Genomic DNA, 230,686 nt, shown 5'->3' with positions numbered 1-230,686 from the left:
CAATCGTGACCAACGGAAGATCGAGCGCGCGCATGTTGTTGTGCAGAATCGCAACGCAATCGCGACCATATTTGACCAGCCCCGCACGATCGCCGCGGGTAATGAAGCCGGCGAAGAGATCGAGATCGCCGCCGAGATTGAACACGCCCGGAAAACGCGATCCCAGAACGAGATATTTGATCCCCGGCGCCGTGCCAGAAAATTCCCGCTGGATCTCGGTCTGCCAACGCTGGAAATCCCGAAGCATAGCCGGGTTGAAATTCGGACGGTCGACCGGTGTCATCCACGTCCACAGCGTCTCGGACGCGCCTTCCCATCGAACATCGAGCTGACCGAGATCGAATAAGCGCGATCCCGGCGACAGGCTCTTCGGCGAAACCGCGAGCGGCTGCAGCCTTTCCTCGGGGCTGCCCGGCGTCGGCACGGCATCGCCGGCCGACTTCAGGCTGAAATACTGATTCATCGTTTGCCCCTAGAGATTTGGTTTACACGCTTGTAACCCTGTCTGGCCTGTTTGGACAATTGCCCGAAAGGGTGATGCGGACGTTAGTTCCCCGACTGTTGCAGCAAGGTATCGTTAACCATGTTCCTTGCAGCGCCCGCGCCGGGGCGCTCCCGACACCGTCCGGATCGATTGGAAACAGGCACTTAGAGGGTTAAATAACTGTTATCACAGCCCTCGTCCGCATGCCCGTTGGGGTCGTTTGCGGCCGATCCTGCAAATGTTGCAGCGCACAGGGAAGCGGCTGATGTCAGCTTTCGGGACGGCTGGGTCACCCCGGTTAATGCGCGAGAACGAGACGACCCGGCATCGAGCCTTGCCGCTTCGGGGCACAAGCCGCGACTCACGCGACGAATCGCGCCGACTCGCAGGCGGGCGGGGCACGCGGGTTCGGGGTTCGCTTGGCGTCCCGGCGGGGGGAGGAAAGACCCGCGCCGGGACGCCGCTCGCAGGACCCGTCTCTCTCAGTCCTGTGCCATCAACGTTGCAGACGAGGACGCGTTGCTGCCGTCGCGACGATCCGTGGCGGTGTGCGGACGATCCGAGTCCGCCTGTCCGATCAGGGGCAGTTAGACGCCTGGAGCTCCGCGAGCCGCGCCTCCAGGGCCTGCTGGCGGGCGATCATCGCCTCGACGTCAGGCCCCGGCTCGGCGGGCGCGGCTTCCTTCTTGGAGCGGGCGGCTGCGGCGCCGGCCGCACCGACGGCGAGTCCAAACGGAAATGGCAGCAGCAGGCCGGCGGCGGTGCCGGCGGCACCGCGCGCGACTTCTTCGCCGGACGCCTTCTTCTGCTTGCGCTTGCGATAGTGGCCGGTGGCAATGTCGGCGATGTCCTGCTGCACCGCTTCGTGCTCGGCGCGGAGCGCTACGCGCTCGGCGGCGACAGCGGTGCAATCGGCCGGCGCCTGGGCGGCGCCCGCGGTGCCGAGGAGCGAGGCGATCAGCAACATGGCGAGGCTCCGTTTTCCCTGCGCGCGCATCCGCGGAACTCCCTTGCCGTCAGGCGTGGGCGAGAAGCGAATCCCGCTTGGCCGCCAGCGCGGCATAATCCTCGCCGCCGGTATAATCGGCAATCGTCGCCATCGCCCGATCGAGCCGCTGCCGGGCCGGATCGGACATGTCGCCGATCGCGCCGGCGATCGCCTGCATCTCCGTCATGTCACCCGAGCAATGCAAAGCGAGATCGCAGCCGGCGGCGAGCGCCCCGGCGGCGCGGGCGCCGAAATCGCCGGACAGAGCGTGCATGCCGAGATCGTCGGACATCAGCAGGCCGTCGAAGCCGATCCGCTGCCGGATGACCTCGCAGATCACGACCGGCGACAGGCTGCCGGGCCGTTCCTTGTCCCAGGCGGTGTAGACGACGTGGGCGGTCATCCCCATCGGCGCGCCGGCGAGGGTGCGGAACGGCGCGATGTCCGTCTCCAGTTCCTCCTCGCTCGCATCGACCACCGGCAGCTCGACATGGCTGTCGGACATCGAGCGGCCGTGACCGGGCATGTGCTTGACGATGCCGACGACGCCGCCGGCGCGCAGGCCGTCGATCACCGCGCGGCCGAGCGCCGCCACCTGCATCGGCTCGGCGCCGAGCGCGCGGTCGCCGATGATGTCGTGCGCGCCTTCGCGGCGGACGTCGAGCAACGGCAAAGCATCGACGTTGATGCCGACCTCGCGCAGCATCGCCGCGATCGCCTGGGCATTGGCGCGCGCCGCCTCGATCGCGGTCATCGGCGCCTTGGCGTAGAGATCGGCGAAGACCTGGCCCGGCGGCAGCGCCGGCCATTCGGGCGGGCGCATGCGGGCGACGCGGCCGCCTTCCTGATCGATCAGGATCGGCAGATCGTCGCGGCCGTGCAGCGCGCGCAAGTCATCGGTGAGCGCGCGCAGTTGCGCACGATCGGCGACGTTGCGCCGGAACAGGATGTAGCCGGCGGGATCGCAGTCGCGAAAGAAGCCGCGCTCCTCGTCGGTCAGCCGCTCGCCCGACAGGCCGTAGATCGCGGCCTGCACGTCAGAGCGTCACGCAGGTTTCGCCGGCGACCCGGAGACGGCCGCAAATATTGGCGGCGCCCGGTCCGCTGGCGCGGAGGCGGTAGAGCGTCTTGCCGCCGGCCGAGACCGGGACGACGTTGTGCGTCAGCGGCGCCAGATAGGTGAAGCGTCCGGACAGCGCCTTCCACGCGTTCGTCGCATTGGCCTGCGAGGAGAAGGCGCCGAGCTGGATGGTGCCGCCTGGCCCGGCCGGCGCCTGGGGCGCCGGGGCAGCACCGGTCGCCGAACCACTGGCCGGCGGCGCGTTGGTCGGCGGCGGGGCCGACAGCAAAGCGCCGTCGCTCGGCGCCTTTGGCTGCGGCTGCGCGCCGGGACCGACCGGAGTCTCCGGCACGGCGTTGGTGTTGATGTTGCTCTTCGGATCCTGGCCGGCGCTGGCGGCGAAGGCGGTATCCCCCTCCCCTTCGACGGCCATGCCGCCGGGATCGTCCGGGCGCACCTTGTACGGCCCCTCCGGCGCCTTGATCAGCTCGGCGCCGCCGCTCGCGACCTCGTTGCGGTTGTTCATCCAGAAGATGCCGCCGACGATCGCGCCGATGCCGACGAGGGCGATCAGCACGCCGACGATCATCTTCAGCGTCGACGGGCCGTCGCCGCGATCGTCATCCTCGACCGCTTCGAGCCAGGGGAGCCGGTCTTCCTCGAACGCGGTCGCATCGCCGGCGCGAACATCGGTCATCACTGCATCTCCTCGGCCGCGGCGACACCCATGATCGCAAGGCCGTTCCGGACAATCTGCCCGATTGCCGAGGCGAGTTCCAGACGGGCGCGGGTCAGCTTTTCATTCTGTACCAAGAGGAAACGCTTCGCAGGATCGTCATTACCCTTGTTCCACTGCGCGTGCAGCGCGGCGGCGAGATCGGACAAATAGAAGGCGATCCGATGCGGCTCATGCGCCAGCGCCGCGCTTTCGACGACGCGCGGGAATTGCGCGGCGAGCTTCACGAGCGCCAGTTCCTCGTCGTCGAGCAACGACAGATCGGGCGTGCCGGTGAGGTCGATGCCGGCCTCGGCGGCGCGGCGGTGGAGCGAGCGCACCCGGGCATGGGCATATTGGACGTAGAAGACGGGATTGTCCTTCGACGCCTCGACCACCTTGGCGAAGTCGAAATCGAGCGGCGCGTCGGCGCGGCGGGTGAGCATCATGAACCGCACGACGTCCTTGCCGACCTCGCGCACGACATCGGCGAGGGTGACGAAATTGCCGGCCCGCTTCGACATCTTGATCGGCTCACCGGCCCGGAACAGGCGCACCATCTGGACGAGCTTGACGTCGAGCTCGACGCGGCCGTCGGTCAGCGCGGTGACCGCCGCCTGGACCCGTTTCACCGTGCCGGCATGGTCGGCGCCCCAGATGTTGATCAGCTGGTCGGCGGCGTCGGCCTTCTGGAGATGGTAAGCGGCGTCGGCCCCGAAATAGGTCCAGCTGCCGTTCGACTTCTTCATCGGCCGATCCTGATCGTCGCCGAACTGCGTCGATCGGAATAGGGTGAGTTCGACCGGCTCCCAATCGTCGGGAGTCTCGCCCTTGGGCGCTTCGAGCACGCCTTCGTAGATCAGCCCCTTGTCGCGCAGCGTCGAAAGCACGCGATCGGTCGCGCCCGAGCCCTGCACCTCCGCCTCCGACGCGAAGATGTCGTGATGGATTCCGAGCAAAGCGAGATCGGCGCGGATCATGTCGAGCATCGCCGCCACCGTCCGAGTGCGGAACAGGGCGAGCCACTCCGCTTCGGGCGCCGAAACATAGCGGTCGCCGAACTCCGCGGCGAAGGCCTGCCCGACCGGCACCAGATAGTCGCCGGGATAGAGACCCTCGGGGATCTCGATCGCTTCGCCGAGCGCCTCGCGGTAGCGCAGCCATGCCGAGCGGGCGAGCACGTCGACCTGGCCGCCGGCATCGTTGACATAATATTCGCGGGTGACGGCATAGCCGGCATGTTCGAGCAGGCTGGCGAGCGCGTCGCCGACGACGGCGCCGCGGCAATGGCCCATGTGCATCGGCCCGGTCGGGTTGGCCGAGACATATTCGACGTTGACCCGGCTGCCGGCGCCGAGCTGCGAACGGCCGTAATCCTCGCCTTCCGACAGGATCGTGCGCAATTCTTCCTGCCAGATGGCCGGCACGAGGCGGATGTTGATGAAGCCCGGTCCTGCAATTTCGACGCCCGAGACCTCGCCCAGCGCTTCGAGCTTCGGCGCGATCAGGCCGGCGAGCGCGCGCGGATTGGTGCCGGCGCGCTTGGCCAGCACCATCGCCGCATTGGTGGCGAGATCGCCGTGCGCGGCATCGCGCGGCGGCTCCACCGCAACCGCCTTGCGATCGAGACCGCCGGGCAATTGCCCTTCGGCTTCGAGGGCGTCGAGGATCGCGTCGAGATGCGCGGCAAAGCGGGCGTAGAGGGTCACGGATTTTTCCAACGGCAAAAGAATGCGCGGCTGTAGACGATGCCGCCCCGGATTTGAAGGCGCGGGCTCAGGCGGCAGCAAGACGCCGGATCTCGCGATTGTGGTGGATATGGGCGCCCGGGCGCTCAAGCGCCAGCAGCTTCGTGATGGCTCGGGCAACCACCTCCGCTTCGATGGCACCGAAGCGGTCGAGCGATCCCGGGAGGAGGAGGTTCATGAGCGGGCTCAGCATCATCCCGATCCGCTCGACGGTGCGATGGTCGCCGCTTCGATCCCCGAGCAGCAGACCGGGCCGGAGGATGTCGAGCCGCCCAAAGCCGAGTGCGGCGAGCGCCGCCTCCATCTCGCCCTTGGTGCGCAGGTAGAAGGCGCGGGCACCCGCGTTGGCGCCGACCGAGGAGACCGCGATCATCCGCCTGGCCCCGGCCTCGCGCGCGGCGCGGGCGAAATCGACGACCATGTCGAAGTCGACGGCGCGAAACGCGGCCCGGGAGCCGGCGGCCTTCAGCGTCGTGCCGAGCGTGGAGATCGCCGCGTCCGGGCGCAATCGCGTGACGATCTCCGGCCACTCACGAGAATCGGCGAAATGCACCTTGCCTGCCCCACCGCTCTCGCGCCGCTGCAGTCGGTGGAGCTCATGGCCTGTCGCGGCAAGGCATTCACCCAGCGCCGCACCGACCAGCCCCGTCGCGCCGATCAGCGCGACGCGCATTGCAATGATCCTGAGATACAGGTCGGAATCGCAACGCCTCCATGCCTCCGGCAAACCTTGTTGCCATATCGAGATGGTACGGCCGGACACGCCGGGACGCCAGCCGGGGCAACAAGCTCAGCGTTCGGCCGTCTGTCGCGCTCGTTCGCGCCGGGACGGCTGCTCGCCGCCGTAACCGGAGGCAAACGCCGCATGCGCAAGCATCTCGCTTACCAGCTTTCGTTCCGGAGCGAGGCCCGGGAGCCGGCTTCCGTCGATCCGATTGGCGAGGGCGGCGAGGAGAAGATGGGCCTGCCTCGGCTTGCCGGAGATGTGAAAGGCGACGGAGGCGTCGTGCAGCACCGAATATTCGTCGACGAGCAGGTGCGCGAGGCGAAGCGGTGCGCTCGGCCGCACTTCGGGGTTCGCCACCGATATTCGGTCGCCGCCTGTCCTGCCGGTGCGTGCGGCGACGTAGCGCAAGTCGACATCGGCCAGCGGCAGGCCGGGCGTGAGGCGTGCGGCGGGGAGATGGGCGCGGTCGGCGGATCGGCCGAGCGCGACGAAGATCCCGCCACCTTTGGTGCTGAAGAAGACGGTTGGGACGGTGATCGTCACCGCACCATCTTGTGCCTCGTTCATCAGCCCGCCGGGCACGCCGAACACGCCGGTGAGTCGATAGCCCGTGCGCGGGACCACGGTGATGCGGACGTCGTGAGCGAGCTCGCTCACCATGGTATCGAGCTGCTCGGCAAATACCGACCGTACCTCTTCGGCGTTCGAGACGAAGAACAGATTGCCGCCGCGGACGCTCGACACCTTGGTCGCGAGCGCCGCGTCGAATTGAACTCCGACGCCGATGGTGGTGAGTCCGACGCCGCGCTTCGACCCCGCCTCTGCCATGCCGATGAAGCTGTGGGCATCCGTCGCGCCGACGTTCGGCTGTTCGTCGGTGAACAGCATCAGCCGGGTGTCGCCAGCAAAGTCTCCGCGTGTCGCGAATGCAGTGTCGTAGCCGACGCGCAGCCCCTCCTCCATGTTGGTCGATCCGGCGCTCTCGATCCGATCGATTGCCGTGAGAATCGCCTCGCGACGGCTGCCGACCTCGGCGGGCGGGAGATAGACATGCGATCGATCGCCGTAGAGCACGATCGAGAGCTGGTCCCCTGCCCGCATCTGCCCGACGATCTGGCGAAGGCTCTTCCGGACGAGTTCCAGCGGCTCGCCCTCCATCGAACCGGATTTGTCCACGACAGCAACGAGGTTGAGCGGCTCCCGGCGCCAGGTTTCCGCAGGGACGTTGGAGCCGAAACCCAGCCCGGCGAATAGAAGATCGCCGGAACGGCTCGGAAAATCGGCCGGCATCGCCTCGGCGACGAGGCAGAAGAGCTGCCCGCGCCGACGGGTGGCGGGTATCGTCAGATCATGTTCCCCGAAGAGCCCCTCGGCGGTCAGCGAGTCCGGGCGCGGCAGGCCGATCTCGGCAGCGATCATGCGGAAGTGGCGGACGTCCTGAGCACCACCCTGACGCACGCTCATCGCCGGCAGGGATACGGCCGGCGCATAAGCCAGACTCGGCAGCACGACCGTTGCCGATGCCTTCTCCTCCGGCGGCGCAGCCACCTTTCCCAGCAGCATGATCGGCACAGCAACGCCGAGAAAGCCGGCAGGGAGCGAAAGCAATCGAAACGAGACGGACATGGCATGTCTCCTACCATCGCAGGTGCTGCGACTCGGGAGATGTTATCACATCACAAACCGGACTACCAGTTGAATGCGATTCTGCAGCCGTCAGGCGGCGCCGTTTTGACGACAAGTCCCTTTAGAAGCCCTCCGGAAGGGCAATCGGGCCGATCAATTCGCGATATTGCCGGATAGCGTAGCGATCCGTCATGCCGGCGATGAAATCCCCGACTGCCCGCAGAGTGGCGACCGGATCGCCGTCGACCGGACGCCAGTCCTGCGGCAGAAGGAAGGGATCGGCGGCATAGGCGCCGGCCAATCCGGTGACGATCTTCTGCGCCTCGACGCGCACCGCCGCGACCGGCGGCGCATTGTACATGTGCGCGTAGAGGAACCTCTTGAGTTGACGCTCCTCCGCCGCGAGCGCGGCTGAGAAGCCGGCCAGCGGCACGCCGGCGGCGCGGATATCGTCGACACTTTCCACCCCCGCCGCGGCGACCCGGCGCTGGGTCTCCGCCAGCACATCGTTGACCATCAGGCCGATCTGATCGCGAACCAGCTCGGCGTGAAGCCGGCTTTCCGAGACATCGGGGTAGCGGGCGCGGACCGCCCGCCAGGCGCGGGCGACGAACGGCACGGTCAGCAGCTCTTCGAGCGTGAACAGGCCGGAGCGCAGGCCGTCGTCGATGTCGTGATTGTCGTAGGCGATGTCGTCGGCGATCGCCGCGATCTGCGCCTCGAGGCTCGGGAAGGTCAGGAGATCGAGCGAAAACTCGGCGTCGGCCTCCGCCAGTGCCCAGCTCGCGTGGGCGACCGGTCCGTTATGCTTGGCGAGGCCCTCAAGCGTTTCCCAAGTGAGATTGAGGCCTGGGTGGAGCGGATAGGGAGTCTCGAGCTGCGTCAGCACCCGGATGGTGTTGGCATTGTGATCGAACCCGCCTGCCCCGGCGAGCGCCTCCTCCAGCGCGTCCTCGCCGGAATGGCCGAACGGCGAATGGCCGATATCGTGGGCGAGACACAGCGCCTCGGTCAGATCCTCGTTGAGGCCGAGCGACCGGGCGATCACCCGGCCGATCTGGGCCACTTCCAGGCTGTGGGTCAGCCGAACCCGGAAATGATCGCCGTCGGGCGCGATGAAGACCTGGGTCTTGTGGCGGAGGCGGCGGAACGGAACCGAATGGATGATGCGGTCGCGGTCGCGCTGAAAGGCGTCGCGCGGTCCGCGCGTGCCGCCCTTGGAATCGCCATGGAGCCGGCCCCGGCTTTGCGCGGGATCGGCGGCGCAATCGGCAAGCGGCTTCACCTGGCCGAGAGCTTCTCGACCTTCTGACCCGCCTCGCTGCTCCAAGCGAAGCCGCTCAGTTTCGACTTGGCGAGCTCGTTCACGAATGCCTGGGCTTCCTTTTCGGTCTTGAAGGGTCCGACGAGGAGGCGGTTAGTGGCTTTGAGCGGCGCCGTCCATGCGCTGCGGGCGGCAAGGAGCTTCGGCGCCTTCGCCTGGAGCCGCTCATATTCCTTGGGCAAGGTGGTCTTGTTGGCACCGCCGGCAACCTGCACCCAGACCCGCGCGGGTTCGGCAGCGGGCTTCTTGGCGGCCGCCTCTGCCGGTTTCTTGGCGGCTGGGCCCTTTGCAGCGGGGTCCTTGGTGGCAGCCTTGTCGTCCTTCTTAGCCGCCGGCTTCGTCAGAACCGCCAGCTTCTCCGGCTTCGGGGCGGCCGGCTTCGGCGCTGCCTTCGGCTCGCGAACCGGTGCCGGCTTCGGCGCGGTCACTGCCGGCGGCGCCAGATCGGGAAGCGACGCGATGGTCGCGGCGACGTCCGCAAGGCGGCTGGTCCGCGACGTCTCCTCGACGCCCGGCGCCGGCTCGGGCGTCGTGGCTGGCGCCGTACGCGGGACGTCCGCGGAGGCGAGTTCCATCGGCCGGGATGCCGCGGGCTGCAGCAGCGAGAAGCCGGGCGACGGCGCCGTCTCCCGCGCGGCCGACTGGATCGGCTGCTGGGTCGCGGCGGTGGGCGTCGGCGGCGCGGTGATGGACGCCTGGCTCTGCTGAACAGGGATCGTACCCGTGGACGCCTGGGCCGGTTGCGGCGCTACCGGGACGAAAGCCTTGGGCGCCGGGTTGAGGACGGTCGACTGCGCCAATTGCGCATCCGCGGGGGCGAGGATCGGCGCAGGCTGGATCGAGGCAGAATTGATCGACGGGGCTGCCGCCCTCTGCGTCGGCTGCCCTGCGGTGCCCGAATTGGCGAACTGGACCGGCGCGGAGCCGGCCGGTGCCCTCGCCTGGTTTGCGGCGGGCGGGGGCGTCTGCGCGGCGGGCGCCGGCGCTGCCGCGATGTTCGAGGCGACCCGAACCGGCGGCGCCAGGGTGCCGGCCGAAGCGCCGCCGGACTTGAGCTCGATACCGGGACTCTTCGGGGCCGGCATCTGCGACAGGCTGCGGGCGGTGAAGGCCCAGCTGGGGCGCTGCTGGGGCGATTGCGGCGCGGCGGCGGCGGAAGTGGTCGGCATCCGCGGCGCGGCGACCCCGGCGGTCTGGACCTTGTCGTCTCGGCGCAGGGTGGCCATGCCGCCGAGGCCGGCCTGGCGCGGATCGGGCGTGCCGGCCTGAACCGGGTTGGCCGAGGCGAAGGTGTTGGGCACCGGCCCGGCGCTTCGACCGGATTGCGGGAAGATGCCGAGATGCACGGCGGCGGCGCGTTCGGCCGGGTTGAGCAAGGTGAGGCGCTGAAGGAAGGGCGCCATCGCGCTGCCGCGGCCGTGCGGCATCGAGGCCTGGACCGCGTTGACCGCACCTGTCGAATCGCCGGTGAGCGCCAGGATCAGGATGCGCGTGCGCTCGGCATCATGGTCGCGCGCGCGAAGCTGCTCGTCGAGCAGGCGAAGCGCAGAATCGCGCTCGCCGCTGATCGCAAGCGACAGCGCGAGACGGCGGGTGATTTCCGGATCGCGATTGCGCTGCAGGGAAAGCCGGTAGTCGCGCTGCGCGCTGCGCGGATCGCCGGCAATGTCGAAGGCGAGACCGCGCTCTCCGGCCAGATCCGCTTCGGGCACGCCGAGGCTCAGCGCCTCGGCGAAGAATTTCTGGGCGCCCTGCGCCTGCTGAAGATGGGCGAGGGCCGAGCCGATCCACATCTTGATCCGCCCGTCCTGCGGCGCAATCTCCTGCGCGCGGCCGAAGAAGGTCAAGGCGGCCTGGGCGTCACCGAGCTCGAGCGCGGCGCGGCCGGCCCCCATCAGCGGCGCGAGGCTGCGCGGGTTGGCGGCGAGACTGTTGAGGTTGCGCGACAGCGCGGCAGCAGGGCTCTCGGTGTAGCCCGCGCCGCCCTGCGCCCATCCGGGCGCTGCGGCAAGCATCGTGCTCGCCCCCAGGATGGCAAGGCCGAACCGGGCGCCGATCGTCTGCGATTTCGTCATGATGCGGTTAGAACCGACTGCCGGAGGAAGGGCAACCGGGCTGCGCCGGACCGAGCGACATCAACGATGAAGCGGTGGAACTTTTCCGAAAAACGACGATTGGCGCCGCAAGCCGAAGCCCGCGGCGCCGCTAAGTTGTTCCGATTCCCTGCCTTTTGCCGGCCGGCAGGTTATCGCTTACTGGTTGTTCTGCCGGCCGAGAAAGCGCGGGATGTCGAGCGGATCGCGGCGCATGCGCGGCGCGGGCTCTTCTTCCACCTGCGCCTTGTCGGCACCGCGGGCGATGTTGGACATGCGCTCGAACAGGGTTCCGCCGCCGGTATTGCCACGGGCGGGCCGGGGCGCCGCGGCCTGCGGCTCCTCACCGGTGATCCAGCTGCGCGAACCGCTCGGCGCGCGGCTCTCGGGACCGCTCGCGACATTCTCGTCGATGAAGCTTTCGCCGCCCTCTTCGCCTTCGATGATCGCGCCGCTGTCCAGCAGCAGTTCGTCGCCGCCCTCCGGCGCCGGCGTGTCGAGGTTCAGCGTGCCGCTCTGCTCCGCTGCAAGATCGAGTTCAGCGGCGGACGAAGCCTGTGCCTGCGTTTCGGCAGGGACGGCTTCGGCCACCGGCGCCTCCGGCGGCGCACTGGTCTTGGCTTCGGAACTGCGGCTGGCGCCCGGGAAGGCGAAGACCTTCGCTGGCTGCGGCGGCGCCTGGGTGACCGCTTCGGCCTCTATGCCGGTGGCGACCACCGAAACGCGGATCTTGCCGTCGAGCTCGGTATTGAAGGCCGAACCCCAGATGATGTTGGCGTCCGGATCGACCAGTTCCTTGATGTGGCTGGCCGCTTCGTCGACTTCCATCAGGCGCATGTCCTCGCCGCCGGTGATCGAGATGATCACGCCGCGCGCCCCGCGCATCGACACGCCGTCGAGCAGCGGATTGGCGATCGCCTTTTCCGCGGCCTCGATCGCCCGATTGTCGCCCGACGCTTCGCCGGTGCCCATCATCGCCTTGCCCATCTCGCCCATCACCGAGCGGACGTCGGCGAAATCGAGATTGATGAGGCCGGGCATCACCATCAGATCGGTAATGCCGCGAACGCCTTGCTGGAGCACCTCGTCGGCCATCGCGAACGCTTCCTTGAAGGTCGTGTTCGGATTGGCGATGCGGAAGAGATTCTGGTTGGGGATGACGATCAGCGTGTCGACGTGCTGCTGGAGCTCGTTGATGCCGGCTTCGGCCGAACGGCCGCGGCGATTGCCCTCGAAGCTGAACGGCTTGGTGACCACGCCCACGGTCAGCACGCCCTTGTCGCGCGCGACCTTGGCGATGACCGGGGCAGCACCGGTGCCGGTGCCGCCACCCATGCCCGCGGCGATGAAGCACATGTGGGCGCCCTCGAGCGCCTCCTCGATCTCCTGGATCGCTTCTTCCGCAGCGGCCTTGCCGATCTCGGGTCGCGACCCGGCGCCGAGGCCCTGGGTGATGCGCAGGCCGAGCTGAATGCGGTGATCGGCGGGCGAGGCGTTGAGCGCCTGCGCGTCGGTGTTCGCGACGATGAAATCGACGCCCTGGACGTCGTTCGCAATCATGTTGGCGACGGCATTGCCGCCGGCGCCACCGACACCGATCACACTGATCCGGGGCCGCAATTCATCCACTTCGGGACGAATGAAGTCGATGCTCATTTGCTTTCTCCCCCTATCCACAATTCAGCTGGGCAAACACTGTTAACTCCTTTTGCACGAAGCGATTCTCGGGTGCGAGCGAAAAAGCGGCTCCGAGTCGCTTTTTGTCGCGGATATGCGCCGTCAAGTCTCAAAAGCCGCTCCTGAAGGCGGTAATCAAGCGCTGAACGATGCCGCCGCTGTTCTGTTTCTGGACACTCATCTCCGGCGACACGGCGGCCCGCAGATCGAGTTCGTCCGAAGCCGCGAACTGGGCCAGCCCGACCAGGGTGGTGAAGGCCGGGCCCGAATGTGCTTCGGGCAGGCCGCGCAAGTTCGGGCGGCCGATCCGGACCGCACGGCCGAGCACGCCCTGGGCGTAATCGGCGATGCCCTTCAGCTCCGAGCCGCCGCCCGTCAGCACCACCTGGCGCCCGAACGGACCGCCGAAGCCGAGCTCCTTCAGCGCCGCTGCAATCTCGTTGGTGAGATGCTCGAGCCGGGCCCGGATCACGGAGTTGAGCTGGGCTCGGGTGATACGGGACGCCTCCGTCCCCTCCTCGGATCCGGCGATCGGCTTCAGCTCGATCATGTCGTGATTGTCGCGCGGGCTCGTCGTCGCCGAACCGTAGAAGCACTTCATCCGCTCGGCCTCGACCCGGCGGGTGCCGAACGCCGCGGCGATATCGTCCGTGATGTCCATGCCGCCGATGCCCAGCGACTTGAGGCCGACCAGCATGCCGCCGGCGAAGACCGAGACGTTGGTGACGCCGGCACCGAGCTCGACCAGGGCGACGCCGAGCTCCCGCTCCTCTTCGCTGAGGCACGCCTTGCCGGCCGCCACCGGCGAGGCGACGATCGCCTGCACGCCGAGATGGGCGGAGCGGACGCACAGATCGAGATTGCGGACCGGCGATGGTTCGGCGGCGATGACGTGAATGTCGACGGCGAGCCGATCGGCATGGAGCCCGAGCGGCTTCTTCACGCCCTGCAGACCATCAAGCGTGTAGAGCGCGGGCAAAGCGTGGAGGATCATCCGCCCTTCGGCGTCGATCGACTGGCGGCCGACGCCGAGCAATTGATCGATGTCCTGGGGCTCGATACGGCGGCCGCCGATCTGCAGCTCGACGCTCGCCACCGAGCTGACCAGGCCGCCCGCCGAGAAGCCGACGAAGACGTCCTCGATATTGGTCGCGGCGATCCGCTCCGCCTGCTCGACCGCCTCTCGGATGGCGACCTCCGTGCGTTCCATGTCGGCGATGAAGCCGCGGCGGACGCCCTGGCTCTGGCGCTGACCGGTGCCGAGGATGCGCAGTTCGCCGCCCTCGCCGGGTTCGGCGATCAGCGCCGACACCTTGGAGGAGCCGACGTCGAGCGCGGTGACCAGGCGGCGACCGGGCGTTGGGGTGGGCCTCTTCATCAGATCGTCTGCGCCGGATCGATGCCGGGCGTCCCGGGCGTCTCGGCCGGAGCATCCTTGGGCGGTGTCTCGGGGGCGATTGCCGGCACGCTGCTGCCGGGCTCGCTCGACACGCGGACGATGAACTTGCCGGGGATCCGCATGTCGAAGCGAACGAAGCCGCGGCCGAGAAGCTGCGTCGCCTGATCCATGCGCGCGAAATTGGCCAGCGCGCGCTTGCTCGCCTGCTCGCCTTCCGGAAGCGCGAGGATCTCGCCCGACTGGAAGCGGATGTCCCAGCGGCGGCCGCCGATCCACGACGCCCCGGCCATCATCGGCTGGAGACGCGGCGCCGCATCGACGAGGCGGCCGAGCTCCGATGCATGGAGATTCGCGGCCGGGCCGATCACCAGCGGCAGATCGGGCATCGCATCCATCCGCACCGGTTCCAGTACCACGCCTTCCATATCGATCAGGGCGAGACGCTGATTGTGCTGCCAGATCGCCGCCGGCTTGCGCTCGACGATGTCGACGACGAGCGTATCGGGGAAGCGGCGCGAGACCCGGGCGTCGCGCACCCAGCCGAAGCCGAGCAGGCGCTGCCGGGTTGCCTCGACGTCGATCAGCGGCATCGCCATGGTCGGCTGATCGAATGCGATGTTGTAGATCTGGAGCTGCGGCACCTTCTGCGCGCCCTTGATCTCGACCCGTTTCATCGCGAAGCCTGCCTCGCCGATCGCCTCGCCGACGCTGGTGCCGATCAGCTGGGGAACGCGAAACACCAGCAGCAACGCGATCGCGATCGCGACCACCATGAAAATGAGGATCCACCCGCTGATCCGGCGCACCGCCTCGGAGAGCGCGGAAGGCGCTGCCGGCTTGCGCCCGCTCTTGCCGCGGGCGCTGGTCTTGGCCTTGGGCCGGGGACGCGGCGCCGCGCCGCCGCGGGCGATCTTTGCCGTCACTCCGTCCCTCCCCCTGTCCGAAGCGCTTCGTCGACGATGCGCTGCACCAGCTGCGGATACGACATGCCGCGATATTTCGCCTGCTCCGGCACCAGGCTGAGCGGGGTCATGCCGGGCTGGGTGTTGACCTCGAGAAGATAGAGGCCGCTTTCACCCTCTTCCTCATCCCAGCGAAAGTCGGAGCGCGAGCAGCCGCGGCAGCCAAGCAGACGATGTGCCTCCAGAGCCATTGCGAGCGCGGCGTCGCGCACGCCGTCCGGTATGTCGGCCGGGCAGACATGCTCGGTGAGACCTTCGGTATATTTGGCGTCGAAATCGTAGAAGCCTGATTTGGTCCGGAGCTCGGTGACGGCGAGCGCCTCATCGCCCAGCACCGCGACGGTGAGTTCGCGCCCCTTGATGAACGGCTCGGCGAGCAGGCGATCGAATTCGGTCCAGGGCCCGGGCGTGCTGCGGGCGATGGGCTGGCCGTAATTGCCGCTGTCGGTCACGATCGCGACGCCGACCGAAGAGCCTTCGTTGACCGGCTTGACGACGTACGGCCGCGGCATCGGATCGCCTTCGAACAGAGTCTCGCTTTCGACGATGTGGCCGCCCGGCATGCGGATGCCGTTCGGCACCAGCTGCTGCTTGGTCAGTTCCTTGTCGATCGCGATCACCGACGTGACGAGGCCCGAATGGGTGTAGGTGAGGCCCATCAGGTCCATCATGCCCTGGACGGTACCGTCCTCACCCGGCGTTCCGTGCAGCGCGTTGAAGACGACGTCGGGCTTGGCCTCGGCCAGGCGCGCGGCGACATCGCGCCCCATGTCGATGCGGGTGACCCTGTGACCGAGGCTCTCCAGCGCGTCGGCAACGCCGGCGCCGCTCATCAGCGAGACCGGCCGCTCCGCGGACCAGCCGCCCATCAGAACGGCGACGTGCAGCTTGTCGGTCACGCTTCAACTCCTACGCGCTGAATTTCCCATTCCAGGCTCACCCCGGATTGCGCGAGCACGCGCCGGCGAACCTCTTCACCGAGCGCCTCGATGTCCGCGGCCGTGGCGCTGCCGAGGTTGAGCAGAAAGTTGCAATGTTTCTCGGAGACCTGGGCATCGCCGAGGCGCAAGCCGCGACAGCCGGCTTCGTCGACCAGTTGCCACGCCTTGCGGCCGGGCGGGTTCTTGAAGGTCGAGCCGCCTGTCCGGGAACGGAGCGGCTGGCTCGCTTCGCGCTCCTCGGCGATCCGGTCCATCTCTGCGCCGATGACGGCCGGGTCGCCAGCCGTGCCTTCGAACAGGGCTTCGACAACGATTGCGCCGGCCGGAACGTCGCTGTGCCGGTAGGTATAGCCAAGCCGCTCGGCCGCCCAGGTCTCGACACGGCCGTCGCGCAGCACGAGGGTCGCCTCGATCAGGATGTCGGACGTGTCGCGGCCATAGGCCCCGGCGTTCATCCGGACGGCTCCGCCGGTGGTGCCGGGAATGCCGCGGAGGAATTCGAGGCCGGCGATGCCCGCGTCGCGTGCCGCCGACGCGACCGTGATGCCCATCGCGCCGCCGCCCGCGCGAACTCGGTTGCCGGGCTCGATCGCGACCTTGGCGAAACTCTTGGGCAGCCGCACGACCACCCCCGAAACGCCGCCGTCGCGGACGATCAGATTTGAGCCGACTCCCACCGGCAGCACCGGCACGGCAGGATCGAGTGCCCGCAAGAATTGAGCAAGATCGTCGACATCCCTGGGACGCACCAGCCACTCGGCGGGGCCGCCGGTGCGGAACCAGATGAAGTCCGCAAGCGATCCCGAGGGAGCGATGGTGCCGGCAAGCGCGGGCATGTCGAGCGTCGCCGAGCTCATTTGTCGCGCCTCGCGCAGGCAATGCCGTCGGCGAGGGCGGCAGCCCATTTGGTGATGTCTCCGGCGCCCAGGCAGATCACCATGTCGCCCGGCGCTGCGATGTCGCGCAGCTGCAGGCAGAGATCCTCCAGATCGGCAACCGCCTTGACCGAGCGGTGGCCGCGTTCCTTGAGGCCTTCGACCAGGGCCTCGGCATCGACGCCCTCGATCGGCTCCTCGCCGGCGGCGTAGACCGGCGTGACGTAGACGATGTCGGCGTCGTTGAATGCGGTGCGGAACTCTTCCATCAGATTCTGCAGCCGGCTGAAGCGATGCGGCTGGACGACGGCGATCACCCGGCCCTGCGCGCCTTCGCGGGCCGCGGCCAGCACCGCGCGGATCTCGACCGGGTGGTGGCCGTAATCGTCGATGATCGTCGCGCCTTCGATCTCGCCGACCTTGGTGAAGCGGCGCTTGACGCCGTGGAACTTGGCAAAGCCCTGGGCAATGACCGCATCGGGAATGCCGAGTTCCGCGGCGACGCCGATGGCCGCGAGCGCGTTCTGGACGTTGTGGCGGCCCGGCATCGGCAGTTCGATGTCGCGGATGGTGCGGACCTCTCCGCTTCGGTCGCGGATGGAGACGTCGAAGAGGTTGCCCCCGGCGATCGGGCGGACATTGTCGCCGCGAACGTCGGCCTGGGCCGCGAAGCCATAGGGCACGACCCGCCGGTCGCGAAGCCGCGGCATGATCGTCTGCACTTCGGGATGATCGACGCAGAGCAGAGCTGCGCCGTAGAAGGGGACGTTTTCGACGAACTCGACGAAGGCGTCCTTGACCTTGTCGAAGCTGCCATAATGATCGAGATGCTCGGGATCGATGTTGGTGACGACCGCGATCGTGCCGTCCAGCCGCAGGAAGCTGCCGTCGCTCTCGTCCGCCTCGACCACCATCCAATCGGAGCTGCCGAGCCGCGCGTTGGAACCATAGGCGTTGATGATGCCGCCGTTGATCACGGTCGGATCGATCCCACCCGCGTCGAGCAGGCTGGCGACCATCGAGGTCGTCGTCGTCTTGCCGTGGGTCCCGGCGACGGCGACCGTCGACTTGAGCCGCATCAGCTCGGCGAGCATTTCTGCGCGGCGAACCACCGGTATGCGGCGTTCGTAGGCGCAGACGAGCTCGGGATTGTCCTTACGGATCGCCGTCGAGACGACCACCACCGCGGCGTCGCCGAGGTTGTCGGCATGCTGACCGATCGTGACCGGGATCCCCGCCTTGCGGAGACCTTCGATGACATAGCCTTCGGATAGGTCCGAACCCTGCACCTTGTAGCCGAGGATGTGCATCACTTCGGCGATGCCGGACATGCCGATCCCGCCGATGCCGACGAAATGAATGGTGCCGATGTCGGTGCCGACCCCTCTCATGCGTAAGCACCGTTGGGAATGGGAGTCAGGACGGTCTCGCTGGACGGAAGCGGATCGGCGCCGAGATCCCGGCCGGTACGTTCGACCAGATCGGCGAGATCGCCGGCGGCGTCGGGCCGGCCGACCGAGCGGGCGCGGGATGCGGCGTTGGCGAGCGCATCGGGCTCGAGGCCGAGTTTCTGCATCTGCTTGGCGAGTTCGATCGGCGTGAAGCTCCTCTGCGGGATCATGCGGGCACCACCGGCCTTCGCCATCTCGCGGGCGTTGGCGGTCTGGTGATCGTCGGTCGCGCTCGGCAGCGGCACCAGAATCGCGGGACGCCCGGCGGCGGTGAGCTCGGCGATCGTCGACGCGCCGGCACGGGCGATGATCAGGTGCGACCAGGCAAGCTTGTCCGGCATGTCGGTGATGTAGGTGGCGAGATCGGCCGGAATGCCGAGACCGGCATAGCGCGCGCGCACCTGCTCGATATCCTCGGCCCGGCATTGCTGGGTCACCTGGAGACGGCGACGGAAATGCTCCGGCAGCATGCCGAGACCTTCCGGCACCACCCGGCTGAGGATCGACGCACCCTGGCTGCCGCCGGTGACGAGAACCCGGAAGATACCGTCCTCGGCAAGCTCGGGATAAGGCTGTTCGCGCAACGCCAGCACCTCGTCCCGGACGGGGTTGCCGACGAGATGGACCTTGCTTTCGTGACCTTTGCCGAGCCGATCGACATTGGGATAAGCGGTTGCGATCGCGTCGACCTTGCCGGCGACCAGCCGGTTGACGCGGCCGAGCACGGCATTCTGTTCGTGCACCAGGGTCGGGATGCGGTCTCGCTGCGCCGCCATCAGGGCGGGAAGCGCCGGATAGCCGCCGAAGCCGATCACCGCCGACGGACGGAAGGTCTCGTACAGGCGGAGCGCCATGGCGCGCCCAAGGAAGATCTTGCGCACCGCGCGCAACCAGCCGAGCGGGCCGCCGCTCAAGCGCCCGGCCGGCAGGATGTGGACCTGAACACCGTCGAACAGGCCCGGAATGCGGGCGCCGCGATCGTCGGTGACGAGGGCGACGCGGTGACCGCGGCGCATCAGCTCCTCGGCCAGTGCATGCGCCGGAATCATGTGGCCGCCGGTCCCGCCGGCGGCCAGAACGTAATGGCGAGAGAAGGTCATCGTCCGCTCCATCGCACCACATAGGGCGAGCGGTGCAGATAGGGATTTCGTCTCGTGAAGGCGAGCAACAGACCCATGCCGATCGACAAGGCGACCATCGATGAGCCGCCATAGGAGATGAACGGCAGAGTCATGCCCTTGGACGGGGCGAGCTGGACGTTGACTGCCATGTTGATCAGCGCCTGCAGGCCGAACTGGGTAACGAGCCCCGCGGCGGCGAGGACGACGAACTGATCCTCCTCGTGCAGCAGGCGGATCAGCACGCGGGCGACGATGACGAGATAGATGACCGCGATGGCGAGGCAGGCGATGATCCCGAATTCCTCGCCGATCACCGAGAAGATGTAGTCGGTATGGGGCTCCGGCAGCTGGAACTTGCGCATGCCGGCGCCGGGGCCGGCGCCGAACAGGCCGCCTGCGGTCAGCGTCCGCAACGCGCTGTCGGTCTGATAGGTGTCGTGCTCCGCGCCAGAGAACAGGAAGGCGTCGATGCGGATCGTCGCCACCGGATAGAAGAAGTAAGCGAGCACGATGCCGGCAAGACCGGCCAGACCGAGGAAGACGAGGAAGCGCATCGGGGCGCCGGAGAGGGTGAGCAGCATCACCCACGCGGCCACGAAGATGATCGTCTCGCCGAAATTGGGCTGCTGCATCAACAACAAGGCGATCAGCGCGGTGATCAGCCCGGTGAGCGGCACGATCGGCAGGCTCGCATCCTGGTTCTTCAACGAAAGCAGCCAGGCGATCGTGACGATGTAGAGCGGCTTCAGGAACTCGGAAGGCTGAAACTGCGTGAACCCCATGCCGATCCAGCGCCGGGCGCCGTTCACCTCGGCGCCGATCACGGGCACGAGGAAGAGCAGCAATGTAAAGAAGCCGGCACCGAGCAGGCAAAGCCGCCGCGCCTTGGCGCGGGGCAGCATCGACACTCCGATCATCACCGGGAGGGCGAGCAGGATCCAGACCAGCTGGCGGTAAAAATAGTGAAGCGGGGTGAAGCTGACGCTGCCGCCCGAATAACGCTGACCTGCGGCCGGCGAAGCGGCAGCCACCGCGATCAGGCCGATCGCGATCAGCACGGCGACGAAGAACAGCAGCACGCGATCGATTTCCCAGAACCACCGGCCGACCGCGCTGCGATCGGAGCGGCCGAGACGGTTGGCCGTCTTGTCCTTCAGGTTCGCCATCACGCTCATGCCAATGCCTCCACGGCCGCGCGGAACGCTGCCCCCCGCGCCTCATAATCCTTGAACTGGTCGAACGAGGCGCAAGCCGGAGAGAGGAGGACGACCTCCCCTACCCCGGCCTGACGTGCGGCACTGGCAATCGCTTTTTCCAGCGTCACGCTCTTTTCGACCTTTTTACCATTTGTAGACAATATTTTCACGAATTGGTCCGCGGCATCGCCAATCGCGTAGGCGGCACGGACATGATCGAGATAGGGCAAGCAGGCGTCGAGATCGTCGGACTTGGCCAAGCCGCCGAGAATCCAGTGGATCGCGGGGTAGGCGGCGAGCGCCGGCGCGGTTGAAGTCGGATTGGTCGCCTTGGAATCGTTGACGAACAGGATGCCATGCTTTTCCGCGACCCGCTCCATCCGATGCGGCAGGCCAGGATAGGTTTCGAGCGCGCGTGCGATCAGCGCATCGTCGATGCCGAGCTCCCGCGCCGCCGCAACCGCCGCCGCCACGTTCTGGGCATTGTGCGGCCCCTGCAGCGAGGGCCAGCGCGACTGATCGCGGACATCCGCCGAGGAGACCAGAATCACCCGTCCTTCGAGCTGGCCGGCGATCGCCCTGGTATAATCGTCCTCCGCGGCGACGATCGCGGCATGTTCGGGCGATTGCATGGTGAACAACCGCGCCTTGGACGCGGCGTAATCGTCCATGCCGTCATAGCGATCGAGATGATCGGGCGTGACGTTGAGGAGGATGGCGACGTCGCAGTCTAGGCTATGGGTAAGATCGATCTGGTAGGAGGACAGCTCCAGCACGTAGACCCCGCCCTCGGGCAACGGCTCCTGGCCAAGGATCGGCAGGCCGATATTGCCGCCGAGCGCCGCGGGCAGGCCGGCGCTGGTGACGATATGGTGCAACAGGGCGCTCGTCGTCGACTTGCCGTTGGTGCCGGTAATGCCGACCACCTTGTGCGGCGGCAGCCCCGCCCGCGCCCTGGCGAACAGTTCGATGTCGCCGATCAAAGGCACCGTCGAACGACGCGAACGCTCGGCGATCGGATGCCGGTTGATCGGCACGCCGGGCGAGACGACGATCCCGGAATAGCCGTAAAGCGCGGTGACAAGCGGATCCGCGATGCGAAGCTTGTCGCGTGGGGCGAGGCTCGCCCTTGCTTCGGGCTTCTCGTCCCAGGCCGTCACGTCGGCACCGCTCGCGAGCAATGCATCGACCGTGGCGCGGCCCGAGCGCGCGAGGCCGTAGACGGCGTAGGACTTGCCGGAAAAGGCCTCGCTCGCGATCATCTCAGCTTGAGGGTCGACAGGCCGGCAAGGGCGAGCACGAAGCTGATGATCCAGAAGCGAATGACGACGGTCGGTTCGGACCACCCCATCTGTTCGAAATGGTGGTGGATCGGGGCCATCTTGAAGACACGCTTGCCGGTGCGCTTGTAGAAGAAGACCTGGATGATCACGCTCAGCGCCTCGACCACGAACACTCCGCCGATGATGCCGAGGACGATTTCGTGCTGGATCGAGACCGCGATCGCGCCGAGCGCACCGCCGAGCGCGAGGCTGCCGGTATCGCCCATGAACACCGCCGCCGGCGGTGCATTGAACCACAGGAAGGCGAGGCCGGCGCCGACGATCGCGGAGCAGAGAACGGTCAGGTGACCGGTCCCGTAGACATGGGGAATGCCGAGATAATTGGCGAAGATGGAATTGCCGACGACGTAGGACAGCACCAGCAAGGCGAGGCTGGCGATGATCACCGGCATGGTCGCCAGCCCGTCGAGGCCGTCGGTGAGGTTCACCGCATTGCCGAAAGCGACGACGACGAAGGCGGCGAAGACGACGTAGAACGGCCCGAGATCGATAACCGGCCCGTTGTAGAAGGGGATGTAGAGCTCGGTGCCGACGCCGCGCGTGATGATCCAGCAGCCGATGCCGGCGACGACGAACTCGGCGAGCAGACGCACCTTGGCGGACACACCCTTGTGGCTGCGCTTGGTGACCTTGTCGTAATCGTCGAGAAAGCCGATCAGCCCGAAGCCGACGGTGATGAACAGGCACGCCCACAGATAGCGATTGCCGAAATCCATCCACAGCAGCATCGTCACCGTCAGCGAGGTGAGGATCATCAGGCCGCCCATCGTCGGCGTGCCGCGCTTGGCGAGGTGGGTCTGCGGCCCGTCGGCGCGGATCGGTTGCCCCTTGCCCTGCCGCACCCGCAGCCAGCCGATGAACTTCGGCCCGATCAGCAGCCCGATCAGCAGCGCGGTCGCCGTGGCCGCACCGGCGCGGAACGTGATGTAGCGGATGAGGTTCAGCACCCCGGGAAAGCCAAGCTGTTCGGCGATCCAGTAAAACATTAGCTTTTCCCGCTCGCCAGCGCTTCGACCAACGCGGCGAGACCGATCGAGTTTGAGCCCTTGACGAGTATCGCGTCACCCGGCCCGAACTCGTCCTGAACGAGCTCGATCGCCGACGCGGCATCGGGCACATGCGCCATTTTGATCCGCGGGCCAAGTGCTTTTGCCAGCGGCGCCATCTCGGCGCCGACGAGGATCGCGAGATCGACCCGCGCGGCCTCGATCGGCCCGGCCAGTGCGGCGTGATAATCCCCAGAGGACGTTCCGAGTTCGCGCATCGCGCCGAGCACGGCGATGCGACGGCCGGAGACCTCTTCGGCCCCGAAAGTCTTCAATGTCGCAGCCATCGACACCGGGTTGGCATTGTAGCTCTCGTCGATCAGCAGCGCCTCGCCGCCGACCGCTGCGATGCGGTGGCGCTCGCCACGCCCCTTGAGCCCGGGCATGTCGGCGAATGCGAGCCCCGCCGCGGCGAGATCGCCGCCCATCGCCTCCACCGCACCGAGCACGGCAAGCGCGTTCGACACCCAATGCTCGCCATGCTGGGCGATCGTGAAGGTCAGCGCCGCCTGCGGCAGGATGGCCGTGACCAGCGATCCGCCGCCCGGCGCACCGACGACATCCTTGGCGCGAATATCCGCGCCTTCGGCCAGGCCGAAGGTGAGGATCCGGGCGGCATGCGGCCGCGCGGCGGCGATCAGCCGGTCCCGGTGCGGGCTATCGAACGGAATTATGGCGGTGCCGCCCGCTTCCAGTCCCTGAAAGATCTCGCCCTTGGCGTCGGCGATATCCTCGTCCGAGGCGAAGAACTCGCGGTGGGCCGGTGCGATTGCGGTGACGATTGCGACGTGAGGACGGACGAGCCGGGTCAGGGCGGCGAGCTCGCCGGCGTGGTTCATGCCCATCTCGAACACGCCGAAGCGTGCCTCACGGGGCATCCGCGCCAGCGACAGCGGAACGCCCGTATGATTATTGTAGCTCTTGACCGAGCGATGGGCAGCGCCGGGCATCCCCCGGTCGAGCGCCGCGAACAGCGCCTCCTTCGTCCCGGTTTTCCCGACCGAGCCAGTGACGCCGCAGATTTGGGCAGCACTGCGGGCGCGGCTGGCCCGGCCGAGATCGTTCAAGGCGGCGGTCGTGTCGGCGACGAGCACGTGCGGTTGCTCGATCGGCTGCGACACGACCGCGCCGGCCGCCCCCGCGGCAAACGCCTTGTCGAGAAACAGATGGCCGTCCGTGGCCTCGCCCTTCAGCGCCAGAAAGAGATGACCGGGCTCAACCTCGCGCGAATCGAAGGCGATGCCCGAGACCGCGAATTCGGCCGACGCGGCGCCGCCGACCGCAGCGGCGATCTCAGCGGCGGTCCAGAGCGGAGCGTCCGTCATATCGCGCACTCCCGCGCAACCTGGACATCGTCGAACGGCAGCACCTCGTCGCCGACGATCTGGCCCTGTTCGTGGCCCTTGCCGGCGAGAAGCACGATGTCGTCGCTCTCCGCCTCGGCAATGGCGGCCGCGATCGCATCGCGCCGGCCGCCGATTTCCCGCGCGCCGGGCGCACCATCGAGGACGTGGCGGCGGATCACGGCCGGATCCTCGCTCCGAGGATTGTCGTCGGTGACGATGACGAGATCGGCCAGGCGTGCGGCGGTCGCGCCCATTTCGGAACGCTTGCCGACGTCGCGGTCGCCGCCGGCGCCGAAGACGATGATCAGCCGTCCCCTGGCGTGGGGACGGAGCGCGGCGATCGCGGCCTCGATCGCATCCGGCGTATGCGCATAATCGACATAGACGGGCGCACCGGCGCGGCTGATCACCGCCCGTTCGAGGCGGCCGCGCACCGGCTGCACCCGCGCCAGCCCGGCGAAGGTCTGCGCCAGATCGCCCCCGGTTGCGAGGACAAGGCCCGCGGCCGTCAGGGCATTGGCGGCCTGATAGGCACCGATCAGCGGCAGCTTGATCGTGTGACGCTGCCCTTCGGCTTCGACGATCAGCGTCTGACCGAGTTGCGAGGGTGTCCGCTCGATCAGCCGCAGGGTCTCGCCGGCAGTGCCGACCGTGATCACGCGGACGCCGCGATCGCGGCAGCGCCGGACGACTTCGCCGGATTTGGCATCGTCCATCCAGACGATTGCGGTGCCGTCGGGCTCCACGACCTCGGTAAACAGGCGCATCTTGGCCTCGAAATAGGCCTCCATCGTGCCATGATAATCGAGATGGTCGCGGGTGAAGTTGGTAAAGGCCGCAGCCCGCACCGGCAGTCCTTCGGTGCGATATTGGGAGAGGCCGTGGCTGGACGCCTCGAAGGCCGCGTGGGTGACGCCCTCCCTGGCAAGGCCCGCCATGTTCGACAGGAAGGTGACCACGTCGGGCGTAGTCAGGCCGGTGGTGACCTGGTCGTCGGCTGTGGTCACGCCGAGGGTTCCGATCGACGCTGCGTGATGGCCGGCCATTCGCCACAGCTGCCGTGTCAACTCGACGTTCGAGGTCTTGCCGTTGGTGCCGGTGACCGCGACAACGGTTTCGGGAAAGGGCGCGAAGAATTTGGCGGCCAGACGGGCGAAGGCGCGCCGCGGCTCCTCCGCCGGGACGTGGAGCGCACCTTCGACCTTGACCTCCGGCCGCGCCACCACGGCGATCGCGCCCGACGCCACCGCCTGAGGAATGAAGTCTTCGCCGTTGAAGGTCGTGCCGCGGAAGGCGCCGAAAACGGTGCCCGGAGCAATCTTGCGGTGATCGATCGCGAAGCCGGTGACGCGCCTGTCGTCCCCGGTTCCGGTCAGCGCACCCAAAAGCATCATTTTTCCTTCTTGGCGACCATGGCCATCATGTCGGAGACGTCGAGATCGTGGCTGTCGTCGGGAACGATCCCGAGCAGAGGGGCGGTGCGCGAAATCACCTTGGACACGACCGGAGCGGCGGTCCAGGCGGCGGTGGTGAAGCCATAGGTATCGGCAGTGGCCTTCGGCGCATCGAGCATCGCAATCACCACGTAGCGCGGATTGTCCATGGGGAAGACCGCCGCGAACGTCGAGATGTTCACTTTGCGCGAGTATCCGCCGGACGCCGTCTTCTCCGCCGTCCCGGTCTTGCCGCCGACCCGGTAGCCGGGCGCATCGCCCTTGCGGCCGGTTCCGGTCAGCACGATCATGCGCAGCAGCTTGCGCATGGTCAGACTGGTGGATTCCGCATAGACGCGGCGACCGGCGCTCGGCTTCGACACCTTCATCAGAGTCGCCGGGCGCCAGATGCCGCCATTGACCAAGGCCGCATAGGCGCTGGCGAGGTGGAGCGGCGACACCGCGACGCCATGGCCGAAGCCGCTCGTGAGCACCGTCGCCCGGCTCCATTCGCGCGGAAACAGCGGCCGCGCCTTGTCGATCTCGATATAAGCGGGCTCGTGGAAGCCGAGCGCTCGGAACGCCGCCTGCATCCGTTGCACACCCATCTGATCGGCGATTTGCGCGGTGACGATGTTCGACGAGTGGACCAGAGTCTCGACGATGTTCGCGCTGCCGGCGATCGGGTGATCGTCCTTGATCCGGAAGCGACCGATCTGGATCGGCGCACCAGAGGGATAACGCTGGGTCACCGACTTGATCACGCCCGCATCGATCGCCGCGGCGACGGTGATCGGCTTGAACGTCGATCCGAGTTCGTAGACGCCCATCGTAGCGCGGTTGAACAGGGCGTTCGGATCGGACCTGCCGGCGGCATTGGGATTGAAGGTCGGCATCGACGCCATTGCCACGACCTCGCCGGTGCGCACGTCCAGCACGATGCCGGTGCCGCCTTCGGCGCTGTGCTTGGCGACGGCGGCGCCGAGTTCGCTCTCCATCGCCGCCTGGACGCGGCTGTCGATCGACAGCGCAACCGGATCCGCGCGGGTCGCGGGATCGGTGAGGCGCCCTTCGAGCACCTTCTCCATGCCGGTGACGCCATGCCCTTCCATGTCGGTCCAGCCGAGGACATGGCCGGCCATCGCCGTCTGCGGGTAGAGGCGCTCGGGCTCGCGATCGAACGCGATCGCCGGCTCGCCGAGCGCGTTCACGGCCGCGACGAGTTCCGGCACCGCCCGGCGGCTGAGATAGACGAAGCTTTTGCCGGAGGTGAGCAGCGCCTTATATTCTGCTGCCGTCTTCTCGGGCATCAGCTCCGCGAGCTTCTGCGCGAGATCGGACGGATTGCTGATCAGCCGGTTGGGATGGATCGCGATCGACCAGGCGTCGATCGTCCGGGCCAGAGGCAAACCGTTACGATCGACGATATCGGCCCGCGGCGGCACCAGCGGGTTCGCGATCTGAGCAGATCCGGCGCGATCGGTGAAGACCTGCAGGAACAGCAGGCGGCCGACGATCATCAAGGTGACGCCGGCGAAGACCAGCATCACCAGCATCAGGCGCTGATAGGTGATCGCAAGACCCTGAGGGCGGTCCGGCGCCCCCTTGAACTTCGCGACTTCGGCTGCAAGCGTCGCCATCAGTTGCCGCCGCTCCCCTGACCCTTGTGGGCGCCCGACCGGATTTCGGCAGTGAGCTTGCCGTCGAGCCGCGAGGCGCGCGGCTTCTCGGTCGCAGCCGGCTTGGCCGGGAGCCTTGCGTCGGCCTTGGCCAGCACCGGGGGCTTGGCAGCCGGCCTGGTTTCGGACTTCGTTGGAGCCGCCTTGGTCGGGACGCTCCGGGCCGGCGCCTTGGCATCCGCGACCTTCACGACCGGCTTCACGCCTGCTTTCTGCGGCGCTTTCGCATCGGCGGGCCTGGACGGCTTGATCTCCGCCTTTGCGGTTACGACGGGCTTCGCTGCGGCCGGGGCGGGCCGAGCCTGGGGCTGAGCCTGCACGGGTCTCGCCTGCGGCGCGGCGCCGCCAAGCGGCTGCGGCTTGGCGAGGCCCGGGGTGTAGCTCGCCTGGCGCACGACCGGCAGGCTGGGCGCCGCCGTCGGCGCGACCGCGCGGACGATCCGGGGCTGGGTGACCACCGCCGGAACTTCGTCGCCGGTGCTGAGCGCGGCCATGCGCACCTCGGCGCTGCGCTCCTCGAACGACTTGTCTGTCTTCTCGAACCGGGCGAGCTTCACTTCATTCTGCAGGAACTGGGCCGAGGAGGGCGCGGACAGGGCAAGAACCTCGGTGTTCCATTGCTCCAGCTGCGACAGACGGCCGCGGGTGCCGAGCTCCGTCTGCAGCGAACGGATGTCGCGCTTGGCCGCGATGATCTGCCGCTCGACCTTGGCCAGATCGGCGCGCTCGGTCGCCACCTGCAGCGACACCATGTAGCAGGCAAGGGCAGCGCCGCCGACGGTGGCGACCCAGATCACCGACTTGAAACCCCTGACGATCATGCGGGCATACCTTCTTTGCCGATCAACGGCGCTTCATTCTGGCCGCCCCAGGCGGGGGCGGCGGTACGGCGTGCGACCCGCAGCGTGGCCGAACGCGCGCGAGGATTTCCGGCGAGTTCGGCCGCGCCGGCGCGCACCGGTTTGGCGACGGCGTCGAAGCTGGGCATCGGGCGACCCGACACCTGCTCCGGCAAGTGACGCGAGCCGGCCGGCGTGGCGCCGCTCCGCGCCTTGAGAAAGCGTTTCACCAGCCGGTCCTCAAGGCTGTGAAACGTCACCACGGCGAGGCGCCCGCCCGGTTTCAGCACTTGCTCGGCCGCCTCGAGGCCATTCTCGAGCTCCTTCAATTCTTCGTTCAAGTGGATGCGCACCGCCTGGAACGTGCGGGTTGCCGGGTCTTTCTTCATGCCCTGATGCCACCCGCAGGATTTCCGTACGACTTCAGCGAGCTCCGTAGTCCTCCCTAGAGGACGCGCAGCGACGATCGCGCGGGCAATGCGGCGCGACTTCGGCTCCTCGCCATAGGTGTAGAGGATGTCGGCGATCATCTCCTCGGACGCATTGTTGAGGAAGTCGGCCGCGCTCTCCCCGTCCCGCTCCATGCGCATGTCGAGCGGCCCGTCGGCCTGGAAGGAGAAGCCGCGATCGGCACGATCGAGCTGCATCGACGACACGCCGATGTCGAGCGTGACGCCATGGACCGCCGCCACGCCGCGGGCGGCAAGCGCCTGACGCATCCGGGAAAAACGCTCCGGCACCAGCGTCAGGCGCCCCCCGCAAGCAGCCGCCAGACCTTCGCCTTCCCGGATCGCATCGGGATCGCGATCGAAGGCGAAGACATGAGCGGCCCCTTTTTCCAGGATGGCACGGGTATAGCCGCCGGCCCCGAAGGTGCCGTCGACGTGGATTTCGCCGTTCTGAACGGCGAGACCGGCGATCACTTCGGCGAGCAGGACCGGAACGTGCGGGGCGGCAGCATCCGGGCTCACGGCGTGATCCCCTTCTCTTCGAGCCGCCAGGCGGCGATGTCGCGCAGGTCCTGATCGCCTTGCTCGAGCGCGACCCGCGGATTCCAGATTTCGACCGTGCCGCCGACGCCGACGAACAGGGCGAGATCCTCGATGCCGCCCTTGCGGCGCATCATCGGGGGCAAGATGATGCGGCCGCTGGTGTCGTACGGAACATCCTCGGTCATGCCGAAGGTGCGGCGGGCACGGGCGTAATGGTCCTGCAGGGTTCCGCCGCGCTCCTCCTCGGCCAGGCGGCGCCGTTCCATCTCGCGATACAGGTTTCGGGCATAATTGCGGCCATAGGCCGTCAGGCATGGCGAGATTTCATGAGCGCCGATCACGACCGCGCGTGCGTCGGAGCCGCGCTCGATCACCGAGCGGACGAAGGCGGGAACGGAAAGACGCCCCTTGGCATCTACCGCGTTGAGCGCGCTTCCCTGAAAGAAGTCGTCGATCTCCACGCCCTTTTTGCGCCCCGCTCCACATACGCGGACCTCCCCCGTCCACGGCAGCGCGTACCAGCGCTCCGCGTGCCTGCCGGCCGATCAGAGAAGTGCCCCGAAACTTTAGAGCACAGTGGATAACATTCCCGCCCCCCTGAGGGAAGGGGATTTCATGCCTTTTTTGGGGATTTCATGCCCGGCAGAGGGAATTCGATGGAGATTCGTGGTTTGTTCTGGCTCGGCTAAGTCATTTCCCCGGCTGAGTAAAGCTGTGGATAAGTCTGTGGCTAGGCTGCGCGCCGGCGGTGGAGCAAGGCAAAGGCGGCGAGCGAAGCGATGCCCAAGGCGAGCAGAGGCATAAGAGCGAGGATAAGTGCCCGCGTGGGCGGCACATCGCGCCGTGCCCAGACGACGGGGGCGCGCACGCGCCGTCGCTCGTTCCCGGCCAGCCGATCGAGCAGATCGGCGATGACCAGCGGCGTGTCGGCGCTGCGCCGATGCCTGGCGTCGCCGCCTTCCCCCGGCACGGTCCAGAGATCGTCACGCAACAGATCGGCATCCGCGATCAGCTGGACATGCCCTGCGCCGAGGCGACATTCCGCCCAATAGGGCCGGATGGTGCGGCAGGCGGGCGCCGCGGCGATGAGGCGGCCGGGGTGATCGAGGACCAGGCGGCCGGGCGCATCGACCGCGACCCGCCCCCCGGCTCCAGGCGCCAGTGTCACGCCCCAATGATCGAGCAGCGGCCCGAGTAGTCCGAGCGGCGGCGGGCGACGGACGTCGCCGATGGGCAGATCGGACGGCCACACCAGCTGCGGATCGGTGAGGACCAACAATCGACCGCCCCGGCGTACCCAGCCATCCAGCGCCGCAAGCTCGTGCGGCGCCAGCCAGCGCGGCTGCGCGAGAAGCAGCAGACCGGCACCGGACAGGGTTCGCGCGTCGAGCGTATCGATCGGGCGGATCGTGAACTCTTCCTTGAGGGCAGTGTAGGCCAGCGCCGGCCGGGATTTGGGATCGAAAGCACCGCCCTCGCCCCAGACGATGGGCAGCGCCGTCATCAGCAGCAGTTCGGGCCTCCCTGCAGCCGGGCGACCGTCACCCGGGCCGACGACGAGCGTCCGAAACGGGGCAAGGACCGGCGGAACCGCGAACAGCATCAGCATGGCGATCCCGGCGGCCGGAACGCCCCTTCCGGGGGCGCGCCGCCGGGCGGCTTGCACCAGGATGTCGAGCACTCCCAGCAGAAGCGCGGTGGCCGCCCAGCCGCGGAGCATCTCCGGCCACGGATCCGGATTGCCGAAGCGCGCGAGGTAAAGCGACTCGGTCGGCCCGGCGAGCAGCAGGAAGCCGGCATATGCCGCGCTCCGCCATGCCAGGGGCAGGCGACACGCCGCGACCGCGAGCAGCACCAGCAGCCAGGGCCGCACCATCAGGAATGCGAGCGCCTCCGCGCGCAGCGGTGATTGGTCCCGGCTGAGGCCGACGCCAACGATCAGCTCGAGCGACGCGAGGCTCGCCGCAAAGCCGATGATCGCCCCGAGGCGCGCCGCCTCAGCGCGCGTCGGCCGGCGCAACCGCTCCTGCCTTGTTGGCGTCGACGTTGCCCGGAGCGACGCCGAGCTCGGCGAGAGGTTCGGTCGGCTCGCCGGCATTGCCGATGTCGGCCTCCGATCCGGTCGCATTCGATTCGAGATTGTTCACGGTGATCGGCGCTTCCGCCGTCGGCCGCGTGAACACGGCACCGAGCAGCACGAGGACGAACACGAAGGCAAGTCCCGTCAGTCCGATGCGGACACGCTGCATTTGGGCTCCGTTCTTCACCTTTGCGACCTTTTAGGGTACGGATAATGGCACCGACCGCAACCTTTATCGCTATCAGCAGATATCGGTTCGGATGCGAAATTGTCCGCCTCGTAGCGTGCCCGCTTCCCTGCTCGGCGCAGCCGTTGCAATTTCACCTTGACGCACTCGGATAAGGTGGCGAAGAAAAACCTATGAACAAGACCCCCTTCCTCGTCGCCGTGTCCTGCGCGGCATTTCTGGGCCTTGCCGCCTGCAACAGCGAGCCGGAGACGATCGTCGCCGGGCCGGTCGACACCCAGGCCGATGCACTCAAGAAGGCGCCGCCGGTCGAGGCACCGCCGATGATCCAGGCCAGCCGAACCTTCCGCTGCAAGGACAACAGCCTCGTCTACGTCGACTTCTACACCAACAACACCGCCCGTGCCCGCACCGAGAAGGATGGCACCCCAACCGTGCTGAACACCGAAGGCGGCAAGCCGCCCTACAAGGGCGAAGGCTGGTCGGTCTCCGACAATGCCAAGGAAGTCACCCTCACCGCGCCCGGCAAGGGCAGCCAGAGCTGCAAGGCCTGATCGACCGATCCGTTCGCCCGCACGAACGGATCTCATGCGACAAGAAGGTGGGAGCCATCCGGCTCCCACCTTTTTCTTTGCACCCGTCAGGTCCTCACCGCGCAGCCCGATCGTCTGCGATCAGCTCGGCTCGCCGGACGCCATCATGCTTTGCATGCGGCGCTGCATCTCCGCTGCGTCGACATCTTCCTTGTGGGTGGCAAGCGACCAGCGATGGCCGAACGGATCGACGATGGTGCCGCGCCGATCGCCCCAGAATTCGTCGACCGGCGGCCGCTCCTCGGTGGCGCCCGCCGAAATCGCCCGCGCGAACAATCCGTCGACATCCTCGGTGTAGAGCAGCAGGCTGGACGTCGCGCCGCCACGAGTCTTCGGGCCGACGATGTCCATCTCCGGGAATTCGTCGGCAAGCATGAGCATCGAGTCGGCGATCCGCAGCTCGGCATGGCCGATGCGATTACCCATCGCCATCCGAAGCGTCTCCTCGGCGCCAAAAGCCTGTGCGTAGAAGGCGATAGCCTTTTCGGCATTATCGACCACAAGATAGGGCGTGATGCTCGCATAACCCGCCGGAACCGGCCTGACGCTCATTTCGACCTCCTTTGCTGAGAACAAAACGTGATCACCTTACCATGTGCGGCGGGTTTCGACAAATCGGGCGGGAACCATTAGGAGGCCGCGCATGAGCGAATCCATCACCCCCGAGATCGTCGCCGAGCACGGCCTGTCCCCCGACGAATATCAGCGCGTGCTCCACGCGATGGGACGCGAGCCGAACATCACCGAGCTTGGCATCTTCTCGGTAATGTGGTCGGAGCATTGCTCCTACAAATCCTCGCGCGTCCATCTGAAAAAGCTGCCGACCTCCGCGCCCTGGGTGATCCAGGGTCCCGGCGAGAATGCGGGCGTGGTGGACATCGGCGACGGCCAGGCGGCGATCTTCAAGATGGAGAGCCACAACCACCCGTCCTACATCGAGCCCTATCAGGGTGCGGCGACCGGCGTCGGCGGCATCCTGCGCGACGTCTTCACCATGGGCGCGCGCCCCGTTGCCAACTTGAACGCGCTGCGCTTCGGCCGCCCCGACCATCCGAAGATGCGGCACCTGATTGCGGGCGTGGTGTCGGGCATCGGCGGCTACGGCAATTGCGTCGGGGTGCCGACCGTGGGCGGGGAGGTGAATTTTCATGCCGCTTATGACGGCAACATCCTCGTCAACGCGATGACCGTCGGCGTGGCCGACACCGACAAGATCTTCTATTCGGCCGCGGCCGGCATCGGCAATCCGGTCGTATACGTCGGTTCCAAGACGGGCCGCGACGGCATCCACGGCGCGACCATGGCCTCGGCCGACTTCTCGGAAGACAGCGAGGAGAAGCGCCCGACGGTGCAGGTCGGCGATCCGTTCACCGAGAAATTGCTGATCGAGGCGTGTCTCGAGCTGATGTCGTCGGACGCGATCGTCGCGATCCAGGACATGGGCGCGGCCGGCCTGACCTCCTCTTCGGTCGAGATGGCTTCGAAGGGCGGAGTCGGTCTTGAGCTCGACATGAACAGCGTCCCCTGCCGCGAAGAGGGCATGACGCCTTACGAGATGATGCTCTCCGAAAGCCAGGAGCGCATGCTGATGGTGCTGAAGCCCGGCCGCGAGGCCGAGGCCGAGGCGATCTTCCGCAAATGGGAACTCGATTTCGCGGTGATCGGCAAGGTGACCGATACCGGCCATCTGGTGCTGCGCTGGAACGATGCGATCGTCGCCGACATCCCGCTGGCGCCTCTCGCCGACGACGCGCCCTGCTACGATCGTCCCTGGGTCGAAACCCCGAAGCCGGCGCCGCTCGCCGGCGTTCCGAGCGGCACCGAGCCCGGTGCCGATCTGCTGACCCTGATCGGCTCGCCCGATCTCGCCAGCCGCCGCTGGATCTGGGAGCAATATGATCACATGGTCGGGGCCGACACCGTCCAGCGGCCCGGCGGCGACGCCGCCGTGGTCCGCGTCCACGGCACCGACAAGGGCCTGGCGATCGCCACCGACGTGACGCCGCGTTACTGCTATGCCGATCCGTACGAGGGCGGCAAGCAGGCCATCGCCGAATGCTGGCGCAACCTGATCGCCGTCGGCGCGACTCCGCTCGCGACGACCGATTGCATGAATTTCGGCAATCCGCAGCGGCCCGAGATCATGGGCCAGTTCGTCGGCTGCATCCACGGCATGGCGGAAGCATGTACGGCGCTCGACTTCCCGATCGTGTCGGGCAACGTCTCGCTCTACAACGAAACCAAGAATGAAGATGGCAGCGGCTCCGCGATCCTGCCGACCCCGGCGATCGGCGGCATCGGCCTGCTCAAAGACTGGCGGCAGTCGGCGACGATCGCCTTCAAGGGCGAGGGCCAGCCGATCTACCTGATCGGTGAGACCAGGGGGCATCTCGGCCAGTCGCTGTGGCTGCGCGAGATCGCCGGCCGCGAAGACGGGCCGCCGCCACCGGTTGATCTCGCCGTCGAGCGCAGGAATGGCGATTTCGTTCGCGCGCAGATCGGCGCCGGCGCGCTCACCGCCGTTCACGATCTGTCGGATGGCGGACTGCTGGTCGCCCTCGCCGAGATGGCGCTTGCGGGCGGCGTCGGTGCGATGCTCGACGCCGATCTGTTCGGCACCGATCCGCATGCCATGCTGTTCGGAGAGGATCAGGGCCGCTACCTGGTGACGACGGCGGACGGCGAGGCGCTGCAGCACGCTGCCCACGAGGCCGGCGTGCCGATCACCTTCGCCGGCACCACCGGCGGCGACGCGCTCGTCGGTGAGGATGGCGGGCTGGACGTCAAGCTCACCCAGCTGCGCGAGTCCAACGAGGCCTTCTTCCCGCAGCTGATGGGCGGCGAACTCACCGTCGCCTGACGGGGCCGACCTCGCGACCGCCGTTGCGCTGCCAGTGCGAGGCCATTGGCGGCGCAGCGAATTTCCGGTACAATGGGAATACCCGGCAGAGGACCGGGCGTTGACGTCGGGCCTCCGGGCATGGCGGCAGCACATCATAGGCAGGTCGCTTGGATTTGCATCTAGTGGATCAAGCGAGGATTGCCGTCGCAAGGCGGCAGCATAGCGATGCGGCGGGGCTCGCAAGAACCTTGTCGTAGCGTAGCCGGGATCGGCGCCAGCGCCCCTCAAAAGGACATCGTGCGCCGACCCCCACTTACATCGGGGGGCGGATTTGCTCGTTACGGTGGTGCTGCCCTTCTGCGACTTCAGGAGCCTTCAGGCCGCACCGGTGACCCGGCTGACCCGGCCGCGCTGGCCCGACCCGACATTCGGCTATCTGCGCGGCATCGGTGCGGTGCGCATGCGGCTGCTCAAGGGCTTCGAGTCGTGGATCGGCGAGAACAGCCTGGTCTGCGGCGTGCCCGGGCTGCGCTTGAGCCTGCCCCGGCGGCTGAGCAACGGGGCTGAGGTCAGCCTCGTGCGCAAGGCCTGCTATTTCGACGGCCTGGTGAACGGCCGCTTCGAGTTCCTGTTCAGAATCCGCCCGGAGCCCCAGGATCTGGACGAGGTCTGCACGATCGCCCGCGCACTGCTCGATCGACCGGTTCGCCTCGCCGGCGCTCGCAGCGAAGGCCGGCCGCTGGGCCGCCAGGGTCAGGCAAGCGGTCGCCTGTGGGCCGCTGCGACGGTCAAGCGCGGCACCGATGCCGGCGCCGGGCATGTCCGTTCGGGTCGCGCGTTCGTGGTGGCCGAGACCGATGCCGCACTAGAAGCGGTGCCGCCTGGCCAGCCCGTGGGCATTCGTCTCACCATCGCAGGCGTCGGCAAGCCGTTCGAACTGTTCACGATCTTCCCACCGCAGGGCGCCGCCACCGGACGGGCGACGGCGTATCGCAGCGGCGCGCGGACGGTGAGAACCTATCTCGTCCGGATGCTGCAGGATGTCGAGGCGCTCTCGCAAATCTGCGCAATGCCGGATTCCGACCTGGATCACGAACGAGTCCAGGAGGTCTTCAACGAATATACACGGCACGTCAGCCGTCTTCGGGACAAGGTGCAAGGCACCACGGATCTCACCGCTTATTGCTATGCCGCATTCGCGCGCCTCTATCCCGGCCGGATCGACGGCCTGCGCCGGGAGCTGGCGGCGAGCCCGATGCGGCCCAACATTCGCCGCAAGCTGCTCCAGATGCTCGACGACGTGGAGCAGGCGCAAATCTACGTCGAGCAGAACTTCACCATCGAAAGGGTGGATCACATGGGCACGAAATATGATGTCGACGTCAGCAACAGTCAAAGCGTGGCGGTCGGGCCCGCGGCCAGCGCCACGGTCACCGGCAGCGTCAACCAGAGCGGGGATCCTGCGCTCGTAGCAGCGCTGCGCGATCTCGCGCTCCAGGTACGCGGCACCGGCAACGACGACGCCGAGATCGAGGCCGAGCTGATCGAGAAAGCTGCGGGCAAGGCCGAGAATGGCGATGAAAAGACTGCTGTCGCCCTGCTCAAGAAGGTCGGCAGCTGGGCCCTCGGCATTGCGGGAACGGCGGGAAGCGCGGCGCTGACCGGCTTCCTCAAAGCCCACGGCATTGGCTGAAGCGCAGCAGGCGGCGCCGAGCGGCTATTCCGGGAGCCCGCTCGCCCGCAAGCTTTCGCTCAAGAACGGACTGCGCGTCTGGTGGGACGACATGCCCGACAGCGTGCGGGCGGAGATCGAGGCAGCGGGACTCGAGCTTCACCTGCTCGAAGCGCCGGCCCACGGGGTGGAGGCTGCCCATCTTTTCGTCACTTGCCGTGCGATGCTCGAAGAAAAGGTTGCGCAATTGCGTCCTCTCCTCGCGCCGGCCGGTTTCCTCTGGGTGTCGTGGCCGAAGAAGTCGGCGGGGCTCGCCAGCGACGTCACCGAGGATGTGATCCGCGCCGTCGCGCTTCCCACCGGCCTGGTGGACGTGAAGGTCTGTGCCGTCGATCCCGTCTGGTCCGGCCTGAAACTGATGATCCGAAAGTCGGAACGTTAGCTATTGCGACTTAGTCTCATTATCGGCTAAGCCGATCAGCATGATCGTCTGTGTCTGCAATGCGATTCGTGAATGCGACGTGCGCAAGGCTGCGCGCGAGGGCGCTTCCTGTCCCACCAGTGCGTATCGCAGCTTCGGCCGCAAGCCGCGCTGCGGGCAATGCTTTTCCTTCGCCAAGGAATTGATCGCCGCGGAGCAGAACGCAGCCTGACCCCGCCCCGTCGTGCCGCGTGCACGAAGGCTTGACGCTGCACGCCCATCGTCCGAAAGGCTCCTCAGCACCACAGGGAGCCGAACATGAAAGGCGACGCGCGAGTCATCGAGCTGCTCAACGAAGCGCTTAAGAACGAACTCACGGCGGTGAACCAATATTGGCTCCACTACCGCCTGTTCGACCATTGGGGCATCGGCCACCTCGCCGAGTTCGAGCGCCACGAGTCGATCGACGAGATGAAGCACGCCGATCGTCTGGCGGAACGCATCCTGTTCCTCGATGGCCTGCCCAACTTCCAGCTGATGGGCCGTCTTCGGATCGGCGAGAATGTCGAGGAAGCGCTGCGTGCCGATCTCGACGTGGAACTCGAAGCGGCCGAGCAGTTGAAGGGCGCGATCGCCCATTGCGAGTCGGTGCGCGACTTCGTCAGCCGCGACCTCTTCGCCGAGATCCTCGGCAACGAGGAGGAGCATATCGACTATCTCGAGCGGCAATTCGACATGATCCGTCAGATGGGCCTCGCCAACTACATCCAGCTCCAATCCAAGCCTTCTCAGGAATGACCGCCAGGTGGCGGCGACGCCGTCGCCACCGAAGAACGCTCCCGTGCGAGCGCAGCAGGGAGCCGCAATGATCGAGACATCGCGCATCGCCACGCTCGACATCGTGCGCGGCGTGGCGGTGATGGGCATCCTGGCGATGAACATCGTCGATTTCGCGATGCCGCCCCAGGCCTATATGAATCCCGCGGCCTACGGGCTGACCTCCGGGGCGGATCTCGCGGCGTGGGTGTTCGCCTTCGTCTTCATCGACGGCAAGATGCGCGGCCTGTTCTCCTTCCTGTTCGGCGCCAGCATGCTGCTGGTGATCCAGGGCGCGGAGACGAAGGGCGAAAATGCGACCGCGATCCACTACCGTCGGATGCTCTGGCTCGGCGCGATCGGCCTGCTTCATTATTATCTGCTTTGGCACGGCGACATCCTGTTCGGCTACGCCTTTGCCGGAATGATCGCCGCTTTGTTCCACGACAAGGCGCCGCGTGCGCTGGTCGTGTGGGGAATCGGCCTGGTCCTGATCCAGTTCGCCCTGTTCGCGGCGATCAGCGGCAGCTTCTTCCTCACCGCCGCAGCCGCGGCCGAACCCGGCAGCAGCGCCGAAGCGCTCGCCGCCTGGCGGGACGTCGAACGGAGCTTCGGTCGACCCGACGGCGCGGAGATCGCCAAGGAACTGGCGCTCTATCGCGGATCCTACCCCGCGATCCTCCAGGACCGGTTCACCGTGCAGCTGTTCGGCCCGTTCAAGGGCCTGTTGCTGTTCAGCTGGGAAACGCTCGGCTACATGCTGTTCGGCATGGCCGCGCTCAAGACCGGCTTCCTCTCCGGCGCCTGGGCTGCCCGCCGCTATGCCCGGGTGGCGCTGATAGGGTTCGCGATCGGCATTCCTTATTCCGCCCTGCTCGCCTGGCTGCTGATCCGCGCCGAATTCGACGCCGCGCTGCTGTTTGCGATCTGGGGGGCGGCGACGGTGCCGGTGCGTCCGCTGATGATCCTCGCCACCGCAGCCGCGATCATCCTTCTGACCCGCCGCAGCGGGCCGCTGGTCACCAGGATCGCGGCGGCGGGACGGGCAGCCTTCACCAATTATCTCGGCACCAGCATCCTGATGACCAGCCTGTTCTTCGGCTATGGCCTGGGCTTGTTCGGGCATCTCAGCCGGATCGAGCTGTGGCTGATCGTGCTCCCGACGTGGGCGCTGATGCTGCTCTGGTCGAAGCCCTGGCTCGATCGCTTTCGCTACGGGCCGCTGGAATGGGCGTGGCGCTCGCTGGCGCGCGGCGCGCTCCAGCCGATGCGGCGGAGCGCCGAGGCTGCGGCCGATTGAGGAACCGGCGCCGCGCCGCGATCAATCGTCCTTGCTGAACGGGTTCTTCGACGTCCGCGTCGACAGCCGCACCGGCACGGCGCCGAAATCGAGCTCCTTACGCATGCCGTTGGTCAGATAGCGCAGATAGCTGTCGGGCAGCATTTCGAGCCGATTGCCGAAGATGACGAAGGCCGGCGGGCGCGTGTTGACCTGGGTGATGTAGCGCAGCTTGATCCGCTTGCCGCCGGGGGCGGGCGGCGGGTTCCGCTCGATCGCCGCCTCGAACCAGCGGTTGAGCTGCCCGGTCGAGACACGCCGGGACCAGACTTCGCGCACCTTGAACGCGGCGTCGAGGAGCTGATCGAGCCCCTTGCCGGTCATCGCGGACACCGAGAGCAGCGGCACGCCAGGAGCTTGCGAAAGCCCCTCCTGAAGTGCCGCGCTGATTCCCTGGAAGAGGTGGCTGTGATTTTCGGCGACGTCCCACTTGTTGATCGCGATCAGCAATGCCCGGCCCTCCTGGAGGACGTAATCGGCAATGCGGAGATCCTGCGCTTCGAGGCCCAGGGTCGCATCGAGCAGCAACACGACGACTTCGGCGAACTCGACGGCGCGGCGGCCGTCGGCGACTGACAGTTTCTCGAGCTTGTCCTGGACCTTCGCCTTCTTGCGCATGCCCGCGGTGTCGATCAGACGCACCGGGCGGAGCCGCCCGTCGGGCGACTGCCATTCCCAGTCGATCGAGATCGAGTCGCGCGTGATCCCCGCCTCCGGCCCGGTGATCAGCCGCTCCTCCTCGAGGATCCGGTTGATCAGGGTCGACTTGCCGGCATTGGGCCGGCCGACGATGGCGAGCTTGAGCGGACGGTCATTCTCGTCTTCCGGCTCGTCCTCCGCTTCCTCATCTTCGCGCTCGACATGCGGACGAATATGCTCGAACAGATCGACAACGCCCTCGCCATGCTCCGCGCTGATCGGGATCGGCTCGCCAAGGCCGAGCGACCAGGCTTCGAGCAGACCGGCCTCGCCCGCGCGGCCTTCCGCCTTGTTGCCGGCGAGGATCACCGGCGTGGTCTCCGAGCGCAGCCAGCGGCCGATTTCCTCGTCCAGCGGGGTCACTCCGGCCCGCGCATCGAACAGGAACAAGGCGGCATCCGCCTCGCGCACCGCGGCGGTGGTCTGGGCGCGCATGCGGCCGGGCAGCGTATCGGGATCCTCGTCCTCGTAGCCGGCCGTGTCGATCACCCGGAATTCGAGCCCGAGCAGATTGGCATCGCCTTCGCGCCGGTCGCGGGTCACGCCCGGCCGGTCGTCGACCAGCGCCAGGCGCTTGCCGACGAGGCGGTTGAACAGGGTGGATTTGCCGACATTGGGGCGGCCGACGATCGCGATGGTGGGCAATTTGGCCATAGCCGCTTGCCCTGCCCCCTCAGGCGGACAGGGTCAACAGATGAAGGCGCCCGTTCCCGCGGATGACCGGGCGGGAACGGGCGACGCGTTCAGCGCCAGGCGGTGAGCTGGCCGTTGTCGTGCAGCAGATACAGAATGTTGTTGGCGACGACCGGCCCGAGCGAGATCGGCATCCCGGTCTGCACCGTCGACTGGACGCTGCCGTCGGCGGGCGAGACGTTGGCGATCTCGCCCTGCGAATTGGCGAGGATCAGGCGATCGCCGGCGAGCACCGGGCCGACCCAGGAGATGCGGCCCTTCTTGTCCTTGACGTCGCGATACTGGCGCAGCTCGCTGATCCACCGGATCCGGCCGGTGGCGCGGGCGATGCACAGCAATTGGCCCTGATCGTTGACGACATAGACCCATTCGCCGGCTACCCAGGGGGTGGCGATGCCGGCGACGTTGATTTCCCAGATGCGCTGGCCGGTGACGAGCTCCAGCGCGACCATGCGGCCGCCCTGGCCGATCGCATAGACCCGCCCCTGATCGATCACCGGTTCGGCGTCGATGTCGGACAGGGTGGTAACGGCGGTCGAGATGCTCGTGCGCGACAGCGCGTCCTGCCAGAGCGTACGGCCGTTTTCGTAGCGATAGGCGTTGAGCTCGCCCGACGAGAAGCCGGCGACGACCGTGCCCTGGGCTGCGGCGGGGGCGCCGACTCCGAACACGCCGGCAATCTCCGCCGCGGCGGAGCCGGTCCAGCGGGTGGCGCCGTCGGCCGGATTCAGCGCGTAGAGCTGGTTGTCCTGGCTGACCACGTAGACATTGTCGTTGGCGATGGTCGGCGCGCCGCGCAGCGGGCCGCCGGGGCGGACCATCCACGCAATGGCGCCGTTCGCCGGATCGAGCGCGGCCGCATAGCCGGCGCCGTTGGTGGCGTAGAGCCGGCCATTGTCGAAGCTGACGCCGCCGCCGAACAGGGCGCTTTCCGGAGCGCCTTCGCCGCGCACCTGAGCCTGCCACAGCACCGCGCCGTTATTGGCGTCGATGGCGCGGACCACCGCCTGAGTGTCGATGGTGAACACCTTGCCGCCGGCGACCACCGGCGAGGCGGCGAGCTGGGCCTTGTTGCCGCTGCCGGCGCCGATGCTGGTGCGCCAGATCTGCGACGGGGCCGCGGCCAGAGCGAGGTGCCCCATCGACTTCGCGGCATTGCCGCCGGGCTGCGCCCAATCGGCGTTGACTGCCGCGGGCGGCACCACGACCGCCACACCGGCCAGAGCCGGGTCGACCTCGATCGCGGCTTCGGACGAAAGAACGGGGATACGCTCGCCGACGGTCGGCGTGGTCTTCTTGTTGCCCTTGCCGCCGAAGACGCCGCAGCCGCCGAGGAGGCTCACGGCGGCGAGTGCGAGAATGACGCGCTTCATTGATTACCTTCCTGCTTGGCGACCGGCTCGACGACGGCATCGAAGCCCAGCGATCCCGCCATCTGGGTGGCACGGGAGCGAATCGATTCCGGAACCTTCTTGTCCTTGGCCATGGCGGCGAAAATCTGCCCGGCCTCTTTCTGCTTACCCTGCTTCAGATAGGAAATGGCGACCATCTCGCCGGCGCTGCCGAACCAGGGGTTGCCGGCGACGGCGAGGCCCTTGAGGCGCGCGATCACCGCATCCGGCGCGAGCTTGTCGAACTGGACGTGGGTCAGCCGAACCAGCGCCAGATCGCGATAGACCGGATCGAGATTCTCGTCGCCGGAGACCTGCTGCAGCAACTGCGCGGCGCCGTCGAGATTGTTGTCCTCGACGGCGAGATCGGCCTTGGTCAGCAGGGCCGCAACCCGGTAGCCGGGCACGTCCGCTTTCGCGAGACCCTCGAGGCGCGGCATCGCGGCCTTCTTGTCGCGCCTGCCAATGTCGTCGAAGGCAGCGATGAGCTCCTGGCCCTTCTTGCCGGCCTGCGCTTCCTGATGATTCTTCCACCAGATCGCGCCGGCGATGGCGGCGAGGACGAGCACGATTCCGACGATCGCCAGCTTGCCGTAGCGCTCCCAGAGGCTGCGCATCTGTTCGCGGCGCAGTTCCTCGTCGACTTCACGATAGAAGGTCTCATTGTCAGTGGGCTTGATCGCCAACTAAATTCTCCGAATGGGCCGGCGCCCCTCATCGTCCAAGGAAGCGAAACTCAGGATGAACGAACATGTCTGCCGGCACGATGCCCCGGCGCACCTCTACCGGGCGAGAGGCGGAAACGGCAAGCCCTCTCAGGCCTTCGGCCGGTACAGCTGATCCTCGCCGGGAAAGGCGCGGCTTCGCACTTCGGCGGCAAAAGCGGCGGCGGCGCCCTCGACACGTGCGGCGAGATCGTCATAACGTTTGACGAAGCGCGGCGTGCGCTCGAACAGGCCGAGCATGTCCTCGGTGACGAGCACCTGGCCGTCGCAGTCGGCGGACGCGCCAATGCCCACGGTGGGACAGGCAACGGCGCGGGTGATCTCGGCGCCGACACTCTCCATCACGCCTTCGACGACGAGCAGGAACGCGCCCGCCTCGGCGATCGCGCGCGCGTCCGCGAGGATCTTCGCGGCCTCGGCCTCGCTCTTGCCGCGGGCGCCATAGCCGCCGAGCGCGTTCACAGCCTGCGGCGTCAAACCGACATGTCCCACCACCGGGATGCCGCGATCGACCAGAAAGGCCACCGTTTCCGCCATCGCCTCGCCGCCTTCGAGCTTGACTGCGGCGGCGCCGGTTTCCTTCAGGATCCGGGCGGCACTTTCGAACGCGCGCTCCCGGCTCGCTTCATAGGCGCCGAACGGCATGTCGACCGCCACCACCGCATGCCAGGATCCGCGCACCACCGCCGCACCGTGCGCGCACATCATCTCCATCGTCACCGGGACGGTGGACGGAAGACCGTAGATGACTTGTCCGAGGCTGTCTCCGACGAGCAGGATGTCGGAATGGGGATCGAGCAGCTGCGCCATCCGCGCCGTGTAGGCGGTCAGCATGACGATCGGCTCGCCGCCTTTCATCGCCTGCAATTTGGGCACCGTCAGGCGCTTCATCGGGCTGGGCACCGGATTGGCGCGGCTGGTCGAGGTGTCGAGCGAGTGGGTGACGGACATGCCGGCGCTTTAACCCTTCGTCAGCGCTTTGGCCAGAAAGGCGGCGCGCCGAGCAAATCCCGCCTACTGCTAACAGTTATGCAGACGTCGAAGAAGCCGATACGCTTTCGCTATTCTTTTACTCTGGAATGAAGTATTCGCGAGTCTCCCACGAGAGGGGGAAAACAGGGGATCAGCGCATGAAATTGGCAAACAGAATTGCATTGCTGGCCGCAACTGGTGTGGCCACGTTCGCTTTCGCGGTACCTGCTTCGGCGCAGGCGACCCGCACTTGGGTGTCCGGCGTCGGCGACGACGTCAATCCGTGCAGCCGCACCGCGCCTTGCAAGACGTTCGCAGGCGCGATTTCGAAGACCGCTGCCGGCGGCGAGATCGATTGCCTGGATCCGGGTGGGTTCGGAACGCTGACGATCACCAAATCGATCACGGTCGATTGCAGCGGAACGTTCGGAAGCACGCTGAATTCGGGCGGAATCAACGGATTCGTCATCAATGACTCGGCAACCGCGACGCCCGGAACGGTCGACGTGATCCTGCGCGGCTTGTCCATCGACGGCGCCGGGACCACCCCCGGCCTCAACGGTATCCGCTTCATCTCGGGACGCTCGCTGGTCGTCGAGAACGTGATGATCCAGAATCAGAAGAGCGGCAACGGGATTTCCTTCCAGCCGCAGGCGGCCGCCGTTCTGCACCTCGAAAACGTCACGATCACCAATGGCAATGGCGGCGTCCTCATCCAGCCGACCGGCCTCGGTTCGGCGAGCGTCGCCGCGCGCCACCTGCGGATCCACAACAATACGGGCGTCGGCTTCCGGGCAGACACGGCAGGCAGCGGATCCACCGGCATCCGCGTGGCGCTGGAGGAAGCGGATATCCAGCAGAATGCCAACGGTCTGCAGTTCAACGCCCCAACCGGTGCGGCAGACGTGCGCGGCATGCTGACTCGGGTCAACGTCGCCAACAACGCCGGAACCGGCATTGCGGCAACCGCGTCGCGCACCGTCGTGATCGTCGGCAATTCGACCATCACCGGCAACGGCACCGGCGTGTCGTTCGCCGGCGGTGCCGTCCTCAACACCTACACCAACAATGCCTTGAACGGAAATACCAGCGACGGCGCGTTCGGCCCGAGCCTACCGCCGCGCTGATCGAGGAACCGGCCGGGCATCTTGCCCCGCCGCTTGCCTCATGGCGGCGAAACCTCGAAGGAGCGCCGCGTTGAGCAAAGAAGCGGAGCCGCATCGCGGCTCCGCTTTTGTTTGAACCTCTTCCTGCAGGGCTACAGGACGAAGTCGGCGGCGCTGAGCTGATAGCCTGGCGTCGCAACGACGAGGATCGAAAGATCGCCGATGCCGTCGCCATTGACGTCGCCTTCGACCAGCCAGCCGTTCGGAATGCCTGTCGCGGCGCTGGCGCGAAGCTCGCCGGCGCTGTGGCTGAACGCCGCCGCGCCGACGAAGCGGAAAGCGCTGTCGCCATTGCCGGCAGCGCCGTCGGCATCGATCGCCTGGAGCAGGATCTGGTCGCCGGCGGCGAAGTCGCCGATCCGATCGCGCGCAGCGGCGGTGGAGTCGCTAGCCGCGCGATAGTCGAACAGGTCCTTGCCGGCACCGCCGGTGAGGAGATCGGCACCGCCATTGCCCCAGATCCGGTCGGCACCGGCGCCGGTGACGATCGTATCGCCGCCGCGGCCGCCCTGGACGCTGTAGCTGCCGTCGGTTTCGCCGGCACCGTTGAAGCTCAGCACCTCGCCGGCGAGCAGCGCCTCGGCCGCGACCACCATCTGCTGGCCGGCGGCGACATTGGCGTTGTTCATGACGAGCGCATAGGTGTAGGGCGCCGCCGCATTGCCGGAGCTGTCGAGGATCAGCTTCTCGATCATGACGAGATCGTCGGCCTGGAGGGTGAGCGCATAGGTTCCGGTCAGCGACACCGTGTCGTTGCCGGCGCCGCCGTTCAGCGCATCGCCGTTGGTGAAGGCCGCCCCCATGTAGAGGAAGTCCGAGCCGCCGCCGGCATTGACCTGGTCGTTGCCGCCGTTGTCGAGCACGAGCAGGTCGTTGCCCATCAGCACCCGCACGACATTGTCGCCGGCATTGAGGCGCACGCCCTGCCCCGTCGTCGAGGTGCCGGTGAAAGTCTCGACATTGGCGGCGAGCACGTAGAGCTGGCTGAAGTCGGTGCGGCTGCCGAGCGCGGTGCGGACTTCGTCCACCCCGTCGCCTACCGCTTCGACGACGACGTCGCCCAAATTGTCGACCAGATAGATGTCGTTGCCGCCGAGCCCGACCATCCGGTCGGCGCCGAGGCCGCCGTCGATCAAATTGGCCGCCGCATTGCCGGTCAGCAGCTGATTGGCGCTGCCGGTGCCGATCACATTCTCGAAATTGGCGCCGAGGGTAAAGCTCGCGGCCGCCACCCGGACCTCGTCGGTGCCGGCATTGGCCGCCTCGACCAAACCGTCGCTGCCGTCGAAGAAATAGACGTCGTCGCCGAGCCCGCCCTGGAGGATGTCGCTGCCATTGCCGCCGTCGAGGAAGTCGTTGCCGCTGCCGCCCGTGATCGTGTTGGCGATGTAATTGCCAAGCAGGATCTGGCCGGTGGTGGCGGTGCCGACCAGTTCCTCGACATCGGCGGTGAGCGAATAGGACGCAAGCGCGGTGCGGACCCGGTCGGTGCCATTGCCCGCCGTCTCGACGACGACATCGCCGGCGCCGACGATGTAGACGTCGTTGCCGCCATTGCCGCGCAAGGTGTCGCTGCCGCCGAGGCCGTTCATGATGTCGTTGCCGGCACCGCCGTCGATCAAATTGCCGAGCTCGTTGCCGTTGAGCGTCTGACCGGTGGCCGAAATGCCGGTCAGGATCTCGACGTTGGCGGCCCTCAGCGTGTACGTCGCGAGCGAGACGCGGACCTCGTCGGTGCCGGCACTCGCCGCCTCGACGACGATGTCGGACTCGTCGACCAGATAAATGTCGTTGCCGAGGCCGCCGCGCAAAGTGTCGGCACCGGCGCCGCCGTCGAGCGTGTCGTTGCCGGTGCCGCCGGTGATGACGTTGGCGACGCCGTTGCCGGTGAGCGCCTGCCCAGCCGACGACGTGCCGGTCACATTCTCGATGTTCGCCGCCGCCAACGTATAAGCGGCGAACGACACGCGCACCTCGTCGGTGCCCGCATTCGCAGCTTCCAACAAAGCATCGCTGCCGTCGAAGACATAGATATCGTCGCCGAGCCCGCCCTGCAGGATGTCGGCGCCGCCCGCGCCGTCGAGAATATCGTTGCCGCTGCCGCCGGTGATCGTGTTGGCCAGAGCGTTGCCGGACAGCCCCTGCCCGGTCGCCGCCGTGCCGACCAGTTCCTCGACATTGGCGGCGAGCGAATAGGAAGCAAGCGCGGTACGCACCCGATCGGTGCCGTTGCCCGCCGCCTCGACCACGACATCGCCGGCGCCGACGATGTAGACATCGTTGCCCGCATTGCCGCGCAACGTGTCGGCACCGCCAAGACCGTTCATGATGTCATTGCCGGCACCGCCGTCGATCAGATTGCCCACTTCGCTGCCGTTTAGCGTTTGGCCGGTGGCCGACGTTCCGGTCAGGATCTCGATGTTCGCCGCAGTGAGCGTGTACGCCGCCGCAGCCGTGCGAACCTCATCGGTTCCGCCGCCTGCGGCTTCGACGATCGTATCGAGACCGTCTGACAGATAAAGGTCGTTGCCGAGGCCGCCCCGCAGCGTATCGGCGCCCCCGGAGCCGTTGAGGATATCGTCTCCGGCACCACCGTCCAGCACGTCCTGCCCACCGCCGCCGATCAGAGTGTCGGCCGAGGCACCGCCGAACATGGCATAAGCGCCGGTCGCTTCCGCCGCGGCATCGACGCTGAGCGTCTCGGCAGCCGTCAGGCCCCGCCCGTCGATCTGCAGCGTCCCACCCGTCGCGAGCAGATTATCCTGCATCACCAAAGTATATTGGCTTGGCGACGTCGACATGCCGGGGTTCGCGAAGCGCAAATCCGTATTGGACATCAGGACCAGCACCTCAATGCCTTGGATGCTCGAACCGGTCAGCGAGAGAGGCGTGGCGCTACCATAACTGCCCTGCAGAGACAGAGAATCGATGCCGGCGCCTCCATTAACGATGTCACCCGCACCATAGCTTGCCCCGAAATATATCAGATCTCCGCCGCCGCCGCCGGAAATCTGATCCGCTCCGCCTTGCGCCAGATCGAACACTTCGTCTCTCTCGGTGCCCACGACCACGTCCGCCGCAGCAGTGCCGCTCAGCGCATTCACCGTGTAGCCGAGATTGTCGACGGTAAGCGTCGTGGGGTTCACGCCGGCCAGAACGAAGATGGTCTGGAACCCCCAAATACCGCCGCGCCCGTCCCGATCGAACTCGACCAGCGTATCGCTCCCCGATTTGACGATCCGGGCATAGCCGGAACCGAAGGGGTCGGCAGGCGGGCTGAAGCGCTCCAACAAGATCGAGAGATCGATCTGATCGCCTCCGGCGCCCGCAACGAAATCGTTGATCCGCACACTTCCAGAATAGGTCGCGAAGTCGAAAGCTACGGACAGCTTGTCGATGCCGGCGCCGAGGGTGACCGTCGTACTCGCGGTCATGCCCCCGATCTTGACGAGGTCGTCACCGTCACCGCCGTTCACGTCGAACACGACCGCGCCGTAGCTGTAGGATCGCAGCTCTATCGTATCGTTGCCCGCGCCCCCGTCAACGTACACGGAAGCCGACATGGAATCGCGCCGATCCACGCTGATGTTATCGTCGCCGGCGCCCCCGCGTAACGTATCGGAACCTTCCGGATCGGAGATCCAGTCATTGTCCTCACCACCCTCCACCAGATCGTCGCCATACCCGCCGGTCAGGCCATCGTTGCCCGAACCGCCGAGCAATGTGTCGGCGCCGGCTTCGCCGTAAAGATAGTCGTTCCCGGTCTCACCGAACAGCATGTCGGCACCTGCGGCGCCATACAGAAGGTCCTGTTCAGCGCCGCCGCTGATCTGGTCGTCCCCGCTGCCGCCGTGAAGCGTGTCGCTCCACTCGCCGCCCGTGAGGACAAGCCCCGGCGGAGGGGATCCATCGGGCGCGAACCCGGAGAGGTTGACGCTTGTGAACGCCGTCGCTTGCGTCGCGTTGAAAATGACCAAGGTCCGGTAGCCGTCGCCGCCGCCGTCGCGATCGATTTCGAACAACGTGCTCGCTCCATCCTGGCGCAGGCGAAGATGTCCGCTGCCGAAGGGATTGCTCGATCCATCCCATGTCGTGACGTCGCTTACGAAATCGAGGAATTGGAAGGCATCGCCGTTCACTCCGGTTGCGAAATCGCGAACCGTGATCTGCCCCTGCCAGGCGGTAGTATCCGACTGTGCGGTCCCGAGCTCGAGGATATCGCTGCCACTTCCCAAAGTGACATTCGCAGTTTTCGAAAGTCCATCGATGCTGATGCGGTCCGCGCCAGCCCCGCCATCAAGAATATGGTGCGCAGCCGTGTAGGGCATCAGAACGATGACATCGTCTCCTTCGCCGCCACGTGCGGTCCGCGTAAGAAGATCCCGAGAATTTATGGAGAGGTAATCATTGCCGTCGCCGCCATCGAGTTCATCGGCACCAGCCTCGGCGAAGAGCGTGTCGTCGCCATCGCCACCCCGAAGGATGTCGTTCCCGAATTTATCCGAAAGCGAATCGTTGTCGGCACCACCCTCCAGCGTGTCGTCGCCGATCTCGCCTGTTAGACTATCGCTCCCGGCCCCGCCGCGGATCGTGTCATTCCCCGCGCCACCGCCGATGGCATCGTCCCCCGCGAGCCCGTCGATCGTGTCGTTGCCGCTGGTGCCGTCCAGCCAGTCTGAATTGTTCGTGCCGGAAAACGTGATCCCTGCCGGCATGGCCCCGTCCGGGCGATAGCCGTCGAAATTCTCGGCGGTGAATGCGGAGGCGCTGCGTCCGGCAAATACGAACATCGGCCGGTAAGTGTCGCCACCGCCGTTCTGATCGAAGTCCAGGACTGCGTACAAGCCTTCCTGCCGCAACCGCAAATACCCGGTCGCGAACGGATTGGTGTTGACGTCCCACCCGTATGCGCTCGTCGTAAGGAGATCGATCCAGTCGATCCGATCTCCGCCGGCACCGGCGGCGAAATCGAGGAACGTGATCTTTCCCGCAGGCGCGTCGGTCCAGAAGCGCACGCGATCGACGCCGGCACCCAGAGTGACCGCCGCATCGCCACCCAACGAGCTGAAGATCAGGATATCGGCGCCGACGCCCGTCGCGATCTCGAAGGTCGACTTTCCGCGGGAGCCGATGATGATCGTATCGTCGTCGCTTCCAGCATCGATGAGCTGATGACCTTCATCGTCACGGAGGGAGCGGAACTCGATGTAATCCTTGCCCGCGCCCGTCTGAACGACATCCGATCCAAGCCCCATGATGACATGATCGACATCATCGCCGCCGATGATCACATCGTTGCCGGCGCCGCCTTCCATCGCGGAAGATCCGGGCCCTCCCTCCAGCCGGTCATCGCCGGCTTCGCCGTAAAGGACGCCGCCGTCCTCGCCGCTTCTGAGAATGTCATTGCCATCGCCGCCCCAGATCTGATCGTAGCCACTCAAGCCGTCGATCACGTCGTCGCCCGGAGTGCCCCTCAACTCGTCCCAGCCGGGCGTTCCCGTGATGACATCTTGCATCGTCACGTCACGGTTGCCTTCAGCGACATCCGCGCGCGACAGCCTGCCGCCCGCACGGCCATTCAGAATTGCCACGTTGAATTCCCCTTTGCTTCACCAGCAACATGAAGCGGAACATTTTCAAAAGCAAAGATTCTTCGGGCGAGGGTTAGGCGGCCCTACGATATGCAATAACAGGATCCGTCAATCCAAAGTGGCAAAGGAAAACGTCGGACCACCACGTCCGTTAGCCGTCCCGACGCCTTACACGGGGCTGCCAGGTCTCACAGCACGAAGTCGGCGGCGCTGAGCTGATAGCCTGGCGTCGCAACGACGAGGATCGAAAGATCGCCGATGCCGTCGCCATTGACGTCGCCTTCGACCAGCCAGCCGTTCGGAATGCCTGTCGCGGCGCTGGCGCGAAGCTCGCCGGCGCTGTGGCTGAACGCCGCCGCGCCGACGAAGCGGAAAGCGCTGTCGCCATTGCCGGCAGCGCCGTCGGCATCGATCGCCTGGAGCAGGATCTGGTCGCCGGCGGCGAAGTCGCCGATCCGATCGCGCGCAGCGGCGGTGGAGTCGCTAGCCGCGCGATAGTCGAACAGGTCCTTGCCGGCACCGCCGGTGAGGAGATCGGCACCGCCATTGCCCCAGATCCGGTCGGCACCGGCGCCGGTGACGATCGTATCGCCGCCGCGGCCGCCCTGGACGCTGTAGCTGCCGTCGGTTTCGCCGGCACCGTTGAAGCTCAGCACCTCGCCGGCGAGCAGCGCCTCGGCCGCGACCACCAGCTGCTGGCCGGCGGCGACATTGGCGTTGTTCATGACGAGCGCATAGGTGTAGGGCGCCGCCGCATTGCCGGAGCTGTCGAGGATCAGCTTCTCGATCGAGACGAGATCGTCGGCCTGGAGGGTGAGCGCGTAAGTGCCGGTCAGCGACACCGTGTCGTTGCCGGCGCCGCCGTTCAGCGCATCGCCGTTGCCGAACGCCGCGCCCATGTAGAGGAAGTCCGCGCCGCCGCCGGCATTGACCTGGTCGTTGCCACCGTCGTCGAGCACGAGCAGGTCGTTACCCATCAGCACCCGCACGACATTGTCACCGGCATTGAGGCGCACGCCCTGCCCCGTCGTCGAGGTGCCGGTGAAAGTCTCGACATTGGCGGCGAGCACGTAGAGCTGGCTGAAGTCGGTGCGGCTGCCGAGCGCGGTGCGAACTTCGTCCACCCCTTCGCCTACCGCTTCGACGACGACGTCGCCCAAATTGTCGACCAGATAGACATCGTTGCCGCCGAGCCCGACCATCCGGTCGGCACCGAGGCCGCCATCGAGAGTGTCGCTGCCGGCGCCGCCGGTGATCGTGTTGGCAAGGTCGTTGCCGATCAGGATCTGCCCAGTGGCCGCTGTGCCGACCAGTTCTTCGACATTGGCGGTGAGCGAATAGGAAGCGAGCGCCGTTCGGACCCGGTCGCTGCCGTTTGCGGATGCCTCGACCACCACGTCGCCGGCACCGACGATGTAGACGTCGTTGCCGCCATTGCCGCGCAGCGTGTCAGCGCCGCCGAGACCGTTCATGATGTCGTTGCCGGCACCGCCATCAAGAAGATTGTCGACCTCGTTGCCGGTAAGCGTCTGGCCGGTCGCCGAGATACCGGTCAGGATCTCGATGTTCGCTGCCAGCCGGTAGGAGGACGCCGCGGTGCGTACTTCGTCGGTGCCGGCGCCGGCCGCTTCGATTACGATATCGGCCTCGTCCGCGACGTAGATGTCGTTGCCGAGGCCGCCGCGGAGCGTGTCGGCGCCAGCGGCGCCATCGAGCGTGTCGTTGCCGCCCGCCCCGGTGATCACGTTGGCGCTGCCGTTGCCCGTGAGCGCTTGGCCGCCCGTCGACAGGCCGGTCAGGTTCTCCAGATGGATGCCGAGCGAATAAGCGCCGAGCACCACCCGCACTTCGTCGGTGCCCGCATTTGCCGCCTCGATCAGCATGTCGCCGGCGTCCGCAACATAGATGTCGTCGCCCAAGCCGCCCTTCAGGATGTCGGCACCGCCAGCGCCGTCCAGCGTGTCGTTGCCGTTGCCACCCTCGATCGCGTTGACGAGTCCGTTGCCGATCAGGCTCTGCCCCGTCGTGGCTGTGCCGACGAGATTTTCGACATTAGCGGTGAGCGTATAGGACGCGGCGGTCGTGCGCACCGTGTCCATCCCTCCGCCGGTGCTTTCGACGACGAGATCGCCGCTGCCGACGATGTAGACGTCGTCCCCGGCATTGCCGTGCAAGGTATCGGTGCCGCCGAGACCCTCCAGCACATCGCTGCCGCCGCCGCCCTCAAGCAGATCGTTGCCGCCGCCGCCGATCAGCCGGTCTGCCCCCATGCCGCCGCGCATCGTATAAGAATTAAATGCTTCCGCCGAGCCGTCGATGTCGAGCGTCTCGGCAGCGGTGAGCCCGCTCCCGTCGATCAGCAAGGTCGCCGCCCCGCCGAGCAGGTCATCCTGAAGAACGAGTGCGTAGTGAAAGGCGGTGCCGGGCGCCGAAGCGTAGCCGAAGCGGTTATCGGCCGCGGCGAGCAGGAGCAGGGTCTCGACGCCGCGCAGGTTGGCCGTTCCAAGGAGCATCGGAGTTCCAGCGCCATAATCGCCCTGCAAGGCGAGAACATCCGTGCCGATGCCGCCCTGGACCAGGTCGCCTGCACCGAACGCGGCTCCGAGATAGATCCGATCGTCGCCTGCCGCCCCGAGGATCCGATCGGCTCCGCCTTGCGAGAGGTCGAAAAGCTCGTTTCGGGAGGTTGCGACGATGTTCTCGGCCAGCGCACTGCCGTGGAACGTCGTGACATCGTACCCGATATTGGCCGCCGTTAACGCAGCGGCATTGACGCCGGAGAGCACGAACACGGTGTCAAACCTGCCACCTGTCGCACCGTCGACATCAATCTGGACAAGGGTATCGCCGGCGGACTGGACCAGCCGTGCGTAGCCCGCAGCGAATGGATCAGGTGCATTGGTGTAGCCATGAAGCAGATCCGTGACGTTCAAGCGGTCGCCGGATGCTCCAGAGGTGAAGTCGGTGACGAGAACGCTCAGGGATCGACCGGAACCCCGCGCTTCATGGGCGTACAAGATGTCGCGTCCGCTACCCAGCGTCACAGTCAGATCAGCGAGCATGAAGCCGAACGACACGAAATCATCGCCGTCTCCGCTATCAACCGTATAGACGAGCGACTCGCTACTATAAGACGACAATTGAATGTCGTCATCGCCTTCGCCGGCGTCAACGGTCACAAGCCCCGTTCCGTCAGCGAAGCGTTGAACAATGATCCTGTCTGCACCACCCCCGCCGACAATCCGATCCGAGCCAAAATCGTCGAAGATGAGGTCGTTGCCATCACCACCGTCGAGAAGATCGTCCCCCAACCCACCGTCCAGAGAGTCGTTGCCGTCGCCGCCGAACAGGTTGTCCGCACCCGCCGCACCCGTCAGGCGATCCGCGTCCCTGCCGCCCCGCAACTCGTCTGCGCCGGCGCCGCCGCTCAAAACGTCATTCCCGTCTCCGCCAGCAAGCAGGTCGTCGCCCGCACCCCCCAGGAGTTGATCGTCGCCTGTTCCTCCAGTCTCGATCACCGGTGGCGGCGGCGCTCCGTCGGGTGAAAAGCCCCCGAAATTGCTGGACGTGAAGCTTGATGCGACACTGTTCTCGAACGCGATGAAGGGGCGATAGCTGCCTGAGCTTGTCGGATCGATCTCAAGCAGAGTGCTGCTGCCGCTCTGGCGCAGGCGCAGGAAACCCGCGCCAAAGGGATTCTCTGCTCCATCCCAATTCGTTGCGGCGGAGAGAAACTCGAAATATTCGAGAACGTCTCCGGATGCTCCTGTTGCGAAGTCGCGAACCGTTATGAAGCCTTGCGTCGCCAGACTTGCCTCGGGACCAGACAGCAAGAGCCTGTCCGCACCGCCTCCCAAAGTGATGTCTGCAGTGCCTCTCAAGTCGATGATGTTTATGAGATCCCTTCCGCTCCCCCCATCCAGCACGAAATGCCCTCTCCACGAATCGTAGACAAACAGGTTATCTACGTCGTCGCCGCCTGATGCCGTGATCGTCACGGCACTTTGCGGATTCAGGTAGAGCGTGTCTCCGCCGCTGCCGCCATCCAGCGTGTCGGAACCAAATTCGGCTTTGAGGTAATCGTTCCCCGCACCACCGGAGACGATATCGTCGCCGAAGCCACCGTCCAGATAGTCGTTGTCGGCGCCGCCTTCGAGAATGTCATCGCCGATCTCGCCGTAAAGTTCGTCGTCACCGTCGCCGCCGCGCAGCGTATCATCGCCCCCACCGCCTTCGAGGCGATCGCGCTCGCCGAGGCCCGAGATCAGATCGTCTCCAGAAGTCCCGTCAAGTTGGTCTGGCGCTCCGGTGCCGGAGATAGCGGCGCCAGCTGCGATCCCGCCGTCGGGTCGGTAGCCATCGAAATTCTCCGCCGTAAACGACGCCACGTTGCTTCCGGTGAAGACGAGGATCGGCCTGTAGCTGTCTCCACCGCCACTCGCGTCCAGCTCGAGCACGGCGTCAGCGCCGTCCTGGACCAGACGCAGAATACCGCTGGCGAACGGGTTCGACATGTGATCCCAGCTGGGCACCGAAAACGTAAGAAAGCCCACCAGATCGATACGATCGCCCGTGGCACCGGCGTCGAAGTTCAGGAAGGAGACTCGGCCGGCGGAAGAAAGCGCGAAGTTTTCGATCCTGACTCGGTCAGCACCAGCACCAAGATCGATCGTCGCTTCACCAAGCAGGGCGCCGACTTCGACGAGATCCGCGCCCGTTCCCGTCGCAATCTCGAACCTCGTTGAATTGCCCGAGACGATGCGCACGATGTCGGCGTCGGCGCCGGTCTCGATAATGATCTGGCCTTCGTTCGCATTGGAATAGAAGTCGACCGTGTCGCGGCCGGCGCCGCCGTCGACGACGTCCGCCCCCTGGCCGATCGAGAAATTGTCGTCTCCGTCGCCGCCGACGAGAACGTCCTGGCCGATGCCGCCGACCAGATAATCCGCGTCGGCACCGCCCTCCAGGCGATCATCACCTTCCTCGCCGTAAAGGATATCCGCGCCGTCACCGCCGAGGAGAACGTCGTCGCCGCCGCGGCCGGAAAGTTGGTCGTTTTGGCCGAAACCCTCGATGACGTCGTCGCCGGCTGTACCGATGAGCGTGTCCGGGCCGGAAGTCCCGGCAACCTGCGCCGCGATGATATCCTGGCGCGACACATCGCTGCCGGAACGGCTGTTGAAATTTGCCACGATACCCCTCCCCTGACTTTCACAACAGGATTAGCCGGAGCGGATGGTAATGCAATGATCCCGTGCGCTAAGATCCCGAAACGACACGCAGCGGGCGCGGCGAAACAGACTTGAACGGCTGTTCCTCAGCGACGCATCACCGCGGAACAGCCGCGAGACCTGCGCTAAAGTACGAAATCGCTGGCGACCCAGGCGAAGCTGGATTCCGCAACGACCTGGATCGAAACATCGGCAATCCGATCGCCGTCGAAGTCCCCCTCGACCAACCAGCCGCCGGCCGAGTTCACGTCCGCGATCACGCGGACCTCTCCGGCGCTGCCGCCAAAGGCCGCAGCACCCACGAATCGGAAATCCTGGTTGCCGTTGCCGGCATTCCCATCGGCATCGATCGCGCTGAGATCGATCCGATCCAATCGTGCGAAATCGGCGATGCTGTCGCGCGCCGCAGCCGTAGAGTCCGTGGTTGCAGCATATTCGAACGTGTCGCTGCCGCTTCCGCCGAACAGCTGGTCGGCACCGCCGCCGCCCCTCAGATGATCGTTTCCACCGCCGCCGTGCAGTTCATCGCCGCCGCCGCCGCCGAGGAAGCGATCATCGCCCGCGCCGCCATTCAGAACGTAGCGAACCGTCGTTTCGGCCGAGGCATCGACGATCGCCCCTTCGCCGGAGCGAAGCGTGCTCGCATCGACCAGGAAATTCGGATTGGCCTCATATTTGTCGGGGGCACCTGCCAGGCTGTCGAGCAGCTTGAGATTATACTGGTATCGAGTGCCCTCCGGCGCGAGATGGAAGAATTCGGTGTCGGCGCCCGAGAGCAGTCTCAGTCTCTCAATGGAATGGATATTTGGCTCACCAAGCAGCACGGCGGCGCCGGATCCATAGACGCCCTGCAGGATCAGCGTGTCATTGCCATATTCGCTTCCGCCGCGGATGGTGTCCTCCCCGGTATAGGCACCGCCGAAGTAAAAGCGGTTGTCGTTGTTGCTGAGACTTACCGTGTCGTTGCCGCCCTGCGACATGTTGAGCGTGTTCGTCCATTCTCCAACGATGGTTTCATCAAGGTCGGAGCCGTAGATCGGGCTGGTGTCGAAATAGTAACCGCGGACGAACCGGTTGGCATCGGCTTTCTCGAGAATGAGGATGGTGTCCCAGACGTACGCATCCCCTTCGCGCCCGCGAAGGAACTCGATCCGCGTGTCTTGACCGGCCTGAACGATGCGCGCGGGCCCGAACAGGAATGCCCAGAGATCCCCGTATCTCAAGTCGTTGAAAACCGGATTGTAGCCGGACAAGTCGAAGCTGTCGCCCGGCTGAAAGTCCTTCACCGTGATCGTGACCGGCGGCCTGTCGCCATAAGGCACATAGCCTCCGATATAGATCTTGTCGTTTCCTTCACCGAGCGTGAGCACGGCATTGCCGGTCATTGCGTCAACTCGGAAAGCGTCGTCACCGGCGCCGCCATCGGCGTAGACGGTCACATCGCCGGTGCTGTCAACGTTGAGCTGGATGTAATCGTAGCCGCTTCCGGCATCGATCACGATGGTGTCCGACTGGTCGCCGCTTCGGTTCACCTCGATGCTGTCGAAGCCGGCACCGCCAAAAATCGTATCGGATCCGCTATCGTCGCGAATGGTGTCGTTGCCTTCGCCGCCGTCGAGATAATCGTCGCCGGCACCGCCGTAGAGCCAGTCCCAGCCCGCGCCGCCGTACAGGCGATCCGCACCGGCCTCGCCGTGAATCTCGTCGTAGAAGCTGCCGCCGCGGATCTCGTCATCGCCATAATCCCCGTAGAGCTTGTTGAAGCCCTCGAGGCCCTGGATGACGTCATTGCCGCGGCCGCCATGCAGGGTGTCGTCGGCATCGGTGCCGACCAGTACCAGTCCAGGCGGCACGGTACCGCCCTGGGAGAAGCCGTCGAGGTTGAAGCTTGTGAAGAAAAAGGGGTATTGATCCTGAAAGGTAACGATCGTTCGGAAGCTGTCGCCGCCGCCATTCGCATCGATCTGCAGCAACGTGTCGTCGCCGCTCCATACGAGGCGGGCGAAGCCCGACGCGAAGGGATTGCTTCCGTCCCACGTCGGCGCCGCGGCGGCGAGGAAATCGACGAACTCCAGGCGGTCGCCGTCGATGCCCGTAGACGAGTCGCCGTAGAATCCGGTGTCAAAATCGCGAACGATGATGTGCCCCTCGGTCAAGAGCAAATCCGCTGCGCTCGGATCGAGCCGCAAGACGTCGATATCGGCCCCCAGGGTCACGTAGGCGGTGCCGCGCAGCCCGGAGAGGCTGATCCAGTCATTCTCGCTGCCGCCGTCGATGATGAAGTCGCCGCCATTTGCGCCGTCGATCGTGATCCGGTCCTCGCCCGCGCCGCCCCACGCCGTCTTGGTGAGAGCATCACTTGCCTGAATCTGGATCCAGTCGCTGCCGGCGCCGCCATCGAGTACGTCGGCGCCGGAGTCCGCGTAGAGGAAGTCGTGCCCGGCCTGGCCCTGGACGAAATCGGTGCCGCGCCCGCCGCGCAGGCTGTCATTGCCGTCGCCGCCCTCGACGAGATCGTCGCCGATATCGCCGTCGATCTTGTCCGCACCCGCGCCGCCGCGCAGCATGTCGCTGCCTGCGCCCCCATTGATCGTGTCGTCGCCGCCGGCGCCGTCGATCACGTCGTGGCCGATCGTGCCGGCAAGCGTCTCGGCCGCATCGGTGCCGGTCTTCGCATAGGCCGGCTGCTCGGCGCCGTCGGCGCGGAAGCCACCGAGATTGGTCGAGCGGAAATCCGCGCCATTGGTGTTCTTGAAGACCAACAGCGTGTCATAGGCGCCGGGCCCGCCCGTGCCGTCCCGGTCGATTTCGACGACGGAGTCCGATCCGACCTGCCGAAGCCGCAGGAAACCGGCGCCGAAGGGGTTGGCCGACCGATCCCAGCCGACCAGCGCTCCACCCAGGAAATCGATCCAGTCGATCCGATCGCCGTCGGCGCCCGCCTGGAAATCCGTGAAGGTGATCACTGCGCCCGCAGCCAAACCGCCGGCCTTGATCTCGACGACGTCGGTGCCTGTGCCGAGGCCGATCTCCGCCTGCGCCGCAAGGCCGGTGATCCGGACGAGATCGTTGCCCGCGCCGGTCGCGATCTGGAAGGTCGTCGCGCCGCGGGAGTCGATCTGAACGCGATCGTCGTCATTGCCGGTGTCGATCACCTGGTGATCGCCCGCGACATCGGCGCTGTAGTTCACTTGGTCCTTGCCGGCGCCGGTCGAGACGGTGTCCGAACCTGCTTCGCGGATCCAGACGATGTCGACCTGGTCGCCGCCGAGGATGACGTCGTCGCCAAGACCGCCCTCGAGCCAGTTCGATGCGCCGCTGCCGCCCTCCAGGCGATCGTTCCCGTCCCCGCCATAGAGCGTGTCGTTGCCCGCGCCGCCGATCAGGACATCGTTGTCGGCGCCGCCGTGGAGCTGATCGATGCCGTCGCCTCCTTCCAGCCTGTCCTCGCCCGCATCGCCATAGAGCCGATCGTTGCCAACGCCGCCGCGGATGAGGTCATTGCCGCCGCCGCCGTCGGCACGGTCCTGCCCGCCGAGCGCCTCGATGATATCATCGCCGGCGGTGCCTTTGAGGATGTCGTCGGTCGAGGCGCCGTTGATCGGCGTTGCGAGCGCGCCAAGCGCCAGAGCATCGGCTTCCTTGGTCGCGAAGAGATTGGATGTGCGGCGTAACTGGTGGGCAGCGGACATTGGTCTTCCTTTCCTAAGCATACAGAGAGAGCTGAGCGATGGCCCTCAGAACCAGAAGTCGGCAGTGGTCATCTGATAGCCGCGGGTCGTCAGGACGAGGATCGAGAGATCGGCCGCGCCGTCACCGTTGGTGTCGCCTTCGACCAGCCAGCCATATTCCGGACCCGGGCCATAGTTCGCCCGAAGCTCGCCTGCGGTGCCGCTGAACGCGGCGGTGCCGATGAAGTGGAATCGCTCGTAGGAGTTTCGTCCGTCGTCCACGGCGTCGAACTGAACATCGATCCGGTCGCCCTTGGCGAAATCTGTAATGACGTCGCGCTTGACGGCCGTCGATTCGCTCGCAGCGAGATATTTAAAAGTATCGCTGCCTGCGCCGCCGGAAAGACGGTCGCTTCCTCCACCCCCGACCAGTTGATCGTCGCCGGCGCCGCCGACGAAGCGGTCGTCACCGCCGCCGCCACGCATGACGTAGCGCATGCTCGCCTCGTCGGATGCGTCCACAGCAGCGGTTTCACTCGTGCCGAGGCTGCTCGCATCGACCTCGAAGTCCCAGAAATACGGGTTGTCGTCGCTCGGTACAGCCAGACTATCCAGCAGCTTCAAATTATAGTGGTACGATGTTCCGGCCGCCGCCAGATGGAAGAAATCGGTCTTGGACGCCGAGAGCAGTCTCATATCGTCGATGTATTTCATATTCTCATAACCAAGCACCAGAGGCGCATCCTGCCCATAGTTGCCCTGAAGTATGAAGAGATCCTCGCTCGATCCGCTAACGCCCACGATCGTATCAGCTTCGGTATATGCTCCCCCGAAATAGAAGCGGCTGTGCAAACCATTGGCGGTGAGGCTATCGTCTCCACCTTGAGACATGTTGAAGATAGCGGTCCGGCCTTCTTCAGCGACGATCACCTCGTTCAACGCGGAACCATAGATGGGGCTCGCATCCGTCATAAAGGTATGAACGAAGGGCGTGGCATCGACATCTTCGAGGATAAAGACGGTGTCCCATGCATATGCATCGCCCTCGCGACCCCGGAGGAACTCGATCTTGGTATCATCGCCCGCCTGAACGATGCGAGCGGGACCGTAGAGCCACACCCAGGTTTCCCCGAACCTGTAGTCTCCCGCCATCTTGGGGTCGTAGGAACTCAGATCGAACCTGTCTTCGCCATATTTGAAGTCCTTGACGGTAACCGTGATCGGACTTCGATCACCATAAGGGGCGTAGCCGGCAGCCCGGATCGTGTCGCGCCCCTCTCCCAGCGTAACTACGGCGTTGCCGCTCATCCCCTGAATGTTGAAATAATCGTTTCCGGCACCGCCATCGGCAATCACCGACACGCCGCCGCCGATGCTGTCGACATCCAACGTAATGACGTCGTCGTCGTTGCCGCCGTCGATCACGATCGTGTCCGAGGCGTGACCGTCCCGGATGACGTCAATTCGGTCCGCACCGGCGCCTCCACGAATGGTGTCCGAACCGAAATCGTCGCGAATGACATCGTTGCCGCCGCCGCCGTCGAGAACGTCATCGCCGGCACCGCCGTCGAGGCGGTCCCCGCCGTCCCCGCCAAGCAGCCGGTCGCTACCGGCCCCGCCATAGAGTTCGTCCGAGGAGCCACCGCCGCGCAGCTCGTCGTCGCCGAGATCGCCGCGGAGCATGTCGTTGCCGTTCAAGCCATCGATCACGTCGTTGCCGCGGCCGCCGCTGAGAGTGTCGCCCGCGTCGGTGCCGATCAGGGCGCGTCCGGCCGGAACCGCGCCGGTCGGTGAAAAGCCGTCGAGATTGAAGCTGGAGAATGTGGAGGCGCTGCGGCCCTGAAAGGTGACGATCGTCCGGAAGCTGTCGGCGCCGCCGTCGGTATCGACTTGCAGCAGAGCATCGGCGCCACTCTGCATGAGCCGAACATGGCCCGAGGCGAACGGATTGCTCCCGTCCCACATCGGAGCCGCGGCGCTGAGGAAATCGACAAACTCCAGCCGGTCGCCGGCGGCGCCGGCTTCGAAGTCGCCGACGACGACGCCGCCCTCGATTGCCAGGCGCTCCGGTGCGTTCGGCTCAAGCCGGAGGACGTCCGCACCCGCACCCATGTTCACATACGCAGTGCCGCCGAGGCCGCTCAGGCTGATCCAGTCGTTTTCGCTGCCACCGTCGATGACGAAGTCGCCGCCCTCAGCGCCCTCGATCGTGATCCGATCCTCACCGGCACCGCCGAGCGCGGTCTTGGTGAAGGCGTCCGTAGCCTGGATCTGGATCCAATCGCTGCCGGCACCGCCATCGAGTTCGTCGCGCCCGGCATCCGCATAAAGGAAGTCATGTCCAGCGTGGCCGCGAACGACATCGTTGCCGCGGCCGCCGCGCAGGTTGTCATCGCCGTCGCCGCCCTCGACGAGATCGTCGCCGACTTCGCCGTCGATCCTGTCCGCGCCGGCGCCGCCGCGCAGCAGATCGTTGCCCGCCCCGCCGCCGACCGTGTCGTTGCCGCCAGCGCCGTCGATCACGTCATGGCCGGTCGTGCCGGAGAAAGTCTCGGCCGCATCGGTGCCGGTCTTCACATAAGCAGGCTGCTCGGCGCCGTCGGCCCGGAAGCCGCCGAGATTGGTCGAGCGGAAGTCCGCACCATTGGTGTTCTTGAGGACGAACAACGGCTGATAGGCCCCGGCACCGCCGGTGCCGTCCCGGTCGATTTCGACGACCGAGTCCGATCCGACCTGCCGGAGGCGCAGGAAGCCGGCGCCGAACGGGTTTGTCGATCGATCCCAGGAGGCCAGCGCCTGTCCGAGGAAATCGATCCAGTCGATCCGATCGCCGTCCGCACCCGGCTGGAAATCGGTAAAGGTGATCACCGCGCCCGCAGCCAAACCGCCGGCCTTGATCTCGACTACGTCGGTGCCGGCGCCGAGGCCGATCTCCGCCTGCGCCGCAAGGCCGGTGATCCGGACGAGGTCGTTGCCCGCGCCGGTTGCGATCTGGAAGGTTGTCGCGCCCCGCGAGTCGATCTGAACCCGATCGTCGTCAATGCCTGTGTCGATGACCTGGTGATCGCCGGCGACATCGGCGCTGTAGTTCACCTGGTCCTTGCCGGCTCCGGTCGAGACGGAGTCCGAACCCGCTTCGCGAATCCAGACGATGTCGACCTGATCGCCGCCGAGGATGACGTCATCGCCGAGACCGCCTTCGAGCCAGTTCGAGGCGCCGCTACCGCCCTCGAGACGATCGTTGCCCGCGCCGCCATAGAGGAGATCGTTGCCCGCCCCGCCGATCAGAATGTCGTTGTCGGCGCCGCCGTAGAGCTGATCGGTGCCGTCGCCGCCTTCCAGACGGTCCTCACCCGCGTCGCCGTACAGCCGGTCGTGCCCCGCACCGCCGCGGATGACGTCGTTGCCGTCCCCGCCGTCGGCGCGATCCTGCGCGCCGAGCGCCTCGATGATGTCATCGCCGGCCGTTCCCTTGAGGACATCGTCGGTGGAGGTGCCGTTGACCTGCGTCGGGAATGCGCCAAGAGCTGCAGTGTCGGCTTCCTTGGCCGCGAAGAGATTGGATGTACGGCGAAGCAGTTGACCAGCGGACACGGGCATTCCTTTCCTAAGCATACAAAGCGCGCGATTACTCAGAACCAGAAGCTGCTAGCGCCGAGCTGATTTCCCGGCTCTGTCACGACCAGGATCGACAGATCGCCGACACCATCGCCGTCGGTGTCGCCCTCCACCAGCCAGCCGTTGGGCGTCCCGCCAGCTGCCGTGACCCGCAGTTCACCGGCGCTGCCGCTGAAGGCGGCCGCACCGATGTGGCGGAACGCAGTGTCGCCATTCGCGGCATCGCCGTCGGCGTCGATTGCGCTGAGATCGATCAGATCCGCGGTAAATCCCCCGATGAGATCGCGCGCTGCCGCCGTCGAGTCGCTCGCTGCGGTGTAGACGAACCTGTCGACGTTGCTGCCGCCGAACAGCTGGTCGGCGCCGCCGCCGCCCCGCAATTCATCGCCGCCACCGCCGCCGATGAAGCGATCGTCGCCGGCACCACCACGCATGATGTACGAGACGTAGGTTTCGGCGGAAGCATCGACGATCGCCGCTTCACCGGCGCCAAGCGTGCTCGCGTCCACGATGAAGGTTTGATTATCAACGTGTGAGTCAGGTGGCCCGGCCATGCCGTCCAGCATCTTGAAATTGTATTGGTACAGTGTCCCGGCCGGCGCTCGATGAAAATATGCCCTGCTGCTCCCTGAAAGCAGTTCCAGTCGATCGATGGAATCGATATTCGCTCCTCCGAGAACCAAGGGAGTATCCACGCCGTAATTGCCCTGCAGGATCAGCCGATCGAGGCCGTATTCGTTTCCTCCGATGATCGTATCGGCATCGGTGTAGGCGCCCCCGAAGTAAAATTCGGTGTACGGGCCAATTCCGGAGACATAATCGTTTCCACCTTGAGACATGTTAAAATTCTGCGAAAGGTCTCTTTCGGAAATAATCGTCTCGTCTAGTTCCGTGCCATAGACTGTACTGGAGTCGTACCAATAGCTTCGAGTGAGGTCCGAGGCGTTCGCATTCTCAAGGATGATGATCGGATCCCAGACGAGCAATTCTGCGTTCCAGTCGCGAACAAATTCAATACGTGCATCTTCGCCAGCTTGGACAAGACGGGCCTCGCCGCCGATGAATGCAAACAAGTCACCGAACTGGGGATCGTTGAACGCCGGATCATAATGCGTGAAGTCGACCCAGTCTCCCTCTGCGCGGTTGAAGTCCGTGACGGTGATCGTGACAGGCGCTCGCTCCCCGTACGGCACGTAGCCGCCCACCTCGATGCGGTCGCGGCCCGAACCGAGTGTCAGCACGGCATCGCCGGTCATCGCATTTATTCGAAACAGGTCATTTCCGGCACCACCATCGGCAATGATCGTGACGTCGCCGACACCCTCTACGTTGAGCGCCATGGTGTCGCTGTCGGCGCCGCCGTCGATCCGGATCGTGTCCGATGCGCTGCCGCTTCGATTCACCTCGATGCTGTCGAGGCCGGCACCGCCAAGGATCGTATCGGACCCGCTATCGTCCCGGATGACGTCGTTGCCTTCGCCGCCATCGAGAAAGTCGTTACCGGCACCGCCATACAGCCAGTCCCATCCCGCGCCGCCGTACAGACGATCCGCACCGGCCTCGCCGTGAATCTCGTCGTAGAAGCTTCCACCCCGGATCTCGTCATCGCCATAATCGCCGTAGAGCTTGTTGAAGCCCTCAAGGCCCTGGATGACGTCATTGCCACGGCCGCCATGCAGGGTGTCGTCGGCATCGGTGCCGATCAGAGAGTGTCCGGCCGGCACGCTACCGCCCTGGGAGAAGCCGTCGAGGTTGAAGCTCGTGAAGAAAAAGGGGTATAGATCCTTGAAGGTAACGATCGTGCGAAAGCTGTCGCCGCCGCCATTCGCGTCGATCTGCAGCAACGTGTCGTCGCCGCTCCGTTCGAGGCGGGCGAAGCCCGACGCGAAGGGATTGCTTCCGTCCCACGTCGGCGCCGCAGCGGCGAGGAAATCGACGAACTCCAGGCGGTCGCCGTCGATGCCCGTAGAAGAGCCCCAGTAGAAGCCGGTATCAAAATCGCGAACGATGACGTTCCCCTCGGTCAAGAGCAAATCCGGTGCGCTCGGATCGAGCCGCAAGACGTCGACATCTTGCCCCAGGGTCACGTAGGCGGTGCCGCGCAGCCCGGCGAGGCTGATCCAATCATTCCCGCTGCCGCCGTCGATGACGAAGTCGCCGCCATTTGCGCCCTCGATCGTGATCCGGTCCTCGCCCGCGTCGCCGCGCGCAACCTTGGTGAGAGCATCCGTTGCCTGGATCTGGATCCAGTCGCTGCCGGCGCCGCCGTCGAGTTCGTCGGCGCCGGAGTCCGCGTAGAGGAAGTCGTGCCCTTCCTGACCCAGGATGACATCGGTGCCGCGCCCGCCGCGCAGGCTGTCATTGCCGTCGCCGCCCTCGACGAAATCGTCGCCGATCTCGCCGTCGATCCTGTCCGCACCCGCGCCGCCGCGCAGCCTGTCGTTGCCTGCCCCGCCGTTGATCGTGTCGTTCCCGCCGGCGCCGTCGATCACATCGTGACCGATCGTGCCCGAGAGCGTTTCGGCCGCACCGGTGCCGGTCTTCACGTAAGCCGGCTGCTCGGCGCCGTCGGCCCGGAAGCCGCCGAGATTGGCCGAGTGGAAGTCCGCACCATTGGTGTTCTTGAAGACAAGCAGCGGCTGGTAGGCGGTGGCGCCCCCTGTGCCGTCCCGATCGATCTCGACGACGGAATCCGTCCCGACCTGCCGAAGCCGCAGGAAACCGGCGCCGAAGGGGTTGGCCGACCGATCCCAGCCGACCAGCGCTCCACCCAGGAAATCGATCCAGTCGATCCGATCGCCGTCGGCGCCCGCCTGGAAATCCGTGAAGGTGATCACTGCGCCCGCAGCCAAACCGCCGGCCTTGATCTCGACTACGTCGGTGCCGGTGCCGAGGCCGATCTCCGCCTGCGCCGCAAGGCCGGTGATCCGGACGAGATCGTTGCCCGCGCCGGTCGCGATCTGGAAGGTCGTCGCGCCGCGCGAGTCGATCTGAACCCTATCGTCGTCAATGCCCGTGTCGATCATCTGGCGATCGCCATCGGCGACATCGGCGCTGTAGTTCACTTGGTCCTTGCCGGCGCCGGTCGAGACGGTGTCCGAACCTGCTTCGCGGATCCAGACGATGTCGACCTGGTCGCCGCCGAGGATGACGTCGTCACCGAGCCCGCCCTCGAGCCAGTTCGAGGCGCCGCTGCCGCCCTCCAGGCGATCGTTCCCGTCCCCGCCATAGAGCGTGTCGTTGCCCGCGCCGCCGATCAGGACATCGTTGTCGGCGCCGCCGTGGAGCTGATCGATGCCGTCGCCGCCTTCCAGCCTGTCCTCGCCCGCATCGCCATAGAGCCGATCGTTGCCGAGGCCGCCGCGGATGAGGTCATTGCCGCCGCCGCCGTCGGCACGGTCCTGCCCGCCGAGCGCCTCGATGATATCATCGCCGGCGGTGCCTTTGAGGATGTCGTCGTCCGAGGCGCCGTTGATCGGCGTTGCGAGTGCCACAAGCGCTGGAGTGTCGCCTTCCCTGGTCGCGAAGAGGTTGGATGTACGGCGAAGCGGTTGGCCAGCGGACATGGGTATTCCTTTCCTAAGCATACAAAGCGAGCGATTACTCAGAACCAGAAGTCGATGAGTCCCTGTTCATTTCCGGGTGCCGTCACCACCAGGATCGACAGGTCGCCCACCCGGTCGCCGTTGGTGTCTCCCTCCACCAGCCAGCCGTTGGCCGTGCCGACAGCCGCCGTGACCCGCAGTTCACCGGCGCTGCCGCTGAAGGCCGCCGCACCGATGTGGCGGAAGGCCGTGTCGCCATTCGCGGCATTGCCGTCGGCGTCGATGCCGTGGAGATCGATCAGATCGAAATCCTCCAGGCCCTCGATGCGATCGCGCGCGGTCCACGTGGAGTCGCTGACTGCCGTGTAGACGAAGCTGTCGAGGTCGCCGCCGCCGATCAGCACGTCGGCACCGCCGCCGCCCTGCAATTCATCGCTGCCGCCCCCGGAGATCAGGCGATCGTCGCCGGCGCCGCCATGCATGATAAAGCGAACGCTGCTCTCCGCGGACGCGTCAACCACTGCACCCTCACCGACGCGGAGCGTGCTCGCATCGACGAAAAATTCCTGTTTGAAATCATAGATATCCTTCACTCCGGCCAGCGAGTCGAGTATCTTCAAATCATATTGGTACAGCGTGCCGGCGGGCGCTCGATGATAATATTCTACGCCGGCGCCCGACAGCAACTCCAGTCTATCCACCGAATTGATGTTCGGCCCGCCGAGCACCAGTGGCGACTCGGCTCCATAACTTCCCTGGAGGATCAGCCTATCTTCCCCGTTAGTGCTGCCGCCGACGATCTTGTCGCCATTCGTGTAGGCACCGCCAAAATAAAAGAGATTGTAATTGCCGAGGCTTGTAAGGCTATCATCCCCGCCCTGCGACATGTTGAACACGACCTGAGGTATATCTGCGGATGTTATGGTCTCATTTAGATTGCTACCGTAGATAGGGTAAGAGTTGAAGATATCACGAAAGGCCAGCGGAGCAGCATCGGCATCCTCCAGAATCAGCATGGTATCCCAGACGAATTCGTCACCAGCAGAGCTGCGCAGGAGATCTATTTTGACATCGCTCCCCGCCTGAACAAGGCGAGCTGTCCCTGCCATGAAGGCGTTGGTTTGGTAGTCGTAGTTATAATGATCCTGCACAGGATCGTAGAACTTCAGGCCTAACCAGTCTCCTTCTGCCCTGTTAAAGTCCGTGACGGTTACCGTCACCGGCGCTCGCTCTCCATAATCCGCATAGCTACCGACCACGATGAGGTCGCTACCTTGGCCAAGCGTCAAAACCGCATCACCTGACATTGCATACGTTTCGAACAGGTCGTTGCCCGCGCCGCCATCGGCGGTAAGCACGGTGCCCGGGCTGGCGCGGACATCGAAGATGATGTCATCGTCTCCGTCGCCGCCCTCGATCCGGATCGTGTCGCCGGCACCGCCGTTGCGCCGCACTTCGATGCGATCATTGCCGGCGCCCCCGACGATCGTGTCCGATCCCGCATCGTCATGGAGATAGTCATCGCCCGCGCCGCCATCCAGGAAATCGTCGCCCGTGCCCCCATCGATGATGTCGCCGTCGGCACCGCCAATCAGCCGATCCGTGCCGGCACCGCCGCTCAGATGATTGAAGCCGCTGCCGCCATGGATCTGGTCGTCGCCGAAGTCGCCGTTGAGGACATCTTTGCCGCCGAGGCCGTAGATCACGTCGTCACCGCGTCCGCCCTGCAGCGTGTCGTCCGCCTGGGTTCCGGTCAGGGTCGACCCGCCGGGTAGTGCGCCTGTCGGAGAAAAGCCGTCGAGATTGAAGCTCGAGAATGCCGAGGCGCTGCGGCCCTGGAAGGTGACGATGGTGCGGAAGCCGTCGCCGCCGCCGTCGGCATCGATCTGCAGCAAGGTGTCGGCGCCGCTCTGGACGAGACGGGCGTGGCCCGACGCGAACGGATTGCGCCCGTCCCACGTCGGAGCCGCGGCGGTAAGAAAATCGATGAACTCCAGCCGGTCGCCGCCGGTACCGGTCTGCAAATCGCGAACGATGATGCTCCCCTGGGCTGCGATCAATGCCGGTGCGCTGGGATCGAGACGCAAGACGTCCGCACCGGCACCCAGGGTCACGTCGGCAGTGCCGCGCAGCCCGGCGAGGCTGATCCAGTCATTCTCGCTGCCGCCGTCGATGACGAAGTCGCCGCCATTTGCGCCCTCGATCGTGATCCGGTCCTCGCCCGCGCCGCCGCGCGCGGTCTTGGCGAGAACATCCGTTGCCTGGATCTGGATCCAGTCGCTGCCGGCGCCGCCGTCCAGCTCATCGCGGCCGGCATCCGCGTACAGGAAATCGTGCCCCGCCTGACCGCGGACGACATCGTTGCCGCGGCCGCCGCGCAGACTGTCATTGCCGTCGCCGCCCTCGACGACATCGTCGCCGACTTCGCCCTCGATCCTGTCGACACCGGCGCCGCCGCGCAGCAGATCATTGCCGGCCCCGCCTTTGATCGAGTCGTCGCCGCCTGCGCCGTCGATCACGTCGTGGCCGATCGTTCCGAAAAGCGTGTCGGCCGCGTCGGTGCCGGTCTTCACATAGGGCAGCGGCTCCGCGCCGTTGGCAAGAAAGCCGCCGAGATTGGTCGAGCGAAAGTCTGCGCGGTTGGTGTTGTTGAAGATGAACAGCGGCTGGTAGGGGCTCGCGCCGCCGGTGCCGTCCCGGTCGATCTCAACCACGGAATCCGCTCCGACCTGGCGAAGCCGCAAATAGCCGGCGCCGAATGGGTTAGTCGCCCGATCCCAGGAGACGAGCGCCTCGCCGAGAAAGTCGATCCAGTCGATGCGGTCGCCTTCGGCGCCCGGCTGGAAATCCGTGAACATGATCGCCGCCCCGGGGGCGAGGGCGCCGGCCTTGATCTCGACGACATCGGCACCCGCGCCAAGGCCGATCTCGGCTTGCGCCGTCAGATGCGCGATCCGGACGAGGTCGTTGCCCGCGCCGGTGGCGACCTGAAAGGTGGTCGCGCCGCGGGAGTCGATCTGAACCCGATCGTCATCATTGCCCGTGTCGATCACCTGGTGATCGCCGGCGACATCGGCGTCGTAATTGACCTGGTCCTTGCCGGCTCCGGTCGAGACGGTGTCCGAACCCGCTTCGCGAATCCAGACAATGTCGATCCAACCGCCTCCGACGACGACATCGTCGCCCAAGCCGCCTTCCAGCCAGTTGGTCGAGTTACCGCCCGTGAGACGATCATTGCCGTCACCGCCATAGAGGACGTCGCTTCCGAACCCGCCTTCCAACGTGTCGTCGCCCGCGTCGCCGTATAGCCGATCGTTGCCCCCGCCGCCGCGAATGACGTCATCGCCGCCGCCGCCGTCGGCGCGATTCCACCCGCTCAGCGTCTCGATGATGTCATCGCCGGGCGTTCCTTTGAGGACGTCGTCGTTGTAGGTGCCGTTGATCTGCGTCGGCGCGGCGAGAGCGAGCCCGCTTTCGGCCGTGAAGAGGGATGGGGAGGATTTCGAGCCACGGAGGGGGAGTTGGACGCCAGCCACTATTTACCCTTTCTTAAGCATACTTGGGCGCAAGTATAGATTTGCTACCGCAATGCAAACGATCTCGATTAGGCTTTGATTACGAAGGAAAAGAATGCTCGAAGCAGGGTGATGAGCGAACCGCGCCGCATCGAGAACACGAATCGCGCACCAAGCGGCGAGACGGCTGTTCAGGATATATCAACAAGGATTCGGGCATGATGGTCGGACCTTTCAGGCACGCATTAGCGTCGCCTTTGGTCAGGCATATGACAATGCACGCGCGGGGGACCTCGTCATCTCGCATTCGCAAGATCGTCTTGTGCGTCAGACGTTTACGATCGGCTGTGAGCGGTCCGAAGGCGCCGCTGATGCGAAGCGGCCCCGCAGCCTCGCTGCCGGGGGCGCGCGTGCCCCGCACGCGCGCTATTTGGCCGAGTGACGGCGGCGAGGCTGCCCCGCAGCCTCGCTACCTCGCCGTGCACGGCGCCCTTGCGGCGCCGAGTGACGGCGGCGAGGCTGCCCCGCAGCCTCGCTACCTCGCCGTCACTCCCATTCGATCGTGCCGGGGGGTTTGGAGGTGTAGTCGTAGACCACGCGGTTGATGCCGCGAACCTCGTTGATGATGCGGGTCGCGACGCGGCTGAGGAAGGCGGCGTCGAACGGGTAGATGTCGGCTGTCATGCCGTCGGTGGAGGTCACCGCGCGCAGCGCGCAGACATTGTCGTAGGTGCGACCGTCGCCCATCACGCCGACGGTGCGGACCGGCAGCAGCACCGCGAAGGCCTGCCAGATCGCGTCGTAGAGACCGGCGTTGCGGATCTCCTCGAGGTAGATGAGATCGGCCTTGCGCAGGATATCGCAGCGTTCCTTGGTGACTTCGCCCGGAATGCGGATCGCGAGGCCGGGTCCGGGGAACGGATGCCGGCCAACGAACGCTTCCGGCAGACCCAATTCGCGGCCGAGCTCGCGCACCTCGTCCTTGAACAATTCGCGCAAGGGCTCGACCAGCTGCATGTTCATCCGCTCGGGCAGGCCGCCGACATTGTGGTGGCTCTTGATCGTCACCGAGGGACCGCCGGTGAAGCTGACGCTCTCGATCACGTCCGGATAGAGCGTGCCCTGGGCGAGGAAGTCGGCCCCGCCGACCTTCTTCGCCTCGGCCTCGAACACGTCGATGAAGGTCTTGCCGATGAACTTGCGCTTGGCCTCGGGATCGGTGACTCCGGCGAGCCCGCCGAGGAACAGATCCTCGACGTCGACGTGGACGAGCGGGATGTTGTAATGGTTGCGGAACAGCGACACGACCTGCTCGGCCTCGCCGTGCCGCATCAGCCCGTGATCGACGAACACGCAGGTCAATTGGTGGCCGATCGCCTCGTGGATGAGCACTGCGGCAACGGCGCTGTCGACGCCGCCGGAAAGGCCGCAAATCACCCGGCCGCTGCCGACCTGCTCGCGTATCTCCTGGATCTTGGTGGCGCGGAACTCGGCCATGGTCCAGTCGCCCGACAGGCCGCAGACGCGGTGGACGAAGTTGGCGAGCAATTTGGCGCCGTCGGGCGTGTGCACCACCTCTGGGTGGAATTGGACGCCGTAGAAGCGCCGCGCCTCGTCGGCGGTGGCGGCGAAAGGCGCGCCGGGAGACTGGGCGACGATGCGGAAGCCCGGCGGGATCGCGTCCACCTTGTCGCCATGGCTCATCCACACCTGGTGCTTCTCGCCGGTCTGCCAAAGGCCGTCGAAGAGGGCGCAATCCTGCTGAATCTCGATGAAGGCGCGGCCGAATTCGCTGTGATCGCCGGTAACGACCTTGCCGCCCAGTTGCTCGGCCATCAATTGCTGACCGTAGCAGATGCCGAGCATCGGCACGCCGGCTTCGAACAGGAATTGCGGCGCCCGCGGGCTCTGCTCGGTGGTCACCGACGCGGGTCCGCCCGACAGGATGATGCCCTTGGGCTGCAGCCGCTCGAACGCTTCGACGGCCCGGTTGAACGGTGCGACCTCGCTATAGACCCCGGCTTCGCGCACCCGGCGTGCGATGAGCTGGGTCACCTGGCTTCCGAAGTCGACGATGAGGATCGAATCGGAAGGCTGAACGGTCATGAGGTCCCCGCGGCGTCAGGATTGGATGCGCGCGCGATAGGCCGGGCAGGCAATTCTGTCCAGCAAGGCCCCCGGCCGCCGCTTCAGCCGGCTGGCGTAAGCAGCAGCCGTTCGATCTCGTCGAAGCCGGCGAAACGATGGTCCGGAGCGAAGCGGGCCAGCGCCTCAGCCGAAGCATAGCCCCATGAAACGGCACCCGCGGCTATGCCGGCCTCTCGCGCCGCGTCGATGTCGCGGGTTTCGTCGCCGATCGCGATCGCCGCCTGCGCCGGAATGCCTGCTTTCCTCAGCACGGCGCGAAATTTGGCAGCCTTGCCGAAGAAGGCGGATCCGCACGCATAATGATCGATCAGCGTCGCCGCGGAGCCGAGGATCCGGCGGGCATTGGCTTCGGCGTTGGAGGTCACGAGCGCGGTGGCGACGCCGCCCTCCCGCAGCCGCGCCAGCAAAGCGGCGGCGCCATCGAACAATCGTATGCGCTCGGCATCACGCGCGACCATCGCCCGCATGTGCCGCGCGATCAGCGGCAGCTTCCAGGTCTTGATGCCGAGATAGTCGACGATCTCGCGATTGCTGCGGTGACGCAGCATCGCGATCTCCTCATCGGAAACGCGGCGGAAGCCGAAGCGATCGGCGACGTCGTTGAGGCTCGACAGGAACCACTCGGCGCTGTCGGCGAGGGTTCCGTCGAAGTCGAAGATGGCGAGGCGATACATGGAGGCCGCGGAAGGGTCGGATCGCGGCGGCGGGTTCAGGCTTCGTCGGTGCTCAGGCGCATGCTGTAGATGCGGCCGTTGCGGACGGTGCAGGTGAAGCTGGTCGGCGCACCCGCGCCATCGGCGCCGAGCAGGCCCTCCACGGTGTAATAGCCCTTGCTCTTCTCGACATGGGTGATCTCGCTGAGATCGGCATTGGCGCGGCCTTCCGCCTCGCCGGTGCAGGCATCGACGGCATCGTCCTGCTTCTGACGGTTGTTCGAGCCGATCGCGGATGCGATCGCGGCAATGCCGCCGACCACTGCGACGCCGGCGACGACATCGCCGCCGTCGATGCCGTCATTGTGATGATAACGATGCCAGCGGCGCGCGTCTGCCGGCGTCGCGAGACTGGTCGCAACCAAGGCGGCGACAGCCGCGAAAGCGATGGGTTTCATGTTGTTCCTCCTCCGGTGGGCGGAGCGCTAGCGCGCCCCGCCTGACGCGAAGCTGAACCGGCTCAGCGACCGGGGGCAGCCGTCACGTTCATGCCGGTGTGCGCGGCGATGAACGCCCACATGTCGGCATATTCCTCGATGATCTTCTCGGTCGGCTTGCCCGAGCCATGGCCGGCGCGCGTTTCGATCCGGATCAGCTTGGGGGCAGAGCCGGTATCGGCTGCCTGCAGCGCCGCCGCATATTTGAAGCTGTGACCGGGAACGACTCGATCGTCGGTGTCGGCGGTGGTGGCGAGCACCGCCGGATAGGTCACGCCCGAGCGGATGTTGTGGTAGGGCGAATAGGCCCGCAGCGTCCGGAAATCCGCTTCCTTGGCGGGGTAGCCGTAATCGTCGACCCAGTACCGGCCGGCCGTCCAGCGATCGAAACGGAGCATGTCCATCACTCCGACCGCGGGCAGCGCCGCGGCGAACAGATCGGGCCGCTGGTTGACGACCGCGCCGATCAGCAGGCCGCCGTTCGAACGCCCGTAAATCGCCAATTGCTTGTTCGACGTGATCTTGCGGTCGATCAGATATTCGGCCGCCGCGATGAAATCGTCGAACACGTTCTGCTTGTTGGCGAGACGGCCGGCATCGTGCCACGCCTTGCCATATTCGCCCCCGCCGCGAAGATTGGCCACGGCATAGACGCCGCCCTGCTCGATCCAGGCGAGGTTCGTCGCCGAGAAACCGGGCGTCATCGAGGCATTGAAGCCGCCATAGCCGTACAGCAGCGTCGGACGCGGCGTCGCGAGATCGAGACCCTTGCGGTAGACGAGGAAGAGCGGGATCCTGGTGCCGTCCTTGGACGGGTAGAAACGCTGCTCGACGGTGAAATCGGCGGGATCGAAGGCGACCTTTGGCTGCGCCCAGGGCGTCGCCCGTCCGCTTGCGACATCGTAGCGGTAGATGGTCGTCGGATAATTGTAGCTGGAGAAGGCAAAGAAGGTCTCCGGATCGTCCGCGTCTCCGCTGAACCCGGCGGCGCTGCCGATGCCCGGCAGAGCGACCGTTCCAACCCGCTTGCCGTCGAGCGAAAAGCTGCGGACCTCGGTCTTCGCATCGGTGAGATAGGACAGGATCAGGCGGCCGCCGACCAACGACGCCCCTTCGAGCGTCGCGGCATCCTCCGGCACGACATCGCGGGCTTCGGCCACCGGTCGGTTGATGTCGGTGGCGACGACCTTGAGCCGCGGCGCACCCTTGTTCGTCACCCAGTAGAAGGTGTCGCCGACGTTGCCGACATAGCTCCAGGCATTCTCCAGACCGGTGACGAAGCGGCGCGGCTGCACGTTCGGCCTGGCGAGGTCGATCAGGGTGATCTCGTACCGCTCGTCGGTTCCTTCCGAAGAGGTGACGATGAGCCATTTGCCGTCTTCCGACACTTCAACGACGTTGGACAGCTTCGGACGGTCCGGCTGCGCGAAGACCAGCCGGTCCTGCGCCTGCGGGGTTCCGAGCTTGTGGAAGTAGACCGCCTGCTTCTCGTTCAGCGACTGGAATTGCTGGTCGGCCTTCGGCTCGGGGAAGCGCGAATAGAAGAAGCCCGAGCCATCTTTCGCCCAATCCAGATTGGCGAACTTCACCCAGCGGACCTCGTCCGGCAGCACCTTGCCGCTGGCGACGTCGAGCACCTTGACCACCCGCCAGTCGGTGCCGCCCTCCTGGATCGAATAGAGCAGGTGCTTGCCGTCCTCGGAGGGGGACCATTCGGCGAGCGCGGTCGCGCCGTCGGCCGACCAGGTGTTCGGATCGATCAACATCCGCGGTGTGCCGTTCAGCCCATCGCGCACATACAGCACATTCTGGTTCTGGAGCCCGGTGTTGCGGCTGTAGAAGTAGTTGCCGCCCTTCTTCCTGGGGATGCCGAAACGCTCGTAGGAGAAGAGCTCGGTCATCCGCTTGGTGAAGGCGGCGCGACCCGGCAAGGTCGACAGATAGGCGTCGGTGACAGAATTTTCGTCGGCAACCCACTGCTTGACCTTCGGGTTCACCCGGACATCGTCTTCCAGCCAGCGATAGGGATCGGCGACCTGCATGCCGAATTGCGTGTCGACGACCGGAAGGCGCTCGGTCGGGGGGTAGGCGAGCGGAGTCGCGGCGGCCGGCTGCGCGGCGGCGGCAGGAGCGGCGTCGTTCATCGCAGGCAGAGACACGCTGGCAAGCAGCAAGGCAGCGGCAAATCGCATGGTGGGGAGAACCTCGGCATCATTGGTGCAGGACGGTTACACTGACGCCCATGGCTTTGCCAAGGCGGCGTTTTTTCGGATCGGGAACAGCCGAGCACCGCCCGCATTTACCCTGTCGAACCTGAGCGGAGGCGATCATGGCAAGCGGCGACGACGACAATTCCTATTGGAACGCGACTGCGGCACCGACCCGATTTCCGCAGCTTGCCGGGGAGGTGCACGTTGACGTGGCGATCATCGGCGGCGGCATCGTCGGGATCACCACGGCACGCTTGCTCAAGGACATGGGCAAGACCGTGGCGGTGGTCGAGGCGCGGCGCGTGGGCCGGGAAGTGACCGGCAAGTCGACAGCGAAGATGACATCGCAGCACGCGATCATCTACCAGACGCTCGAGCGCAAGTTCGGCGAGGACCGGGCTCGCCTGTATGCCGAGGCGCAGGAGGCCGCGATCCGCGAAATGTCGCGTCTTGCCGCCGCCCATGGAGTCTCGGCCGACATCGAGGAGATGCCGGCATTCTGCTACACACGCGACGAGAAGCACGTCGCCGAGATCGAGAAAGAGGTCGAGGTCGCGCGCCGACTCGGCCTGCCCGCCACCCTGGTCCGCGGCGACATCGGCCTGCCCTATGAGGTGCTCGCAGCGGTGCGCTTCGACGGCCAGGCGCAATTCCATCCGACCCGCTATGTCGCAGGGCTCGCCGAGACCCTGCCGGGTAACGGCAGCCACGTCTTCGAGAACAGCCGCGCGGTCGACTGGGAGCCCACCCGGGTGGTGACCGACACCGGCACCGTCACCGCCGGGGTCGTGGTGATGGCGACCCACCTGCCGCTGGGGCAGGTCGGCGGCTATTATGCGATGGCCTATCCCAAGGCCGAGCCGGTGATCGTCGCACCGATCCGGCATGTGCCGCCGGGCATGTACATCAATGCCGAGCAGCCGAGCCATTCGATACGCGCCCACCGCGCACCCGATGGCACCACTTACGCGATCGCCGCCGGCCAATCGTTCAAGCCGGGGCATACCGACGAGGAACGGCAGAACTTCGCTGACCTGGAGCACTGGCTCGAGAATTTCGATGCCGGACCTGCCGCCTATCGCTGGGTCAACGAGGATTATACCCCGATGGACAGTGCGCCGTTCATCGGCTGGTCGTCATCCGCGAAGGACGGCTATCTGGTCGCCACCGGCTTCGATGCCTGGGGCATTTCGAACGGTACCGCGGCGGCGATGATCCTCGCCGATCTCGCGACCGGCAAGGACGGGCATGCCTGGCTCGACATCTTCGACGCGACACGGGTCAAGCCGATGGCGGGCGGCGGCGAGTTCGTGAAGGAGAATCTGAGTGTCGCCGCGCATCTGGTCGGCGGCTATCTCGCGTCCAAGCCGAAGAGCTTCGAAGCGCTCGCGCCGGGCCAGGCCGCGGTGATGAAGATCGACGGCGACAATGTCGCCGCGTTCAAGGACGAAACCGGGACCGTGCACGCGGTGTCGGCGGTCTGCACCCACATGGGCTGCCTGGTCGGCTGGAACGAGACCGACCGGACGTGGGACTGCCCATGCCATGGATCGCGCTTCGAGCTTTCGGGCCGCGTGATCCACGGTCCGGCGACCCGTCCGCTCGGTTCGAAGATCACCGGCTGACTGCATCTTCGAGGCTGGAGACGGGCAGCCGCCGGGCGTAGGCTGATGGCGCGCCCGAAGACGGCGTTACCGGGAACGAATCACGGAGACCTCTCGATGCGGGGCTGTCCGAATATGCGGCGCCGTGCGGCCGCCCTGCTGGCAGGGCTGGTGTTCGGATGCGCCGCCTGCAGCGCGCCCGCCCCGCCGCCGCCTGCCGCTGCGCGGATCGCTCCGGATCCTGAGGCGGTCGCCGAGGCGATCGCGGCCGCCGCACGCCAGGTTCGCCGCTGCTACAGGGCGCCCCGGATCGGATCGGTTGCGCGCGCGATCGTCACCAAATTGCATGTCCGCTACGCCGCCGATGGAACGTTGATCGGCCTGCCGACCCTCGTTGCTCAATTCGGCGTTACTCCGGCCAATCAGCCCTTCGCGGGGCGGATGGCGGAAGCCGCCACGCTGGCGGTAATACGTTGCGCGCCAGTGACGCTGCCGAGCGAGCTGCACGAGGGGGGCTGGAGCGAGCTCGACCTCACCTTCGGTCCGCGCGCGCTCGGCTGAGCCGGCGGCCGCGGGCGCCGAGCGTCACCGGTTCGAATTGTCGGACGCATCCGGTGCGGCGCCGCCCGGGCCGCCCTCGACGCCACCATCCGAGCCGCCGGCGGTCGCGCCGCGGCCGCCGCTCGGCCGGTATTTGTCGTCGTCGCCTGGCTGGCCCTTTCCAGGCAGAACAGCGCCCCCGCCCTCGTGCGTGCCCGAGAGATCCTGCCCCGCACCACCAGCGCCGGCATCATAATCGCCGCTGCCGCCGCTGCCGCCGAGCGGCCCCTTGCCGACATGGTCCGCTCCTTCCTGGTCCGGGCGGAGCGGATCGGTTCCGGCAGTCGCCTGGCCGGCGGAGGGGCGAGACGCGCTGCCGACTTCGGGCGGGCGCGCCTGGTCCGCCGACGTTCCGGCCTTTTCGTCTGCCATGCTGTTCCTCCTTCAATGGATGAAGGTCGGAACGGCCCCGGCCGCGCCCGGTTCCGGCGCCGGCCCGAGGCCGCCGAAAAGCTGTGAAGAGACGGGAAAGGGTCTTTAAAATCCGTAACTTAGTACCAAATAATGCTTGGCCACACTCTCCCTGGTGGCCAAGGGGCCGGGTATCCCCCTTTTCACCTGGCCCTTCAATGGCCCCGCCGCGGTAACCCCCTTCCGCGGCGGGGTTCCGTTGGCGTCGAAGGCTCTCGCGCGATCAGGCTTTCGGCGCCGGCTTCGCTTCCGCCGCCGGAGCGGCAATCGGGCGGCACGCCGGCAGCTTGAGTTCCGCCATGTGACGGCATTGGCGAACCTGAATGTCGGCATTGGGTGCGATGAAGATCGCCCAATCGCCGGTGTCCGTGCAATGCGCCGTCCACAGCGCCATCGTCTTATATTGCTCCTGATAGCCGCCGCGATCGACCTTCTTGCAGCGATTGCCGGTGTCCATGATCGCGCGGCGAAGGCCGAGATTGCGATACAGCTCGGACATGCCCTTGAGCTGATCGGAAACAGTGTTGGCCGCCTGAACCGAGGTCGTCGTCCGCTCGGGAGCGCCGTCCTCGCAGCCTGCAGCAAGCAGGGACAGGACCAGCAGCGAAACCATCTTCTTCATCATCACCTACTCCTCGGCCCGGGGCGCCCCGCGTCGATGCGCGGCGCCCTATTCACGGTCAGCGCTGAAGCGCGTCGACGAAGCCCTCGTTGCCGAGGAAGCCGAGCCGTTCGATCCCGGCGCGCTTCACCACGGCCAGCGTCCGATCGAAATCCTCATAGCGCGCTTTGCCGTCGGTACGAAAGTGCAGCACCGCCTCCGGGTTCCCGGTGCGCATCGCAACCAGCCTGGGCGTGAGCGCGGCCTCGCTGATCGGCTTGCCGTCGAACGTAAGCCCGCCGCGCCCGTCCATGTCGAGGCGGTGGGTTTCGGGTGGGGCCGCCAGGGTTTCGGGGACCGTGGGCAGGTTCAACTTCACGCTGTGGGTCGTGATCGGGATGGTGATGATGAACATGATGAGGAGCACGAGCATGACGTCGATCAGCGGCGTGGTGTTGAGATCGCTGATCGGGGCATCCTTGATCGTCGCATAGACCGGACGACGATGCATCGTGTAGCGATAGGTCATGGCCTCTCTCCTCCTCAAGATTGTTATGTGATTACATAACATCCTGGATTGGTAAAGTGTCCATCGAAAAGCGGAGCCTCAGCCCGTATAGATGTGCCAGCGGCGCTGGCGCGGGGTCGCGTCGGGGACCTTCACCGCTTTGCGCATGGTGACGTTGCCGACGCTGCCGAATCCCTTGCCGCCCTTCATCGTGCCGAAGATCTGGATCGGCACCTCGACATAGGCCCAGCCGCCCGCTTCGACCGGCCGTGTCGCCGGGCCGAGCGACACCTTGTAGCGGTCATAGCCAGCGAAATTGCGCTCGAAGCGGTCATAGCCTTCGTCGCTCTCGCTGCGCATCGCCCAGGCGTCCCTGTAACGGCCACCCTCGATATGATCGTAATAGCGGCGAAGCACTGCAGCGGCGTCCCGGCCCGCGCTTTCGTCCGTCCGGCTTTCCGCCGGTGTGGGCCTCGTCTCGCCGCGCGGGACGTTCGACGCCGGCACAGCCGCCGTGCGATTGGACTCGACGGGCGGTGCCGGCTCGTCCCGGCCACAGCCGGCGACGGACAAGCAGAGGAGGATCAGGCTGACGCGCATCGCCGCAGCCTAACGCCGAACGATCAGGCCGTCATCTTCGACTGGATGCCGTGGACGAGATCGGTGGCGCGCTCGAAGCTCATCGGCCGCCCGAACAGATAGCCCTGGATCTGGTTGACGCCGAGATCGCGCATGCGGGTGAAATCGTCGGCGGTTTCGACGCCCTCGGCGGTGACGCTCATCCGGAAACTCTTGGCCAGGCTGACGATCGACTGGATGATCGCCACTGTCTCGCGATTGTTGCCGGCTTCGCGGACGAAGCTGCCGTCGATCTTCAGTTTGTGGAACACCGCCTTGTTGAGATAGCCGAGCGAGGAATAGCCGGTGCCGAAATCGTCGAGCGCGATGCCGACGCCGAGCGCGCGCAGCCGCTTCAGTACGTCGAGCGACCCTTCGGAATCGCCGAGGAACACGCTTTCGGTGACTTCGAGCTCCAGCCGGTTCGGCTTCAGCTTGTAGCGCGACAGCGCTTCGCTGACCGTATTGGGAAGCGCCGGCAGGATCAGCTGACGAGCGGATAGGTTGAGTGCGACGCTGATATAATCGGGCCACACCGCGGCGGCGCGGCACGCTTCCTCGATTACCCAGTCGCCGAGGTGCATGATCAGCCCGGTTTCCTCCGCGAGCGGAATGAAATCCGCCGGGGAGACCATGCCGCGGGTCGGGTGGTGCCAGCGGATCAGCGCCTCGAAACCGATCAGGCTCTGATCGGCGGCGTTGACCAGCGGCTGGTAATCGAGCCGGAACTGCTTGAGCGACAGTGCCTGGCGCAGGTCCTGCTCGAGCCGGAGGCGATCCTCGGCCTCGTTCTGCATGTCGGCGGAGAAATAGCAGCAGGTTCCCCGTCCCTGTGCCTTTGCCTGGTAGAGCGCCAGATCGGCCTTCTGGATGAGATCGTCCACGGTCTGGCCGTCGATCGGGCCGAACGCACAGCCGATCGAGACTCCGATGCGGATTTCGACCTTCTCGATCTGATAGGGTTCGGCGACCGCCTGGATGATCCGGCGGGCGAGGTCCTCGACCTTCTTGCGGCTCTGGGCGTCGCGGATGACGATGGCGAATTCGTCACCGCCCATGCGGCCGACGTGGCCGAGCTCGCCGACCTCCTTGACCAGGCGCTGCGACACGTTCTTGAGCACTGCGTCGCCCTTGGGATGGCCGAACGTGTCGTTGACCGGCTTGAACCCGTCGAGATCGAGAAACATGATCGCGCACGGCACGTTGCCCGAGGTCGCCGAGGACAGCGCCTCGCCGAGCAGCTGCCGGACCCGGCCGCGATTGGGCAGGCCGGAGAGCACGTCCATATTGGCCAGATTGGTCAGGCGCTCCTGGGTCTTGCGGACTTCGGTGATGTCGGAGCCGACCCCGCGGAATCCCTGAAACTGGCCGCCCATGTCGATGATCGGATCGCCGGCGAGGCTGATCCAGCGGGTGCCGCGGCGCGTCTTCAGCTCCATTTCCAGGCTGGCGAAGGGCTGCCGGGCGAGCAAGGTGCGGCCGAGCGCGCTGTTGCCGCCGAGCGTCGCCGGCAGCGAATGGCCGATCAGCTGGTTGGCCGAGCGCCCGAGCAGGGCGGTCATTCGCGAGGAGATGTAGACGACCCGGTTCTCCGCATCGACCTGCCACAGCCAGCCGACACCGCGATGCTCATATTCCTTGAGCAGCAAGCGAACCGACTCCGCCTGGGTGCGGACATGGGCAATGGTCTGAAGCTGCTCGAAGCTCCAGCGGGTGAGGCGAGAAACGCCGACGATGCCGACCGCGGCGACGCCGACGATGGTGAGTCCGACCGTCGGCGCAAGCTGGGAACTGCCGAGATAATAAGCGCAGCAGAGGGCTGCCGTGATTGAGGCGATCCAGGCGAATGCCGCGGCGGGCGCCGCGGCCAGGCCGATCGCGGCAATGATCATCGCCGCCATGACGCCGCCGATCACCACCTGCACCGAATGTTCCTGGGTGGCGAAGGCGTAGGTGGGCAGCGACACCCAGATTACAGCCAGCCCGACGGCCTCGAGCATCGTGCGGATCGGTGCCCTGCCCTGCGCCGAACGGCTGTTGGCGACGGCGCCCTCGCGCACGGACACGCGCCAGTAGGTCGAGTAGGCCAGCAGGACGACGGCCAGCCAGCCGCCGATCGTCTCGATCTTCACCGATCCGAACATCGCCCAGGCGACGAGACACGCGCCGGCGTTCGCGGTGATCGCGAAGAAGGGGGCGAAATGGGCGCGGGTCAGGACCTGACCATTGTGCAGATGCGCTTCGCGCAGCCGCTGGCTGCTCGCATCCGTGCCGACGCCGTCGTCGGCAAGCTCCGCCGGCTCGACGTCCTGCGGTTCAAGATCCAGATTAACGGGCGCGTGATACATTGGGACCTGCATGCTGCGGAGTGTCCCGATGGGTACGCCGAGGAGTTTGATGGAGTGTTAAGGACGCGGTATAATTTCCGGCGGCCCGGGGCGGCTTCAGGACGACTTTCTCTCGTATTTCCAGTTGCGACGCTTGCCTTCGGCAATCCATTCCGCGGCCTCGGCGATCCGTTTCGCGCGCGTTTCCGGACGCTTCGCCTCCAATATCCATTCGAGATATTCGCGGCGGCCGCTCGGGCTCAGCGCGGCGAATTTCTCCGCTCCGGGCGGCCGCGCCGCAAGCGCGGCCGCAAGATCCTCCGGCATCGGCAGATCCGCCTTTTCAGGTCTCGGTCTCGGTGCGCGGCCCGCCTCGATGAGCGCAGCAGCGTCGTGGATCATCCGGCGAAAAGCCTGCGCGTCCGGAAGGTCATCCGGCGAGGTCATGCGCCCGAACTGGCCCATCGCCTTTTCGGCCGGAGCGGCCTCGACGAAATCTCTCCGCCCCGCCAGAAGCCGAGCGTGGCGTGCGCCTTGAACCCGGCCATGTGGGCGAGCGGCCGCCCCTTCCAGGAGAAAGACGGCATGCCCCAGCGAATCCCCTCCTCCACCTCGGGTAATGCCGCATGAACGGACTCGCGGATCCATTCGAGGATAGGCCGGGCGAAGGTCTGCTGACGCGCGATGTAGGCGTCGATGCGGGGATCCCGGCTCATCGGTGAAACATCGCGCGCCCGCCTGCCGGAGGCAAGCCGACTCGTTCGGACGCCGAATCGATTCGCTCTGGCGAAAGGCTCGGAACGCCCGAGTCGGACGCTCGCTGACGTCGGGAACGCCATCGTGGAGTCCGATCTTGCGCGCCGCCAAGCTGTCATCGAGCATGATCTCGCGAGTCGCCTATGACGAGGCCGAGAGCGTGCTGAGCATCTGGTTCAAAGACAGCGGGCGCTACGTCTATTCCGGCGTGCCCGAGGCGATTTACGAGGGCCTGCGAAAAGCCCCGTCGGCCGGGCGCTTCTTCAACGACTGCATCAAGCGCCGCTTCCCCTGCCGGCCCGATCCGGAGCGCCGCAAATTCAGGCCCCGCTTCAGCGGCTGATTGCCCGGCTCCATCCCGGCGCCGGCGGCTGGTGGAGGTTCGCCTCCGGGATCAGGCGACGGATCTTGCGGGCGAAACTGCGCAGGCACACTTCGCTTTCGCCGAGCGGGCCCGGCACCCAGCTTTGCGACGCCATGCCCTGCTGGACCCCGCGGATGAGAGCGGTGTCCTCGTCGTTGACGCGGCGATTGATGCGCCAGTTCAGATAGCGGGCAGCCCGCATTTCCCGGCGATCGTCGGGAAGGGCGTAGCTGATCTCCCGGATCAGGGTCTCGGTCGGGGAGACCGGCAGGAACTGCATGAAATCGACCTGATCCGGGTAGATGTCGAACGCGACATTGGGCCACAACTTGAAATAGAGCCAGCGGCGGCGAAGCGCCGGCGGCAAATGCTCAACGGTCGGCAGCATTGCCTGATAGGCCCGTTCCGAGACGTTGCTCGACGGGCGATCGAGCAGATCGCCGGCCATCCGATCGACGTGATCGTTGGCCTCGATCGCGTAACCGCGGCCGAACAGCCGGGTGAGGCCCGGATGCGCCACCGGAATGTGGAGCCCGTCGGAATAATTGTCGGCGACGTTCTTCCAGTTGACGTCGCGCGGGCGCAGCGTCACCCGGCCGAGGGCCTGCAGGGCGTCGAAGCGATAGGGTTCGACCTCATGGTCGTAAGGTGCCATCATCTCGGCCACCGAAGGGCCGCCGGATTTCAGGCGCACGAAGACGAAGCCGCGCCAGATTTCGAGGTCGACCGCGACCAGGCCGAGACCGGATTGATCGAGCCCGGGATAGTCGCTCTTGTGCGGCACGCCGATCAGCCGCCCGTCGAGCGCATAGGTCCAGGCGTGGTAGGGGCAGGTCAGTCGGCGCGCGCAGCCCACGTCGCCACTGACGATCCGCGACGCACGATGGCGGCAGACGTTGGTGAAGGCGCGCACGGCATGGTCGTCGCCGCGGATGACGATCACGCTCTCGCCGAGATAGTCGATGGTCTGCCACTGCCCTGGCGCGGCGATGTCGTTGGCGTGGCACACCACCTGCCACGATGGCCGGATGACGCGATCCATCTCCGCAGCGAAGAATTCGGGATCGCGATAGATCCAGCCCGGCAGGCTCAATTCTGCGGCGTGGACGAGGTGGGGTGCGGTCGACATCGTTGGAGTGTGGCAAAGCCTGCGGCCTCTGTCACCACTTGCGCGCCGAGCCGCCTTGGCAGACAGTCGCGGGCATGACGATCGACCTTTCCGTTCTCGCCTGGGGCTGCATTCTCGGCATCCTTCACATCTTCATCGCCGTGCGGTTCAAGACCCGGCAATACGGCACCAAGTGGAACGTCGGCGCACGCGACGAGGCGCTGCCGCCGCCGAATCCGATCGTCGGCCGGCTGGCCCGCGCGCAGGCCAATTTCTTCGAGACCTTTCCGATCATGGCGGCCGCAATCCTGATCGTCACCGTGGCCGACCTGGAAGACCGATCGACCGCCATCGGTGCCTTGCTGTGGCTCGGCGCGCGAATTGTCTACCTGCCGCTTTATGCGGCCGGCACGCCGGTCGTCCGCACGATCGCGTTCCTGGTCAGCATCGTCGGCATCGCGCTCGTGCTGCGACCTGCGCTGGTCGGCTCGTTATAGAACAAGGACAGGAACATCATTCACGGATCCGGCTGACTCGGTGTGATCCGATCATGCTCTAGGCTGACGGTTCCGGCGCGATCTCCGGGATTTCGGCGATGATGCCGTCACCGCAGCGAATCGCGAAGCCCTGGATTTTCTTGTCGTAGGGGATGCGCGCGACGACATGACGGGTCGACACCATCTGGGCGGCGCTGTCGGGGCCCGGTTGCGCATTGAGGTGCATCTGCCTGAAGTGAGGCTCGATCCGCTGCGTCGCTCCCGGCTCAAGCGTCAGGGAATAACCCTGGCTCGGCACGGTGACGTCGCCCTCGACGACAAGGTTGCGACGGTGCTCCGGATGGCCGTGGCGGGTGAGATATCCCTCGACGCGCGCCGTCCAGTTGGCCGACGAGATCACCCGGCACGGCGAATAGAGACTTTTTGCCACCGGCGGCACGTCGCAGCCGATCAACGGCGTCAGCAGGCCGGCGAGGATCAGGAGGCGCGTGGCGCGGAGCATCGGAGAGGACATCGCGCAATCACTAGCGGGTGATCTCGCGACCCGCCAGAGCCTCATCTCGACGCTGCCGCCTCCTCCCTTCGGGCCCGCATGCCCGCACGGCCGCTGCGCACGCCCTCCACGATGAAAATGACGAGCGCCGTCCAGATCAGGCCGAAGCAGACCAGATGCGATGCCGTCAACGGCTCGCCGAACACGGCGACCGCGAGCATGAACTGCATCGAGGGCGCGACATATTGGAGGAAGCCGAGCGTCGAATAAGGCAGCCGGCGGGCGGCCGCGGTGAACAGCAGCAGCGGAACGGCGGTGATCGCGCCGCCAAGGATCAGCAGGATGTCGGTCCTTCGATCCTGGAGGAAGCCGCTCTCGCCGACATGCTGCATCCAGAACAGATAGGCGAGCGCCAGCGGGCAGAGCAGGATGGTCTCGATCGCGAGGCCCTCGAGCGCATCGACCGGCGCGACCTTTCGGAAATAGCCGTAGGACGCAAAGCTCGCCGCCAGGGTGAGGCTGATCCACAAGGCGCTGCCGGCACCGGCGGCGAGGATTGCGACTCCCACGGCGGCAAGGCCGACGGCGAGCTTCTGAAAGAAGCTGAGGCGCTCCTTCAGCAGCACCACCCCGAGCAGCACGTTGACGAGGGGGTTGAGATAATAGCCAAGGCTGCCTTCGAGCACGTGGCCGCTCACCACCGCGTAGATGTAGACCAGCCAGTTGATTCCGATCAGCGCAGCGGTGAGCATCAGGGTCATCACCAGGCGCGGCGTGGCGAGAGCCGTCCGGATCCCGGACCATTTACGCCAGGCGGTCGCGAGCGCCGCGAGAAAGAAGAGCGACCACACGATGCGGTGCGAGACGATCTCGATCGCGCCTACTTCGTGGATCGCCTTGAAGTAGAGGGGCAGGACGCCCCAGAGGAGATAAGCGGAAAAGCCGAGGATCAGCCCGCCGCGTGCCTGATTCTGACTCACGCGCCGCGGTTAGAGCATCTCGGCGGCCGGCGAAACCACCCAGACCCGCAAAAGCGTGGTCGGCACCCTTGGTCACTTGCCTGTGCTGCGATAGAGATTGCGCCAATGGCTGCGCTTGCCGAACCCGAGGAGGTCCGCCTCCATCTCGTCGCCGCTGCGCAGGCCGGCACAGCCCTCACATATTCCGAGGTGCTGGAGCGTCTTGGCTACACTTTTTCGCGCCCGAAGATGCGGGCGCTCTGCGCAATCCTCGCCGCGGTCGATGAGGATGCGGCGGCGCGAGGCGAGCCCGAACTCGCCGTGCTGGTGGTGCGCCAAAGCGATCGCCTGCCCGGTCAGGGCTGGTGGGTCGGCGGCGCCGCCCGCGCCCGCGGATATGAAGGCCCGTGGCTTGGACCGGAGGCGAAGCGCTTCATCGATGGCGTGCAGGCGGAAACCTTCGCCTGGTGGCAGTCCCAAGCCGGGACAGCGATCCCGACAGGGGACAATTAACCAAATCCGCTTACCCACTGTCCGCGCGCTTCGGGCAAAAGGCGGGGAATGGGAGTGTCACCGATGTCGAAAGCCAAGATGAATTTGCGCCATACGGCCCTTGCCGCTGCTTTGGCGCTTGCCGCGTGCAGCGGCGGCGGCGCCAGCGAGAACAACCTCGCCGGGCTCGACAACGAACTCAACGACACCGATCCGGCGCTGACCAGCGCGCTCGAAGACCAGATCGCGGTCGATCCGCAGCTTGCGCAGCAATCGAACCGAAATGCGGTCCGCCCGGCCGAATCCCCGGCGCAGGCGCAATATCCGGCGCCCCTGCCCGGCAGTGCGGGCGCCCAGCAGGCGCAGCTCAGTGCCGCCGCAGCCGGCGACGGCGGCATCGCCTGCCCTGGCGGTGCGAAATGGGATTACAATCCGGCCTGGGCGCAGCGGCTCTCGGCCACCTTCCCGGTCTATCCCGGCGGCAGAGTCACCGAATCCGCCGGTGCGAACCAGGGCGACTGCCGCATCCGCGCGATTACCTTCACCACCGGCGATCCCTATCAGCGCGTGCTCGACTGGTACCACACGCAGGCGGTACGCGCCGGCTATTCCTCGGAACACCAGATCCGCGACGGCGACCACATCCTCGCCGGCACCAACGAGGCGCAAGGCGGCGCCTTCTACCTGATCGTCACGCCGAAGCCTTCCGGGGCCGAAGTCGCGATCATCGCCAACAAGGGGCGGTAATACGACGCCGATATGAAGGCAGCCCGCAATCGGGGGATTGTGGGCTGCTCGATTCCAATCGTGCAGGCGGGACTCAGACGCCGTCGAGGATCGCCTGGATCGCCGCGCCCACGTCCGCCATCGGTGCCATGCCGTCAACCTTTCGGACGATGCCGATCGGCTCGTAATGCGGCAGGATCGGCGCCGTCTTGGCACGATATTCGGCAAGGCGGGTACGCACGGTCTCGGCATTGTCGTCGGGGCGGCGCTTGAACGCTTCCGATCCGCAGACGTCGCAGCGACCCTCGACCTTGGGCAGCTTGTAGCGGTCATGATAGCCTTCGCCGCAGCTGGCGCAGGAATAACGGCCGGTGATCCGATCAATTAGCGCATTCTCGTCGACGGCGAGCTCGATCACGTAATCGAGCTTCATCCCCTTCTGATCGAGCAAGCGGTCGAGCGACTTCGCCTGAACGTCGGTGCGCGGATAGCCGTCGAGAATGAAGCCGCCACGAACGTCGTCCTGGTCGAGACGATCGGACAGAATGCCGGTGACGATCTCGTCAGAGACCAACTCGCCGGCGTCCATAACGGCCTTGGCCTTGAGCCCGACCGGAGTCTTGGCGGCGACGGCCGCGCGGAGCATGTCGCCGGTCGACAATTGCACCATGCCGCGCTCCTGCTCGAGCCGCTGCGCCTGGGTACCCTTACCCGCACCCGGCGGACCAAGCAAAATGATGTTCATCGCCACACGCTCTCCCCTTTAGCGATCTTGCTCAGCGGCCGCGGCCGCCCTTGAGCTTCGCCTTCTTGATCAGATCGCCATATTGATGCGCGATGAGATGGCTCTGGATCTGCGTCACCGTGTCCATGGTCACGTTGACCACGATCAGCAGACTGGTGCCGCCCAGGTAGAACGGGATACCCGCCTTGGCGATCAGGAATTCCGGCACGAGACAGATAAGGGTCAGATAGCCGGCCCCGATCACCGTGATCCGGGTCAGCACATAATCCAGATATTCCTCGGTGCGCTTGCCCGGACGGATGCCGGGGATGAAGCCGCCGTAGCGCTTCAGATTCTCGGCGGTCTCCTCCGGGTTGAAGACCACGGCGGTGTAGAAAAAGCAGAAGAAGATGATCCCGGCGGCATACATCAGCATGTAGAGCGGCTGGCCGTGCTGAAGCGCGGCGGTGACGGTGATCAGGACGTCGCCCCAGGCGCTCTCACCGGCGACCCGATTGCCGGCGAACTGCGCGATGGTCAGCGGCATCAGCAGCAGCGACGAGGCGAAGATCGGCGGAATGACGCCGGCGGTGTTGATCTTCAGCGGCAGGTGCGAGCGTTCGGCCTGCATCTGGCCGCGCGCGGTCTGTCGCTTCGGATATTGGATGAGCACCCGGCGCTGGGCGCGCTCCATGAAGCAGATGCCGAGCACCAGGGCGACGATCAGCGCGATCACGCCGAAGATCATCACCGGCGACATGGTGCCGGTGCGGCCGCCTTCAAAAACCTGCGCGAGCGCGGTCGGCAGCTGGGCGACAATGCCGGCCATGATGATCAGCGAAACGCCGTTGCCGATGCCGCGGCTGGTGATCTGCTCGCCGATCCACATCAGGAACATCGTGCCGCCGATCAGGCTGACGACCGTGGTGAGGCGGAAGACCCAGCCCGGATCGAGCACGGCGGCACCATTGCCCCAGCCTTCGAGACCGACGGCGATGAAATAGCCCTGGACGGTCGCCAGCAGCACCGTGCCGTAGCGCGTATATTGGTTCATCTTCTTGCGGCCGGCCTCGCCCTCCTTCTTGAGGGCTGCGAGGCTCGGCGACATCGACGAAGCGAGCTGCACCACGATCGACGCGGTGATGTAGGGCATCACGCCGAGCGCGATCAGACTCATCCGCTCCAGGCTGCCGCCCGAAAAGGTGTTGAAGAAGTCGAGGACGGTGCCGCGGGTGGTATCGAACAGGGTGCCGAGCGCGCGCGGATCGATGCCCGGCAGCGGGATGAAGCTCAGCAGACGGAACAGGATCAGCGCGCCGAGGGTGAACCACAGCCGCTTCTTGAGATCGGTGGCCTTGGCGAAACTCGCCAGGCTCAGGTTGGCTGCCATCTGGTCGGCTGCGGATGCCATGTGTCTACGATCCCGGAATCAAAGGTAAAAGGCGGCGGAAGCTGATCACCCCCGCCGCCTCATATAGTGATTAGTCAGAGGCTGTCAGCCCTAGACCGCGAGGCGGCTCAGGCGTTCGTGCGCTTCTTGACGCTGTTCTTCTTGGCCTTGGCCTTCTCGGCGGCCGGAACGACTTCGATCACCTCGACCGAGCCGCCGGCGGCTTCGACCGCCTGGCGGGCACCGGCGGAAGCGCCGGCGACGCGGAAGCTGAGCTTGGCCGTGAAGCTGCCCTTGCCGAGCAGGCGCACGCCGTCCTTGCCGCCGCGGGCGAGGCCGGCGGCCTTCAGCGCTGCGTGATCGAGCGTGCCGTCGGCGGACAGCTTGCCGCTGTCGAGCGCCTTCTGGATCGCGCCGAGATTCACCTCGGCATAATCCTTGGCGAAGATGTTGTTGAAGCCGCGCTTCGGCAGCCGCATGTGGAGCGGCATCTGACCGCCTTCGAAGCCGGCGATCGAAACGCCCGAGCGCGACTTGGCGCCCTTCTGACCGCGGCCGGCGGTCTTGCCCAAGCCCGAGCCGATGCCGCGGCCGACGCGGACGCGGGACTTGCGGGCACCCTGGTTGTCACGGATTTCGTTGAGTTTCATGTCTGCACTCGCTTTCGCTTTTGTCGCGCCACCCTCTCCCCTTCAGGGGAGAGGAAGAGCCGCCTGAATGGCGGCGAAGGAGAGGGGGAGTCAGACGGAGGTGCCCTACGACTCCCCCGCCCCCGACCCCTCCCCTGAAGGGGAGGGGAGTTTTACCCCTCGACCGTCACCATGTGCTGCACCTTACGGATCATGCCGCGCACCTCGGGGGTGTCCTGCAGCTCGACCGTCTTGTGACGCTTGTTGAGGCCCAGGCCGATCAGAGTCTGACGCTGATCGGGGCTGCGCCGGATCGGAGATCCGGTCTGGGTGATCTTGACTGTCGCCATCTGTCTTACTCCGTGACCAGCTGCGCGTCCGCCTGAGCGTCCGCATCGGCCGAGCCGCCGCGGCGCAGCAGGTCGGCAATCTTCTTGCCGCGGCGCTGAGCAACCGACTTCGGGCTGGTCTGTTCGGTGAGCGCCTCGAAAGTCGCCCGGATCATGTTGTACGGGTTGGACGTGCCGACCGACTTGGTAACCACGTCGGCAACGCCGAGGCTCTCGAACACGGCACGCATCGGACCGCCGGCGATGATGCCGGTACCCTGCGGAGCCGAGCGCACGTAGACGCGGCCGGCGCCGAAATGGCCCATGCCGTCATGGTGCAGCGTACGGCCTTCGCGAAGCGGAACGCGAACCATCGCCTTCTTCGCCGCGGCGGTCGCCTTGGAGATCGCCTCCGGCACTTCGCGCGCCTTGCCATGACCGAAGCCGACCCGGCCCTTGCCGTCGCCGACGACGACCAGGGCTGCGAAGCCGAAGCGCTTACCGCCCTTGACCGTCTTCGAGACGCGGTTGATGTGAACCAGCTTCTCGATCAGCTCTTCGCCCTGATCTTCGTCGCGGTTACCGCGGCGATCGTCGCGACGGCCACGGCCGCCGCGATTGTCGCGGTTGCCGCCGTCGCGGCCACCACGGCCGCCACGGGCGCCACGCTCGCGGCGCTGACCGCCATCGGCGGGCGCATTTTCCGCAGGCTGCGTGTTGCTCTGCTCCGAGGTCTCGGTGACCTGGTTGTTTTCGTCAGCCATTTAGAACTCCAATCCGCCTTCGCGGGCGGCATCCGCCAGCGCCTTGACGCGGCCGTGGAAAAGGAAACCACCACGGTCGAAGACGACCTGGGTCACGCCGGCGGCCTTGGCACGCTCGGCGATCCGGCGACCCACGTCCTGGGCGCTGCCGGTGGTCGCGCCGGTGGTACCGCGCACGTCCTTCTCCAGGGTCGAAGCGGACGCGACAGTCCGGCCTTCGACGTCGTTGATGACCTGGGCGTAGATGTGACGCCCGGAGCGGTGGATCGAAAGCCGCGGGCGTTCGCCGGCACGCTTCCGAAGCGAAGTACGGACGCGCTGACGGCGCCGTTCGAAGAGAGAGAGTTTCGCCATGGCTTACTTCTTCTTGCCTTCTTTGCGGAAGATATACTCGCCGCGATACTTGATGCCCTTGCCCTTGTACGGCTCGGGCTTGCGCCAGCGACGGATCTCTGCGGCGAGCTGACCGACACGCTGCCGATCGTTGCCGGTGATCACCACCGTCGTCGGATCCGGGGTCGCGACGGTCAGGTCGGCCGGAACCTCGATGTTGACGTCGTGGCTGTAGCCGAGCTGAAGACGCAGGTTCTTGCCCTGCATCGCAGCACGATAGCCGACGCCGGTAATCTCGAGCGTCTTGGTGAAGCCCTCGGTGACTCCGGTCACCAGGTTCTGCACCATCGAACGCTGCATGCCCCAGAAGGACCGGGCGCGCTTGGTATCGTTGGCGGGCTGCACGGAGATCGAACCTTCGCCGACCTCGTAGCTGATGTCGTCGAGCATCTGCAGCTGAAGGGTGCCCTTAGGACCCTTGACCGAGAGCGTGCGGCCCTCGGTCGTCGCCGAGACGCCCGCCGGCATGTCGATCGGGCGCTTACCGATACGAGACATCAGAACACCTCCGCGAGCACTTCGCCGCCGACATTCTGTTCACGCGCTTCGCTATCCGAAAGCACGCCACGCGGTGTCGACACGATGGTGATGCCGAGGCCGTTGCGGACCCGCGGCAGATCCTGGCTGCCCGAATAGACGCGGCGACCCGGCTTCGAAACGCGCACCACGTGCTGGATCGCCGGGCGGCCTTCGAAATATTTGAGCTCGATGCGCAGGCCGGCATGACGGCCGAGCGCTTCTTCCGTGTAGCCGCGGATGTAGCCCTCGCGCTGGAGCACGTCGAGGACGCGCGCGCGCAGCTTGGACGCGGGAGAAACCACGCTGTCCTTGCGGGCCTGCTGGCCGTTGCGGATGCGGGTGAGCATATCACCCAGGGGATCGGTCAATGGCATATTCTATACCTTACCAGCTCGACTTCGTGAGACCGGGGATGAGGCCCTTGTTGCCAAGTTCCCGGATCATGATTCGCGAAAGCCCGAATTTGCGATAATTGGCACGCGGACGGCCGGTGATCTGGCAACGGTTGCGGACCCGGGTCGGGTTCGCGTTGCGCGGGATCTCTGCCATCTTCAGGCGCGCGATCAGACGCTCGGTCTCATCGAGGGACTCGTCGTCCGCAATTGCCTTCAGCTTCGCATACTGGCCGGCATATTTCTTCACCAGCTTCTTGCGACGCTCGTTCTTGTTGATGGAACTCAGTTTCGCCATGACTTAAGTTCTCGCCTTTCTTGCTTCAGGCAACAGGGGCTCAGGCCGCCTGCTGCTGATCTTCCTCGGTGCGGGGGAACGGGAAATTGAACAGGCGCAGCAGCTCGCGCGCCTCTTCATCCGTCTTCGCGGTGGTGGTGACGATGATGTCCATGCCGCGCACCTTCTCGATGCGGTCATAGTTGATCTCCGGGAACACCAGCTGTTCCTTGAGGCCCATCGCATAATTGCCACGGCCGTCGAACGACTTGGCGTTCAGGCCGCGAAAGTCGCGGACGCGCGGCAGAGCGATCGTGATCAGGCGATCGAGAAACTCGTACATGCGCTGCCGGCGAAGGGTGACCTTCACGCCGATCGGCATGCCTTCACGCAGCTTGAACTGCGCGATCGACTTCTTCGCCTTGGTGACGACCGGCTTCTGACCGGCGATCAGCTGCATCTCGGATGCTGCGGTCTCGACCTTCTTCTTGTCCTGAGTGGCCTCGCCGACGCCCATGTTGAGGACGATCTTGTCGAGCTTGGGCACCTCGAGGCGGTTCTTGTAGCCGAACTTCTCGACCATCGCGGGGACGATGCGCTCGTCATAGTCGCGCTTCAGACGCGCGGTGTATTCGGCATCAGCCATTGATCAACTCCCCGGACCGAGCGGCAACGCGGACCTTCTTGCCGTCGCGAATTTCGAAACGGACCCGGCTAGGCTTGCCGTCCTTCGGGTCCTCGATCGCGACCTTGGAAACGTGAAGCGGCGCTTCGCTGCGCTCCAGGCCACCCTGCGGGTTGGTCTGGCTGGGCTTGCGGTGACGCGTGATGATGTTGACGCCCGACACGACGACCTTGCCGTCCTTGGGCATCGCCTTGGTGACTTCGCCCGTCTTGCCCTTGTCCTTGCCGGACAGGACGACGACGCGGTCGCCTTTCTTGATCTTTGCAGCAGCCATGATGTTACAGGACCTCCGGCGCCAGGCTGATGATCTTCATGTGCTTCTTCGCGCGCAGCTCACGAACCACCGGGCCGAAGATACGGGTACCGATCGGCTCCTGGTTGTTGTTGACGAGCACCGCAGCGTTGGAATCGAACCGGATGGTCGATCCGTCGGCACGATGGATGTCCTTGGCGGTGCGAACGATGACGGCCTTGTGGACGTCGCCCTTCTTGACGCGACCGCGCGGCGCGGCTTCCTTAACCGAGACGACAATGACGTCGCCAACGCCGGCGAACCGGCGCTTCGAGCCCCCGAGCACCTTGATGCACTGGACGCGCTTGGCGCCAGAGTTGTCGGCGACATCGAGGTTCGACTGCATCTGGATCATCGATCCATTCCTTCTTTCACTTCAACCGGAACCAGTCCGGCGATCAGTTGCAACGCAAGGCCGGAGCCTCAGGCGACATCGGCCTTCTGGGGCGTCGCATGGGTGTCCACGCGATCGAGGACCCGCCAGGTCTTCAGCTTCGAAATCGGCCGCGTCTCTTCGATGCGGACGGTCTCGCCCTCGCGAAACGCATTGGTCTCGTCATGGGCATGGTACTTCTTCGACAGCTTGATGATCTTGCCGTAGAGCGGGTGCTTCACCCGCCGCTCGACCAGGACCACCACGGTCTTGTCGGTCTTGTCCGACACGATCCTGCCGGTGAGAACGCGCTTCGGCATTCTATCTACTCCTTAGGCCTTGGTCTGAGCGGCGCGGCTGCGCTCGCTCTGCAGCGTCTTGATGCGCGCAATGGTGCGGCGCACTTCACGAATCCGCGACGGCTTTTCGAGCTGGTTGGTGGCGGCCTGGAAGCGCAAGTTGAACTGCTCGCGCTTCAGCTCGCCCAGCTGCTCGTTGAGCTGGTCGTCGGTACGGGTCTTGAGTTCGTCGGCCATGATCAGGCTTCCTCAACCAGGGATTCGCCAAGGCGGGCGACGACCTTGGTCTTGATCGGCAGCTTCTCCATGGCACGCTCGAAAGCGACCTTGGCGAGCGGGCCGGGAACGCCGTCCAGCTCGAACAGGATACGGCCGGGCTTGACGCGAGCGACCCAGAATTCCGGGCTTCCCTTACCGGAGCCCATGCGGACTTCGGCAGGCTTGGACGACACGGGGACGTCCGGGAAGATGCGGATCCAGAGGCGACCCTGGCGCTTAATGTGACGCGTGATCGCGCGGCGGGCCGCTTCGATCTGGCGGGCGGTGATCCGCTCCGGCTCCATGGCCTTGAGGCCATAGGCGCCGAAGTTCAGCGCTGTTCCGCCCTTGGCATCGCCATGGATCCGGCCCTTGAAGGCCTTGCGGAACTTGGTGCGTTTCGGTTGCAGCATTGCTCGTTCCTAAACTCAGCGGGCCGGGCGGACGCCGGAGGTTTGAGCCTCCATCATCAGCCGGTCCTGGGCCATGGGATCATGGCCGAGGATCTCACCCTTGAAGATCCAGACCTTGATGCCGCACACGCCGTAAGCCGTGTGGGCGGTCGCTTCCGCATAGTCGACGTTCGCGCGCAGCGTGTGCAGCGGAACCCGGCCCTCGCGATACCATTCGGTACGCGCGATCTCGGCGCCGCCGAGGCGGCCCGAGCAGGTGATCCGGATGCCTTCCGCGCCGAGGCGAAGGGCGGACTGCACGGCGCGCTTCATGGCGCGGCGGAACGCGATACGACGCTCGAGCTGGTCGGCGACGCCCTGGGCGACGAGCTTCGAATCGATCTCCGGCTTGCGGATCTCGACGATGTTGAGGCTGACGTCGCTCTTGGTCATCGCGCCGAGCTGCTTGCGCAGCTTCTCGATGTCGGCGCCCTTCTTGCCGATGATCACGCCCGGGCGCGCGGCATAGATGGACACGCGGCAAAGCTTGGCCGGACGTTCGATCACCACCTTGGAGATCGCCGCCTGCGGCAGCGTCTTCATGATGAACTTGCGGATCTTCAGATCCTCGACGAGCAGCCGGCTATAGTCCGCACCCTCGGCGTACCAGCGGCTGTCCCAGGTCCGGTTGATCTGGAGCCGAAGCCCGATCGGAGAGGTTTTCTGACCCATGGTTTACGCTTCCTGCTGCTCGCGGACGACGATGCGCACGCGGCTGAACGGTTTGATGATCCGGCTCGAACGACCGCGTGCGCGCGGCGTGAAGCGCTTCATCGAGATGCTCTTGCCGACCGAAGCCTCGGCGACGACGAGGGCGTCGACGTCGAGATTGTGGTTGTTCTCGGCATTGGCGATCGCCGACGCGAGCACCTTGCGAACCTCGACCGCCATCGCCTTGGGCGAGAAGGACAGGATGTTGAGCGCGTCTTCGGCCTTGCGGCCGCGGATCAGCGCAGCAACCAGGTTCAGCTTCTGCGCGGAGCCGCGGATGGTCGTGCCGACCGCGAGCGCCTCGTTGTCCGCGACCTTGCGGGGGGATGCCTGCTTGCCCATGGCTTACCTCTTGCCCTTCTTGTCGGCCGCGTGGCCCGGGAAGTAGCGGGTCGGCGCAAACTCGCCGAGCTTCATCCCGACCATCTCTTCATTCACCGAGACGGGAATGAATTTCTTGCCGTTGTAAACGTTGAAGGTGAGGCCGACGAACTGCGGGAGGATCGTCGAACGGCGCGACCAGGTCTTGATCGGCGCACGGCTGTTGGCGTCCTGCGCGGCCTCTGCCTTCTTCAGCAGAGAAAGCTCGACGAACGGACCTTTCCAGACGGAGCGGGCCATTGTTACCTCTTCTTCTTAGCATGGCGCGAACGGATGATCATCTTGTCCGTCGCCTTGTTGTTGCGGGTGCGGGCACCCTTGGTCGGCTTGCCCCACGGGGTAACCGGGTGACGGCCGCCCGAGGTCCGGCCTTCACCACCGCCGTGCGGGTGGTCGACCGGGTTCTTGGCGACACCGCGGGTCAGCGGTCGACGGCCCATCCAGCGGGTGCGACCGGCCTTGCCGAAGTTCTGGTTCTGGTTGTCGGGGTTCGACACCGCACCGATCGTCGCCATGCAGTTCGCGTGGATATAACGCTGCTCGCCCGAATTCAGCCTGACGATGACCATGCCGCGGTCACGACCGACCACCTGGACATAGGTGCCGGCGGAGCGGGCGATCTGCGCACCCTTGCCCGGCTTCATTTCCACGTTGTGGACGATGGTGCCGACCGGGATCGAGCCGAGTTCCATCGCATTGCCCGGCTTCACGTCGGTGCGGCGGCCGGCGACGACGACGTCGCCGGGGGCGAGGCGCTGCGGCGCGATGATGTAGGCCTGCTCGCCATCCTCATACTTCACCAGCGCGATGAACGCGGTGCGGTTGGGATCGTATTCCAGACGCTCGACAGTCGCGGGAACGTCCCACTTGCGGCGCTTGAAGTCGATGTAGCGGTAACGCTGCTTGTGACCGCCGGCGATGCCGCGCGAGGTCACATGGCCCTTGTTGTTGCGTCCGCCGGTCTTGCGCTTGCCTTCGGTAAGCGCCTTGACCGGCTTGCCCTTCCAGAGCGCCGATTTGTCGACGAGGATCAGGCCGCGCTGCGACGAGGTCGTCGGATTATAGGTCTTGAGTGCCATTGCTCGAGCGCCCTCAGATACCGGTGGTGACGTCGATCGTCTGGCCCTCGGCCAAAGTCACGATCGCCTTCTTGACGTCGGAGCGCTTGTAGGGACGGCCCTTCCAGCGCTTGGTCTTGCCCTTCTGCGTCAGCGTATTCACACCGGTGACGCTGACGTTGAACAGGGCCTCGACCGCTGCCTTGATCTGCGGCTTGGTGGCCTCGCTCGCGACCTTGAAGACGACCGCATTCTGCTCGCTGAGCAGGGTCGACTTCTCGGTGATGTGGGGCGCGAGGACGACATCATAATGATTGATGTCGACCTGGCCGTTCTTTGCCTTAGCCATTGAAACGGGCCTCCAGCTTCTCGACCGCGGCGCGGGTCAGCACCAGAGTCTCATGCTTCAGAATGTCGTACACGTTGGCACCGACCGCCGGAAGGAGGTCGATCTGACGCAGGTTCGACGACGCCTGGGCGAAGCCGACATTGAGCGCGTCGCCGTCGATCACGAGAGCGGTCTTGCCGAGGCTGAGCTTGGCGAGCTGCTCGCGAACCGCCTTGGTCTTCGCCTCGGTAACGTCCAGGCTGTCGAGAACGATCAGCTGGCCGGCCGAAGCCTTGCTGCTGAGCGCCATCTTGAGGCCGAGCGCGCGGATCTTCTTGTTCAGCGACGGATTAAAATCGCGAACGCGGGGACCGTGGGCCTTGCCGCCGCCGATGAAGATCGGTGCGCGGCGATCGCCGTGACGGGCGGTACCGCCACCCTTCTGGCGGCCGAACTTCTTGCCGGTGCGGGCGACATCCGAACGCTCGCGGGCTCCGCGGGCGGTGCCGCGACGCTTCTCGAGCTGCCAGGTGACGACGCGGTGCAGGATGTCGGCGCGCGGCTCGACGCCGAACACGGCATCGTTGAGCTCGATCTCGCCGCTGCCCTGGGCATCGAGGGTCTGAACTGTGACCTTCATGGCTTAGCCTTCCTGGCCTTCGGTCGCTTCCGCCGGGGCGGGAGCGTCAGTGGTGACGTTGGCCTGGCGAATGCCGGCCGGATACGGAGCTTCGGCCGGGCGGGCGACCTTGACGGCGTCCTTGACCAGCAGCCAGCCGCCTTTGTGTCCAGGCACGGAACCCTTGACGAAGATCAGGCCGCGCTCGACGTCGGTGCGGACCACTTCGAGGTTCTGCTGGGTGCGGTTCTTCGCGCCCATGTGGCCGGCCATCTTCTTGTTCTTGAAGACGCGGCCCGGATCCTGACGCTGACCGGTCGAGCCGAGCGAACGGTGCGACACGGAAACGCCGTGGGTGGCGCGAAGACCGCCGAAGCCCCAACGCTTCATACCGCCGGCAAAGCCCTTACCCTGGGTCACGCCCTGGATGTCGACCAACTGGCCGATGGCGAAATGGTCGGCCGAGATCTCCGCGCCCACGTCGAGCAGCGCATCCTCGGCAACGCGGAATTCCGCAATGCGGGCCTTGGGCTCGACTTCGGCCTTGCCGAAGTGGCCGCGCTCCGGCTTGGACAGGTTCTTGGCCTTGGCAGTGCCGGCTCCGAGCTGAACGGCGACGTAGCCGTCGTTGTCCGCTTCCTTGCGAGCCACCACCTGAAGATTGTCGAGAGCCAGGACGGTAACCGGCACGTGACGGCCGTCTTCCTGGAACAGTCGGGTCATACCCATTTTCTTAGCGATCACGCCAGTGCGCATGATCCACACTCCTTATACAGAGGCCCGCGGAAACGGAGCGTTCCCGCGGGCGTGCCAGCCCAAAAAAGATGCGTGCCCCGCTTGGGCCATTCCCCGCCGAAACGAGGATGCGGGGGACGCAGACCACGGCGAGCCGTGCGGTATCCCAATTCCCACAAAGTGTTACTTTGTGCGGACCTCTTCAGGAGGCCCTCGCCGCGCCCGCCTCAGGCGGCGCGGCTTAAATCCCGTGGCGCCGATTCTCGGCGCCGCGTCAGCCCCTTAGGCCAACTTGATCTCGACATCAACACCTGCCGCGAGATCGAGCTTCATCAGCGCATCGACCGTCTGCGGAGTCGGCTGGACGATATCGAGCAGCCGCTTGTAGGTGCGCACCTCGAACTGTTCGCGCGACTTCTTGTCGACGTGGGGCGAACGGTTGACGGTGAACTTCTCGATGCGCGTCGGGAGAGGAATGGGGCCGCGGATGAGAGCGCCGGTGCGACGGGCCGTATCGGCAATGTCGCCGGTCGCCTGATCGAGCACACGATGATCGAACGCCTTCAGGCGAATGCGGATATTCTGCGTTTCCATGTCCATACCGATGCGAAAGAGCCAGCCTCCGTGCGGAGGCATTCAAAACACGGCTTTACCGGAGCCTCGCGGCCCCGGTGCGGCCAAACCAATCTTCAAAGGCGAGCCGCCCGAATCGCGGAGATCCGGGCGGCTGCAGCCCTATATTACTTCGTGATCTCGGCGACAACCCCTGCGCCGACGGTCCGGCCGCCTTCGCGGATCGCGAAGCGGAGGCCCTGGTCCATCGCGATCGGGGCAATCAGCTTGACGCCGATCTGCACGTTGTCGCCCGGCATCACCATCTCGGTGCCTTCCGGCAGAACCACTTCGCCCGTCACGTCGGTCGTGCGGAAGTAGAATTGCGGACGGTAGTTGGCGAAGAACGGCGTGTGACGACCGCCTTCGTCCTTCGAGAGGACATAGACTTCCGCCTGGAAGTCGGTGTGCGGACGGATCGAACCCGGCTTGCAGAGAACCTGGCCGCGCTCGACTTCCTCACGACCAACGCCGCGGATCAGCGCACCGATGTTGTCGCCGGCCTGGCCCTGATCGAGCAGCTTGCGGAACATTTCGACGCCGGTGACGACGGTCTTGCGGGTGTCCTTGATGCCGACGATCTCGACTTCCTCGCCGACCTTGACGATGCCGGTTTCGACACGGCCGGTGACGACGGTGCCGCGGCCGGAGATCGAGAACACGTCTTCGATCGGCATCAGGAACGGCTTGTCGAGCGGACGCTCAGGCTGCGGAATGTAGCTGTCGACGGCAGTCATCAGCTCCAGGATCGCATCGTGACCGATCTTGCGGTCCGAGTCCTCGAGGGCGGCGAGCGCCGAACCCTTGACGATCGGAATGTCGTCGCCCGGGAAGTCGTAGGACGAGAGCAGCTCGCGAATCTCGAGCTCGACGAGCTCGAGGAGCTCCTCGTCGTCGACCTGGTCGACCTTGTTCATGAACACGACGAGCGCCGGAACGCCGACCTGACGGGCGAGCAGGATGTGCTCGCGGGTCTGCGGCATCGGGCCGTCGGCGGCCGAAACCACCAGGATGCCGCCGTCCATCTGCGCGGCGCCGGTGATCATGTTCTTCACATAGTCGGCGTGGCCCGGGCAATCGACGTGCGCATAGTGACGCTGCTCGGTCTCGTACTCGACGTGCGCGGTCGAGATGGTGATGCCGCGCTCACGCTCTTCCGGCGCCTTGTCGATGTTGTCGTAGCTGGTGAACGTCGCGCCGCCGGTCTCGGCGAGGACCTTGGTGATCGCCGCGGTCAGCGACGTCTTGCCATGGTCGACGTGACCGATGGTGCCGATGTTGCAGTGCGGTTTCGTCCGCTCGAACTTAGCTTTCGCCATTTTGCCTAATCCTCGTTTCTATCCAATTTCAACCGTTCAGGCAGCTCAAGCGAGCTTCGCCTTGACCTCTTCCGCGACGTTCGCCGGGACTTCGTCGTAATGCGAGAACTGCATCGTGTACTGCGCCCGGCCCTGGGTGAAGGACCGCAGCTCATTAACGTAGCCGAACATATTCGCAAGCGGCACCAGCGCCTCGACCGCCTGGGCGTTGCCCCGCGTGTCGGTGCCCTGGATCTGACCACGACGGCTGTTGATGTCGCCGATCACGTCGCCGAGATAATCCTCGGGGGTGACGACTTCCACCTTCATCACCGGCTCGAGCAGCTTGATGCCGGCCTTCTGAGCCGCTTCGCGCATTGCACCGCGACCGGTGATTTCGAACGCCAGCGCCGACGAGTCGACGTCGTGATACTTGCCGTCGAGCAGCTGCACGGTGAGATCGATGATCGGGAAGCCGATCAGCGAACCGCTCTCGGCGGTTTCACGCATGCCCTTTTCCACCGACGGAATATATTCGCGCGGGATGTTGCCGCCCTTGATCTCGTCGAGGAACTGGAAGCCCGAGCCACGCTCGCCCGGCGAAACCTTCACCTTCACTTCGCCGAACTGGCCGGAGCCGCCCGACTGCTTCTTGTGGGTGTAGGTGAGCTCGACCGGCTTCGCGAGATACTCGCGATAGGCGACCTGCGGCGCGCCGACATTGGCGTCCACCTTGAACTCGCGCTTCATGCGATCGACGAGGATCTCGAGGTGGAGCTCGCCCATCCCCTTGATGATCGTCTGGCCCGATTCGTGATCGGTCGACACGCGGAACGAAGGATCCTCGGCAGCCAGGCGGTTGAGCGCGATGCCCATCTTTTCCTGGTCGGCCTTGGTCTTCGGCTCCACCGACAGCTCGATAACCGGCTCCGGGAATTCCATCCGCTCGAGGATGATCGGCGCGTTCGAGGCGCAGAGCGTGTCCCCGGTGGTGGTCTCCTTGAGACCGGCGAGAGCAACGATATCGCCGGCATAAGCCACATCGATGTCCTCGCGGCTGTTGGCATGCATCAGCAGCATGCGGCCGATCTTTTCCTTCTTGTCCTTCACCGAGTTGAGCACGGTGCTCTTCTCGAGCTTGCCCGAATAAATCCGGGCGAAGGTGAGCGAGCCGACGAACGGATCGTTCATGATCTTGAAGGCGAGTGCCGAGAACGGCGCATCGTCGGCGGCCGGACGGGTGTCGGTCGCTTCCGTGTCCGGATTGATGCCTTCGACCGGCGGAATGTCGAGCGGAGACGGCAGATAGTCGACGACCGCGTCGAGCAGCGGCTGGACGCCCTTATTCTTGAACGCCGAGCCGCAGAGGACCGGGACGAACGAAAAGTTGAGCGTGCCCTTGCGGATCAGCGCCTTCAGCGTCGCGGCATCCGGCTCGTTGCCTTCGAGGTACGATTCCATGATGGCATCGTCCTGCTCGACCGCGATCTCGATGAGGTCGGCGCGTGCGGTTGCGGCGGCATCCGCCAGGTCGGCCGGAATGTCCTGATATTCGAACTTCGCGCCGAGCGATTCCTCGAGCCACACGATGGCGCGATTTTCAACCAGGTCGACGAGACCCTTGAAGCTGCCTTCGATGCCGATCGGGAGATAGAGGACGGCCGGGCGGGCGCCGAGTCGATCCTTGATCATGTCGACGCAGCGCTCGAAGCTCGCGCCGGTGCGGTCGAGCTTGTTGACGAAGCACATCCGCGGGACCTTGTACTTCTCGGCCTGGCGCCAGACGGTCTCGGACTGCGGCTCGACGCCGGCAACGCCGTCGAAGCAGGCAACCGCACCGTCGAGCACGCGCAGCGAACGCTCGACTTCGATGGTGAAGTCGACGTGCCCGGGGGTGTCGATGATGTTGATCCGGTGATCGTTCCAGAAACAGGTCGTCGCGGCCGACGTGATCGTGATCCCGCGCTCCTGCTCCTGCTCCATCCAGTCCATGGTGGCGGTGCCCTCATGGACTTCGCCGATCTTGTAGGACTTGCCGGTGTAATAGAGGATACGCTCGGTCGTCGTCGTCTTGCCGGCATCGATGTGGGCCATGATGCCGATGTTGCGATAGCGGTCGAGCGGATGGCTGCGGGCCATGATCTTAAACTCCAATGTCGGAAGGGAGCGCCTGGGCTCCGCTTCCGACGATATAGGGATTACCAGCGATAATGCGAGAAGGCGCGATTGGCTTCCGCCATGCGGTGCGTGTCCTCGCGCTTCTTGACCGCATTGCCGCGATTGTTGGCGGCATCGAGCAGCTCCCCGGACAGGCGGGCGGCCATCGTGTTCTCGCTGCGCGAGCGGGCCGAGGCGATCAGCCAGCGGATCGCGAGCGCCTGCGCACGCTCGGTGCGGACTTCGACCGGGACCTGATAGGTCGCACCGCCGACGCGGCGGCTGCGGACTTCGATGCCGGGCTTCACGTTGTTGAGCGCATCATGGAAGACACCGATCGGATCGCGCTTGGCGCGGGTCTCGACGGTGTCGAGCGCACCATAGACAATGCCTTCTGCGACCGACTTCTTTCCGTCCAGCATGACGGAGTTCATGAACTTCGAGAGAACCACGTCTCCGAACTTCGGATCGGGCAGGATTTCGCGCTTTTCTGGGCGACGACGACGGGACATTTCTTAAACCCTTCTTGACTTCAGACATCCAAACGAAGCTGGACGGTCTTACTTCGGACGCTTGGCGCCGTACTTCGAACGGGACTGACGACGGTCCTTGACGCCCTGGGTGTCGAGCACGCCGCGAAGGACGTGGTAACGGACACCCGGAAGGTCGCGGACGCGGCCGCCGCGGATCAGGACCACCGAGTGCTCCTGAAGGTTGTGGCCCTCGCCGGGAATGTAGCTGATCACTTCGCGCTGGTTCGTCAGGCGAACCTTGGCGACCTTGCGCAGCGCCGAATTCGGCTTCTTCGGGGTCGTGGTGTAGACGCGCGTGCAGACGCCCCGCTTCTGCGGGTTCTGCTCCATCGCGGGAACCTTGGATTTCGCCTTCTGCGGCTCGCGACCCTTGCGGATCAGCTGATTGATCGTCGGCATGAAGCCCTTCACCTTAAAGTTACTTTACTGAGGCGCGAAAAGCGCAAAAAACAGGGCGGCCGATCGGCCCCCTGGCCCTTGCGTCGCATCAGCAATGTTCAAGCTCTTGCGCCCGTCTCGACGCGGCATCTGGGTCTTCTGAAAGAACCACCACCGGCCCCGGGCGAGGCGGCCTATAACCGCGACTCCCAAATGGGTCAACGGCCGATCTTTGCAACCCCTTGAGCGGGAATCGGTTTCGCCGTCCGGGGACGGAGCGGCGGCTCAAACCTCGACGAGGTCGAGCCGCCGCTTGATTCGTCCGACGTCACTGCGGATGCCGGTGAGATCAGCCCGGATGTCGGCGATGTCTCCGGTGATCGTTGCGTGGTGCTGATCGAGGGAAGACAGACGCGCCTGCACACTGTCGAGCTGACGCTGGAAATCGGCGAACTGCGCGTGCAGCTTCAGGAGCTCCAGCGTATGTTCGGCGAGGCCCATCCGGCCTTGCTACGCCCGCAAATGCGGACCACCGACTATTCGGTCGTCTCGCCGGTCCACTCGTCATTCTCGTGATCGCGGTCGGCCTGTTCCTTGGTCTTATGAACGACGCCGTCCTTATGCTCCGGCGGCCCATACAGGGTGTACAGACGCAGCGGTTCGGTGCCGTCGTTGACCACGTTGTGACGGGCACCCGCGGGTACGATGACGGCGAAATCGTCCTCAACCTTGTTCGGGGTGCCGTCGATGTAGATGGTCCCGGCACCTTCCTCGATCCGGAAGAACTGGTCTCGATCCTCGTGGACCTCCTCGCCGATCTCCTCGCCGGGCTTCAGGGTCATCAGCACCAGCTGCAGGTTCTTGCCGGTGTAGAGCACCCGGCGGAAATCTTCGTTGGCAACCGTGACGTCTTCGATGTTGTCGCAATAACCCTTCATTCGCTTCAGCTCCCTTCGGTTGCGACCTAGATCGTCATGTGAGCCAAAAACGCAAGACGCCTGCGGCAGTGACGGGCCCTGCTCTGACCAGCGCCCCGCGCAAGTCCATGACTTCAGCGGAAAAGGGTTACGCGAAAAAAAGGCCGTCGTTCGTGGCGGCCCGCCGCTTCACTTGAGCGGATCGTGGCCCCAGTTCATCAGCGCGTAACGCCAGCGCGAGGTCACCATGTTGGCGGGTTCCTGGGCGCGGTGCCGGCGGATGAAGCCGACAGCCTTCCGCATCAGCCGATACGCGTCTTCGTCGAGCGCCCCGGGATCGCTGCGCAGGAGGGTGACGAGGCGGCGGCCGGCGGCGTGGCCGACGCTTTCCAGCGCCCCGTCCTTCTTCTGACCGACGGAGAGGCTCTCCGGAGTCTCGAGCCACTCTTCGAGTTCGGCCGCATCCATGTTGACCGCGGCGGCGAACGCCGCGCGCACCGCCGCGGGATCGAGGCTCATCCCTCGTTCTTGACGACCTCGCCGCCCTTGATCACGACATCGACGTCTTCGAGCTCACGGATGTTGGCGATCGGATCTCCGCTCACCGCGATGATGTCGCCATAGCGCCCGGCGGCGATCGCGCCGACATCCTTGTCGCGGCCGAGCGCCTGCGCCGCGGTCCGAGTGGCCGCCTGGATCGCCTCCATCGGGCTCATCCCATATTCGACCATCCAGCGGAATTGGCCACCAACCGTTCCATGCGGCATCACGCCGGCGTCGGAGCCAAAGATCATCCGCGCGCCGGCCTTGTGCGCCGCTCGGAAATTGTCGCGTTGGATCTGAGCGACTTCCCGGTCCTTGCGCAGATTGTCCTCGAGAACGCCGTTCTTGGCGCCCTCCGCCTGGGTATATTCGGTATTGAAGATGTCCATCGACAGATAAGCTCCGCGCTCCTTGGCAAGGCGAATGCCTTCGGCATCGATCAGGCTGGCATGTTCGATCGTGTCGATGCCGGCGCGAATGGCCGCCTTGATGCCGGCTGCGCCATGGGCGTGCGCGGCAACCTTCAGGCCCCATTGATGCGCTTCTTCGGCAATGGCGCGAAGCTCGTCCTCGGAGAGCTGTTGCTGCCCGGGCTCGGTATTGCGCGAGAAGACTCCGCCCGTGGCGCAGACCTTGATCACCTCGGCACCATATTTGCGCTGCTCGCGAACCCGGGCGCGCAGCTCCTGCGGACCGTCGCCGACCGCCTCGCCCTTTGCCTTGAACGACGGCGGCAGATAGGTTTGGTCGCAATGGCCGCCGGTCGCCGACAGCGCGTGCGCCGCCGGAACGATGCGCGGCCCCACCATGAGGCCCTCGTCGATCGCCTGCTTGTAGCCGACATCGGAATAATGTTCCGATCCGACATTGCGAACAGTGGTGAAGCCGGCGCGCAGCATGTCCTGGGCATTTTGGACGCCCTGGGCGACCCAGAACATGTCGGTGAATTGCAGACCGGTATAGCCGCCGAAACGCGGATTGGAGTCGAGGTGGACGTGCATGTCGATCAGCCCCGGCAGAAGCGTCTTGCCCGGAAGATCGATCCGCTTGGCGCCTTCGGGTATGTTCGGCCTGGCGCCGCCGCGCGACACCACCGACGCGATGCGCCCGTCGGTGATCACCACCACCGGTTCCTCCACAACCTTCCCGGCCAGCACGTCGACCATGCGATCGGCAGTCACCACGATTGTTTCGGCGGAGACGGGTGACGCGGCGGCGAGCAGAAGAGCGGCGAAGGGGATTTGGCGCATGCGGGACGGCTCCGGGAGAGAGGGACCGCTATCGATAGCCATGACGCGGCAAGCCTGTCGAGCCGCCGCGAAACTTCACCCGACCAGCTTCTTCGCCTGATCGAGGATGGTGATCACCGACAGAGTGCCGAACAAGGCCACCGCCCAGACGAGGAAGCCGATCCGGTAGGCGGCCGGGCGGATCTCCGGCGCAAGCAGGCGCCGGTTGAGCACGATCAGCAATGCGGAATAGACGAACATCATGAAGGCGGCGACGCAGCCGGCGATGACGAGCAGGATCAACGGCTGATCAAGGCCGGTTCCAATGATCGCGATCCCGACCAGCACGATCGCCCAGACGATGCAGGCATAGACGACGCTTTCGCTGGTCCGCTTCATGTAGCTGGTCCGCAGCACGTCCGCGGTCAGCCGGGCGGTGTAATCGACGATCCCGAGCGCCGCCGCGAACAGCGAAAAGGCGCCGATCGCCAGAAACAGGGTTCCGAACCATGGCCCCACCAGCGTCGACAGGGTCGCCGCCTCGATCTGGAGAAAGCTGATGTCGCGCGGCAAGTCGGTCCGCCCCGACAGGGTCGCGTAGGCGAGCAACGAGGTGAACAGGATGGTGAGGAAACTGATCGTTACGAAGGTGGCGAGTTGTTCCAGATTCGCGAAGCGCCACCAGGCGCGCCAACGGCCCATGGCCTCGGCATTCGGTTCGAACTGCCAGCCGGTGCCGGCATCCGCGACGGGCTCTCCGGTCAGCGGGCTGACGATCTTGGGCGCGTGGATGCCCATCCCGAAGCCCTTGTCGCGGATCCAGTTGGACTGGCAGAGATTCTGGCCGCCCCCTGCCCCGGCATAGGCCAGCGCGCCGAGCAGCAGCGGCCAGCCGAGCGTTTCGGCAGGAATGCGGACGTCAGCGGCGAGCGCCGGTGCCTTGCCCCACAGATCGCCGGGGATCGCGAACAGGATGGCGAGCAGGATCAGGGCACAGACTCCGGCGACCTTGAGCATCTGTGTGCGCTCGAGGGCACGATAGACGACCGGCGACAGCGTCAGGATCAGGCCGATAAGGACGAGAATTGCGATCGCGATCAGGCTGACGTTGCCGCCGACCAGAAAGGTGATCAGGGTCGCCGCTCCGGTCGCCCAGCCGGGCCAGAGGTTGGCCAGGATCGCGAGCAGAGCAAAGATCAGCCCCCAATGGCGGCCGAGGCGGCTGAAGCCGGTGAGCACGGTCTCGCCGGTGGCGAGCGTGTAGCGCTCGATTTCCATGTTGATGAAGAACTGGGTGATGAGGCCCGCCGCCGCCGCCCAGATGAACACCAGGCCGACCTGACTCGCGATATAAGGGTAGAGAATGAACTCGCCCGAGGCGAGCCCGACGCCGGCGGCAACGATTCCAGGTCCGACGATCCGCCACCAGGAGCGCGGCGTCGGCGGCATCTCGGCCGTTCCGAACGGCGGAAGCGCGCTCGAAGCTTGGAAGTCGAGATCGCGGCTCATGAGGTGGGCGCCTGCGCGCTCGGCGAGGCCGCGACGGTGACCTTCGGCGGCTCCGCGAACGGCGCGATGCCGAAGCGCTGGTAGATCTCGGTCGGGAAGTAGACGGTGCCGTTCTTCACCACCATCGCAATCGACTTGATCGCCTTGAGATCGCGGGTGGGATCGCCGGCGATCAGGAAGAAATCGGCGAGCTTGCCCTTCTCGATCGATCCACGCCTCTGGTCCTGGCCGAGATAGGCGGCCGTGTCGAAGGTGGCCCGCTTCAGGATCTGGGCCGGGGTCATGCCGATCTTCTGGTAGAGTTCGAGCTCGCGGTGATAGGTGAAGGCGCCGCCCATGTCGGTACCCGGGACGATCATCACACCCTTGTCGTTGAGGATTCTGAGCGTGGCGACGATCTGGTCGAAGGCGGCGCGATAGGCCTGGTCGTCGCCAGGGGCCGAAAGATCGACCCAGGCCTGCTTGGCACCGCGCTGCTCGGCCACCGGCAGATGATCGAGATAGTCCGCCATTCCCGGCGGCACCTGGCCGTTGCGGGTCTGCGTAAAGGCTTCGTGGATCACCAGGGTGGGATCGATCGCGATCTTCTTCGACACGATCAGGTCGATCGTCTTGCGCACCTTGGGCGCGTCGAGATCGAGTCCTTTCAGCCGCCGCAATGCGGTCAGGCGAAGCAGGTTGCGCGTGTCCTCGCCGGGTTGCAGCACCCACCCGAGCACGAACTGGTTGATATGGGTGAGTTCGTCATAGCCCGCCTCCATCATCGCGTCGGCGGTCGAGAAGGCCGGGACATGGCCGCAGACCCGCAGGCCAAGCCGGTGCGCTTCCGCGACCATCGCCGGCACCCAGGCGGGATCGATGCTGTTGTAGATCTTGATCTGCCAATAGCCCCGGGCGGCATAATAGCGCACCGCCTCGACCGCCTCCGCCTCGCTCTCGGCGACGATGCCGTTGTTGGAGCTGAACGGACTGCGCCCTTCGATGAAGCCGCTGGGTACGATCCGCGATCCGGCCGACCGGCCGCTCTCGATGCGATCGATGATCGCTTCCAGTTCGTCATTGTCGTTGCCCATGTCGCGGATCGTGGTGATCCCGGCGGCGAGGTTGAGCACGGCATCGTCTTCCGAGACATGGCCGTGCATCTCGGTCATGCCCGCCACCAGGGTTCCGCCGGCGCCGTCGATCGTCACCTCGCCGCGTGTCGCCGGGCTGTCGAGCGGCTCCACCGCCGCGATGCTGTCGCGCCAGACCAGCACCGATCTGGGTTCGGTAAGCGCCAGGGTCTTGGGGTCGAACAGCCGGACGTTGCGGATCCGGATCGGTGCCGAATAGACGTGGGCGGTGGATTTCTGGATCTCGGCGTAGCGCGCGGCGGACATGCGCTCGGCGAGGTCGCGGAGCCGCTGATCCTCGCCCTCATAGCCCTTGCGTACCGTCACGCCGCGGCCGCCGATCGCGGCGAACAGCCGGCCCTGCTCGTCGAGCAGGAAATACTCCGGATTGAGATTGATCCCGCTCAACGCATAGGCCGTCGCTTCGACCGGACCGCCAGCGCCGCGCAGCGTAAGCGTCTCCCCTTTCTCCAGCCGCAGCGTGCCGCCGGGAAGCGCCGGCATCTGCCGGTCGGCGTCGGCAAGCAGCGCCCGGGCATAGAGGCCGAGCGCCCAGGGGCTGCCATTCTGGGGCACGTAGAGGCTCGGATCGGCAATGGCGCCGCTGCCGGAACCCGTGCTGTCGGTCCAGCGTGCCGCCTTGCCGCGGGCGGTGAAGCTCTCGTCGACCTTGCCGCCGAACGTGGTCGCGCCGGTGACCTTCCAGGCGACGGGGATACCGGCGGCATCGACGCTCAACGTCTCGGCGATCGTCGGCCCCCGTCCGTTATTCTTGATGTCCCACACGATGCGGGTGGTAGCGCCCTCGCTGACCGCATCGAGATGGCCGACATTCCGTCCGCCGACGATCACCGTATATGTTTCGCCGAGCGGCGCGGCGGGGGCGGCGGTGGAATTGATGGTGGAGACGAACAGGGTGGCGGCGAACAGCGACGATGATTTCATGGCCGGAAGGTAGAGCATGCCCCCCGGCCCGCTTCAAGCGCCCGTCTGTGCGACTTTGGTCGTGGTGCGGATCGGTCGAACCGACGCTCACGAGGCGGTCGGCGTTGCTCCGTTGACGTCGAGGCTGTTCGCCGCGCCGGAATCGTCCACCACATTTTCGCCGGTGACCATGTTGTCGGTGGCGAGATCGTCCGATGCCTCGCTTCGCTCGTCGCCGCTGCCGCACGCGGCGAGCGCCAACGCCGCTGCCGGCGCAATCCACCCAGATGCCTTCACGTCGTCCCTCCTCGCCTTCCGTCGGATGACGATCCTCGAACGAGAGCCGAGGAGGGTCGTTCCGCGCCCGCTGCGGGCGCGGAGCGCAGCATCAATAATGAATGGCGCGACCGTAGGCGTCGAGCACGCTCTCGTGCATCATCTCGCTCAGCGTCGGATGCGGGAAGACGGTGTGCATCAGATCTTCCTCGGTCGTCTCGAGCTGGCGCGCCACGACATAGCCCTGGATCAGCTCGGTGACCTCGGCGCCGACCATGTGCGCACCGAGCAATTCGCCGGTCTTGGCATCGAACACCGTCTTGACGAAGCCTTCCGCTTCGCCGAGCGCAATCGCCTTGCCGTTTCCGATGAACGGGAATTTGCCGACCTTGACCTCGTGGCCCACTTCCTTGGCCTTGGCCTCGGTCAGGCCGACGGAGGCGACCTGCGGCCGCGAATAGGTGCAGCCCGGGATATTCCAGGTCTCGAACGGATGCGGCTTCTTGCCGGCGATCGCCTCGACGCAGACGACGCCTTCATGGCTCGCTTTGTGGGCAAGCCAGGGCGGCCCCGTGACGTCGCCGATCGCGTAGATGCCTTCGACATTGGTGCGGCCGTAACCGTCGGTGACGATGTGGCCCCGATTGGTCTCGATGCCGAGCGCCTCGATGCCGATATTCTCGGTGTTGGGGACGATGCCGATGGCGACGATGCAGTGCGAGAATTCCTCGACGGCGCCGCCCTTCAGAGTCGCCTTGACGCCGCTGCCGGTGACTTCGAGCTTTTCGACGCCGGAGCTGGTGTGAAGGGTCATGCCCTGCTTGGTCAGGGCCTTGTGGACGAAGGCGGAGACCTCCTCGTCCTCGACCGGAAGGATGCGGTCGAGCATCTCGACGATCGTCACCTTGGCGCCCATGTCCGAATAGAAACTGGCGAACTCGACGCCGATCGCGCCCGATCCGATGACCAGCAGCTTGGATGGCATCTCCGCCGGCACCATGGCGTGGCGATAGGTCCAGACCCGCTTGCCGTCGGCCTTGGCGAACGGCAGGTCGCGGGCGCGCGCACCGGTGGCGACGATGATGTGCTTGGCGTTGAGCTCGGTGGTCTTGCCGTCCTTGGTGACGGTCAGCACGCCCTTGCCCTTGAGCGCCCCATCGCCTTCGACGACGGTGATCTTGTTCTTCTTCATCAGCCCCTTGACGCCGGCATTGAGCTGGCCGGCGACCTTGCGGCTGCGGTCGACGATCTTGGCGAGATCGAAGCTGACCTTTTCGGCCGAGAGGCCGTAAGCGGAAGCGTGGGTGAGATAATGGTTGATTTCCGAGGTGCGCAGCAGCGCCTTTGTCGGGATACAGCCCCAGTTGAGGCAGATGCCGCCAAGCTTCTCCCGCTCGACGATCGCGGTCTTGAGCCCAAGCTGCGCCGCGCGGATCGCGGCGACATAGCCGCCGGGCCCGGAACCAAGGACGATGAGATCGTAAGTGTCAGCCATCAGAGTGCTCCACTAAAGCCCCTCTCCCCTTGCGGGAGAGGGCTGGGGAGAGGGTGCGACCGTCGCGCCTCGATGCCGCGGCGGACGCTTCGAGCGCCGAGAGGATCGACGTCAGCACGCCCTCTTCATTGTTGAAGATATCGTTGTTCCAGAACCGTAGAGTGGTGAAGCCTTGGCGCCGCAGCCAAGCGCCCCGCATCGTATCGACGTCACGGGCATGCTGCCCACCATCAACTTCGACGATCAATTTCGCTGCCGCGCAGAGAGAATCGGCAATGTAGGCGCCAACCGGCTGCTGACGTCGAACCTTCCATCCGCTCAATCTCTTCGCGCGAACGAGTTGCCATAGTCGATGCTCGGTGTCGGTCGGATTGCGCCGCATCTGCTTCGCCTTGCGAAGCGCGCTCGTCTGCTGCGCAGTCGAGCGCACCCTCTCCCCAACCCCTTCCCCACAAAGGGGGGAGGGGCTTAGAGGAGAGTCCCCCACCATCTTAGGCCAGCATGCCCAGCGGGTTTTCGACCAGGCGCTTGAACGCCTGCATCAGCTGGGCGCCGTCGGCGCCGTCGATCGCGCGGTGGTCGAAGCTGCCGGTGGCGCTCATCACGGTCGCGATCTGGAGGCTGTCGTCGATCACGTAGGGGCGCTTCTCGCCGGCGCCGATCGCCATGATCATGCCCTGCGGCGGATTGATCACGGCCTCGAACTGCTTGATCCCGTACATGCCCATGTTGCTGAGGCTGGCGGTGCCGCCCTGATATTCCTCGGGCTTCAACTTGCCTTCGCGGGCGCGGCCGGCAAGTTCCTTGATCTCCGTCGCGATCGCCGACAGCGACTTGGTGTCGGCCTGGGCGACGATCGGCGTGATCAGCCCGGTCGGGGTCGACACCGCCACCGAAATGTCGGCACGCTTGAAGGTGACGAGTTCGGTGCCGGTGTACATGACGTTGCAGCTCGGCACCTCCATCAATGCCGCCGCCAGCGCCTTGATGAGCATGTCGTTGACCGACAGCTTCACGCCGCGACCCTCGAGCCCGGCGTTGAGCTCGGACCGGAGCTTGAGCAATTTGTCGAGCTGGATATCGACGGTGAGATAGATGTGCGGGACGTTCTGCTTCGATTCGGTGAGCCGCCGCGCGATCGTCTTGCGGATGTTCGACAGCTTGACCGCTTCGTGCGGAATGTCGGGGATCGTCGCGGGCGCGGCCGGCTGCGCCGGGGCCTGCGGCGCGCCGGCGGCAGCGGCTGGTGCCGTCGCCTGGGCAGGGGCGGCCTGGCCGGGACGGGCGCCGTCGATGTCCACCTTGACGATTCGGCCGCCGGGGCCGGTGCCCTTCACGGCGGCGAGATCGATGCCCTTCTGCTCGGCGATGCGCCGGGCAAGCGGACTCGCCTTGACCCGGTCGCCGCTGCCGACGGTGCCGCCCGCCGTTGAGGGAGAGGTTGCCGCGGCAATCTTCTTGTCCTCGGCCGGGTTCGCGCCATAGCCCTTCACATCCGGCGCCGGAGTCGGGGTTGCGGGCTGGCCGGCGCCGGTCTCGCCGCCGCCCTTCGCCACCGGCTCGGCCGCCGCGGTCGGTGCGGAGGCGGCGCTGACATCCTCGCCCTCGGCGGCAATCAGCGCGATCACGGTGCCGACCTTCACTTCGTCGGTGCCCTCGGCGACCAGGATCTTGGCGATCGTGCCCTCGTCGACGGCTTCGAATTCCATCGTCGCCTTGTCGGTCTCGATTTCGGCGAGCAGGTCGCCGGCGGCGACGGTGTCGCCCTCCTTGACCAGCCACTTGGCAAGAGTCCCCTCCTCCATGGTGGGCGAGAGGGCGGGCATTTTCAGTTCGATGGGCATGTGCGCCGAACTCCTGGGCATCGACTTGGGCTCGCGCATGCCCAAACAGCATCGGAAGGCGTCCGGTCAAGGCCGTTCCTTGGCGATCGAACGGCCGGGCCGTAGGCGCGGCGCTTGAACGCCCGGCAATTCCGTCGCACGATGTCGCGCAAAAACAGGGGGCTCGAGGGTGCGTGAGCGCATTCATCCCGCCCATGGGAGACGAAGCAGATGCGCTCATATCTGGTGGTGATCGACGAGACCAACGAGGGCAAGGTCGCCCTGCGCTACGCGGCGCGGCGTGCGGCCCGCACCGGCGCCAGCGTCGAGGTGCTGGCGATCGTGCCCCCGGCCGAGTTCGTGCAATGGGGCGGCGTCCAGGCGGCGATGGAGGAAGAAGCCAAGCTTCGCGCCGAGGCGATGCTGCTCGAAGCCGCCGGCGCGATCGTCGAGGAAGCCGGGATCCAGCCGACGATTCTGGTGCGCCAGGGCGAGCCGGTGAAGGCGATCGGGGACCTGCTCAAGGAACGGACCGACATTTCCGCGCTGATCCTGGGCGCCGCAGCCGAAAGCGGGCCCGGGCCCCTGGTCGAGCATTTCTCCGGTGCGGTCGCCGGTACCCTGCCCTGCCCGCTCGTGATCGTGCCCGAGCGCCTAGCCGACGAAGCGCTCGATCGATCCGGGTGAGGCTCGGCCGCCGAGTCGGGCGCACCGGCCCGAACATCAGAGCGCGTCGAGCGCTATCTCACCCCTTTTCGCCGGCATTCACCCCTTTTCGCCGGCATAAGGTGTCACCGGCACCCTTTGCACCTTCACCCGCTTGCTGCGCACCTTGGCGGCCGGTCGGGCGACGCGCTCCTCGACATAATCATAATAGGTGACCTGCTCGACCACGGCCGGCGTGGTGACGGTGGTTTCTGTCACGACGACAGGGCCGCACGCGCACGGGGCGTAGCCGTAAGCCGAGGCATAGCCGTAGCCGCCGTGACCATAGGCCCCGTCGAAGCCGCGCCCGGCCGGGGGCGAACCCTGTTCGACATATTCCTCGTCACGGACGTCGCCGCGGTCCCAGCGCTCGGCCCATTCATAATCCCATTTGCCCGGCTCGAAATCGCCGTCGCCGACATAGACCGGCACGCCGTTGTCGTCCTGGCTCCAGCGATCGCCCTCGCGCTCCCAGTTCCAATCGGACCGCGCGTCGTAGACCCGCCCGTAGCGGTCGATCAGCAGAGCGTCGTCATAATAGCGGATCCAGCGGCCGCCGGCGAAAGGCTGGGGAAAGCCGTAACCGCCCCAGTTTCGAACGACGAATTGCGGCGCCCACCAGAATTGCGGAACGAAGCCGCCGCGGTGGATGCGCTGGAAATGGCCGAAGCGTGCGCCTCCCGCGGCACCGCCGTGGAAGCCCCCGCCGTGAAACTGACCGCCCTGGAACGACCTGCCCCGCATTTGACCCCCATGGACCTGGGCGCCCGGCATCTGCCCGGCATAATGGCCGCCCGGGCGCGCCGGGACGGGCATCGGCGGCCTGGCGGCAGGCGGACGCGCCGCGTAGGACGGGCCTGCCGGGGCTGGCGCCGGCGTGGCCGCACGGGGCATCGCCGAAGGCGCGCGTGCGCCCCAATGGCTGCCGCGGGGCGCCGAAGGCGCCTGCGGCATGGCCACCGGCGCTCGGGCGGGACCGGCACCGGCCGAACCGGCAATCGCCATCGGCGGCGCGGAATAGGGATCGGGATCGGTGACGGTTTGCGCCGCTGCCATCGGCGCCATGGCGACGGATGCCGCCAACGCAACAACCAGCCTCAGCTTCGACATCTGCGAGTCCCCTGTGCGTAAAAGCCGAGTCGTTGCCGCGACAACACGGCTCCGACATTAGGGCTTTGTTAACGCTTTGCGGACTTCATTTCTACCGAGGCAAGTCGCGGCGCCAATATCCGTACCAATTCGACACAACCTGAGACGTCGTCGGCATCGAACCGTGCCGTACGGGGACTGTCGAGATCGAGGACTCCGATCAACTCTCCATGGTGAACGATCGGCACCACCAATTCGGACGCCGAGGCGGAATCGCAGGCGATGTGGCCCGGGAACGCGTGGACATCCTCGACGCACTGCGGCGTACGGGTCGCCGCTGCCGCGCCGCACACCCCCTTGCCGAATGGAATGCGGATGCAGGCGGCGCGACCCTGAAAGGGGCCGAGCACCAGTTCACCGTCGACGTTGCGGTAGAAGCCGGCCCAATTGAGATCGGGCAGACTTTCCCACAACAGGGCAGCGATGTTGGACATGTTGGCGATCGCATCCGGCTCGCCTTCGGTCAGCGAATCCGCGGCCTGGTTGAGCTGCCGGTAGAGCTCGGCCTTGCTGTCGCTTTCGATCCTGAAATCGTACATTCTTTGTCCTCGCCATGGCAGGTGCCGGTCAGTCGAACGACACCTTGCCGCGTCCCTGTTTGACCGCGCCGCGCTGCTTCTTGCCGTCGACTCGCTTCGCCTTGGCGGCGCGCGAGACCTTGGTCTTGATCCGCTTCGCCTGGCGGATGTGGGCCTTGGCGATCAGATCCGCCAGTCGCGCCCGCGCATCCTCGCGATTGGCGTCCTGGGTCCGGTAGCTGCGGGCGGTGATGACGATTTCGCCGTCATTGGTCATCCGGCTGCCGGCAAGCTCCTTCAGGCGGTGATAGGCGTAGGGCGCAAGGCCGAGCTTGAACACGTCGCAGCGCAGTTGCACTGCCGTCGCGACCTTGTTGACGTTCTGGCCGCCGGGGCCGCTCGCGGCGATGAACGTTTCCTCCAGCGCCTCTTCCGGAAGCGGATACGGATCAGGCGGGGGCATCGAGAAGATCGCCGGTGAAGCCCACCTGCAGGAAGGTCGGAGGCAGCGGCGCCGTCGCCTCGATCGGCGCGCGGCCGGTGCGATCGACCTTGAGGCTCAAGGCATGGAGCAGCATCGGTCCGCGGCCGGTGCCGTAGACCGGGTCGCCGGCAATGGCGAGGCCGAGCCCCTCGGACGCATGGACGCGCAGCTGATGGGTACGGCCGGTCTCAGGCATGAACAGCAACAAGGCGTGGCCGTCGACGATCGCGAGTCGGCGCCACCGGGTCACCGCCGACTTGCCGCCGGCATCGGGCACCATCCGCCAGCCCGCTTCCGCCGACGACACCTTGGCCAGGGGCAGATCGATCCTGCCCTCCTCGGCCTCCGGAACGCCGCCGACCACCGCAAGATAGGTCTTGGTGACTCGATTTTCCTCGAAGGCGAGCGCGAAGCGCTTGTGCGCCTTGGGGTTTCGCGACAACAGCAGGCAGCCGCTGGTGTCGCGGTCGAGCCGATGCACCGGCGAAGGCGGACGCTGGAAGCCGAAGCGGAGATCGCGCAGGTAGCGTTCCAGGCTCTCGCGTGTCTTCGGGCCCGGATGGACCGCTAGCCCGGCCGGCTTGTCGATCACCAACGCCTCGGCATCGACGAAAAGGACCCGCTCTTCCCACATGCGGGACGCCGTGCCACGACTGTGGCAGACGCGCAACGAATAGGTTAGTTGTCGGTAATCCCGGCTTAATCTCGAATTAACCTTTTGCGTTCATACCTGGCATAGTTAATGTTTAAGCGCGAAGGAGCGGCACGTCACGACGGCCGGTTTTTTCGAGCCAGAGGGGCTGAGCAATGCGAGTGCTGCTGATCGAAGACGAGCCGACCACTGCGAAGAGCATCGAACTGATGCTCGGCGCCGAAGGCTTCAACGTCTATACGACAGATCTTGGCGAAGAGGGTTTGGACCTCGGCAAGCTGTATGATTACGACATCATCCTGCTCGACCTGAACCTTCCCGACATGCATGGATATGACGTGCTGAAGAAGCTGCGGATGGCGAAGGTCGGCACGCCCGTGCTGATCCTGTCCGGCATCAGCGAGATGGACTCCAAGGTCCGTGCGCTCGGCTTCGGCGCCGACGATTACGTGACCAAGCCGTTCCACCGCGACGAGCTGGTTGCCCGCATCCACGCCGTCGTGCGCCGTTCGAAGGGGCACAGCCAGTCGGTCATTCGCACCGGCAAGCTCGCTGTCAACCTCGATGCCAAGACCGTCGAAGTCGACAGCGCCCGCGTGCATCTGACCGGCAAGGAATATGCGATGCTTGAGCTGCTCTCGCTTCGCAAGGGCACGACGCTCACCAAGGAGATGTTCCTCAACCACCTTTACGGCGGCATGGACGAGCCGGAGCTGAAGATCATCGACGTCTTCATCTGCAAGCTTCGCAAGAAGCTCTCCCTCGCCTGCGGCGGCGAGAATTACATCGAGACGGTCTGGGGTCGCGGCTACGTGCTGCGCGATCCGGAGGATCTCGAACAGGCGCAGGTCGCGTAAGCGATTCCTGATAGGGTTAGAACGCCGGCACGCCGGCGTGGGGCAGAACCGGCGGTCGCGAAAGCGGGCGCCGGTTTCTCTTTCAGCGCGCGCGGGACGACCCGCGCGCGCTGTTGTGTCGCCGATACGTTACTTGGCGAGGCCCGCCTCGATGGCGGAGAGACGCTGATCGAGCGCTGCGTTGGCGGCACGCAGGGCCGAGACTTCGCTGCGCAGCGCGTCGATTTCTGCGGTCTTGCGCTGAAGCTCGGCGGTCCGCGTCTCCAGTGCCTGAACCGCGGCTAGGCTGACGCTCGCCAGATCCTGGACGCCGATCGAGGTGCTGCCGGTGCCAAGGCCGAAGGCGGCGTAGAAATCCTCCGCCATCGGCCCGATGTGCCGCACGCCCGGGCCTTCGCTGGTATAATTCCAGGTGGAAAGTGCCATCGTGCGTACCTTGGCGAGGATGTCCGCACCGTCCACCCCGACGAAATTTTGCTTGGTGGTGCGGCTCGACGTGCAGTTGAACACGCCCGAGCCGGCCGGCAGGTTGCAGCCGGTGGTGCCGCCGAGATTGGTGCGGAACCGGAAGCCGCCCGTCGCCCGTGCCGCGAACTCGTTGTTGGCGGTATTCCGGAACGTGTCGGCCGACTGCGTCGCCGAACCATCGGACCAGATGAAGGTACCGCTGAAGCCATTGTTGGACGCGAACTTGCCCATGGCAGTGGTATGGTCCTGACTGGCCGTCACGTTGTATCCGATCGCCACCGCGGCTAGGCCGCGGATGTTGAACGTATCGGGATCGCACTTGCCGTCGGCCAGGATGGGGCTGCCGGAAAGGGCCTTGTTGCCGAACGCGACTCCGTAAGTATCGCAAACCCGATTGCCCGCGCCCGCCGAAAAGCCAGCCGCGCCCTTCACCTCGTTCCCGCTGCCGAAAACGATACTCGACGTGCTGCGTGCCTGATTGGTGTCGCCGAAGGCCAAGGCGTACAGCCCTTCCGCGGTCGAGTTCGATCCTCCGGCCCAGGAGAAGAAGCCAACGGTCGCGTCGTCCCATTCATTGTCCGCATAGCCGGAGCGGAAGGCACCCTTGTAGGAATCCCACGACGTCCGGTAGCCCTTGCCCTGCATCGGCGACACGCCGATGCCGAGATTGCCGGTGGCGACGAAACTGCCGTTCTGGAACACCTTGAACCAGGCCGGGGTGTGGCCGCCCGGGCCCGAACAGCAGGTCGAGCCGCCGCGCAGGTTGATCATCGGCGCGGTGCCGTTGGCATCGCCGACCGAAAGCTGCTCGGCGCCGGGCACGAACTTGATGAAATTGGCGTCGGCATAGGCCTTGTTGACCGCGTCGGTGGCGGCAACGGGATTGCCGATGCTGGTGACGCGGTTACCGCCTGCCGACAGATTGCTGAACGTGTTGGTGCCCGTCCAATTGTTGTTGCCGCCAAGCGAGCCGCCGAGACTGCCGGCGCTGGTCAGGACGGTTCCGTCGTTGAAGCGGATGCCGGTGCCGGCGCCGGTGAGCTTGATGCTGCCGGCAACATCCAGCTTCTGGGTCGGCACCTCGACGCCGATGCCGATGTCGCCGGTGGCCGTGATCCGGAAGCGCTCAATTGCCGCGACGCCGGTCGGCGCCGTTCGCATGACGATGGCGGCATTGTTGTGCGATCCGGAATCGAGGAAGAAATAGCCCGGCCGGGTGGCGTGGTTGCTGCCGAAGAACTGGATCGCAGCGCCCTCGTGGATCGCATTCAGATCCGGCGCGGCGATGATTCGAAAGCCGCCGCTATTGTTGGTCAGCTTGATGTCGGAACGGACGAGCGCGCCGACGGGAGTCATAACGAGATTTCCCGTAATCGGCGTATCCTGGGCGAGCGACGGACCGGCGAGCGCCAGCGTCACCAAAGCGGCGGCGGTGCCCTTGAGCACGAACTTCTTCATCTCTTCAATTCCCCCCTTGCATGCACCGCGACCTGGAGCCGTGCCGTTGGCGCATGCCGAACGGGGAAGACGGTGTTCGTGGCGGAGATCGCCTCCTGCGCACGACGTGCCGGCTGGCTTTTGCGGGCGTACATCATGTCCATAAAATGGCTGCGAAAGTGTCCCCCCAATCGCGCCGTCACCGCCACTAGCCGCGCAGCCTGGCTTGTGCACGCGTTAAATTCCGCCAGTCTCGGACACAGTCCGGACAGGGCCGGACAAAATCGCAGTGCCTTAGCCCGCGCCTTGACGACTCTGGTGGAGCTACCGACGCAGTTCCGCAAATCAACGGCCGAAGCCGTCAGGACGGCAGGAGGTTACTGCCGCTGGCAGATCGTCTGGGCGCGTGCGGCGAGTGCAGCCCGGTCGCTGCGGGTCGCGAGCAGCGCTGCGTCCGGGCAGCGGCCGGCGGCCATCAAGCGGCTCATCGTCGTCATCAATCCTCGATCGAGAGCCTGGTCGCCCCCCGATTCCGCATTGGCTGCAGCAAGCAATGCGAACAACTGCTCCGGATTGCCGCCGCTCCCCTTCGTGTCGGCACGGCACGCCGCCGCGGAAGCAGTGCCGCACGGGCTTGGCGGAGCACTCGTTTGAGGGGCGGCGGACCCGTTCGGCACGGGCGTCACTTGCGCGGGTGGCACTGGATCTCGCTGCGATGAGGGCTTGCGGACCACAGCGGGAGCGAGGCCGTCGCCCTGTGCAAGCGCGCGCACAGGAAGGCAACCCAGAAGAACAGCCGCCGCGAGCGGTATGACGAGCCGGTCGATGTTCATCATTCCATTGTCTAACCTGGCTATCGCTGCCTTGCAATCGCTGCCGATCCGACGGACAAGCCGCCTCCGCCTCGCTGGCGATGCCAGTAGAGGGCGAGGTTGAAGCGCTCGGCGCGGGAGTTGTCGTGAAGATTGTGATCTACGGGCTGGCCAAGAGCGGCACCTCGGCCCTGTTCTACAAGATCCGGAATTCGCTTCCGGCCGGCACGATATCGCTGTTCGAACCGTCGACCTACACTCGGCGGGAGCGTTTGCTGGAGCGGCTGCGTGCTGCGCGCCGCGGGCACTTCGCGCCTGATGTTCTGGCCAAATTGCTGCCCTGGGACTGGCGACCCGTTCGTCTCGGCGATTTCGACGATTTCGATCGACAGATCCTGCTCGTTCGCGATCCTCGCGATCGCTTGGTCAGCGCCTTGCTCTACAAGACCTATAATGCGAGCTTCGTACGGGATGCGTCGGCCGCCGCCGATTTCCTGGATCTGGTGAGACGGAAGGAAGCGAACCCAGGCGCCGTGACGATGCTGCGCCTGCTTCGCACCTTCGACGCGCTCGAGGAGGCTGCAGGGGCGCAATCCTCCTGGATGGATCGCTACCACCACCGCGGCGTCACGCTGCCGCTCCGCTTCCACGACGAACGCCCGCACCTGCCGGTGTTTCGCTACGAGCAACTCGTCGACTCGCAATTCGGACCGCTCGAGGAAATGCTCGGTCTGTCGCTCGGCGGCGCAGCCAAGGTGCCGGACTCGCTGCAGCGGGTGGTTCGCACCAAAGGCTATGGAGCCTGGCGCAACTGGTTCACGCCGGAAGACGTTGCGGAGTTGCGGCCGCTCTTTCAGGCCTATCTCGATCGTTATTATTCCGGAGCGGACTGGGATCTCCAGGCCTCGCCTGCGATCGATGCCAAACATGGTTCCATTTACGTCGAGCGGGTCATCAACGAACGGCGCGGCCTCTGGAACCTGCCCCCGCTGCCGGCCGAGACCTGATGGAGCTCGAATCTCTTGGCCGCTGCCCGGTTTGCGGCAGCACCGACCGTACGCTCCGCTTCGACGGAGTCGCCGACGGCGTTTTCGGAACGCCCGGCAACTGGGATTTCTGGTCATGCGGGTGCGGCATCCTTTATCTGGATCCACGGCCGACCGAGGCGTCGATCGGAGAGGCGTACGCCCTTTACTATACGCATGCCAGTTCGGGACCGCCGCTGCGCTGGCGTGATGACGGCTGGCGGGGAGCAATCCGACGCGGTTATCTCAACGCCCGCTACGGCTACAGCTTCGCCGATGCTTCGCTGCTGGGTGCGCTGACCTGGCGCCTCCGCCGTGGCGCGGTGAAAAATCTCGACTTCATGATCCGCCACTTGCCGAGCCCACCGCGCCCCGTGTGCACGATCCTCGACGTCGGCTGCGGCAATGGTGATTTCCTCGCGGTCGCCGAGGATCTTGGCTACCGCGCATGCGGACTGGATCCGGATCCCGAAGCCGTCGCGGTGGCGCGCGCGCGCGGCCACGACGTCCGCTGCGCGAGCCTTCCCGGAAGCGGTGTTCAACCCGCAAGCTTCGACCATGTGTTCATGAATCACGTCCTCGAGCATTTCCATGATCCGGTCGCGGCACTCCGAGAGGCTCGAGCATTGCTCGTCCCCGGTGGCAGACTCTGGATATCGCTCCCCAATCTGGGGGCGATCGGGCTCCGGCGCTTCGGCCCACGATGGCGTGGACTGGAGCCTCCTCGCCATCTTGCGCTCTTCGATGCGCCGCGCCTCGCCGCGCTGCTTGGCGAGCTTGGCTTCCAGCGCATCGAATTGTTGCCTGCCGAAGAGGCCGCCCTGTTCTACTTTCGCCAGAGCCAGGCGATCGCAAGCGGCACGGATCCCAATGACGAGGCGGACCCGCCCGGATGGGAGGATGTGCGCAGCCTTGCCGTCGCTGCCAATCGCCGTGGGAGGCGTGATCCCCTGGTCGCCGAGTCGCTGACGATGATCGCGTCGACGCCGCTGACGTGAACGGCGACCGCTCTCGCGGCCATGAGCTTCGCCGCTATTTCGCCATCCGCTGACGGGTTGCGGTGGCGACCTCCTTGTCGATGCGGAAGACGAGTTTGCCTGATACGCCATCGATCACGAACACGTCGTCTTCGCGCATCATGCCGTTGACCAGCATCTCCTTGCCGGTGTCGCTCACCGCGTAGACGGCCGGGAGCGACCGTTCGCGCGGCCATCTTATATAGGTCAGGACGCCGTCGTCGCTCATCTCGCTCGGCAGCAGCGCCTTCTTGCCGCGGAGCCGGTATCGTCCCTCCCCTTCGGCGTTGCGCGCCTCGCTCTCGGCCCCGGTCTGCGGATACCGGAAGCGAATGGTGTAAGCGAGGTTGCCGGTGGTGGTCACCGGCGACAGCTCGAAGCTGTAGACCCGCACATTGGTGATCGCCGTCATGTTCGTCGACACGCCGCCGGTGAGCGCCTTGACGAAGAGGGCATTACCGTTGCGATTGGCGCTCACCTGCCAGGCGGCGCTGTCGCCCACCGCGACATTCTCGACCCGCTCGTCCGGCGCGAGTTCGATCATCATCTGATAGCCCGGAGTCGCCTCAAGCACGATGACCTGGTCGGACACGTAATCGACGAACTGGATGTGCGGGTCGCCCGGTCCCGGCACCGGGCGCAGCTGCGCGGCCAGGGGCGATGCCGCGACTGCGGCGCACGCGATGGAAAGCGGCACGATCGCGCGGATCCACGGCATGGCTCAGGCGCCCGCCCGTGATCGGCCACGTAACACGTTCATCACCCGACCTGATCCTCCCCACGAACCCGGAGGCTCGAATCGTGCACTCCCTCGCCTACGGATAGTGCACTGGGGTCCGGGGCTTGCCAAGAACCCTGCCGACAGCCCCGATTACCCCGATCAGGCGTAGCCGCGATCGCCCTTCGACCGCGTGACGACGACGAACAGCGCGGCGTTGCGGACGAAACCGGAAAGGCCGAGTCCATTGCGCCGCAGGCGGCCGAAGCGGCGCCACCGACTGGTGGACCAGATCGTGGCGAGCGCTTCCGTGGCGCGACGTGCCGCTGGCGTCATCTCGTCTCCATAGCGAGCCAGAAACGCCGCCGCCTGCCCGGAATAGCGGCGCATCACCCGCTCCCGATCGTCACTGAACAAAGTCTGGGTCACGCGGTGGATCAGCGACGCGGTTCCGCCGCTCTTTGCCCCGATCGCATTCCGGCCATGCTGGCGATAGAGGATCGTGGGCTCGTCGACCCACGAAATCACGCCGAAGTTCGCGGCGACGAGCGCAAGCCAATGATCGTGCATCATCGCTTCTGGCGCGATCGGACGCGCCTTCTCGTAAAGTGCGCGGTTCGCAAGGATCGTGCATCCTGTGGCGACATTGGCGGTGAGCAATCCGACCACGCCGTTTCGCGATGGATCGATCCTGGAGTATCGGAAGAAGGACGGACCGATCACCTGAAGGTGCTCGTCGACAACGGCGAGGTCGGTGTGGACGAGGAGCGGCGTCGCCTTGCCGTGGAGATCTTCCAGTTCCGACATCCGCTGACGGGTGAGCGCAATCTTGTTGGGCAACCAAATGTCGTCATGGTCGCAGAACATCAGATAGTCGGCAGACGCCCGATCGATCAGCCTGGCGAAGTTGCCGAGCGCGCCCGAACTCTGTTTCGCGCGTTCCACCACCCGGATGCGGTTCGGATAACGGGCGGAATAGTCTTCGAGAATCGCCACCGTCGCGTCGCGCGAGCCGTCGTCGGCCACGAGCAGAGTGAAATTCTGGTCGGTCTGCGCGAACAGGGAATCGAGCTGTTCCGCAAGGAAGCGCTCGCCCTGCCAGGTGGCCAGCGCGACTTCGATCACGGGCGTTCGGGAGGTCGTCGGAGCGGCAGGCGCGCTGCGTCCCTCATTCGTGTCGTCATCTGAACGCAACGTCATGATCGGGGCCGCAATTCAGAGAAGCGATACAAGGGCGGTACTGGACATGCGGCGGCCGTATAGCAAAAGGCCGCCCAGCGGGAACCAAGGAAAGATCAGCCGCTGTCCGCCATCGATCTCAGCAGTGTTCCGGTTCGCTCTTACGGTTTGGACGCTGAGCCGGCTTACGACTGAATCCGCGCCTTCTGGACCAGCGGCAGCTCGGGCTCCTCAGGCTCGAAGCGGGCCCAGCCGTTCGGACCCAATTTCTCGAGCGGACGGAAGCGGCTCTTATACGCCATCCGGCGCGAGCTCTCCACCCAATAACCCAGATAGACGTACGGCAGACCGGCGCGCCCGGCCCGAACGATATGATCGAGGATGATATAGGTGCCGAGCCCCGGGCGGCCGGCATCGTCCGGCTCGAAGAAGCTGTAGATCATCGACAGCCCGTCGCCCTGCTGATCGGTCAGGCACGCGCCGACCAGGCGGCCCTGCTTGCCGTCGACCGCAGGCTCCCGATATTCGATGACATAGGTCTTGACCGGGCTCTGCTCGATCATGTCGGCGAAGTCGCTCTCGTCCATGCCGACCATTCCGCCATCGGGATGGCGCCGCTTCAGATAGCGGCGGAGCAGCTCATATTGCTCCTCGGTCGCCCACGGCTTGCAGGCCGTCACCTCCAGATCGGAATGCCGCTTCAGCATCCGCTTCTGCGTTCCGTTCGGCTGAAATTCGCCGGTCACCACGCGGACAGAGACGCAGGCGCTGCAATCGAGGCAGCTCGGACGATAGGCAACGGCCTGGCTGCGCCGGAAGCCGATCCGGCCGAGCGCGTCGTTCAGCTCGCCCGCATGGTGCCCCGCCAGTTCCGTGAACACCTTTCGCTCGGTCTTTCCCGGAAGATACGGGCAAGGGGCAGGGCTGGTGACGAAGAATCGGGGAAATCGGAACGGTGCGCTCAACGTGGCTCCGCATGTGAAAGGGCCTGGATGCTGGGTCGGTTATGCGGCGTCCAGGCGCGTTTGGGAAGATCGACGCACTCGGAAAACACTGCTTCGGGCAAGCCGTTCCAGCACGGGACGATCTTCTACTCGATCCCTACCGGCTGAACGTTGAACCCTGCCTGACCAAGCCCGTCGACCAGCGCCTGCAGCTGCTCGGGATCGCGCGCCTCGCATTCCACTTCGATCGACGTGTCCTTGGCCGGCAGGCTGGTGAAGACGCGCTGATGATAGACTTCGATGATGTTGACACGGTGCTTGTCGAACAAGCGGACCACGGCGAACAGCGCACCGGGAACGTCCTGCAGCTGGATGCGCAGGCGCGCCATCCGGCCCGAGCGGGCGAGATCGCGCAGCAGCACGGTGGCGAGCAGGCGCGTATCGATATTGCCGCCGCTCAGGATCAGGCCGACCGTCTTGCCCGTGAAACGCTCGGGGTGACTGAGCAATGCGCCGAGCGGCGTCGCGCCTGCGCCTTCGGCTACCGTTTTCTCGATCTGGAGGTAGAGGCTGACCGCAGTCTCGATGTCGCGCTCGGGCACGAGCAGGATGTCGTCGACGACCTCCCGGATGATCGCCGCCGTGGTCTCCCCGGGCTGCTTGACCGCGATCCCTTCGGCGATCGTCGTGCCTGCCGACGGCAGATCGTGGCCGCCGATGCGGCAATACATGCTGGGATAGAAATGCGCCTGGACGCCGACGATCTCGATGTCCGGCCGGAGCGCCCGGGTCGCCGTGCCGACGCCGGAGAGCAGGCCGCCGCCGCCGATCGGCACGACCAGAGTCTCGATCTCGGGCGCGTCGGCGAGCATTTCCAGCGCGACGGTGCCCTGTCCAGCGATGACGTCCGGATCGTCGAAGGGATGCAGGAAGGTCAGGCCCCGTTCGGCTTCCAGACGCCGGGCCTCCGCATTGGCGTCGTCGAAGCTGTCGCCATGGAGAACGATGTGCGCGCCGTGGCCTTCGGTCTGCATGACCTTGATGCTCGGAGTCGCGGTCGGCATCACGATCGTGACCGGTACGCCGAGCCGGCGGCCGTGATAGGCGACCGCCTGGGCATGGTTGCCCGCCGACGCCGCGATCACGCCGCGCGAGCGCGTGCCCTCATCCATCAGCAGCAATTTGTTGAGTGCGCCGCGCTCCTTGTAGGCGGCGGTGAACTGGAGATTTTCGAATTTTACGTAGACGGTCGCGCCGGTCACCTGGCTCAAGGTACGGCTGAGCAAAGTCGGCGTATGCATCACCGCCCCTTCGATCCGGCGCGCGGCAGCCTGGATCTCTTCGAGGGTGACGATCGGGGTGGAGCGGGAAGCGGGACTGGCCATCGCGCGCGGCTCTAACATGCGTTCCACCCAATGTCTTGGGGGTGGGTTTCGCGATTCCCTTCGTCTCGCCTCGCCATCTGGCGCGTTCGGCCGCTACCGCTTATGCCGGCCGCCGTCCCCTTGCCGAAAAGGCCGATAGATGAAGAAGATCCTGGCGGCGATCGCTGTCCTGCTCTGCGCCTCCACGGCTTCGGCCGACGTCCTTGTCGACAACGTCAACGGCTATACGCTCACCGCCGAAGGTCGCCTGGTTCGCTTCGCGGCGATGCTGGTCGGCGACGACGGCAAGGTCGAGCGACTCTACGAGCGCGGCGACAAGAAGCCGGATCGAACCCGTTTCCGCTTCGACGGCAAGGGCAAGACCCTGATTCCCGGCCTGATCGATGGCCATGGCCATGTCATGGGGCTCGGCCTCGGCGCTCTCCAGCTCGATCTTTCCGACACCGCTTCGCTGCAGGAAGCGCAGGCGAAGATCGCCGCCTACGCCGCCGCCAACCCGAGCCCGCGATGGATCGTCGGCCGCGGCTGGAACCAGGAGAAATGGGGCCTCGGCCGCTTTCCGACGGCGGCCGACATCGACTCGATCGTGCCCGGTCGTCCGGTCTGGCTGGAGCGGGTCGATGGTCATGCCGGCTGGGCGAACAGCCTGGCGATGAAGGAGGCGGGGATCACCGCCAAGACAGCCGCCCCCGCCGGCGGCAAGATCGAGAAGACGGGCACCCAGCCGAACGGGATCTTCGTCGATGCCGCCACCGGGCTCATCGACAGGATCGTGCCTGCGCCAGTTCCGCTGGTGCGCGACCGCGCCTTCGCCAAGGCCCAGGAACTGATGCTCGCCAACGGTCTCACCGCCAGCGCCGACATGGGTACCAGCCCGGAGGACTGGCTGACGATGCGCCGCGCCGGAGACGCCGGCCGACTGAAGGTCAGGATCATGTCGTATGCGGGCGGCATTGATGCCCTGCTCGCAATTGCCGGCACCGGCCCGACACCCTGGCTGTACGACGGGCGGCTGCGGATGGGCGGCGTCAAGCTCTACAGCGACGGCGCGCTCGGCTCCCGCGGCGCCTGGCTAAAGCAGCCTTACAAGGATTCTCCCAAGGAGCGCGGACTCACCTTCCTCAGCGATGCCGAGCTCCGCAACCTGATGAGCCGTGCGGCGATGGACAATTTCCAGGTCGCGGTTCACGCGATCGGCGATGCCGCGAACGCGCAATTGCTCGGGGCGATCGAGGAGCTCGGGGAGACCTACAAGGGTGATCGCCGCTGGCGCATCGAACATGCCCAGATCATCGATCCGGTCGATCTGCCCCGCTTCGCCAGGTTCGGCACGATCGCTTCGATGCAGCCCGTGCACGAAGCTTCCGACTGGCGGATGGCGGAAGCCCGCCTCGGAATGGATCGGCTCGGCGGCGCGTATGCGTGGAAGACGATGCTCGCCAACAATGTGCCGCTCGCCTTCGGATCCGATTTCCCGGTCGAAAGCCCCAATCCCTTTCACGGCCTTGCCGTGGCGATCAGCCGTCAGGACGCGCAGGGACAGCCGCCAGGCGGCTGGATGCCGGAGCAGCGTTTGAGCCTGGAGCAGGCGTTGCGCGCCTTTACGCAGGGCGCCGCTTATGCCGGCTTTGCCGAGGATCGAATCGGCAGCCTGGAGAAAGGCAAGTTCGCGGACTTCGTGCTGATCGACCGCGATATCTTCGCCAATGCCGCACCGGAGCAGATACGCGACACCAAGGTGATCGAAACCTGGGTTGCAGGCACCCGTGCCTGGCCGCAATGAGGATCAGGCAACCAGTCGCGTGACGGTTCCAACGGTGAGGATCTGCGGCAGCGCCTGAGGCGCCTTGCCCGGCGCATAATGGAGATAGAGCGGCACGCCGGAGCGTCCATTCTTCTCCAGGAAGCGGCCGATCTCCGCGTCGCCGCGAGTCCAGTCGCCGACGAGCACCGCGACCTTGCCGCGGACCAGAGCGTCGGCGACCTCCTGCCTGTTCAACACCGCCTGCTCGTTGACCTTGCAGGTGACGCACCAGTCCGCGGTGAAGTAGACGAACACCGGCCTCCCCTCGGCGCGAAGGGCAGCCAGCCGCGCCTCGCTGAACGGCTCGGCGCGGAGCAGGCCACCGCCGCGGGCCTCCACCGGATTCGCCGCTTCGGGCAGCAAGATGATTGCCGCAAGCACCGAAAGCAGCGCCGGAGCCAGCGCGGCCCAGCGACGCCGCCGGCCCGCCCACCATAAGAGTGCGGCGGTGATCGACGCCGCTGCGACCCCGATAAGGACTCCGTGCGTGCCGGTCTGCCGTTCGAGGATCCACGCAAGGCCAAGCGCGGTCAGGAACATCGGCACCGACAGGATGCGGCGCATACGGCCCATCCAGGGCCCCGGGCGCGGCAAGCGACGGCGCAGCGCAGGAACGAAGCCGAGCAACAGGAACGGCAGCGCGAGGCCGAGGCCGAGACCGGCAAAGATCGCGAGCGCGGCCGCATGCGGCAGGACGAGAGCGGCACCGAGTGCAGCGCCCATGAACGGGCCGGTGCACGGAGTCGCAACGAACGCCGCCAGCGCACCGGTCCAGAAAGCCCCGGCAACGCCGCCGCGGTCGGCCAGCCCCGATCCGGCGGAGACCGAGGGCAATTCGAACAGCCCGGCAAGATTGAGTGCGATCGCGAGCACCAGCAGCAGCAGCAACAGGATCACGCGCGGATCCTGGAGCTGGAAGGCCCACCCGATCGCGGTGCCGCCCGCGCGCAAACCGAGCAAGACCGCGCCGAGGCCGACGCAGATGCCGATTACGCCGAGCGCGTATGCGACCGCCTCTCGACGGACCGCCCGTTCCTCTCCGCCGGCGCGGGCGAGACTCAGCGCCTTCAGGCTGAGAATAGGGAACACGCAGGGCATGACGTTGAGCAGCAATCCGCCCAGCAACGCCCCTCCGAGCGCAAGCAGAATAGCGCGCGTCCCGGCCGGCGCGGCCGCCGGCCCGGCCGCTTCGATCGGGATGCCGGACGCCGGAACCGTGCCCGGCCGCCCGTCGACGAGCAGCCCCTGCCCGCCGCCTAAGCTGAGCACGCCCTGAAGCGCAGTCGGAGCAAGATCGCCCGCTTTGGTGTCGACGATCAGCATGTCGCCGGCGCGGGAGACCGCCTGCGGCGCGGAATACGCCAACGCGCCATCGGTGAGCGGAAAAAAATAGGGATCCTCCACCCCGATCGCGGCGGGCAGCGGAATGCCGATGCGCAACCGATTGCCGTCCCGGGCAAAGGCCGCGGCGCTGCCGAGAGGCTTCGGCAAAGCTTCGCGCCACCGATCGAATATGGGATTGGAGGCAGCGGCACGGCCGACGCGGAGGTCGAGCGACAAGTCGGCACTCTCGGGCACGCAGATCTCGTCGGTGCAGACGAGATAATCGGCCTTGCCGCGGATCGGCAGCACGGTCCCGGGCGCCCGCCCGGCCGGCACCGTGAAATCGATCAGCAGCGCATGTTCGCCTTCATAGACATAGTTCATCAGCCCGGCCACGATCAGACGCTGCGGCACCGGATAGTGAACCGCGCCCGCCACGACTCCGCTCGGCAGCTGCCAGGCGATCCGGGTTTCGACGCCCGCATCACCCGGATTCTTCCAATAGCCATGCCAGCCCGGCCGCGGCGTCATCACCAGCGCGACCGTCACACGACCGCCGGCGACAGGCGCGTCATGCTCGGCGATCAAGCGGGTCGAGACCGCTCTTTGCCCGGGTGCGAGCATCTGCGCCTCCGCCGGCCACGCCAAAGTGGCGAGGAGCAGCAGGAAGAAGAGGACGAGCCGAGTCATGCGGGCGCTATAGCAGCCTCTGCGAACGTCGCTCCCCCGATCCGCTTGGCGTCGCCGCACGCTCGGCCTATGAGCCGTCGCCCCACAACGGCTTCCTTGCCAAAGGTGCTCTGCTTGTGCCCCAGCCGATCGAACCCCGTGCCATTCCGCAGGAGGCGAAGGAGCGGCTGCGCATCCTGTTCATCGCCAAGCATGCGCTCTGGGACGGCGGACTGCACCCCGACGACGGCAATCACGCTCTCTATCATCTGGAAACGCGCGAAATTTTGACCGGGCTCGGTCTCAACCTCAGTCTCGCCGATCGCTACGATGCTCTGTTCGACCGGCCCGATGTCGATTTCGTCTTTCCGCTGCTCAACCGGGGCGGCTTCCTCAACAGCGAAATGATGCTGCCGTTGCTGTGCACCCGCGCCGGCCTCCCTTTCCTCGGCGCATCGCCGATCCTGCGCGGCTTGGCCGACGACAAACACCTGACCAAGTTGGCGGTGCGAGCGCGCGGGGTGCCGACCGCGGCCTGGGCGATCTACCGGCGCGGTGCCCCCGTCGATCCGGCGCGCTGCCCCGACGGCAGCCGGCTGGTGGTCAAACCCAATGCCTCGTCGGCGAGCTGGGGCGTGCAGGACGCGCACGATTGGTCCGGCGCCGCAGCGGCCGTCGCCCGCATCCACGGCGAAGGTCACGATGCCATCGTCGAGCCGTTCCTCGACGGCAGCGACGTCGAAGTGCCGGTGATCACCGTCGACGGCGAGCCCGTGATCATGCCGATGATGCTGTTCGAACAGGCGGATCCGACCCACCTTCGCACCTATTACGAGAAAAGGGATCTCGTCGACCGCGCGCAAAAATATCGGCTGGTGCCGTTCGACGATTCGGAATGGGTCCCGATCATCACCGCGTATGTCCGTGCGATTGCGGAGGAATTCCGCCCATTCGATTATGGCCGATTCGAATTCCGGCTCGATCGCGAGCGCGGCGTCGTCCGCTTTCTGGAGGTCAACCTTCAGGCGAATCTGTGGTCGCAGAAGGTCTACGGCCGATCGGCTGCCCTCGCCGGCCTCAGCCAATCGCAACTGATCGAGACCATCCTGTACGAAAGCCTGCGTCGTCATCATCTCCTGGAGCGTTGAGCCGGCGCGCCGGATTGGCTATCGCCCCCCGCGAGCATCAAGGATCGACAGACATGGCCGAATTCGCCCTTCCCAAGAACAGCCGGATCTCGTCGCGGGGCAAGAACCACGCCGCGCCCGTCGGCGCCAAGCGCATCAAGAAGTTCAAGATCTACCGCTACGATCCGGAGACGGGCGAGAATCCGCGCTACGACACGTTCGAGCTCGATCTCGACGAAACCGGCCCGATGGTGCTCGATGCCCTGCTCAAGATCAAGAACGAGGTCGACCCGACCCTGACCTTCCGCCGCTCGTGCCGCGAAGGCATTTGCGGTTCCTGCTCGATGAACATGAACGGCCGCAACGGCCTCGCCTGCACAACGGCGATCGAGGATTACAAGGGCGAGGTCCGGATCACGCCGCTGCCCCACATGGACGTGGTCAAGGATCTCGTCCCCGATTTCACCCACTTCTTCGCGCAATATGCCTCGATCGAGCCGTGGTTGAAGACCAAGACGCCCGATCCGTCCGGCAAGGAGCGCCTGCAATCGCCGGAGGATCGCGCCAAGCTCGACGGCCTCTACGAATGCATCCTGTGCGCCTGCTGCTCCTCGTCCTGCCCGAGTTATTGGTGGAATTCGGATCGCTTCCTCGGCCCTGCCATCCTGCTTCAGGCCTTCCGCTGGCTCGCCGACAGTCGCGACGAGATGACCGGGGAGCGGCTCGACGAACTCGAGGATCCGTTCCGCCTCTACCGCTGCCACACGATCATGAACTGCGCCAACGTCTGCCCGAAAGGGCTTAACCCGGCCAAGGCGATCGCCGAAACCAAGAAGATGCTCGTCGAACGCGCGGTGTAGTTTTCCGGAATAAGCTCCCCTCCCTTTCAGGGAAGGGTATGGGGGTGGGTCGCGTCCGAGCGGGCTCGATGCCCGCTAGGGCGCCACTCAGCGCTTCGGCAGCATCGAGCTGCCTCACCGCTACTCACCCCTCGCCCCTCCCTTCCAGGGAGGGGGATGTTGACGAGTGAAACCAATGCCCATCCACCCGCTCATCCGCCATGCGCCCGATCCGGATCATCCCGGCTGGCACACGTGGGACGTGCCCGAGGACGGGCGGTTCGCCGAGGCGATCGGCAAGCTGCTGGTGCGCGCCGATGGCCCCGGCCGTGCCCGGGTCCGGATGTTTCCGCAGCATGCGCAGAGCAACCTTTCGAACGTGATGCACGGCGGCGCGGTGATGACCTTCATCGACATGGCCTTCTTCGCCGGCGGCGCGCTCGCCGGCGCTGACGTCGCCTATGCGGTGACGCTCGATTGCGAAACCCGGTTCCTCGCCCCCGGTCGCCTCGGCGTGCCGCTCGACGCCGAGATCGAGGTGCTGCGCGAAACCGGCCGGCTGGTTTTTCTCCGGGGCCTCGTCGTGCAGGAAGGCGGCATCGTCGCCGCCTTTTCGGGCACCTTGCGCAAGGCCAAGGCATGAGCGGCGTCCTTGCCGCCTATCAGGCGCTGATAGCCGCCGGCGAGCTTCGCGAGGATCGCGATCAGCGCACCGCAGCCGCCACCCTCGACCGGGTCGCGCGCGAACTCTCGCGACGACCGAAGGTCGGCCTGTTCGCCCGCCTCGCCGGCAAGGGACCGGCCGCGCCGCGCGGCGTCTACCTGTGGGGCGGTGTCGGCCGCGGCAAATCGATGCTGATGGATCTCGCATTCGACTCGATCGATGTTCGGCGCAAGCGCCGGGTCCACTTCCACGAATTCATGCTCGAGGTGCACGAGCGGCTGCGGGAAGCGCGGCAGCGGGAGGAAGGGGATCCGATCCCACCGGTCGCCCAGGCGATCGCCGAGGAAGCGCGCTTGCTCGCCTTCGACGAGATGGTGATCAACAACAGCGCCGATGCGATGATCCTGTCGCGGCTGTTCTCCCAACTGCTCGCCGCGGGGGTGACGGTGATCACCACTTCGAACCGGCCACCGCGCGACCTCTATCTCGGCGGGCTCAATCGCGAACTGTTCCTGCCCTTCATCGATCTGCTCGAGCGTGATCTCGACGTGGTTTCGCTGAACGGCCCCACCGACTATCGACGCCAGCGGCTCGGCGGCTTCCCGACCTGGTACGTGCCCAACGGCAAGGAAGCGACCGAAGCGCTCAGCGCCGCCTTCTTCCGCATGACCGATTATCCGCCCGAAGACCGGGAGCATGTTCCTTCGACCGATCTGGCGCTCGGCGGCGGCCGCAGCCTGCACGTTCCCAAATGCCTGAAGGGCGTTGCCGTCTTCTCGTTCAAGCGGCTGTGCGGCGAACCGCGCGGTGCCGCCGACTATCTCGCCATCGCCCGCCGCTTCCACACCGTGATTGTCGTCGGCATTCCCAGGATGGGTCCCGAGAACCGAAACGAAGCGGCACGATTCGTCACGCTGATCGACGCGCTCTACGAGCATAAGGTGAAGCTGCTCGCCGCCGCCGACGCAGCCCCGGCCGATCTGTACGTCGCCGGCGACGGGGCGTTCGAATTCGAACGGACCGCCTCCCGTCTCGAGGAGATGCAGAGCGAGGACTATCTCGCCGCCGGCCACGGCGAAAGCTAACGTGGAAGCGCGCCAATCCCGCGCGCCGTGATCTTCCACCGCATGCCTTTGGTGGTCGGCGACTGGGTCGGGGCGACTAGCCCTTTCGCCGCCATCGTGTCCAGAATCTCGCCGATCCGGTTGCGCGGCACGCCGACGTCGGCGGCGATCCCGGTCGCGGTGCGGAACGTCATCTTGGTAAGCGCTTCCAAGGCGCGTTGCTCGGTCTCGTCCAAGGCCGGCGCATTCTCGAAAACGATCCCGCTCTCGGGCAGCTCGCGCGCCGGCGCAGGCTCAGCGGAGCGCTCGTCGGCCACTTCCAAGGCGGTCTCCTGCGCCTCCTCGGCCTTTCGCGCTGCCTGCTCTGCCTGTGCGCCGGCCTGCTCCACCTGCTGAAGGATGCGCTGCGAGATCGAGCCGATGAAGGCACGGGCGGAGAATGCGGCGATCAGGCACAGCCCGACGAAGACGAGATAGGATTCGAGCCGTTCGCCACGTGCGTTGGTGAAGATCACGCCCAGGATGTCGCTGCGAACCAGGCTGAGGAACAAGGGGACGCAGGCGGAGGCGACCAACCCGAGCACGAGGAAGCGCGATTTGCGCGGCCCGCCATAGTCTCCAAGCTCCGACGATTTGCGATCCTCGGCAAGGAAGGCCGCATAGCCCCCGACCAGGCCGCCGACGAGGATGAGGGCGACCACGGTTGCGACCGCGATCATCTCGCCGTCACCGCCAGTCGGCACGGCAGCAGCGGCATTGGACAAAAGGCTGTTTGACATCGGACGTCCCCCCGGCACCCAATAGAATGCACGAAGCTACGTCAGCCGATCCATGCTGTCGATCCCGTCGCCGAAGCGCGTCGGAATTTCGGGTTCGCCGCGTCTCCCGGGGGAATCCCGAGGATCCAATTTTTCCCCAGCGAGGCGGTTGCCCCTCGCGCGTCACGGGTCTAAGCGGGCGCCACATTTGCGGCTGCGATCTGCAGCCGGATCCCGACTTTTGACTAGAAAGGATTGGGAGTCGCATGGCTCGTAAGAAAATCGCGCTGATCGGTTCCGGTATGATCGGCGGAACCCTCGCTCACCTCGCCGCCATTCGTGAGATGGGCGACATCGTCCTCGTCGACGTTGCCGAGGGAATCCCGCAGGGCAAGGCGCTCGATATCGCACAGGCCGGCCCGGTCGAAGGCTTCGATGCGGCGATCAGCGGCACCAATGACTATGCCGACATTGCCGGCGCCGACGTCTGCATCGTCACCGCCGGCGTTGCCCGCAAGCCGGGCATGAGCCGCGACGACCTGCTCGGTATCAACCTCAAGGTGATGAAGGCGGTCGGCGAGGGCATCAAGGCGAATGCCCCCGACGCGTTCGTGATCTGCGTCACCAATCCGCTCGACGCGATGGTGTGGGCGCTGCGCGAATTTTCGGGCCTGCCGCACGAGCGCGTGGTCGGCATGGCCGGCGTGCTCGACTCGGCCCGCTTCCGCACGTTCCTCGCCGACGAATTCAAGGTTTCGGTTCAGGACGTCACCGCCTTCGTGCTCGGCGGCCATGGCGACACGATGGTGCCGGTGGTCGAATATTCGACCGTTGCCGGCATTCCGATCCCCGACCTCATCAAGATGGGCTGGTCGACGCAGGAGAAGATTGACGCGATCGTCCAGCGCACCCGCTCCGGCGGCGGCGAGATCGTCGGTCTGCTGAAGACCGGCTCGGCTTATTATGCGCCGGCGACTTCGGCGCTCGAGATGGCCGAAGCGTTCCTCCAGGACAAGAAAAGGGTGCTCCCAGCGGCCGCCAACCTCACCGGCCAATATGGCGTCGACGGCCTCTATGTCGGCGTGCCGGTGGTGATCGGTGCGGGCGGCGTCGAGCGGATCGTAGAGATCGAGCTCAAGGACGAGGCGAAGCAGAACTTCCAGGTGTCGGTCGACGCCGTCAAGGAGCTGCTCGAAGCCTGCAAGGGCATCGACGAGACGCTGCGTTGATCCTTTCTGCCCTCATGCCTGTCGCAGCCGGTCGGGGCTCCACGGAGTCACCCCGCCCGGCTGCTTCGGCATTGGGGACGGTCCCCGCGCCGGACGGCGCGATTTCTCTCAAGGCCGACTTCGTTGGAGCCGCACACTAATGTCCATTCTCGTCAACGCTGATACCAAGGTCATCACCCAGGGCTTCACCGGCAAGCAGGGGACCTTCCACACCGAACAGGCGATCGCCTACGGCACCAAGGTCGTCGGCGGCACCTCGCCCGGCAAGGGCGGCCAGACCCATCTCGGCCTGCCCGTCTTCGACACCGTGCTCGAAGCGCGCGAGAAGACCGGTGCCGACGCCAGCGTGATCTACGTGCCGCCCGCAGGCGCCGCCGACGCGATCCTGGAGGCGATCGACGCCGAAATCCCGCTGATCGTCTGCATCACCGAAGGCATTCCGGTGCTCGACATGGTCCGCGTCAAGCGCGCCCTCGACGGCTCAGCATCGCGGCTTATCGGCCCGAACTGCCCGGGCGTGCTGACGCCGGGAGAGTGCAAGATCGGCATCATGCCGGGCAACATCTTCAAGAAGGGCTCGGTCGGCGTCGTCAGCCGCTCCGGCACCCTCACCTACGAGGCGGTCTTCCAGACGTCGAACGCCGGCCTCGGCCAGACCACCGCAGTCGGAATCGGCGGCGATCCGGTCAACGGCACCAATTTCATCGACGTACTCGAGCTGTTCCTTGCCGACGAGGCGACCCAGTCGATCATCATGATCGGCGAGATCGGCGGCTCGGCCGAAGAGGAAGCGGCACAATTCCTCAAGGACGAGGCAAAGCGCGGCCGCTCCAAGCCGACCGTGGGCTTCATCGCCGGCCGCACCGCCCCTCCGGGACGCCGCATGGGTCATGCCGGCGCGATCGTTTCCGGCGGCAAGGGCGGCGCCGAGGACAAGATCGCGGCCATGGAAGAGGCTGGAATTCGCGTCTCGCCGAGCCCATCTGAGCTCGGAAAGACCCTCGTTGGGCTGCTTGGCGTCTAAAGAGGGATAGAGCGGGGCGCACGGGCGTTCCCCAAGAGACATTCTCAAGAAGGCGGTAATCGTGGATAATTTCGGCGGCGGCGAACGGGAACAAGGCCCCAGCTGGGCGCGCGACAATTGGCCGGTCACGGATCTCGATCCGGTCAATGCCGGGCTCGATCCAACCTTGATGACGATCGAGAAGGTCGCATCGAAGGCGAAAGCCGCCGCTGTCGCCGCCGGAAAATCCGATGCCGAGGTCGAGCAGGCGGCGCGCGACTCGATCCAGGCGATGACGCTCATCCGCACCTACCGGGTACGGGGCCACCTCGCCTCCGATCTCGATCCGCTGGGCCTCGCGCAGCGTGATCTTCCCGCCGATCTCACCCCGGAGTTCCACGGCTTCACCGGCGCCGCACTCGATCGCAAGGTCTTCGTCGGCGGCGTCCTGGGTCTCGAATGGGCCACGGTGCGCGAGCTGGTCGATGTCCTGCGCGCCAATTATTGCGGCAAGATCGGCTTGGAATACATGCACATCAACGATCTGGAGGAACGCCGCTTCCTTCAGGATCGGATGGAAGGCCGCGACGCCGAGATCCGCTTCACGCCGGAAGGCAAGCAGGCGATCCTCACCAAGGTGATCGAAGGCGAGCAGTGGGAACGCTTCCTCGCCAAGAAATATGTCGGCACCAAGCGTTTCGGCCTCGATGGCGGCGAATCGATGATCCCGGCGCTCGAGGCGGTGATCAAATATGGCGGCCAGCGCGGCGTCGAGGAGATCGTCGTCGGCATGGCCCATCGCGGCCGCCTCAACGTCCTCTCGAACGTGATGGGCAAACCTTATCGCGCCATCTTCAGCGAGTTTGCCGGCGGTGCGTCCAATCCGGCCGACGTCGGTGGATCGGGCGACGTCAAATATCATCTCGGCACCTCGTCCGACCGCGAGTTCGAGGGCGTGCGCGTCCACATGTCGCTGCTGCCCAACCCAAGCCACCTCGAAGCGGTCAATCCGGTCGTGCTCGGCAAGGCGCGCGCCCGCCAGGTGGCGCGCGGCGACAACGAGGGCACCAAGGTACTGCCGGTGCTGCTGCACGGCGATGCCGCCTTCGCCGGCCAGGGCATCGTCGCCGAGTGCCTCGCTTTCTCGGGCCTCCCCGGTTACGGTTCAGGCGGGACCATCCACTTCGTCATCAACAACCAGGTCGGCTTCACCACGTCGCCGCAATTCGCGCGTTCGTCGCCCTACCCGTCGGACGTCGCCAAGATGGTCCAAGCGCCGATCCTGCACGTCAATGGCGACGATCCGGAGGCGGTCACCTTCGCCTGCAAGCTGGCGATCGAATACCGCCAGGAGTTCAAGCGCGACATCGTCATCGACATGTGGTGCTATCGCCGGTTCGGCCACAATGAAGGCGACGAACCGAGCTTCACCCAGCCGCTCATGTATGCCGAGATCCGCAAGCACCCGCCGGTCTCGGAGCTCTACGGCGCCCGTCTGGTCGCAGAGGGCGTGATCGACGACAAGTGGGTGGAGGGCCGGGTTGCGGAATTCACCGGCGTGCTTGAGAACGAGTTCGAGGCGGCGAAATCCTATCTGCCCAACAAGGCCGACTGGTTCGAAGGTCGCTGGAGCGGCATCGGTCGACCGGAAGGCCCCGAGACGGAGCGCCGCAACGCCGAGACCGGGATCGAGGCGGACGTCGTCGCCGAAGTCGGCAAGGTGCTGACCACCGTTCCTGAAGGTCTGACCGTTCACAAGACGCTGCAGCGGATCATCGACGGCCGCCGCCAGATGTTCGAGACCGGCCAGGGCTTCGACTGGGCGACCGGCGAGGCGCTCGCCTTCGGCACGCTGGTCCGCGAAGGCTATCAGGTTCGCCTGTCCGGCCAGGACAGCGGCCGCGGCACCTTCAGCCACCGCCATTCGGTCTGGGTCGATCAGACGGACGGCCACAAATATGTCCCGCTGACCCAGGTTGGATCCGGCCGCTTCGAGGTTCGCGACAGTCCGCTGTCCGAATATGGCGTGCTCGGCTTCGAATATGGCTATGCGCTGTCGGATCCACACACTCTGGTGCTTTGGGAGGCGCAGTTCGGCGATTTCGCCAACGGCGCCCAGGTGATGATCGATCAGTTCATCGCCAGCGGCGAGGCCAAGTGGCTGCGCGCCAACGGCCTCGTGATGTTGCTTCCCCACGGCTATGAGGGTCAGGGCCCCGAGCACAGCTCGGCGCGGCCGGAGCGCTATCTGCAGCTCTGCGCCGAAGATAATATGCAGTTCGCCAACATCACCACGCCGGCCAATTATTTCCACATCCTGCGCCGGCAGATGCACCGCGATTTCCGAAAGCCGCTGATCATCATGAGCCCGAAGTCGCTGCTCCGCCACAAGCTGGCGGTGTCGAGCGCGGAGGACTTCACCGGCGACAGCCACTTCCGGCGCCTGCTCTCGGATCCGAATGGGCCGAGCGAACAAAACGTCAAGCGGCTGGTGCTGTGCACCGGCAAGGTCGCCTACGAGCTGATGGAAGCTCGCGACAAGGCTGGCGACACCAATGTGTCGATTGTCCGCGTCGAGCAGATCTACCCCTTCCCGTCCGAGCCGCTGGTCAAGCGCCTCAAGGCGATGACCAATCTGGAAGAGGTGGTCTGGGCCCAGGAAGAGCCGAAGAACAATGGCTATTGGACCTTCGTCGAGCCGTTCATCGAGCAATGCCTGGTCGAGGCCGGCGTCAAGCCGAAGCGCGCCCGTTACGCGGGACGCGCCGCCTCGGCCTCGCCGGCGACGGGTCTCGCCAAGCGCCACGCCGCCGAGCAGGCGGCGCTGATCGCGGATGCACTCGGTCATGGCGGCGATGCCGTCTCGCAGCGCAAAGCCGGATAAAAAGGGAGTAGAATGGCCACCGAAGTTACCGTCCCGACGCTCGGAGAATCGATCACCGAAGCGACGCTTGGCCAGTGGCTGAAGAAGCCCGGCGAGCCGGTGAAGGCCGACGAGCCGATCGCCAGCCTGGAGACCGACAAGGTCGCCGTCGAAGTTCCCTCGCCCGTCGACGGCGTGATGGGTCAGCAGGTCGTCGCCGAGGGCGACACAGTCGCGGTCGGTGCGCTGATCGCCCGCATCGAGGCAGGCTCGGGCGGCGCTGCCGCGGCGCCGGCCGCTGCTGCGCCGGCAGCCGCAGCGTCGGCTGCGCCCGCGCCCGTTCCGGCCGCGGCTCCCACCGCCGCCCCTGCCTCCGGTCCCGGTGAGAACATCGCCGCGCGCGAGGACGAGTCGCATGACGGCGGGCCGCTCACCCTGTCGCCCTCGGTGCGCCGGCTGGTGCTCGAATTCGGCCTCGATCCCTCGAAGATCAAGGGCAGCGGCAAGGATGGCCGGCTGACCAAGGACGACGTGCTCGCCGCCGCCAAGAGCGCGCCCGCCCAGGCGCAGAATGCTGCGGCGGCACCGTCGCAGAGCGCCCCTGCCCCTGCCCCGACCGCCGGCGGCACCGAGCGGCGCGAGGAACGGGTCCGCATGACTCGTCTCCGCCAGACGGTCGCCCGCCGCCTCAAGGAAGCGCAGAACACCGCGGCGATGCTGACCACCTTCAACGACGTCGACATGACGGCGGTGATGGAGGCGCGCGCGCGCTACAAGGATCTGTTCGAGAAGAAGCATTCGATCCGCCTCGGCTTCATGGGCTTCTTCGTGAAGGCCGCGGCGCTTGCCGCGCGCGACGTGCCCTCGGTCAATGCCTCGATCGAAGGCGACGAGATCGTCTACCGCGACTATCTCGACGTTTCGGTCGCCGTGTCGGCGCCGAACGGCCTCGTCGTCCCGGTGATCCGCAACGCCCATGCGATGGGGTTTGCCGAGATCGAGAAGACGATCGCCGATTTCGGCAAGCGCGCCAAGGACGGCACGCTGACCATGGCCGACATGCAGGGCGGCACGTTCACCATTTCGAACGGCGGGGTGTTCGGATCCCTGCTGTCGACACCGATCATCAACCCACCGCAATCGGCCGTGCTCGGCATGCACCGCATCGAGGAACGCCCGGTGGTCCGGAACGGCCAGATCGTCGCCCGTCCGATGATGTACCTGGCGCTCAGCTACGATCACCGGCTGATCGACGGCCGCGAGGCAGTCACCTTCCTCGTACGCATGAAGGAAGCGCTCGAGGATCCGACGCGCCTCCTCATCGATCTCTGAGAAGAACACACCATATATCCGGCATGAACCGGACGCGGCGAGGTCGGACGGAGTGCCGGCCTCGCATCGCGACAGAAGGAAGCGAGACATGGCAGAGACCAATTTCGACGTGATCGTGATCGGCGCGGGGCCGGGCGGCTATGTGGCGGCGATCCGTGCTGCGCAGCTCGGCCTCAAGACCGCCTGCGTCGAGAGCCGAGAGACGCTCGGTGGGACCTGCCTCAACGTCGGCTGCATCCCGTCCAAGGCCCTGCTCCATGCCTCGGAGCTGTTCGAGGACGCCAATCACGGCACCCTTGCCAAGTTTGGCGTCAAGGTCGGCTCGGTCGAGCTCGACATGGAAACGATGCACGCCGAGAAGGCGAAGGCGGTCAAGGAACTGACAGGCGGCATCGCCTTCCTGTTCAAGAAGAACAAGATCGAGTGGCTGAAGGGTCACGCGGCTTTTACCGGTGCCAACAGCATCGATGTCGCCGGTACCGAGTACACCGCCAAGAACATCGTCATCGCCACCGGATCGTCGGTGACTCCGCTGCCGGGCGTCACCATCGACAACGAGGTGGTGATCGATTCGACCGGTGCGCTGGCACTGCCCAAGGTGCCCAAGCACCTGGTGGTGATCGGCGGCGGCGTGATCGGCCTCGAGCTCGGCTCGGTCTGGCGGCGCCTGGGTGCGACCGTCACCGTCGTCGAATATCTCGATGAGATCCTTCCCGGCATGGACGCCGAAGTGCGCAAGGAGGCGCGCAAGATCTTCAAGAAGCAGGGCTTCGACATCCGCACTTCGACCAAGGTCACCGGCGTCACCCGCAATGGCGACGGCGCCGTCGTTACCCTCGAGCCCGCCGCCGGCGGCGCCGCGGAGACGATTGAAGCCGATGCGGTGCTGGTCTCGATCGGCCGCCGCCCCAATACCGATGGGCTCACGCTCGACAAGGCCGGCGTGCAGGTCAATCAGCGCGGCATGATCGAGGTCGATCATGATTTCGCCACCCCGGTGCCCGGCATCTGGGCGATCGGCGACGTCACGCCCGGCCCGATGCTCGCCCACAAGGCGGAAGACGAAGGCATTGCCGTCGCCGAGAACATTGCCGGCCAGACGGGGATCGTGAATCACGAGGTGATCCCGTCGGTCGTCTACACCCATCCGGAGATTGCCGGGGTCGGCCGCACCGAGGACGACCTCAAGGCCGCGGGCGTCGATTACAAGGTCGGCAAGTTCCCGATGATGGCGAACAGCCGCGCCAAGACCAATCGCGACATGGACGGCTTCGTCAAGGTGCTCGCCGACGCCAAGACCGACCGGGTACTCGGCGTTCACATCATCGCCACCCTCGCCGGCACGATGATCGCCCAGGCCGCCCAGGCGATGGAATTCGGCGCCACCTCCGAAGACATCGCCTACACCTGCCACGCCCACCCGACCCATTCCGAAGCGATCAAGGAAGCGGCGATGGCGGTGCAAGGCCTGCCGATCCACATCTGATGCTCTCAGATCCTCCCCGCCCGCGGGGAGGGGACCGCCCAAGGCGGTGGAGGGGGTTCCGAGACCCACCCGGCACCCCGATTTCTTGACGCAGCGTGGGTCTCCGCACCCCTCCACCACCGCCTGCGGCGGCGGTTCTCCTCTCCGTTCGCGGATAGGATCTGACTGGCAGTTCGTTCCGCGCCTGCCTAAGCTCCCGCTCCACTTCGGGGGCACCGCATGAACGTCCGTCAACAGCTCCGCCGCTGGCATATCTGGCTCGGCTGGATCGTCGGCCTGCCGCTGCTTGCCTGGACCACGAGCGGGCTGGTGATGGTCGCCAAGCCGATCGACGAGGTTCGCGGCGCCGATCTGCTGACGGATGCGCCGGTCCTTCCATCGGGCCTCGTCCCGGCGCCGCCGGCGATCGGGCCGCGTCCGGTGCGCTCCCTCAGGCTCGAGCAGCGCAGCTTTGGGCCGCGCTGGATCGTCACTTATGCGGACGGCGAGTCGCGGGTGGCCGATCCGGCGAGCGGACGCCTGCTTCCGCCACTCACCGCCGCCGACGCAGCGCGCGAGGTTGCCGCGCGCTACACGGGCACATCCCCGATCACGGTCGTCGATCGCACCGACCGCGCCGCGCCGCCGATCGATCTTCGTCGCCCGATCGAGGCGTGGCGAGTGAGCCTGGCCGACGGTACCCGTTTCTACGTCGACGCGGCGACCGGCGAGATCGTCGCCCGGCGTACCCGCTGGTGGCGCTTCTACGACTGGATGTGGGGCCTCCACATCATGGATCTCGAAACCCGCGAGGACAGCCACAACCCGCTGGTCATCGGCTTCGGCATCGTCGTCCTGCTGACCACGATTATGGCGCTCATCATGCTGCCGCTCACCTTGCGCCGTCGCAGCCGCAAGAATGGCGACGCCGCGACAATGCGTTCGTGATAGGAACCGGCCGCATGCCGCCGCTCCCGCTGCCCCCGGTCATCGACCCTCTGCTCGCCTGGTTGGACTGGGGCGGAGTTGCGGTGTTCGCACTTTCGGGCGCACTGGTCGCCGCGGCCCATCGCCAGACCCTGGTCACCTTCATCTTCTTCGGAGTGATCACCGGCGTCGGCGGCGGTACGGTCCGCGACCTGCTGATCGGTGCTCCCGTCTTCTGGATCCATCAGAATGCGACGATCCTGATCTGCGTGGTCGCCGCCTCTCTCGTCTGGCTGCTGCCGGCCCGGATCTGGCGTGGAACCACTTTGCTGTGGCTCGATGCGGTAGGGCTTGCCGCCTATGCGACCTACGGCGCCGCGAAGGGGCTCGCCTTCGGCGTCGCGCCGATCCCCGCGATCGGCATGGGGGTGCTAACCGGCTGCCTCGGCGGCATCGTCCGCGACGTGCTCGCCGGCGAGCCCTCGATCCTGATGCGGCCCGAACTCTACGTCACCGCAGCGGCCCTCTCGGCCGCCCTCGTCGTGGGGCTGGTCACGATCGGAGTGCATGGCGGGGTCGCCGCATTGATCGCCGCCGTGGCCGGCTTTGCCCTGCGGGCCCTTGCCATCGCCCGGAAATGGTCGCTTCCCGCCTATGAGCGCTGACAGCCGATCTTCTGCCACGAAAGAACGCCGTTCGGGCTGAGCTTGTCGAAGCCCTCTCCTTCTTTCTCTCAGGCGGGACAAGTGAGGGCTTCGACACGCTCAGCCCGAACGGGAACAAGAAGCGGGTGGTGGTTACATATGCGGGATCGGACCCGGATCGCTCGGCCGGTTGCCGACGGATTACCGCCGCGGCCGGCTTAGCCCTGCGCGCAGTCGCTCACCGTCTGCAAGCGCTTAGAGCAAGCCTCTTCATACGCAGAACACCGTTCGGGCTGAGCCTGTCGAAGCCCTTCCCTTCTTTCGTCCAGGCAGGAGAAGTGAGGGCTCCGACACGCTCGGCTGGACGAAATTCAAATAGCGGTGATCGTTACACATTCGCCAGCGGGCGCGGCTCGCGCGGCGGAGTCGCGGCGCGTGCGAGCGGTCGCTGCCACAGGCCGACGTCGATCCAGCGGCCGAGCTTCCAGCCGACTTGGGCATAGGTGCCGGTCTGGACGAAGCCGAATCGTTCGTGGAAGCCGACGCTGTCCGAATTGGGCAGGCTGATCGCGGCGATCGCCTGGGTGAAGCCCTGCGCTTCGAGCGCGGCGAGCAACGGCCGATAGAGCAGGCTGCCGACGCCGCGGCGGCCACCGCCCTGCCGCACGTAGACCGTGGTCTCGACGCTGAACCGGTAGGCCGTCCGCGCGCGAAAGGCGCAGGCATAGGCATAGCCCGCGATCGTGCCGTCCGCTCCCTCCGCGACCAGCCAGGGATACATAGCGCCGGCGGCCTCCATCCGTGCTTCGATCGCAGCGGACTCGGGTGCCTCATCCTCGAAGGTGATCACCGTCTCGGCAACGTACGGGCGGTAGATATCGGCGATGGCTGCGGCATCGCCGATGCACGCGGGCCTGACCTTCACGCGCCGATCAGCTTCAGCAGCAGGGCGGTGAAGCCTCCGGGCCGCGGCTTTGCCGTGACTTCGGCGCCGGGGCAGGAGAGGCAGCGCGCCTGGACCGAGGCGCCGGTCATCAGCAACTCGGCATCGGCTGCCGCACGCAGCATCATCTGGCGCTGCTTCATGCCGATCCGGCCGAACGCATCGGCCGAAGCTTGCTCCTCTTCCTCTCCGCCGGTCGCGAACGCGAGCAGCAGCGAATCGAAGAAGCCAGGCTCCTGCTCCAGCCATACCGGCCTGGCGTCGTCCGCATCAACCTTGGCCATCCGCGCAGCCTCGGCGACGGCGTCGTCGAGGCCGCCGAAGGCATCGACCAAACCGAGCTGACGCGCGGTGCCGCCGTCCCAGACGCGGCCTTGCGCAATCTGGTCCACCCGCGCGACCGGAAGCTTGCGCCGCTCGGAGACGAGGGAGAGGAAGCGGCCATAGGTATTCTCGACACCCATCTGGAGCAGCCGGTCCGCTTCCGGCGCAGGGCCATGAAGCAGATCGGGCTCGCCCGAGAGCGGCGTCGTCTTGATGCCGTCCGCGCCGACGCCGATCTTTGCGAGCGCATTCTCGAAGCTCGGCAGGATGCCGAACACGCCGATCGATCCCGTGATCGTCGAGGGTTCGGCGTAGATCTTGTCGCCGGCCATCGACACCCAGTAACCGCCCGAGGCGGCCAGGCTGCCCATCGACACCACCACCGGCAGCCCCTTCGCCTTGGCCGCAAGCAGCGCTTGGCGAATGCGCTCGGACGCCAAGGCCGAGCCGCCCGGCGAATCGACCCTGAGCACGATCGCCTTCAGGTCGCGGTCGCGCATGCCGCGCTCCAGCGCCCTGACGATCGTCTCGGCGCCCGCAGTGCCGGCATTGGCCTCGCCGTCGACGATGTTGCCCGCGACGGTGACGATGCCGATCTCACCGGCCTCCTCCGTGGCCGGATAGGTCGACGCCCACTTGTCGAACGCGATCCTGCGGAAGCTCCCCGGGACGTCGGCATGAAGCGCGCCCGTGATCTTGGCGATGCGCGCCCCGAAGGCCTGGCGGTCGCCGATCTGATCGACCAGCCCCGCGGCAAGCGCCGCCTTGGCCATGTCGCCGCCCGCCGCCTGGATTCGGCCCGGGGCATCGGCAGCATAGGCCGCGATCTGGGCTTTCGGCCGCGCCTGCCGGACCGATTGCTGCCAGCTTTCCCACATTGCGCCGTAAAGCGCCTGGGCATTCTCCCGCGCTTCCGGCGACATGTCGCTGCGGGTGAACGGCTCGACCGCCGACTTGTAGGTGCCGACCCGGTAGACGTTGGCGGTGATACCGAGCCGGTCCATCAGCCCCTTGAAATAGAGATTGTTGCCGCCAGGCCCGGCGACCAGCACCCCGCCCATCGGATTGAGCCAGATTTCGCTGGCGTGGGACGCGAGAAGGTAGGAATCGTCATCATAGGCGGTGGCGTAGGCGAGCACCGGCTTGCCGGCCTTCTTGACCGCATCGAGCGCTTCCGCCGCCTGGACGAGCGTGGCCTGTCCGCCGCCCGAGAAGATGTCGAGATCCAGCACCACGGCCTGCACGCGGTCGTCGCCCGCCGCCTTGCGCAGCCCGTGGACGATGTCGCGGAGCCGGTATTCGCGGCCGCCCGCACTCCCGCTCAGCACTTCGCTCGCGCTTGCCTGTGCCGGCTGCTCGACGATCGGGCCCGACAGGTCCAGCACCAGCGCGCCCTTGTCGCCGCTGCCGACCGCAGGCCGCGACGTCATCGCCGCATAGAGAAATCCGAAGAAGAGGAGCATGAACAGGAGCACCAGCCCGTCCTTGATCCCGACGAGCAGTCTCCAAACCTTGCCGACGAATCGCATTGTCGCATTCCCGTAACAGCTTCGGCCTAGCGCAGGGTTGGGCCGTGGATCCGGACCGGACCCTTTGGACGAGGGCTAATCCACCGCCGCGGCCCTGTAAATGGATGCGGCCGGTCGGGTCGAAACGGATGAATTTTCCTGTCGCCGGGCGCTTGACCGCAGATGAACAGCAACTACATCGGCAGCGCTGGCACTCACTGGGGGTGAGTGCTAACAAGGTTGAACCCAGCGACTGCCGCACCTCGCCAAAAGGGGGGAGAGCAGCCGCATTACTAGAAGAGGTGACGTGCATGACTTTTCGTCCGCTCCATGATCGGGTGCTCGTGCGCCGCGTCGAGGCCGAAGAGAAGACGGCCGGTGGCATCATCATCCCCGACACCGCCAAGGAAAAGCCGCAGGAAGGCGAAGTGATCTCGGTCGGCTCCGGCACCAAGGCCGAAGACGGCTCGGTGACCCCGCTCGACGTCAAGGCCGGCGACCGCATCCTGTTCGGCAAGTGGTCGGGCACCGAGGTCCGCCTCAACGGCGAAGACCTGCTGATCATGAAGGAATCCGACATCCTCGGAATCGTCGGCTGACTCATCGCACATCCATCCACGTTGAATTGAACTAAGAGGAAAGAAGACATGGCAGCGAAAGACGTACGCTTTTCGCGTGACGCCCGTGAGCGGATCCTCCGCGGCGTCGACATTCTCGCCGATGCGGTGAAGGTCACCCTCGGCCCCAAGGGCCGCAACGTCGTCATCGACAAGAGCTTCGGCGCGCCGCGCATCACCAAGGACGGCGTCACCGTCGCCAAGGAGATCGAGCTCAAGGACAAGTTCGAGAACATGGGCGCGCAGATGCTGCGCGAAGTGGCCTCGAAGACCAACGATCTCGCCGGTGACGGCACCACCACCGCCACCGTCCTCGCCCAGGCGATCGTCCGCGAAGGCATGAAGTCGGTCGCGGCCGGCATGAACCCGATGGACCTGAAGCGCGGCATCGACGTCGCCGTTTCGAAGGTCGTCGAGGACCTCAAGGCCCGTTCCAAGCCGGTCGCCGGCTCGAATGAGATCGCCCAGGTCGGCATCATCTCGGCCAATGGCGACACCGTCGTCGGCGAGAAGATCGCCGAAGCGATGGAGCGCGTCGGCAAGGAAGGCGTGATCACCGTCGAGGAAGCCAAGGGCCTCGAGTTCGAGCTCGACGTCGTCGAAGGCATGCAGTTCGACCGCGGCTACTTGAGCCCCTACTTCATCACCAACCCGGAAAAGATGCAGGTCGAACTCAACGACCCGTACATCCTGATCCACGAGAAGAAGCTCTCCAACCTCCAGGCGATGCTACCGATCCTCGAGGCGGTCGTGCAGTCGGGCCGTCCGCTGCTGATCATCGCCGAGGACATCGAGGGCGAAGCGCTCGCCACCCTCGTCGTCAACAAGCTGCGCGGCGGCCTCAAGGTCGCGGCCGTCAAGGCTCCGGGCTTCGGCGATCGCCGCAAGGCGATGCTCGAGGACATCGCGATCCTGACCAACGGCGAGATGATCAGCGAAGATCTCGGCATCAAGCTCGAGACCGTGTCGCTGAACATGCTCGGCCAGGCCAAGCGCGTCACCATCGACAAGGACAACACCACCATCGTCGACGGTGCCGGTGCGCGTGACCGCATCGAGGGCCGCGTCACCGCGATCCGCCAGCAGATCGAGAACACCACCAGCGATTACGACCGTGAGAAGCTCCAGGAGCGTCTCGCCAAGCTCGCCGGCGGCGTCGCCGTGATCAAGGTCGGCGGTTCGTCCGAGGTCGAGGTCAAGGAGCGCAAGGACCGCGTCGACGACGCGCTGCACGCGACCCGCGCAGCTGTCGAAGAGGGCATCGTCCCCGGCGGCGGTACCGCTCTGCTCTACGCCACCAAGGCGCTCGAAGGCCTCAAGGGTGCCAACGAGGACCAGACCCGCGGCATCGACATCGTCCGCAAGGCGATCATTGCGCCGGTTCGTCAGATTGCCGAGAATGCCGGCAATGACGGCGCCGTGGTTTCGGGCAAGCTGCTCGACGGCAACGACGAGACGCTCGGCTTCAACGCCCAGACCGAGACCTACGAGAACCTCGTCCAGGCCGGCGTGATCGACCCGACCAAGGTCGTCCGCACCGCGCTGCAGGACGCCGCATCGGTCGCCGGTCTGCTCATCACCACCGAGGCCGCGGTCTCCGAGCTTCCGGAAGACAAGCCGGCTGCCGGCGGCGGCATGCCGGGCGGCATGGGCGGCATGGGCGGCATGGACTTCTAAGGCGTAAGGCGGCCTTCGGCAGCGGCGCTCGTCGCTGCCGAAGGATTCGCCTTAGCCCGGCCGGCGCGTCCGCCGCGGAGCTGCGGATCGCGTTCGACGTCCAAGGCGGGCTTGCCCGCCTTCTGCCGAGGCCCAAAAGAAAAGGGGTCGGAGGATCTCTCCTCCGGCCCCTTTTTCTGTGCCTTCGATCCGCCTTACTGCGCGTTGGTCGCCGTCGCTGCAGCCGCATCGTTTGCGGTGCCGGCATCGTTCCCAGCGGCATCGTTCCCGGCCGCGCCCTCGGCCACCGCGACGTCACCCGCCTCGGGTGTCGGCGCATCGCCGTTGCCGAGCTCCGGATTTTCCACGGTCAGGCTGTCCGGCGACGTATCGAGCATGTTCGCCGCCTCGTCGAGCTGGGCATTCTCCTCGGCGGTGGGGCCGGTGCTTTCCTTGTCTCCGCATCCGGCCAGGAGGGCGAGTGCGGCGGCCGTCAGGCCGGTGGCGATGATCGAGCGCATGAATGATCACTCCGAAGATGGCATGTCGGCCGCTGTCTGCCGCATTGCCGGGCAAATAAAAAGGGCCGCGCACCCGGTGGTGCGCGACCCTTTTCGTCGCATAAGTTCGCGAGAACTTAGTGCGCGGCGTTCGAGGTCGCGTTGGCGACCGCGTCCGACGCGTTCTCGACGGAGTTGCCGGCAGCTTCGAGGCTGTTGCTGGCATTGTCGAGAGCGTTGTTGGTCGCGTCGACCGCGCTCGCGTCGTTCGCCGAGGCGTTGACGTCGCTGACGGCTTCGGTCTCGGTGACGTTGAGATCGGTTGCGGTGTTGTTGCCGGCATCGTTGCTGGTGTTGTTGCACGCAGACACGCCGAGGGCTGCGACGGCAGCCAGGGTCAGACCAATCTTCTTCATGAAAACTTCCCTCCGTTTGGAGCAACTGATGATCCGCTGGGCGAGGTGCCGTGGCGTAGCCCATCGGCTCTCCAGCGCTGCATGCTGTACAAAAGGCGCAGCAGTATGTCTACCTATTCGGTAAGCAATTGCGGTAAAGCGTTTTTTCCGGTCATTCTTCCGTCACAATCCGACGTTGGACGCTCTTATCAGCGCCTTGAACGGCTTTCGGGCGCGCAAATCCCTCGTGCGAACGGAACCAAAGGGCGTGAAAGGCGTGTCGTCACTTGACCCGCATATAAAGATATCTTTATATCCTTATCTATGGCCGATGTGACTGACCTCTTTCGCTCCCTTGCCGATCCGACGCGGCTGCGGATTCTCGCGCTGCTGCGGGCGATGGAGCTGTCGGTCGGCGAATTGGCGCAAGTGCTCGGGCAAAGCCAGCCCCGCGTCTCGCGCCACGTCAAGATCCTGATCGATGCCGGCCTTGCCGAGCGGCGCAAGGAAGGCAGCTGGGTCTTCCTCAGCCTCGGCGATGGCGCGCGGGTCGATCCGCTGTTCGCAATGCTCGATCGCTGGGCCGAGATCGACGGCGAGGATCCATGGATGCTTGCCGATGCCGCGCGCCTTGCCGCGGTTCGCGCCGATCGTGCGGCCGCCGCCGAGCGCTATTTCGCCCAGCACGCCAATCACTGGGACGAGATCCGATCGCTCCACATCGCCGAGAGCGAGGTCGAAGCGGCGATCGGGCGCGCGCTCGCGGACCGGCCGGTCGGACGCCTCGTCGATGTCGGCACCGGCACCGGCCGGATGATCTCCTTGTTCGGGCGCGAGGCGCAGCATGCCTTGGGCGTCGATCGCTCGCCCGAGATGCTGCGTCTTGCGCGGGTCAAGCTTGCCGAGGCCGGCCTCACCGCCGCCGAACTGCGCCAGGGCGACATGTACGCCCTCCCGCTTCCCGCGGGCAGCGCCGACACCGTAATCCTCCACCAGGTGCTGCACTTCGCCCAGCAGCCCGCGGCGGCGGTCGCCGAGGCGGCCCGTCTGCTCGCGCCCGGGGGGCGATTGCTCGTAGTCGATTTCGCCGCGCACGAGCGCGAGGAACTGAGGATCCGCGACGCCCATGCCCGGCTCGGCTTCGCCGACGACGCCGTAATCAAATATATCGAGAGCGCGGGCCTGGAAGCCTGCGTGATCGAGCATCTCGAAGGCGGTGAGCTCACCGTCACCATCTGGGCCGGAGAGCGGCCCGAAGCTAAATTGAAGGTCGTCGCATGAGCACGCTCGCGCCTGGCATCGCCAGTTGGCGGAAACCCCTGTTCGAAGATGTCGCCGGCGACATCGACGTGTCGTTCGAATTCTTCCCGCCCAAGACCGAGAAGATGGAGCAGACGCTCTGGGAGTCGGTGAAGACATTGGAGCCGCTGGCCCCCCGATTCGTCTCGGTTACCTACGGCGCCGGCGGCTCGACCCGCGAGCGGACCCACAATACGGTGGCGCGGATCGCCAGGGAAACGACGCTCGCCGCCGCCGCGCATCTCACTTGCGTCGAAGCCAGCCGGGAGGAGATCGACGAGGTCGCCCGCGCCTATTGGGAAGCAGGCGTTCGCCACATCGTCGCGCTGCGCGGCGATCCGCCCGAAGCCGGCAAGAAGTTCGCGCCGCATCCGAACGGCTATGCGGGCGCCGCCGATCTCGTCCAGGGCCTGAAGCGGATCGCGCCGTTCGAGATTTCGGTGGCCGCTTATCCCGAAATGCACCCGGATGCGGTCAGCCGTCAGGCCGACATCGACAATCTGAAGCGCAAGATCGATGCCGGGGCCGATCGGGCGATCACCCAATTCTTCTTCTCGCCGGATTGCTTCTTCCGCTTTCGCGACGAAGCTGCCGCGGCGGGGATCGATGCCGAGATCGTGCCCGGGATCCTGCCGGTTTCCAATGTCGCACAGACCCGCAAGTTCGCCGCAATGTGCGGTGCCGGCATTCCGCCGTGGATGGACCGCCTGTTCGAAGGGCTCGACAATCTGCCGGCGGCGCGCCAGCTCGTCGCCGCCACCGTGGCGGCCGAATTGTGCGGCCAGCTTTATGCCGGCGGCGTTCGCCACTTCCACTTCTACACCCTCAATCGGGCCGAGCTCGCTTATGCGATCAGCCACCTTCTCGGCCTTCGCCCGACACCAGACCAGCAGGAGCAAGCGGCATGAGCGCGCGCGAGAGACTGATCGAAGCCGCCCGGGAGCGTATCCTGCTCACCGACGGCGCCTTCGGCACCGAGATCCAGAACCGCAAGCTGACCGAGGCCGACTATCGCGGCGATCTCCGCCTCAGCCGCGATCAGAAGGGCAATAACGACATTCTCGCCCTCACCCGGCCCGACGTCGTCGAGGCGATCACCAGAGACTATCTGGCTGCCGGCTCCGACATCGTGTCCACCAACACGTTCAGCGCCAACACGATCAGCCAGGCCGATTACGGTGCCGAGCATCTTGTCGGCGACATCAATCGCGCTTCCGCGAGCATCGCCCGCAAGGCTGCCGACGCGGCCGAAGCGGCCGATGGCAGGCCGCGCTTCGTCGCCGGCGCGATCGGGCCGACCAACAAGACTTTGTCGCTGTCGCCCAACGTCAACGATCCCGGCTATCGCGAGATCGATTTCGACGGCCTCAAGGACGTCTATCTGCAGCAGACGGAAGCCTTGCTCGAGGGCGGCGCCGATTTCATCCTGATCGAGACGATCTTCGACACGCTCAACGCCAAGGCGGGGATCGTCGCGGCGATGGAAGCCGGCGAACGGCTCGGCCGCGACGTGCCGCTGATGATCTCGATGACGATCACCGATCTTTCGGGCCGCAATCTGTCGGGCCACACGGTGGAGGCCTTCTGGTATGCGGTGCGTCATGCCCGGCCGCTGACCATCGGCCTCAATTGCTCGTTCGGCGCCCAGCAGCTCCGCCCGCACGTGCAGACGCTGGCCCAGAATGCCGACACCTTGATCATGGCCTATCCCAATGCCGGCCTGCCCAACGAGCTCGGCGCCTATGACGAGCTGCCCGAGCAGACCGCCGCCTTCGTCCGCGGCTGGGCGGAACAGGGCCTGGTCAACATCCTCGGCGGCTGCTGTGGATCGACCCCCGCCCATATCGCGGCGATCGCCAAGGCAGTGCAGGGCGTGACCCCGCGCAGCCTGCCGAAGGTCCGCACCGTCACCCGCCTCGCCGGCCTCGAGCCGATGACCATCGCCGCTTAGCATCTCTCTCCCCATCGGGGCCCATCAAAGTAGTCGTTTGATGGGAATTCTGTGGGGAGAGGGCAGGGAGAGGGGAAGTCGTCCCCTCCGTACCGATTACGAGTAGTCCATCATTATGACCGCCACTGCCCTTCCAATTGCACCTCTAGACGCCGACGCCGATGCCGACGTCGGGCCCGCCGCCTCCTCCACCTTCGTCAACATCGGCGAGCGTACCAACGTCACCGGATCGGCACGTTTCAAGAAGCTGGTCATGGCCGGCGATTATGCCGCCGCGGTCGAGGTCGCGCGCCAACAGGTCGAGAATGGCGCCCAGGTCATCGACATCAACATGGACGAGGGCCTGCTCGACGCCGAAGTGGCGATGACGACCTTCCTCAAGCTGATCGCCGCCGAGCCCGACATCGCCCGCGTGCCGTTCATGATCGACAGCTCGAAATGGAGCGTGATCGAGGCCGGCCTCAAATGCGTCTCCGGCAAGCCGATCGTCAATTCGATCAGCTTGAAGGAAGGCGAAGCCGAATTCCTCCGCCTCGCCCGCAAGGTACGTAATTACGGTGCCGCCGTGGTCGTGATGGCCTTCGACGAGACCGGCCAGGCCGACACCAAGGCGCGCAAGGTCGAGATCTGCTCGCGTGCCTATGATCTGCTGGTGCGCGAAGGCTTCCCGCCCGAGGACATCATCTTCGATCCCAACGTGTTCGCTGTCGCGACCGGCATCGACGAGCATCGCACCTATGCCGTCGACTTCATCGAAGCGTGCAAGGAGATCAAGGTCCGCTGCCCCCACGCGCACATCTCCGGCGGCCTTTCGAATCTCAGCTTCTCGTTCCGCGGCAACGAGCCTGTGCGCCGCGCGATGCACTCGATCTTCCTCTACCATGCGATCCCGGCCGGGCTCGACATGGCGATCGTGAATGCGGGTCAGCTCGACGTCTACGACGCGATCGATCCCGAGCTGCGCGAAGCGTGCGAGGACGTCATTCTCGACCGCCGCGACGATGCGACGGAGCGCCTGGTCACGCTCGCCGAAAAGTATCTCGGCTCCGATCCGGTCAAGGAGAAAGCCGAGGCGGAATGGCGCGGCTGGAGCGTCGAAAAGCGGCTGGAACACGCCCTCGTCAAGGGCATCGACGCCTACGTGGTCGAGGATACCGAGGAGATGCGGCAGCGGGCCGACCGTCCGATCCACGTCATCGAAGGTCCGCTGATGGACGGCATGAACGTGGTCGGAGACCTGTTCGGATCCGGCAAGATGTTCCTGCCCCAGGTGGTCAAGTCGGCCCGCGTGATGAAGAAGGCCGTCGCCCATCTCATCCCCTTCATCGAGGAGGAGAAAGAGAAGAGCGGTGCCACCGCCGGCAAGGGCAAGGTCGTGATGGCCACCGTCAAGGGCGACGTTCACGACATCGGCAAGAACATCGTCGGCGTCGTCCTGCAGTGCAACGGCTTCGAGGTGATCGATCTCGGCGTGATGGTGCCGTGGCAGAACATCCTTCAGGCGGCGAACGAGAACAATGCCGACATGATCGGCCTGTCGGGTCTGATCACCCCGTCTTTGGACGAGATGGTCACGGTTGCGGCCGAGATGCAACGCGAGGGCATGACCCTGCCGCTGCTGATCGGCGGCGCGACGACCAGCAAGGTCCACACCGCGCTCAAGATCGACACCGCTTATGAAGGCCCGGTGCTCCACGTGCTCGACGCCAGCCGCGCGGTCGGCGTCGCCTCGTCGCTCGTCTCCGAGACGCAGCGCGATCCGCTCGTCGCCAAGACCGCGGAGGATTACCACACGGTCCGCGAGACCCGCGCCGGCCGCGGCCATAGCGAGCTCGCCACGATCGACGAGGCCCGGGCCAATTCCTTCCCCTACGATCCGGCGGGCAAGCCGCCGGCGCCGCAGCGCCCGGGCGTTCAGCATTTCGGCGAATGGCCGATCCGGGATCTGCGCGCATCGATTGACTGGACACCGTTCTTCCGGGCCTGGGAGCTCGCCGGCAATTATCCCGCGATCCTCGAGGATCCGATCGTCGGCGAGAGTGCGACCTCGCTGTTCAACGACGCGCAGGCGATGCTCGACAGGATCATCGCGGAGCATTGGCTGATCGCCAAGGGGACCGTCGGCCTGTGGCGCTGCCGCCGCGAAGGCGACGACATCTTCGTGCTTGCCGGCAATGACGAGACCCGGCTGCCGATGCTGCGCCAGCAGGTGAAGAAGCGCGAGGGACGGCCGAACATGTGCCTGGCCGACTTCATCGATCCGGCCGGCGAGGACTGGATCGGCGGCTTCGCCGTCGGCATTCACGGGCTCGACGCGCATTTGGCGCGCTTCAAGGCCGAGAATGACGATTATTCGGACATTCTGTTGAAGGCTCTGGCCGATCGTCTCGCCGAGAGCTTTGCCGAAACCCTCCACGGCCACGTCCGCAACAGCATCTGGGGCTATGCGGAAGAGCATCTCACCAATGCCGATCTGATCCGCGAAACCTATCAGGGCATCCGCCCGGCGCCCGGCTATCCCGCCTGCCCGGATCACAGCCTGAAGCCGGTATTGTTCGACATGCTCGGCGGCGATCCGGCCGGGGTCACGCTCACCGAGAGCTTCGCGATGTGGCCGACCTCGGCCGTCTCCGGCTTCTATTTCGGCCATCGCGACAGCCAGTATTTCGGCGTCGCCCGGATCGGCCGCGACCAGCTCGAAGATTATGCCGCCCGCCGCGAAGTCAGCGTCGAGGAAGCGGAACGCTGGCTGCGGCCGAATTTGGACTGAGCACGCCTCTCGCATGACACCCCATCCTCCCCTACCTGCCAAGGGAGGGGCCGGGGGTGGGTGCGCTTTCGGCCCCTCGATGGGGCTGAAAGCGCCAGGGATTTTCGCTCAAGCTGCAGGCGCGGCTGCGCCGCGCACCCACCCCTAACCCCTCCCTTCCAGGGAGGGGATGACACAACAAAAGGCCGCCGCAGCACTCGCTGCGACGGCCTTTTCGTTTTCAGCGCCTGAACCCAGGGATCAGTACACCCGGGCCTTGGGCTTGATATACTCGATCTCGTCGGTGAGCGTATATTCGTGCACCGGGCGGTAATCGATCGTCACCTTACCCTCGTTGAACCAGGTCACCGTGTGCTTCAGCCAGTTGACGTCGTCCCGGTTCGGATAGTCCTCGTGCATATGGGCGCCGCGGCTTTCCTTGCGATTGGCGGCGCTGTGCATGGTGACCACGGCCTGGCCGATCAAATTGTCGAGCTCCATCGATTCGACCAGATCGGTGTTCCAGACCAGGCTGCGGTCGGTGACGTCGATGTCGGCCATCTGCTTGTAGACCTCGTCGATGCGGCCCTTGCCTTCGTCCAGCGTCGCCTCCGTGCGGAACACCGCGCAATCGGCCTGCATCGTGCGCTGCATGCGGTTGCGGATGACCGAGGTCGGGCTGCCGCCCTTGGCATAGCGGAAATGATCGAGGCGGCCGATCGCCATCTCTTCCGAGCCCTTGGGCAGCGGCGGCAGCGCCGTGCCCGGCTTGACGATCTCGCCGAGGCGCAGGCCCGTCGCACGGCCGAATACGACGAGATCGATCAGGCTGTTGGAGCCGAGGCGGTTGGCGCCGTGAACCGACACGCAGGCCGCTTCGCCGACGGCGAACAGGCCGGGGACGACGCTGTCGGGATTGCCGTCGCGCAGGGTAACGACCTCACCATGATAATTGGTCGGGATGCCGCCCATGTTGTAATGGACGGTCGGCACCACCGGCAGCGGCTGCCGCGTCAGGTCGACGCCGGCAAAGACCTTGCCGGTTTCGGTGATGCCGGGCAGGCGCTCGGCCAGGATCTTTGCGTCGATATGATCGAGATGGAGGAAGATATGATCCTTCTCCTTGCCGACACCGCGACCCTCGCGGATTTCCATCGCCATCGATCGCGAGACGACGTCGCGGCTGGCGAGATCCTTGGCCGACGGTGCGTAGCGCTCCATGAAGCGCTCGCCCTCGGAATTGGTGAGATAGCCGCCTTCCCCGCGCGCACCCTCCGTGATCAGCACGCCGGCACCGTAGATGCCGGTCGGATGGAACTGGACGAACTCCATGTCCTGCAGCGGCAGGCCGGCGCGGAGCACCATCGCATTGCCGTCGCCGGTGCAGGTGTGGGCCGAAGTCGCCGAGAAATAGGCACGGCCGTAGCCGCCGGTGGCGAGCACCACGGCATGGCTGCGGAAGCGGTGGATGGTGCCGTCTTCCATGCACAAGGCGATCACGCCCCGGCATTCGCCATTTTCCATGATCAGATCGATCGCGAAATATTCGATGAAGAAGTCGGCGTCATACTTCAGGCTCTGCTGGTAGAGCGCGTGGAGCATGGCGTGGCCGGTCCGGTCGGCGGCGGCGCAGGTGCGCTGCGCGGGCGGACCGGCGCCCATATTCTGCATCATGCCGCCGAAGGCACGCTGGTAGATGCGGCCTTCCTGGGTGCGGCTGAACGGAACCCCGAAATGCTCGAGCTCGTAGACCGCGGCGGGCGCCTCGCGGCAGAGATATTCGATCGCGTCCTGGTCGCCGAGCCAGTCGGAGCCCTTGACGGTGTCGTACATGTGCCAGGTCCAGTGGTCTGCGCCCATGTTGCCGAGCGATGCGGCGATGCCGCCCTGCGCCGCGACGGTGTGGCTGCGGGTCGGAAAGACCTTGGTGATGCAGGCCGTCTTCAGCCCCTTCTCCGCGGCCCCCATCGTCGCGCGGAGGCCGGAGCCGCCGGCTCCGACGACGACGACGTCGTAAGCATGGTCGATGATCTTGTAGGCGTCAGCCATGGGATGCGTCCCCGCCGAAGGCGATCTTGAGAACAGAGAAGAAAGCGAGCGCGGCGCCGGCGATCACGAAGAAGTTGAGCAGCACGATCGAGAACAATTTCATGCCCTCCTCGTGCACGTAATCTTCGAGGATCACCTGCAGGCCGAGCTTGAGGTGCCAGAAGGTCGTAACGATCAGCAGCAGCATCGGCACTGCGGCGAGCGGCTCGCGCAGCCAGCCGACGACATCGCCGTAGGAAAGCGACGGCAGCCGCAGGATCGAGGCGATGAACCAGACGAACAGGACCAGAGCGGCGATCGAGGTCAGCCGCTCGAGCCACCAATGATGTGCACCGGTGCGCGCCGAGCCGAGGCCGCGGACGCGGCCGAGGGGAGTTTCCATCCGCATCACTTCATCCCCAGGATGGCGAACCAGAACAGCGCGGTGAGCAGCACCGAGCCGAGGATCGTCATGTTGGCCCAGAATTTGTTGACCGAGAGCTCGAAGCCCGCACCGATGTCCATCACCAGATGGCGGATGCCGCCGAGCAGGTGAAAAAAGAACGCCCAGCTCAGGCCGACGCCGATCACGATGCCGACCCAGCTCGTCGCCCACGACAGGAACGTCTCATAAGCCTTGGCGCCGCTGGCGGCCGCCGCCAGCCACCACACCAGGGCTGCCGCGCCGACCGTGGCAAGGCCCGCGCCGGTCACCCGGTTGGCGATCGAGACGAACATGTGCGGCCCCCATCGCCAGATCGTCAGATGCGGCGAGAGCGGGCGCGATGGATTGCGGTGCATGAGGCGGGGCTCCCTAAGTACGCGCCGCTCTTAGGAAAGCACGCGCCCGGAGACAAGCGGCGTGACACTCCAAGCCACCCGGCATTTAGGACAGAAGATGCCCTCCATGGCTAACGCGATCTTAAAGCTTTCGCGCCACAACGGCCCCCTGGCTTAATGTCACATTGACGAGGACTTTCATGGGGACGGAACAGGGCGCAGTGCGGCTGGAGGCACGGATCGGGCGATACGATCCGGACGGAAGCCTTGCCCAGGGCTGCAGGGAACTCGCCGAGTTCCTCAAGGAAAAGGGTGCGCCGGTCGGCCGTGCCTTTTGCGAGCATCTCTCCTCCGCGCACGACGCCGGCACTCGGTTCGGCGAGGCGGACATCGAGGCGCTGACCGGCAAGATCGTCCCCTATATGATCATCAAGCATGGCGCGATCGGCGATCAGAAGTGGGCCGATCTGGCCCAGGGCTTCCTTCAGGATGCGAATGCCCGGGGCATTCCGCTCAGCGTCCTGTTCTCGTCCGTCGCGGCGGCTGTCGACTGCTGCTACACCCTGGTTGCCACCGAATGTGCCGAGCAGCCGGAGCGGATCGCCCGACTCGGACGCTGTCTCGCAATCTCGTCGCTGCTCGAAGCGGACGTGTTCGCCGCCCAGTTCGACCTCATCCATAGCCGTGCCGAGCGAGAGACCCGGGCCGCACGCGGCGCCCAGTTCAACAACGAAGTGGTCAGCGTTGCCGAGCGCACCGCGTCCGACAGCCAGTTGCTGCGCGCCCAGGCCTCCGATGCCTCCGCCGCAGCGCGCGGGATGCTCGGCAAGACCAGCGAAGTCGCCGCCGCCGCCGAACAGTCGGCGCTCGCGATGCGCGAAGCGGCGCAGACCGCCGCCGGCCTGATCCGTGCGATCGAGGATGCCCGCAACGAAGTCGAGGTCGCCGCGGGCGTCGCGACCCGCGCCGGCGATCAGGCCTCGCAGGCGGTTCAGGTCAGCCAGGCCCTGTCCAGCCATGTCGGTGCGATCGAATCGATCCTCGGCCTGATCCGCGACATCGCCGGACAGACCAACCTGCTTGCCTTGAACGCGACCATCGAGGCCGCCCGCGCCGGCGATGCCGGCCGCGGCTTCGCCGTCGTCGCGCAGGAAGTGAAATCGCTCGCCAGCCAGACCGCCCGGGCCACCGACGACATCGCCGGCAAGATCTCCGCCATCCAGCAGGCAACCAAGTCGACCCTGACGGCGAACGGCTCGATCCAGCGCACCGTGGAAGAAGTCCAGCACAGCGCCGACCGGATCCGCGAGGCGATGGAAGTGCAGGCGCAGACGGTGACGATGATCACCGCCGCCGTCGACGAAACCGCCCTCGCCGCCGATTCGATGTCCTCGACCATCGCCGCGATCCGCCAGGACACGGAAACGGTCGCGAGCGAGATCGACGGCCTGACCAAGAGCTTCAGCCACGTCGACGAGCAGATGACCCGGTTCAAGACCGCCACGACCAGCTTCGTGAAAGGCTTCGCGGCGTAAGCGCCCTCACCCTTTCGCCGCTTCGCAGCGGGAGCAAAACTGCCCTCACCCTCCCACCGCTTCGCGGCGGGCCCCTCCCTCTCCCTGAAACGGGAGAGGGGCAGTTTTGCGACCGGGGCGGATAACCCCTCTCCCACTTGGGGAGAGGGAGGGGCCCGCGCCGAAGGCGTGGGAGGGTGAAGGCCGAGCCTCGTCGTTCGATCCGCGAGACGTGCTCTTCCTTTGCAACCTCTTGGTTGCGCCGCTAGTTCGCGGCCCATGACCCAGCGCAACATCCTCGTCACCGGCACCAGCCGGGGCATCGGCAGGGCGATCTTCGACGCCCTCGGCGGCCACAATGTGGTCGGCCATTCGACTCGCGGCGGCGACGGCGAGATTGCCGCCGATCTCGACCGGCCAGGCGCCGCCCAGGCGCTGTGGAACGCCGCGCTCGACCGGCTCGGCGGCCGCATCGACGTGCTCGTCAACAATGCCGGCATCTTCGAGGCGGCGTCGATCGATCTCGATCATGACGAATGGGTTGGCGTCTGGGAGCGCACGATGCGGGTCAACCTCACCGCCTCGGCGGAGCTCTGCCGCCTGGCGGTGCGCCACTTCCGCGAACGTGAAGACGGCGGGCGAATCGTCAACGTCGCCAGCCGCGCTGCTTATCGCGGCGATTCGCCCCAGCATTGGCACTATGCCGCCTCCAAGGCCGGGATGATGGGGATGACCAAATCGATCGCGCGCGGTTTCGCCGCCGAAAACGTGCTCGCCTTCGCCGTCTGCCCCGGCTTCACCATGACCGGCATGGCCGAGGATTATCTCGCCAGCCGCGGCGGAGAGAAACTGCTCGCCGACATCCCGCTCGGCCGTGTCGCCGGAGTCGACGAAGTCGCCGAGACGGTGCGCTGGTTCGCTTTGGACGCGCCGGCCTCCTCCACCGGGGCCGTGATCGACGTCAACGGCGCGTCCTATGTCCGCTAGAAAGCGCGCTGCCGCAGCCCCGGCCGCAAACGGCGAGACCGGCAGCTGGAAGGCGACCCTCCCCTGCAACAAGGCCGAGGCCGAGCAATTGCAGGAGGAGATCGGGGCGCTCGCTCTGCTCGACGAACCGCCCGTGCTGATGACCAGCGAGCCCGATCCGGCGCAGCCGGACGTGTGGCGGCTCGATGCCTATTTCGCCGGGCCTCCGAGCGCCGAGATGCTCGCCATGCTGAAGAGCCTGGCGCCGAGCGCCGCGGGCCAGGAGCCGCTGGTCGAGCAGGTCGAGGAACGCGACTGGGTGACGCTCAGCCAGCAAGGTCTGGAGCCGATTCGCGCCGGCCGCTTCTTCGTCCACACGCCGGCGCACCGCGACAGCGTTCCCGCCGATTCGATCGCGTTCGAGATCGATGCCGGCCGCGCGTTCGGAACCGGCCAGCATGAGACCACCAGTGGCTGTCTGGTGGCTCTGAGCAAGCTCAAGGACCAGGGGATCAGCGTCTCGAACCTGATCGATCTCGGCACCGGTACCGGCCTCCTCGCATTCGCCGCGATGCGGTTGTGGCCTGCTGCGCGTGCGGCCGCATCGGACATCGATCCGGTCTCGATCGAGGTCACCGAGGAGAATGCCGGTATCAATGCGGTCAGGCTCGGTCGCATTCGCGGGCAGCTCGAGCTTGCGGTGGCGGCGGGGCTCGAACATCCCCGGCTGCGCCAGCGTGCCCCTTACGACCTGATCATCGCCAATATCCTGGCAGGTCCCTTGATCGAACTGGCGCCAAGCGTGTCCAAGGCGCTTGAGGCCGGCGGCCGCCTCATCCTCGCCGGACTGCTCGACAGCCAGGCGGATGCGGTCGCCGCGGCCTACCGGCGGCACGGACTGATGCAAAGCTTCCGGGTCGAGCATGGCGAGTGGCCGACTCTGGTGATGCGCAAGCGCAGGTCGCTCGGCTGGCGTTAGTGGCTAGTCGGCGACCAGCATGGCCGTGAAGGCGAGATGGACGCCGAGCAGGATCGCGACGACGAGCGGCAGATAGATATATTTGTGCCGGAAGCGGCGGGTACGATCGCGCAGCGACGGCTTCGGGATCGTGTCGAGAAAGCGCATGAAGCGCAATTGCTCGGCCACGTCCCCGGCGCGAAACGGCTGAGGCGGCTCGATCGATCTCTTGTGGCGCGGCCAGCGGCCCGGATAGGGTTCGACGACGCCATCGCTGTGCAGGACCAGGTCGGGAGTCCGGCCGACATGGCGAAGCACGACCAGATCGGTGTCGGCGCCGAGCCCGATTTCGGCTCTATACCCTTTGCGGACGAGAGCGTGCAGCCGCTCCAGCACCGGCGATTCTGCCTGCCCGTCGACGATTTCCGTCCCGACCAGGACGGCGGAAACACGCTCCTTGGTTTCGACCAGATCCGACCGCATCGCTCCGCTCCCTGATTTTCGGCTCAGCATAAGCGAGGTGTCTTAGCGAAGCAATGCACCTCATGGAGGCGGTTGCGGATTGACGCTCGCGCCCGGGGTTGGGATGGCGGGTTCGAGAGGACGCAAGGCATTGGCCGAAATCGTGAACCGGGCGCACGCCGCCTCCGTGGGCAAGCTGCGGCTGCTGCTGTTCGCATTCGGGGACTTCGCCTTCAATCTCTACTGGCAGAGCGTCATGCTCTTCCTGCTCTTCTACTATACGGACGCATTGGGGCTGCCGATGCGGATCGCGGCGACCACCTTCATGCTGGCCTCGATCTGGGATGGTGTGGCGAACTTCCTGGCAGGGATCGTCGCCGACCGCCGGGGTTCCACGCGGGGCTACGGCATGGTGCTGACCTTGGGCAGCATCCCGCTTGGGCTGACCTTCGCCCTCGCCTACACGCCGCCGCCGGCGAGCGGCGGCTGGGCGATCGCGTTCGTCTTCGGCAGCCATCTCCTGTTCCGCACCTTTTACGGCTTGGTCAACGTGCCCTATCTCGCCATGTCGTCGCGGATCAGCATCGACAGCCGGGACCGGGCCTTCGTCGCGGGCATGCGGATGCTGTTCGGCACCTCCGCAGCGGTGGTGGTGGCGCTCGTGACGGTGCCGATCGGGACATGGCTGACCGGGAGCGCGGTCGCGGCCGATGCCTATCTCGGCAGCGCCCTGCTGTTCGCACTGCTCGGAACGGCAATCCTGCTGATCGTCGGCCGCTCGTACCGTGAGGGCGAAGCGCCGCCCGCACACCCTCCGGTCTCGATCGGCGCCGCATTGCGCAGCCTGGCCGGCAATCGTGCGTTCGTGACGCTGAACCTGGCGATGATGGCGATGATCGTCGCCATCACCGTGCTCAACAAATCGATCCTCTATTACTTCAAATATTATATCGGCGCGGAGAACAAAGCCCAGCTTGCGCTCGCATCGATGAGCCTGGTCAGCGCGATCGCGGTACCGGCCTGGATGCTGCTGGCGCGGGCGGTGGGCCTCCGCAGTCTCTGGTTTCTCGCCGCTTCACTCGCCGTCGCCGGCCTCGCAATGTTCGCCGCGCTCGATATTCACGGCGCCGGAGCGATGCAGATCTACCTGATCGGCATGCAGGTCGCGATCGTCGGCCTCAACTTCGCCTTCTGGGCGATGCTGCCCAATACGATCGAATATGGCGAGCGCACCACCGGCCTGCGAGTCGAGGGAACGGTGTTCGGCCTCGCCGCTCTGCTGCAGCGGATCGCCATCGGACTGGCGACCGCGATCCTGGGCTGGAGCTTCGAGTCCGCCGGCTACGTCGCAAATGAAGCCCAGGCGACCTCGACCCTTGCGGCGATGCGCTGGACGATCGCGCTGGTCCCGCTCGGCTTCCTGATCGTCTCCTGCGCGCTCATGGCGTTCAACCCGCTCACCCGCGGTGCGCATGCGCGTATCGTGCGCGCGCTCGAAGACGAACGCTGACGGATCGTCAGCCGGCGGTCAGCTCGAACGTACCGTGCAGGCCCTCGGCTTCCGCGGACGGCGCGATCCAAAGGTCGAACTGGCCGGGCTCGACCACCGGCTTGTTGTCGCGCCCGATGAACATCAGATTGTCGCGCGTCAGGGTGAACCGCACCGTCTCGCTCTCGCCCGGTGCCAGCGCGATCTTGCGGAATGCCTTGAGCTCGCGCACCGGCCGGGTGATACTCGCGGCGCGATCGCGCACGTAAAGCTGCACGACCTCTTCGGCGGCGCGGGTGCCGCGGTTGCTGATTCGCGCGGAGACGGTCAGCGTTCCGGCCCATGGCAGGGTGGGCGACACGCTGAGCCCGGCATAGTCGATCTTGCCATAGGTGAGGCCGTGGCCGAACGGATACAGCGCTGAGTTCGGAATGCCGCGATAATGCGCCTTGTACGGCTCGAGCTTCTCGCCGGGATTGGGACGGCCCGTCGGCTTGTGGGCGTAATAATAAGGTTGCTGTCCGGGCGACCGGGGGAAGCTGCAGGGAAGGCGTCCGCCGGGGCTGTGGGCGCCGAACAGGATGTCGGCGATGGCATTGCCGGTTTCGGTACCGAGGAACCAGGTGACGAGAATGGCGGGTGCATTCGCGACGGCGCCTTCGAGGGCGAGGGCGCGCCCGTTCTTGAGCACCACCACCATAGGCTTGCCGACCGTCGCGACCGCCTCGGCCAAAGCCTGCTGCGGTGCCGGCACGACGATCTCCGGTCGCGACTGCGCTTCACCCGACATGCCTTCGTTCTCGCCGATCGCGAGCAGGACGACATCGGCGTCCCGTGCCGCCGCCACCGCCGCGTCGATTCCGCCGGCGAGCGGTTCCTCGACCCCGGAGCCCTGGACGACTTGAATCGAGGCCTTGTCGGCGACGGCGTTGCGGACTCCGGTGGCGAGATCGACCGCCTCGGCATTGTCGCCGTAGATCACCCACGGCCCATTCAGATCGTGCTGCCCTGCGGCAAAGGGGCCGATGATCGCGATCTTGCGTCGGGATCTGGGTAACGGCAGCAGGTCGCCGTCATTCTTCAGCAGCACGATCGACTTGCGGCCGGCCTCCCGCGACAGCGCCGTCGCCGCCTTGGTGCGGGAGCGCGCCTTTTCCCGCTTGGGATCGATCCGGCGGAACGGATCATCGAACAGGCCGAGCGCCGCCTTCATCGCCAGCACGCGCCGCACCGAGGCGTCGAGCCGCGCGACCGGCACGTCGCCGCTCCGCACCAGATCGGGCAGGTGATTGCGGTAGAAGTTGCTCGTCATGCTCATGTCGACACCGGCGAGGAAGGCGAGCTTGGCCGCCTCACGCGCGTCCTTGGCAAAGCCGTGCGCGATCATCTCCTCGTCGCCGGTATAATCCGACACGACGAAGCCTTCGAAGCCCCATTCGCCGCGCAGCAGATCCTGCATCAGCCAGGGATTGCCGGTCGACGGAATGCCGGAAATCTCGTTGAACGAGGCCATGGCCGACAACGCGCCGGCTTCGAACGCGGCCTTGAACGGCGGCAGGTAGACTTCGCGCAACGTCCGCTCGGAAATGTCGACGCTGTTATAGTCCAGCCCCGCTTCTGCCGCACCATAGGCCGCGAAATGCTTCGCGCAGGCGAGCATCGCATCAGTGGCCTTGAGGTCCTTGCCCTGAAAGCCGCGCACGCGCGCAGCGCCCATCAGCTCGCCGAGCAGAACATCCTCGCCCGCACCTTCCATCGTGCGGCCCCAGCGCTGGTCGCGGGCGATGTCGACCATCGGCGCGAAGGTCCAGTCGATGCCCGAGGCCGCCGCCTCGTAGGCGGCCATGCGCGCGGTCCGTTCGGCGAGATCGGGCTCGAAGCTTGCCGCTTCCCCTACGCCGACGGGGAAGATCGTGCGGTGGCCATGGATGATGTCCGCGGCGAACAGCAGCGGGATCTTGAGGCGGCTCTCGGTCATCGCAACCGTCTGCATCCGCCGTGCCGCTTCGGCGCCGTTGCTGTTGAACACGCCGGTCAGCTGCATGCGGCGGACCTCGTCGAGCTGCGCCTCCCAGCTCGGACCCGAGGTCGGCGGATTGAGCTGAGTGGCGACTCCGCCGCCCCACGCACTCGGGTTCAAGGTCAGCTGACCGGCTTTTTCTTCCACCGTCATGCGGGCGATCAACCCGTCGACGAGCGCCGGCACCGGCAGTTTCGCCATCGACTGGAGGAAAGCGCGCGCCGGGCTGTGCAGCCACATTGCAACCGCACCGGCGCCCATCAGCGCCGCGCGCCTCGAAATCCTGCTGTCGATCATTCAAGCCTCTCCTCGACGGGTGCGACGTCGGAACGGCAATCCAGGTCTCGCCGTCCTTGCACCTGTGTTCGGGTCGGCGCATTGATGCTTGTGCAAGCCGCCCGTAACCGGTTACATGACTGCACTTGGCGGTAAATGCAATCACCGTTAGAACCCGAAGGCGTGGGGGACGGACGGGTTCGCTGCGGAGGGGATCCGATGGCTGAAGCCACGATACGAGACGTTGCCCGGCGGGCCAAAGTGTCCGTCGCCTCCGTCTCGCGTGCGCTGAACGGCCTCAACAACGTTCGCCAGGCGACCCGCGATCGGGTTATCGCCGCCGCCAACGAATTGGGCTACGTACCCCATGCCGGCGCCCGCAGCCTCAGCCTCGCGCGCGCAAATGCCCTGGGCGTGGTGCTCCCCGATCTTCACGGCGAGTTCTTTTCCGAACTGGTGCGCGGCATGGACCGGGCGGCGAGCCGGCGGGGATTCTTCCTGTTGCTGTCCAACATGCATGCGGAGGGCGATCAGGCGCCGACCGCGCTGCGGGCGATGCACGGCCGCGTCGACGGCATCCTCGTCATGGCGCCGCACGTGCCTCCGGAAATGCTCGAGCAGGCCCTGCCCGCGACCCTTCCCGCCTTGCTGATCAACGCGCCCGTGGACGTGGCGACGCGCCCCTCGGTGCGCATCGACAATGAAGCCGGGGCGCAGGCGGCGATCCGCCACCTCGTCGGTATCGGCTGCCGCCGCATCCTCCACATTGCCGGTCCCGAGGAGAATATCGACGCGCGGGAACGTGCCAGGGGCTATTTCAAGGCGATGGCCCGCTACGCCCCCGGCATCGAGCCCCTGATCTTCGCCGGCAATTTCGAAGAGGATGCGGGCGAAGCCGCGGCCCGCGAGATGCTGGCCGATCGGCGGGGCGTCGACGGCGTCTTCGCGGCCAACGACATGATGGCGATCGGCTGCTTGCAGACGCTCCGCGCCGCGGGAGTGCAGGTGCCGGACGAAGTCGCCATCGCCGGGTTCGACGACGTGCCAATGGCGCGCTATCTGTCGCTCACCACCTGCCGGGTCCGCATCGCCGAGATCGGCGAGCGTGCCGTGACCCGCTTGATCGATCGGCTCGAAGGCAAGATCGAGCGCGTGCTGAACGAGCGCCACCTCCCCGAACTGGTGGTACGCGGCACCACCGCGGGGGCGAACAGCGACGAGATGGCCGAACACGGGCTCTGAAGGCTACCGGTGACGTCGCGGGCCGATCGACCGTCCTAGATCTCGATCAGAAATTGCTTCTCTTCGACGGTCGTCGGCGTCGCGGCAGCAAGCCACCAGCTGCGGAACAAGTTGAAAGCCCATCGTGCGGCAGAACGGTCCTCGACCCACGCCGTCCGAGAACCCGGATCCGCCAAGATCCCGTCCGTCGATCTTGAAATCCCGCTCTCGAGGATGTCGGCTATCATTCTGCCACGCGCCGCATCGCCTGGGACTTCCACGGCCAAGTTTGTCATCATGCTTGCTCCGGATCGAGAGCTCGGACCGCCGAACGGCGGAGGCGGCATTGGAATGGAAGAGCCGGCGCCCCGTGTTGCGGCGCCGGCTCCTTCGTTCCCCCACGTGTTGACCGGTTAGAAGCCGCCGGTGCCCTGGGTCACGACCGCGCTGTTGCCGCTGCCGCTCTGGGTCACGGTCGAGCTGTTGTCGTCCGAATATTGGCTGACGACGGCGCTGTGGCCGGTGCCGGTCTGCAGGATGGTCGACGCCGAGCCGACGCCTTCCTGCTCGACGGTTGCGAGCATGCCCGATCCGGTCTGGGTGATCGTCGAGGTCACGTCCTCGCCATTCTGCGTCACCTCGGCGGCATTGTCGTGGAACGACCAGTTGCCGGTCTGCGTGATCGTCGAGCTCGCACCCACCGAGAGGCTGGTCTGAGTCACGCGCGCCGACTCGCCGAAGGTCTGGCTGATCGACGAGGTGCCGTTCTCGCCGAGCTGCGTCACATAGGCATCGCTCTGCTCGCCCTGCGAAATGCCGGAGACGTTGTCCGCGCCATCCTGCCAGACGTCGGCGAGCGCGTTGCTTGCGCCCTGGTAGATGGTGGAGGTGTTGCTCTCGCCGAGCTGATCGACATAGGCGCCGTCATTGTTGCCGAAGATTGTAACGGTCGATTTGCCGAAATTGCCGGACTGGCGGACCTCGGCGACGGTGTTGCTGCCACCCTGGCTGATCGTCGATTCATTGTCGGCGCCGCTCTGCTCGTTATAGGCGGAGTGATGCCCCTGATATTGGGCGACCGTCGAGCTGTTGTCGGTCCCGCTCTGCAGGATCGTCGCCTCGGTGGTCGTCGAGATGCGCTGAAGAACGCTGGCGGTCGATCCTTCCGCATTGGCGTCCTGAGTGATCGTCGCCTTGATCGCACGGCTTGCACCGCCGGCGACACCGGTCTGGTCGATCTTCGCGGTGGCGTCCGACTGCTGGGTGATCGTCGCTTCGGCGCCGCTGGCGATGCCGTCCGCGCCGACGCCCTGATCGATGGTTGCGTCGGCACCCGATCCGCTCTGGGTCACCTTGGCACGCAGGTTGCTGCCATTCTGGTCGACGTCGGACGCCGCATCGGAGCCGCTCTGTGCGACGTTGGCACCGTTGTCGCTGCCGGCCTGGACGACGGTCGAGTCATTGTTCTGCGCGAGAAGCGGTGCCGCGGCGACCAGTGCGAGCGCGGATACGGTGACGTGGATAATGGCCTTCATCGTCATTCCCCTCATATTGAATGATGACCATGCGCCCCGGCGGCCTTCCCGCCTGAAGCAACATGATCCGCTTGTCAGACGCCCTCAATTCCCCCGCCGCGGATCTGCAATCCCGCCGGCCGAGCCCCGTCAGCGCCGCAGGACGCGCCGCTGCAATCGCGAAAGCGGCTTCGCCGCCATCGCCCGAGTACAGAAAAAGTGATGACCCCCATTTCACGAGCGCTCGGCCGAAAGCTCCGCACCCGTTAACACCCGTTTACCTTTGCAGCGCATGAAGCGCATCCCCAATATTGGGGAGACGGGCCACTAAAGCGCGACAAAGTCTCGGTTTTTATTGCTGTGCCGAAATGAGCCACTACCTCGCAAGGCCATGAAGACCTGCCGGCGGGGAAGCTGCGACGTGTCACTCTCGTCGGTAAGGCGGGGCCAGGGCATTGCTGCGTCCGCGCCTCGGCTCTAGCGTTCGCGCGACGCAACGGAGCAACCTGGCCGATGCTGAGGCGGAGCACGCGATAGACCATGGCCACTCCGCTCCCATCCTGCGACCGCGGCGCGGCGCTTTCCCAGTCGGACGGCAGCGTGCGGCATTCCGGCTGGATCCTGGTCGCCACGATCTGCGCCTCCAGCCTCGCCTTCATCGACGGCTCGGTCGTCAACGTCGCCCTGCCAGCAATCGGCCGCAGCCTCGGCGGCGGCGCGGCGGATCTGCAATGGACGGTCAACGCCTACCTGCTTCCGCTCTCCGCGTTGCTGCTGTTCGGCGGCGCGGCGGGAGACCATTTCGGCCGCAAGCGCCTGCTGATCGGAGGGACCTTACTGTTCGCCGTGGCATCCCTGCTGTGCGCGTTCGCCGCGAGCCTGAACATGTTGCTTGCCGCGCGTGCTGTGCAGGGCGTCGGCGCGGCGATGCTGATGCCGAACAGCCTCGCCATCCTCGGCAATGCATTCGAAGGCGAAGCGAAGGGGCGCGCGATCGGCACCTGGGCCGCCTCCGGCGCAATCGCGGCCGCGGTCGGGCCGCCGCTCGGCGGCTGGTTGGTCGAGAGCGTCGGCTGGGAGGCGATCTTCCTGCTCAACCTTCCGGTCGCCGGGGCGGCCATGCTGATCGCAGGGAGGTACGTCACCGATCATGCCAAGAGCCGGCAGGCGCTGGACTGGCCCGGCGCCGGGCTCGCCACGGCCGGCCTCGGCGCGCTGACCTGGGCGCTGACCTTGTGGTCCGGCGGCAGCGCCTTCGCCGGCACGGTGGCGATCGCAGCCGCCGCAGGTCTCGTCCTGCTCGGCCTCTTCGTCTTCGTCGAGCATCGCCGCGGCGACCAGGCGATGATGCCGCTTTCGCTCTTCGCGTCGCGGCCGTTCGTCGGTCTCACCCTGCTCACCTTCCTCCTCTACGGGGCTCTGGGCGGACTGCTGGTGCTGTTGCCCTACATCCTGATCGTCGGCGGCGGCTACACCCCGCTCGAGGCAGGACTCGCCCTGCTTCCATTCTCGATCCTGATCGGCGGCGCCTCACGCCTGATCGGCGGCCTCACCGGCAGGGTCGGTCCGCGGCTGCCGCTGAGCCTCGGACCGGTGGTGACGGGGCTCGGCTTCGCCTTGCTCTTTCGCGTCGATCCGCTGGGCAGCTACTGGACCAGCGTGCTTCCGGGCATCGCCGTGATCGCCCTCGGCATGGCCGGCGCGGTGGCGCCGCTCACCACCGCCGTGCTGTCGTCGGTGGACGGTGCGCACACCGGCACCGCGTCGGGCTTCAACAGCGCAATCGCCCGCACCGGCGGCTTGGTAGCGACGGCCCTCGCAGGCGCCGTCATTGCAGAGGCCGGCGCCGCCCTCGTCGACGCCTTTCATGCCGCCGCCCTGATCGGGGCCGCGCTCGCGATCCTTGCGGGCATGGCCGCGTTCCTGACGCTTCCCCCGTCGGCGCAGGCTGTCGAGGATCGGCACGGCCCAGCGGAGATTTAGCCCAGCCAAAGCCCGTCACGGGCGCGTCTTCGTTCTATCATGCCGTAGTAACACGTAGCGGCTGAATCGCGGGACAGGGGCGCGAGGGACATGACGATCAAACATCTGGTCCGCCTGGGGGGCGGCATCCTGGTGCTGTTGCTGGCCTTCGGCCTCGCCGCGGCGTGGTGGAACATCGACACGATCCGGATGGGCGGGCCGATCCAGGGCAAGAACCAGGAAGCCTCCGATCTGATCGCCGACATCCTGCCGCCGCCCAAGTTCATCATCGAAAGCTATCTCGAGGCGACGCGCCTGCGCCAGAACCCGCAGGATTATACCGCCCGCGCCGCGCGCCTCGCGAAACTTCAGGAAGATTATGAGACGCGCCATGCTTATTGGCAGGAATCCGCGCTAGATGCCGACGTGCGCGCGCCGATCCTCACCGGATCGCACGCGCCGGCAGAAGCCTTCTGGACGGAATTGAACGAGCGCTTCCTGCCGGCGATCCGCGCCGGCAATATCGGGGATGCCGACGCGAGCTATGCGCGGCTGACCGCAGCCTATGACGAGCATCGTAGCCGGATCGATGAAGCCGTCGCTACGGCAAGCCGCTTCCAGGGAGAATTACGCGAGCGCTCCGCGACGGAGGTGAGCCGCGCACTCTTCATCCTCGGCACCGTCGCCCTGCTCATCCTGCTGTCGGTGCTCGGCTTCTGCTGCATCATGCTGCGCAAGGTGGTGGCACCGCTCGCCGACGCGGCGGGAACGATGCGGTCGATGTCGGCCGGTGATCTCGCCGTGCGCGTAACCGGCGAACAGCGCAAGGACGAGATCGGCGATGTCGCGCGCGCACTGATTGCGTTCCGCGATGCGGGAACCGAGAAAACGCGGCTCGAAGCCGCCTCCGCCCGCCAGCAGGAGGAATTGCGTGACGTCGTCGCGACCCTTGGCAGTGCCCTCCGCAAGCTGTCGCAAGGCGACCTCACCCGCCCGATCGAGCGCGCCTTCCCGAACGAATGCGAACCGCTGCGGCGCGACTTCAACGAGGCGCTGGCGAGCCTCGCCGGCCTGATCGGCGCGGTCTCGTCGAGCGCTGCAGGGATCGGCGCCGGTGCCGCCGAGATCGCCGACGCCTCGGCGGACCTTTCCCGCCGGACGGCAGACACCGCAGCCAATCTCGAAGAGACCGCGACCGCCCTCTCGGGGATCGACCAGAGGCTCAGGGATACGGCGGGTTCCGCCGCCGAAACGGTGAAGCGCGCCGACGAGGCCGCGGCCAGCCTCGCGGCCGGCCAGGCGCTCGCCGCCGATGCAGTGCGGGCGATGGGCGAGGTCAGCGACAATGCCGCGAACATCGATTCGGTGATCGAAGGGCTCGACCAGATCGCCTTTCAGACCCGTGTGCTGGCGATGAACGCCACGGTCGAAGCGGCCCGTGCCGGCGAGGCCGGGCGCGGCTTTGCGGTGGTCGCCGATCTCGTCAGCGCCTTGGCAATGCGCTCCGAAGAGGAGGCGAAGCGCGCCCGCCAGCAGCTCGCCGCGACCCAGAACGGCATCGGCACCAGCGTCCAGGTCGTTCGCAAGGTCGGCGACGCGCTGCAGGGTATCGGCCGCGACGTCGGCGCCGTCCACGATCTGATCGGCAGCGTCGCCCGAGACAACCAGGCGCAGTCGGCCGCGATCAGCCAGGTCAGCGCCGCGGTCGCTCGGATGGACGAGGCCACACGCCAGAATGCCGCGCGGGTCGAGCACACCTCTGCCTCTGCCCACAGCCTGACCGAAGAGGTGGAGGCCTTGACGGCCGAAGCCGGCCGATTCCGCACCGGCGTTCCGTCGGACCGGCCGAAATCCTTCCGTCCGGCGGCACCGGCCTCACCGAAGATCGGCGCAGCCGCCTACCTCGCCGCGCTCCAGAAGAGCCTCGACGAGGGCTGAGGCTTCAGCGATCCAGCCAGCCGCCGGTGAAGCCGAGCCTGGTCAGCCCGGTCCGGATGTGCGGGTTCTTCCGCATCGTCTTCCAGACGAGGCCGCTGCGGTGATTTTCGAGCATCGCCAGGATCGGCCCCTGATCGATGCCGAGATGATCGTTGGCGAACCAGCCATGCTCCGGATCGACACGTCCGTCATGGCTGCGCAGATCGGCGAAGGTGAAGCTTGGGTTGAACGAATCCTTGAAGCCGTAGCGCGTGTAGAGACGCGCGCCATATGTCCGCTTCATCGCCATCAGGGCCGGCAGCGTGATCTCCGGCGCAAACGGGATCGAGCCGCCGGCGGCGGTCGGAACGACGGTGCCGTCGTCCCTGACCTCGGTTGCCGCGACGCCGCGCGCCGCATAGCCGAAGAAGCGGCGCATCGCACCGCCGACCGCGCGCTGATGGTCGCCGGGCCCGTCCGACGCCGTCCACCCCCAGATGTCGCCGTCATAGCCGCGCCAGCCGTTCGGATTGTCGAGGCCGTAAGCGCGCTGGGCGAGCGTCGCGCGGCGACTATTCTCGAAATAGTCGATCCCCTTGCCGCGCATGAAATCGTCACGAATGCCGCGGAAATCGACCCAGACATGGCTATATTGGTGGCCGAACAGCGGCGCGAAGCCGAGATGCTGCTGTCCGTAAAAGGTGCCCCAGCTCTCCTCCAGGCGCGCGGCCCAGCCCTTGTCCCAGGCATCGCGGCCGATCGGGTGGGTCGGTGAGCCCGCCGCGAGGACGTAGACCAGCATGCCTTCGTTGTAGCCGACCCAATCATGGGTCTCGAAGCCGCGCTCCGGCCGCCAGCCCATCGTGATCCCGTGCGAGTTCGGCAGGTTGGCGGCCTTGGTCCCGGTGTTGCTTCGCTGCGCCCAGGTCCAGTCGACGCGGCGGTAGATCGCCTCGGCCAGATCGCGGATCTCGCGCTCGCGGGGATCGTCGCGGTCGAAATAGGATTGTGCGAACAGAATGCCGCCGAGCAGCAGACTGGTGTCGACGGTCGACAATTCGGTGGTGCCGAAGCGCTGGCCGTTGTCGTTGCGGAGGAAGTGGTAGAAGAAGCCCTTGTAGCCGCTCACGCCGGCAGCCTCCGGTCCCTGCGGCGCATCGTGGTAGAAGCGCATGCAGGCGAGCGTGCGCTCGGCCGCTTCCGCCCGGCTGACATAGCCGCGCTCGACCCCCACGGGGTAGGCGGTAAGCGCGAAGCCGGTCGCGGCGATGCTCGAAAAGGGATTGGACGGCCAGCGATCGGGCGCCAGGCAGGTGTCCGCGCTGGTCGTGTCCCAGAAATAGCGGAAGGTCCGTCGGCTCAGATCCTCGACGAACGCCTCCTGTTCCTGCGGCGGCGCGACACCGAAGACCGGCGCGCCGCCGCGGGCGCCCCCCGCCTGGCAGGCGGAAAGCGCCATCGCTGCGAGGAGCGCGCCGGCGGCCGCCGCCACGCGCCTCGGATTGCCTACGGCGATCAGAAGCTGAACCCGGCGGAAAGCTTGATCGTCCGGGTCGGATTGCCGCCGATGCCGTAGGCGCTGCGCCCCCCGAACACGCTCGGCGATCCCACCGTGCTGGTGGTGTCGTTCGGATCGGTGTTGAAGTCGACGAAGTTGCGATCGTTGAACAGGTTGATGATGTCGACGCGCAGCCGCAGCTGCGATTCCTTGGTCAGGAACTTGAGCGGCAGATATTTGGTCACCGCCAGATCGACCTGGCGCAAGCCCCAGCGATCGCCGTTGCTGTCCGCCCAGGTGCCGACCACCAGACGCTCGAACGGCGCCGTCGCCTGGTTGACGAAGCCCTTGAGGAAGGGCGGGGAGGCCAGAGTGATCTTGGAAGACAGGGTGACCCCGATCGGCAGATCGACGCTGCCGGCGGCGACGAAGCGATGCTTGCGGACACCCGAGGAACGCAGCACCGGATAATCGTCGAGCGACGCGTAATCGAGCGAGAACACCTCGCCGAACGCACGATTCTCCTCGGCCTCGGTATAGGTGTAGGTCGCATCCAGGCTCCACGGCGACGAGGGCCGGTAGGATTTGGTGAGCTTCAGATAGACGGAGTCGGCGCTGGTCTCGATGCCGTTGGTGCCGATCAGGATCGATCCGAAGCCCGGCGGCGCGAAGCCGAACGGCGAATCCGGCCGCTGGTTCGGCGCGAAGAAGCTGCCGTCCGGACGGCGGTTGCCGAGCAGATAGGCGAAGCCGTCCTTGCTCTCGATGTGCGAATAGCCCGCTTCGAGCTGGACAAGGTCGAAGCGGCCGCGCGCGCCGAGGCTGAACTGGTCCGAATAGGGCGTCTTGAGATCGTTGTTGATGAAACGGAGCTCGCCGCCGCCGCGGCCTCCCGCGGTCCCCGCCAGCAATTGCTGCCGTCCTTCCTCGGTCAGGTAAATCGGGTTGAACGCGACGCAGGTCGGGCCGGCCACGCAGGTGTTGAGCGGATCGCCGGTGATGAAGTTGAACGTTCGCGTCGTGAAGGCGCCCTGGGTGAGCTCCTGCTGCAAGAAGTCGAACTGGTTGCGGTCGTAGGAGCGGCCATAGCCGCCGAACACCTGGAACCGGCCTTCCTCGTCGAGATCGTAGCTGAAGCCGATGCGCGGCTGGAAGGCGCCGAGGAACGGCTCGCGCCCAGATCCGGTCGAGATGAAATCGCGAATGTCGTAATCGGCGCCGTTGAGGTTCGGATAGTTGGCCGGCGACACCGCCGCCACCGCATCCGCCGGCGTCACGAAATCCAGGAAGGCGGGCGTCTTCTCATAATCCCAGCGCAGGCCGAGGTTCAGCGTCAGCCGTTCCGTGACGTCCCAATCGTCCTGCAGGTAGATACCGAACTGGAAGTTGTCGGACTTGACGATCGGATCGGCGACTCCGGTGTTGGCGCCGAACTGGACCCGGTAGGGAATGGTGGCGTTGAACGTGCCGCCGTTCGGATTGAAATCGGTGTTGTAGAAATATTGCGCGTTGGTGTTGTTGAGCTGCAGCGAGTTCAGCTTCACGAACTTCGCCTTCACGCCGGCCTTGATGGTGTGGCCCTTGAAGCCGGTGAAGGTGAAATCGTCCTGGATGGTCCAGCCCTTCTGGCCCTTGTCCTGGTAATTGCCGCTGCCGCCGAGCTCGAGCAGGCTGGCGCGGGTGTTGGTCGCCTGCAGGATGGTGCCGTTCTCGAACACCCTCGGCGTCGGCGCCCAGCTGACGTCCTCATAGGCGATCTTGAAATCGTTGATCCACGATTCCTCGCTATGCTCCCAGCGGCCGAGGATGCGGATTTCCTCGTTGATCGTGTCGGTGGCGCGGCTGACCGCCTGCTGGCCGCTGTTGAGGCCGACCGAGGTCTCGTCGCGATACTTGCCTGAAAGCTCGATCAGGTCCTTCGACGTGGGCGAGAAATCGAGCTTGCCGAAGAACAGGTCCTCGTTGAACGACCGGTTCACGGTGCCGAACAGCTCCCGATATTCGGCCGGGAAGCTCTCCACGGTGCGGCCGTTGCCGGGCGTGATCTCGACCGGCACTTCCTGCCTCTTGCCCTCATAGGCGACGAAGAAGTGCATGACGTCGCGGATGATCGGGCCGCCGAGCGAGGCGCCGAACTGGATGTCCTTGGTCTTGACCTTGTCGGCGCCGTTGCGGATCTCGATCGGCGTCTTCTCGCGCAGGCTCTGGTTGGTGAAGTCGATGAAGCCGTCGCCATGAAATTCGTTGGTGCCGGATTTTGTGATCGCGGTGATCGCGACCGAACTGACCTGATCAAATTCGGCTTTGTAGTTGGAGCTGATCACCCGATATTCGCCGATGGCGGATTGCGGGAACGGGTTGCCCTGCGAACTATCCTGGCCGGTGATCCCGCTCTTCAGGACATAATCCTTCTGGCCGATGCCATCGATGAAGATATTCACCGAACGGCTGTCCTGGGCACCGCCCTGCAGGCGCGATTCGCCGTTCGCACCGGTGACGAACTGCACGCCCGGGGCAAGATCCGCGAAGGCGAGGAAGTTGCGATTGTTCTGCGGCAGCTGCTCGATCAGGCGCGGCGTGATCGTGGTACCGATCTCGCCGCCTTCCATCGTCCGCAGGCGCGACGCGGTGACGATGATCCCCTCGCCTTCGGCGACCGCGTCCGGCTGATCCGGCGCTGCGGAGAAATCGAAGTCGAGCTCCGCATTCTGGCCGACATTCAGGGTGAATTCGTCGGTGTTGCGCGTGCCTGTGGGCGTCGTGATCTCGAGCCGGTAGGTGCCCGGACGCAGCGAGGCGAGATTGTAGCTTCCATCGGGTCCGACTTCGGCGGACCGGCGCAGGCCGGTATTGACCTCGACCGCTTCGACGCGGGCGGTGCCCTCCACGGTCACCCGGCCGCGCAGCGACGCATTATTCTCCTGCGCGTGCGCCGGCGTGGCGACGAGCGCCGTCAGCGCCCCGGTCGCAAGCAAGGCTGCAGCCAGCCGCATCATTCCGCCGTGCCGCGCCGGGCGACGATTGCTCCGCAGAAACGCCATCTCTCCTGACTCCCCAATTCCGACTGTTCTTTGTGTTTCTGTAACCGGTTACAGCTATCCTCACGCACAAAATCAAGATTCTTCTTCGTGTTCGTGCACGATTAGGCGGGAAGCGTTGCCCGAATGCGCCGGTGCCGCCTCAGCGGCGCGCGGGTGCGGCGGGCCAATCGAGGTCGGCGATGATCGGGAAGTGATCCGAGGGATAGCGGCCGGCGCGGTTCATATCCTCGGTGCGCAGCCGCAGCGGCACGAACCCGCGCGCGAAGATCCAGTCAATGCGCCGATCGGCCTTGCCGGTGAAGCCGTGGAAGGTCGGTTCGGGGCCCTCGACCCGGGCTGCGGCGGTGCGGACATCGACCAGGTCGCGGCTGAGCACGCCATGTGCCGGGCTGTCCGGGGCCGTGTTGAAGTCGCCGGTCAGCACCACCGGCACGTCGCGCTGAAGAGCGGCGATCCGGGCCGCGATCGCCTCGGCGCCCTTGGTACGCGCGGCCTCGTCCTCGGCGCGGTACGGGAAATGGGTGTTGTACAGATAGAATCGCCGCCCGTCGGCGACCGTCTCGAACAAACCCCAGGTGACCATCCGCGGCAACGGATGCCCCCAGCTGATGCTGCCCGCCACATCGGGCGTGTCCGACAGCCAGAAATTGCCGAGCTCGATCAGCCGCAGCCGGTCGCGCCGGTAGAAGACACCCATATATTCGTCGTCGCGCCCGCCCCGGCGATCCGTGCCGAACCAGGCATAGCCGGGCAGATGGGCGAGCAGATAATCGGCTTGGATCCGCTTCAGCTCTTGTGTGCCGACGACGTCCGGCTTCGCGTTTGCGACGAGATCGACGAGGATGTCCTTGCGATGGGGCCAGGCATTGGGCCCGTCCTGATCGACCGGCACCCGAACATTGAAGCTCATCACGCGGAGCGGGGCCGCTTCCGCGCCCCGCCACGCCGGCAGGGATAGACCGAGCACGAGCGCGGCGAAGAGCAGGCAGCGCCGCACCATCAAACCCGCCGCTCCTAAACGCACCGTCGCGAAGCCAGCCATGCCGTTCACCCCGCCTCGGCGACGATTTCGTTCCAGCGCGCCTCGTCGATCACCTCGACGCCCAGCTCCTGCGCCTTCTTCAGCTTGGAGCCGGCGCCGGGGCCGGCGATCAGCAGGTCGGTCTTGGCCGAGACCGATCCGGAGACCTTGGCGCCGAGCTTTTCCGCCTGCGCTTTCGCTTCGTCGCGCGACAGCGTTTCGAGCGAGCCGGTGAACACCAGGGTCTTGCCCGACACCGGGCTCTCCCGGGTCTCCCAGACGAGCCTGCTTGGAGTCACGCCGGCGGCGAGCAGATCGTCGACGACTGCGCGATTGTGCGGCTCGTCGAAGAAATCGACCAGCGCCCCGGCGACTTCGCCGCCGATGCCCGGGGTCTCGATCACCGCCGCCGCTGCGGCGTCGCGGCGCTGGCGGAACTTCTCGTCGCTCTCGCCGAGCGCCTGGACGATCTCCGCCCGTGCCGTCCGTGCACGGTCGATCATCTCGCGAAAGGCATCGAACGTGCCGTAGCGCCGGGCGAGATCGCGTGCGGTCACCTCGCCGACGTGGCGGATGCCGAGCGCGAACAGGAAGCGGTCGAGCGGCGGCTGGCGGCGCTCGTCGATCGCGGCCAGCAGATTGTCGACCTTGGTCTGCGCCCAGCGGTCGCGGGAGAGCAGCAGGTCCTTCTTCTCGTGCAGGCGGAAGATGTCGGCCGGCGAGGCGACGATGCCGTCCCGGAAGAAATCCTCGATATTGGTGATGCCGAGGCCGGTGATGTCGAGCGCGTGGCGCGAGGCGAAGTGACGGAGGCGCTCCACCCTTTGTGCCGGGCAGACGAGGCCGCCGGTGCAGCGGACGTCGACCTCGCCTTCCTCGCGCACCGCCTCCGACTGACATTGCGGGCAGTGATCGGGAAAGACGTAGGCCGGGCGCTCGGCCTCCGGCGTCAGATTCCCCAGCACCTGCGGGATGACGTCGCCGGCGCGCTGGATCAGCACCCGGTCGCCGACCCGCACGCCCAGACGCGCAATCTCGTCGGCATTGTGCAAGGTGGCGTTGGTGACGGTGACGCCGCCGACGGTGACCGGGGTCAGCCGTGCGACCGGGGTCAGCTTGCCCGTCCGCCCGACCTGGATGTCGATCGCCTCGAGCGTCGTTTCGGCGCGCTCGGCCGGGAATTTATGTGCGATCGCCCAGCGCGGCGCCCGCGCCACCTGCCCGAGCCGGCGCTGCAGCTCGAGATCGTCGACCTTGTAGACGACTCCGTCGATGTCGAACGGAAGCTCCGCCCGCGCGGTCTCGATCGCACGATAATGGGCGAGCACGCCGTCCAGAGCCGTGAACCGCTTGAGATCCTCCGAGACCGGCAGCCCCCAGCTCTCGATCGCCTTCATCACGCCGAGCTGAGTATCGGCGGGAAGGCCCGACACTTCGCCCCAGCCATGGGCGAGGAAGCGCAGCGGCCGCGACGCCGTCACCGTGGCATCGATCTGGCGCAGCGATCCGGCGGCGGCATTGCGCGGATTGGCGAATTGTCGGTATTTGAGCTCGCCCTCGTGATCGGGCCCGGCCTTCGCCTCCGCTTCGGCCTTGAGCCGCGCATTCAGCGCCGCGAAGTCCGCCTTGGACATGTAGACTTCGCCGCGCACCTCGAACACTTCGGGGATTTCGCCGCGCAGGCGCTCGGGAATGTCGCCGATCGTGCGGACATTCTGGGTGACGTCTTCGCCCTGCGCGCCGTCGCCCCGGGTGGCGGCGAGCTTCAAGACGCCTCTTTCGTAGCGCAGTGAGCAGGACAGGCCGTCGATCTTGGGCTCGGCGGTCAGCGCGATCTCGGCCGTATCCGGCAGCTTCAGAAAGCGGCGGACGCGCGCGAGGAAGTCCTCGACATCCTCGGCGGCGAACGCATTGTCGAGGCTGAGCATCGGCAGCGCATGCGGCACCTTGCGCAAGGGCCCGGACGGCGCCGCGCCGACTTGCCGCGACGGGCTGTCGTCGCGCACCAGATGCGGGAATTCCGTCTCGAGCGCCGCATTGCGCCGGACCAGCGCGTCATAGTCGGCATCGCTGATCTCCGGCGCATCGTCGCCGTGGTAGAGGCGGTTGTGATGGGCGATCTCGCGGGCGAGACGCGCCAGCTCGGCGGCGGCTTCGGCTTCGGTCATGCCGTCCGCTTAACAAGAAGCGCAGCGCCGCCCAAGGGCTTCAGGCGAAGCATTCCTCGAGGAACAGCCGCAGGCTCGCCCACGAACGCCGATCCGCCGCGGCGTCGTAGAGCACGCCGTTCTCCGGCGCGGCGGCCTTGGGATTGGTGAAGCCGTGCATCACTCCGCCATAAGCATGGATCTGCCAGTCGGCGCCGGCGGCGGTCAGTTCCTTGCCGAGCGCGGTGACCGCTTCGGGCGGCACCATCGGATCGTCCCAGCCGTGAAAGGCGACGACCTTCGCCGTGATCTTGGTGCCCTCGCAATTGCCGGGCGCGCCGAACAGGCCGTGGACGCTGGCGACGCCGGCGAGGTCGGCGCCGGTGCGGGCAAGATCGAGGACGCAGAGGCCGCCAAAGCAATAGCCGATCGCGACGATCCGGGCCGGATTCACTTCCGCCAATCCGCGCACCGTCTCCAGCACCGCCAGCATCCGTGCCTGCAGCCGCGCACGATCATCGAGGAAGGGCTGCATCAGTGCCGAACATTCCTCGCGGGTCGTGCCGAGCACGCCCTTGCCGTAGAGATCGGCCGCGAACGCATTGTAGCCGAGCCCGGCAAGCCGCTCCGCGACCGCTTCCTCGTTCGGGCCACGGCCGACGAACGTGTGCACGACGATCACCGTCGGCCGCGGCCCCGCCTGCGGATCGAAGACGAAGAGGCCTTCGAGCGCATCGCCGTCGTGGCTGTAGTCGATCGTCCGTCTCTCGATCATGCGGCTTCCAGCAGCCGCACCGCCTGGGCCCGTGCTTCGTCGGTGACTTCGGCGCCCGACAGCATCCGCGCAATCTCCTCACGGCGGCGACCCTCGTCGAGCAGGTGGACGCTGGTCCGGGTGACCAGGCCGTGGCTCTTCTCGATGAAGAAGTGGCGGTTGCCGCGCGCCGCGACCTGCGGGCTGTGGGTGACGACGAGCAATTGCGCATTGGCCGACAGGCGGTGGAGCCGCTCGCCGATCGCGCTGGCGACCGCGCCGCCGACGCCGCGATCGATTTCGTCGAAGATCATCGTCCCCGCCCCGCCCTGTTCGGCAAGCGCCACCTTGAGCGCGAGGATGAAACGCGACAATTCGCCGCCGCTGGCGATCTTGGTCAAGGGCGCGAACGGCGCGCCGGGATTGGTCGACACTTCAAATTCGACCCGGTCCCGCCCGCGCGGACCCCATTGGCCCTCCGGCAGGAACTCGACGATGGTGCGGAACTGGGCGGCGTCGAGCTTCAACGGTGCGAGCTCACGCGCCACCGAGGCGTCGAGCCGTTCGGCCGCCGCGGCGCGGAGCGCCGACAGCCGCGCGGCCGACTCCTCATAGGCGGTGCGCCCATCGCTCACCGAGCGCTCGAGAATGGCAAGGCTGCGCGTGCCCGCTTCCAGCGCGGAGAGCTTGGCGGTGAGCTCCTCGGCCAGGGCCGGCAATGCGTCGGGCTCGACCCGGTGCTTGCGCGCAACCGCGCGGATCTCGAACAGGCGGGCTTCGGCTTCCTCCAGCCGCGCGGGCTCATAGGCCAGAGCGTCGGCCGCTTCGGCGAGACGGTCTTCGGCGTCCGACGCCTCGATCAAGGCCCGGTCGAGCGCCGACAGGGCGTCCGCCAGTTTCTCATGCTGGTCGCCGATGCGCTCGAGCCGGCGTGCCGCTTGGCGCAGCAGCGACAGCCCGCCTTCGGAGCCGTCGAGATATTGACCGACCGCGGCAATGTCCTCGGCCAGGCGCGCGCCCTTCTGCATGTTGGCGCGCAGGTTGGCCAATTCCTCTTCCTCGCCCTGCTGCGGTGCGAGCTTGCCGAGTTCGGCGGCGGCATGTTCGAGATATTCGCGATCGCGCGCGGCGGCTTCGAGCTCTTCGCGGGCGCGTGTCAGCGCGGTCTCCGCCTCACCCCAGACCCGGAACAGACGTTCGGTCTCGCGCGTGTCGATGCCGCCGAACGTGTCGAGCAGGGCACGGTGGCCACGGGCGTTGAGCAGCCCGCGATCGTCATGCTGGCCATGGATCTCGACCAGCATCGCGCCGAGTTCGCGGAGCAGGCCAACCGAGGCCGACTGATCGTTGATCAGCGCGCGGCTGCCGCCGTCGGCTTTGACGATGCGGCGGATCACCAGCGGCTCGCCGGGCTCTCCGTCGAGCCCATTCTCGCGCAGCAAAGCGCGCGCAGCGTGGTCGGCGGGCAGGTCGAAGCTGACGCTGACCACTGCCTGCGCCTGGCCGGTACGCACCAGGCCGCTGTCGGCGCGGGCGCCAAGCGCGAGGCCGAGGGAATCGAGCAGGATCGACTTGCCGGCCCCGGTCTCGCCGGTGAGCACGCCGAGGCCCGCACCGAACTCGAGATCCAGGCTCTCGATCAGGACGACGTCTCGGATGGAGAGCCCGGTCAGCATACGCCGGACTGTGCCATTGCCGGACTCGTCAGATCAAGCCGAAGGCGCTGCAGGCGCGTTCTTTTGCACGAGCTCGTAGGCGCGCTCATACCATTTGGTGTTGGGATAATTGGCACCGAGCACCGCCGCGGACTTGCGTGCCTCGTCGGGAATTCCGAGCGCCAGATAGCTTTCGGTAAGCCGCATCAGCGCCTCGGGCGCGTGGCTGGTCGTCTGATATTCGTCGACGACGACCCGGAAACGCTGCACCGAGGCCAACCACTGGGCGCGGCGCTGATAGAAGCGGCCGACCTCCATTTCCTTGCCCGCGAGATGATCGCGGACGAGATCGATCTTCAGCCGCGCGTCCGACGCGTAGCGCGTGTTGGGGTAGCGGCGGACGAGCTCGTTGAGCGCGTCCAGCGCCTGGCCGGTGATCTTCTGATCGCGGGTGACATCCTCGATCTGCTCGTAATAAGCGAGCGCGATCAGATAGTGGGCGTAGGGCGCATCGCGGTTGCCCGGGTGGATGGACAGGAAGCGGCGAGCGGAATCGATCGACTTGGTATAGTCGCGCGCGGCATAATAGCTGAACGCGCTCATCAGCTGCGCACGGCGGGCCCAGACCGAGTAGGGATGCTGGCGCTCGACCTCGTCGAACAGGGCCGCGGCGACCTGATACTGGCCGCGATCGAGACGGTCCTTGGCCTGGCCGTAGAGCGTGTTGACGTCGCGAGCGACATATTGGGTATCGGCGCGGGTCTTCTTGCCGCCTGCGCAAGCAGCGAGGGGAAGAACCATGGCCAGCAGGATTGCGGCGGCGATCGGACGTGCGGAGGGACGGAGCATGGGGGGCTTCTTAGCGGAGGGTTGGGCCGGGGCCAAGCAGATAGCGGACGGGTTGCCCGGCGGCGCATGAACCCCCGTTTAATGGTTGAAGCGTAGGGCGAAAGCGATGCTGCGCGTGCTCACCCTGTCGACGCTGTTTCCGGATGCGACCCGGCCGACCTTCGGCCTGTTCGTCGCCCGCCAGACGCGCGCATTGTCCGACCTCGACGATGTCGCCGTGCAGGTGGTGGCCGGCATCGGACTACCGCCGTGGCCGCTGTCGCGTTACGCGCATTATGCCGCGCGGCGCAGCGCTCCGCCGCATGAGGCACGGGACGGCATCCCGGTTCATCGGCCCCGCTTCCGAGTGCTGCCGCGGCTGGAGCCGCTGGCCGGCCGTGCGCTGGCCCGAGCTGCCCTGCCCTTGCTTCGCACGCTTCCGATCGACGTCATCGACGCCGAATTCTTCTGGCCGGACGGCGTCGCCGCGATGCATCTGTCGGACGCCCTCGGAGTGCCCTTCTCGATCAAGGCGCGCGGCAGCGACATCCATTATTGGGGCACGCGTCCGGCGGTGCGGCGGCAGATGGTGGCGGCGTCCCGCCGCGCCGGTGGCCTGCTCGCGGTGAGCGCCGCACTCAAGGCCTCGATGATTGCGCTCGGCATGCCGCAGGACAGGATTGCGGTCCACCATACCGGCGTCGACCTCGATCTCTTCTCGCCGGTCGATCGCAGCGCCGCCAAGGCCGCGCTCGGCATCGACGGAGGCCTGCTGGTGAGCGCCGGCGCGCTGATCCCGCTCAAGGGCCAGGCGCTCGTCGTCGAAGCCCTTGCCGCCTTGCCGGACGTGACCCTGCTGCTGGTCGGCGACGGACCCGAACGATCGGCGCTCGAAGCCCGCGCGGCAGCGTGCGGCGTGGCGGATCGAGTCCGCTTCCTCGGCAATCGGCCGCATGCGGAGCTGCCGACCCTGCTCGGCGCCGCTGACGCGATGGTGCTGCCGTCAGAGCGCGAAGGTCTCGCCAACGTCTGGGTCGAGGCCCTCGCCTGCGGCACGCCGCTGGTGATCACCGATGTCGGCGGCGCCCGCGAGGTGGTCGACCGTCCCGAGGCGGGGCGCCTGGTCGCGCGGAACGCCGCCGCGATCGCAGCGGGCGTACGGGAGGTGCTGGCTGCTGCGCCGGCGCAGACCGCGGTCCGGCAAAGTGCGCTGCGCTTCAGCTGGTCGCGCAACGCCGAGCAATTGCGGCGCCACTTGCTCTCCCTCTCCCCTTCAGGGGAGAGGGCCGGGGAGAGGGGGAGTCGGAGCGAAACGGTAAGCCTCGAGATTCCCCACCGGATCCCCCGCTCCCAATTTCTCCTAGGGAACCCATCAAAGTAGTACTTTGATGGGGGGTCCTAAAGGGGAGAGGAGCCGAGCGGCATCAGCGCTGCGGCGATCCAGCGCTCCTCGCTGCGGAGCATGCCCCAGGTTCGGGCCGCGGCGCGGCTGTCCATCACTTCGACGCCGATGCCCCGCTCCTCGAGTGCGCGAACGAACGCACGCGGGGGAAAGACGATCGTGGCGCCGGTGCCGAGCAGCACGAATTCCGGTGCCGGATCGAGCACCAGGATAGGCTCGAGATCTTCGGGCGCGATCTCGCCGATCGGCGGCGCAGTCCACGCCCAGGCGGCGACAGGGGTCAGGAAGACGGCACGGTGGACGACGCCGTCCACGGAGAAGCCGCCGTCGCGAAACCCCTGGACGAGCGGCCCTTGGGCCGAGGGATCGCGGTCCAGCCGCGCCACCTCAATAGCCTTCGTTGGGGGTCGCCACCCGCTCGCCGCCCTTGGCCGCGGAACCGGTCGAGGTCTTGGGCAGGAAGCTGTCGCCGCTCACCCCCAGCCAGACCAGGATCGGCGAGGAGATGTAGATCGACGAATAGGTGCCGACGAAGATGCCCAGGAAGATTGCGATGGTCAGCCCGAAGATCACCTGCGGCCCGATCAGCAGCAGCGCCAGCAGCGCGAACATGATCGACAGCGAGGTCACCATGGTCCGCGACAGCGTCTCGTTCAGCGAGACGTTGAGCAACGGCACGATCTCCATCTTGCGGTATTTCCTCAGATCCTCGCGAATCCGGTCGTAGATCACGACGGTATCGTTCAGTGAATAGCCGACGATGGTGAGGATCGCGGCGACGACATTGAGATTGAACTCCAGCTGCGTCAGCGAGAAGAAGCCGATCGTCATGCAGACGTCGTGAAACAGGGTGACGAGCGCACCGACGCCAAATTGCCATTCGAAGCGGAACCAGATGTAGATGGCGATACCGAGCATCGCCAGCGCAACGGAGATCGCACCCGAGCGATACAGTTCGTTGGAAACCTTGCCGGACACGCTGTCGACGGTGAACTTCGCGTCTGGATGCTTGGCCGCGATCGCCTCGCGCACTCTGGTGGCGACCTTGGCCGCGGCATCGTCACCGCCGTCGGGAAGACCCATGCGGATGGTGATCGTCTTGGGATCGCCGAATTCCTGGATGCTGGCGTCGCCGACGTTGAGGCCTTCGACCGTCTCGCGCACTTCCTCGATCGGCGCGGTCCGGCTGAAGGTGACGTTGATCATCTGCCCGCCGACGAAGTCGACGCCGAGATTGAGGCCGCGCACCGCGACCAGCGCGATCGAGGCGACGGTGACGATGATCGACAGCACCAGCGCGACGTTGCGCCAGCGCATGAAATCGAAATTGGTGTTGTCCGGAACGAGCTTCAGGAGGCGCATGGCTTCAGCCTAGATATGGAGTTCACGCGGCCGCGCGCGGCGCGCCCAGAGGGCGACCAGCATGCGGGTGATGTTGACGGCACTGAACACCGAGGTGACGATGCCGATCATCAGCACGACGGCAAAGCCGCGGATCGGGCCGCTGCCGAAGTAGAACATCAGCACCGCGGCGATGACGTTGGTGATGTTGGCGTCGAAGATCGCGGTGCTCGCTTCGCGGTAACCGGCCTCGATCGCGTCGAGCACCCGTCGGCCGCGCCTCTGTTCCTCGCGAATGCGCTCGTTGATCAGCACGTTCGCATCGACCGCCGCGCCGATCGTCAGCACGAAGCCGGCGATGCCGGGCAATGTCAGCGACGCGCCGAACAAGGCGAGGATGCCGAGGATGAACAGCGCGTTGAGGATCAGCCCGATCGTCGCATAGACGCCGAAGCGGCCATAGGTGATCAGCATGAACAGGATTACGGCCAGGGTCGCGACCCCAGCGGCGATGCCGCCCCACTTGATCGACTCCTTACCGAGCTCCGGACCGATCGTCCGCTCCTCGATCACGCGCAGCTCGACCGGCAGCTTGCCCGAGCGAAGCTGAACGGCGAGCTCGTTCGCAGTCTGCACGGTGTAGCTGCCCATGATCTGGGCCTGGCCGCCGAGAATCGGCTCGTTGATGTTCGGCGCCGACAGCACGACGTTGTCGAGGATGATGGCGAACGGCTTATTGACGTTCTCGCGGGTCACCCGGCCGAACGCCTTGGCGCCGGTGCTGTCGAAGGTGATGCTGACACCCGGCTGATTGTTCTGATCGTAACTCTGCTTGGCGTCGATCAGCTGGTCGCCGGTGACGATCGCGCGGCGCTTGACCGCAATCGCGCCGCCGCCCTGCATCGGCAGCACTTGGCTGCCGACCGGCGCGCGGCCCTGCGCGACCTGCTCCGGAGACGCGGTCTGATCGACCAGCTTGAATTCCAGCCGCGCCGTCTTGCCGAGCAGGGTTTTCAGCGCCTCGGGATCCTCGAGACCGGGGACCTGGACGAGGATCCGGGTGTCGCCCTGGCGGATGACGGTGACTTCCTTGGTGCCGTCGGGGTCGACGCGATTGTAGACGACCTCGCGGGCGGTATCCATCGCCTGAGTCAGCGCCTGATCGAGCCCGGCCTGAGTCGGAGTCATCACGATCCGGTTCTGGTCGAGGACATCGACGTTCCAGTCGCGCGGGCCGAGACCGGCGGGCTGCGTCTGGGTCCGCGCGAACTCGACCGCGGCATCGACCTGCGCCGGATTGCGCACCATGAAGGTCAGCTTGTTGTCGGCGGTCGAGATCTCACCGATGTCGATCGGCGGCGACTCGCGGCGGAGCCCGACGCGCAGACGCTCCTCCATCTGTTCCAGCCGCTGCTTGGCGAGGCCGCTCGTATCCGCTTCGAGCAGCAGATGGCTGCCGCCGGCAAGGTCGAGGCCGAGGTTGATCTGCGCGCTGGGCACCCATTTCGGCCACTTCGCAACCTGCTCCGCAGGAAACAGGCTGGGTACGGCGAGCAGGACGCCGATCAGGCAGATGAGGCTGATGCCCCACACCTTCCAACGGGGGAAATCGAGCATGTCAGTCGTTCGCCGGCTTGGTGCCGTGCGGGCGGATGTCGCTCAGCATCGACTTGATCACGCGCACGCGCACGTTCGGCGCGATTTCGACCTCGACCTCATTCTCGTCGACCTTGGTGACCTTGCCGATCAGCCCCCCGGACGTGACAGCGACGTCGTTCTTCTTCACCGCCGCGAGCATGTCGCGATGCTGCTTGGCCCGCTTGGTCTGCGGACGGATCAGCAGGAACCAGAAGGCGACGAAGATCAGCACCAGCGGCAGGAACTGGGCGATCAGCGCCCCGCTTCCTGCGGCGGCGCCGGTCGATGCATATGCGGGCGATGCGAACATGGGATCTTACCTGGTGAGGGACCGGTGCTGGAACAAGCGTCCGGATGAATGTGGCGGGCGGTTAACATGCGTTTGGCCGCCTGTGCAAGGACGCCCGCTCGACCATCCCGTTCGGGTGCAACGGGATTCAGGCGCTTGCCATCGCCAGCCGCCGGGCCTAGAGGCGCCACTTCGGTGCCCGCACAGGGTTCCGCCGGTCGGGGCGTAGCGCAGCCTGGTAGCGCATCACACTGGGGGTGTGGGGGTCGGAGGTTCGAATCCTCTCGCCCCGACCATTTTCTTCTTTCAGGTTTGGGATCCGCCCGCGGGCGCCGCTTCGGCGCGCAGCACGCGGCCGTAGAGCATCCCGATCCCGATCACGCCGACGCCGAGCCCGAACAGGGACAGGATCCGCAGCAGTCCCGTCAGCGCCGCCGCATCCAGGCCGAACACCTTGATGATGGTCAGCGCGAGCAGCGCGAGACCGGCGATGCGGACCGGCTTGTCGGCCAGGCGGATGCCGCCGACGATGAGCGCGATCGACAGCAGCAGCCCGGCCAGCGAATAGGCATAGGATTCGCCCTCGCCGATCGTCGGCGCGGTCAGGATGGTGCCCTGGAAAGCCTGACGCACCAGCAGCATCACGCCGAGCAGCAACGACGCGAGCGCGAGCGTCAGCCACAATCCGGACCGTGCCCCATTCGGCGCCGCACGCCGGACACGGTACAGCCAGGCGGCGCCGAGCAGATAGGCCGGCAGGATCAGGTTGAGCAGCGGCATCGCCCCGACTGCCTGGTCCACCACCGCCGGATTGTGGATCAGCATGTCGAACCAGACCAGACGCGCCGCGGCAAGACCGGTCAGCGCCAGCGAAGCGCGTTGGCGCTGAGCGTCGCTGAGGCCGAAATGCGGCATTCGCCGATGGCAGATCGCCCAGCTGGCGGCGAACAAAACCAGATTGAGCAACGTCCGCTCGGCAAGCCCGCGCGCGACGAAATCTTCGTGCGTCGCCAGGCCGAACAGGTGCTTGTAGAGCAGATAGGCCGCCGCAATCGCCGCGATCGCGCCTGCGATCAGCGGCACCCTGCCGATGCGCGAATCGGCCGCAAGCAGCCGCCAGGCCGCAACCAGGATTGCTGCAGCCGGCACCAGCACGAGCAGCCCCTGCCCCAGCGGCGGAAGCCCGGTCACCAGCGCCGGATCGCCGGCGAGCGCCATGCCTACCGTCATCCACAAATCGAAGATGCGCAGCCCGCTCCAGACGAGCCCGGCGGCGGCTGCGATCCCGGCGATCCAGCCCAGGCCGCGATCCTGCGTCCGCTGCGCCGCGAGTGCGACGGCAAGGCCGATGAGCAGCCAGAGGCTTCCGACAAGATCGTAGGGAAGCAGATCGAGGGCGGCGACGGCGAGCAGCAGCGCACCGGCGGCGACCGCCACGACACTCGGCCGGTCGGCCGCCCCGTCGCGTGCTACCGCACGCCGGCTCCAGGCGAGCAGCAGCGGCCCGATCGCGAGCAGGACGAAGAGCAGCGCCCAGGCAGGCCGCGCGAGCAGATCGTCATGGGTGAGGCGGAGGATCAGCGCGGGGCCGGCGAAGCCTGCCGACGCGACCGCTGCCGAGATGCCGCGATCGGGTCCGCGCAGCACGCCGGGAAGTGCACCTGCGGCGAACAGCAAGGTGATCCCCGCAGCAATGTGCGGCAGCAGCGGATCGGGCAGGTCGATGGCCTTGACGAACAGCAGCAGCAAGGCGAGCGCCACCGCCAATGCGGGCAGCAGCCGATGTGCCGGTTCCCGGGCCGCGAGGAAGAAACAGGCGATCGAGAGCAGCGCGAACAGCCCCCATGCGGGCAGGCCGAGATCGATCCGCCCCACCAGCAGGGCCAGCTCGATCAGAGCGATGGCCGCGGGCCGCATCACCGCCAGCTGCCGTCCCTCGCCGACGCGCAGCAGCGACGCGCCGACACCGAGCACGACGATGAACAGGCCGGCGGGAAGCGCATGCGCAGGCGCCATCGTTGCGAGCACGGCCGTCCAGGCGAAGCTCAGCACCACCGTTGCCACCGCAAGCCAGGGCCAGCCCCGCCGCGCCGCGATCGCGAACAGGGCGAGGTTTAGCAACGCGAGATAGGTCAGCAACGGCACCGACGTCCCGCTCGGATTGCCGACCAGCAGCGGCGTTGCAAAGCCGCCCGCCAGGCCCATCACGGCGGTCGCCGCACCATGGCGCAAGGAGAGGATCAGGGCGGCGATGGTGATGACGGTCATCAGCCCGAGCGCCGTCTGCGCCGAGATCAGTCCGTACAGGACCTGGCTTCCGTAAGCGGCGGCGTAGAAGACGAGCACGCCGGCACCGACCAGTGATTGTGCGACACGGGGATCGACGATCTTGCCGGGACGCCAGCGCGCATATTCGCCCGCCCCGATCAGCGCGGCGCCGAACAGCGCCGCGAGGATCATCCGGATGGCCGGCGTGATCAGGCCGAGCGAATAGCGCACCAGGAACACGCCGGCGACCGCGAGCGCGATGCCGCCGATCCAGATCAGCAGCCGGCCGGCGACCAGTTGCTCGAACAGCTTGGCGAAATCCTGCCGGGGCGCTGCCGGGCCGGGGGCGACCGGCGGCATTGTGCGTGCGGCCGGAAGCGGCTCGGCCGCCGGCGCGCTGAGTGGCGCCGCCGGCGCCTGCATCGGCACGTGCGGCACGGGCGTGGCCGGAGAAGCCGTGGGCACGGCTTCCGCGACCGGATTGCCGTCGCGGAGCCGCCGCACTTCGCGCTCCAGGGCGTCGACGCGCAAGTACAGGCGGTAGACGACGGCTCCGAGCGCGATCAGACCAAGGAGGAGCAACGCCATCGACCCTGCCTACAACGGCAGGGCGAAGCTGTCAGCCCGTTCCGCTTCGTCAGAACAAGGCGATCGGCATACGCTCCAGGCTCTCGCCTGCCCATGCACGTTGTGCACGCGCCTGATAGGCTTTGCCGGCGTCGGGATTGCCGAGCTGGATCTCGGCAAGCCCCAGCGTCCAGAGCGCGATCCCATCCTCCTGGAACATGGCGAGCGAGGCGAGGAGCTGGCGCTTCGCGCCTTCGGCATCGCCCGCCTTCAGCATCGCGGCCGCCAGGCTGCGGCGGACCCCGTACCAGAAGGGCGGCGGATCGAACTGCAATCCGGCATTGCCCTGCTCGGTCATCGCCGCCCGATAGGCAGTGATCGCGCTCGCATAGTCGCTGCGGAGCATCGCCGCACGCCCTTCGAGAACGCGCTGCGAGATCGTCGCCAGCGCCGCGCCTTCCGGGCCGAGCGCCCTGCCGTCGGGACCATCGCGCAGGGTGGCGATCGCTCTCGCCTCGGTCGTGACGCCCGCGGCGTCGCCGTTGCGGGCGAACGCCTCGCCGCGGGCATAATGCCAGGCGGCGGCGGCGAGCGCGTAGACGTCGCCCGACCAGCCGGTCGCCGGTCCGCGCAGCGCGAGCACGGTCTGCACCGGCGCATGGCGACCATAAGCGAAATAAGGCGCGGCATAGTGGGCGGCGCGGATCCGGAACAGGGGATCCTTGGCGGGAAAGCGCTCGTTGAACAGGTCGGCCACTTCGATCGCGTTGCGGCCGTCGCCGCGCATCATCGCGGCTTCGATCGCATAATGGTGATCGTGTGCGTACAGGTAACGCCGATAGGCCGAGAAAGCAGGCGCCTGCTTCTCATATTCGCCGTACAGGTCGATGGCCTTCCGGTTCGCGGTAACCGCGTCCGCGAACCGGCCTTTATTATAAAAAGTGTGCGATGCCATGTGGACGAGGTGGCTGGCCCCGGCGCCGCTGTCCGCCAGCGTTCCGGCGAAGGGCAATGGCAGCGCCGGCTTGTCGACGATGTCCGACAGGTGGATGTAGAAGTGGATCGCCGCTTTGTTCTGCGGATCGCGGCGAAGCACGGTCTCGAGCCAGCTCTGCGCTTGCTGCAGCGGCGCCCCGCCGGCCGCCCAGCGCACGATCTGCGCATCGGAGGCCAGCACCAGAACCGCATCCTCCTGTGGGAATTGCTCGGCGAGGGCCGCCATCGCCCTGACATAGCCTTCATTGTCGAACGCGGTTCCGGTGGCGGGGGCGCGGATCAGGATCGCGTTGATCAGGCCCCGGTCGCGCGGACCCAGCCTCCCTGCCCGCGCGGCGGCCCGCCGTGCCGCGGCCGCGGCGGCATCGACGTCGACATAAGGCGGCTGCAGGTTGAGCGTCGGCGATCGGGCCAGCGCCTCGCCCCAGTGGCACATTGCACAATCGGGATCGAGCCGCTGCGCCTCCCGGAAGTTGCGGATCGCCTCCGCCTCGTCATAGGCCCAGATCAGCCTCAGCCCCTGCTGAAACCAGGCCTGCGCCTGCGCATTGGCGGTGTCGGCTCTGAGCCTGGTGTCGTAGTTGAACTCCTTGAGCTGGAACGGTCTGGCCGGCGCCGAGCCGCCCTCCTGCTCCGCCGCAGCCGAGACGCAGCGGGCGAGACTCCACGCCGCCTGATAGCGCTCCGCACGCTCCACCGCCTGAACCGGCAATGCCGCCGCAAGCGCCGCGAGCGCGACGCTCGCCCCCCGCAAAGATCCGACCATGTCTCCCCCCATTCTGTTGGAAGACAAGCTAAAGCCGGCCAGAGGACTGGCAACAGCGACTCGCTCGGAAACGGATCGATCAGATGCGGGTGAGCGGCACCTTTTCGACGTCGCCGCTCCATGCGGCGCGTGCCTGGCCGAGGTAGCGGCCCGCGAGATCGGCATTGCCGAGCGCCTGCTCGGCCCGGGCGAGCGCCAGCAGGGCGAGAGGATCGCCGGGCCAGCGTTCGAGCGATGCGATCAGCTGATGCTGCGCGCCCTCGGCGTCGCCCGCGGCGAGCAGGGCCGCAGCGAGGCTCCGGCGCACCGGATACCAGAAAGGCGGCGGATCGAAGCCGAAGCGATCGCCGGATTGGAGCAGCATCGCCGCCCGGAACGCGGTCGCTGCGCGCTTGTGATCACCCTCCAGCATCGCCGCGCGCCCCTCCAGCACATGCTGTGCCAAGGCCACCAGATCCTCGATCGCCTTGCTGCCGAGCGCCCGCCCGTCCGGGCCCTCGCGCAGCGCCGTCATCGCAGCGGCCTCGCGCCGCACCGCGCCGGCATTGCCCGCCCGCGCCTGCGCTTCGCCGCGGGCGTAGAGGCGCATCGCCCGCATCAGCGGATCTCGCGGTTCCGACGATGCCATCACCTCGGCCGTTGGGGCGTGAAGCCCGTCGGCATACCAGGTCGAAGCGCGGATCACGCCGCGCCAGCCGGTGTCGCCGCCTTCGGGATAGCGGCTGCGATAATGGTCGGCGATCCTGCGCGCCGTCTCACCGTCGCCGCGCATCATCGCCGCCTGGATCGCGAAGTGGCTGTTGTGGGCGTAGAGCCCGGTCCGATAGTCCGATCGCGCGGGCTTCGCCTTGGCGACGAACGCTTGGTCGGCCTCCAGCGCCGCCAGGTTCACCGTCGCTGCATCGCGGTAGCGGCCGATTCCGAAGAAGGTGTGGGACGGCATGTGGACGAGATGGCTCGCCGCCGGCGCCAGTCGCCCGAGCCGCTCCGCGTAAGGTTCGGCGAGCTTCTGCTGGTCGAGGAAATCGGTGAGATGGATGTAGAGGTGGATCGCGCCGCTGTGATCCGGATTGCGCGCGAGCACCGTTTCCAGCCATTTCTGGCCTGCCGAGCCGGGCTTGGGCGCACGTTTGCCGATCACCATTTCCGCATCGGCCGCGATCACCAGCACCGCGTCGTCTTCAGGATGGGCACGCGCGATCTTCGCCATCGCCCTGGCATATCCCTTGCCGTCGAACTTCGCCGTGCCGCGGGTGCGCAGAACCATGGCATCGACCAGCGCCCGCTCCTTCGCGCCGAGCTTCGCGGAAAGCGCCTGGGCCCTTCGCGCCGCTGCCGCAGCCTTGCCGAGTTCGTCGATGCGCGGCTGCAGGTTGAGCGTCGGCGAACGCGCCCACGCCTCGCCCCAGAAGCAGAGTGCGCAATCCGGCGCGAGTGCTTGCGCCTGCTCGAACGCGCGGATCGCCTCGACCTCGTCATAGGTCCAGATCAGCCGCACGCCCTGATCGAACCAGCGCCGCGCCTCGACGCTGTCCGTGTCCGGCACGATGCCGGCATAGCCGAGACCGTCGAGCAGGACCGGTGCAGCCTTGCCCGCGCCGTCCGAAGCCGCGTCGGCAGGCGCGCAGACCGGGACCGGGGCGGTCGCCGCGGTCATCCGCTCGCTATTCTGCCCAGCGCTCGCGGGCAGGGCCGCGCCGGCCAGTATCGCACCCATGACTCCAAGCCGTGCCCGCATCATTCAATCCCCTGTTCAGCCTCGAAGGCTAGGCGCTTCCGACGCTCCGGGGAAGAGGACGTTGCGCAGGCCGGAGCCCGCTCCCACATGTTGCGAAACGCATTCGGGAGTTACCATGGAAAGCTGGCACGGGACGACGATCCTGGCGGTAAGGAAGAACGGCAAGGCGGTGATCGCGGGCGACGGACAGGTGTCGCTGCAGCACACCGTCATCAAACCCAACGCACGCAAGGTCCGGCGGATCGGCGACGGCTCGGTGATCGCCGGCTTTGCCGGCGCCACTGCAGACGCCTTCACCTTGTTCGAACGGCTGGAGCGCAAGCTGGAGCAGCATCACGGACAGCTGATGCGCTCGGCGGTCGAGCTCGCCAAGGACTGGCGAACCGACAAATATCTGCGCAACCTTGAAGCGATGATGATCGTCGCCGACAAGGACGTGACCCTGATCCTCACGGGCAACGGCGATGTGCTCGAGCCGGCGAGCGGCGTCGCGGCGATCGGATCCGGCGGCAATTTTGCCCTCGCGGCGGCGACCGCGCTCTACGGCTATGAAGAGGATCCGGAGACGATCGCGCGCAAGGGCATGGCGATCGCCGCGGACATCTGCGTCTACACCAACGGCAACCTCACCGTCGAAGTGATCGAGGGCGCCGCCGCGGCCTGACACGCCGGCGCGTCGAACTTGATTCCTCCCCCTCCGCAGCCATCTTGCGGACAAGCAATACGGGTCGAAACACCACAACATGAACGACAATCTTACCCCCAAGGCGGTGGTCGCCGCACTTGATGCCCACATCGTCGGCCAGAATGAGGCGAAGCGCGCGGTCGCGGTGGCGCTGCGCAACCGCTGGCGGCGTCAGCGCCTGCCCGATGGCCTGCGCGAGGAAGTTACGCCGAAGAACATCCTGATGATCGGGCCGACCGGCTGCGGCAAGACTGAGATTTCACGGCGGCTCGCCAAACTCGCGGACGCGCCCTTCGTCAAGGTCGAGGCCACCAAGTTCACCGAGGTCGGCTATGTCGGCCGCGACGTCGAGCAGATCGCCCGCGATCTCGTCGAGGAAGCGGTGCGGCTGGAGAAGGAGCGGCGCCGGATCGCGGTCAAGGATTCCGCCGAGCAGGCGGCGATGGACCGGCTGCTCGACGCGCTGACCGGCAAGGGCGCCAGCGAAGCGACCCGCGAGAGCTTCCGCCAGCGTTTCCGCGACGGCCATCTCGACAATAGCGAAGTCGAGCTGGAGGTCGTCGAGGCACCGAACATGCCGTTCGACGTGCCTGGCATGGGCGGTCAGGTCGGCATGATCAATCTCTCCGACATGATGTCCAAGGCGCTTGGCCAGCAGAACAAGAAGCGCCGCCGCCTCAAGGTGCGCGAAGCGTGGAACCGGCTGGTCGAGGAAGAGGCTGACAAGAGGCTCGATCAGGACGACGTCACCCGCACCGCGCTTGCCGATGCCGAAGCGAACGGCATCGTCTTTTTGGACGAAATCGACAAGATCGCGGTGTCGGACGTCCGGGGCGGCTCGGTCAGCCGCGAAGGCGTTCAGCGCGATCTGCTGCCGTTGATCGAGGGCACCACCGTCGCGACCAAATACGGACCGATGAAGACCGATCACATCCTCTTCATTGCAAGCGGCGCCTTCCACGTCGCCAAGCCTTCCGATCTGCTGCCGGAACTGCAGGGCCGCCTGCCGATCCGGGTCGAACTGAAGGCTTTGACCGAGGAGGACTTCGTCCGCATCCTGTCGGAGACCGAAGCAAGCCTCAGCGAGCAATATCGCGCGCTGATCGCTACCGAGGGCGTCGAAGTGGTGTTCACCGACGACGGCATTCGTGCCGTGGCGCGCATCGCGGCGGAAGTGAATTCGCAGATCGAGAATATCGGCGCCCGGCGCCTTTCGACGGTGCTCGAGAAACTGCTCGAGGACGTCAGCTACGAAGCGGCGGAGCGTTCGGGCGAGACGGTGACCGTGGACGGCGCTTATGTCGAGAAGCAGTTGAGCTCTATCGCCCGCAACACCGATCTCAGCAAGTACGTGCTCTGAGCCTAAGATCCTCCTCGGAACGAGGAGGGGACCAGCCGCAGGCTGATGGAGCGGGTCCGGTGAGCCCCGCCGCATCAGATCCTCCCCGAGCTTGCTTGGGGAGGGGGACCGCCGCCGAAAGGCGGTGGTGGAGGGGGGCCGGCGACCCACGCAGCGCCTCATCTCCGGGCGCTTACGTGAGTTTCCAAACCCCTCCACCGACTTGCGGGCGGTTCGCTCGCATGAGCAAGGCGCCACTTCCGGGGAGGAAACGTCCGCCTCGCTCTGCGGCGAGGCTTGTACGTTCAGTGGTCGTGCCCCTCCTTCGGGTTCACGCCGCCGGCGACGCCCGCGTCATTGTCGATGTCGCCCTCGATCGTGTTGTCGCCCTTGATCAGGTCGGCATCGGTCGACGTGTCGCCCGCAAACAATCCCTTGGACTGGCTGATGCCGGGATCACGTTCGAGATCGTCCTGCAGGTCGGCGGGGGTCTCGTCCGGACGAAGATGCTTGTTGCTCATTGTCGCTCTCCTTCGCGCCCACAACGCGCATTTCCACGCGCGGTTCTGCCCCGGTGAGCGGCTTCGCGACGAGGCGAGCGCCTCCTGCTCCCACCTGAACCGATCGTTGTTTTAGGTTAATGAAACTGCATCCATAAGGGAGGCGTTGGACCAGACAAGAAATCAACCAGCGAGGAACTCATGCGTAAAGTCACTCTTGCCGTGCTGGCCGCCACGATGGCGATGCCGGTCATGCCCGCCGCCCCCGCCTTCGCGCGCGGCGACGATGGTTATTATCACGGCCGCACCTGGCGCGACAGCCAGGGTCGCGTGCGCTGCAAGCGCAAGAACGGCACCACCGGCCTGATCGTCGGCGGCGCTGCCGGTGCCCTCGCTGGCCGGGCGATCGACACCCGGGGCGAACGAACCACCGGAACGGTTCTCGGTGCCGTCGCGGGTGCCCTTGCCGGCCGCGAGATCGATCGCAATCGCGGCAGCCGAGCCCGCTGCCGCTAAGGCCTCTGCCTTTTTTGTAATGCGTACCCGAAGCGGGGCGTCCGAGCGGCGCCCCGCTTCTTTTTTGCACCGGCTCGGAGCCGCCGCGCCGCGGCCGGCGTTAGCCGCCTCGAACAGGAGGCGCGCCGATGCGGATACATCACCTCAATTGCGGAACCGATTGCCCGTTCGGGGGCGCATTCTTCGACGGCCGGAGCCTCGGGCTCACCGGCCGCCTGGTCTGCCATTGCCTGCTGATCGAAACCAATGACGGCCTCGTGCTGATCGACACCGGCTACGGCCTGAAGGACGTCGACCATCCCCATCGCCCCCCCGATCCGCGAATCACCAAGACGATGCGCAGCCTGCTCAACATCAAGCTGCGCGAGGAAGAAACTGCGATCCGGCAGATCCAGCGGCTTGGCTTCAACCCCTCCGACGTTCGTCACATCCTGCTCACCCACCTCGATTTCGATCATGCCGGCGGGCTCGAGGATTTCCCGCACGCGACCATCCACCTGATGGATGCGGAGTTCACCGCCGCCACCGGTCCGCGCAGGGGCTTCGTTCCGCGCAACCGCTATCGTCCGGCGCAGTTCAACGAAGTCGACAAGTGGCGGCGCTACAGCGGCAATGGCGAGGCCTGGTTCGGCTTTCCTGCGGTGCGTGCGCTGGAGGGGCTGCCGCCCGAAATCCTGTTCGTGCCCCTGCCAGGCCACACATGGGGTCATGCCGGGATAGCCATCCAGGCCGACGACGGCTGGTTCCTTCACGCCGGCGACGCCTATTTCTACCGCGGCGAGATGCGCGGTCCCAGGCGGAAATGCACGCCGGGCCTGCGCGGCTATCAGAACCTGATGGAAGTGGATCGTAGCGCGCGCCTCAGCAATCAGGAACGGTTGCGCCGGCTCTCCGTGGAGAAATCGGGCGAGGTCCGGATCATCTGCGCGCACGATCCGGTCGAATTCGAAGCCTGCGCGGCCGGGCGGCCGCTTTAGATAAGAAAGGGCTCGGCCGCGACGGCCGAGCCCCGTTTCTTTCTTGTCGTGGAGTCGGTGCCTGCGTCAGCTGTCGCCGCCGCCGGAACCACTGCTGCCGCCCGATGCCGAAGCGCCGGCGCCGTCTCCAGTTGCCTTGCGCCGCCCACCGCTGCTGCGGGTGCCGGCCGGTGCGCTTTTCGTCGCCCGCTTCGCCGGGGCCTTGGCCGCACCGGCATCGCTGCTGCCGGTCGAGCCGTTTGCGCCGGAGCGGCCGCGCCCGCCAGAGCTGGTTCCGCTGGCGCTCGCCTTGGTCTTACCGGCACTCGCCGTCTTGGCGCTGGTCCGCGACCGGCTGCCGGCGGCCTTGGCGCCGCCGCTCGATTCGCCCGCGCCGGTGCTCTCGGCGGTCGGTGCCGCAGCGGCCTTGCCGCGTCGGCTGCCGCCGGAGCTGGCCTTCGATCGGCTGGCCGACGCCGAACTCTTGCGGCTGCTGCTACTGCCGCGTCCGCTCTTCGCCGCTGCGGATCGCGACGAAGTGGATTTGCCGTCGCTGCTCGACTCCGCGTTCGAACCGGTGCCGCTCTCACCGACCGAGAGCAGACGGCGCACTGCGTCGGTCGCCGCCGAGACGATCGCCGCACCGATCTTGCTGGCGCTGTCCGCCGCCGCACTCGCGGTGTCGACTGCGTCGGTGCCGGCGTCGCGCACCGTCTTGCGAACGCGGGCATTGGCGGTCAGCGCGGCGGCCGCGGCGACCAGACCGGCGGCCATCATCGACCGCGCGATCGGATTCTGGGCCAGTTCCGCAGCACGCTGTCCAGCTTCCTTGAGCGCATCGGGGAAGACCGCGCCGGACTCCTTGTCCGCATCGGCACCGCCGGTCCTGGAGCCGCTCGTCTTCTGGTCGTCGGAGTTCGAGTTCGCCATGCTCAGTCCCCATGGTTGTAACTGATGCGTAACAGACGTGCGGCGGGGCGAACGGTTCCCTGGAGGGCACCGCCGCCCCGCCGCATGCAAAGAGGAGCGCTCAGTCGCTCTCGCGCTCGAATTCCTCCGCGTCGGTTTCGCCGCGGCCGTCGCCCTGGTCGTCGACATATTCGCTTACGCTGCTGGTGCCGTCGAACATCACGCCGCGGCCGCCGCCCTGCTCCTCGTCGTAGCGTTCGCCGCGCGATTGCCCGCTCGGTGCGTTGCCGATCTCGCTGCTGTCCTCGGATCGGCCGCCTTCGCTGAGATCGCCGCCGGCGAGCCCCGATTGGCTGCCCTGCGCCGGCTGTCCTTCGCGCTGCAGGGTCACGTTCTGGGCCTTGCCGTAGCCGCCGGTGCCGCTCGAGCCGCCGGCGCTGCTGCGGTCGCTGGCGGTGGTGCCGCCGCCGACCGGTTCTGCCTGGCGCTGGTCCATGCTGCCGCCGAACTCGCCGGAACCGCCGCCCGACTGGGATTTCTGAAGATCGCTGCCGCTCAGCGGCGCATTGTCGTTGTCGTTTGCCATCCTGTCTCTCCTGTTCTCAATCCTCGACGTCTTCGGCGCGGCCGAGATCGTCATAGCGGTAGCGCGTGCCGTCGGGCGCGACCGCGTCGCGGCCGGGCTGGACGACCGGCCGCGAATCGTCGCCGCGGCCTTTCTCGGCTTCCAGGCTTTCGGGAATTTCGTGGTGGCGGGCCTCATCGCTGCCCGGAGTCGGATGGCCGCTGCCGCTTTGGGTGCCGGCCATGATCAAATTCCCTCGTCGGGGTCGATCGGGCGGTCGATGGCCTTGTCGATCGGACGTGCCCTGCCGACCGGCTCCTGGCTCGCGCCGGCCATGGGATCGCCGTCATAATCCTCGGCCTGGTTGCCGCCGCCGCCCGCGCCCGAGCCGCTGCCATGCACTTCGCCGCTCTTGGGATCGAAGGTCGCGGGACGACCGCGTTCGCTGTCGGCCGCGCCGGGTGCGCTCGGGGCCGGGCTGCCGCCGCCGGGCGTGTCGAATGTTGTATCCGCCATATCGGAGCTCCTTTGCTCCGATGAACGTCACTGGCGGGCGGCCGTTCCCGGCCGCCCGCTCACGCCCACGCGGGAGCGCCCGCCCCGTCTGCTTACGACGGCTTCTTCTTCGACGCGGCCTGCGCCGTGCGCAGGGTTGCACCGAGCGCCTTGTTCGGCGCGGTCGCGCCGGCGCGGATCACGCCGGCGGCCGGCGCCTTGGGCGTCGCCTCCGCGCTGCGAATGGTGCCGCCGACCGGGGTGCCGAGCAGGCCACGCAGCTTCTGGCGGAAGCTGGCAAGCTCGGTGCCGCTCAACTGCGAACGGCTGACGAAGGTCACGCTCGCCGGATTGACCGAAACGCCGTTCTTGTAGAGCTCGTAATGGAGGTGGGGGCCGGTCGAAAGGCCGGTGGATCCGACATAGCCGATCACCTGGCCCTGGCGGACGCTGGTGCCGGGACGCACCGCGATCCGGCTCATGTGCGAATAGCTCGTCGACAGGCCGTCACTGTGGGTCAGCTGGACGCGCTGGCCGTGGCCACCGGCCCAGCCGGCCGACGCGACCTTGCCGTCGGTCGCCGCCAGGATCGGCGTGCCGTAGCCGGCGCGGAAATCCATGCCGCGATGCATGCGCGAGTAGCCCAGGATCGGGTGGCGGCGCATGCCGTAATTGGACGAGACGGTGCCCGGAACGGGACGGGTCAGGGTCCCGCTGCTGCGGCCGACCCCTTCCGCCTCGAACCATTGCAGCTTGCCGTCCTGCTCCCATTGCAGGAGCTGGAGATCCTTGCCGCTGGCGCGATTCAGGCCGGCGAACAGGAGGTCGCCGGTCTGGGTCTCGCCGGTGGCGGCGCGCTTGTGTTCCAGGATGATGTCGAACCGGTCGGATCGGCCGAGCGAGCCGATCTCGGTCTTCCCGGCAATCGCCCGGATATAGGCTTCCACCGCCTTGGCCGGAGCGCCGAGCGCCCGCGCCGAGCGGTACAGGCCGTCGCCGATGCTGCCCTGGATGCGGAGCGGCGTGGTATCCACCGCTATCGGCGTGCGCTTGACGATATAGTCCTTGCCCTGGCGAACGATCTCGAGCTTGAGATCGAAGCGGGCACGAAGCGCCAGGGATTGCAGCGGGCGAGCAGTGGAGCGATTGGCGCGACGGCCGAGCACGATCTGCATCGCGGTACCGGGCCTCAAGTCGTCAACGGGAACGACCCCGCCGATCAGGGTTGCAACCCGGTCCGCCTCTGCATCGGCGATGCCGGTCCGGGTCAGCGCACGGGCGAAGCTGTCGCCCATGCCGATCGTCGCGATGAGATCGAGGCTGGGACGCTCCGGCGTATCGAGCAGCGGGCGCACCTTCTTTTCGTTCGGTGCCATGCGGCGGCCGGTATCGGCGCCGAGCGCGAGCGGCGAGATTGCGAGCGCCTTGGCCTGGTCCCATTGGCGGTCGGAAAGCGGCTTGGCCGAAGCCGTCGGGATCGGATCGAAGCCGGGTGCGAGCGAGATCGCGGCGTAGCAGAGCAATCCGCAGGTCGCGAGGCCGCGGAACCAGGTCAGCGAGCCGATCCCGCTGCCGAGATCGACGACGAGATCGAAACGACGGCCTTGCGGCGGCTCGTCCTGGCGGACGCCGAAGCTGCGCGAGCGGAGCAGGGCCGCATCGGCGCTGAGCGTTGCGGCGCCGCCGCCTCCGGCGTTGCCGGCTCCGAAAGTGTTGAACTGATACAAAGCGGCAATCCCCGCAGTCTCAAACCAAAGATTTCGAAGCGCCGAGGCGCAGCCCGTTGGCCCTGCCCGTCGCTTCACACCCCGGGACTCTGCGGAAACACAGTTAAATCAACATTAAGACCCTGGTACGGGCTTGCCTCCCCTGCGGCGAAGCGTCGGCTGGAGCCGATGAGCCGTTGAATCGTTGCTCCCTCTTATGCAGATCATTGCGTCTGCCGACCGGAGGCCCGATCTAGTTCCCATGAGTCAGTTCGCGCGGGCCCCGCTTACCGCCATTCTCGGTCCGACCAATACGGGCAAGACCCACCTCGCGGTCGAGCGCATGGCCGCGCATTCGTCGGGGATGATCGGCTTTCCGCTGCGGCTGCTGGCGCGCGAAGTCTATGATCGCATGGTCAAGCTCAAGGGCGCGAACCAGATCGCGCTGATCACCGGCGAGGAGAAGATCCTGCCTCGGGACGCACGCTGGTTCCTGTGCACGGCGGAATCGATGCCGATGGAGCGTGATTTCGCGTTTGTCGGGCTCGACGAGGCGCAGCTCGGCGCGGATCCGGAGCGCGGCCACGTCTTCACCGATCGCATGCTTCATGCCCGCGGCCGCGAGGAAACGATGATCCTCGGATCCGAAGCGCTGGCGCCGATGGTTCGCGCGCTGCTGCCCAAGGCCGAGATCATCGGCCGCCCGCGTTTCTCCACCCTCTCATATGCCGGGCCGACCAAGCTGTCGCGGCTGCCGCCGCGCTCGGCGATCGTCGCCTTCTCCGCCGAGCAGGTCTATGCGGTGGCCGAGATGCTGCGCCGGATGCGGGGCGGTGCCGCGGTGGTCATGGGCGCGCTGTCGCCTCGGACCCGCAACGCGCAGGTGGCGATGTATCAGGCGGGCGAGGTCGATTATCTCGTCGCCACCGACGCGATCGGGATGGGGCTGAACATGGACGTGACCCATGTCGCCTTTGCCGGCCTGTCCAAGTTCGACGGGCGCCGCCGCCGCCGCCTCACTCCGGCCGAGATGGCGCAGATCGCCGGCCGCGCCGGGCGCCACCAGCGCGACGGCACCTTCGGCTCGATCACGCTCGAAGGCGAACTCGCTGCCGAATTCCGGCCCGAGGAGATCGAAGCGATCGAGGAGCATCGCTTCGCTCCGCTCGACCATCTCTATTGGCGCGAGGGCGATCCCGATGTCCGCAGCGTCGACGCGCTGGTTCGCTCGCTGGAGCGCCGGCCGACCGCCCTCGGGCTGCGCGCGGCGCCGGAGGCGATCGATCTCGCCGTGCTGAAGCGGCTCGCCGAGGATCCGGAAATCGCGGCCCGCGCCAAGGGTCAGGACCAGGTCCGGCGTCTCTGGGCGTCCTGCGGCCTTCCCGATTTCCGCAAGACCGGCCCCGATCATCACGCTCGCCTCGTCGGCCGCATCTTCCTGCATCTCAGCGAAGGGGACGGCCGCATTCCGCAGGGCTGGTATGCAAGTCAGGTGGCCGCGCTCGACAACGTCCAGGGCGATATCGACACGCTCGCCGACCGCATCGCCGGAGTGCGCACTTGGGCCTATATCGCTCATCGCGCCGACTGGCTGGCCGATCCGGTGACGATGGCCGAGCGCACCCGCGAGGTCGAAGAGAAGCTCTCCGACGCGCTGCACGAGCGCCTGACCCAGCGCTTCGTCGACCGCCGCACCTCGGTGCTGCTGCGCGACATCGGCCGCAAGGGTGCCGGCGAATTCCCGGTGATCGTCGACGAGCAGGGCGAGGTCACCGTCGGCTCGTTCCCGATCGGCCGCATGGAGGGCTTCTCGTTCGAGGTCGATCCGACCGCCAAGCACGCCGATCGCAAGATGCTGCTGGCCACAGCCGAGCGCCGGCTCGGCGGCGAGTTCGAGAAGCGCGCGGCAGCCCTCGCCGCCGACACCGACGACCATTTCACCCTCCGCACCGATCCCGGCCTGCCGATCGCGATCCTATGGCGCGGGCACGAGGTGGCGCGGCTCGGCCCGGGCAAGAATCTGCTGTCGCCGCGCCTGCTGATCGATCGCAGGCTCGATCGGCTGTCGGAACGCGGACGCTCCACCGTCACCTCGCGTCTCGACCTCTGGCTGCGCCATCAGGTCGAACACTGGCTGGCGCCGCTGCGCGCCGCGGGTGCGGCGGCGCAGGATTCGAGTGCGCCGCCCGCGATCCGCTCGATCCTGGCGATGCTGGTCGACGAAGGCGGGATCGTGCCGCGGGAGGTGGTGGCCAAGCCGATCGCCGCGCTCGAGCGCGAGCAGCGCAAGCTGATCACCCGCCTCAGGGTCCGGATCGGCGCCCTCGATCTGTATCTGCCTGACATCCTGAAGCCGGAGCCGCGGCGCTGGCGTACGGCGCTGCGCAGCGCCTGCTCGGGCGTCGCCATGCCCCTGCTCCCGTCCGAATCCGCCGTCGTCCTGCCGACACCGGGAGAGACGGAGCGGCGGCTGCTCGCCAGGCTCGGCTATCGCGCGCTCGGCCCGCAGATGGTCCGGGTCGATCTTGTCGAGCGGCTGGCGAAGCGCGCGTTCGAGGCGCGCGCCGGCAAGGCGGAAACCTATGTCGACGAAGCGCTCGCCACCTCGCTCGGCCTGCAGCCGCAGACGATCGCCAAGCTGATGCGCGATCTCGGCTTCCGCCCGAGCGGCGCCACGCCGGGCGAACAGCCTGGCTGGGTGTGGCGCGGCCATGCCCGCCGGCGGCCGGAGCCCCAGGCGGATCCTTCCCATGCCTTTGCGGCGCTGGCGGGGCTCCGGCGTGGCTGACACGCTCCGGCTCGATAAATTCCTCTGGTTCGCCCGGATCGTGAAGACCCGGTCGCTCGCCCAGGCGCTGGCCGAGGGAGGGCATCTGCGCCTCTCGGGCCGGATCGTCGATCGTGCCCACGCGCCGGTGCGGATCGGCGACGTGCTGTCTTTCGCCGTTCACGGCAGGGTGCGGGTGCTGCGGATCGAAGCCTTGCCCGCTCGCCGCGGCCCGCCGGCGGAAGCGCGCATGCTCTACAGCGAGCTGGTCGAAGGCTCCCCGTTGACGAGCGAAGGGGGCGGCGACTAGAGCCGGCCCGTACAGGGAGAAGGAAGTCATGACTTACGTCGTCACCGATGCATGCATCCGCTGCAAATATATGGACTGCGTGGAAGTGTGCCCGGTGGACTGCTTCTACGAGGGCGAGAACATGCTCGTCATCAATCCTAACGAGTGCATCGATTGCGGCGTCTGCGAGCCCGAATGCCCGGCCGAGGCGATCCTGCCCGATACCGAGGCCGGCCTCGAAAAGTGGTTGGAGGTCAACGCGACCTATTCGGCCGAATGGCCGAACCTGACCCGCAAGCGCGAATCTCCGGCCGATGCCGACGACCACAAGGGCGAGGAAGGCAAGTTCGAGAAATATTTCTCGGCCAGTCCCGGCCTGGGAGACTGAGTCTCCGCCGCGCAAGCGCGGTTTAAGTCTCTGGCAATCAGGGAATCCCGGACTGTCTCGCGACTGGACGGGAATCGGCCACGCCTTGCCTAAAAGGGTAGCTTTTCAGCACCCTTCGTGATATATGCTGATCATCGGAAGGCGATTGCGTCTGCGCATTCGCGTGTGATGATGATTTTGCAGGCCGCTAAAGGCATCCGGGTTCGTTGGGGAGGCGATCCGGCACCCCGCGCGCCAATTCCATAGGAAGGTCGAAATAGATGGCAGCGAAGGCGTTGAGCTTCGACGTTGGCGATTATGTGGTGTATCCCAAGCACGGCGTCGGTCGTGTCATCGAATTGCAGAGCACGGATATCGCGGGCATGCAGCTCGAGCTTTATGTGCTTCGTTTCGAAAAGGAGCGGATGACGCTCCGCGTCCCCACCAACAAGGCCGAGAGCGTCGGCATGCGCAAGCTGTCGTCCGACAAGACGATGCAGGAAGCGCTCGCCACCCTGAAGGGCAAGCCGAAGGTGAAGCGCACCATGTGGTCGCGGCGCGCGCAGGAATATGAAGCGAAGATCAACTCGGGCGATCTCGTCTCGATCGCCGAGGTGACCCGCGACCTGTTCCGCGCCGACGATCAGCCGGAGCAGAGCTATTCCGAGCGCCAGATCTTCGAAGCGGCCTCCAGCCGCCTCGCTCGCGAATTGGCCGCGCTCGAAGGGCTCGACGAGCCCAAGGCGCTCGACAAGATCCTCGACATCCTCAACAAGGCTGCCGCGATCTACAACAAGGAAAAGGTGATCGAGGCCTGAGCCTCCCCACCGATCCAGCCAAAGAGGCGGTCCGGAAACGGGCCGCCTTTTTTTGTCCCTTCGTGCATGCGCGAAGCGGAGACGTGGCTGAACCTGTCACCCAGGTAACCGGTCGATTTCGTCACCACCCTATCCGGTCAGGAAAAGGCGTGTCTCCCCTCCAGCCCTTGCTGGAGGGGCCGGGGGTGGCCCCTTCTTCACGGACTTCCAACCGAGCCCCGCAGAGAGCAGGAAGAAGAACCACCCCCCGCCCTCCAGCAAGGGCTGGAGGGGCGTTCGCGGTAGCGCCGCCCCTTAGGGTGATTGCATTTGACCTTCTCATCCTCCCTGTCCGCAAAGCGGATGGGGAGGGGGACCAGCTGAAAGCTGGTGGAGGGGCCATCAGCGCCTGAAGCCCCTCCACCGCACTTCGTGATGATCAGGCGCGCCATGCCACCGGCATGGCTCTAAACTGCAGGGCAGTTCAAACCTGATCATCCCTCTCCATCGCCTATGGCGACAGGGAGGAATGAGGGGCCTGGCCAGGCAAAGACCCTATTGACCCAAATGCGAGTGCCCTGCGCCTCCCCTTCTTCCCACTTGCACCGCGCGTCGCAGCTGCGTATTATACAGGCAATACACCTGATGGGGAGAGAAACGATGCGCGGACCAATCGCGACCCTGGGGTCGATGCTGCTGCTGGCGGCGTGCAACTTCAGCGCCGATGCGCAGAATCACGACGCCAAGCCGAGCGGCCAGAACGGCAGCCGCGCGTTCGAGGTCGGCAGCTTCGACAAGGTCGCGCTCGGCGGACCGCACAATGTCGTGGTCACGGTCGGCGGCGCGCCATCGGTGCGCGCGGAGGGCGATCTCGGGATCATCGACAAGCTCGACATCCGGGTCGAAGACGGCGAGCTCGAGATCGGCACCAAGAAGGGCTTCTCCTTCAAGTGGAACTCCGACAAGTCTCCGGTGACGGTCTACGTCACCCTGCCCGCGCTCGCGGCGGCCTCGATCGGCGGTTCCGGCGACATGAAGATCGACAAGGTGAGCGGCGACCGCTTCGAAGGCTCGATCGGCGGCTCCGGCGACATGGACATCGGCGCACTCCAGGTGAAGGCGGCGAGCTTCTCGATCGCCGGCTCGGGCGGCATCCGCGCCAAGGGCAAAGCGGAGAGCGGCGACGTTTCCGTCGCGGGATCGGGCGACCTTTCGCTCGAAGGCCTGGAAGTCCAGCGCACCAACGTCTCGATCGTCGGCTCCGGCAACGTCAAGGCGCGCGCCATGCAGAGCGCCGACATCTCGATCGTCGGCTCGGGCGACGTCGAACTCTCCGGCCCTGCCAAGTGCAATATCTCGAAGATGGGCTCCGGCGAGGCGCGCTGCACGGGGTGATGCGGGGGCCGGCGCCCCGCCTGCTTCGCGGCGCGGTGTTCGTCCTCGGCCCTCCGCTTCTTCTTGTCCTCTCCTGAAGGGGGAGAACAAGAAGAAGAGACGGATCGCCGCTTTACCCGGCTGTTAACCATTTGCGGCCATGCTCCGGCGCATGATCCACCGTGCCGCCTTTCTGCTCCCGCTCCTCGCCGCCGCGCCGGCGCTCGCCGCCGAGCGCAGCTACTCCGTCACCGACTTCGATCGCCTCCGGATCGAAGGACCGTACCAGGTCACCCTCGTCACCGGCACGACGACGCGGGCGCGGGCGAAAGGCGACCAGGCGGCGCTCGATCGCGTGACGATCGAGGTCCAGTCGGGCGTGCTCAAGATCCATCCGAACCGCTCCGCCTGGGGCGGCACGCCGGGTGCGGGCAGCGGTCCGGTCACCATCGAACTCGCCACCCGCGAATTGAGGGCCGCGGCCATCGTCGGCGCGGGCCGCCTCGCCATCGATCGCCTCCGTGGCCTCAAGGCCGATCTGTCGCTCTCCGGCAGCGGCGCGATGACGATCGGCGCCGTCGACAGCGACGCGCTCGCCCTCACCCTTGCCGGTGCCGGCACCCTGAAACTTGCCGGCAAGGCGAAGCAGCTCCGCGCCACCGTCCAGGGCAGCGGGACGCTCGATGGCGAGGGTCTCGCCGCCGATGATGCAACGTTGGTCTCCGACAGCAGCGGCAGCATCGGCTTCCGTGCGGTCCGCACCGCAAGAGTGTCGGCCAACGGACTCGGCGAGGTCCGCATCGCCGGCCCGGCAAGCTGCACGATCACCGGACCCGGCGCCGCTTCGGTCATCTGCGGCAAATAGGCTCCGGCCACGCCCGCCCACCGGGCGTGGCCGCGGAGCCCCCGCTCAGCGAAGCTTGCGGCCTTCCGAATCCCATACCTCGACGCTGCCGAGCTTCAGGGCGCGGATCTTGGCCTCGGTCTTGGACAGATCGCCGACCACCACCCACGTCATCGCTCCCGGGGTGAGCAGGGCATTGGCGGTCGCCGTGATCGTCTCCGGCCGGAGCGCGCCATATTGCCGCGGCAAGGTGGTGATGTAGTCGTAGGGGCGGTCGAACCGGTTGACCCAGCGCAGATAGCCGACCATCGCCTGGTTGGTCTCGAACTGGCCCGGGAGGCCGAGCACCTGGCCCTTGACGACAAGGGCGATCTCGTCGGCCGTGGCCGGACGATCCTTGCCGATGTCGCGCAGCTCCCGGGCGAGTTCGGCGAGCGCTTCGGCCGTCTTGTCGGTCTGGATGCTCGTCGCGATCCCGAACAGCTGCGGCCCGCGCGAATCCTCGACGAAGCTGTTGACCCCATAGCTCCAGCCTTTGGCTTCGCGCAGGTTCATGTTGAGCCGCGACGTGAAGCCGCCGCCGAGCACGTCGTTGACCGCGTCGAGATCGAAGTCGCGCGCGTCGAGGCCGTCGATCACCGCCTGGCCGACGCGGATCGCGGATTGCTGTGCGCCCGGCTTGTCGATCAGCACGATCCGCGGGGCGGTCGCAGCCGGCACCGCGGCAAGCGTCTTGCTGCCCTTGGGCCGGGTGGGCGGCCGCCAGCCGCCGAAGCCCTTCTCGAGCGCCCCCGTGAGCGTAGCGAGATCGGTATCGCCGGCCGCATAGATCACTGCATTATCCGGGCGGATCCAGCTCTCGTGGAAGGCGACGACATCATCGCGCGTGAACCCCTTGAGCGTCTCGGCACGGCCCGCAAGCGCCACGCCATAAGCATGATCGGCGCCGTAGATCAGATTGGCGAAGGTGCGCTGGGCGACGTCGTCGGGGTTGGCGAGTGACTGGGCAAGGCCGGACAGGCCGAGCGCCCTGTCCCGCTCGATGTCGGCTGGACGGAAGCCCGGGTTGCGGATGTAATCGGCCCAGAGCGCGACCGACTCCGGCAGCGCGCGGGTGAGCGCCGACAGCTGGAAGGCGGTCGTATCGGTGTCGCTAAAACCGTAGATGCGGGTGCCGAGCAGCGCCTGCCGTTCCGCCAGCGCCTGGCTGTCGAGGCTCCTGGTGCCCTCGTCCATCAATCCCAGGGTGAAGCCCTGGATGCCGCGCTTGGCATGCTGCTCCGCCGCGCGGCCGGCGTCGAATACCATAGCCATTTCGACCAGCGGCGCGCCCGGCCGCTCGGCCAGCACGACCCGGATGCCGTTGGAAAGCTTCGCCTCGCGCGTCGCCGGCAGAGCGAGCTCCGGCGAGGGTCCCAGCGGCGGGATCGTGCGGCGATCGGCGGCATCGGCGATCGCCTGGTGGCTGCCGAACGGCAGCACGGTCAGCCGGTACGAAGCCTTGCTCAGCCATGTCGCGGAGGCGGCGCGGACGGCGGGAGCTCCGGTCGCCGCAAAGCGGGCATCCTCCTTCTCAAAGGCGCCCGGATCATCCGCGAACACCGCCCCGTCCGAAAGCGCCATCGCCCGCACGTAGATCGATTCCATCGCTCGCGCCGTGTCCGCGTAAGCGGTCACCTTGGCGCTCTCCAGCTCGGCCGCGGTCGGGCCCGACTTGAGGAAATCGGCCATCACCTCGGCGATCACTTTCTCGGCCGCCGCGCGGTCGACGCCCTCCTTCAGCCGAACGTCGACCGAAAATATCCCGGCCACCGCATAAGACGAATAATTTGCCGAGGCGGAGGTCGCGAGCTGCCTGTCCTGCACCAGGGCACGATAGAGGCGTGAGGTTTTGCCGCGGCCGAGCACATAGGCGGCCATGCGCAGCGCCGGCGCGTCGGCGGTGCCGCGGCCCGGCACCGCCCAGTTCCAGGTGATCGCAGTCTCGGGCACCGCTTCCGCGACGACCTCGCTCTTGTCATGTTCGAGGGTCGGCACCCAGGCGGTCAGCCGGCCGGTGGGCGGCCCCGCCGGGATGCTGCCGAAATATTTTTCGGCAAGCGCTTTGGCGCGCTCCGGCGTCACGTCGCCGGACAGGGTCACCACCGCGTTGGCCGCACCGTAATAATCGCGGAACCACTGCTTGACGTCGTCGAGCGAGGCCGCGGTCAGATCTTCCATCGATCCGATCGTCGGGTGGTTGTAGGGATGGTCGGCGGGGAACAGGCCGGCGGCGACGCGCTGGTCCATCGTCGCATAAGGCTGGCCCTCGCGTAGCCTCTTCTCGTTCTGGACGACCCCGCGCTGCTCGTCGAGCTTGGCCTGCGTTACCGCGCCGAGCAGATAGCCCATGCGATCGGATTCGAGCCAGAGCACCCGCTCCAGTCCGCCGGTCGGCACGATCTCGTAATAATAGGTCTGGTCGAGCGAGGTCGCGCCGTTGACGCCGGAGGTGCCGATCTCCTGCAGCGGTGGCATATATTCCTTGTCGTGATGCTCGGAGCCGTTGAACATCAGATGCTCGAACAGGTGGGCGAAGCCGGATTTGCGCTCCGGTTCGTTGGCCGAGCCGACATGGTACCAGACAGACACTGCGACCTTCGGCGTCTTGTGATCCTCATGAACGATCACCCGCAGCCCGTTCGCGAGCGTGAATTGCTGATAGGGCACGAGCGCTCCGGCGGCGACCGGAGCCGGAGCCGCCGCGGGCGCGGCGGTGGCTGCGATCGCTGCCACGGCGGCCGCGGCGAGCAGCATGAATGATTTCATGAACAAGGATCCTTGAGAGAAAAGGAGCCGGCCCGAGGCATGGGGGACCGGGCCGGCCCAGGGAAGGGTCAGAAGGTGGTGGCGACGCCGATCTTGAAGCGTCTACCGCCGAGATAGGTGGCGCGGGTGTAGAAGGTCGGACTGCCCATCTGGCCGCCGAACGTCTCCTCGACGTCGGGGCTCGAGGTGCCGCGCAGCAGATCGGAGCCTTCCACGTAGAGCCGCACTTGGCCGAAGCTGGGCTTCAGCCAATATTCGGCACGAAAGTCGAGCGTCTGCACGCCCTCGCTGAACACGCTCAGCGCCCGCGGCGCGAACCTCGACAGCGCCCGTGACTGGAAGCCGTAGGTCAACGTCGCGTCGACCCCATATTTGTTGTAGGTCAAGGCCACCGTGCCGGAATGCTTCGGCTGCTGGTTGAACGGGATCGAGGTAAACTCGTATTGATGATCCGGCTCCGGATCATAGACCCACGAGAAGGTCTCGGACCGCTTGCTCTTGGTGTAGGTATAGTTGGCGAAGATGCCGAACCCGCTCCAGATCCCCGGCAGGAAATCGAACTGGCGCTCGATCTGGCCCTCGATGCCCCAGATCGTGGCGACACGGTCGCTGTTCGCGGGCGTGCTGCCGACGATCATCGCGCCGCTGGGATTTGCCGGATCGAAATAGGGCGCGCCTTGAAAATAGGGGTGGTCCGGCAGCGTGATCGCGGCGAGGTTGGCCGGCCCATTGGTGATGTTGGCCTGCAGCAGATTGTCGATCCGCTTGTAGAAGCCGCTCAGCTTCATGATCCCGATCTTGTGATAATATTCGACGCTGAGATCGAAATTCTGGGTGGTCGCCGGCTTGAGGTCGGGATTGCCGGTGCCGATCTGCAGGATCGGCTTGACGCCTTCGGGGCCCGGGATCGGGATGTTGATGAACGAGATCCGGGTCTGGGCGGAGAGCTGGCCGATCTGCGGCCGGGCGACCGACAGGAAATAGCCGCCGCGGAAGATCAGATTGTCGCTCTGGCGGTAGTTGAACAGGATGCGCGGCAGAAAGTCGCTCGCCGTCTCGGTCTCGGTGACCAGCTGCGCGAACTCGTTCTGGAACTTGAGATCGTTGCCGAAGCCGCCGCCATTTTCCGGCAGGATCGGTCCGATATAGCTTGGGAAGAGCAGGTTGGCGGCTTCGAGATGCGTGCGATTGTAGCGGACGCCGCCGATCAGCTCGAGCTTGCCGAAGGTCAGTCGCGACTGGACGTAGGCGGCGAAGCTCTCCTCGAGCGTGCGCTGCTTGCCCTGATCGGGATGGGGCACGATCGGGGTCAGGGTGAAGCCGCTGCCCACCGCGGCGAGATCGTCGATGTTCCGCACGAACGTGCGCAGCGATTTCTCGTCGACGACGGCAAAGCCTGGTGTCCTGACGCCGATCCGCGACAGGTCGGACGGACCGAATTCCAACCCCACCGACGATGCCGGCACGTTGCCGCCGAGCTGCGAACGGACGAGGTCGCTCTTGAACTCGGTGCGCTCATAATAGGCGCCCGCCTCGACATAGCTGAAGAAACCGGCATCGGGCTGGAACTTGGCGCTGAAGCTGCCGGTGTAGCGGTCGTTCAGACCCTTGGTCTCGTCGATCTGCCCGCTGGCATTGTCGATGGTGAAGTTGGCCGGATCGTTGACGAACGCCCATCCCGCCTGGCTGAGCAAAGGCAGCGGAATGCCGTTGCCGCGGCGCGGCCCCCAGCCCGTGAGGATGCGTCCGCTCGCCGGATCCACCGCCTCGGGCGCGAAGAAGCCGGCGGTCGCGTCGGTGTCGGGCATCCGCAGGGTCGTCGAGAATGCCCTGGGATGGGTTTCCGCGCCATGGGCATAGCCGGCGAGATATTTGAACTCGAACTTGCCGACATTGGTCTTGCCGTTGAAGCTGTAGGTGTCGGTGACGTTCTTGACGTTCGCGTCGTAGGAATAGAGCTGCTCCCGGTGCAGCCCCGCATTGCCCGGGGAAAGATCGATCTGGAGCTCGGCGATCGCCTCGCCGCCCGGCACGTCGATATATTCGGCGTCGGTCGAGAAAGCGTCGGCAAGGCCGTAGCTGTCGCGCTTGGTTTCGGAATGCTGGAAATCGAACTTGAGGTTGGTGTGGCTCGCCACCTTCCACTCGGCCGACAGGGTGCCGGACATGGTGCGCTGCTTCACATGGTTGAAGCTGGTATCGATCCGGGTCGGGTAAGCCTGGTCATCGCCGGCCCTGAACGGAAAATTGGTCAGCGGGTCGACCATCTCGAATGCGCTCGGCTCGCCGCTCTCGCTCACCGGCAGCGTCCGGCCGTAGCGCAGGATCGTGTTGTACGAGAGGTTGCGCACCGAATTGCGCCGATACTGGACGGAGGCGCTGAGACCGAAATTGCCCGACGCGCCGAAGGTGCCCGCGATCGTCCCGGATGCGAGGAAGTCGTCGCTGAAATCCTTGGGCCCAAGCCCGCCCTCGATCAGGACGTTGGCGTAGCGACGCGGGCGGTTGAGCGGCGACAGCGTCTCGATCTCGATGAGGCCCCCGGTGCCGGCGCTGTCCTGGCTCGGCAGCAGACTCTTGTGGATGGTGATCCGGCTCACGGAGTCGGCGAGCAGGTTGGACAAGTCGGCCGAGCGGCCGGTGCCGTTGCCGACCGGCAGGTTGAGGCCGTTGAGCTTGACCGCGTTCATGTCGGGCTCGAGGCCGCGGACGATGACGTTGGTGCCGTCGCCGGTGACCGCATCGCGCTGGAAAGATACGCCGGGTGCGCGCCGCAACGCTTCGGAAAAGGTGGTGCCGGTGAAGTTGCCGAGATCGTCGGCCGAGATCACGTCCGAGCTGTTCTCAGCAGTGCGCTGCAGGTTGAGCGCGTTGGCGCGGGCGCTGCGCGATCCGTAGACGACGATCTCGCCCACCGCGTCGCGCGGCTCGGCCATGACGAACTCCGCCGACGCCGCCCCGTCGCTGACTTCGACGGTCTGGCGGACCGTCTCGAAGCCCAGAAACGAGATTTCCACCGTGTAGGTGCCGGGGGCGAGATCCGGGAAACGGAAGGCGCCGAGATCGTCGGCGGTTGCGGTCTGGCCGGTCTCGACGATGCGGACGAGCGCGCCGGCGATGTTGCGATTGCCGTCGGCCTGCGCGACGTGGCCCACGATCGCCCCCGATCCGCCCTGCATCGAGGTTCGGCTCCGCTGCGCGGGTTCGTTGCGCGGCGTGCCGACCACGTAGGAGCCGCCGCTGGTGACGGTCAGCGACAGCCCGGTGCCCTGCAGCAGGCGGCGATAGGCGGCTTCGGCGCCGAAGCTTCCGGTGAGCGCCGCCGCATTCTTGCCGCGCACCGCCGGCTCCGAGAAGACGATGTTGGAATTGGTTCGCGCAGCGACTGCGCGGAGCGATCGCTCGAGCGGCTGCGCCGGCAGATCGAACGAGAACAAGGCCTGAGCCTGCGCCGACACCGGAGCGACCAGCGCGGACGTGGCAAGCGCCACTGCAGCGAACGAGAATCTGGTTACCATCTTTCCCCCTTGCGGGAGACGACGACCCCGTCTCCCACTTGTCTAGACGATGCTGCAGTGCAAAGCCGACATCAATGGGACACAAAAAAGTAACCCGATGTGCATATTTCTAGACATGGAACGTCGGTCCGGCGCCGTCCGAACAAGCTAAGAGGTTGATTCCTCAACGCGTCTCTTGAGAGCGGATCCGCGCAAACCTGCACGCACGGGATCCCACCAAAATGGATCCAGCGGGCCCGCTCGTCAGCGGACGATGCGCAGTTCGCTTTGCCCGGGCTCCACCCGCAGACCGTGCAAGGCAGCGATCGCCGCAGCGAATTCGGCCGTGTCATTGGTCGCGAACACGCCGGAAACGCGCAGCGAACCGAGCCGCGGATCGCCGATCGCGATGCGCGGTCCGCCGTACCGATTGAGCTCGGAAACGGCGGCGGCAAGTGGCGTGTCGGTGAACACCGCCTGCCCGCGCCGCCAGGCGGTGGCCGCCTCGATGGAGGGCTGGTCGATCGTCGACGGTGCCTCGGCCGTCGCCGTCAGCCGCTCGCCGGCAGTGAGCATTGCGGGCGCGTCGGTGCGCCGGTCCGATGTCGGGCGCAAGGATGCGACCGCGACCTTGCCCTGGATCAGCGTGACCACCACGCCGCTCTCGGTTCGTCGGACGATGAAGCTGGTTCCCACCGCGCGTACGGTCCGGTCGCCGGCGGTGACCACGAACGGCCGGTCGGGGTTGGGCGCCACCTCGAACATCGCCTCGCCGCGGTCGAGGATCACCTTGCGCAGATTGTCCTCGAAATCGACATGCACTTCCGTGTCGGTGTTGAGCGCGATGCGGCTGCCGTCCTTGAGCGTGGCGACCCGTTGTTCGCCGATCGCGGTTTCGTAATCGAGCGGCCGATGCGCCGCCCACCAGCCCCCGGCGCCCACTGCGATCAGGATCGTCGCAGCAAGCGCCATGCCCCAATATGGCTGCGGCGCGCATAAGGACGGCCTTTGGGCGCGCGGCGCCGGCCGATCGAGCCCGGCGGTGCGCGCCGCGCCGGGGATCATCGACCAGATTTCCGTTGCCCGCTCGAAGGCAGCCTCATGCGCCGGATCCGCCTGCAGCCAGGCACGAAGCGCCTCGTCCGTTTCCGGGCAGCGCGCATCTGAATTGAGCCGCGCGATCCACGCCGCCGCTTCCGCATCGATTCGCGGCGGCATCTCGTCTTCGGTGCGGGATCGGGCGGCGCTCACCATTCCGCCATCCACTGCATCAGCTGAAGGGTGGCACGGGCGACCTGCTTCTCCACGGCTGCGACCGACATGTTCTCGGACGCGGCGATTTCCGCAAAGCTCATATTGTCCAGCCGCCGCTTCAACAGGATCCGCCGGGTTCGCTCGGGCAGCCGGGCCAGCCCGTCGCCGGCATGGCGCAGCCGCGCCTGCGCCTCGACGATCTGAGCGGGATCGGGCGCATGATCCGCGATCGCCTGAATGTCGTCATGCTCGACGAACGGCGCACGCGCACGCCGGCGCGCCCGGTCGATCGACAGGTTCACCGCCGCCGTCACCAGCAAGGCTTCCTGCGAGCGTGCCGGCTGGTGCTGCTCATAACGCTCGATCTTCAGAAACGCGTCCTGCACGAGTTCATCCGCATCCTCCTCGGAAACGCCCCGGCGCAGGACCGCGCGCCGCGCTTTCGCAAGCATTTCGGCAAGGCTCGGCATCTTCGGCTCTAGCCCCGCATCTCATCAGACGCGCGAGCTGGACAAATCAGACATGTGCCGGTGCAATAAATTCGCGCCGCATGTGCTGGAGAACGCGCGCGCCGCGAACGGCACAGAGTTCGGGCATGGTGACGACGCGGACGCAACAAGATTGTCTTGATCCCCCTGAATCGAAAACGGCCTCATCGTGGGGAAAGCCGGCGGCGCTGTCCAGCCGCCGGTGAATCTATCCCTAGCTTCGCAGTCAGGCTGCCATCGCGCGGCGCCCCACCATCCGCCCGGCAATCCACGGCCGCACGATAAGCGCGACGAGATCGATCGCGGCATGCACCCCCATCAGCCACAACAATGCGCCGTGCTGGAGATAGTGGACGGTCAACAATCCGCCGACCAGAGTGGTGCCGACCACGCCTTTCCAGCCCTGGTAGGCGTGCATGAGCCCGAATGCCGCCAGCGCCACGCCGAAGCCGATCGCTGCCGAGCCGGTCACATCCGCGACCAGCAACGGCAGCGCGAGGCGGAAGAACAATTCCTCGCTGAAGCCGGCATTGAGGCACAACGGCACGACCGCAATCCGCTCGCGTGGGCTGCGCGGGAACAAAGGCTCGATGTCGGCGGTGATCGCATCGACCACCCGCCGCAGCCGGTAGATCTGCACCGCTGCCACACCGCCGAGCGCCAGGGCGACCCCGATCGCGAAGTCGAGCGCGCCGCCGTCGGAGGATGGGGCAGGATCGTGTTTGGGAAGGCGCGCCGCCAAGGATGCGAACAGATCCGGCATCGCGAACGGCGCATCGCTTCGGCCGAGCATCAGCAGCGTGATCAGGCTTGCGCCGGTCAGCAGCAGGAAGCTCTCGACCGTCCAACGCCGGTAGAAGGCGATGCGGCGGCTCTCGTCCTCGGCGCGCTTGAACGCCGCATATTGGCGGTTTCCGCGGACCGTCCACACGGCGAGGCCGGCGAGCATCGCAATCAGCCATAGGATCTCGATCATCATTCACTCCCTGTTGCCGCAACCGGACGGCGTCACTTTCCGATTCGGAAAATGACGCTGACTTTCCACTCCGTCAAGTGATGAGTTGACCACTTGGAAAGTCGTCTGCATGAGGAGCCATGCGCAACGACGATCAGCCGAACATGGACCGCGACCAGGCCGCGGCGGCGCTCGCCGCGGTCGCCGAGACGCGGCAGCGCCTGGCGAGCCGGGCGCAATGGTCGTTCGGTCGTCACCTCGCCTTCGGTGCGCTCGTCGGCGCCCTGGTCGCAAGCTATGCGCTGCCGCCGAAGGAAACGCTGGCGGTGGTGGCGGCGATCATGCTGCTCACCTTTGGCGTGATCGCCCGCGACCGCGCCCGCGACGGCTTTTTCGTCAACGGCTATCGCCAGGGGCGGACCCGCAGCATCACCTGGCTGTTCGTCGGCGTCACCATGGCCGGCCTTGCCGCTGCGCTGATCGGCAAGCAGGTCTACGGTCTCGTTTCGGTGCCCCTTCTTGCGGGGCTGGTCGTCGGAACATACGGAACCTGGGCGAGCCGCGCCTGGGAGCGCGCCTATCGCGCCGAATTGTCGGAGCCGCGATGAGCGCGGACGGGCTCGATCCGGTGATCCACGCGCCCGCCCGGCTGCAATTGTCGGCCTTGCTCGCCGGCGTCGACGAAATGGAGTTCGCCAGCGCCCGCGAGACGATCGAGGTCAGCGATTCGGTCCTCTCCAAGCATCTCGCCCAGATGCAGGAGGCCGGCTACGTTCGCCTCCGCAAGGCCGCGCTCGGCGGACGCCAGCGCACCTGGCTGTCGCTGACCGCACAAGGGCGGGCGGCGCTGGAACGGCATCTGCGCGCGCTGGAAAAGATCGCCGCGCTCGCGCGAAGGTGACTGCCCTCACCCTCCCAAGCCTGCGGCTTGGGGCCCTCCCTCTCCCCAAATGGGAGAGGAAGTAAAAGGTCCCTCTCCCATTTGGGGAGAGGGAGGGGCCCGCCGCGAAGCGGTGGGAGGGTGAGGGCAGTCCGGTGAAGACAGTGCTCAATCCTCCGCGATATGGCTGTGCGCGCGCGTGTCGCGCATGAACGTGTAGACGAGCAGCGAGAGGAAAATCAGCCCGGTCACGTACCAGTAGAAAGCACGCTCGACCCCCGCATCCTTGAACCACAAGGCGGCATATTCGGCGGTGCCGCCGAACAATGTGTTAGCGAGCGCATAAGGGAGCGCGACCCCGAGCGCACGGATGTGGGCCGGGAACAGTTCCGCCTTAACCACCGCGTTGATCGCAGTGTAGCCGGAGACGATGACGAGGGCGGCGAGCACGAGACCGAAGGCGGCATAGGCACTCGTCACCGTCTCCAGGGCGGTGAAGATCGGTACGGTGAGCAGGGTGCCGAAGATACCGAAGCCGATCATGATCGGCTTGCGTCCGACCCGATCCGACAGGGCGCCGACCGCCGGCTGCAGGAGCATGTAGACGAACAGGGCCGCGGCGGTGATCTCGGTCGCCGCCTCCCGGCTGAAGCCCGACGTGTTGACCAGGAATTTCTGCATGTAGGTGGTGTAGGCATAGAAGGCCAAGGTTCCGCCGGCGGTGAGGCCCATCACCAGCAAGGCCTCGCGCGGATGGTCGCGGAACAACGTCAGCCCACTCGAGCGCGGAGTCCCGGACGTCTTCGCATTCTCGAAGCTCTGCGTCTCGGCAAGGCGGCGGCGCAGATAGAAGACGAACACGGCGAGCACCGCGCCGATCCCGAACGGGATTCGCCAGCCCCAGCTTTCGAGCGCCGCTTCGGACAGCGTCGATTGCAGCACCAGCAGCACCGCCAGCGCGATCAGCTGGCCCGAGATCAGGGTGACGTACTGGAAGCTCGAATAGAAACCGCGATGCTTCCGCTCCGCCATCTCGCTCAGATAGGTGGCGCTGGCGCCATATTCGCCGCCGACGCTCAGCCCCTGCATCAGCCGCGCCAGCACCAGGATGGTGGGCGCGAGCACGCCGATCGACGCGTAGCTCGGCGTCACCGCGATCAGCAAGGATCCGAGGCACATCAGCGTGACCGAGAGGGTGAGACCCGCCTTGCGGCCGCGGCGATCGGCATAGATGCCCATCAGCCAAGCGCCGATCGGGCGCATCACGAAGCCGACAGCGAAAATTGCGGCTGCGCTCAGCAACTGCGCGGTTTGATCGCCCTTGGGGAAGAAGGCCGGCGCGAAATAGAGGGTGAAGGCCGAATAGACGTACCAGTCATACCATTCGACCAGATTGCCGGCCGAGCCGCCGATGATGTTGCGGATCCGGTGCGCGCGGTGCGGTCCCTTGTTCGCCACTGTCTCGGTCATCGGCCTCCCCTCTTCCGAACGTCTTGTACCTCGTTAAAGGTCAGCGCGGCTCTTCGGCAACCAGCAGCAGCGACCGCCCCGCGACCGCGAATTCGGGCCCACCCTCGTGAAAGTCCCGCTCCTCCGGATTGCTGTCGGCAAGAACGCGCCAGTCGAGGTCCGTCCGCGCCTCCGGCAAGACGAAAGTCCGTGCCTCGCGCCCGCCGTTGACGAGGAGTGCCAGACGCTCGCCTGCGTGACCGAGCAGCATCGCCATGCCGTCGCCGCTCTCCCAATCGTTCGGGGTCATGGCCGCCCCCAGGGGCGTCAGCCATTGGACGTCGCCCTCGCCGGTGAGGAAACGATCCTGGCGCAGCACCGGATAGGCATGGCGCAGCGCGATCAGACGCTGGGTGAAGGCGCGAAGGCTTTCGTCGCTGCGATCCCAGTCGATCCAGCTGCCTTCATTGTCCTGGGCATAGGCATTGTTGTTGCCGCTCTGGCTGTGGCCGAGTTCGGCGCCCATCGACAGCATCGGCGTGCCGCGCGCCAGCAGCAGGGTGGCGATCAGGGCGCGCTGGTCGTGCAGCCGCGCGGCGCGGATGGCAGGAACGTCGGTTGCGCCCTCGGCGCCGTTGTTCCAGCTGAAATTCTCGTTGCTGCCGTCCCGATTGTCTTCGCCATTGGCGTGGTTGTGCTTTTCCGAGTGGGCAACGAGGTCGGCCAGGGTGAAGCCGTCATGGGCTGTGACGAAGTTGATCCCCCGCGACGGCCGCCTCTTGGCGGCGAACAGGTCCGCCGATCCGGCCAGGCGGGTGGCGAGGCTGCCGAGGCGGTGCGGATCGCCGCGCCAGAAGCGGCGGACGTCGTCCCGGAAGCGGTCGTTCCACTCGCCCCAGGCGCCGCCGAACCTGCCCACCTGATAGCCGCCGGGGCCGATGTCCCAGGCTTCGGCGATCAGCTTCAGCCCGCGCAGCTCCGGATCCTGCTCGATCGCGGCGAGCAGCGGCGCTTGCGGGTCGAAGCCGTCCGGGCGGCGGCCGAGGCAGGTGGCAAGATCGAAGCGAAAGCCGTGCACGCCGGCCCGCGCCCAGCAGCGCAGCGCGTCCATCACCAGCCGCACCACCGGCGCACGGTCTAGCGCCAGCGTGTTGCCGGTGCCGCTGTCGTCGACATAAGCGGCCGGATCGTCGGCCTGCAGCCGGTAATAGGTCGCATTGTCGAGACCGCGCAGCGACAGGGTCGGCCCGAGCGCGTCGCCCTCGCCGCTGTGATTGTAGACGACGTCGACGATCGTCTCGATCCCCGCCGCGGCCAGCGCCGCCACCGCCGCCGCGATCTCCGGCCAGCCGCCGGGCGCCAGGCGCGGATCGGGCGCGAGGAAGGCGACCGGATTATAGCCCCAGTAATTGGTGAGACCGAGCGGCCCGAGATGCCGCTCGTCGATCCACGCCGCGGCCGGCAGGATCTCGACGCTCGTGATGCCGAGCCGGACGAGATGGTCGATCGCAGCGGGGGAAGCGAGGCCGGCAAAGGTGCCGCGGACCGCCGGCGGCACGTCGCCATGCCGCATGGTGAAGCCGCGGACGTGAAGCTCGTAGAGGATCGTCTCGGACCACGGCACGGGCAGCGATCGGCTCCCCTTGCCATTCACATTTGCACCCGTTCGGGCTGAGCTTGTCGAAGCCCCCTCCTTCTTTTCTCGTGGGGAGGAAGAGGAAAGAAAGGGCTTCGACAAGCTCAGCCCGAACGGCGGAGGGGTCTCGGTGACGATCCCCTTCGGCATGAACGGCGCGCTGTCCTGGCCGTCCGGCCCACCCGCCGCATCATGCCCGAACATGCTCGGGTGCAGCACGAACCCCCGATCGAGCACCCGCGCATGCGGATCGACCAGCAGCTTGGCCGAATTGAACCGGTGCCCCGCCGCCGGCGCCCAAGGGCCATGGGCGCGCAGGCCATAGCGGGCGCCGACGCCGACCCCAGGGATCCAGGCATGATGGACGTCCCCCGTCCGCCCCGCGAGACGTACCCGCTCCACCTCCTTCGCGCCGGCGTCGTCGAACAGGCAGAAGTCGATCGCGTCGGCATGCGCCGAAAAGATCGCCACGTTCACACCGTCGCCGCCCAGGGTGACTCCGAGCGGCTCCGCCCGCCCTTCCCCGGGCCGGATGGTCATGCCTTGGCGCGCCGCCTCGCGGGGGCGGCGCCCGGCGCCAGGCTGCGGAACAGCCGGGCATAATCCTGCGCCGGGCCGTGCCACGACACGTCGGTCGCCATGCCGTTGGCCTGCAGCCGCGACCATGTCGCTGGCTGACGGTACAAGGCGGCGGTGCGGCGCAGCGCGCCTTCGAACATCGTCTGATTGACCGGAGAGAACATCACGCCGGTCGCCGCGCCGGCAGCGAGCGCCATCGGGCTCGCATCGATCACGGTGTCGGCGAGGCCGCCGACGCGGGCGACCACCGGCACCGCGCCATAGCGGAGCGCACAAAGCTGCGTGAGCCCGCACGGCTCGAAGCGCGACGGCACCAGCAGGGCGTCGGCACCCGCCTGGATGCGGTGGGCAAGGCCCTCGTCATAGCCGATCCGGCAGGCGATCCGCCCGGGATGCGCGTCGGCCGCAGCCCGGAAGCCGGCCTCCAGCGCGGCGTCGCCCGATCCGAGCAAGGCCAGCTGCGCACCCTCGGCGATCAGCAGCGGCAAGGCGTCGAGCAGAAGATCGAGCCCTTTCTGCCACCCAAGGCGCGAGATCACCGCGAACAGCAGGGTGTCCGGCGCCTCGTCCAGGCCCATTTCCGCCTGCAGCGCCGCTTTGTCCGCAGCCCGCGACGCCGGATCGGCAGCATCATAGGGTGCCGGTATCAACGGATCGGCAGCCGGATCCCAGACCGCCGTGTCGATGCCGTTGAGGATCCCCTGCAGCCGCTCCGCACGCCCGCGCAGCAGACCCTGCAGGCCCATGCCGAATTCGTCCGAGCAGATCTCGTTGGCATAGGTCGGCGACACGGTCGTGATCCGGTCGGCCAGCCGCAGCCCCGCCTTCAGGAAGCCGATCTGGCCATGATATTCGACACCGTCGACGGTGAAGGCGCGCGGCGGCAGCCCGAGCGCTTCGAGCAGATCGGCGGGGAACGCGCCCTGGAAAGCAAGATTGTGGACCGTCATCACGGTCGGCACCGCGGGCCCCTCGCCGAACGCGACATAAGCGGGCGTCAGCCCGGCCTGCCAATCGTGGCAGTGGATCACGCTGGGACGATAAGCGGGAAGCAGCCCCCGCCCGAGCGCCGCCGCGACCCGCGCAAGCGCGGCAAAGCGGAACGCATTGTCCGGCCAGTCGCGCCCGTCGGCACCGAGATAGGGATTGCCGGGGCGGGCGTAGAGATGCGGCGCATCGATCACCAGAAGATCGAGCCCCGCCGCCTTGCCGGCAAGCAGGCGTGCGGGGCCGCCGAACAGGTCGTCGAAGGCGTGCACGGCCTGCGCGCGCTTCAGCGCTCCGGTGACCGCGGGGTAGCCGGGCACGAGGGTCCGCATCGCAATGCCCTCGCCGGCAAGTGCCCCCGGCAGCGCTCCGGCGACGTCGGCCAGCCCGCCCGTCTTGATCAGCGGATAGACTTCGGACGCGACCGACAGGACCTGGAGACGTGCCATTATTTCAGGGCGTCGAGCATCGGCTGGGTGATCAGGCAGACGCCGGCCTCGGTGCGGCGGAAGCGCTGGGCGTCGGCCACCGGATCCTCGCCGACCACCAGGCCCTCGGGGATGGTGACGCCGCGATCGACGATGACGTTCTTCAGGCGCGCGTGCCGGCCGACATTGACCCGCGGCAGGATCACCGCGCGATCGATGGTGGTGAACGAATTCACCCGCACACCGGTGAACAAGAGGCTGTTCGACAGGCGCGCGCCCGAAACGATGCAATCGCCCGAGACCAGGGACGAGATCGCCTCGCCCCGGCGCCCCTCCATGTCGTGGACGAACTTTGCCGGCGCGACCATCTCGCTGTGGGTCCAGATCGGCCAGCTGTGGTCGTAGAGATCGAGATCGGGCGTGATCGAGGTGAGATCGATATTGGCCTGGAAATAGGCGTCGAGCGTGCCGACGTCGCGCCAATAGCTCGGCGCCTCCGGAGTCGAGCGCAGCGCCGAGCGGCCGAACAGATGGGCGTGCGCGGTCCCCTTCTTGACCAGCTTCGGGATGATGTCCTTGCCGAAGTCGCGGCTCGAATTGGGATCGGCGGCGTCCTCGCGCAGCACCTGGAACAGCAATTTGGTGTCGAAGACGTAGATGCCCATCGATGCGAGCGCCAGATCGGGATGGCCCGGCATCGCCGGCGGGTCCTTCGGCTTCTCGTAGAATTCGATGATCTTGTCATTGTCGTCGACATGCATCACGCCAAACGCGGTCGCCTCCATGCGGGGCACCTCGATGCAGCCGACCGTGACGTCGGCGCCGCTCTCCGCATGCTCGCAGAGCATGATCTCGTAATCCATCTTGTAGACGTGGTCGCCCGCCAGGATGACGATGTACTGCGGCATGTAGGATTCGATGATGTCGATATTCTGGTACACGGCATCCGCGGTGCCGAGATACCAGAGCTCCTCCGACACGCGCTGGCTGGCCGGCAGGATGTCGAAACTCTCGTTGCGCTCCGAACGGAAGAAAGACCATCCCCGTTGCAGGTGGCTGATCAGGCTGTGCGCCTTGTATTGGGTTGCGACGGCGATGCGGCGGATGCCGGAGTTAAGCGCGTTCGACAGTGCGAAATCGATGATCCGGGTCTTGCCCCCGAAATAGACGGCCGGCTTGGCGCGCCGGTCTGTCAGCTCCATCAGCCGGCTGCCGCGCCCGCCGGCCAGCACATAGGCCATGGCGTGGCGGGCATAGGGCCCGTGGGGCTGTGTTTTCGGCGGCATGCATCCTCTCCCTTGTTACGGATGTGTAACTGACCACCGTCTTGCTGGTTTCATTCACTCTCCCAGCTTCAGATACAGGGTGGAAAGCGGTGGAAGGACAAGCTCCACCGAAGCAGGATAACCGTGCGCCGGCTGCTCGGTTGCATTCACGGCGCCGAGATTGCCCATGCCGCTGCCGCCATATTCGTGCGCGTCGGAATTGAAGATCTCCGACCAGCGCCCGGCAACGGGCAGGCCGATCCGGTAAGCGTGGCGCTGCACCGGAGTCATGTTGCTGATCACCGCCACCGGCGGATCGCCCTCGTCGCCGAAGCGCAGCCAGGCGATTACCGACTGATCGGCATCGTCGGCAACGATCCACCGGAAGCCGTCCGCCTCCGAGTCCCGGCGGTGGAGCGCCGGCACCGACCGGTGCAGCCGGTTGAGCGCGGCGACCGCGTTTTTCAGCCCGGCATGGAGCGGATCGGCAAGCACGTGCCAGTCGAGCTCGGTGCCGAACGCCCATTCCTTCAGCTGCCCGAATTCCTGGCCCATGAACAACAGCTTCTTGCCCGGATGGCCCCACATGAAGCCGTAATAGGCGCGGGCGTTGGCGAATTTCTGCCAGAGATCGCCGGGCATCCGCCCGACGATCGATTTCTTGCCGTGCACGACCTCGTCGTGGCTGAGCGGCAGGATGAAATTCTCCGAGAAGGCGTAGTGGAGGCCGAAGGTGAGCTGGTGATGGTGGAAGCGCCTGTGGACCGGCTCCCGCGCCATGTAGTCCAGCGTGTCGTTCATCCAGCCCATGTTCCACTTGAAGCCGAAACCGAGCCCGCCGCCATGGACCGGGGCGGAGACGCCGGGCCAGGCAGTCGATTCCTCGGCAACGGTGAAGCGGTCGGGAAAGGCGCCGTAGAGGATCGTGTTCAGTTCGCGCAGGAAGCTCTCCGCCTCCCGATTTTCGCGCCCGCCCTCGGCATTGGGGATCCACTGCCCCGCCTCTCGCGAATAATCGAGGTAGAGCATCGAGGCGACCGCATCGACGCGCAGGCCGTCGATGCCGAACACCTCCAGCCAGTAGAGAGCATTGGCAATCAGATAATTGACGACTTCACGCCGCCCGAAATTGTAGATTGCCGTGCCCCAATCGGGGTGGAAACCGCGCCGCGGATCGGGATGTTCGTAAAGGTGGGTACCGTCGAAACGCGACAGGCCATGGACGTCGCACGGGAAATGCGCCGGAACCCAGTCGAGCAGCACGCCGATGCTAGCCTCGTGCGCACGGCGGACCAGTCGCGCGAATCCGGCCGGTTCGCCGAAGCGGCGGGTCGGCGCGAACATGCCGATCGGCTGGTAGCCCCAGCTGTCGTCGAGCGGATGCTCGGAGATCGGCAGCAGCTCGATATGGGTGAAGCCGAGTTCCGCGACATAGGGGATCAGCCGGTCGGCGATGTCATCGTAGGAATTGAAGCGGCCGTCGGGCCGGCGCTGCCACGAGCCGAGATGGACTTCGTAGATCGACATCGGCTCGCGGCGAAGGTCGCCGCTGCTCGAATAGTCCGCACGAACGTCGGGCAGGCCGTCGAGCCGCTCGACCACCGAGGCGGTGCCGGGCCGCAATTCCGATCCGAAGCCGACCGGATCGGCCTTCAGCGGCAGCAATTCGCCGCCGGGCCCGATGATCTCGTATTTGTAGCCTTCACCGGCGCCGAGCTCGGGGATGAAGATTTCCCAGATGCCGCTGTCGACACGCTTGCGCATCGGGTGACGGCGGCCGTCCCAGCGGTTGAAATCGCCGACCACGGCGACCCGGCGTGCGTTGGGCGCCCAGACCGCGAAGGCGACGCCCTCGGCGCCTTCATGCACGATCGGGTGGGCGCCGAGTTTCTCCCATAGCCGCCGGTGTGCGCCTTCGCCGACGAGATGATCGTCAAGCGGCCCCAGCACGGGGCCGAAGCGATAGGCGTCGGCCTGTTCCCAACTCTCCGCGCCCCGGGTGGCGCGGAACCGATACGTCGGCAATTCGCCGGAGACCAGCCCCTCGAAGAAGCCGTCTTCATGGATCCGCGCGGCCTCGGCGAGGACTTTGCCTTTGGCGTCGATCAGTTCGAGCTGCTCGGCACCGGGAACGAACGCCCGAACGAGGGTACCGTCGTCCTGTCGATGCGGCCCCAGGATCGCGAACGGATCGGCATGACGGGCGGCCGCGACGGCGGCCACCTCGGCGTCCGAGACGCGCCGCGAAACCGGCGCCGTCTCTATCTTGCTAGCGGTACGTTCCAGATGTCCTCCGCATATTCCCGGATTGCCCGATCCGAGGAGAACCAACTGACCCCGCCAATGTTCAACAGGGCGCTTCTCCACCAGAAGGCGGGGTCGCGCCAGCGCGCCGCGACCTCGGCCTGCGCCTGGGCGTAGGCGTCGAAATCCGCCGAGACCAGAAAATAGTCGCGGTCCGTGAGATCGTCGACCAGGCTGCGATAGCGATCCGCCTCGCCCGGCGAGAAGCGGCCGGACCGCAATTCCTCGAGGGCCTGCGCCAGCATCGGCGAGGCCGCGATCGTCTCGGCCATGTCGAGACCGGCGGCGCGCCGCGCTTCGACCTCTGCGGCGGTCATGCCGAAGATGAAGATATTGTCGGCGCCGACGCGCTCCAGGATTTCGATATTGGCGCCGTCGAGCGTCCCGATGGTGAGCGCGCCATTGAGCGCCAGCTTCATGTTGCCGGTGCCCGAAGCTTCCATGCCGGCGGTCGAAATCTGCTCCGAAAGATCGGAGGCGGGGATGATCCGCTCGGCGAGGCTGACATTGTAATTGGGCAGGAAGGCGATCTTCAGCCGTCCCCGCAGGGTCGCGTCGGCATTCACCACCTGGGCAACGTCGTTGATCAACCGGATGATCAGTTTCGCGCGGTGGTAGCTCGGTGCCGCCTTGCCGGCGAAGATCTTGACCCGCGGCGTCCACTCGCTGGTCGGATGGGCGCGCATCGCCGCGTAGAGCGCCACCGTCTCGAGGATGTTGAGCAGCTGGCGCTTATATTCGTGGATGCGCTTGATCTGGACGTCGAACAGCGCGTCGGGATCGACCCGCACGCCGGTCCGCTCCTCGACGATGCGGCCGAGCCTCTCCTTGTTGGTGCGGCGCACCGCAGACAGCCGCTCGTGCAGCGCGCTGTCGCCGCTGTGCGCGGCGAGCAGTGCGAGGCCTTCGGGATTATCGAGCACGGTCGGGCCGGCGACGTCGACCAGCAGCGTGGTCAGCCCGGGATTGGCTTCGTGCAGCCAGCGGCGGAAGGTGATGCCGTTGGTCTTGTTGACGATCCGGTCCGGGTACAAGGCATGGAAGTCCCGGAACACGGTTTCCTTCATCAGCCCGGTGTGCAGGGCCGAGACGCCGTTGACCCGGTGCGAGCCGAGGAAGCTCAGGGCACCCATCCGCACCCGGCGCGGGCCGTGCTCGTCGATCAGCGAGACGCTGGCAAGCAGAGCGGGGTCGCTCTTCCCGGCCTCGGCCAGACGATCGAGATGCAGCGCGTTGATCAGATAGATGATCTGCATGTGGCGCGGCAGCAGCCGCTCCATCAGCGGCACCGGCCAGCTCTCGAGCGCCTCCGGCAGCAGGGTGTGATTGGTGTAGGAGAAGACACCCTGGGTGATCGTCCAGGCTTTTTCCCAGGCCATGTGATGAACGTCGACGAGCAGCCGCATCATCTCGGCGACGCCGATCGCCGGGTGGGTGTCGTTGAGCTGGATCGCGACGCATTCGGGCAGCGTCTCGAGCGACGCCGCTTCCAGGTGCCGGCGCAGCAGGTCCTGGATCGAGGCCGAAGCGAAGAAATATTCCTGGCGGAGCCGCAGCTCCTGGCCCGCCTCGCTCTCGTCCGAGGGATAGAGAACCTGGGTGATCGCCTCCGCGCGGCCGCGGGCGGCGAGGGCGCCGAGATGATCGCCACGGTTGAACGTGTCGAGCCGTAGCGGATCGGGCGCCCGCGCCGACCACAGACGCAAGGTGTTGACGTGCCGTCCGCGCCAGCCGACCACCGGCGTGTCGAAGGCGATCGCGTCGACGATTTCGGCCGGGCGCCAGAGCGCAGCATGGCCGTCATTCTCCGCGAGCGCCTGGACGCTGCCGCCGAATCCGATCGGATAGGCGACTTCGGGCCGCTCGAACTCCCACGGATTGCGATGCTCGAGCCAGGTGTCCGGAAATTCCTGCTGGATTCCGTCCTTGATCACCTGCCGGAACAGGCCGTTCTCGTAGCGTATGCCGTAGCCGTGGGCGGGAATGGCGAGGCTCGCCATCGAGTCCATGTAGCAGGCGGCGAGCCGGCCGAGGCCGCCATTGCCGAGCGCGGGATCGGGCTCGAGCCCGCGCAGAGCTTCGAGGTCGACGCCGAGCTCGCCCAGGGCCGTCCGCATCGTCTCGGTCAGGCCGAGATTGTGGAGGCTGTCGACGAGCGAGCGGCCGATCAG

At 66.3% G+C, this 230,686-nt stretch carries 197 protein-coding genes and 1 tRNA gene (2 of these 198 cut by a window edge); 57 read left to right on the top strand and 141 right to left on the bottom strand.

Annotated elements, in window-relative coordinates:
- The 27 genes from ETR14_RS15580 to ETR14_RS15455 all read right to left on the bottom strand — a co-directional run.
- Positions 1–463 carry the 5' end (the start) of a crotonase/enoyl-CoA hydratase family protein gene (locus ETR14_RS15580; RefSeq protein ID WP_129386013.1) on the bottom strand. 476 nt of this gene lie to the left of the window's left edge, so the window shows 463 of its 939 coding nt (coding positions 1–463); the start codon lies at positions 461–463; its stop codon lies beyond the left edge, outside the window.
- 598 nt (positions 464–1,061) lie between these two features.
- On the bottom strand, positions 1,062–1,481 hold the full coding sequence (locus ETR14_RS15575; RefSeq protein WP_129386012.1) for a hypothetical protein: 420 nt from the start codon (positions 1,479–1,481) through the stop codon (positions 1,062–1,064).
- 19 nt (positions 1,482–1,500) lie between these two features.
- Complete coding sequence (gene nagZ / locus ETR14_RS15570) at positions 1,501–2,508, bottom strand: beta-N-acetylhexosaminidase (protein ID WP_129386010.1); 1,008 nt, start codon at positions 2,506–2,508, stop codon at positions 1,501–1,503.
- 1 nt (position 2,509) lies between these two features.
- Positions 2,510–3,229: an SPOR domain-containing protein gene (locus ETR14_RS15565; RefSeq protein ID WP_129386008.1), complete on the bottom strand. Its 720-nt coding sequence runs from the start codon at positions 3,227–3,229 to the stop codon at positions 2,510–2,512.
- Positions 3,229–4,956: an arginine--tRNA ligase gene (gene argS / locus ETR14_RS15560; RefSeq protein ID WP_129386006.1), complete on the bottom strand. Its 1,728-nt coding sequence runs from the start codon at positions 4,954–4,956 to the stop codon at positions 3,229–3,231. The genes ETR14_RS15565 and argS overlap by 1 nt, the downstream gene beginning before the upstream one ends.
- A gap of 67 nt (positions 4,957–5,023) precedes the next feature.
- Positions 5,024–5,668 carry an NAD-dependent epimerase/dehydratase family protein gene (locus tag ETR14_RS15555; protein WP_129386004.1) on the bottom strand — a complete coding sequence of 215 codons (645 nt, stop codon included), beginning with the start codon at positions 5,666–5,668 and terminating at the stop codon, positions 5,024–5,026.
- Between the two features lie 117 nt (positions 5,669–5,785).
- A complete protein-coding gene (locus tag ETR14_RS15550; protein ID WP_129386002.1) occupies positions 5,786–7,348 on the bottom strand; it encodes a VWA domain-containing protein in 1,563 nt (520 codons plus the stop codon).
- 121 nt (positions 7,349–7,469) lie between these two features.
- The gene (locus ETR14_RS15545; RefSeq protein WP_129386000.1) at positions 7,470–8,633 is read right to left on the bottom strand and encodes a deoxyguanosinetriphosphate triphosphohydrolase; all 1,164 of its coding nucleotides are present in this window, start codon (positions 8,631–8,633) and stop codon (positions 7,470–7,472) included.
- A complete protein-coding gene (locus ETR14_RS15540) occupies positions 8,630–10,747 on the bottom strand; it encodes an SPOR domain-containing protein (RefSeq protein WP_129385998.1) in 2,118 nt (705 codons plus the stop codon). Before ETR14_RS15540 ends, ETR14_RS15545 begins: the two co-directional genes overlap by 4 nt.
- Positions 10,748–10,924: 177 nt before the next feature.
- Positions 10,925–12,421 (bottom strand): cell division protein FtsZ, encoded by a 1,497-nt coding sequence (ftsZ, locus tag ETR14_RS15535; RefSeq protein WP_129385996.1) that lies wholly within the window; start codon positions 12,419–12,421, stop codon positions 10,925–10,927.
- A 130-nt stretch (positions 12,422–12,551) separates the two neighbouring features.
- Positions 12,552–13,820, bottom strand: coding sequence for a cell division protein FtsA (gene ftsA, locus ETR14_RS15530; protein ID WP_129385994.1), 1,269 nt, complete (start codon positions 13,818–13,820; stop codon positions 12,552–12,554).
- Positions 13,820–14,764: a cell division protein FtsQ/DivIB gene (locus ETR14_RS15525; protein WP_243455540.1), complete on the bottom strand. Its 945-nt coding sequence runs from the start codon at positions 14,762–14,764 to the stop codon at positions 13,820–13,822. Before ETR14_RS15525 ends, ftsA begins: the two co-directional genes overlap by 1 nt.
- Positions 14,761–15,672: a D-alanine--D-alanine ligase gene (locus ETR14_RS15520; RefSeq protein WP_243455926.1), complete on the bottom strand. Its 912-nt coding sequence runs from the start codon at positions 15,670–15,672 to the stop codon at positions 14,761–14,763. Before ETR14_RS15520 ends, ETR14_RS15525 begins: the two co-directional genes overlap by 4 nt.
- Before the next feature lie 26 nt (positions 15,673–15,698).
- Positions 15,699–16,601, bottom strand: coding sequence for a UDP-N-acetylmuramate dehydrogenase (murB, locus tag ETR14_RS15515; RefSeq protein ID WP_129385990.1), 903 nt, complete (start codon positions 16,599–16,601; stop codon positions 15,699–15,701).
- Positions 16,598–18,010, bottom strand: a complete 1,413-nt coding sequence (gene murC, locus ETR14_RS15510; RefSeq protein ID WP_129385988.1) for a UDP-N-acetylmuramate--L-alanine ligase — start codon at positions 18,008–18,010, stop codon at positions 16,598–16,600. The genes murB and murC overlap by 4 nt, the downstream gene beginning before the upstream one ends.
- Positions 18,007–19,170, bottom strand: coding sequence for an undecaprenyldiphospho-muramoylpentapeptide beta-N-acetylglucosaminyltransferase (gene murG, locus ETR14_RS15505; protein ID WP_129385986.1), 1,164 nt, complete (start codon positions 19,168–19,170; stop codon positions 18,007–18,009). The genes murC and murG overlap by 4 nt, the downstream gene beginning before the upstream one ends.
- Positions 19,167–20,366 carry an FtsW/RodA/SpoVE family cell cycle protein gene (locus ETR14_RS15500; RefSeq protein ID WP_129385984.1) on the bottom strand — a complete coding sequence of 400 codons (1,200 nt, stop codon included), beginning with the start codon at positions 20,364–20,366 and terminating at the stop codon, positions 19,167–19,169. Before ETR14_RS15500 ends, murG begins: the two co-directional genes overlap by 4 nt.
- Positions 20,363–21,649 carry a UDP-N-acetylmuramoyl-L-alanine--D-glutamate ligase gene (gene murD, locus ETR14_RS15495; RefSeq protein ID WP_129385982.1) on the bottom strand — a complete coding sequence of 429 codons (1,287 nt, stop codon included), beginning with the start codon at positions 21,647–21,649 and terminating at the stop codon, positions 20,363–20,365. Before murD ends, ETR14_RS15500 begins: the two co-directional genes overlap by 4 nt.
- The gene (mraY, locus tag ETR14_RS15490) at positions 21,646–22,716 is read right to left on the bottom strand and encodes a phospho-N-acetylmuramoyl-pentapeptide-transferase (protein ID WP_129385980.1); all 1,071 of its coding nucleotides are present in this window, start codon (positions 22,714–22,716) and stop codon (positions 21,646–21,648) included. The genes murD and mraY overlap by 4 nt, the downstream gene beginning before the upstream one ends.
- Complete coding sequence (murF, locus tag ETR14_RS15485) at positions 22,716–24,101, bottom strand: UDP-N-acetylmuramoyl-tripeptide--D-alanyl-D-alanine ligase (RefSeq protein ID WP_129385979.1); 1,386 nt, start codon at positions 24,099–24,101, stop codon at positions 22,716–22,718. Before murF ends, mraY begins: the two co-directional genes overlap by 1 nt.
- Positions 24,098–25,513: a UDP-N-acetylmuramoyl-L-alanyl-D-glutamate--2,6-diaminopimelate ligase gene (locus tag ETR14_RS15480; RefSeq protein WP_129391945.1), complete on the bottom strand. Its 1,416-nt coding sequence runs from the start codon at positions 25,511–25,513 to the stop codon at positions 24,098–24,100. Before ETR14_RS15480 ends, murF begins: the two co-directional genes overlap by 4 nt.
- Positions 25,513–27,195 (bottom strand): penicillin-binding protein 2, encoded by a 1,683-nt coding sequence (locus ETR14_RS15475; protein WP_129385977.1) that lies wholly within the window; start codon positions 27,193–27,195, stop codon positions 25,513–25,515. The genes ETR14_RS15480 and ETR14_RS15475 overlap by 1 nt, the downstream gene beginning before the upstream one ends.
- Positions 27,195–28,055 (bottom strand): hypothetical protein, encoded by an 861-nt coding sequence (locus tag ETR14_RS15470; RefSeq protein ID WP_129385975.1) that lies wholly within the window; start codon positions 28,053–28,055, stop codon positions 27,195–27,197. Before ETR14_RS15470 ends, ETR14_RS15475 begins: the two co-directional genes overlap by 1 nt.
- Positions 28,052–29,044: a 16S rRNA (cytosine(1402)-N(4))-methyltransferase RsmH gene (gene rsmH, locus ETR14_RS15465; protein ID WP_243455539.1), complete on the bottom strand. Its 993-nt coding sequence runs from the start codon at positions 29,042–29,044 to the stop codon at positions 28,052–28,054. The genes ETR14_RS15470 and rsmH overlap by 4 nt, the downstream gene beginning before the upstream one ends.
- Positions 29,041–29,526 (bottom strand): division/cell wall cluster transcriptional repressor MraZ, encoded by a 486-nt coding sequence (locus ETR14_RS29270; RefSeq protein ID WP_243455538.1) that lies wholly within the window; start codon positions 29,524–29,526, stop codon positions 29,041–29,043. Before ETR14_RS29270 ends, rsmH begins: the two co-directional genes overlap by 4 nt.
- Before the next feature lie 269 nt (positions 29,527–29,795).
- A complete protein-coding gene (locus ETR14_RS15460) occupies positions 29,796–31,085 on the bottom strand; it encodes a hypothetical protein (RefSeq protein ID WP_165356465.1) in 1,290 nt (429 codons plus the stop codon).
- Complete coding sequence (locus tag ETR14_RS15455; RefSeq protein WP_129385969.1) at positions 31,063–31,314, bottom strand: hypothetical protein; 252 nt, start codon at positions 31,312–31,314, stop codon at positions 31,063–31,065. Before ETR14_RS15455 ends, ETR14_RS15460 begins: the two co-directional genes overlap by 23 nt.
- Positions 31,315–31,505: 191 nt before the next feature.
- Here ETR14_RS15455 and ETR14_RS15450 point away from each other — a divergent pair, with 191 nt between their 5' ends.
- On the top strand, positions 31,506–31,886 hold the full coding sequence (locus tag ETR14_RS15450) for a hypothetical protein (RefSeq protein WP_129385967.1): 381 nt from the start codon (positions 31,506–31,508) through the stop codon (positions 31,884–31,886).
- Positions 31,887–32,006: 120 nt separating this feature from the next.
- Here the strand turns inward: ETR14_RS15450 and ETR14_RS15445 are convergent, their stop codons facing one another.
- On the bottom strand, positions 32,007–32,477 hold the full coding sequence (locus ETR14_RS15445; protein WP_129385965.1) for a VOC family protein: 471 nt from the start codon (positions 32,475–32,477) through the stop codon (positions 32,007–32,009).
- A 91-nt stretch (positions 32,478–32,568) separates the two neighbouring features.
- Between ETR14_RS15445 and purL the strand changes: the two genes are divergently transcribed.
- The 6 genes from purL (at position 32,569) to ETR14_RS15415 (ending at position 38,976) form a co-directional block, all read left to right on the top strand.
- Positions 32,569–34,785 (top strand): phosphoribosylformylglycinamidine synthase subunit PurL, encoded by a 2,217-nt coding sequence (gene purL, locus ETR14_RS15440; RefSeq protein ID WP_129385963.1) that lies wholly within the window; start codon positions 32,569–32,571, stop codon positions 34,783–34,785.
- A 313-nt stretch (positions 34,786–35,098) separates the two neighbouring features.
- A complete protein-coding gene (locus tag ETR14_RS15435; RefSeq protein WP_129385961.1) occupies positions 35,099–36,460 on the top strand; it encodes a hypothetical protein in 1,362 nt (453 codons plus the stop codon).
- The gene (locus tag ETR14_RS15430; RefSeq protein WP_243455537.1) at positions 36,453–36,881 is read left to right on the top strand and encodes a DUF3052 domain-containing protein; all 429 of its coding nucleotides are present in this window, start codon (positions 36,453–36,455) and stop codon (positions 36,879–36,881) included. Before ETR14_RS15435 ends, ETR14_RS15430 begins: the two co-directional genes overlap by 8 nt.
- Positions 36,882–36,921: 40 nt before the next feature.
- On the top strand, positions 36,922–37,092 hold the full coding sequence (locus ETR14_RS15425) for a bacterioferritin-associated ferredoxin (RefSeq protein WP_129385959.1): 171 nt from the start codon (positions 36,922–36,924) through the stop codon (positions 37,090–37,092).
- Positions 37,093–37,178: 86 nt separating this feature from the next.
- The gene (gene bfr / locus ETR14_RS15420; protein WP_129385957.1) at positions 37,179–37,658 is read left to right on the top strand and encodes a bacterioferritin; all 480 of its coding nucleotides are present in this window, start codon (positions 37,179–37,181) and stop codon (positions 37,656–37,658) included.
- A gap of 67 nt (positions 37,659–37,725) precedes the next feature.
- Positions 37,726–38,976: a DUF418 domain-containing protein gene (locus ETR14_RS15415; protein ID WP_129385955.1), complete on the top strand. Its 1,251-nt coding sequence runs from the start codon at positions 37,726–37,728 to the stop codon at positions 38,974–38,976.
- A gap of 21 nt (positions 38,977–38,997) precedes the next feature.
- Here the strand turns inward: ETR14_RS15415 and der are convergent, their stop codons facing one another.
- The 4 genes from der to panB form a co-directional block, all read right to left on the bottom strand.
- Positions 38,998–40,368 carry a ribosome biogenesis GTPase Der gene (gene der, locus ETR14_RS15410; RefSeq protein ID WP_129385953.1) on the bottom strand — a complete coding sequence of 457 codons (1,371 nt, stop codon included), beginning with the start codon at positions 40,366–40,368 and terminating at the stop codon, positions 38,998–39,000.
- An 89-nt stretch (positions 40,369–40,457) separates the two neighbouring features.
- On the bottom strand, positions 40,458–41,780 hold the full coding sequence (locus ETR14_RS15405) for a PQQ-binding-like beta-propeller repeat protein (protein ID WP_129385951.1): 1,323 nt from the start codon (positions 41,778–41,780) through the stop codon (positions 40,458–40,460).
- Entirely contained in the window at positions 41,777–42,484 is a 708-nt protein-coding gene (locus ETR14_RS15400; protein WP_129385949.1) for a tetratricopeptide repeat protein, read from the bottom strand. Before ETR14_RS15400 ends, ETR14_RS15405 begins: the two co-directional genes overlap by 4 nt.
- A 129-nt stretch (positions 42,485–42,613) precedes the next feature.
- A complete protein-coding gene (gene panB / locus ETR14_RS15395; RefSeq protein WP_129385947.1) occupies positions 42,614–43,474 on the bottom strand; it encodes a 3-methyl-2-oxobutanoate hydroxymethyltransferase in 861 nt (286 codons plus the stop codon).
- Between the two features lie 221 nt (positions 43,475–43,695).
- On the opposite strand from panB, the gene ETR14_RS15390 reads away from it, so the two are divergent.
- Entirely contained in the window at positions 43,696–44,622 is a 927-nt protein-coding gene (locus ETR14_RS15390; RefSeq protein WP_206185844.1) for a right-handed parallel beta-helix repeat-containing protein, read from the top strand.
- Positions 44,623–44,753: 131 nt separating this feature from the next.
- On the opposite strand, the gene ETR14_RS15385 is transcribed toward ETR14_RS15390, so the two are convergent.
- From ETR14_RS15385 to ETR14_RS15340, 10 genes are all read right to left on the bottom strand, one after another.
- Positions 44,754–50,252 carry a calcium-binding protein gene (locus ETR14_RS15385; RefSeq protein WP_129385943.1) on the bottom strand — a complete coding sequence of 1,833 codons (5,499 nt, stop codon included), beginning with the start codon at positions 50,250–50,252 and terminating at the stop codon, positions 44,754–44,756.
- Positions 50,253–50,440: 188 nt separating this feature from the next.
- A complete protein-coding gene (locus ETR14_RS29655; RefSeq protein ID WP_129385941.1) occupies positions 50,441–55,444 on the bottom strand; it encodes a type I secretion C-terminal target domain-containing protein in 5,004 nt (1,667 codons plus the stop codon).
- 164 nt (positions 55,445–55,608) lie between these two features.
- Complete coding sequence (locus tag ETR14_RS15375) at positions 55,609–59,175, bottom strand: calcium-binding protein (protein WP_165356463.1); 3,567 nt, start codon at positions 59,173–59,175, stop codon at positions 55,609–55,611.
- A gap of 45 nt (positions 59,176–59,220) precedes the next feature.
- Positions 59,221–62,748, bottom strand: coding sequence for a calcium-binding protein (locus ETR14_RS29240; protein ID WP_165356462.1), 3,528 nt, complete (start codon positions 62,746–62,748; stop codon positions 59,221–59,223).
- A 38-nt stretch (positions 62,749–62,786) separates the two neighbouring features.
- Complete coding sequence (locus tag ETR14_RS15365) at positions 62,787–66,338, bottom strand: calcium-binding protein (RefSeq protein ID WP_165356461.1); 3,552 nt, start codon at positions 66,336–66,338, stop codon at positions 62,787–62,789.
- Positions 66,339–66,376: 38 nt separating this feature from the next.
- Positions 66,377–69,853: a calcium-binding protein gene (locus ETR14_RS15360; RefSeq protein ID WP_129385934.1), complete on the bottom strand. Its 3,477-nt coding sequence runs from the start codon at positions 69,851–69,853 to the stop codon at positions 66,377–66,379.
- Between the two features lie 525 nt (positions 69,854–70,378).
- Positions 70,379–71,938 carry a glutamine-hydrolyzing GMP synthase gene (gene guaA / locus ETR14_RS15355; protein ID WP_129385932.1) on the bottom strand — a complete coding sequence of 520 codons (1,560 nt, stop codon included), beginning with the start codon at positions 71,936–71,938 and terminating at the stop codon, positions 70,379–70,381.
- Between the two features lie 83 nt (positions 71,939–72,021).
- Positions 72,022–72,654, bottom strand: a complete 633-nt coding sequence (locus tag ETR14_RS15350) for an HAD hydrolase-like protein (protein ID WP_129385930.1) — start codon at positions 72,652–72,654, stop codon at positions 72,022–72,024.
- A gap of 35 nt (positions 72,655–72,689) precedes the next feature.
- Positions 72,690–73,091, bottom strand: a complete 402-nt coding sequence (locus ETR14_RS15345; RefSeq protein WP_129385929.1) for a hypothetical protein — start codon at positions 73,089–73,091, stop codon at positions 72,690–72,692.
- A 62-nt stretch (positions 73,092–73,153) separates the two neighbouring features.
- Positions 73,154–75,274 carry a prolyl oligopeptidase family protein gene (locus ETR14_RS15340; protein WP_243455536.1) on the bottom strand — a complete coding sequence of 707 codons (2,121 nt, stop codon included), beginning with the start codon at positions 75,272–75,274 and terminating at the stop codon, positions 73,154–73,156.
- A gap of 185 nt (positions 75,275–75,459) precedes the next feature.
- Between ETR14_RS15340 and ETR14_RS15335 the strand changes: the two genes are divergently transcribed.
- Positions 75,460–76,965 carry an FAD-dependent oxidoreductase gene (locus ETR14_RS15335; protein ID WP_129385926.1) on the top strand — a complete coding sequence of 502 codons (1,506 nt, stop codon included), beginning with the start codon at positions 75,460–75,462 and terminating at the stop codon, positions 76,963–76,965.
- A gap of 114 nt (positions 76,966–77,079) precedes the next feature.
- Positions 77,080–77,505: a hypothetical protein gene (locus ETR14_RS15330; protein WP_243455535.1), complete on the top strand. Its 426-nt coding sequence runs from the start codon at positions 77,080–77,082 to the stop codon at positions 77,503–77,505.
- 24 nt (positions 77,506–77,529) lie between these two features.
- Here the strand turns inward: ETR14_RS15330 and ETR14_RS15325 are convergent, their stop codons facing one another.
- From ETR14_RS15325 to ETR14_RS29220, 7 genes are all read right to left on the bottom strand, one after another.
- Positions 77,530–77,916: a hypothetical protein gene (locus tag ETR14_RS15325; protein ID WP_129385924.1), complete on the bottom strand. Its 387-nt coding sequence runs from the start codon at positions 77,914–77,916 to the stop codon at positions 77,530–77,532.
- 262 nt (positions 77,917–78,178) lie between these two features.
- Positions 78,179–78,580, bottom strand: a complete 402-nt coding sequence (locus ETR14_RS15320; RefSeq protein WP_129385922.1) for a hypothetical protein — start codon at positions 78,578–78,580, stop codon at positions 78,179–78,181.
- Between the two features lie 55 nt (positions 78,581–78,635).
- Positions 78,636–79,085: a biopolymer transporter ExbD gene (locus tag ETR14_RS15315; protein WP_243455534.1), complete on the bottom strand. Its 450-nt coding sequence runs from the start codon at positions 79,083–79,085 to the stop codon at positions 78,636–78,638.
- Positions 79,086–79,163: 78 nt separating this feature from the next.
- Positions 79,164–79,664 carry a hypothetical protein gene (locus ETR14_RS15310; protein WP_129385920.1) on the bottom strand — a complete coding sequence of 167 codons (501 nt, stop codon included), beginning with the start codon at positions 79,662–79,664 and terminating at the stop codon, positions 79,164–79,166.
- A gap of 23 nt (positions 79,665–79,687) precedes the next feature.
- Positions 79,688–82,030 carry a bifunctional diguanylate cyclase/phosphodiesterase gene (locus ETR14_RS15305; RefSeq protein ID WP_165356460.1) on the bottom strand — a complete coding sequence of 781 codons (2,343 nt, stop codon included), beginning with the start codon at positions 82,028–82,030 and terminating at the stop codon, positions 79,688–79,690.
- A 96-nt stretch (positions 82,031–82,126) separates the two neighbouring features.
- Complete coding sequence (locus ETR14_RS29225) at positions 82,127–82,411, bottom strand: YdeI family protein (protein ID WP_243455533.1); 285 nt, start codon at positions 82,409–82,411, stop codon at positions 82,127–82,129.
- 41 nt (positions 82,412–82,452) lie between these two features.
- The gene (locus ETR14_RS29220) at positions 82,453–82,725 is read right to left on the bottom strand and encodes an iron chaperone (RefSeq protein ID WP_243455532.1); all 273 of its coding nucleotides are present in this window, start codon (positions 82,723–82,725) and stop codon (positions 82,453–82,455) included.
- A 137-nt stretch (positions 82,726–82,862) separates the two neighbouring features.
- Between ETR14_RS29220 and ETR14_RS15295 the strand changes: the two genes are divergently transcribed.
- Positions 82,863–83,108, top strand: coding sequence for a KTSC domain-containing protein (locus ETR14_RS15295; protein WP_243455531.1), 246 nt, complete (start codon positions 82,863–82,865; stop codon positions 83,106–83,108).
- Here ETR14_RS15295 and ETR14_RS15290 read toward each other — a convergent pair.
- Positions 83,098–84,258, bottom strand: coding sequence for an aromatic ring-hydroxylating dioxygenase subunit alpha (locus tag ETR14_RS15290; RefSeq protein WP_129385916.1), 1,161 nt, complete (start codon positions 84,256–84,258; stop codon positions 83,098–83,100). The genes ETR14_RS15295 and ETR14_RS15290 overlap by 11 nt on opposite strands.
- Positions 84,259–84,332: 74 nt before the next feature.
- Here ETR14_RS15290 and ETR14_RS15285 point away from each other — a divergent pair, with 74 nt between their 5' ends.
- Entirely contained in the window at positions 84,333–84,734 is a 402-nt protein-coding gene (locus tag ETR14_RS15285; protein WP_129385915.1) for an MAPEG family protein, read from the top strand.
- A 58-nt stretch (positions 84,735–84,792) separates the two neighbouring features.
- Here the strand turns inward: ETR14_RS15285 and ETR14_RS15280 are convergent, their stop codons facing one another.
- Both ETR14_RS15280 and rarD read right to left on the bottom strand, forming a co-directional pair.
- The gene (locus ETR14_RS15280) at positions 84,793–85,248 is read right to left on the bottom strand and encodes a hypothetical protein (protein ID WP_129385913.1); all 456 of its coding nucleotides are present in this window, start codon (positions 85,246–85,248) and stop codon (positions 84,793–84,795) included.
- Between the two features lie 41 nt (positions 85,249–85,289).
- The gene (rarD, locus tag ETR14_RS15275; protein WP_129385911.1) at positions 85,290–86,207 is read right to left on the bottom strand and encodes an EamA family transporter RarD; all 918 of its coding nucleotides are present in this window, start codon (positions 86,205–86,207) and stop codon (positions 85,290–85,292) included.
- Positions 86,208–86,312: 105 nt separating this feature from the next.
- Between rarD and ETR14_RS15270 the strand changes: the two genes are divergently transcribed.
- Positions 86,313–86,699 (top strand): ribose-phosphate pyrophosphokinase, encoded by a 387-nt coding sequence (locus ETR14_RS15270; protein ID WP_129385909.1) that lies wholly within the window; start codon positions 86,313–86,315, stop codon positions 86,697–86,699.
- Between the two features lie 63 nt (positions 86,700–86,762).
- Positions 86,763–87,425 carry a hypothetical protein gene (locus ETR14_RS15265; protein WP_129385908.1) on the top strand — a complete coding sequence of 221 codons (663 nt, stop codon included), beginning with the start codon at positions 86,763–86,765 and terminating at the stop codon, positions 87,423–87,425.
- A gap of 73 nt (positions 87,426–87,498) precedes the next feature.
- Here ETR14_RS15265 and ETR14_RS15260 read toward each other — a convergent pair whose 3' ends face one another.
- From ETR14_RS15260 to ETR14_RS15080, 37 genes are all read right to left on the bottom strand, one after another.
- Positions 87,499–88,149 (bottom strand): adenylate kinase, encoded by a 651-nt coding sequence (locus ETR14_RS15260; protein ID WP_129385906.1) that lies wholly within the window; start codon positions 88,147–88,149, stop codon positions 87,499–87,501.
- Positions 88,150–88,180: 31 nt separating this feature from the next.
- Positions 88,181–89,539: a preprotein translocase subunit SecY gene (secY, locus tag ETR14_RS15255; RefSeq protein WP_129385904.1), complete on the bottom strand. Its 1,359-nt coding sequence runs from the start codon at positions 89,537–89,539 to the stop codon at positions 88,181–88,183.
- Positions 89,540–89,646: 107 nt separating this feature from the next.
- Entirely contained in the window at positions 89,647–90,168 is a 522-nt protein-coding gene (gene rplO, locus ETR14_RS15250; protein ID WP_129385902.1) for a 50S ribosomal protein L15, read from the bottom strand.
- Between the two features lie 152 nt (positions 90,169–90,320).
- Complete coding sequence (rpmD, locus tag ETR14_RS15245) at positions 90,321–90,497, bottom strand: 50S ribosomal protein L30 (protein ID WP_129385900.1); 177 nt, start codon at positions 90,495–90,497, stop codon at positions 90,321–90,323.
- A gap of 5 nt (positions 90,498–90,502) precedes the next feature.
- Positions 90,503–91,240, bottom strand: coding sequence for a 30S ribosomal protein S5 (gene rpsE / locus ETR14_RS15240; RefSeq protein ID WP_243455530.1), 738 nt, complete (start codon positions 91,238–91,240; stop codon positions 90,503–90,505).
- The gene (gene rplR, locus ETR14_RS15235; protein ID WP_106515001.1) at positions 91,241–91,594 is read right to left on the bottom strand and encodes a 50S ribosomal protein L18; all 354 of its coding nucleotides are present in this window, start codon (positions 91,592–91,594) and stop codon (positions 91,241–91,243) included. It abuts the gene before it with no gap.
- 3 nt (positions 91,595–91,597) lie between these two features.
- Positions 91,598–92,131, bottom strand: a complete 534-nt coding sequence (gene rplF, locus ETR14_RS15230; RefSeq protein ID WP_129385899.1) for a 50S ribosomal protein L6 — start codon at positions 92,129–92,131, stop codon at positions 91,598–91,600.
- Positions 92,131–92,526 (bottom strand): 30S ribosomal protein S8, encoded by a 396-nt coding sequence (gene rpsH, locus ETR14_RS15225; RefSeq protein WP_129385897.1) that lies wholly within the window; start codon positions 92,524–92,526, stop codon positions 92,131–92,133. The genes rplF and rpsH overlap by 1 nt, the downstream gene beginning before the upstream one ends.
- Before the next feature lie 10 nt (positions 92,527–92,536).
- Positions 92,537–92,842, bottom strand: coding sequence for a 30S ribosomal protein S14 (rpsN, locus tag ETR14_RS15220; protein ID WP_106514998.1), 306 nt, complete (start codon positions 92,840–92,842; stop codon positions 92,537–92,539).
- A gap of 40 nt (positions 92,843–92,882) precedes the next feature.
- Positions 92,883–93,467, bottom strand: a complete 585-nt coding sequence (gene rplE, locus ETR14_RS15215; RefSeq protein WP_129385895.1) for a 50S ribosomal protein L5 — start codon at positions 93,465–93,467, stop codon at positions 92,883–92,885.
- On the bottom strand, positions 93,460–93,780 hold the full coding sequence (rplX, locus tag ETR14_RS15210) for a 50S ribosomal protein L24 (RefSeq protein ID WP_129385893.1): 321 nt from the start codon (positions 93,778–93,780) through the stop codon (positions 93,460–93,462). The genes rplE and rplX overlap by 8 nt, the downstream gene beginning before the upstream one ends.
- A 4-nt stretch (positions 93,781–93,784) precedes the next feature.
- Positions 93,785–94,153, bottom strand: coding sequence for a 50S ribosomal protein L14 (rplN, locus tag ETR14_RS15205; protein ID WP_106514995.1), 369 nt, complete (start codon positions 94,151–94,153; stop codon positions 93,785–93,787).
- A 68-nt stretch (positions 94,154–94,221) separates the two neighbouring features.
- Positions 94,222–94,491, bottom strand: coding sequence for a 30S ribosomal protein S17 (gene rpsQ, locus ETR14_RS15200; protein WP_129385891.1), 270 nt, complete (start codon positions 94,489–94,491; stop codon positions 94,222–94,224).
- Positions 94,492–94,503: 12 nt separating this feature from the next.
- Complete coding sequence (rpmC, locus tag ETR14_RS15195; protein ID WP_129385889.1) at positions 94,504–94,707, bottom strand: 50S ribosomal protein L29; 204 nt, start codon at positions 94,705–94,707, stop codon at positions 94,504–94,506.
- Positions 94,708–94,709: 2 nt separating this feature from the next.
- On the bottom strand, positions 94,710–95,141 hold the full coding sequence (rplP, locus tag ETR14_RS15190) for a 50S ribosomal protein L16 (RefSeq protein WP_106514992.1): 432 nt from the start codon (positions 95,139–95,141) through the stop codon (positions 94,710–94,712).
- Positions 95,142–95,156: 15 nt separating this feature from the next.
- Positions 95,157–95,852: a 30S ribosomal protein S3 gene (gene rpsC, locus ETR14_RS15185; protein WP_106514991.1), complete on the bottom strand. Its 696-nt coding sequence runs from the start codon at positions 95,850–95,852 to the stop codon at positions 95,157–95,159.
- 3 nt (positions 95,853–95,855) lie between these two features.
- Positions 95,856–96,233: a 50S ribosomal protein L22 gene (gene rplV, locus ETR14_RS15180; protein WP_106514990.1), complete on the bottom strand. Its 378-nt coding sequence runs from the start codon at positions 96,231–96,233 to the stop codon at positions 95,856–95,858.
- A 3-nt stretch (positions 96,234–96,236) separates the two neighbouring features.
- Entirely contained in the window at positions 96,237–96,512 is a 276-nt protein-coding gene (gene rpsS / locus ETR14_RS15175; protein WP_106514989.1) for a 30S ribosomal protein S19, read from the bottom strand.
- A gap of 2 nt (positions 96,513–96,514) precedes the next feature.
- Positions 96,515–97,351, bottom strand: a complete 837-nt coding sequence (gene rplB / locus ETR14_RS15170; RefSeq protein ID WP_129385888.1) for a 50S ribosomal protein L2 — start codon at positions 97,349–97,351, stop codon at positions 96,515–96,517.
- A gap of 13 nt (positions 97,352–97,364) precedes the next feature.
- The gene (locus tag ETR14_RS15165; RefSeq protein WP_129385886.1) at positions 97,365–97,679 is read right to left on the bottom strand and encodes a 50S ribosomal protein L23; all 315 of its coding nucleotides are present in this window, start codon (positions 97,677–97,679) and stop codon (positions 97,365–97,367) included.
- Complete coding sequence (rplD, locus tag ETR14_RS15160) at positions 97,672–98,298, bottom strand: 50S ribosomal protein L4 (RefSeq protein ID WP_129385884.1); 627 nt, start codon at positions 98,296–98,298, stop codon at positions 97,672–97,674. The genes ETR14_RS15165 and rplD overlap by 8 nt, the downstream gene beginning before the upstream one ends.
- 3 nt (positions 98,299–98,301) lie before the next feature.
- The gene (gene rplC, locus ETR14_RS15155; RefSeq protein ID WP_129385882.1) at positions 98,302–99,033 is read right to left on the bottom strand and encodes a 50S ribosomal protein L3; all 732 of its coding nucleotides are present in this window, start codon (positions 99,031–99,033) and stop codon (positions 98,302–98,304) included.
- A gap of 261 nt (positions 99,034–99,294) precedes the next feature.
- Positions 99,295–99,606, bottom strand: coding sequence for a 30S ribosomal protein S10 (gene rpsJ, locus ETR14_RS15150; RefSeq protein ID WP_028969184.1), 312 nt, complete (start codon positions 99,604–99,606; stop codon positions 99,295–99,297).
- 146 nt (positions 99,607–99,752) lie between these two features.
- Positions 99,753–100,943, bottom strand: coding sequence for an elongation factor Tu (tuf, locus tag ETR14_RS15145; protein ID WP_129385880.1), 1,191 nt, complete (start codon positions 100,941–100,943; stop codon positions 99,753–99,755).
- Between the two features lie 45 nt (positions 100,944–100,988).
- Positions 100,989–103,061, bottom strand: coding sequence for an elongation factor G (gene fusA, locus ETR14_RS15140; RefSeq protein WP_129385878.1), 2,073 nt, complete (start codon positions 103,059–103,061; stop codon positions 100,989–100,991).
- 59 nt (positions 103,062–103,120) lie between these two features.
- Positions 103,121–103,591 carry a 30S ribosomal protein S7 gene (gene rpsG, locus ETR14_RS15135; RefSeq protein WP_129385876.1) on the bottom strand — a complete coding sequence of 157 codons (471 nt, stop codon included), beginning with the start codon at positions 103,589–103,591 and terminating at the stop codon, positions 103,121–103,123.
- Between the two features lie 48 nt (positions 103,592–103,639).
- Positions 103,640–104,011, bottom strand: coding sequence for a 30S ribosomal protein S12 (rpsL, locus tag ETR14_RS15130; protein ID WP_028969180.1), 372 nt, complete (start codon positions 104,009–104,011; stop codon positions 103,640–103,642).
- Between the two features lie 264 nt (positions 104,012–104,275).
- Complete coding sequence (locus ETR14_RS15125; RefSeq protein ID WP_129385874.1) at positions 104,276–104,491, bottom strand: hypothetical protein; 216 nt, start codon at positions 104,489–104,491, stop codon at positions 104,276–104,278.
- Between the two features lie 35 nt (positions 104,492–104,526).
- Positions 104,527–104,928 carry a cupin domain-containing protein gene (locus tag ETR14_RS15120; RefSeq protein WP_129385872.1) on the bottom strand — a complete coding sequence of 134 codons (402 nt, stop codon included), beginning with the start codon at positions 104,926–104,928 and terminating at the stop codon, positions 104,527–104,529.
- A 168-nt stretch (positions 104,929–105,096) separates the two neighbouring features.
- Positions 105,097–105,426 (bottom strand): DUF3140 domain-containing protein, encoded by a 330-nt coding sequence (locus ETR14_RS15115; protein WP_129385870.1) that lies wholly within the window; start codon positions 105,424–105,426, stop codon positions 105,097–105,099.
- Positions 105,423–106,700, bottom strand: a complete 1,278-nt coding sequence (locus tag ETR14_RS15110) for an amidohydrolase family protein (RefSeq protein ID WP_129385868.1) — start codon at positions 106,698–106,700, stop codon at positions 105,423–105,425. Before ETR14_RS15110 ends, ETR14_RS15115 begins: the two co-directional genes overlap by 4 nt.
- A 75-nt stretch (positions 106,701–106,775) precedes the next feature.
- Positions 106,776–108,188, bottom strand: a complete 1,413-nt coding sequence (locus tag ETR14_RS15105; protein WP_129385866.1) for an Nramp family divalent metal transporter — start codon at positions 108,186–108,188, stop codon at positions 106,776–106,778.
- Positions 108,185–110,245: an amidohydrolase family protein gene (locus ETR14_RS15100; RefSeq protein ID WP_129385865.1), complete on the bottom strand. Its 2,061-nt coding sequence runs from the start codon at positions 110,243–110,245 to the stop codon at positions 108,185–108,187. The genes ETR14_RS15105 and ETR14_RS15100 overlap by 4 nt, the downstream gene beginning before the upstream one ends.
- Positions 110,246–110,332: 87 nt before the next feature.
- Positions 110,333–110,521 carry a hypothetical protein gene (locus tag ETR14_RS15095; protein ID WP_129385863.1) on the bottom strand — a complete coding sequence of 63 codons (189 nt, stop codon included), beginning with the start codon at positions 110,519–110,521 and terminating at the stop codon, positions 110,333–110,335.
- 91 nt (positions 110,522–110,612) lie between these two features.
- Positions 110,613–111,995 carry a dihydrolipoyl dehydrogenase gene (lpdA, locus tag ETR14_RS15090; protein ID WP_129385861.1) on the bottom strand — a complete coding sequence of 461 codons (1,383 nt, stop codon included), beginning with the start codon at positions 111,993–111,995 and terminating at the stop codon, positions 110,613–110,615.
- A complete protein-coding gene (locus ETR14_RS15085; protein WP_243455529.1) occupies positions 111,988–112,377 on the bottom strand; it encodes an endonuclease domain-containing protein in 390 nt (129 codons plus the stop codon). Before ETR14_RS15085 ends, lpdA (ETR14_RS15090) begins: the two co-directional genes overlap by 8 nt.
- A 109-nt stretch (positions 112,378–112,486) precedes the next feature.
- Positions 112,487–113,839: a pyruvate dehydrogenase complex dihydrolipoamide acetyltransferase gene (locus ETR14_RS15080; protein WP_129385857.1), complete on the bottom strand. Its 1,353-nt coding sequence runs from the start codon at positions 113,837–113,839 to the stop codon at positions 112,487–112,489.
- 210 nt (positions 113,840–114,049) lie between these two features.
- On the opposite strand from ETR14_RS15080, the gene ETR14_RS15075 reads away from it, so the two are divergent.
- Entirely contained in the window at positions 114,050–114,505 is a 456-nt protein-coding gene (locus tag ETR14_RS15075) for a universal stress protein (RefSeq protein WP_129385855.1), read from the top strand.
- 78 nt (positions 114,506–114,583) lie between these two features.
- Here ETR14_RS15075 and ETR14_RS15070 read toward each other — a convergent pair whose 3' ends face one another.
- The 4 genes from ETR14_RS15070 to ETR14_RS15055 all read right to left on the bottom strand — a co-directional run bounded on the left by ETR14_RS15070 (position 114,584) and on the right by ETR14_RS15055 (position 117,308).
- Positions 114,584–115,633 carry an RcnB family protein gene (locus ETR14_RS15070; protein WP_129385854.1) on the bottom strand — a complete coding sequence of 350 codons (1,050 nt, stop codon included), beginning with the start codon at positions 115,631–115,633 and terminating at the stop codon, positions 114,584–114,586.
- 68 nt (positions 115,634–115,701) lie between these two features.
- Entirely contained in the window at positions 115,702–116,211 is a 510-nt protein-coding gene (locus tag ETR14_RS15065) for a GAF domain-containing protein (RefSeq protein WP_129385852.1), read from the bottom strand.
- A gap of 28 nt (positions 116,212–116,239) precedes the next feature.
- A complete protein-coding gene (arfB, locus tag ETR14_RS15060; RefSeq protein ID WP_129385850.1) occupies positions 116,240–116,653 on the bottom strand; it encodes an alternative ribosome rescue aminoacyl-tRNA hydrolase ArfB in 414 nt (137 codons plus the stop codon).
- Positions 116,640–117,308 (bottom strand): RluA family pseudouridine synthase, encoded by a 669-nt coding sequence (locus ETR14_RS15055; RefSeq protein ID WP_129385848.1) that lies wholly within the window; start codon positions 117,306–117,308, stop codon positions 116,640–116,642. The genes arfB and ETR14_RS15055 overlap by 14 nt, the downstream gene beginning before the upstream one ends.
- A 173-nt stretch (positions 117,309–117,481) precedes the next feature.
- Here ETR14_RS15055 and ctrA point away from each other — a divergent pair, with 173 nt between their 5' ends.
- On the top strand, positions 117,482–118,183 hold the full coding sequence (gene ctrA, locus ETR14_RS15050) for a response regulator transcription factor CtrA (RefSeq protein WP_129385846.1): 702 nt from the start codon (positions 117,482–117,484) through the stop codon (positions 118,181–118,183).
- Between the two features lie 129 nt (positions 118,184–118,312).
- Here the strand turns inward: ctrA and ETR14_RS15045 are convergent, their stop codons facing one another.
- Positions 118,313–120,109 carry a tail fiber domain-containing protein gene (locus tag ETR14_RS15045; protein ID WP_129385844.1) on the bottom strand — a complete coding sequence of 599 codons (1,797 nt, stop codon included), beginning with the start codon at positions 120,107–120,109 and terminating at the stop codon, positions 118,313–118,315.
- 937 nt (positions 120,110–121,046) lie between these two features.
- On the opposite strand from ETR14_RS15045, the gene ETR14_RS15040 reads away from it, so the two are divergent.
- Together ETR14_RS15040 and ETR14_RS15035 are read left to right on the top strand one after the other, a co-directional pair.
- Complete coding sequence (locus tag ETR14_RS15040) at positions 121,047–121,907, top strand: hypothetical protein (RefSeq protein WP_129385842.1); 861 nt, start codon at positions 121,047–121,049, stop codon at positions 121,905–121,907.
- Positions 121,907–122,923, top strand: a complete 1,017-nt coding sequence (locus ETR14_RS15035) for a bifunctional 2-polyprenyl-6-hydroxyphenol methylase/3-demethylubiquinol 3-O-methyltransferase UbiG (RefSeq protein ID WP_129385840.1) — start codon at positions 121,907–121,909, stop codon at positions 122,921–122,923. The genes ETR14_RS15040 and ETR14_RS15035 overlap by 1 nt, the downstream gene beginning before the upstream one ends.
- 34 nt (positions 122,924–122,957) lie before the next feature.
- Here the strand turns inward: ETR14_RS15035 and ETR14_RS15030 are convergent, their stop codons facing one another.
- The 4 genes from ETR14_RS15030 to ETR14_RS15015 all read right to left on the bottom strand — a co-directional run bounded on the left by ETR14_RS15030 (position 122,958) and on the right by ETR14_RS15015 (position 127,185).
- Positions 122,958–123,659: a TrbG/VirB9 family P-type conjugative transfer protein gene (locus ETR14_RS15030; RefSeq protein WP_129385838.1), complete on the bottom strand. Its 702-nt coding sequence runs from the start codon at positions 123,657–123,659 to the stop codon at positions 122,958–122,960.
- Between the two features lie 162 nt (positions 123,660–123,821).
- Entirely contained in the window at positions 123,822–124,859 is a 1,038-nt protein-coding gene (locus ETR14_RS15025; protein WP_129385836.1) for a glycosyltransferase family 2 protein, read from the bottom strand.
- A gap of 164 nt (positions 124,860–125,023) precedes the next feature.
- Positions 125,024–125,803 (bottom strand): arginyltransferase, encoded by a 780-nt coding sequence (locus ETR14_RS15020; protein WP_129385834.1) that lies wholly within the window; start codon positions 125,801–125,803, stop codon positions 125,024–125,026.
- Between the two features lie 125 nt (positions 125,804–125,928).
- Positions 125,929–127,185, bottom strand: a complete 1,257-nt coding sequence (locus tag ETR14_RS15015) for a threonine ammonia-lyase (protein WP_243455528.1) — start codon at positions 127,183–127,185, stop codon at positions 125,929–125,931.
- Positions 127,186–127,306: 121 nt separating this feature from the next.
- On the opposite strand from ETR14_RS15015, the gene ETR14_RS15010 reads away from it, so the two are divergent.
- Positions 127,307–128,950 carry an amidohydrolase gene (locus tag ETR14_RS15010; RefSeq protein WP_129385832.1) on the top strand — a complete coding sequence of 548 codons (1,644 nt, stop codon included), beginning with the start codon at positions 127,307–127,309 and terminating at the stop codon, positions 128,948–128,950.
- Between the two features lie 3 nt (positions 128,951–128,953).
- Here ETR14_RS15010 and ETR14_RS15005 read toward each other — a convergent pair whose 3' ends face one another.
- The gene (locus tag ETR14_RS15005; RefSeq protein ID WP_129385830.1) at positions 128,954–130,984 is read right to left on the bottom strand and encodes a protein-disulfide reductase DsbD; all 2,031 of its coding nucleotides are present in this window, start codon (positions 130,982–130,984) and stop codon (positions 128,954–128,956) included.
- Positions 130,985–131,100: 116 nt separating this feature from the next.
- Here ETR14_RS15005 and ETR14_RS15000 point away from each other — a divergent pair, with 116 nt between their 5' ends.
- From ETR14_RS15000 to zapE, 4 genes are all read left to right on the top strand, one after another.
- Positions 131,101–132,111 (top strand): phosphoribosylglycinamide synthetase, encoded by a 1,011-nt coding sequence (locus tag ETR14_RS15000; RefSeq protein ID WP_129385828.1) that lies wholly within the window; start codon positions 131,101–131,103, stop codon positions 132,109–132,111.
- Between the two features lie 53 nt (positions 132,112–132,164).
- Positions 132,165–132,950, top strand: coding sequence for a succinate dehydrogenase iron-sulfur subunit (locus tag ETR14_RS14995; protein WP_129385826.1), 786 nt, complete (start codon positions 132,165–132,167; stop codon positions 132,948–132,950).
- A gap of 175 nt (positions 132,951–133,125) precedes the next feature.
- A complete protein-coding gene (locus ETR14_RS14990) occupies positions 133,126–133,572 on the top strand; it encodes a PaaI family thioesterase (protein ID WP_129385824.1) in 447 nt (148 codons plus the stop codon).
- Positions 133,569–134,678 (top strand): cell division protein ZapE, encoded by a 1,110-nt coding sequence (zapE, locus tag ETR14_RS14985; RefSeq protein ID WP_129385823.1) that lies wholly within the window; start codon positions 133,569–133,571, stop codon positions 134,676–134,678. Before ETR14_RS14990 ends, zapE begins: the two co-directional genes overlap by 4 nt.
- On the opposite strand, the gene ETR14_RS14980 is transcribed toward zapE, so the two are convergent.
- Positions 134,675–135,436, bottom strand: coding sequence for a YEATS-associated helix-containing protein (locus tag ETR14_RS14980; RefSeq protein WP_129385821.1), 762 nt, complete (start codon positions 135,434–135,436; stop codon positions 134,675–134,677). The genes zapE and ETR14_RS14980 overlap by 4 nt on opposite strands.
- A gap of 245 nt (positions 135,437–135,681) precedes the next feature.
- On the opposite strand from ETR14_RS14980, the gene mdh reads away from it, so the two are divergent.
- The 7 genes from mdh to ETR14_RS14945 all read left to right on the top strand — a co-directional run bounded on the left by mdh (position 135,682) and on the right by ETR14_RS14945 (position 144,899).
- Positions 135,682–136,644, top strand: a complete 963-nt coding sequence (gene mdh / locus ETR14_RS14975) for a malate dehydrogenase (RefSeq protein ID WP_129385819.1) — start codon at positions 135,682–135,684, stop codon at positions 136,642–136,644.
- Positions 136,645–136,783: 139 nt separating this feature from the next.
- The gene (gene sucD / locus ETR14_RS14970; RefSeq protein WP_129385817.1) at positions 136,784–137,668 is read left to right on the top strand and encodes a succinate--CoA ligase subunit alpha; all 885 of its coding nucleotides are present in this window, start codon (positions 136,784–136,786) and stop codon (positions 137,666–137,668) included.
- A gap of 61 nt (positions 137,669–137,729) precedes the next feature.
- Positions 137,730–140,531, top strand: coding sequence for a 2-oxoglutarate dehydrogenase E1 component (locus ETR14_RS14965; RefSeq protein ID WP_243455527.1), 2,802 nt, complete (start codon positions 137,730–137,732; stop codon positions 140,529–140,531).
- Positions 140,532–140,543: 12 nt separating this feature from the next.
- Positions 140,544–141,842: a 2-oxoglutarate dehydrogenase complex dihydrolipoyllysine-residue succinyltransferase gene (gene odhB, locus ETR14_RS14960; protein WP_129385815.1), complete on the top strand. Its 1,299-nt coding sequence runs from the start codon at positions 140,544–140,546 to the stop codon at positions 141,840–141,842.
- 88 nt (positions 141,843–141,930) lie between these two features.
- A complete protein-coding gene (lpdA, locus tag ETR14_RS14955) occupies positions 141,931–143,328 on the top strand; it encodes a dihydrolipoyl dehydrogenase (protein WP_129385813.1) in 1,398 nt (465 codons plus the stop codon).
- A 219-nt stretch (positions 143,329–143,547) separates the two neighbouring features.
- The gene (locus tag ETR14_RS14950; RefSeq protein ID WP_129385811.1) at positions 143,548–144,255 is read left to right on the top strand and encodes a PepSY domain-containing protein; all 708 of its coding nucleotides are present in this window, start codon (positions 143,548–143,550) and stop codon (positions 144,253–144,255) included.
- Between the two features lie 14 nt (positions 144,256–144,269).
- Entirely contained in the window at positions 144,270–144,899 is a 630-nt protein-coding gene (locus tag ETR14_RS14945) for a trimeric intracellular cation channel family protein (protein WP_129385809.1), read from the top strand.
- 367 nt (positions 144,900–145,266) lie between these two features.
- Here the strand turns inward: ETR14_RS14945 and ETR14_RS14940 are convergent, their stop codons facing one another.
- Both ETR14_RS14940 and sppA read right to left on the bottom strand, forming a co-directional pair.
- Positions 145,267–145,803, bottom strand: a complete 537-nt coding sequence (locus ETR14_RS14940) for a GNAT family N-acetyltransferase (protein WP_129385808.1) — start codon at positions 145,801–145,803, stop codon at positions 145,267–145,269.
- Complete coding sequence (gene sppA / locus ETR14_RS14935; protein WP_129385806.1) at positions 145,800–147,674, bottom strand: signal peptide peptidase SppA; 1,875 nt, start codon at positions 147,672–147,674, stop codon at positions 145,800–145,802. Before sppA ends, ETR14_RS14940 begins: the two co-directional genes overlap by 4 nt.
- Positions 147,675–147,964: 290 nt before the next feature.
- Here sppA and groES point away from each other — a divergent pair, with 290 nt between their 5' ends.
- Positions 147,965–148,252 (top strand): co-chaperone GroES, encoded by a 288-nt coding sequence (groES, locus tag ETR14_RS14930; RefSeq protein WP_106515719.1) that lies wholly within the window; start codon positions 147,965–147,967, stop codon positions 148,250–148,252.
- A gap of 48 nt (positions 148,253–148,300) precedes the next feature.
- Complete coding sequence (groL, locus tag ETR14_RS14925) at positions 148,301–149,947, top strand: chaperonin GroEL (protein ID WP_129385804.1); 1,647 nt, start codon at positions 148,301–148,303, stop codon at positions 149,945–149,947.
- A gap of 194 nt (positions 149,948–150,141) precedes the next feature.
- Here groL and ETR14_RS28400 read toward each other — a convergent pair whose 3' ends face one another.
- Together ETR14_RS28400 and ETR14_RS14915 are read right to left on the bottom strand one after the other, a co-directional pair.
- Complete coding sequence (locus ETR14_RS28400) at positions 150,142–150,447, bottom strand: hypothetical protein (protein ID WP_165356459.1); 306 nt, start codon at positions 150,445–150,447, stop codon at positions 150,142–150,144.
- Positions 150,448–150,563: 116 nt separating this feature from the next.
- On the bottom strand, positions 150,564–150,842 hold the full coding sequence (locus ETR14_RS14915) for a hypothetical protein (protein ID WP_129385802.1): 279 nt from the start codon (positions 150,840–150,842) through the stop codon (positions 150,564–150,566).
- A 303-nt stretch (positions 150,843–151,145) separates the two neighbouring features.
- Between ETR14_RS14915 and ETR14_RS14910 the strand changes: the two genes are divergently transcribed.
- The 4 genes from ETR14_RS14910 to metH all read left to right on the top strand — a co-directional run bounded on the left by ETR14_RS14910 (position 151,146) and on the right by metH (position 156,841).
- Positions 151,146–152,102 carry a metalloregulator ArsR/SmtB family transcription factor gene (locus ETR14_RS14910; RefSeq protein WP_129385800.1) on the top strand — a complete coding sequence of 319 codons (957 nt, stop codon included), beginning with the start codon at positions 151,146–151,148 and terminating at the stop codon, positions 152,100–152,102.
- Positions 152,099–153,028 carry a methylenetetrahydrofolate reductase gene (gene metF, locus ETR14_RS14905; protein ID WP_129385798.1) on the top strand — a complete coding sequence of 310 codons (930 nt, stop codon included), beginning with the start codon at positions 152,099–152,101 and terminating at the stop codon, positions 153,026–153,028. Before ETR14_RS14910 ends, metF begins: the two co-directional genes overlap by 4 nt.
- On the top strand, positions 153,025–154,071 hold the full coding sequence (locus ETR14_RS14900; protein ID WP_129385796.1) for a homocysteine S-methyltransferase family protein: 1,047 nt from the start codon (positions 153,025–153,027) through the stop codon (positions 154,069–154,071). Before metF ends, ETR14_RS14900 begins: the two co-directional genes overlap by 4 nt.
- A 115-nt stretch (positions 154,072–154,186) precedes the next feature.
- Entirely contained in the window at positions 154,187–156,841 is a 2,655-nt protein-coding gene (metH, locus tag ETR14_RS14895) for a methionine synthase (protein WP_129385794.1), read from the top strand.
- 240 nt (positions 156,842–157,081) lie between these two features.
- On the opposite strand, the gene sdhA is transcribed toward metH, so the two are convergent.
- Genes sdhA through sdhC form a run of 3 tightly spaced genes read right to left on the bottom strand, consistent with a single transcriptional unit; the run spans position 157,082 to position 159,649 of the window.
- The gene (gene sdhA, locus ETR14_RS14890) at positions 157,082–158,869 is read right to left on the bottom strand and encodes a succinate dehydrogenase flavoprotein subunit (protein WP_129385792.1); all 1,788 of its coding nucleotides are present in this window, start codon (positions 158,867–158,869) and stop codon (positions 157,082–157,084) included.
- Positions 158,862–159,257 carry a succinate dehydrogenase, hydrophobic membrane anchor protein gene (sdhD, locus tag ETR14_RS14885; protein ID WP_129385790.1) on the bottom strand — a complete coding sequence of 132 codons (396 nt, stop codon included), beginning with the start codon at positions 159,255–159,257 and terminating at the stop codon, positions 158,862–158,864. The genes sdhA and sdhD overlap by 8 nt, the downstream gene beginning before the upstream one ends.
- The gene (gene sdhC, locus ETR14_RS14880; RefSeq protein ID WP_129385788.1) at positions 159,257–159,649 is read right to left on the bottom strand and encodes a succinate dehydrogenase, cytochrome b556 subunit; all 393 of its coding nucleotides are present in this window, start codon (positions 159,647–159,649) and stop codon (positions 159,257–159,259) included. The genes sdhD and sdhC overlap by 1 nt, the downstream gene beginning before the upstream one ends.
- A 179-nt stretch (positions 159,650–159,828) precedes the next feature.
- On the opposite strand from sdhC, the gene ETR14_RS14875 reads away from it, so the two are divergent.
- The 3 genes from ETR14_RS14875 to ETR14_RS14865 all read left to right on the top strand — a co-directional run bounded on the left by ETR14_RS14875 (position 159,829) and on the right by ETR14_RS14865 (position 163,087).
- A complete protein-coding gene (locus ETR14_RS14875) occupies positions 159,829–161,163 on the top strand; it encodes a methyl-accepting chemotaxis protein (protein ID WP_129385786.1) in 1,335 nt (444 codons plus the stop codon).
- 258 nt (positions 161,164–161,421) lie between these two features.
- Entirely contained in the window at positions 161,422–162,129 is a 708-nt protein-coding gene (locus ETR14_RS14870) for an SDR family NAD(P)-dependent oxidoreductase (RefSeq protein WP_129385784.1), read from the top strand.
- Positions 162,119–163,087 (top strand): 50S ribosomal protein L11 methyltransferase, encoded by a 969-nt coding sequence (locus tag ETR14_RS14865; RefSeq protein ID WP_129385782.1) that lies wholly within the window; start codon positions 162,119–162,121, stop codon positions 163,085–163,087. The genes ETR14_RS14870 and ETR14_RS14865 overlap by 11 nt, the downstream gene beginning before the upstream one ends.
- Before the next feature lie 3 nt (positions 163,088–163,090).
- On the opposite strand, the gene ETR14_RS14860 is transcribed toward ETR14_RS14865, so the two are convergent.
- Positions 163,091–163,549: a hypothetical protein gene (locus tag ETR14_RS14860; RefSeq protein ID WP_129385780.1), complete on the bottom strand. Its 459-nt coding sequence runs from the start codon at positions 163,547–163,549 to the stop codon at positions 163,091–163,093.
- A 130-nt stretch (positions 163,550–163,679) separates the two neighbouring features.
- Between ETR14_RS14860 and ETR14_RS14855 the strand changes: the two genes are divergently transcribed.
- Complete coding sequence (locus ETR14_RS14855) at positions 163,680–165,038, top strand: MFS transporter (RefSeq protein WP_243455526.1); 1,359 nt, start codon at positions 163,680–163,682, stop codon at positions 165,036–165,038.
- A gap of 7 nt (positions 165,039–165,045) precedes the next feature.
- On the opposite strand, the gene ETR14_RS14850 is transcribed toward ETR14_RS14855, so the two are convergent.
- On the bottom strand, positions 165,046–167,334 hold the full coding sequence (locus ETR14_RS14850) for a glycoside hydrolase family 3 N-terminal domain-containing protein (protein ID WP_129385776.1): 2,289 nt from the start codon (positions 167,332–167,334) through the stop codon (positions 165,046–165,048).
- Between the two features lie 198 nt (positions 167,335–167,532).
- Here ETR14_RS14850 and ETR14_RS14845 point away from each other — a divergent pair, with 198 nt between their 5' ends.
- Positions 167,533–168,555, top strand: coding sequence for a LacI family DNA-binding transcriptional regulator (locus ETR14_RS14845; RefSeq protein ID WP_129385774.1), 1,023 nt, complete (start codon positions 167,533–167,535; stop codon positions 168,553–168,555).
- Between the two features lie 392 nt (positions 168,556–168,947).
- Here the strand turns inward: ETR14_RS14845 and ETR14_RS14840 are convergent, their stop codons facing one another.
- On the bottom strand, positions 168,948–170,069 hold the full coding sequence (locus ETR14_RS14840) for a hypothetical protein (protein ID WP_165356458.1): 1,122 nt from the start codon (positions 170,067–170,069) through the stop codon (positions 168,948–168,950).
- A gap of 519 nt (positions 170,070–170,588) precedes the next feature.
- On the opposite strand from ETR14_RS14840, the gene ETR14_RS14835 reads away from it, so the two are divergent.
- Together ETR14_RS14835 and ETR14_RS14830 are read left to right on the top strand one after the other, a co-directional pair.
- A complete protein-coding gene (locus tag ETR14_RS14835) occupies positions 170,589–172,031 on the top strand; it encodes an MFS transporter (protein ID WP_129385770.1) in 1,443 nt (480 codons plus the stop codon).
- Between the two features lie 90 nt (positions 172,032–172,121).
- Positions 172,122–173,948, top strand: coding sequence for a methyl-accepting chemotaxis protein (locus ETR14_RS14830; protein ID WP_129385768.1), 1,827 nt, complete (start codon positions 172,122–172,124; stop codon positions 173,946–173,948).
- Positions 173,949–173,952: 4 nt separating this feature from the next.
- Here ETR14_RS14830 and ETR14_RS14825 read toward each other — a convergent pair whose 3' ends face one another.
- From ETR14_RS14825 to ETR14_RS14795, 7 genes are all read right to left on the bottom strand, one after another.
- On the bottom strand, positions 173,953–175,419 hold the full coding sequence (locus tag ETR14_RS14825; RefSeq protein WP_243455525.1) for a glucoamylase family protein: 1,467 nt from the start codon (positions 175,417–175,419) through the stop codon (positions 173,953–173,955).
- 23 nt (positions 175,420–175,442) lie between these two features.
- The gene (locus ETR14_RS14820) at positions 175,443–178,466 is read right to left on the bottom strand and encodes a TonB-dependent receptor domain-containing protein (RefSeq protein WP_129385766.1); all 3,024 of its coding nucleotides are present in this window, start codon (positions 178,464–178,466) and stop codon (positions 175,443–175,445) included.
- A gap of 139 nt (positions 178,467–178,605) precedes the next feature.
- A complete protein-coding gene (locus tag ETR14_RS14815) occupies positions 178,606–179,508 on the bottom strand; it encodes an endonuclease/exonuclease/phosphatase family protein (RefSeq protein WP_243455524.1) in 903 nt (300 codons plus the stop codon).
- A 5-nt stretch (positions 179,509–179,513) separates the two neighbouring features.
- Complete coding sequence (gene ligA / locus ETR14_RS14810) at positions 179,514–181,655, bottom strand: NAD-dependent DNA ligase LigA (RefSeq protein ID WP_129385764.1); 2,142 nt, start codon at positions 181,653–181,655, stop codon at positions 179,514–179,516.
- A 40-nt stretch (positions 181,656–181,695) separates the two neighbouring features.
- Complete coding sequence (locus tag ETR14_RS14805) at positions 181,696–182,409, bottom strand: dienelactone hydrolase family protein (RefSeq protein ID WP_129385762.1); 714 nt, start codon at positions 182,407–182,409, stop codon at positions 181,696–181,698.
- Positions 182,406–184,064 (bottom strand): DNA repair protein RecN, encoded by a 1,659-nt coding sequence (gene recN / locus ETR14_RS14800; RefSeq protein WP_129385760.1) that lies wholly within the window; start codon positions 184,062–184,064, stop codon positions 182,406–182,408. Before recN ends, ETR14_RS14805 begins: the two co-directional genes overlap by 4 nt.
- 33 nt (positions 184,065–184,097) lie before the next feature.
- Positions 184,098–184,892: an outer membrane protein assembly factor BamD gene (locus tag ETR14_RS14795; protein ID WP_129385758.1), complete on the bottom strand. Its 795-nt coding sequence runs from the start codon at positions 184,890–184,892 to the stop codon at positions 184,098–184,100.
- Between the two features lie 106 nt (positions 184,893–184,998).
- Here ETR14_RS14795 and ETR14_RS14790 point away from each other — a divergent pair, with 106 nt between their 5' ends.
- A complete protein-coding gene (locus ETR14_RS14790; protein ID WP_129385756.1) occupies positions 184,999–186,252 on the top strand; it encodes a glycosyltransferase in 1,254 nt (417 codons plus the stop codon).
- Between the two features lie 17 nt (positions 186,253–186,269).
- Here ETR14_RS14790 and ETR14_RS14785 read toward each other — a convergent pair whose 3' ends face one another.
- Genes ETR14_RS14785 through yajC form a run of 4 tightly spaced genes read right to left on the bottom strand, consistent with a single transcriptional unit; the run spans position 186,270 to position 189,562 of the window.
- Entirely contained in the window at positions 186,270–186,659 is a 390-nt protein-coding gene (locus ETR14_RS14785; RefSeq protein WP_243455523.1) for an Mth938-like domain-containing protein, read from the bottom strand.
- A 1-nt stretch (position 186,660) separates the two neighbouring features.
- Positions 186,661–187,635 carry a protein translocase subunit SecF gene (gene secF, locus ETR14_RS14780; RefSeq protein WP_129385754.1) on the bottom strand — a complete coding sequence of 325 codons (975 nt, stop codon included), beginning with the start codon at positions 187,633–187,635 and terminating at the stop codon, positions 186,661–186,663.
- 9 nt (positions 187,636–187,644) lie between these two features.
- Positions 187,645–189,231 (bottom strand): protein translocase subunit SecD, encoded by a 1,587-nt coding sequence (gene secD, locus ETR14_RS14775; RefSeq protein WP_129385752.1) that lies wholly within the window; start codon positions 189,229–189,231, stop codon positions 187,645–187,647.
- 1 nt (position 189,232) lies between these two features.
- Entirely contained in the window at positions 189,233–189,562 is a 330-nt protein-coding gene (yajC, locus tag ETR14_RS14770) for a preprotein translocase subunit YajC (protein ID WP_129385750.1), read from the bottom strand.
- 198 nt (positions 189,563–189,760) lie between these two features.
- Here yajC and ETR14_RS14765 point away from each other — a divergent pair.
- Positions 189,761–189,837, top strand: a tRNA-Pro gene (locus ETR14_RS14765).
- 10 nt (positions 189,838–189,847) lie between these two features.
- Here the strand turns inward: ETR14_RS14765 and ETR14_RS14760 are convergent.
- From ETR14_RS14760 to ETR14_RS14750, 3 genes are all read right to left on the bottom strand, one after another.
- A complete protein-coding gene (locus ETR14_RS14760) occupies positions 189,848–192,397 on the bottom strand; it encodes a DUF2339 domain-containing protein (RefSeq protein ID WP_129385748.1) in 2,550 nt (849 codons plus the stop codon).
- A gap of 49 nt (positions 192,398–192,446) precedes the next feature.
- Positions 192,447–194,138 carry a hypothetical protein gene (locus tag ETR14_RS14755; RefSeq protein WP_129385746.1) on the bottom strand — a complete coding sequence of 564 codons (1,692 nt, stop codon included), beginning with the start codon at positions 194,136–194,138 and terminating at the stop codon, positions 192,447–192,449.
- A gap of 79 nt (positions 194,139–194,217) precedes the next feature.
- On the bottom strand, positions 194,218–195,855 hold the full coding sequence (locus tag ETR14_RS14750; protein WP_165356457.1) for a hypothetical protein: 1,638 nt from the start codon (positions 195,853–195,855) through the stop codon (positions 194,218–194,220).
- Positions 195,856–195,991: 136 nt separating this feature from the next.
- On the opposite strand from ETR14_RS14750, the gene hslV reads away from it, so the two are divergent.
- On the top strand, positions 195,992–196,540 hold the full coding sequence (gene hslV / locus ETR14_RS14745) for an ATP-dependent protease subunit HslV (RefSeq protein ID WP_129385742.1): 549 nt from the start codon (positions 195,992–195,994) through the stop codon (positions 196,538–196,540).
- A gap of 79 nt (positions 196,541–196,619) precedes the next feature.
- Positions 196,620–197,921, top strand: coding sequence for an ATP-dependent protease ATPase subunit HslU (hslU, locus tag ETR14_RS14740; RefSeq protein ID WP_129385741.1), 1,302 nt, complete (start codon positions 196,620–196,622; stop codon positions 197,919–197,921).
- 284 nt (positions 197,922–198,205) lie between these two features.
- Here hslU and ETR14_RS14735 read toward each other — a convergent pair whose 3' ends face one another.
- Positions 198,206–198,421, bottom strand: a complete 216-nt coding sequence (locus tag ETR14_RS14735) for a hypothetical protein (RefSeq protein WP_129385739.1) — start codon at positions 198,419–198,421, stop codon at positions 198,206–198,208.
- A gap of 180 nt (positions 198,422–198,601) precedes the next feature.
- On the opposite strand from ETR14_RS14735, the gene ETR14_RS14730 reads away from it, so the two are divergent.
- Entirely contained in the window at positions 198,602–198,916 is a 315-nt protein-coding gene (locus ETR14_RS14730; RefSeq protein ID WP_129385737.1) for a glycine zipper 2TM domain-containing protein, read from the top strand.
- A 128-nt stretch (positions 198,917–199,044) separates the two neighbouring features.
- Positions 199,045–199,893: an MBL fold metallo-hydrolase gene (locus ETR14_RS14725; RefSeq protein WP_129385735.1), complete on the top strand. Its 849-nt coding sequence runs from the start codon at positions 199,045–199,047 to the stop codon at positions 199,891–199,893.
- A gap of 66 nt (positions 199,894–199,959) precedes the next feature.
- Here the strand turns inward: ETR14_RS14725 and ETR14_RS28395 are convergent, their stop codons facing one another.
- From ETR14_RS28395 to ETR14_RS14700, 5 genes are all read right to left on the bottom strand, one after another.
- Entirely contained in the window at positions 199,960–200,802 is an 843-nt protein-coding gene (locus tag ETR14_RS28395; protein WP_165356456.1) for a hypothetical protein, read from the bottom strand.
- Positions 200,803–200,902: 100 nt separating this feature from the next.
- A complete protein-coding gene (locus ETR14_RS14715) occupies positions 200,903–201,367 on the bottom strand; it encodes a hypothetical protein (protein WP_129385733.1) in 465 nt (154 codons plus the stop codon).
- 16 nt (positions 201,368–201,383) lie between these two features.
- Positions 201,384–201,590, bottom strand: a complete 207-nt coding sequence (locus ETR14_RS14710; protein WP_129385731.1) for a hypothetical protein — start codon at positions 201,588–201,590, stop codon at positions 201,384–201,386.
- Between the two features lie 2 nt (positions 201,591–201,592).
- Positions 201,593–201,862: a hypothetical protein gene (locus tag ETR14_RS14705; protein WP_129385729.1), complete on the bottom strand. Its 270-nt coding sequence runs from the start codon at positions 201,860–201,862 to the stop codon at positions 201,593–201,595.
- A gap of 92 nt (positions 201,863–201,954) precedes the next feature.
- The gene (locus ETR14_RS14700; RefSeq protein WP_129385727.1) at positions 201,955–203,568 is read right to left on the bottom strand and encodes a M23 family metallopeptidase; all 1,614 of its coding nucleotides are present in this window, start codon (positions 203,566–203,568) and stop codon (positions 201,955–201,957) included.
- A gap of 241 nt (positions 203,569–203,809) precedes the next feature.
- On the opposite strand from ETR14_RS14700, the gene ETR14_RS14695 reads away from it, so the two are divergent.
- From ETR14_RS14695 to ETR14_RS14670, 6 genes are all read left to right on the top strand, one after another.
- Entirely contained in the window at positions 203,810–206,335 is a 2,526-nt protein-coding gene (locus ETR14_RS14695; RefSeq protein ID WP_129385725.1) for a helicase-related protein, read from the top strand.
- Positions 206,298–206,624 carry an RNA-binding S4 domain-containing protein gene (locus ETR14_RS14690; RefSeq protein WP_129385723.1) on the top strand — a complete coding sequence of 109 codons (327 nt, stop codon included), beginning with the start codon at positions 206,298–206,300 and terminating at the stop codon, positions 206,622–206,624. Before ETR14_RS14695 ends, ETR14_RS14690 begins: the two co-directional genes overlap by 38 nt.
- 28 nt (positions 206,625–206,652) lie before the next feature.
- Complete coding sequence (gene fdxA / locus ETR14_RS14685; protein WP_129385721.1) at positions 206,653–206,991, top strand: ferredoxin FdxA; 339 nt, start codon at positions 206,653–206,655, stop codon at positions 206,989–206,991.
- A gap of 260 nt (positions 206,992–207,251) precedes the next feature.
- Positions 207,252–207,788: a CarD family transcriptional regulator gene (locus ETR14_RS14680; RefSeq protein ID WP_129385719.1), complete on the top strand. Its 537-nt coding sequence runs from the start codon at positions 207,252–207,254 to the stop codon at positions 207,786–207,788.
- Positions 207,789–208,427: 639 nt separating this feature from the next.
- Positions 208,428–209,162, top strand: coding sequence for a head GIN domain-containing protein (locus ETR14_RS14675; RefSeq protein WP_165356455.1), 735 nt, complete (start codon positions 208,428–208,430; stop codon positions 209,160–209,162).
- Between the two features lie 151 nt (positions 209,163–209,313).
- Positions 209,314–210,006, top strand: a complete 693-nt coding sequence (locus ETR14_RS14670) for a head GIN domain-containing protein (protein WP_165356454.1) — start codon at positions 209,314–209,316, stop codon at positions 210,004–210,006.
- Between the two features lie 45 nt (positions 210,007–210,051).
- Here the strand turns inward: ETR14_RS14670 and ETR14_RS14665 are convergent, their stop codons facing one another.
- The 5 genes from ETR14_RS14665 to ETR14_RS14645 all read right to left on the bottom strand — a co-directional run bounded on the left by ETR14_RS14665 (position 210,052) and on the right by ETR14_RS14645 (position 219,011).
- On the bottom strand, positions 210,052–212,793 hold the full coding sequence (locus ETR14_RS14665; protein ID WP_129385713.1) for a pitrilysin family protein: 2,742 nt from the start codon (positions 212,791–212,793) through the stop codon (positions 210,052–210,054).
- A gap of 68 nt (positions 212,794–212,861) precedes the next feature.
- Positions 212,862–216,311, bottom strand: a complete 3,450-nt coding sequence (locus ETR14_RS14660; RefSeq protein WP_129385711.1) for a TonB-dependent receptor — start codon at positions 216,309–216,311, stop codon at positions 212,862–212,864.
- A gap of 243 nt (positions 216,312–216,554) precedes the next feature.
- Positions 216,555–217,544, bottom strand: a complete 990-nt coding sequence (locus tag ETR14_RS14655; RefSeq protein WP_129385709.1) for a FecR family protein — start codon at positions 217,542–217,544, stop codon at positions 216,555–216,557.
- Positions 217,538–218,014 carry an RNA polymerase sigma factor gene (locus ETR14_RS14650; RefSeq protein ID WP_129385707.1) on the bottom strand — a complete coding sequence of 159 codons (477 nt, stop codon included), beginning with the start codon at positions 218,012–218,014 and terminating at the stop codon, positions 217,538–217,540. Before ETR14_RS14650 ends, ETR14_RS14655 begins: the two co-directional genes overlap by 7 nt.
- Positions 218,015–218,258: 244 nt before the next feature.
- Positions 218,259–219,011, bottom strand: coding sequence for a CPBP family intramembrane glutamic endopeptidase (locus ETR14_RS14645; protein WP_206185843.1), 753 nt, complete (start codon positions 219,009–219,011; stop codon positions 218,259–218,261).
- Between the two features lie 116 nt (positions 219,012–219,127).
- Between ETR14_RS14645 and ETR14_RS14640 the strand changes: the two genes are divergently transcribed.
- Both ETR14_RS14640 and ETR14_RS14635 read left to right on the top strand, forming a co-directional pair.
- The gene (locus tag ETR14_RS14640) at positions 219,128–219,595 is read left to right on the top strand and encodes a hypothetical protein (RefSeq protein WP_129385705.1); all 468 of its coding nucleotides are present in this window, start codon (positions 219,128–219,130) and stop codon (positions 219,593–219,595) included.
- Complete coding sequence (locus ETR14_RS14635; RefSeq protein WP_129385703.1) at positions 219,592–219,888, top strand: transcriptional regulator; 297 nt, start codon at positions 219,592–219,594, stop codon at positions 219,886–219,888. The genes ETR14_RS14640 and ETR14_RS14635 overlap by 4 nt, the downstream gene beginning before the upstream one ends.
- A gap of 147 nt (positions 219,889–220,035) precedes the next feature.
- On the opposite strand, the gene ETR14_RS14630 is transcribed toward ETR14_RS14635, so the two are convergent.
- The 6 genes in view from ETR14_RS14630 to ETR14_RS14605 are tightly spaced (at most 54 nt apart) and all read right to left on the bottom strand, a layout consistent with a single transcriptional unit that may run on beyond the window.
- Complete coding sequence (locus ETR14_RS14630; protein ID WP_129385701.1) at positions 220,036–221,337, bottom strand: MFS transporter; 1,302 nt, start codon at positions 221,335–221,337, stop codon at positions 220,036–220,038.
- A gap of 40 nt (positions 221,338–221,377) precedes the next feature.
- Positions 221,378–223,492: a glycogen debranching protein GlgX gene (glgX, locus tag ETR14_RS14625; RefSeq protein ID WP_129385699.1), complete on the bottom strand. Its 2,115-nt coding sequence runs from the start codon at positions 223,490–223,492 to the stop codon at positions 221,378–221,380.
- Complete coding sequence (gene glgA / locus ETR14_RS14620) at positions 223,489–224,967, bottom strand: glycogen synthase GlgA (RefSeq protein WP_129385697.1); 1,479 nt, start codon at positions 224,965–224,967, stop codon at positions 223,489–223,491. The genes glgX and glgA overlap by 4 nt, the downstream gene beginning before the upstream one ends.
- The gene (gene glgC / locus ETR14_RS14615) at positions 224,967–226,232 is read right to left on the bottom strand and encodes a glucose-1-phosphate adenylyltransferase (RefSeq protein ID WP_129385695.1); all 1,266 of its coding nucleotides are present in this window, start codon (positions 226,230–226,232) and stop codon (positions 224,967–224,969) included. Before glgC ends, glgA begins: the two co-directional genes overlap by 1 nt.
- Positions 226,233–226,286: 54 nt before the next feature.
- A complete protein-coding gene (glgB, locus tag ETR14_RS14610) occupies positions 226,287–228,434 on the bottom strand; it encodes a 1,4-alpha-glucan branching protein GlgB (protein WP_206185842.1) in 2,148 nt (715 codons plus the stop codon).
- 38 nt (positions 228,435–228,472) lie between these two features.
- Positions 228,473–230,686 carry the 3' portion of a glycogen/starch/alpha-glucan phosphorylase gene (locus tag ETR14_RS14605; protein ID WP_129385693.1) on the bottom strand. Its footprint extends 291 nt past the window's final position, so the window shows 2,214 of its 2,505 coding nt (coding positions 292–2,505); its start codon lies off the right edge, out of view; the stop codon is at positions 228,473–228,475.

The organism is Sphingosinicella sp. BN140058 (assembly GCF_004135585.1).
Lineage (GTDB): Bacteria > Pseudomonadota > Alphaproteobacteria > Sphingomonadales > Sphingomonadaceae > Allosphingosinicella.
This window is presented reverse-complemented; position numbering and strand designations above follow the sequence as displayed.

Coding starts and splice junctions, on each gene's coding strand:
- ETR14_RS15005 (WP_129385830.1), bottom strand. CDS start 130,984: ATGACTCGGCTCGTCCTCTTCTTCCTGCTGCTCCTCGCCACTTTGGCG.
- glgC (WP_129385695.1), bottom strand. CDS start 226,232: ATGCCGCCGAAAACACAGCCCCACGGGCCCTATGCCCGCCACGCCATG.
- rpsQ (WP_129385891.1), bottom strand. CDS start 94,491: ATGCCGAAGCGCGTTCTCACCGGCAGGATCGTGTCGGACAAGACCGAC.
- ETR14_RS15110 (WP_129385868.1), bottom strand. CDS start 106,700: ATGCGCCAAATCCCCTTCGCCGCTCTTCTGCTCGCCGCCGCGTCACCC.
- ETR14_RS14695 (WP_129385725.1), top strand. CDS start 203,810: ATGAGTCAGTTCGCGCGGGCCCCGCTTACCGCCATTCTCGGTCCGACC.
- mdh (WP_129385819.1), top strand. CDS start 135,682: ATGGCTCGTAAGAAAATCGCGCTGATCGGTTCCGGTATGATCGGCGGA.
- murF (WP_129385979.1), bottom strand. CDS start 24,101: ATGACGGACGCTCCGCTCTGGACCGCCGCTGAGATCGCCGCTGCGGTC.
- ETR14_RS15280 (WP_129385913.1), bottom strand. CDS start 85,248: ATGTCCTCTCCGATGCTCCGCGCCACGCGCCTCCTGATCCTCGCCGGC.
- ETR14_RS15320 (WP_129385922.1), bottom strand. CDS start 78,580: ATGATGAAGAAGATGGTTTCGCTGCTGGTCCTGTCCCTGCTTGCTGCA.
- sdhD (WP_129385790.1), bottom strand. CDS start 159,257: ATGCGGATGGAAACTCCCCTCGGCCGCGTCCGCGGCCTCGGCTCGGCG.
- sppA (WP_129385806.1), bottom strand. CDS start 147,674: ATGCGATTCGTCGGCAAGGTTTGGAGACTGCTCGTCGGGATCAAGGAC.
- rpsG (WP_129385876.1), bottom strand. CDS start 103,591: ATGTCCCGTCGTCGTCGCCCAGAAAAGCGCGAAATCCTGCCCGATCCG.
- ETR14_RS29220 (WP_243455532.1), bottom strand. CDS start 82,725: ATGAGCCGGGATCCCCGCATCGACGCCTACATCGCGCGTCAGCAGACC.
- ETR14_RS14790 (WP_129385756.1), top strand. CDS start 184,999: ATGCTGCGCGTGCTCACCCTGTCGACGCTGTTTCCGGATGCGACCCGG.
- fdxA (WP_129385721.1), top strand. CDS start 206,653: ATGACTTACGTCGTCACCGATGCATGCATCCGCTGCAAATATATGGAC.
- rplP (WP_106514992.1), bottom strand. CDS start 95,141: ATGCTGCAACCGAAACGCACCAAGTTCCGCAAGGCCTTCAAGGGCCGG.
- ETR14_RS15330 (WP_243455535.1), top strand. CDS start 77,080: ATGCGGCGCCGTGCGGCCGCCCTGCTGGCAGGGCTGGTGTTCGGATGC.
- ETR14_RS28395 (WP_165356456.1), bottom strand. CDS start 200,802: ATGGCGAACTCGAACTCCGACGACCAGAAGACGAGCGGCTCCAGGACC.
- ETR14_RS15315 (WP_243455534.1), bottom strand. CDS start 79,085: ATGACCTATCGCTACACGATGCATCGTCGTCCGGTCTATGCGACGATC.
- ETR14_RS14655 (WP_129385709.1), bottom strand. CDS start 217,544: ATGGTGAGCGCCGCCCGATCCCGCACCGAAGACGAGATGCCGCCGCGA.
- ETR14_RS15265 (WP_129385908.1), top strand. CDS start 86,763: ATGTCGAAAGCCAAGATGAATTTGCGCCATACGGCCCTTGCCGCTGCT.
- ETR14_RS15345 (WP_129385929.1), bottom strand. CDS start 73,091: ATGAAACCCATCGCTTTCGCGGCTGTCGCCGCCTTGGTTGCGACCAGT.
- rpsH (WP_129385897.1), bottom strand. CDS start 92,526: ATGCCATTGACCGATCCCCTGGGTGATATGCTCACCCGCATCCGCAAC.
- guaA (WP_129385932.1), bottom strand. CDS start 71,938: ATGACCGTTCAGCCTTCCGATTCGATCCTCATCGTCGACTTCGGAAGC.
- ETR14_RS15100 (WP_129385865.1), bottom strand. CDS start 110,245: ATGAAATCATCGTCGCTGTTCGCCGCCACCCTGTTCGTCTCCACCATC.
- ETR14_RS14865 (WP_129385782.1), top strand. CDS start 162,119: ATGTCCGCTAGAAAGCGCGCTGCCGCAGCCCCGGCCGCAAACGGCGAG.
- ETR14_RS15115 (WP_129385870.1), bottom strand. CDS start 105,426: ATGAGCCTCGATCCCGCGGCGGTGCGCGCGGCGTTCGCCGCCGCGGTC.
- groL (WP_129385804.1), top strand. CDS start 148,301: ATGGCAGCGAAAGACGTACGCTTTTCGCGTGACGCCCGTGAGCGGATC.
- ETR14_RS15375 (WP_165356463.1), bottom strand. CDS start 59,175: ATGTCCGCTGCCCACCAGTTACGCCGCACATCCAATCTCTTCGCGACC.
- ETR14_RS14750 (WP_165356457.1), bottom strand. CDS start 195,855: ATGGGTGCGATACTGGCCGGCGCGGCCCTGCCCGCGAGCGCTGGGCAG.
- arfB (WP_129385850.1), bottom strand. CDS start 116,653: ATGCCCCCGCCTGATCCGTATCCGCTTCCGGAAGAGGCGCTGGAGGAA.
- lpdA (WP_129385813.1), top strand. CDS start 141,931: ATGGCAGAGACCAATTTCGACGTGATCGTGATCGGCGCGGGGCCGGGC.
- tuf (WP_129385880.1), bottom strand. CDS start 100,943: ATGGCGAAAGCTAAGTTCGAGCGGACGAAACCGCACTGCAACATCGGC.
- ETR14_RS14630 (WP_129385701.1), bottom strand. CDS start 221,337: ATGACCGAGACAGTGGCGAACAAGGGACCGCACCGCGCGCACCGGATC.
- ETR14_RS15080 (WP_129385857.1), bottom strand. CDS start 113,839: ATGCCCATCGAACTGAAAATGCCCGCCCTCTCGCCCACCATGGAGGAG.
- ETR14_RS15165 (WP_129385886.1), bottom strand. CDS start 97,679: ATGGCTAAGGCAAAGAACGGCCAGGTCGACATCAATCATTATGATGTC.
- sdhC (WP_129385788.1), bottom strand. CDS start 159,649: ATGCACCGCAATCCATCGCGCCCGCTCTCGCCGCATCTGACGATCTGG.
- secY (WP_129385904.1), bottom strand. CDS start 89,539: ATGGCATCCGCAGCCGACCAGATGGCAGCCAACCTGAGCCTGGCGAGT.
- ETR14_RS14645 (WP_206185843.1), bottom strand. CDS start 219,011: ATGATGATCGAGATCCTATGGCTGATTGCGATGCTCGCCGGCCTCGCC.
- murC (WP_129385988.1), bottom strand. CDS start 18,010: ATGAGAGGGGTCGGCACCGACATCGGCACCATTCATTTCGTCGGCATC.
- ETR14_RS15445 (WP_129385965.1), bottom strand. CDS start 32,477: ATGAGCGTCAGGCCGGTTCCGGCGGGTTATGCGAGCATCACGCCCTAT.
- rpsC (WP_106514991.1), bottom strand. CDS start 95,852: ATGGGTCAGAAAACCTCTCCGATCGGGCTTCGGCTCCAGATCAACCGG.
- ETR14_RS15500 (WP_129385984.1), bottom strand. CDS start 20,366: ATGAGCGTGATGGCGAACCTGAAGGACAAGACGGCCAACCGTCTCGGC.
- ETR14_RS14910 (WP_129385800.1), top strand. CDS start 151,146: ATGGCCGATGTGACTGACCTCTTTCGCTCCCTTGCCGATCCGACGCGG.
- ETR14_RS15455 (WP_129385969.1), bottom strand. CDS start 31,314: ATGCAGCGTGTCCGCATCGGACTGACGGGACTTGCCTTCGTGTTCGTC.
- rpsJ (WP_028969184.1), bottom strand. CDS start 99,606: ATGGAAACGCAGAATATCCGCATTCGCCTGAAGGCGTTCGATCATCGT.
- ETR14_RS15285 (WP_129385915.1), top strand. CDS start 84,333: ATGACGATCGACCTTTCCGTTCTCGCCTGGGGCTGCATTCTCGGCATC.
- fusA (WP_129385878.1), bottom strand. CDS start 103,061: ATGGCCCGCAGCCATCCGCTCGACCGCTATCGCAACATCGGCATCATG.
- ETR14_RS14680 (WP_129385719.1), top strand. CDS start 207,252: ATGGCAGCGAAGGCGTTGAGCTTCGACGTTGGCGATTATGTGGTGTAT.
- ETR14_RS14735 (WP_129385739.1), bottom strand. CDS start 198,421: ATGAGCAACAAGCATCTTCGTCCGGACGAGACCCCCGCCGACCTGCAG.
- ETR14_RS15305 (WP_165356460.1), bottom strand. CDS start 82,030: ATGTATCACGCGCCCGTTAATCTGGATCTTGAACCGCAGGACGTCGAG.
- ETR14_RS15120 (WP_129385872.1), bottom strand. CDS start 104,928: ATGAAGGGTTATTGCGACAACATCGAAGACGTCACGGTTGCCAACGAA.
- secF (WP_129385754.1), bottom strand. CDS start 187,635: ATGCGCCTCCTGAAGCTCGTTCCGGACAACACCAATTTCGATTTCATG.
- ETR14_RS15450 (WP_129385967.1), top strand. CDS start 31,506: ATGAACAAGACCCCCTTCCTCGTCGCCGTGTCCTGCGCGGCATTTCTG.
- ETR14_RS14915 (WP_129385802.1), bottom strand. CDS start 150,842: ATGAAGAAGATTGGTCTGACCCTGGCTGCCGTCGCAGCCCTCGGCGTG.
- hslV (WP_129385742.1), top strand. CDS start 195,992: ATGGAAAGCTGGCACGGGACGACGATCCTGGCGGTAAGGAAGAACGGC.
- ETR14_RS15480 (WP_129391945.1), bottom strand. CDS start 25,513: ATGCTTTTGGGTGCGCTGACCGGAACCGGGGACGACAGGCGCGTCACC.
- rplV (WP_106514990.1), bottom strand. CDS start 96,233: ATGGGCAAGCAGGCATCCCCCCGCAAGGTCGCGGACAACGAGGCGCTC.
- ETR14_RS15070 (WP_129385854.1), bottom strand. CDS start 115,633: ATGTCGAAGCTGAGGCTGGTTGTTGCGTTGGCGGCATCCGTCGCCATG.
- rplC (WP_129385882.1), bottom strand. CDS start 99,033: ATGCGCACTGGCGTGATCGCTAAGAAAATGGGTATGACCCGACTGTTC.
- ETR14_RS15550 (WP_129386002.1), bottom strand. CDS start 7,348: ATGTCCGTCTCGTTTCGATTGCTTTCGCTCCCTGCCGGCTTTCTCGGC.
- rplN (WP_106514995.1), bottom strand. CDS start 94,153: ATGATCCAGATGCAGTCGAACCTCGATGTCGCCGACAACTCTGGCGCC.
- sucD (WP_129385817.1), top strand. CDS start 136,784: ATGTCCATTCTCGTCAACGCTGATACCAAGGTCATCACCCAGGGCTTC.
- ETR14_RS14950 (WP_129385811.1), top strand. CDS start 143,548: ATGAACGTCCGTCAACAGCTCCGCCGCTGGCATATCTGGCTCGGCTGG.
- ETR14_RS15045 (WP_129385844.1), bottom strand. CDS start 120,109: ATGAAGAAGTTCGTGCTCAAGGGCACCGCCGCCGCTTTGGTGACGCTG.
- hslU (WP_129385741.1), top strand. CDS start 196,620: ATGAACGACAATCTTACCCCCAAGGCGGTGGTCGCCGCACTTGATGCC.
- sdhA (WP_129385792.1), bottom strand. CDS start 158,869: ATGGCTGACGCCTACAAGATCATCGACCATGCTTACGACGTCGTCGTC.
- ETR14_RS15520 (WP_243455926.1), bottom strand. CDS start 15,672: ATGGGCGGCTGGTCCGCGGAGCGGCCGGTCTCGCTGATGAGCGGCGCC.
- rplR (WP_106515001.1), bottom strand. CDS start 91,594: ATGGCGAAACTCTCTCTCTTCGAACGGCGCCGTCAGCGCGTCCGTACT.
- ETR14_RS14900 (WP_129385796.1), top strand. CDS start 153,025: ATGAGCGCGCGCGAGAGACTGATCGAAGCCGCCCGGGAGCGTATCCTG.
- ETR14_RS15405 (WP_129385951.1), bottom strand. CDS start 41,780: ATGAAGCGCGTCATTCTCGCACTCGCCGCCGTGAGCCTCCTCGGCGGC.
- ETR14_RS15065 (WP_129385852.1), bottom strand. CDS start 116,211: ATGTACGATTTCAGGATCGAAAGCGACAGCAAGGCCGAGCTCTACCGG.
- ETR14_RS15025 (WP_129385836.1), bottom strand. CDS start 124,859: ATGACGTTGCGTTCAGATGACGACACGAATGAGGGACGCAGCGCGCCT.
- ETR14_RS14755 (WP_129385746.1), bottom strand. CDS start 194,138: ATGGTCGGATCTTTGCGGGGGGCGAGCGTCGCGCTCGCGGCGCTTGCG.
- ETR14_RS15575 (WP_129386012.1), bottom strand. CDS start 1,481: ATGCGCGCGCAGGGAAAACGGAGCCTCGCCATGTTGCTGATCGCCTCG.
- odhB (WP_129385815.1), top strand. CDS start 140,544: ATGGCCACCGAAGTTACCGTCCCGACGCTCGGAGAATCGATCACCGAA.
- rpmD (WP_129385900.1), bottom strand. CDS start 90,497: ATGGCGACAGTCAAGATCACCCAGACCGGATCTCCGATCCGGCGCAGC.
- rpmC (WP_129385889.1), bottom strand. CDS start 94,707: ATGGCCGACGAACTCAAGACCCGTACCGACGACCAGCTCAACGAGCAG.
- ETR14_RS14710 (WP_129385731.1), bottom strand. CDS start 201,590: ATGGCCGGCACCCAAAGCGGCAGCGGCCATCCGACTCCGGGCAGCGAT.
- mraY (WP_129385980.1), bottom strand. CDS start 22,716: ATGTTTTACTGGATCGCCGAACAGCTTGGCTTTCCCGGGGTGCTGAAC.
- ETR14_RS14850 (WP_129385776.1), bottom strand. CDS start 167,334: ATGATCGACAGCAGGATTTCGAGGCGCGCGGCGCTGATGGGCGCCGGT.
- ETR14_RS14660 (WP_129385711.1), bottom strand. CDS start 216,311: ATGGTAACCAGATTCTCGTTCGCTGCAGTGGCGCTTGCCACGTCCGCG.
- murD (WP_129385982.1), bottom strand. CDS start 21,649: ATGATCGCGAGCGAGGCCTTTTCCGGCAAGTCCTACGCCGTCTACGGC.
- ETR14_RS14815 (WP_243455524.1), bottom strand. CDS start 179,508: ATGGCTGGCTTCGCGACGGTGCGTTTAGGAGCGGCGGGTTTGATGGTG.
- ETR14_RS15085 (WP_243455529.1), bottom strand. CDS start 112,377: ATGCGGCGCAATCCGACCGACACCGAGCATCGACTATGGCAACTCGTT.
- ETR14_RS15565 (WP_129386008.1), bottom strand. CDS start 3,229: ATGACCGATGTTCGCGCCGGCGATGCGACCGCGTTCGAGGAAGACCGG.
- ETR14_RS15035 (WP_129385840.1), top strand. CDS start 121,907: ATGGAGCTCGAATCTCTTGGCCGCTGCCCGGTTTGCGGCAGCACCGAC.
- ETR14_RS14640 (WP_129385705.1), top strand. CDS start 219,128: ATGCGCAACGACGATCAGCCGAACATGGACCGCGACCAGGCCGCGGCG.
- ETR14_RS14830 (WP_129385768.1), top strand. CDS start 172,122: ATGACGATCAAACATCTGGTCCGCCTGGGGGGCGGCATCCTGGTGCTG.
- ETR14_RS14860 (WP_129385780.1), bottom strand. CDS start 163,549: ATGCGGTCGGATCTGGTCGAAACCAAGGAGCGTGTTTCCGCCGTCCTG.
- rplB (WP_129385888.1), bottom strand. CDS start 97,351: ATGGCACTCAAGACCTATAATCCGACGACCTCGTCGCAGCGCGGCCTG.
- metF (WP_129385798.1), top strand. CDS start 152,099: ATGAGCACGCTCGCGCCTGGCATCGCCAGTTGGCGGAAACCCCTGTTC.
- ETR14_RS14835 (WP_129385770.1), top strand. CDS start 170,589: ATGGCCACTCCGCTCCCATCCTGCGACCGCGGCGCGGCGCTTTCCCAG.
- panB (WP_129385947.1), bottom strand. CDS start 43,474: ATGTCCGTCACCCACTCGCTCGACACCTCGACCAGCCGCGCCAATCCG.
- ftsA (WP_129385994.1), bottom strand. CDS start 13,820: ATGAAGAGGCCCACCCCAACGCCCGGTCGCCGCCTGGTCACCGCGCTC.
- ETR14_RS14995 (WP_129385826.1), top strand. CDS start 132,165: ATGGCCGAATTCGCCCTTCCCAAGAACAGCCGGATCTCGTCGCGGGGC.
- secD (WP_129385752.1), bottom strand. CDS start 189,231: ATGCTCGATTTCCCCCGTTGGAAGGTGTGGGGCATCAGCCTCATCTGC.
- rpsE (WP_243455530.1), bottom strand. CDS start 91,240: ATGGCTGACGAAAACAACCAGGTCACCGAGACCTCGGAGCAGAGCAAC.
- rpsS (WP_106514989.1), bottom strand. CDS start 96,512: ATGGCCCGCTCCGTCTGGAAAGGTCCGTTCGTCGAGCTTTCTCTGCTG.
- ETR14_RS15105 (WP_129385866.1), bottom strand. CDS start 108,188: ATGAGCCGCGATCTCGACTTCCAAGCTTCGAGCGCGCTTCCGCCGTTC.
- murG (WP_129385986.1), bottom strand. CDS start 19,170: ATGACCTTCTCTCGCCATTACGTTCTGGCCGCCGGCGGGACCGGCGGC.
- ETR14_RS15415 (WP_129385955.1), top strand. CDS start 37,726: ATGATCGAGACATCGCGCATCGCCACGCTCGACATCGTGCGCGGCGTG.
- ETR14_RS15350 (WP_129385930.1), bottom strand. CDS start 72,654: ATGTATCGCCTCGCCATCTTCGACTTCGACGGAACCCTCGCCGACAGC.
- ETR14_RS14945 (WP_129385809.1), top strand. CDS start 144,270: ATGCCGCCGCTCCCGCTGCCCCCGGTCATCGACCCTCTGCTCGCCTGG.
- ETR14_RS14805 (WP_129385762.1), bottom strand. CDS start 182,409: ATGATCGAGAGACGGACGATCGACTACAGCCACGACGGCGATGCGCTC.
- rplX (WP_129385893.1), bottom strand. CDS start 93,780: ATGGCTGCTGCAAAGATCAAGAAAGGCGACCGCGTCGTCGTCCTGTCC.
- glgA (WP_129385697.1), bottom strand. CDS start 224,967: ATGGCACGTCTCCAGGTCCTGTCGGTCGCGTCCGAAGTCTATCCGCTG.
- metH (WP_129385794.1), top strand. CDS start 154,187: ATGACCGCCACTGCCCTTCCAATTGCACCTCTAGACGCCGACGCCGAT.
- ETR14_RS14635 (WP_129385703.1), top strand. CDS start 219,592: ATGAGCGCGGACGGGCTCGATCCGGTGATCCACGCGCCCGCCCGGCTG.
- ETR14_RS14670 (WP_165356454.1), top strand. CDS start 209,314: ATGATCCACCGTGCCGCCTTTCTGCTCCCGCTCCTCGCCGCCGCGCCG.
- der (WP_129385953.1), bottom strand. CDS start 40,368: ATGGCCAAATTGCCCACCATCGCGATCGTCGGCCGCCCCAATGTCGGC.
- ETR14_RS15540 (WP_129385998.1), bottom strand. CDS start 10,747: ATGACGAAATCGCAGACGATCGGCGCCCGGTTCGGCCTTGCCATCCTG.
- bfr (WP_129385957.1), top strand. CDS start 37,179: ATGAAAGGCGACGCGCGAGTCATCGAGCTGCTCAACGAAGCGCTTAAG.
- ETR14_RS15010 (WP_129385832.1), top strand. CDS start 127,307: ATGAAGAAGATCCTGGCGGCGATCGCTGTCCTGCTCTGCGCCTCCACG.
- rpsL (WP_028969180.1), bottom strand. CDS start 104,011: ATGCCGACGATCAATCAGCTGATCCGCAAGGGTCGCGAGCCGCAGAAG.
- ETR14_RS15475 (WP_129385977.1), bottom strand. CDS start 27,195: ATGGCGACGCTTGCAGCCGAAGTCGCGAAGTTCAAGGGGGCGCCGGAC.
- ETR14_RS14665 (WP_129385713.1), bottom strand. CDS start 212,793: ATGAAATCATTCATGCTGCTCGCCGCGGCCGCCGTGGCAGCGATCGCA.
- murB (WP_129385990.1), bottom strand. CDS start 16,601: ATGAGCTCGGCGACGCTCGACATGCCCGCGCTTGCCGGCACCATCGCT.
- ctrA (WP_129385846.1), top strand. CDS start 117,482: ATGCGAGTGCTGCTGATCGAAGACGAGCCGACCACTGCGAAGAGCATC.
- ETR14_RS14845 (WP_129385774.1), top strand. CDS start 167,533: ATGGCTGAAGCCACGATACGAGACGTTGCCCGGCGGGCCAAAGTGTCC.
- ETR14_RS15425 (WP_129385959.1), top strand. CDS start 36,922: ATGATCGTCTGTGTCTGCAATGCGATTCGTGAATGCGACGTGCGCAAG.
- rplD (WP_129385884.1), bottom strand. CDS start 98,298: ATGAAGGTCACAGTTCAGACCCTCGATGCCCAGGGCAGCGGCGAGATC.
- ETR14_RS14795 (WP_129385758.1), bottom strand. CDS start 184,892: ATGCTCCGTCCCTCCGCACGTCCGATCGCCGCCGCAATCCTGCTGGCC.
- ETR14_RS15470 (WP_129385975.1), bottom strand. CDS start 28,055: ATGATCGTCAGGGGTTTCAAGTCGGTGATCTGGGTCGCCACCGTCGGC.
- ETR14_RS15125 (WP_129385874.1), bottom strand. CDS start 104,491: ATGGGCCTCGCCGAACATACGCTGGAGCTCCTGAAGCTGCACGCGCAG.
- ETR14_RS15270 (WP_129385909.1), top strand. CDS start 86,313: ATGGCTGCGCTTGCCGAACCCGAGGAGGTCCGCCTCCATCTCGTCGCC.
- ETR14_RS15365 (WP_165356461.1), bottom strand. CDS start 66,338: ATGTCCGCTGGCCAACCGCTTCGCCGTACATCCAACCTCTTCGCGACC.
- glgX (WP_129385699.1), bottom strand. CDS start 223,492: ATGACCATCCGGCCCGGGGAAGGGCGGGCGGAGCCGCTCGGAGTCACC.
- ligA (WP_129385764.1), bottom strand. CDS start 181,655: ATGACCGAAGCCGAAGCCGCCGCCGAGCTGGCGCGTCTCGCCCGCGAG.
- ETR14_RS14705 (WP_129385729.1), bottom strand. CDS start 201,862: ATGGCGGATACAACATTCGACACGCCCGGCGGCGGCAGCCCGGCCCCG.
- ETR14_RS15555 (WP_129386004.1), bottom strand. CDS start 5,668: ATGCGCGTCGCGCTGATCGGCGCGACGGGGCTGGTCGGTGCGGCGCTG.
- groES (WP_106515719.1), top strand. CDS start 147,965: ATGACTTTTCGTCCGCTCCATGATCGGGTGCTCGTGCGCCGCGTCGAG.
- ETR14_RS14730 (WP_129385737.1), top strand. CDS start 198,602: ATGCGTAAAGTCACTCTTGCCGTGCTGGCCGCCACGATGGCGATGCCG.
- ETR14_RS28400 (WP_165356459.1), bottom strand. CDS start 150,447: ATGCGCTCGATCATCGCCACCGGCCTGACGGCCGCCGCACTCGCCCTC.
- ETR14_RS15075 (WP_129385855.1), top strand. CDS start 114,050: ATGCGCTCATATCTGGTGGTGATCGACGAGACCAACGAGGGCAAGGTC.
- ETR14_RS15340 (WP_243455536.1), bottom strand. CDS start 75,274: ATGAACGACGCCGCTCCTGCCGCCGCCGCGCAGCCGGCCGCCGCGACT.
- ETR14_RS14980 (WP_129385821.1), bottom strand. CDS start 135,436: ATGTCAAACAGCCTTTTGTCCAATGCCGCTGCTGCCGTGCCGACTGGC.
- ETR14_RS15055 (WP_129385848.1), bottom strand. CDS start 117,308: ATGTGGGAAGAGCGGGTCCTTTTCGTCGATGCCGAGGCGTTGGTGATC.
- ETR14_RS14870 (WP_129385784.1), top strand. CDS start 161,422: ATGACCCAGCGCAACATCCTCGTCACCGGCACCAGCCGGGGCATCGGC.
- ETR14_RS15015 (WP_243455528.1), bottom strand. CDS start 127,185: ATGTTAGAGCCGCGCGCGATGGCCAGTCCCGCTTCCCGCTCCACCCCG.
- ETR14_RS14840 (WP_165356458.1), bottom strand. CDS start 170,069: ATGAAGGCCATTATCCACGTCACCGTATCCGCGCTCGCACTGGTCGCC.
- yajC (WP_129385750.1), bottom strand. CDS start 189,562: ATGTTCGCATCGCCCGCATATGCATCGACCGGCGCCGCCGCAGGAAGC.
- rpsN (WP_106514998.1), bottom strand. CDS start 92,842: ATGGCGAAACTGAGTTCCATCAACAAGAACGAGCGTCGCAAGAAGCTG.
- ETR14_RS14990 (WP_129385824.1), top strand. CDS start 133,126: ATGCCCATCCACCCGCTCATCCGCCATGCGCCCGATCCGGATCATCCC.
- ETR14_RS14715 (WP_129385733.1), bottom strand. CDS start 201,367: ATGGCAAACGACAACGACAATGCGCCGCTGAGCGGCAGCGATCTTCAG.
- ETR14_RS14760 (WP_129385748.1), bottom strand. CDS start 192,397: ATGGCGTTGCTCCTCCTTGGTCTGATCGCGCTCGGAGCCGTCGTCTAC.
- zapE (WP_129385823.1), top strand. CDS start 133,569: ATGAGCGGCGTCCTTGCCGCCTATCAGGCGCTGATAGCCGCCGGCGAG.
- ETR14_RS15335 (WP_129385926.1), top strand. CDS start 75,460: ATGGCAAGCGGCGACGACGACAATTCCTATTGGAACGCGACTGCGGCA.
- ETR14_RS14820 (WP_129385766.1), bottom strand. CDS start 178,466: ATGGCGTTTCTGCGGAGCAATCGTCGCCCGGCGCGGCACGGCGGAATG.
- rplO (WP_129385902.1), bottom strand. CDS start 90,168: ATGAAACTCAACGAAATCCGTGACAACCAGGGTGCCCGCAAGTCCCGC.
- ETR14_RS15260 (WP_129385906.1), bottom strand. CDS start 88,149: ATGAACATCATTTTGCTTGGTCCGCCGGGTGCGGGTAAGGGTACCCAG.
- rplE (WP_129385895.1), bottom strand. CDS start 93,467: ATGGCTGATGCCGAATACACCGCGCGTCTGAAGCGCGACTATGACGAG.
- ETR14_RS14690 (WP_129385723.1), top strand. CDS start 206,298: ATGCCTTTGCGGCGCTGGCGGGGCTCCGGCGTGGCTGACACGCTCCGG.
- ETR14_RS15310 (WP_129385920.1), bottom strand. CDS start 79,664: ATGCGCGTCAGCCTGATCCTCCTCTGCTTGTCCGTCGCCGGCTGTGGC.
- rplF (WP_129385899.1), bottom strand. CDS start 92,131: ATGTCTCGTATCGGTAAGCGCCCGATCGACATGCCGGCGGGCGTCTCG.
- ETR14_RS15325 (WP_129385924.1), bottom strand. CDS start 77,916: ATGGCAGACGAAAAGGCCGGAACGTCGGCGGACCAGGCGCGCCCGCCC.
- ETR14_RS14675 (WP_165356455.1), top strand. CDS start 208,428: ATGCGCGGACCAATCGCGACCCTGGGGTCGATGCTGCTGCTGGCGGCG.
- recN (WP_129385760.1), bottom strand. CDS start 184,064: ATGCTGACCGGGCTCTCCATCCGAGACGTCGTCCTGATCGAGAGCCTG.
- purL (WP_129385963.1), top strand. CDS start 32,569: ATGAGCGAATCCATCACCCCCGAGATCGTCGCCGAGCACGGCCTGTCC.
- ETR14_RS14650 (WP_129385707.1), bottom strand. CDS start 218,014: ATGCCGAGCCTTGCCGAAATGCTTGCGAAAGCGCGGCGCGCGGTCCTG.
- ETR14_RS29225 (WP_243455533.1), bottom strand. CDS start 82,411: ATGATCCACGACGCTGCTGCGCTCATCGAGGCGGGCCGCGCACCGAGA.
- ftsZ (WP_129385996.1), bottom strand. CDS start 12,421: ATGAGCATCGACTTCATTCGTCCCGAAGTGGATGAATTGCGGCCCCGG.
- lpdA (WP_129385861.1), bottom strand. CDS start 111,995: ATGGCTGACACTTACGATCTCATCGTCCTTGGTTCCGGGCCCGGCGGC.
- ETR14_RS14875 (WP_129385786.1), top strand. CDS start 159,829: ATGGGGACGGAACAGGGCGCAGTGCGGCTGGAGGCACGGATCGGGCGA.
- ETR14_RS15030 (WP_129385838.1), bottom strand. CDS start 123,659: ATGCCGTGGATCCGCGCGATCGTGCCGCTTTCCATCGCGTGCGCCGCA.
- ETR14_RS15290 (WP_129385916.1), bottom strand. CDS start 84,258: ATGTCGACCGCACCCCACCTCGTCCACGCCGCAGAATTGAGCCTGCCG.
- ETR14_RS14725 (WP_129385735.1), top strand. CDS start 199,045: ATGCGGATACATCACCTCAATTGCGGAACCGATTGCCCGTTCGGGGGC.